The following is a 230,686-nucleotide window of genomic DNA, read 5'->3' as shown; positions in this document are numbered from 1 at the left end:
TGTCCACAAACGATTTGATTTCGTAAATGCCGACATTGTTAATCAGTATGTCAACAGAAGGCAGTTCCTTAATCAGCTTTTCTACCCCTGCTTTAGTACTCAAATCAGCAGGTGCCGCCCGCAGTTTGGCATTGGGATGTAAGGAATGAATATGCGCAATGGCCTGCTGCACCCGCTCTTCGGAGCGGCCATTGATAATAACTGTGGCGCCCTCCTGGGCAAGCACTTCAGCTATGGCGAGTCCAATACCGGCGGTCGAACCGGTTACCAGAGCAATTTTTTCTTCCAACTGAAAATCCATTTTGATCATCCTTAATTGTTCAGTTTCTTGATCTTACAGCAAGCCTTAAAGATTTCCAGCCCTGAAATCTGCTCAATAGGGATTTAAATTCTTGCAGGTCAAATGGTTCACATGGCAGGTGGAAGGGACTGCGCTGTGCGAGTAACATCTGGTTTTCGCACCATTAATCGCATTATCAGCCACGCGGTAAATACCGCTTTTCCAGACATGCGCCAGGCTATCCATCGCTGTGCACTGCCACAAGGGACGCACAGATACTCCATTAACCATTGCATCACAGTCTTCCCGTGAAATGGTGCAGGTCTTGGGCTGCTTGCTCTGACTTTTACAAAGGAGTTTGGCATTGCGCAAGGCGGTCCACTCGTTTGAAGAAAGGGCGATGAAACGCTGGTCGGTATAATCATGCGCATGACAATGCCAGATTTCTTTATAAGAAATAAAAACAGCCGCATGAACCTGATAAACAAATCCGCTGAAAAAAAGGCCTAAAAGCCATCCTGACTTCCTCATGGTTTTCTCCCTGATTCAATCAAATAAGAAGGGAAACACCCCTTTATTATTTAAGTGTAAACCAGTTGTGGAAGTCCGCTTAAATGGCTCTGTCGTTTTACGAGACTCTGTCATTTCCGCGCAGGCGGAAATCAATCTATGATCTGGTACATCATGCCTGATGGAAATAGATTACTGCCTGCTGGGAATGACACAGAATGAATATAAACTACAGTAATTTGCTAGACAGCAAAAAATCAGACTAATGGTGTATATTGGCCTTTTCACTTTCACCTTCACTTTCATCCTCATGCTCCTGTTCCTCGTCGGATAAAGAACGCGGCTTAGGCTCAATTCCTACCAATTTCTCAACCGGCTTTTGTTCCAACCCTATCAGGCTCTGCATTTGCTTTTTGAATTTTGAGGAAACTTCATGGTCCAAATCCTGATGAAACAGATTCAACTCATGTTTTGACTGCGGGCTTGTTTGATGCCAGTCAGCATGAGCAACGTTATGAGTAACAGTAGAGGATGAACTTGACGATGAGCTTGAAAATGAAAAGATATCTCCGGCAAGATTATTGTTATTATTGTTGTTATTACTGATATATTGCTGCGTTTCAGAAATCTCCTCTTCAAACTCATCAGGATTAGATTCCCTGGAATGACTTAAACTGTCAGAGGACTGGTTCAAATGCTGGGTCAAATCATCAGAGACGCGAATACTGGGGGAGAAATAATTCGTTGCTTCATCGGGCATGTAGGTGCTTTTGGGGTGGTATTTACTGTCAGTCTGTTTTTTATAAGTAAAAATTGCTGTCTCATCCAGCATCTTGCAAAATTGCGGCATATGTTCAGCAGGAACTCTGATGCCTTCGGCACTTAATTTATAAGCCTCGGCGAACGACGTATCCTGTAATCGGGATACGTATCTGGTGAATGCCTGATAGGCCTCGTTCCTGCGATTTTCAGGTTCACAGTGAAATAAAAATTCCCCGTCTTTTTGACCTAGTTTCCACTTGAGTGCAGGTTGTTTTGTGGGCATTATCCGTAAATGCGCTAAAACGACCTTGCCATCACCGGATAAAATGGAGGTAGGATTACTAAGCTTGTTCAGATTATCCAGTACATCCACTTGTTCAGGAGTCATTAACATCTTTTGCTTGAAAATCTGAAACATCTTTCTATGAGCAGTGCTCGCCCGATCAGAAGCGTGTTCGACTTCGTGAACATATTGATCAAATAATACATTTTGATTGGATCTTGCGGAAAGTTCAGTTTTCACTTTGTCAGTAACTTTGTCAATCGTTTGGATGCGGGTGATGCGCAGCGCGAAATCCGGATTTTTTGCAGAATAAGCGAGAATCATTTCTTCAATTTTACGTTGTTCCTGCAAAGAAAACACTTTGCCGGCAGCATCCGGGTCCATGCGATAAAGATAAAACATTCCCATCATTTTTTCGCTCATGGGAGCATCATAAAAAGCTGAAATATTTTTAAATTTTTTATTGGCATCCGCAGGTTGAATAAAGGTAAAATCATCTTTCAAACTATCCAGTATTGGATTATCTTCCCGGTAAGCATGGCCAAAATCAAAGCCAAAAAAATACTCTCCAACCCGTCCTTTATTTTGCCCCTGTGAACCTAAGACATCACGATCACCCTGAGCAAGAACCAGCGGTAAGGATTCACCCAAATCTTTAACGCTATCATCTGCAAGAAAACGGCCATTAACTGTTTTGGGTTCTTTATTTTCAAATTGAACCAGATGCCCCTGGTATAAATCTTTCTTCACACTGCCGCGAAGCTTCCCTTCAAATACCCTAAGTTCAGGTTCCCACTTACAGGCGGTCATTATTTTTGCTTTGCCGCTGGAATATTCGCCAAAAGCAAGCTCCTGCTCCTGAACGTGCATGCCATAGGCTTTAGCCACTGAATTGGCAAAATACTCCAATACGGCATTGGTGTTTTCCACTTGAGGATCTGAAAGTCTGACTTTTTGGTATATTGCTGTGGCCGGCGCCTTCACTAAATCTGGCAAGGACTTGATCGCATTGGTTTTTTCCAGGCGATCTTTTGGCGGCGACACTTTACCACTGGGCGTATCATTGTAATCCTGTTTGATTAACCATAAATCAAGCTTTTGCTGACTGGGATTGTTTACATTTCCAGTTTTACCTTCTTTTTCAATTAGCTGGCTAAAACTCAGAAGCTCTCCGTAGTGAACGTTAGCCGGTTCCGCAACCATATTACTAATAGTCTCTCTTAGCTGATTCATTGGCATGCTGTTATCAAAAACAGCAGGTATTGCCTCACTGATTCTTTGTCGAAAAGCTGGATTGATTTTTACACCCAGAAATCCCGGCTCAACACCACCCGGTTTATCCCCAACATAAAAAAATTCGCCGAGCACAGTGCCTACGCGATAATGCCGATTTTCTCCGCGAGGAGGAATGATTGTTGGATCAATTTTTTCGTAACTCATAATCAACTTATCCTTAAGAAGTAGTAGCCGTCCAATTGATTATTTTTTGATTATTTATAGTAAATATTATACAATGCTTGGACTGATTTTGTTTTAATTTTTTTATTTAAGCTATTTAATCACTAGATAATATCGATTTCATCTGGTTTGATAAAGTTAAAATTAAAAGCCTGAGCCAGATTCAGGAGATCCTTCACTGCGCTCAGGATGACGTACCTGGGAAGTTCCGTAAAAAATCCTGATTTGGGAGGCGCATGATGGCAAAAGAAGTAAGGATAAAAAAAAGTAGAGATAATAGAAATATACTATCCAGAACGATTGGGAAGATGATCCAGAAAGCAGATGATTACTCCTCTGCTGTAACCAACACTATCGCTTTGGCATTCAAATACAACGCAGGAAAAGATCTCAATGCCTTTCAGCATTTTCTCGAAGACAGGTACAGGGCGCTACCTAAAGATCAAACCAAAATTCTTGATGTTCCAGTGATTTCTCCCAGTATTTTTCCACCCAGACTCGTGCAGCGAGTAGTTGCGATTGGCAATCCCCATGTTCTTTTGGAAATTGAGAAACTTCCCTGCGCTCAATCTTTTAAAAAATGGTATGAAGATAATCCTGAGAGACCAGCAATTAAACGAGGTCGAGCATTTTCCTCTATTCTTGAGGCGATTGGTATGGGAATTCTGACTGAAGATCAGAAAATTCATGATGATTTCCTCGATCAAATGCACAGTTTGCAATTCAGTGGGGTTAAAGATCCCAAACACCCCAATCATCAATTTCAAACGAATTTTCTCAAGGTGATAAAAAAAGAAACCGGAGATTTAATTGAAACAATCAAGGCACGCTCTGTCAATAATGAACCGATTGAATTAGATTTTCTGGTTTTTTCCCTGAAGATTTTTCTCAAATCCTTTTATCCTAAATCAGACTGGAGCAATGAAGACTGGATTGATCAACTGGCCCGGCAAATTGAACATGTGTCTCATGAGGCATTTAAAAATATTATGAATCCCTACGGGAATATTCAGGCACTGCGTGAGCTTGCTGCGAAGCATCTGGATCCCTTTATTGATAAAATTCTTGAAGATGAAGAACCCGCTTATCTTAGCGCCGACTATGTAAAAAGAACCAGCCGGGATATCAAAAAGCAAATCATTATTGCCCTGCTCTTTGCCGGTGGAGATAACATCAGACGCCTTATCGAGCATGGTCTTGTTAAATTTGGGCAGGATGAAATTTATCAGAAATATTTTGCTAAAGGTGTAACGCTTTCCGATTTACAGACTTATGTGAAAGAGTTAGAACGCCTGTTGACTATTATTTACGCTCAGCCAGGTGAAGCCGAAGAAGATTTCGTTATTGAATTTGAGGGGGAAGAGTTCGCCGTTAAGCAGGGCGATCAATTGCATTATACAACCTGGATTGCGACCACTGATGAAAAAGAGTGGGGAGAGCATGCGCGAGAGTTTAACCCGGAAGCGAATAAAGACAAGCACAAAGAATTGCCTGCCGATCTGACATTTGGCGCTAATCGACGCCGCTGCCGTGGAAAAATTGTCACTCATGAGATTATCTATGAGCTTTTCATGCGTATCTTAAATCAATTTGAAATTGAGAGCTTTGTCGACGGCCAAAAAGGGGTTCATCCGATGAAGAAAGACTTTAACAATGAAGTGGATGGGCCAGTTACCGTAAGATACACGCCAAAAGCCGCTCAGACACTCGAGGTTGAAAAAGAAAGCGTCAATCCAGAAGAACAGCCTAGACCCGCAAAGGCCAGCAAAGTGAAAGACTGTTACAAAGGTCTTGCTGCAAATGGATTTATAAGCCAGCTAAATAAAACCGGGCTTCCGGAAGTTGTCGAAGCAATGGAGATCGCTTTTGACCCCGAAACTAAAGTTTTTCCAGCCTAGGCGTAAACGTGTCGCGGCCCCGCCGCTTCATCACTGCCATTAAGTTAAGGAAATTCTGCAATTGCATGTAGGTTGTGCCCTTGGCACAACCTTGAGTTCTGGAGTGGTTCAACCCCTATGCGTGGGCCAAGGGCACAACCTACAAGGATTCCTTAACTTGATGGCAGTGCGCCGCTTCATGAGCGGCAGATTTGTTCTTCCTATATATTGAGATCTATGTCCTAGATAACTTTCAAACCATTCATATACGGCTGTAAAGCATCTGGAATATGAATATTTCCTTCCTGATCCTGATAATTCTCCATAATAGCCACCAAAGTACGGCCGACCGCGAGACCTGAACCATTTAAAGTATGAACCAATTGCGTTTCCTGCGTTTCAGGATGGCGGTAACGAGCCTTCATTCGTCTGGCTTGAAATGCTTCCATGTTGGAACAGGAGGAAATTTCACGATAAGTATTCTGACTAGGCAGCCAAACTTCAAGATCATAGGTTTTAGCGGATCCAGCGCCCAAATCACCTGTACATAAGCTGACAACGCGATAGGCCAGGCCAAGACGCTGCAAAATCACTTCCGCATGACTGGTGAGTTTTTCGAGCGTTTCATAGGAGTCTTCAGGCCTGGTTATCCACACCAGTTCTACTTTTTCAAATTGATGCTGTCTTATCATTCCTTTCGTATCTTTTCCGTATGAACCCGCTTCGCTGCGGAAACAAGGGGAATGACAGGCATGCTGTATCGGCAGCTCCTGATGAGGAATAATACAATCTCGCACGGTGTTAGTGACCGGAATTTCTGCAGTTGAAGTGAGATAATAATTCTGATCCCCAGCCAACTTAAACAGGTCATTTTCAAATTTGGGTAATTGTCCTGTTCCCAGTAAGCTGTCCGCATTGACAATATAGGGTACATAAATTTCATTATAGCCATGCTCCTGAGTGTGAATATCCAGCATAAACTGTATCAATGCCCGATGCATACGAGCAAGTTTCTGCTTCATCACCACAAAGCGGCTGCCGGTTATTTTTACAGCCAGGGAAAAATCAAGCAAGCCTTTCGCCTCGCCCAGCTCATCATGGGATTTGACAGGAAAATCGAAACGGGGAACTTCACCCCAACGTCGTACTTCCTTATTCTCTGTTTCATCTTTCCCTGCGGGCACTGTTTCATGGGGAATATTGGGAAGGGAAAGTAACAAAGCATCCAGTTGTCTGAGGACGGCTTCCAGGTCCTGCTTGTTGATTTCCAGCTGCTTTCCAAGTTCGTTCACCGCATCACGCATCGGTTCAATATCTTCTCCGCGTGATTTGGCAAGCCCGATCATTTTGGAACGCTGATTACGCTCGTTCTGTAAAGCCTGCGTGGCTACCTGCAAGGATTTTCGTTGCTCCTCCAGCTGCAGGAATTGTTCTGTATCAAATCGAAAACCGCGTGTTGCCAATTTCTCGGCAATCAAATGGGGATTTTCGCGCAACAACTGGATATCCAACATGAATTCACCTCAATTATCATCTACTAACGCCAGAACTAACCAATGGTTAATTCAGCATTCCATTGTAAAACTCGGCCCGACTCGATTTTGCCATCCAAAAATTTCAAAACCTTATCGACAATGGCGGGTTCGTCCACAAATTCGAGGACCATCGGCAAATTAAAATGCATATCCATTAATTTGGCCTCTCGCAGTTTACCCGTATGACCAAAGCCCTTCACTCCGCGAAAAATAGTGGCGCCCTTTACTTTCTGATCATGAAGATAGTTATATATCTCATTCAGCCAGGGAGAATCCTCACTAAGATAAATACGTACTACTTTAACCTGCATCAATATATTCCTCCAAGCCAGCGTCCCAAATGCATACCAAGAAAAGCCAATCCTAAAGCCAAGAAATTATTCAATACCACATTCAAACAGGCGATCCAATATTGGCTGTCCTGATAGAGCATCCAGGTTTCCCATGAAAAACTGGAAAAAGTGGTAAAGCCACCGAGAAAGCCTACCATAAAGAACAAGCGCCAGTAGTCGCTGACAGCAAATCGCTCCAACAGCAAAATCATTAAAAAGCCAGCCAGAAAGGAGCCGAAACTGTTAACAATTAATGTACCATAAGGAAAACGGGCCCCCCATAGTTTCAGAGCCAAAAGGCTTGTTCCCAAACGCGAAACAGCGCCTAATCCACCGCCTGCAGCAACCAATATGACTGACCACATATTTCACCTGATTATTAAAATCCATTTAAGTAGTTTGGCAACGGCCTAATGACATACTTAAGCACATTATCTACTTAAGCACGTCATCCACTTATGCACGTCATCCCGAACGCAGTGAGGGATCTCCCTGAACAGAGCGGTGCACTATTAACCAGATCCCTCACTACGTTCGGGATGACGTGCATAAGCAAGTGCCATTCGACCCTGGCCCAACCTATGATAATTCCGTTATCTGACAATACCTCGCGATGATTCGTTTAAAGCATCAATCATTGGTATCACCTCAGGACAATCAACCTGCATTTGTTCCAACTCGGCTACCGCTTGCTGCACTGTTAATCCTTTACGGAAAATAATTTTATAGGCTCGCCGCAAACCATCAATCGCATTGGATGAAAAACCGCGCCGACGCAATCCTACCGTGTTAATCCCACAAGCAGAGGTTGTATGTCCGGCAATCATCACATAAGGCAATACATCTTTGGTCACATAGGTAGCTCTTGCGATGAAGGCATAAGCACCGACCTGGCAGAACTGATGAACTGCTGCATAAGGACCAATTATGGCATAATCATGAACGGTCACATGGCCAGAAAGCGCTGCGTAATTGACCATAATAATCTGATTACCAATCATACAGTCATGGCCGATATGGGAATAGGCCATCAGGAAATTGCCATTGCCAATACGTGTGACACCGCCTCCTTTCACAGTTCCGCGGCTAATCATACAGTATTCGCGGATTACATTATCATCACCAATCTCCAGACGAGTCGGCTCTCCCTTGTAAGTAATATCCTGTGGCTCGTCACCTACGGAAGCAAACTGAAAAATTTTGTTGTTTTTTCCAATAGTAGTCGGTCCTTGAATTACCACATGAGGCCCAATCCATGTACCTTCGCCTATTTCAACATCGGCTCCAATAATACTGCCAGGACCTACAGAAACCCCACTCGCCAATTTGGCCGAGGGGTGAATAATTGCACCTTCATCTATCACTTTTTCACTTCCTTCGCTGCACTCATTAAATCAGCGGAGCAGGCCAGTTTGTCGCCGACAAATGCCTCGCCATGCATACGCCAAAAATCTCGTTTTTGCCCTACCAGTTTTACTTCCAAACGAAGCTGATCGCCCGGAGTCACTATCTGTTTAAACTTTGCGTTATCAATTCCGGCAAAAAAATAAATAAACTCATGTCCCTCTTTGGGGCGCCGTGAAAGGTTGGATAAAATTGCGCTAGCCTGAGCTAAAGCTTCCAACATTAACACACCCGGCATGATAGGATTACCCGGGAAATGTCCCATAAAGAATGGTTCATTAATGGTAACGTTTTTAATTGCAATCAAATAATCCAAGGACTTATACTCATGCACTCTATCCACCAGGATAAACGGATACCGATGCGGTATAAGCTCAAGAATTTTTGGTATATCTATGGCCTCACTCATGTAATATCTCTCAATCTTTGATAATGCCTTCAATTGAAACGTTTTCGCCTAATCGACTGAAACGAGTTCAATCTTCTCTCAACCGATCTTTTTCTAATCTAATAAGCCGTAAGATATAATCGTCAAGACGTTTAAATCGTGCCGCATTACGCCGCCACCGATGATGCTCACTAACCATTGTGCCCGACGAATAAATTCCCGGCTTGCTTAATGACTTGTTCACCGTTGACATACCTGTTACTACCAGGTCATCTCCCAAATGAAGATTAGCCGCTACGCTGCATGCCCCGCCAAGGATACAATGAGAACCAATTTGGGTAAATGCACCAATCACAGTGCCGGCAGCAATTGCAGTGTGCCGGCCTATGGTAACATCATGTGCGATTTGAACCAAATTATCTATTTGCACTCCACTGCCAAGCCAGGTATCTCCAACGATCCCTCTGACGATTACAGTATTTGCTCCAATAGTAACCTCATCACTTATTACTACTGAGCCTGCTGCAGATAAAGCTGACCATCGTCCTTTGACTTTATAACCATGAAATGGCTCAGCTCCTATCACTGCACCACTATCGATCATGCAATGCGACCCAATAATGACGCCCTGCTCCAAACTCACATTATTCGCTATCCGAGTATTTTCACCAATGACTACATCGGAGGCAATGGAACAATTAGCACCAATATGGACATTTTGACCCAGTTTAACATTCTCAGCAATATGACTATTTGCCTCAATTGAAACTTGTTCACCAAGCGTGACGGAGGCATGTATTACCGCATGCGGATGAATTGCAGCCAAAGGGACTTCCTTTGACTGTGCAAATAAAGCGTTTATGGCTTGTGCAGCAGCCAAGGGATCAGAGACCGCAATAGTGCTGACAGGAGAATCGGATACATCACGTGATGCTAACAATACAGCGCCCGCCTGGGTATTTTTTAACATCTGCAAGGGCAGGTGGCGATCATAGTAAGCGAGTTCAGAGGAGTTAGCTCTGACAAGAGAGGAAAACCCCTGGATGGACAAGTCGGGGTTACCGCCAATTGCTCCATCCAGGTAATCAGCCAGAAAGGCTAAGGTATAAAAAGGTTTCACGAATCAGTTGATTTGCTTCAGAACCTGATCAGTAATATCCAGTTTGTCGATGCTAAATGGAGTCGCATCTTTTTGCAGAATCAAATCATACTTTTCATTTTCAGCCACTTTACTGATTGCTTTACGGATTTTACCGTATAACTCTTCCATAGCTTCATTATGAGCAGTACTTAATTCCTGCTGGTATTGCTGACCTTCCCTTTCAAAAGTTTGTTGCTGAGAAACGATTTTTTTCTCCATATCTTTTTTCTGGGTCTGGCTCATAACAGTGCTGTCGCGTTTAAACTTTTCCATGTCTTTTTTCAGACTTTCTTCCATAGCAACCAGCTTGTCACGTCTTGGCTTGAATTCTTTTTCCAGTTTTTGCTGAATGGCTTTCATCTGACTGGAAGTTTGCATGATTTTTTGCAAATCAACCACACCAATTTTTGACCAGTCGGCAAACGCGTTAGTCATACCCAAGCTAAACAACAATGCAATAAATAACCCGCTTACACGCTTCATGTTTTTCTCCTGATTTCAAAGCCACAAATGCTAGCACAAATTCATAACACTTGCGATAAAGGGAATCAATATCTCTGATAAAAAATTTAAGCCTGTTGAGGGTATAGCCAATCTAAAAACATGGGCCCCTGAGAACAAGCCGCAGGGCCTAGGGAGCACCGCCATTAAGTTAGCTCAGTTGTATATTAAATTGTCTTCCCCGCGAAGGCGGGGATCAATCTATCAGCTAGCTATAATGCCAGTTGAGGAGTGGATTCCCGCCTTCGCGGGAAGGACATAATTCCTTAACTTAATGGCAGTGGACCTAGGGGAGATAAGCAGATACCGCGCATAAAGCGCGGTACGCTGACAAAAGGTTAAAATCCGGAGGTCAGTGAGAACTGGAAGAACTGCTGTTCGTCACCAGGCTGCATATTCAAGGGTTTCGCAATGCTAAAGGCTAATGGACCAAAAGGTGAACGCCATTCTACAGAAAGACCTGCTGAATAGCGCATTGGACCATCCCCCCAGCCAGCCAGCGCTAATGGGGTTCCACGAACAAACACATTACCGGCATCAACAAAAGCCATTGTTCGGATATTGTCGCGGCTTAAAGGATAAGGCAATGCAATACCAGCGCTGCCATTGACCAGGAAGTTCGCACCCATCGAATTACCGACGCTGTCTCTGGGCCCCAAAGTATAAGTTTGATAACCGCGTACCTGTCCAGGCTGGGCAATACCCCCGGCGTAATAGTTTTCAAAAAACGGCAGGCCCTGGTTGTTAAACCCGTTTCCGTAAGCAATATTTCCTAACAGTGAAAAGATAAAGCCATGGGTTAAGGGGTAATACCAATGTGCCGAGTAAGAGGTTTTGTAATAGTTAAGAGAATCTGAGGTTGCAGGCAAAGCAAATAACAAACTGGCCTGTTGATTCATCCCTCGCGTGGGATAGGGCATCTGATCATAGGTATTACGGCTCCAGCCCGAAGTCAGGCGGATCTCATTGAAGCTTCGTCCGTAGATATTGACAAAGTTCTGGATCTGCTGAGAAGTACCCACCGATTTAATAAATAAATTCTGGAAACCATAGCCAAACTGCACACTGCTGTTTTCACTCAGCAGCACATTATAATTGATATCTCCACCTACACGATCTGAGGTGTAGGCACTAATATCGAGTTTGCCGGGGTCAACTGTCTGATAGTAAATATTAACTCCACGACCGACACCGGTATTGGTATAGAATGGATTGTAGTAGCTCAGGTTATAATCCTGGCCGTAATAACTTGCATTAAACGAAAAGCCTACTGAACGCCCTGTTCCCATAAAGTTATGCTGATTCACCGAGGCATTAAATTGCGGACCATTAGTACCATAACCCAGGGAAGCAGTCGCCTCAGCTGAAGGGGCCTCCTCCATCTGCACATCCAGATCGACCTGGTTGTTAGTGCCCGGAACAGGATTGGTTTTGATATTGATATCTTTTAAATAACTTAATAATCTCAGCTGCCGCTCAGACTCTTTAATATTATGTAAGGAGAGCAAGCCGCCTTCATTCTGACGAATCATGCTTCTTAATACGTAATCACCGGTTTTGGTATTACCATGAAAATTAATCCGCCGAACGTATACATGACGGCCAGGCTCAATCACAAAGGTAATAAAGACCGTTTTGTCATTTTCATCAATTCGCGGCTCGGCATTGATGGCCGGAAACCCATAGCCAATATCTCCCAGTGCCAGGCCAATGGCAGAAATACTTTCAGTTACTTTTTTTCTTGAAAATACATCGCCCTGCTTCACTTGAACTAAAGTATCAATTTTCTCTTTCGGCAATATGGTTTTACCGGCCAATGCATAGCCAGCGAAGCGGTATTGCGGACCTTCTTCAACGTGAATATTGATGTAGACATCTTTTTTATCGGGCGAGAGCAATACCTGGGAGGAGACCACATTAAACTTAAGATATCCTCTATCCAGATAAAATGAACGGATAGACTCAAGCGACGCATCCATTGCTGCTTTAGAGTACTGATCTTTTTTACTAAAGTAAGTAAAGAGATTACTGGTGGACAGCGACATTTCAGAAAGTAATTCGTTATCCGAAAAGTCATGATTGCCAATAAAGCGAATTTCTTTAATACGGGATACCCGTCCTTCAGAAACCGTCACGTTGATGGCCACCCGGTTTTCAGTCAGCTGGGTCACTTGGGATTCAATACGGGCATTATATCTGCCGCGGCCGTTGTAAGCCTGTTTTAATTCTTTTTCCAATCGCTCTAATGAAGAACGTTGGAATACTCTACCCTTAGCCAATCCCATTTGCTTAAGCAGTTCTTTCATTTTATCGCTGGGGATTTCGGAATTACCAGTAACGGTAATCGAACCGATAGTGGCACGCTCAACGACATTGACAATCAGGGTATTTCCCTGACGTTCCAGTGATACTGATTGAAAAAACCCGGTATCGTATAAAGCGCGAATAATTTCTCCAGTAGAAGAAGCATCCACTTCTTCACCCACCTGTACTGGTAAATAATTGAGTACTGTACCCACACTCACACGTTGTAAACCAACAACCTTAATATCTCTTACGATAAATCCACCGGCCGCATGCAGTTGTATCGAAAGCGTAAGCATCGCGGAACAACAAACACCTAATACTAATTTTTTACTGACTTTATTCATTATTATTCTACGTCCAGTACTGCTTAAAATTTTGCCGACCAATCTTTTTTTATCGGCAGGCTTGGAGAAAAACAATTGCACCCTTTTATCGGAACTGATCTATCCTGTCAAGGATTGCTTGTTATCCGCAGGAGCTACAACTAATATGATCTTGTCATAAACAGGGGGCTATTTTAACCTGTCAGGCGGGAGAGATCATTAGTTAACGCTAAAAACATTAATGTTACCAAAAAGGCTAAACCGATATATAAGCCAATTGTTCTAAATTCATCGGACAAGGGTTTTCGTCTAATCAGTTCGATCAAATAAAACAGCAAATGTCCGCCATCGAGCATAGGAACTGGCAAAAGATTCAATACTCCGAGGCTTATACTGACCAATGCCAGGAAAGAAAGATAATAGGCAATGCCGCTTCGACCCGACTCACCTGCCCCCTGGGCAATTCCTACAGGACCGCTTAAAGTATCTAATCCCAGCTGTCCGGTTATAAAGCGCCCGATTAGCGAAAAAGTCGCCCCAGTAAGTTCGACCGTTTGCTGCATGGCAATTTTAAGAGCCGGAAGAGGAGCCTCTCTTTGCAGACGCAACCATTGATTTGGCCAATTTACTTTTTCCGATTTAACTCCTAAAAATCCGGAAACTTGCCCATCGGTTTCTTTTGCACCAATTGTCACAGGAACTTCCAGTAATTTTCCATTTCTAAGTACGGATAAATGTATTACCTGATTAGGATGTTCTTTTACAAAATCTACCAGGAACAACCAGTCGCTCAATTTCTGCTTATCCATCATTTCGATGCGATCCCCTACCAGAAGACCCGCCTGGTAGGCAGGAGAGCCACTCATCACCTCACCCACTATGGGTGGGATCGAGGGTATAAAAGGCACAATACCAAGACTACCCAACAGGTCCGGTTTCCTGGGATTGATTTCCCAGTTTTTGAGGGAGAGCCACAGCGTTTTATGCTCACCATTGACCATTGACTTTACAGTCAGGGATACTTTCTCATCACTTCCAACCAGGGGCATGAAGGCATACTGGAAATCTCGCCAGCTGCTGATTTTTCGATCCTCCATCGCCACGATTTCCTGTTTTGCAGTCAGGCCGGCATAAGCAGCAGGAGTTCCCGGTTTAATTTCATCAATCATCGGAGCAAGCGATTTAATTCCGATGATTAGAACAAGCCACAAGCAGACAAATGCAAATAGTAAATTAAAAGCGGGGCCGGCAACGACAATAGCAATACGCTGCCAAACCGGCTTGTTATTGAACGCCAGATGTTTTTCTTCGGGAGAAACCTCTCCTTCACTTTCATCGAGCATTTTGACATAGCCGCCCAGCGGAAGGAGCGACCAGGCGTATTCCGTACCCTTTCGATCATGCCATCTGGCAATCACTTTTCCAAAACCGAAGGAAAAACGCAGTACTTTGACCCCACACAAACGGGCAACCCAGAAGTGACCAAATTCGTGAATGGTTATCAGCAGAAAAAGAGCAAGAAAAAAATAAAGCAGCGTTAATATCATGGCATTATCCAGACATCCAGAACCAACCGTAAAAAAATGGCGCTGCGGCAATCATACTGTCCAGGCGATCCAGAATACCGCCATGTCCTGGTATTAAGTGGCCAGTATCCTTAATCTGTACACGTCTTTTAAACATACTGATAATCAAATCGCCAACCAGCGAAATCAGAATAACGGACAGTGCCATAAGAAACCACCTGGTCACACTGTCTGGTTTAAAATAAGAATAACCTGCTACTGCAACTGCCAGAGCCAAACCCAATCCTCCGCAGAGCCCCTCGTAGGATTTACCGGGACTTACTGCAGGAATTAATTTATGTCGTCCCCATTGCTTTCCAGCCATGTATGCGCCGATATCCGCCCCCCAGATCAGCAGGAGAAGATAAACGGCCAGTGCTTTTCCCTGAGGAAGAGCAAACACATTAATCATGCTTTGGCCAAACAAAGGTAATAATAGTATAGCTGAAAATGCGATAATGCCCGGCTTTCCCCAATAAGCCTGCGAGCGAGGAAATCCGACTAAGGCAGCGATAACCAGCAGCCAGGCCAATAACCCGGGAATAAGCCAGATTTCATAAAAGAAATAACATAAAATGGAAGCAACAATTAAACTGGCCATAAATACCAGTTTCAAAGGAAACCTGGTAATTGGTACCAATTGCAGCCATTCAAATCCACAGGCCAGTACCAGCAAGAAGATAACGGCAGCAAAAAACCAGTAATTCGCGTAATACATGCCCAGTAAAACCAGAGGAGCCATTACCAGTATAGTTAATAAACGCTGTATAAACATTAGACGCTCCCTCTGATTTGTTCTGAGGTTTTCCCGTAGCGTCTTTGCCTTTGGCTAAAGCTCTCAATTGCTTTTTCAAATTCGACACTGGAAAATTCGGGCCAGGAAACAGGTGCAAAATAAAGCTCGGTGTAGGCTATCTGCCAAAGAAAAAAATTACTGATTCGATGCTCGCCGCTGGTTCTTATGAATAAATCAGGATCAGGAATTTTGCCGGTATTCAGATAATCGGCGACCAGAACTTCATTAATGGCTTCCAGGTTAATTTTTCCACAGGAAACATCTCTTGCTATAGATTGTACTGCCTGAACAACATCCCAGCGCCCACCATAATTAACAGCGATATTCAGGAGCAATTTGCTATTGTTTGCGGTTAGCTCTTCCGCTTTTTTCATCTCCTCGCATAAAGCGGCAGACAAATATCCCCTGTCACCTAAAAAATTGAGGCGAATCCCGTTCTGGTGCAATTCATTCACCTCTTTATTCAGAGCATTCATAAATAATTGCATCAGAAACTCAATCTCTGGCTCTGGACGTGACCAGTTCTCACTGCTAAAGGCAAACAGACTTAAAACCGAAACCCCCTTTTCAAGGCAGCATTTAATTACAGTTTTGACGCTATCTACTCCAGCACGGTGCCCTTCAACGCGATGCATGCCGCGTTGCTGCGCCCATCGCCCATTGCCATCCATTACGATAGCTATATGCTGAGGTACCTTATTATTCAAGCTTACTCACCTTAATATCGCAGAAACAAGAATTACAATGGCCGATAGTCTAACTGCTTTATTAAAAAATATTAAGCCCTTTGGTGAATATGATGACAGCTAAGGAAAGCAGGCACCTGACAGATTGAGCCACACTGGGGGCACTGAAAATGAAGTTATGGTAAGGGCTGGTAAAATTCAGTGTCCTTTTATAAACTGACCCGCATGAAAAACAACGGAGCTTCATTAATGAATAAAACAATAGCCGTCCTCTTGGGCACAGGCCTTGGTCTGACGTCAACAGTATCGCTTGCCGATGCCTTCCAGACTACTTCATTGCCTCAGGGTTATAAAAACACCTTGGTTGCTGATACATCAACACCCAGCAGCGACAGCAGTACGCAAACTCAAACCGATGATGGAAAAGACGATAAAAAAGGCGAAGGAAAATGCGCTGCCGGCAAATGCGGAGCGGGTAAATGCGGTTCTTCTAACTAATTATTTGCTGAAGATCCATGCCAAGCGTTTCAAAACCAATAGCTGGTACGGGGCTGGGATTACGGACCGGCTTTTTAAAGGAATTGATTAATAACTCAGATATCGCCTTTAATTTCCTCGAACTGGCCCCCGAAAACTGGCTGGGAATTGGCGGATGGCGTGCCCGTGCACTAAGCACAATCCGCGAACGATTTCCGCTTAGCGCACATGGTTTAGGACTGTCTATTGGCGGCATCAATCCTGTCGATACTCAGTTCCTGGATCAGCTGATGCTGTTTTTTAAACAGTATGACATTAAGCAATATACCGAACATCTGAGTTATTGCAGCGATGATCGAGGTTATCTTTATGAGCTATTGCCATTGCCTTTCACCGAGGAAGCCGTAAAGCATGTGAGTGCCAGAATTCGCTTTGTCCAGGATTATCTGGGAATGCGCATTGCCTTTGAGAATTCAAGCTATTACTACTGCCCTGCTCAGGAGATGTCAGAAATAGACTTCATTAACGCGGTACTTGCAGAAGCAGACTGCGACCTCTTGCTGGATATCAACAATCTTTATGTGAATAGCATCAACCATCAATATGAGGCAAAAGAGTTTATCATCAAGCTGCCTGCCCATAAAATTCAACTTGTTCATGTGGCAGGTCATGAGCCTGTTGATGATGATATAATTCTCGACACGCACGGCAGCCCGGTTTGCCCGCAAGTATGGGAGCTTTTACTGTTCCTGTATCAGCAGAAAGGCATTCTACCCACCTTGCTGGAACGCGATCAGAATATTCCTGAGTGGTCTGAATTGATGCGTGAAACGAGAGCAATCCAGCAATTGCAGAGCAATATATGAGCAATTCAATAAAAATCCTGCAAACAACATTTACCAGGTCTTTGCGCGATTCAGAAAAATTAGCCGCCACTTCGAGAATAAAGCTCTACCAGAATCTTGTTTATTCAAGCTTTAATGATTTGATTAAGCCTTGTTTCCCAGTGTTAAGATTCATTATTTCGGTTTCAGTTTGGGAAGAGCTAATTCGCGATTTCATCCAAAACCACCCAGTTTCTACCCCTTTGTTTTATCAAATTCCAGGTGAATTTGTACGCTTTCTTCAGGATAACCCAAATCTCTCCAGGCACACTCCTTTTCTGGCGGATTTAGCGCATTATGAATGGATGGAGCTGGTGATTGAACTGGCTGTGGATGAACCGGAACAAATGCCTGCTACGGCAGTGCCCTCTTTGAACAGTGTTTTTAGATTGAGCGCAACCGCAGCCATGCACCATTACCACTACCCGGTTGAACAAATCAGCGAGAATTACTTACCGCTGCAACCAGAGGACTCTTTTCTGATTATCTGGAGAGACGCCAGTGACAAGGTGGAATTTATGAAAATCAGCGCCTTTGTTTATAACCTGCTAAATCATATGACAGAGAATAAGGCATCAGCCCACAACACACTTGATCTGGAAAATCATCCACAAAGAGAAGAGCTGGCTTCTCTTTGCGAAAAACTGTTAAACGAACTGATAGATAAAAACATCCTGCTCCCAGTGAATTAACTCTACTCTCCATTTTGTAGTTTTACCAAGAACTCAAAGTATAAGATCTTTGCCACCTTTTTACAGGTCATCTGCTACCTACTAAATGCAATTAAATAAATTTCAAAAAAAGCCGATATGGTTTTTAAGAAATTTATTTTGAAGTTAATGAAAGCCATTTTTCAAAATGAAAGGATATTAAGTGTGAATAGAAAAGTCATTGCTCATGTGAGGTCCTACGATTCAAAAGAGCAATCTCTTGAGGTGCACTTAAGGGAAGTTGAAGAAATATCTGGAAAGCTTGCTTCCAAAATTGGACTAAAAGATGCTGGACGGCTTATCGGATTAATGCATGATTTTGGCAAATACAGCTCGCAGTTTCAAACTTATATCCAGTCAGCAACAGGAATATTGAATCCTGACATTGACGATGATTATGTCGATGCGGTTTCTTTAAAGGGTAAAATTGATCATTCAAGCGCAGGCGCCCAATGGATATGGGAACGATTGGAGAAATATGGCTCAAGAGGGCAAGGCAGACTCTGCGGACAAATTCTTTCGCTTTGTATTGCCTCACATCACAGTGGTCTTATAGATTGTTTGAAGCCTGATGGTGAGCAAGGGTTCTTGAATCGAATGTCTAAAGACGACGGTAGTACCCATCTTAAAGAATGTAGAACCAGCGCTAACCCGGATATCATCGCTACCGCAGAGAATTTAGCCAGTGTTAACCTGATACAAGCGATGTTAAAACAAATAAATCAATTTTTTCTGGACCAACAACACGGCCAAATTATTTCCCAAAAAATTAAATCCTATTACTTAGGCTTTTGGACAAAAATTCTTTTCAGCTGCCTAATCGACGCAGATAGAATAAGTAGCGCTGATTTCGAGAATCCCCGTTTTATCAAGGAAAGAATAAAGCACCATCACGATTGGCAAACCGCTATTAGCCGCTTTGAATCTTTTACCCAGAATCTCTGCATTCGGAATCGGATTGATGAAATCCGAAAAGAGGTATCAAGTCAATGTCACCTTGCCTCATCCAAGCCCCAAGGGATTTTTAGCCTTACTGTGCCGACAGGTGGCGGGAAAACCTATGCCAGCTTGAGATTTGCTCTGCATCATGCTGCAAAGCATAAACTGGATCGAATTATTTACGTCATCCCTTATACCTCTATCATCGAGCAAAATGCCGAGGCAGTCCGTTTAATTCTCGAAAACAAGAATGACCCCTCCCCCTGGGTACTGGAACATCACTCTAATCTTGAACCAGAACAACAAACATGGCGTAGTAAATTAATGGCTGATAACTGGGATTCGCCTATCATTTTTACAACAATGGTTCAGTTCTTAGAGACTTTATTCAGTGGCGGAACAAGAGGGGCCAGACGTTTACACCAGTTAATTAACAGCGTCATTATTTTTGACGAAATTCAAACATTACCTATTAACTGCATTCATTTATTTTGTAATTCGATTAATTACCTGGCTGCATATGGCAAAGCATCGATTTTGTTATGTACCGCTACTCAACCTTTACTCAACAAACTTAAAAACCCCGAAAATGGACAATTACATATTCCTCCTGGAAATGAAATTATTAACAATAAAACACAACTTTTTAAAAATTTAAAACGTGTAGATATAAAAAACAAAATAAAACCAGGAGGATGGAGTGCTGATGAAATTCTTAAATTGATGTTGAAGGAGCACTCCGATAAAGGAAATTGTCTGGTCATTGTTAATACAAAAGCCTGGGCTCAAAAATTAACTGAACTTGCTGCTTCTTTTCTAGATGAAAATATAGTCTTTCATTTAAGTACCAATCAGTGTTCAGCTCATCGAAAAAAATTCATCCGCATCATTAAGGAAAGACTGAAAAATAATTTGCCGGTTTTATGTATCAGTACCCAACTGATTGAGGCGGGAGTTGATATAGATTTTGCAAGCGTAATCCGTTTTCTTGCTGGTCTGGATTCTATTGTTCAAGCCACTGGACGCTGCAATCGAAATGGGTATTTAAATGAAGCCGTCGTGCACGTTATTAACCCAAACGAAGAAAATATTGAGATGCTGGCAGACATTAAGGAGGGAAGAGACATTGCGCGCAGAGTGCTTAGCGAAGATCCTGAAGGGGATCCGCTCGCTCCCGATAAGATGGAAAAATATTTCCATTACTATTTCTACGCCAGAGCTCATGAGATGACCTATAAACTCTCTCAGGAAACAGGTCGAACTGATAATTTATTAAATTTATTAAGTGATAACACGCTTAACCCTGTTATTGAAAGAGGCACATTTATGTTACGCCAGTCCTTTATGACTGCTGGCCGTGCTTTCAAAGCAATCGACGCCCCTACTCATTCAGTGATCGTACCTTTCGAGGAAGGTGATGAACTTATTACAAAACTATGCGCTGTAGCAAAGGACTTTGATGCCGCTCAATATTATAAATTATTGCGTGCAGCACAAAGGTACAGTGTTAATGTTTTCCCACAGGTATGGAGAAGGTTGGCTGAGCAAAATGCTATCTATGAAATACAGGCTGGGGAAGGAATTTATTATTTAGATAAACGGTTTTACAGTGAGAAATTTGGTTTATCCACTGAAGTCATAAACCCGGAACAAATCATGGTGTATTAAGGAGAATCCCATGCAAAACCGTATTGCTTTTAAATTGTGGGGAAGATATGCACTTTTTACAGATCCTATTACTCGGGTTGGGGGAGAGAAATGCTCCTATCATCTTCCAACCTATGAAGCCATTAAAGGAGTTCTTAAATCCATTTATTGGAAGCCAACACTGATTTGGTATGTTGACAAGCTTAGAATTATGAAACCACTGCAAACACAAACTAAAGGGATTAAACCCTTGGTTTGGAGCGGTGGAAACTCATTGGCCATTTACAACTTTCTTCACCAGGTTGAATACCAGATAGAAGCCCATTTTGAATGGAATATGCACAGGCCCTCTTTAGCCCACGATAGAATTGAAGGGAAACATTTTAACATTGCACAACGTATGTTAGCGAAAGGTGGACGACAGGATATATTCCTGGGAACTCGTGATTGTCCAGGCTATGTTGAACCCTGCGTATTTGGCGAAAATGAAAGCCCTTTCGATAATATTAATGAGCTTGGTTTCGGCTTGATGTTTCATGGCTTTGACTATCCAGATGAGACAGGATCTGATGAGTTGCATAGCAGGTTTTGGCATCCGGTATTGAGAAAAGGGATTTTAGAATTTCCGAGACCTGAACAATGCTGTATTCGTAAATTCGTTCGTACCATGAAAGCCAAAGAATTCTTACCCGGAGAGAATTTTTCATTAGCTAATGAAGAGGAATCATAATTATGAGCTGGATGGCGCGTCTGTACGAAACCTATAAACAGGGAATACTCCTTAATCTTATTGATAAACCAATACCTATCTGTCACACACCTCAAAATGCACATATTAATATTGTTATTGATGATCAGGGTAACTTTAAGCATGCCCAGGTTTTAGAAAAAACAACAATTATTTTGCCTGCTACCGAAAAGTCGGCGGGGAGAAGCAGCGGTATTGCACCCCACCCCCTTGCTGACAAATTGAAATATGTAGCAAAAGATTATTCAGATTTCACAGGTATAGACCCTGACTTTTTTGATCAATATGAAAATCAATTAAAACAGTGGTGTGAATCTTCTTTTTCGCATCCTAAGGCTCAGGCAGTCTATCAATATATAAAAAAAGGACAGGTCATAAAAGATTTGATTGAGGCGCAGGTTTTGCTTCTTGATCAGAATAATTGTCTGATGGAAGCATGGCCAAAAGAAAACAAAGAGATATCAACGCCTAAAATATTTAAGGTGCTTCCTACACAGGCTGGCAAAACAGACCTGGGATCGGCACTAGTCTGTTGGACTGTAGAAAAGGAAGGAGATTGTAATTCAAATACCTGGACAGATGAGAGTCTCCAAGAAAGCTGGATTTCATTTTGTTCGCTTGCGGAATGTAGCAAGGGCGTTTGTTATATCACTGGTGAGGTAAAAGCTCTGGCGATAAATCATCCGGCTAAATTAAGAAATACCGGAGATAAGGCTAAATTAATATCTGCGAATGATTCTACAGGTTATACCTATCGAGGTCGGTTCATCAATGAACAGGAAGCCAGTGGAATCAGTTTTGAGGTGACACAAAAAGCACATAATGCTTTACGCTGGCTCATATCTCGACAAGGTCAAAAAAATGATAATCAAGTCTTTGTCGCATGGGCAATATCAGGCAATTCTATCCCAGCTCCTTTTCAAGGAACTTATGAATTAATGCCAGATGATCTGGAAGATCTACAGCCTGTTGAGACGCTCGAAGAAAATGAGGGCAAGTTAGATCCAGGCTCAGATCTAGGCCAGTTATTTGCATTAAAACTTCGACAAAAAATGAGAGGCTATAGTGCAAAGTTAGGTGATTCAGAAAGCATAATCATCCTTGGAATGAATTCTGCAACCCCTGGACGGATGAGTATCACTTATTACAGAGAATATTTGGCTCAGGAATTTATCAATAATATTGAATCCTGGCACCTGGATTTTGCGTGGTACCAACGGCACTCCATATCGACAGAGCAAAAGGCACATAAAAATAAAGTGATCTGGCCAATATGCGTTCCATCGCCCAAGACGATTTTTGAATCCTTATTCGGAAAAACAGAAAGCAAGAGTCTGATGAGCTTAAAGCATAATTTTTATGATCGCATTTTACCCTGCATTATCGAACGTCATCCTCTTCCTATCGATCTGGTAAAAATAAGCATTCAACGGGCCTGTAATCCATTCGGCCTTGACTATTGGCAATGGGAACGAAATCTGGGCGTTGCTTGTGCTTTGTATCGAGGTTTTTGCAAACGCCACCCCGTAATAAACCAAAGGAGGATTTACTCGATGTCATTAGAAAAAAATAACCGATCAAGGGATTATTTGTACGGACGATTATTAGCTGTTGCTGAGCGAATTGAACAAATGGCTCTTCATGTTGCTAATGAAGACCGTTTAACAACAGCCCATCGCCTGATGCAAAGATTTGCTGACAGACCATTTACCACCTGGAGAAATATTGAGTTGTCTTTAAGACCCTACATTCAAAGATTAAATAATAGCCGGGCTGGGTTCTTAATCAACCAATTAAAAGAATTGGATGAAATTATGAATTTATTCGAGAACAAAGATTTCAATAGTGATAAGAAACTCAGTGGAGAGTTTTTATTAGCTTACCACTGCCAAAGGCTGGCTTTTCATCATAAAACGAATGCTGAAATTAACTGAGGAAATTGATATGAGTCTGGAAAATAAGATTGATATGGCTATGATTATACGAGTTAAAAATGCAAACCCGAATGGTGATCCTCTGAATGGGAACCGACCTCGGACAGATTACGATGGTTTTGGTGAGATTACTGATGTTTGCCTAAAACGAAAACTACGGGATCGCTTACAGGAAGCAGGCCATTCGATTTTTGTTCAGTCAGATGATCGCAAAACCGATTCCATGCCTAGCCTGAAAGCTCGTGCTGAATCGGAGGAATACGGCTTAGGCAAAGAAGCATTTCACCCGAAGAAGACAAGCAAAGACAAAACAGTGAAACTGGCATGCCAAAAGTGGATAGATGTTCGCGCCTTCGGCCAAGTGTTTGCTTTTGGTAAAACAGAAGATGATGCTGCAGGAGTATCCATTGCTATCAGAGGCCCTGTAACTATTCAATCAGCTTTTAGCGTTGAACCGATCAGTATTACCAGCACCCAAATAACAAAAAGCGTTAATAGTGAAGGCGATGGATCCAAAAAAGGCTCTGACACTATGGGAACCAAACACCGTGTGGATAAGGCAATCTATGTGGTTTACGGTGCTATAACCCCCCAACTTGCGGAGCGTACTGGCTTTTCTAATGAAGATGCGGAGATCATTAAATCATTACTACCCAAACTTTTTGAAGGTGACGCTTCAACAGCGAGACCAGAGGGCTCTATTGCAGTAGAAAATGTGTTTTGGTGGAAGCATAATTCCAAATCCGGGCAATATTCTTCTGCGAAAGTACACAATACTTTGAAAGTCTATAATGATGGGAGCTATGACAAAGATCGTCTTTATTCTCTAGCAGATTTAAGACCTGAAATCATTAGCGGATTTTAAAATGGATGAACGGCGCCTGATTCCACTATCAGCTTTACAACATTACGCCTTTTGTCCTCGGCAATGTGCCTTGATACATAATGAACAGATATGGTCTGAAAATTCCCTGACATCCGAGGGCCAACTGTTACATGAAAAAGTTGACACAGGATTATATGAATCTCGAAAAGGGGTGCGATATGAAAGAGGGGTTTTAGTCTGTGGAGAGCAACTTGGGTTAACTGGAAAACTGGATCTCGTTGAAATAGATCTCTCCACAGGACAATACAGGCCAGTCGAATATAAGCGAGGCCGTTCAAAGAAAGATAATTGGGATCAAATTCAACTTTGTGCTCAAGCACTATGCCTGGAAGAAATGTTAGCCATTACCATAGACAGTGGAGCACTTTGGTATTGGCAAACTCGTCGACGTGAGATTGTAATTTTCGATGATTCACTACGCCAACAAACTATATCCATTATTGCAAAAGTCAGAGAACTCTTCGATTCCTTGACGACTCCAAAGGCGATTTATACCGCAAAATGCAAATCGTGCTCATTATATGAACTTTGTAACCCCAGGTTAACTGAGAAAGATACCAGTGCTACTTACATGGAAAAGCTATTTTTGGAGGAGAAAAAATCTTGAGAAAACTTCAAAATTGCCTTTATATCACTACACAAGGAACTTATATTCATAAGGAGCGCGAAACAATTCTTATTGAATGTAACAGAAAGAAGTTATTACAAATTCCAGTACACTCTATTTCAGGGTTGTTTTGCTTTGGCAATGTTCTTTTATCCCCAGCGGTAATGGGTTTCTGTGGTGAAAATAATATTCATTTAGCTTTTTTCACTGAACATGGCCGCTTTCTCGGTCGATTGCATGGTGTACAAACCGGTAACGTATTGCTAAGACGAGCCCAATACCATGCCGACGAAAATAAGGGGCTGAATATAGCTCGTGTAATTATTGGAGCAAAGATCCAGAGTAGTCGTGGAGTTTTACAGCGCTTTCAAAGAAATAACGGAAAAAACTTAAAAGTTGAAGAAGTTATTAAGTGGCTTAATCGCTCTTTGATCCAGGCTAAAACCGCAGCATCACTGGAAACCCTACGGGGCATAGAAGGAGATGCAGCAGCTAAGTACTTTTCAGTATTTGGAAACCTGGTGAAACAAGAAATGCAGGACAATTTTTTTTTCAACGGGCGTAACCGACGCCCACCTCGAGATCCCATAAACGCTATGCTTTCTTTTGTATATAGTATTGTAAGCCAAAATATCAGCGGCGCACTGGCAGGTGTTGGATTAGACCCTCAGGTTGGATTCCTGCACTCTGATCGTCCAGGCAGAGACAGTTTAGCTCAGGATTTACTTGAAGAATTCAGGGCATGGATGTGTGATCGATTGGTTTTAAGTATTATCAACCGAAAACAAGTCGCTTCAAGCGATTTTATTATTGAAAGCAGTGGCGCTATAAGGATGAAAGATGAAGTGAAAAAAATAATTCTAACCGAGCTGCAACTTCGTAAGCAGGAAACTATTAATCACCCTTTTTTAGGAGAGCCAATCGAAATAGGTCTTTTACCCCATATTCAGGCTCTTCTGCTAGCACGCCATTTAAGAGGCGATTTGGAATATTATCCACCTTTTTATGTTCGTTAGGGAGCAAAAAATGATGATACTCATTGCATATGATATATCAATTACCGATGCTCAGGGAGAAAAACGACTCAGACATGTGGCAAAGGAATGTCTGGATTATGGAGTCCGGGTTCAAAATTCTGTATTTGAATGTGAAATAGAACCTGCTCAATGGATTCATCTAAAAGCTAAACTGCTTAAAATTTACGATGAAAAATACGACAGTTTACGATTTTATAATCTTGGTGCGAATTGGAGGAAAAGAGTAGAATGTTATGGAGCAAAAAAACCACCTGATGTATTTAACAATATTTTGATAATCTGATTATCGCTAACCCTTAGTTAACATGCAAAGGCCGGGAGTTTAGCGGGTCCTTAACTTGTTGATTAATTTATGGATAAAAAATAATATAAATAGATCATTAAGGTATGTCAGATTATTAACATACCTTAGCGAAAATGCTCTGCTACATGAGGTCTGACAAGCCCTGTAAAAAGAGCAGTCGCGCCCTACGCGGGCGCGTGGATTGAAACCAATAGATTACCAAGATGATCAGGCTGGTCAATGGTCGCGCCCTACGCGGGCGCGTGGATTGAAACATGTACAGCTTAGTCTGCGTCGCCATAGGCAAAAGTCGCGCCCTACGCGGGCGCGTGGATTGAAACGCTTGTATTGCATCCGCTGCACCGCCTGCACCTTTGTCGCGCCCTACGCGGGCGCGTGGATTGAAACTTGCCAAATCTTTAGCTAATCCGTCTAGTTCTTTGGTCGCGCCCTACGCGGGCGCGTGGATTGAAACCATTTTTTATCGGGGGCGCAGTTAAAAACGGGGTTGTCGCGCCCTACGCGGGCGCGTGGATTGAAACGTTAAGAGTGGCATCAGGAGGGGATTTTAATCGAGTCGCGCCCTACGCGGGCGCGTGGATTGAAACGCTTGTATTGCATCCGCTGCACCGCCTGCGCCTTGTCGCGCCCTACGCGGGCGCGTGGATTGAAACACTTTTATTTTAATATCATTTGTAACAGATTTAAGGTCGCGCCCTACGCGGGCGCGTGGATTGAAACTCTTGTTTGAGTTTAAGTGCAAGCACTTTTCCAGGTCGCGCCCTACGCGGGCGCGTGGATTGAAACGGGTTGGGTGTGCAAAAATTAAAGGTGAGTATGGTCGCGCCCTACGCGGGCGCGTGGATTGAAACCAGATGGAGAATTTTGTAGGGTGCTGTATGAGCCGTCGCGCCCTACGCGGGCGCGTGGATTGAAACCGAAATTCAAAGTATTGATGAGTCGGTAGACGCTATTGTAGGCCAAACATTTGATGAGGGTCGCGCCCTACGCGGGCGCGTGGATTGAAACCATCAACGCTACAGGTTTTTGTGTGGGGTGTTCGTCGCGCCCTACGCGGGCGCGTGGATTGAAACGTAGTTTAAATATAGAAGATAGGTTGAAACTTGGTCGCGCCCTACGCGGGCGCGTGGATTGAAACTTTACCATCAATAATTGCTTTTAACTCTTTAGGTGTCGCGCCCTACGCGGGCGCGTGGATTGAAACATTTCTAAGCCATTTTAAATGTAATGCTAAAACTTGTCGCGCCCTACGCGGGCGCGTGGATTGAAACCGTTTGCATCTGTTATTAAATTGCCCTCATTATCGTCGCGCCCTACGCGGGCGCGTGGATTGAAACTCATGGGCATTTGTAAATATAGACTTATTTGTAATTAAGTCGCGCCCTACGCGGGCGCGTGGATTGAAACCCTTTATCGATTGCGATTGTAAAAGAGACTATCCAAGGTCGCGCCCTACGCGGGCGCGTGGATTGAAACTAAAAACTTAAGCTGTAGAACCTCTAGTATATGCGTCGCGCCCTACGCGGGCGCGTGGATTGAAACAATTTACGAAGCCTTAGCGTGGGAAATTTAAGTGTGTCGCGCCCTACGCGGGCGCGTGGATTGAAACCTTGTAAAGTCCGTAAATTAGTAGGAAAGTACAAAGTCGCGCCCTACGCGGGGCGGGGATTGAAACAACCAACCGAGTGATGATGACTTGCAGCACTCGACGTCGCGCCCCTCCGTGGGGGCGCGGATGCACTCATAACCTTCGCTAATCACCACGTGATGAAGAGAGTGCGTAGGGACGTTTATAAATTATAAGCCGAAAAGAAGGTCTGTGGAGTCTTCAAGCATTGTATGCGTTTGATATTAGATTAATTTCAGGAAGTGCAGCCCAACAGGAAGAAGTACACCACTTATGACTATTCCGATAATCACACTAAGCTTTTTGTCTAAATGGTCAAATTTCTTTTCCATTACCTTGAATTTTTCCTCTTGGACACGCAGGGCAACTTCATGTGCGATATAATTCTCTTCTGATTTTGTAAAATTACTCATCTCATACTCTTATGAGCTTAATTAATTGATGAAAGACCTTCCAGTGAGTTGCTGGTTGTTCGGGAGCCACCCTAGTCTTTCACATGAATTTTAGCATATATTACTGTAAGGGATTAATATTATGAGCCTGTTAATCCCCTAAAGCACAAGCCCCTTTGCCATCGGCGCTCCATTGAGCGTTTATTGTGTAAACGCTGCTGCAATCCGCGTTTTTACAAATCATTGTTGCTGGAATTACCTGGCAGGCACCCGCCCAGCCATTGTTATTAAATGCAATGGACAACGCTTTTGCTCCCGCGGGAAGATTGGCGGTGCCTGTGCGTCCATTGACGGTTGCAGCCGCTATCCAGCTTCCCTGGGAAGCATCTAAATTGTAACTTAGACTTAATTGAGTAATCTGCCCAAGATTTCCTGCATTAAAATTCACGGTTACCGCCTGCGGCAAGCCATCTTCCTGAGCTCCACCTGAAATGTCGACTTTTTCAGGGATATCGTAATTCTCACCCGATAATTTGCCGCCATACTGAAATGGATTGTAATTAAAATAGTTCATAATCACCCAGGCACTGGATGTGGTGCTGGGTAAGGTATTGGCATTCCAGCCGAAAGGAATGGCGAAACGCTTACTGGCATATAGATAGGCCTGGCCCGATTGACTATCGAGACTTACGAAATTATCTTTGGGGGTTGCGCCGTCAAAACCTGCTGCCAGATACTGATCGTTTCGCAAATGCTTAATTCCCTGCTGCATGCTGGTCAGATCGGCGTGCAACTGGCTTATGTCTTCACCCTTTTGAGAATAATAATCAATAAGCGACTGAACCATATTAATAGCGCCAGCGGTCCACTCGGTCGACATAATATTTTCAGGATTATCCCCGGAATTATTATGAAGGGTGTAACCCACTCCCCAGAGCTCCCCTTGCTGGTAATACCCCCCCTGCTCTCTGATTTTATTCCAGACAGCCTTAGATGTTCCATCACCAAACCATTTGTCAACGGTTTCTGGGCCTAAGGCAGCAATTCCCCAGGTGTTAATATCAATAGCCATCGCCGCTGCTGAATCAGAAGTATCGGGTTGCCAGTCAGAAAGGGAAGAAGGAATGGGTGCTGTTCCATGCGTATAAAAAATGCCGTGCTTTTGATCGTAGGCCCCATTATAAATGAAGCTTAATAAACCCAGCGTTTTATAGCCATTCACAGTGGTTCCGCCATTGAGCATTACATCAACCTGCTGTAAAGCCTCTGTCACTTGCGGAGTTTGTTCGCTGTTTTGCAGAACTTTCTTTAAAATCTGCAGGCCGCCAAGCGCTGAAAAATTATTTTCAACTGAAATTTCACCTTGCGCTATCGGCCCCTGATTTCCTTGTGAGCCGCCCGGCGCATAGTAAAATGCACCAATCCCGGCCTGCATCGCAGAAAAAGCGCTTAGACTGTTCATTGCATTGATTAAAGCGGGAGAATTGGCAGCTACTTTGCCATCATTGAGAAGTAATTCTGCCTGTAAAGGACCTATTAACTGGGCCCAGGCGTTTTCCCCGGTAATGGGTTTCCAATCAGACCAGGTGGATACATATTCGAAAAACTGAGCTGGATGGTGATCGGGATCGTTTTGGGCCAATTCGTCTGGATCATAATCCCAGCTAAGTTCTTTTTGATACCGCCCTTTATAGAAGGGATCTTTGTTATGGAAATCAGTAGCAATCATACGAAAACTGAAGGCTTTACTGGCATCGCTTATTGAACTCTGATAGCCATATTTGAATTGCTTGTCGGTGGCGCGGTTATCCTTGTTCATAATCGCCTGTAACTGGTTGCCAATCAATGTTTTCGCTTGCTCAGCCTCCAGATAATGATTTTTGGCGGCCAATGCCAGTGCAATTTGCCAGGTAGCCGCGTCATAGATGTCGGCACCATACTTCATATCGGTTCGTTCAAGCTGGGCTTGTGCCTGGGCCATGTCAAGGTCACCGCCTTGCTGAGGGGGAAGACCGCGCCCGAGAATAGCGTAGGGATCATTGTATAAACTGTCCACAACACTGCAGGTATCCGCAGGCTTACAGATATAATCACCAAAATATTTGTCAATATCTTCCTGGTTGCCGGTATAGTAGCTCAGAGGAACCGATTGGCCGTCCTTGCTGCTTATCAGAAGATCTTTGGAAACCAGAAAGCTGACTAGCTCGCTGATGTCCTTATTCTGTGCATCCTCTGCAAATAATACTCCTGGATTGCAAATAAGACTGCTGATCGCCAGGACCAGGGGAAGTTTTCTCATCAGTTTCGCTCCAGCTGGAATGTCAGGCCGGATTATAAAATCTCGTTGATGACTGTGAGCGTAAATTTACTAATATTTACGCTTTTTTAGCGATTGGTTTGTCCTGGAGCGTGTTTTTGTAATTTTGATTCGATAGCCAGGATTTCGGCTGCTGCTTTTTCACTCTCTTCATTAAGAGCGGTATTAAACCAGCTGGCAAGAATTTCCTTTGCCAAATCCTGAGTCAGCAAGCGATTGGATAATGCAAGGACATTGGCATTATTCCAGATGCGGGAACCTGCAGCGGTTTGAGCATCGGTGCACAAGGCGGCTCTGATGCCAGGAATCTTATTAGCAACAATTGAGGTGCCAGTGCCTGTCCAGCAGAAGAAAATACCTTCCTGGCAGTCTCCTGAACTGATTGCTTGGGCTGCCTCCTCAGTTGAGGCAATCCAGGGCGCATTACTGCGCGATCGCAGAGCGCCAAATAACACCGGTTCGTATCCTGACTTTCTCAACTCCTCAACTACAAAATCGTTCACTGGATAAAGCTCATCACTGCAAACTGCTATTTTCATCGTTATAACTCCCAGCTATTTGACCAGATTAAAACCGGCATCAATCCAACCCTGCGATCCACTCTCCAGAGAGTACACCTGCTCATAACCCATCGCCTGCAGATTATCCGCAACCAGAGCACAGCGAAAACCGCCGCTGCAATACACGACGATTGGAGTCTTTAAATCTGAAATTTGTTTTTCGATATCGCGCTCAATAATTCCTTTCCCTAGATGGACAGCCCCTGGAATGTGTCCGGTTTCCCATTCATTGGTTTCGCGTACATCAATGAGCTGAAAAGATTCATTGCTATCCATTTTTTCTTTCAAAGCGAGCGGAGAAATCTCTTTAATGCGTTGCTTTGCCGCTGTCACTAACTTCAAAAATCCGGGAGAGTGTTGTTTCATAATAATCCTTAAAGAGAACTGTCTGTATTATAGAAGTTAATCCTTTTTAATTTAAATAAAAAAACATTGCAATCGACATCGAATGCTCGCCTAAACCTGTCCGATAAGTATATACTTAGAGATCTAATCTTTCCTGCTCAGGAAGGTTTCATTATTCTCTAATTTTGTCGGAGTTACCCCATGCAACAAAGAAAACCATTAGTATTAATGATTCTTGATGGCTGGGGGTACAGCTGTAACGAGAACCACAACGCAATCGCCGCAGCAGACACTCCTCAATGGGATGACTGGTGGGCGCACCGGCCGCATATCTTGCTAAACGCTTCTGGACATGTCGTTGGTTTACCTGATGATCAAATGGGCAATTCAGAAGTCGGCCATATGCATATTGGTGCAGGCCGTCTGATTTATCAGGATTTAACCCGTATCAACCACGCTATAGAAACCGGAGAATTCGAGCAAAACGAATTATTTCTGACTACTATTCAGCAATTAAAAGAAAGTGGCAAGTCCTTGCATGTGATGGGACTTTTATCTCCCGGAGGAGTTCACAGTCATCAAAATCACTTATTTACCTTTATAAAAATTTGCCATCAGCTTGGATTTTACAATGTGTATCTTCATCTGTTTTTAGATGGCCGTGACACTCCACCACAAAGTGCCCTAAGCAGTATCGAAGCTCTGGAAGAGCAGCTTGAGCGTTATCCGGCAGCACGTATTGCTTCAATCAGCGGGCGTTATTTTGCTATGGACCGGGACAAACGCTGGGAAAGGATAGCACCGGTTTATCATATGCTGACCCAAGGCAAGAGCCAATACCATTTTGACAGCGCAAAAGAGGCGATCCGGAATTTCTATGCAGACGGCAAATCGGATGAATTCATTCCGCCGACTTTGATTGGAGAACATAAAGCGATCGAAGATGAGGATGCCCTGTTCTTTTTTAACTTTCGTGCCGATCGCGCAAGGCAGCTCACTGAGGCATTCATTAACGACTCATTTGAGGGTTTCATTCGTCATAGGAAACCAGAACTGGCTGCCTTTATCAGCATGACTCAGTTCTCAAAAAGCTTAAACACCGCAATCGCATTTCCACCGATTCCTTTAAGCAATACGCTCGGAAAAGTGCTTGCCGATTATCGATTGAATCAGTTGAGAATTGCGGAAACGGAAAAATACGCCCATGTCACCTTCTTTTTTAATGGCGGATCAGAACAGATTTTTCCCAATGAGGATCGCATACTCATCCCTTCACCACCTGTTGCAACCTATGATTTGCAACCGGAGATGAGCGCGCCTCAATTAACTCATGCCCTGGTGGATGCGATTAACAGCGATGCCTATGATGTGATCATCTGCAATTATGCCAATGCAGATATGGTAGGACATACAGGCGATTTTAGCGCCACGAAGAAAGCAATTGAGTGCCTTGACCATTGTATGAGTGAGGTTTGGCAGGCTTTGGAAAGAAAAGACGGTTGCATGTTAATCACCGCGGACCATGGCAATGCAGAATTAATGTATGATGAGAACACCAGCCAGGCTCACACTGCTCATACCTGTGAAATGGTTCCCTTTGTTTATGTGGGTAATACCCGTAGACATTTTAAAGTCAGCCAGGGTACTTTAGTGGATATCGCACCGACCATTCTTTCTCTGCTTGATTTATCAAAGCCGGATGAAATGACAGGACAAGCCCTTCTGGTGGAAGATCATGCCGATTCTGTCTAATTTAAGATGTTATATTTCAGGTTTTGCCCTTGTTCTTTGCCTGGCAGGTGCAGACTATGCGGCTGATAGCTCCTCTGTACTACAGACCAAAACCAAATTAAAGCAGCTGGACACGCAAATAAATCGTCTCAAACAAGTGCTGGCCAATGCCAATGATCGCCGCGGTCTGTTGAATCGCGAACTGGCAGGCACCGAGAAACAAATAGACAAAGCCATTCAACAGCTGCGCTCCATTCAAACTGATATTGACAGCAAGAAACAAAAAATTGTCAGCCTGGAACAGCATATCAGCGAATTGAATCAGCAACTGATAAAGCAGCAGCAACAACTGGCAAGCCATATTCGCACCCGCTATCAGATAGGGGGTTATCAGCCAGTTAAATGGATTATCAATCAGGATGAACCCTATTCTATCAGTCGCCTGCTCACCTATTATCAATACATCGTTCAGTCACGGCAACATATTATCGATGCCATTGATAACACGAAAAAGAATTTAACCTCCAATCAGAAAAGTTTACAGGATGAACTGGCTGAGCAGCGCCAGCTACAGCAGCGGCTTCATATTCATCAGGCCCAGCTACAGGAAGATAAACACTATCATAAAGCAGTTATCCAATCGCTGAGTAAAGAAATCCAGAGCAAAGAGCATACACTGGCGGAGTTTGAACATAATAAAGAGAATCTCTCCAGTCTTTTAAAGAATCTGGCCTTGAAAAGCGTCGCCTTACCTAAACAAAGCTTTAACAAGATGCGGCATAAACTTCCACGCCCCATTCAAAGCCGTTCTCATCAACGGATGAATCAGGGCGTGACATTTTTTGCCGGAGAAGGAACACCGGTTCGTGCCGTCTCATCGGGCAAAATTGTCTTTAGCGATTGGCTTAATGGCTATGGGTTATTAATCATTATTGATCATGGGCAAGGCTTTATGACCCTGTATGCGCACAACCAGTCTTTGTATAAGCGCAAAGGGGCTACCGTACAGCAAGGAGAGCAAATTGCCTCCGTTGGACACAGCGGCGGGATAAAACAAAACGGTCTATACTTTGAGGTGAGGCAACGTGGCAAAGCTGTTCCACCACTTGAATGGTTAGCTTGATTTGTGTAATTTGACAATCATCGACATAATAACAAACATCAGCCAGAAGTAGTCAAATCCAGCTTGGTGATTCTGTGATCGTTAAGAAAGCAGTTATGATAAACGGATTTCTCGGTTTTCTGTCCCGTATGCTGTGTTGATTCATGCTCGAAGTAATAGCCTGAAGCAGACGAACCCCGGCATTGCAAAAGCAATTTCCGATAGAAGTTTTTCTTCTCAATAGACTCTCTGGCATTTATATTGCTTCATGTAATTTGACATCGGAAGGTGACCGCATGATGCGTGGCACACTATCCAAGGAGAACATTATGCGCAACAAACGGTTTTACTCTGGTGCTCTGGCGACAGTATTAACAACTGCGTTTTTGTTTCCAGCTCAACTCTATGCAACTGATGCCTCGGCAACAGCGACAAACACCAATGCAGAGGGTAATAAAAAAATTCCATTGGAGGATGTCCAACGCTTCTCAAATGCCTTAAGCCAGATTAAAAAATATTATGTGAAACCGACTGACGATAAAGAGCTGTTTGATAATGCCATTAAAGGCATGCTAAGCGGTCTGGATCCACATTCCACTTATCTTGATGAAGATGCATTTAAAGATCTGCAAACTTCAACCAGCGGTGAATTTGGCGGTCTGGGTATTGAAGTCACAATGGAAGAAGGAGTAGTGAAAGTGGTCACTCCTCTGGTTGATACACCAGCCTATCGTGCGGGTATCAAAGCCGGTGATTATATAATCAAACTGGGTAACCAATCCGTTCAGGGCATCACTCTGCAGGAAGCCGTTGATTTAATGCGCGGAAAGGCGGGTACGACCATCGACCTGACTATTCTGAGAAAAGGTGAAAGTAAACCACTGGTATTCTCTGTGGTTCGCGAGAAAATTCTAATCAAAAGCGTAAAAAGTAAACTCCTTGATGACAATTACGGTTATATACGCCTGACCCAATTTCAGGCAATGACCGGTGATGATATGGAAAAAGCCATCGCACAACTGAAACAGCAGGCAGGCGGCAATCTGAAAGGTCTGATTCTTGATCTTAGAAATAACCCCGGAGGATTACTGGATTCAGCGATTCAGGTATCAGATGCGTTTCTGGATACCTCAAAAGATGGCAAGCAGGAAATGATTGTCTACACTCAGGGGCGCTTACCTGGTTCAAAATTCACTGCTCTGGCCAATCCAGGCGATATTTTGAGCAACGCACCAATGATTGTTCTAATCAATAATGGCTCAGCTTCAGCTTCAGAGATTGTTGCAGGGGCTCTTAAGGACAACAAACGGGCAATTATTGTCGGCACACAAAGCTTTGGCAAAGGTTCTGTACAGACTATCCTGCCGCTGGATGATAAACGGGGAATCAAACTGACGACAGCCCTTTACTATACGCCATCCGGTGTGTCTATTCAGGCCAAGGGTATTACCCCTGATATCGTCATCGATGAAGTGACTGTGGCAAAAGATGATAATAAAGCCAGTTTCACCGGATTTTCAGAGGCGGATTTAAGCGGCCACCTGGCAAATACCAGTGAACAAACCAAAAGCGTTGAACACTCTAACAAAGATGATAAAGCGCTTCTGCATGAGGACTATCAACTGTATGCTGCCTTGACTATTCTCAAAGGCCTGGCAGTTGCCCGTAACTAATCAAAAGCCTCCCTCCTACGTCCCGCGACTTGTTCGCGGGATCCAGGAACTCAAGCAATGGTCATAAAGTATCCCTTAATAAAACCTTAACCATTATTGCCTATAATTAGACCAATATAAATAACTAATGAGCAATATAATGGCTAGAGCAAAGCGGGATAATTCTTCGTTAAAAGCGTTAGTTGTAGGAGATGCAAATAGTGCATGGTCTGAGTTCCTGGAACCTACCATTCGAAAATCCAGGACAGCGCAAGGGGAAACTAACACAGAAAACTCTTCTGTTGTTAGAATCCGAAAACCTCTCAGAGAACCTACTGAAGGCGAGTTAAGACGACATCGGAACAATCCCTCTGCTCTTCAGGCAAATATACTGAGTCAGGATCATGCCCCTTTTTTGAATCTGGTAAATGCCACAGCCGAACCCGCGCGAGCCAGGATGCATGTGGGTAAAGATGAGAAGAGCGCGGATGTGCTCATTTATGTCGTTAACCTATCCAGTGAACAAAATAATATTGAAGAATTAAAAGCAAATATTACCACTTATCTCCAACAGATGCGCCCGGATACACGATTGATTTTAGTAGGAACTCATCCTTCCTCGGGTCTGTTTGACTTTCCCCAAACATCCGACAATGAGGAGGTTCTGAACAGCCTTCGGGGTACTTTTGCATCAAGATTAATTAATGTGCTTAACCTTCCGCCCAATTCTATAAACCCTTTCGGTGCAAATCCTAAAGACAAAGAAATAGAGAATTTTATCACACAACTCGATTTCTATGCGAGCAACAGGCCGGCACCTCAAGTACAGTTATCACAGCCATCCACTCCAACGCACACAGCTCCAGCTGCTGAAAACGTCAGAACACCACGCCAGAATTTAAATATTGAACTCGAATTTCCCTCTCAACCCCAACAACCGCCGGCTCAACCTCAACCATCTCCTGCACCGCAGAATGTATCTGTCCTGACCCGACATGATTATCCAAAGTCATATCATGCGATGTGGACAAGGCAAACCCTTCCTCATCTATCCACTGAGAAAAGAAATTATCTGGCAGCGAGGACTATCCTTGAAGACTATGCACTTAGAACCTCGGATACTGCAAGCAGATGGCAGCGGGCGGGGCATTTTTTTGCACACCCGCGGCGTGGCCACACTGAGATTATTAATAACTTTTTAAAGAATTATACCGGTGAGGAGAATGTTCCGGCATTGCTTAGCGCACTCCAGCAGACATTGAAAAAAGAAATCAAAGAAGAGTTTAATCCTAAAGGAAGTCTGGCAGTCCGTATGGATTATATTGAAGAGCAGTGCAATTTGAATGCTAATAATCGAATCATTAACCACGAAGAGATTATTAAAGCCAGAGAAGATCGAATAAATCCAAAAACTGATCAAAATCAAAGTCTGTGCTAATTGAAATAACATCTTGATATGCAAAAAGGCATATCAAGATGTTAGGATTTTTAACCGGGACGCGCAATTTCAGCAGGGGAATTATCCTCGGCAGGGGCCTTATTGGCTGCCTCAACCGGTGGTTCAACTGCCTTAGGTCGCATATCGTTTAGCGCATCACGAAATTTATCAGTTTTTTCAATATCTTTTTGTCTTTCCTGCTCAGGATTATCTACCTGATCAATACCATCCTTTTTATCAGGATCATCTGTTTCCGGATTTCCCTTTAAGTTTAAATAAGCCTCCCGCAAAGCTTCGCCTCGTTGAATTTTTTGTATTTCCTTATAGGCCTGATAAGATTCCCTCATTGACATTTTGTGCATTATGGACTGACTTAAAACATAGGAGACACTTCTAAAAAAGCTCTTAAGGGCGTAGAGCAGACCCAAACCTTTACTGCTTTTGGCAGCAATCTCCTTAAACTGCGGGTTATTCTCCAGATTTTTAGCCTCGTTGTAACGCATATTAATAGGCACAGCAGGATCGCGAAATTTATCTACAAGTTTTTCGCCAAACTCAGATAAATCTTTATTTTCTCCGGGTTTTATTTTGCTCATGTGATCATTGATGATATGAGTCACATTATCAACAAACCGATACGCTCTGTATTGATTAGCCTGGATATTATCGAGCCCCATTTTCAGATCGTCCATTGACAGACTGTCAGCCTGGCCTTCGCTGATTAATTTATCCCGGTTATTTTGATAGTAAGTACGCAGTTCATTGATATATTGAGTCTTGAATGGCTCATTCAAAACTTTGCCAGATTGTGCCATCGCCGGGATGTATACTTTATTCAGCAGCTTTTCAAATTCACTATCCAGTATTTTAGCTTTGCGCTCCCCATAGTTTTCTGAGTAAGTCTTACCCACCTCATCCAGATAGTTCAGTTTATTGGAAAGTGTTTGCATTTTAAATTCGATATCTGTTTTTTCCTGAGGAGTGGTCGCTTTATTGAGATCGTCATTTAACTGTGCCCTGCGACTAGCCGTTTCTGACTTTAAAATCGCCATAAACTGATCTTGCTGTATAATGGCCAGTTTATCCTCATAAGGCAGATCAAGCTCGCTTAACATGGATTCAAAAAAGACATTCAGTTTTTGCATTGTAGGCATAAGCATCGTGCCCGGGTTCAGGTACAGATCGTCTTCCTTATGACTTATTTCCGCTAACACTGCTTGATATAACTGAGTTTTCAAGGCTCCTGTTTGTACATTGGCGATCGTACCAACGGTCGCGCCAAGCTCTCCCAGCTGTTCACCAAAGCGTTTAAGTTGTGCCAACAAGCCTTTGGACTTCCATAATCCACCTATCTGAGACCCTTCTGAAAGCTTTTCAAGACCACTCACAATCTTATCCGCTTCTTTTTTCATTGTCTCGGGATTGGCTAGTTGCTCACGCGTATACCCCTTAAACTTACGTCCCTCATCCACTTCCAGACCAAAATACCCGGCTAGCTGCTGCTGTTTATCTGCAACATAAGCAGATGCAGCAAATAAACCATCAACTTTCTTCTGAATGTCTGATCTGGCCTCCTGAAGCTCCTGTGCGTTCTGACTCTGCACCTGTGCAGGACTTACTACAGAGCTATAAGACGTTAACACCTTGGCTACTGAAGCATATTGCTCTTTTAGTTCAGGGGTCATGCTGTTCAAGGTATTCCAGGACGCTTTTAACTGCATGAGCACATCTTTTAAAACAGTGAATTTAGTAACCACTGAATCGTCATTGTTCATTTTTTCAAAAGCCGCCAGCGCTTTTTGCAATTCGTATAAGTTATTTTCCAGATTTTTTATTTGCTTCACCACTTTAGGATCCGTCGAATCCTCCGCATGGGGCGGCATCTGGATTCGGTCATTGACCTGTGTGGATAAATTATTAATACGCGTAGTTCTGACATACTCACTTAGCTTGCCAATTGATGTAGATAACCCCATCTCCTGAATCGCAGCGAAATTACCCCGTAAATTATTGATTGAAGAAACCTCAGCTGGAGATAATTTATCGACAGCAGGTAATGGCTCTCTTTTTTTGTTGGAAAGATCAGTCAGAAAAAGCTTACGAGCATTTAGCTCTCTGAAAAAATCAGGGTGCCGTAAGTCAGCATTGATTTCTGCTAACTTTGCTTTATCTCCGGAATTAAGCGCTGCGGTTATTTTTGCATCCAGTTCATTATTAGTATGATAAATAGTAGGCTGTAGTCTTAGATATTCACTTTTTAGATAAGCCAGGTCTTTCTCGGAGACCTCTTCTGAAGAGTCGACAGCTTTTTTGATTGTATCAAGCATTGTTGGCAATATTTCCTCGACCCGCTCCAGGGCATCTAATCCCATTACGCCCTGCCCACTTAGTGCTGACGTTGTCTCGGGTGCCAATAAGGCCTTCTGATCTCTTGCAGCCAAAACCTCCTCATAGGGAACGATTTTTCCTTTGAATTTTTCTGCAAGGCTAAACTCTGCTTCATTAATAACTTCCAGCTTAAGAATTTCAGCATTTTCTTTATCATCGTAATATTTCAAAATCTTTTGTCTTAATCCACCAACCAAATTCACTTCTCCGTGCCAGTAACCGCCGATATCATTCATCAATCCACTAATATCCGCTTTTTTGAGTTTCTCAACCCCTTTCCAGAATCCAGCGAATCGTCCTTGGGCGGGCGGTGCTTCTGTAGCATTAAGAGCGGATACAATTTGCTTGTCCAGCTCAACATTAAAGGTTGCAACGGTCGATTGAATCACCTGATAGGACTGCTTTAATCGCTGCTTATCCTCCAGGCTGATATCCGCCAGATTTTTTCCGGCATATTGATTAAGCAGATCAAAGAACTGTTTTGCCTGGGAAGCTTTAAACTCCAGCTCCTGTAGTTCGGTATAGGACGCGACTCTCGATTCATCTAAAGCATGAATACGGCTTTGGGCTATGAATGATTTGGCCGAGCCTACTTTAGCCACCCGGAGTACATCAGCCGCATTAGCATCAGGAAGCTTTTTAACGGCTTCTGATTGTGCTATGCGCGCTTCAATGGCATCACGCAAGACGGTTGCCTGTTCAACGATAGGATCAGAAATAGTACCCGGTTTCAAATAATTACGACGTTCAAAATCGTCAGCCATAGTAATCAGGGCCGTTAATCCTTCATTGCCCCACTTGATATAAGCCTTTATTGTTTCCTCGGAAAGGTTATTTTGTTCGGCATCAAGCCGTTCTTTGAGCTCCTTGAGCCCTTTCAAGGCCTTTCTTGCAGAAGGCAGAGCACTCAGCGTATGCTTATCACTGAGTAGCGCATCAATCAGTTGGCCTATTGCCTGCTGTTTTTTTGCGGATATCTGCAAGGCTTCCGCACTTTGCTTATTATCGGGATTTATAGCCGTTGCCGCAGAATTGAACAATCGAGGTAATTGATTCAATAATCCGCTCAGCACATTCCCCTGTAATGTAGTCTTATCGCCTTCCTGCAGAGCGTTGACACCTTGTCCCAGCAAAAGCCCGGCGCCTCCAGCCAAATCCAGATGCTCATATTTTTCCTGTAAACCCAGAGCTTGCACCGCAGAAGCGAGATTGTTGTATACTGGCTGAATAAGATCCATATTATCCCGCAATAATTCCCTGATCTCGGGTGCTGCTTCATTAAAGCTATCGAGAGCCTTGTACACATTATATAGATCATAAGCAATTTGTATCTGATTGCTTAAAACACTATGCACCATTCCCAATTTACTGGACGAATCAATTTTCTGCCATATTTCGGCCTTGGCCGCGTTCTCGGCATAATACAAACTATTAATCAGCTTTTTTATGGATGCAACCTGTGGAGAATCCTTGTCAAGGTCAGTATAGGGAACGCCTTCCTCATTAGGCGTCAGCTTTTCACTGATTGGTGCACTCAAACTGGTTTTCAGCCGCTCATTCAAGGCGGTTCGAGCATTGCGAATTGTCATAAATAAGGGCAGCGCAGGTGCAGTTTCAACAGCTGCTGTCACTACAGTTTCTTTGGCAACAGGCTCCGCTGGAAGCTTTACATCTGCAAGAGCCAAAAACGATTTAACCTCTGTATTCCATAGATCCGCAACCTCCATAGAGCGCTGTAATTCCGAAAAAGCAGGTAAAGCCATCTGGTTAATACGGCTCTCTAAAAACGAAGCACGAATTTTATCTTCCAATGTCAGGGCATTTTTGTCTCTAAGGGTGCGCAGCTCATGCAAATCTTTCACCAGACTGTTCCAGGGAATAGCCCTTAGCTCGGGGCCTGCCTCTTGGTCCTGGTAATTTGCTGAATCCAGTATCTCTTTAATTTTATTGGTTAATGCAGGAAAATCAGGCGCAGGACTGCTGATAACTGCATTGCAAGCAGCAAATAGTTCACTTATTCTTGGGGTTCTGTCAGCATCTGAGGACATGAGAAAAACACTTTAATGGTCTGAATGCTTAAATTATAGTCAAAAATGAAATGCTTATTAGTCTGCGCCCCAATCCTCTTAAAAATAATGGAGACTTTAGCAAACAATCAGTATACTCATTCTCCTGTAATGTATTTTGGCTTCGCAGAATCAATGAGTTCCAACAGCTGAAGCCAGTATGGGCTTTAGTATGCAAAAATTGTTTGGTTATGCGTTTTTACTGGCGTTTACTTCGTCCGTTCAATCCAGTGTTGAGCAACATTTTAATGAAATCCGGCAAGATCCTAATGCCTTATATGCGTTTCTTAAAGAAATGCCCAAGGGCGGGGAACTGCATTATCATCTAGCCGGTGGCGCCTACCCTGAAACTATGGTTGAACTCGCAGCCAGGCAGGATTATTGTTTGAACCCGCAGACATTTGGTATCAATAAAATCAGTGAAGCCTGTAACGGAATAAAAAGTGATCAAATACTGAATAATCCTGAATTATACGACAAGCTTATCCGAGCCTGGTCAATGAAGGATTTTATTGCCGGGGAAGAATCTGGACATGATCATTTCTTTGCCACCTTTTTCAAATTCACTAACCTCATCATGGACAATCACATCCCACTTCTTGCAGAAGTCATGCAGCGCGCCAGCGAGCAGCAGGAAGAATATATGGAAATCATGATGATGCCCGATTATGCCAAATCCACAGTCATTTCAGAAAAACCCGATCTGGCACAAGGCTTTGAAAAAGCGAGAAAGCTTCTTCTTGATGATCCAGCCTTTGTTCAGGAAATCGCAAATACAGTAAAAGTCAGCGACCAGTTATTACCAGACACCAGAAAGTTCCTGGGATGTGACAGCAAACCCGAGCAGTCCGTTTGCCATCTAACCGTAAAATTTCAGTATCATATTCTTCGTGAGCAGCCTCTTCAAAGCTTTTTTATGCAGGCGCTGCATGGATTTGCCGCCGCCTCCCAATCAGAAGCAATCGTCGCCATAAATATGGTACAGGCAGAAGACGGCATTATCTCCCTTAGAGATTATAAAAAACAGATGGAAGTGATCAACTTCCTGCACCAGAAATATCCGCAAGTCCACATTGCACTCCATGCCGGTGAATTAAAGGCCGAGGATGTGATGCCAAAGGAGTTAAGATTTCATATACGAGACGCGGTGTTAACTGGGCATGCCGAGCGAATAGGTCACGGGCTTGATATTGGATTTGAGGATAAAGCCAATGACACGCTGAATTACATGAAAACGCATCAGATCCCGGTAGAAATTAATCTCACCAGTAATGAGAAAATATTTAATATCAAGGGCAAAGAACATCCCATCCATTACTATTTAAAACAAGGGGTGCCCATTGTCTTGTCAACTGATGATGAAGGCATCCTGCGAACTGATCTGACACGTCAATATGTGAAAGCAGTCATTGAGCACGGCATCGACTACCAGACACTTAAGCAGATGACCCGAAATGTACTGACTTATGCCTTTTTACCCGGCAAAAGTATCTGGGCTGATCCCGCCAGACAAACTTTGATCACTGAATGTGCAGATTTAAACAGCGACGCCTGCACTGCTTTTGTAAATGGAAATGACAAAGCGAGCTTGCAGCGAAATCTTGAGCTCAGATTGGCCGCTTTTGAAAAACGCTTTGAAAATTAATCATCAATCAGGAAGAACTATATGTTAAGGAAAACCGTTTGTGCAGCCAGTCTTATTCTGTGCTCTTCAATCAGCCATGCCGGATTCTACCTCGGCGCCAGTGTCGGACCTGAGGGAGCTGAATTCAGACAAAGATCCCATGTCATTCGCCCGGGTACTTTTGACGTAATCGATAAGAATCATTTTTCAGGCACAGGCGTTTTTGGCTCTCTCTTCGGCGGCTACCAGTGGCGTTATCAGCGCTATAGTCTGGCGGCGGAAGTGAATGGAAATCTGAGCTCGGTGGAATATGAGCTGAATAATAACGAATATATTCATCAAACCTTTTTGAAAACCACGTTCACGGTAAAACGAAGCGCTGGAGTCAGTATCCTGCCTGGCTATTTTCTCTCCGAAAATACGCTGATATTTGGTCGCGTGGGCTACAGCAACGGGCGGGTTAAAATCAGCGAATCAGATCCCACTATTCTTAGCCAAACCAAAAACCGCGGGGGCATTCGCTATGGATTAGGCTTAAAGCATGCCTTATCCACTAATTGGTGGCTGATGCTGGATTACAGCCAAATTAATTATAAGGGCATTAAGAGTGCAGTGTTTGAACCTTTTGGTGGAGTGTTAAAACAAACTAAAATTACGCCAAATACCGCTCAAATGGGACTGGGTATAATTTATGATTTTGATCAGCCTAAGGTATATGTGAAGTAATACAAAAAACCTTGATGCCCGTGCCGGGCATCAAGATGCTTTTTTCCTAGTTAAAAGGATCGCGTCTGATAATAGTGGAATCACGCTCTGGGCCTGTTGAAAGCATATCAACTGGTATATTCAATAATTCCTCAATTCGTTTCAGATAAGCCAGTGCGTTAGCCGGCATCTGTGACATTGACGTTAAATCAGCGGTGGATTCAGTCCATCCGGGCAATTCTTCATACACCGGTTCAAGACCTTCAAAATCCTCTGCCGATTGAGGCGGACGAGTCAGTATTTGCCCATTCTTATCACGATAGGCTACAGCAATTCGCAGGGTTTCCAAACCATCCAGTACATCCAGTTTGGTTAAACATAAGCCGGTGATACTATTCAGTTCAATGGACCGACGAAGCAATACGGCATCAAACCATCCGCAACGACGAGGCCGTCCGGTAACTGCCCCAAACTCATGTCCCCGCTCGGCCAGACGCTTTCCAATATCATCCTGGAGTTCAGTAGGGAAAGGTCCGCCACCCACACGTGTCGTGTAGGCTTTGGTGATTCCCAGAACATAGTCAAGATAGCGCGGACCGAACCCTGCGCCATTAATCACACTGCCGACGCAGGTGTTGGATGAGGTCACGAAGGGATAGGTTCCATGATCAATGTCGAGATAAACCCCTTGTGCGCCTTCAAACAAGATTGAATCGCCTTGTTCACGATGGGTATGTAAGCTGGTGGTCACATCACAGACCATTTCCTTTAATTCAGCGGCCCACATCTTCGCATCGTGAAGAACAGGCTCTAACTCAACCTCAGGTTGTTGATAATAATTTTTAAGAACGAAATTATGATAATGCAATAGCTCAGTCAGTTTTCGGGCAAAGCGGTTTTCATCAAACAAGTCGCTGACTTTCAAAGCCCGGCGAGCTATTTTATCTTCGTAGGCAGGACCAATTCCACGCCCAGTGGTTCCGATAGCCTTGCTTCCCTTCAGTGTTTCACGGGCTTTATCGAGAGCCACATGATAGGGTAAAATCAAGGGACAGGCCTGGCTTATTTTCAGACGCTCGCGAACATTGATTCCCTTGGCTTCCAACTCACGAATTTCCGCAAGCAGGGCTTCTGGCGAAAGAACAACTCCATTGCCGATATAACAGCTGACATGAGGCCTGAGCATTCCAGATGGGATGAGCCGCAAAACTGTTTTTTCACCGTTAATTTTCAAGGTATGGCCAGCATTGTGACCGCCCTGATAGCGGACAACAGCCTTGACGTTCTGGGTCAGCAAATCGACAATTTTACCCTTACCTTCATCGCCCCATTGCGTACCAACTATTACAACATTCTTGCCCATAATTAAACTCTTACTCTATAAACTGGTGAATAATGGAGAGGAGAATAACTCCCGCTAACATACTGAGAAACCCTGTCAAGCGAATTATTTTTCACAACAAAATTTCTCAAAGAAAAAAGGGTTAAGCGAACTTAACCCTCTTCAACAAAATAAAAAATTATATCAGTTTTTCTTTGTCGTATCACCACTTTTTACTAAAGAATGTCTAAAGTAGTCAAAAAAAGAACTGCTTTGATCCAATACCAATAAATCCTGTTTACTGGAAAAACTCCCCTCATAGGCTTTCAAACTTCGATAGAAGGCAAAGAATTCAGTATTCTGACCATAGGCCTCTGCGTAAATGGTAGCTGCTTCAGCCTGGCCTTTTGCCCGAATGATTTGCCCTTCACTATGGGCTTTTGCCAGGGCTACAGTCACTTCTGCATCCGCGGCCGCCTGAATAGCTTCTGCTGCAGCCTGCCCATCGGCACGATGTCTGTTAGCAATTTTTTGCATGTCCGCTCGCATGCGTTGATAAATGGCGTTGCTGGTGTTGGCCGGTAGTTCAATTCCCTTGATTCTGACATCGGCCACATCGACACCCAAGCCCTGCGCCTGCTGTTCCGCTTTTTCACGCAACACATCAACCACGTCGTCTCTGCCGCCTGACACCACATCAGAGATAGTGCGTTTGCCAAATTCAGCGCGCAGCCAGGTATTCAATTGCTGCTCCAGAAGAGTTTCTGCTTTAAACTCATTTCCACCAGTAGATTTAAAATACTGAGCCAGATTGCCTATGCGCCATTTGACATAATAATCGACAATCACGTCTTTCTTTTCTTTGGTCACAATACGCGAGGATTTAATATCCAGAGTCTGCAATCGTGTGTCGAACAAACGCACACTTTCAATAAACGGTGTTTTGAAATGCAAACCAGGCTCAAGCACCTTAACTTTATCGGTCTGTTTATCAATAACCAGGCGGCCCAGGCGTAAAAGAATCCCTTGCTGGCCCTGATTTACAGTGAAAACACTGGCTAGTATGACCACCAAAATGAAAAACGCCAATACGACCAGAGTTGTTCTTAAAGCATTCATCTATTAATTCCTCACTTGTCGATAAGTTTGCCTGATTATCGGGCGTGTGGTTGCATGATCATCATACTCGCCAGCGGCAGAACTTTCCTCCAGATTGGCAGCGACTTCATCCACAGCAGGTTTTGGCAAGGAAGCGGTCACTGCGTTATGAGCCAGCTTATCCAGCGGTAAATAAAGTAAATTCCCGGATTTGCCATCTACAATAATCTTGCTGCTCTTGCTTAATACCTGTTGAATGGTATCCAAATACATTCTTTCGGAGGTTACAAGCGGGGCCAGATTGTATTGCGGTAATAAGGCGAGAAATTCAGCGACCTCACCTTTCGCTTTTAATACCACCTGTTTCGCAAAAGCCTGTGCTTCTTCACGAATACGCTGGGCATTACCTTCAGCGATAGGAACTACTCTTGCCTTGTATGCATAAGCCTGCTCCTTAAAGCGCTTTTCGTCTTCCTGCGCCTTAATGGCATCATCGAAGGCATCCTGTACATTCTCAGGGGCTCTGGCTGGCTGTGGCGATACGTTAACAATCACTATTCCTGTTTTATAACGATCAAGAATTTTAATCAGTGAATCCTGTACATGGGTTGCCCATGCTTCACGGCCTTCAGTGATAATTTCATTTAGTGTGGTAGTTCCAACGACCTGACGCAACGCGCTGGATGTCGCCTGTTGCAGGCTTTCCTGAGGGTCAACCACATTAAAGAGATAGGCCTGTAGATCACCAATGCGGTATTGAACGGCCAGTGAGACTGAAACCAGATTTTCATCCTTGGTCAGCATATGCCCTGAATAGGAATAGTCCGAAACGCGTTCAACATTTCGCACCACCTTTGATTCTATAATACGAGGTATCCAGTGCGGCCCCGGCCCTACGGTTTCTACATATTTGCCAAAACGCTGAATAACTGCCTGCTCGGCGGGATCCACAATAAAAATGCCTGAAAGCGCCCAGAGAATCAAAATAACCAGTAAAGCCAGGAATGCCAGCATACCAGCACTTTTTCCAGGTACGCTTGAACCCGGATCGCCTTCCTCACCAGAATTCCCCCCCAACAAGGTTTTTTTTAATTTATCCTGAAAGCGTTTGAGGGCTTCGTCTAAATCAGGCGGCTGATTTTGACCATTCCATTGATTTTTATCTTTATCTTTGTCTGGTTCTTTCCATCCCATTGAGTTCTCCACCCGGTACGTAAAGCTAGGATTCTAGGGCTTGCCGGAAGTTTAAGCAAGCCTCTGTACCAAACTCTGGAACAGGATTTATTCAATTTTCAAAACTGGTATGCGAAGCTTCACCCGCATACCAGTTCAACCTGTGGGTAAGAACCTAGACCATAAATCGTTCTTGCGCCTTTTCCTCTTCCTGCTGGGCAATCTCGTCGAGAAGTGCTTCCAGCTTGTTATCCAAAGCTAATGCCGATTTGTTGTGAACACTACTTTTATTGCTTTCAATGAGGTTATATATAGTACTTGTACGGGTACCTGCACCTTTATCGGATGTCGCATATAATCTTACTTCATCCCAACTGTTAAACCGGCCTTCCCCCAGATTCCAGAAGCCAGCTGCCCAGGGATTCCCGCCGCAGCAAGCTTCATTACGATTTTTATAAAATAACCGGGTAAAAACAGCCAGTTTAATTTCATCACTACTATAATGTCTTTCTTTTTTCTTGTCTGGAATCTTTCCTTCAGCCTCTTTCTTACGATATTTAAGAGTGGCTTCCAATACCAGATTTTCCATTTTTTCAGTGACTTTACCTGGATTACCCGCTAAATGAGAGAAAAAGCCAGATTCCGGGTAGAAAATTTTATGCCATGTGTTCTTGGCGTGTAATTGCAGGATAATAAATCTTGAACGCTTATAGCTATTTTCGGCATAACTTGCAATCTCACTTGCAAGCTGTTCCCGGTATTGGGTGAGCAAATTTCGGTGATTTTTGCTTTCCGGAACAGTTGACCCGCGGCATATCAGCATCGCAATACCTGCCAGCAGAGATTTTATTTTATTTTTATCCTTTTCATTGCTCAGATGCTGACAAAGCACGTTGATTGGACGATCTTGTGTATTACCTGTGGGATCACAAATTGGAGCGTTCACTTTATCTGCAAGCAATTTTTCTTTATCTGCGCTCGATTTCTCTCTATCTGCATTGGATTGCCCCTTAAGCAATACTTTTAAGGCATCAATTTTTGCGTAACGAACGGCGATAACAAAAGGAGTGATCCGGGTGGTGGGATTGTAATAAATTTCAGGGTTTGCTCCGCTTTCAATCAGCATCCTGACCCCTTCAGCCCAATCGTCCCTTACTGCTTGATGAAGAGCAGAATTCAAAACTTTGCTTTTTTGCGCAACACGGAATGCGGTCGGCTCATCCAGTCTGGGTTTTCTTAGCAATACCGCCTTAAGGCTCTCTGCATCTCTTGTCTGTACTGCCCGTGCAAGCAGAGTAAAACCATTCTCGTCTGTAGAGTCGATCAGACGCATCAGCCCCACAGGCGCCTCATCATCGTGCTCTTCAACAAGAACCCGAAAACGCGCATCTTTGGAACCCCAGATTTGTTCCTCGGCTTTTTCTTTAAGAGGCATAAAGTGGCCTAACAGAGGCGGAATCAGATCAAGCTTCTTCTGACGCAGCGCAAAATGAACTGGTTTGCCGCTAATGAAATTATCATGAGGCAATATATAGCTTATATGAGGTATTAAATTTAGTTCATTCGCATCATGTTTTAAAATGAGATAGTTAAGGAGGGTGAAATTGCCAACGCCTGTAATTTCATACTTTTGCTGAGCCAAAAATCCCAGTTCTTCTTTTGATATTTCCCCGTCTTCTGATAACTCCAGGTTATCTCTCTGCTCCTCATCGGCATTAATGGATTTCAAATAACTCAAAAATTTCGACAATTCGCCGTCTTTCAGTACAGAATCCAGTACATTGAAATCAATCATTTTCAATAATCCTCTTTGTTATTAGAAGTCGGAGCCATTTAAAAGAGCATATTACACAGGCTGAAGTCCAAGTTCAAAAATTCTTTACTAATTAACAAAAAATTTCTCAATTCATTACTCACAGGCACGCCGTAATCTCGAACGCAGTGAGAGATCTCGCAAATCTGACATGGCATGAGACAGTTTGATGAAGACTCTCGAAATTGCTTCTCTTAATCCCTGGTGCCGATTTCATAATGCACTTAATGATCTATTAATAAACAAATGCTATAGTATCTTATTTTTGGAAATCCTATGGCGATAGCACATCCAAATCTGCTTAAACTTGCAATGGAACTGGGCCTTTGTAAAGACCCCAACGGCCTTTGTCACGGATTTACCATTCAGTGGATAGAAGCCTGCCTTTCGAGTGATGAAGAACAACTGCGTTTGGAAAAATACATCGCAGAAATTGCCGCCTCTTCTCCAGAAGCCCTTGCTGCAGAAATCAGGGAAGCCAAACTCAAAAGTGATAACAATCAATTTCTTTCAGAGAGCGAGCGGGAACGCCTGGAGATTTATAAACTCGTCCGACGTATCAGTATTTTTAATGCTCCCCATGACTTTCCAGAATTATTTAATACAGGCTATCGGGTTATTCAACGTCATTTTGAGGCCGTATCCTCTCTGGTTTCCACAGATGCTATTCAGGAGCAGGGAGGTCTTCAGGAACTATATTCGGCCTCATTTGTGCTCAATCCCGAAGAAATCAAAGCTTATCTTGCCGATCTCGATGACTTGCTTGAATTGAAAGAATTTAGTGAGAAACTGACAAAACCAGTTGCCCTGCTCTTAGCCAATGCAAATCATGCCATCGGTCTGATTTATAAGCCTAATCAGGGATGGAGTTATCGTGATATCAACCAGGATTTTCCAACAGGAGATCCAGTGGTTAACGATCCGGCAGTACTGGCAGATTTTATCAATAAAGCTTATAAAAATAGCAGCCCTTATATCGCCTTTAATACTCGTATCATTCGAACCGCCTCGGCTCAGGCTAATTCAATATTAAAGGACAAGCTGAATCGATTTAAAAATTCGCATGTAATTGATCAGGAAATGGCTCATCGACAAGAAGAAACTGCCAATCTGGTATGGACTGCCGCAAAAAATGGCGATACAGAACTTATTAGCCAATTGGCTGGCTATTCGCCTAATCTGGACTTTCATGGAATAATGGGAATGACGCCTGCTTGTATGGCCGCTCAAAACGCTTATCCGGAAATAATCAGTGAATTAATTACGCAGGGCGCTGATATCAATCTCCCTAATAATAATGGTGCCACACCGGTCTATATCGCCGCTGAACAAGGACAATTCAGTGTCTTAAAGGTTTTGGCACCAAAAGCCAATCTTCATAAGACAACAAACGAAGAAGGCATATTCCCTCTTTTTATAGCTGCTCAGAAAGGCTTTTTCGATATTGTCAGCTTACTGATTACACATCAGGCAAATCCCAATCAACGTAATGAAAAGGGAGCAACCAGTTTAATAATCGCATCCCAGATGGGCCATCGGGACATAGTGCAGCACTTAATCGGACTAGACGATTTGGATTTAAATGCGGCTGGGAGTGATAAGGCAACCGCGGTATATGTCGCGGCACAAAATGGTCACGACCAGATTGTCAGGCTGCTGGGAGAAAAAAAAGCCAATTTAAATCAGGCAAGAGATAATGGTGACACCCCGGCAATCATTGCGGTCAAAAATAAACATCCTGCCGTAATCAGAGAACTTGGAGTTCATGGAGCTCATTTAAATCAGGAAAATTCGGAGGGCCTTACGCCCTGCCTGATTGCAGTCGAACAGAGAGACAGCGCAATGATTAGAGAGCTAAGTGCTCAGAAGGCGGATTTAAACGCAACCAACAGCTGTCAGATGTTTCCGATATTCCTGGCAGCGCAAATGGGTTTTTCAGAGATAGTCGACATTCTGGCCGAAGAAGGCGCCAATTTAGACCAGATAGCCTACAATGGCGCCACTCCAGCCATGGTTGCTGCATTTGAAGGTCATACGGAAACAGTTAAAGCCCTGATTGCTCACAAAGCAAATTTTGATGTATCCACTACGGATGGAATAACCCCGCTTTTTATGGCCTGCCAACAGAATTTTCCTGAAATAGTGAAGCTTCTACTGGACATACCTGTAGACTCCACAATTGCCTTTCGTGCAACTCCGGCTCAGCTGAGACAAAGTATTGCAGATAAAGGCGTGAGCGCAATTCAAAAAATGGAAAGCTTAATTACTGCACAATCCCCGGATAGTGAAGGAAAAATAAAGTTGCTCCCCAAAGATATTGCAGAGATTTTAGGGCACCAGGCGATTGTGGATCTGTTTATTCAGTCAGCAAAACTCGAGACAGAAGCATTTTTCAGTGACGCTCGCTGCTTTTTTAATCAGCCATTTTCCAGAGCGGCATCACTTGAACCGGCTCTCAGCTCCCCGGAACAATCTATGACTCTGTAGAGGCATAAGATCGATAAATAACAGCCTAATCTGCTACTTGATGCGAATTGCCCGGGGCGGCTGCATAAATCAAAAAAACCGTCTTTGCGAGCATTAGCGAAGCAATCCAGATCCTTCACTTTGTTCAAGACTCGATCTGGATTGCTTCTCTTTTGTTCGCAAAGACAACAGGTCAGGATGTTTTTTCCCTTCCGTCTTTTTATTTTTTAATAAAAATAAGATCCCAAACACCATGGCCTAAACCCTGTCCCCGTTTTTCAAATTTGGTAACCGGTCGGGTTTCCGGTCTTGGCGAATAGCCTCCTTCGGTCATTTTATTGATAAGGGTATTCTCGTTTGAAAGAACCTCCAGCATTTGCTGGGCATATTCCTCCCAATCGGTCGCACAATGAATAAATCCGCCCTGCTTAATAGCAGCAGTCAGAGTCTTTATTAGTTCAGGCTGAATTAAACGCCGCTTATGATGGCGTTTTTTAGGCCAGGGATCAGGAAAAAAAATCTGCACTCCCGCGAGACTTTCAGGCGGAATCTGCTTTGTGAAAATCTCGACCGCATCATGGACGACAATACGAACATTCTCTATATTTTTTTCATGAAGATCCGCGATAAGACTTCCTACTCCTGCTCGATGCACTTCAATTCCAAGAAAATTCTGTTCTGGATGTGCCTCGGCCATAGCCAGCAAGGAGGCTCCCATCCCAAAGCCAATTTCAACTACGGTTGGTGCATCCCGTTTAAACAGCTCTGACCAATTCCAGAAAGTGCCAGTAAAAGGAACCTCATAATGCGCCAGTAAATTATCCAGTGCGAATTGCTGCCTGTTACTGATGCGCCCGGCTCTCAGCACATAGCTTTTAATAGTACGTTTCATAAAACCTGCGATACAATAAAAAAGGGAAGGAGTATAACAAAAAAGCGAGAGTCTCGACCAGCACCAGAAAAAAGGGTATAATCCATTATCTTTGGTCTACAAAGCACTTTTTGATTGCATAATTTGACATTTTTTGCTATAAAAGCGCTCTTGTATTATCCCCGGCTGATTTGTGGCTTAAGCCTTTAATTCAAGCCCAGCTAGATGTAAATCTACAGAACCTTTGGAGCAACAATATGTCAAGAGTATGTCAGGTAACTGGCAAGCGACCAATCACTGGTAACAATGTTTCGCATGCCAATAATAAAACCCGCAGACGTTTCCTGCCTAATATTAAACGACGTCGTTTCTGGTTTGAAGAAGAACAACGTTTTGTTACACTCAGAGTCAGCACTAAAGGTCTTCGTACTATAGACAAACTGGGTATTAAAGCAATTGTTGACAAACTTAGAGCCGAAGGCGAAAAAGTTTAACTGACTGAGGAATTTCAAAATGGCTAAAAAAACCAGGATTACATTAAAATTAGTGTCCACCGCTGGAACAGGGCATTTCTATACTACCAGAAAAAACCCAACTACTACTCCAGAAAAACTGGAGTTCAATAAATTTGATCCCGTCGCTCGTAAGCACGTACCTTACAAAGAAGCAAAAATCAAATAAAGAAAAGCCTCCACTCGAGGCTTTTTTTTCATCTCGGTTAAATTCACCAAATATTATCTGCTCCTTCTTTTGCAATTAAACCCATTCTAAATAAAAAGTTTTGATTCTTGTCCAATCCCCTACTGGATAATCCAAGTGAATCAGTTAAACTTACTAGTATAAAGCGGGTAAACAAAGAGGATTTGAATGAAACCATCGTTGCAGCTCAGTATTAGTCAGCAGCTGACATTGACCCCACAGTTACAACAGGCAATACGCCTGCTTCAGTTATCCACCCTGGATTTACAACAGGAAATTCAACAGGCGGTTGAATCCAATCCCATGCTTGAGGCAAGCCCCAATGAGGATAAGGAGGATTCTTCCGAAGCGAACCACCAAATCCCCGATGAATTTGCCGACTTCCAATGGTCGCAACTGTACTCCAATAGCGGAAAGCGTAGTTTGTTTGAAGATAATGATCTTAATTACGATAATCTGCATTGCACTACCACTAATCTGCAGGATCACTTACGCTGGCAGCTCGAACTGACGCCGATGAGTGATGTGGATCGCGTAATTGCCACTGCAATTATTGATGCCATTGATAACGATGGTTTTTTAACACAGAGCCTGACCGAGCTCCATACCAGCCTGGATAGCGAAAGCCATCCACTCGAAATGGATGAAATTGAAGCGGTGCGGCATCGCTTGCAGCATTTTGATCCAGTAGGCTGTGCATCAATCAATCTTTCTGAAACCCTTTCGGTACAACTTGAACAACTACCCGGTGATAATAGTGATGTCGAGCTCGCCAAAGAAATTATTCGCAACAGTATCGAATTACTGGGTCAGCATAATTACCGGCAGCTAATTAAAAATTATCAGACCAGTGAAGAACAGTTAAATCGTGCCCTGCAGATTATCCAAAAGCTTAATCCCAAACCTGGCACAGTGATTCAGGAAGAAATTACCGAATATATTATTCCGGATGTTATTGTTAAAAAAATAGATGGCCGATGGCAGGTATTACTAAATCAAAGTACTCTGCCCCGTTTATCGATTAATAATCAATACGCGTCATTGATTCAAAGAGCAGATAATAGCCCTGACAATCAATTTCTGAAGAATAATCTTCAGGAAGCCCGCTGGTTTTTAAAAAGCATTCAGAGCAGGCAGGAAACCTTATTAAAAGTAGCAAATTGCATTGTGGATTATCAGATGGATTTCTTCGAACATGGTGATGAAGCGATGAAGCCATTGATCCTTAATGATGTCGCTCAGGCTCTTGATATGCATGAGTCCACTATTTCCAGAGTGACTACGCAAAAATTTATGCATACCCCGCGCGGCGTATTTGAACTTAAGTATTTTTTCTCAAGCCATGTCGCCACTTCTACGGGAGGTGAGTGCTCATCAACGGCTATCCGTGCAGTAATAAAGAAACTCATCGCAGCAGAAAATAGAAAAAAACCGCTGAGCGACAGTAAAATTGCAGACCTTATTGCACAGCAAGGGATCCAGGTTGCCCGCCGTACCGTAGCAAAATATCGGGAGGCAATGGGGATACCCCCTTCCAATGAAAGAAAAAGTATTTCATAATGTAGTTGTAATCAAAGAAGGAGAAATATTATGGAAATTAATTTTACAGGCCATAATGTTGATGTCACCCCTGCTTTAAGAGACTTTACTAAAGGTAAATTCAATAAGCTTGAGCGTCATTTTGATAAAATAACGGCAATCCATGTAGTTTTCGATATTGAAAAGCTGGTAAAAATTGCTGAGGCGACTATTTTAGTTGCCAAAGCCGAGATTCATGCTCGAGCCGAATCCGAAGATATGTATGCAGCCATTGATGTTTTGGTCGACAAACTCAACCGCCAACTCATCAAACATAAAGAAAAAATTCAAACCCATCGCGAATGATTAACCAATTAAAATTAAATCGGGCCTTCTGGCCCGATTTTTTTTTGCATCTTTAAAATTTCAAACCCTTCAGAAAGAGTCAGACACTGTAGGTTGGGCCCTTGGCCCAACATTGAGTTCTAGAGTGGTGCCATTTGTTGGGCCAAGGGCCCAACCTGCAATACAGCTTAATGGCAGTGACCAAGCCCCTCTTCCAAACTTACTCCATATCTCCAGTATATTCACCGAAGCAAGCCATACTGTTCAATTTCGCACGTTTCAATAAAGCAGCCTGTGCTTTCTCAACATTCTCCGCTTTCCCTTTCCATGCCTGCAGACAGTCTTCCTGTAAAGCTCTGCCATAAGAGAAGCTCAATACCCAAGGCTGATAACCTGTGCAGTTAATCGCATTCAAATTGGCAGTAGCCTGCTCCGGACTTTGACCGCCAGAGAGGAAATTGATTGTTGGAACCGCTGCAGGAACCATGTTACGAAATACACTGATAGTGTAATCAGCAACTTCTTCAGGAGTAGAAAATGGATTATGTTTTTTGCCGCTCGTAATCATACTTGGCTTCAGAACAATGTTTTCAAGCTCCACCTGATGAATGAACAGTGAATGGAAGAGTTCGTGCAGAACCATTTCGGTTGCCTGGGCGCAATGCTCGATATCGTGATCCCCATCCATTAATACTTCAGGCTCAACAATAGGTACAATACCGGTTGCCTGGCAGATAGAAGCATAACGAGCCAGCATTTCGGCACCAGCTTTAATTGCGGTTAAACTGGGAGTGCAATCGCTAATTGAATACACATTACGCCATTTAGCAAAGCGCGCACCCAATTTCTTGAAATGAGCCAGACGCTCAGCCAGACCATCAAGTCCCTGAGTGACTTTTTCATCATTGGTGTTGGGTAATGTAATCAATCCCTTATCCACTTTAATGCCAGGTACAATACCTTTAGCAGCGAATAATTCAGCAACAGACGTTCCATTCTGATCGCGGTGTTCAAATGTTTCTTCAAATAAAATCACACCATTGATGTACTGCTCCAAACCTTCTGTGTTTGCCAGCAATAAACGATAGTCACGTCGATTCTCTTCAGTATTTTCCACATTGATGGTTTCAAAACGTTTGCCGATCGTGCCGCTGCTTTCGTCGGCAGCCAGAATACCCTTGCCATCTTGTAAAAGCTGATCCATTGTTGTTACCAACTCATCATAATTCATAGTCACTTCTTCTCCTCATTGTTTCTTATTTCAGGATTTGTTCAGCTTTGCATCAATCGGAGCTGCAATCCGGTTTTTGAGTTACCGTGAAATATACTTTTCGCGTATAACCTGTTGGGTAGCAAATCCTTTGGATTTTAACAGTTCAAAAGACTCGTCGATCATACCCGGATTTCCACATAAATAAACTATATCTTCTTCTGGATTAAGAGTTAATTCGGTAAACGCGTGCTGTACATAGCCGCTGAACTGATGCTCAATTAGAGATTCGCTGGGCTCACGGCTTAACTGCGCTCTGAAAATGACCTGCTGCGGAAACGCCTTGGCTAACTCGAGAAACTCATTTTCATAAAGTACATCGCTGCGGGTTTGTCCCCCAAACAAAATAACCAGTTTGAGATCGGGGTTCATTTCCATACGACGCTTTAATTCAGGCAGCATTGCCCGGTATGGAGTGACTCCGGTACTGGTCGCAACCAGCAAATACCGCTTCGGCGGTTCTTCCTTTAGCGTCAGTCTTCCAAAGGGACCACTAATCTGAATCACGTCCCCTGGCTGCAGATTAAATAAAAATGCGGTTCCTGGGCCATTTTCTACAAAACCTGCCGCAAACTCAATACGATTGTCACGCAATGGAACATTGGCGATACTATAGCTTCGTTTTAATTGTTTGCCATCCCGGTCGAAATGAATACTAATGAATTGACCTGGCAAGTAAGTAAAAGGCGGATTCTCCTGGAGTTCAAATATAAAATGCTTTACTTTTGAGGATAACATGAAAGCATCAGCTAGTTTGGCAGAAATAGTTTTGACTGGCATTATTGGATTACCCGATTAAAAAAAACTTAATATAGTAAAAAAACTGTATTTGCAAGAGATCTCTTTTTAAAAAAGTATATAATTAAACCATGAATAGTGCAGATTTAATTCAAATGATCGGCAATTTAAGTCGATCCCTCTTTCCTGTACAGTCCCTAATTTCCGGATTGGCCTATATATTGGGCATTTTATTTTTCATGACCGCGATTGCCAAACTGCGAAAAATTGGAGATTATCGCGCCAATTCATCCTCACAGGAAAAAATGTTTGGACCCATCGCCTATATAGTTGGCGGAGCCGCTTTGCTTTTTCTTCCCTCAGCAGTTGCTTCCTTATCTAACACGGCTTTTGGGGTTGGAAATATTTTGCAATACGCTAATTATAATCCCACAAATATCTATAGCTCAATGGACTTAATCATAAGAACCGCGGGATTGATCTGGTTTGTTCGCGGCGCTGTACTGCTAACTCATGCCAGTGAGCCGGGAGTGCAGGATGGCCCCAAAGGCCTTGCTTTTCTGGCTGGAGGTGTGTTTGCCATGAATTTTGATAATACCATTGCATTCATGGGCTGGATTGTCAACCAGTTAACCTCCCTGGCACTCACATTCCGCTATGTTTAGCAGGGCAGCCAAAAAGCCAGCCTGATGCTAATCCCCTTCCTTACAGATTTTCAAATCATTTTCTTTGGCGAAATCCATAATGGCCTGGTAGACCTGCGGACTGGTTTCTTTAAGTTTGGGATCAAGTAAAACGCATTTATAGCCTTCTGCATTAACACTGGGCTGTAATAAGGGAGAGTATCGAATTCGACGATTTTTAAAACTGGCTAAGGTACCGCTCATGCGCTCAGCCCAATCGCTGGGACGAAAGGTTTTGCCCTGCTGAGTTACCCCTTCAATTACAATTTTCTTATCATCAGAATCAGACATTTCAAACGCATAAACAAAACAGTATGCCTATTATAGCATCATATTGAAAAAACCACGACTCGCAAAACTACTCTGCCAGAAAAATGTGGAAATCTAAATCAGAGCCATTGTTCTGGCCTGATTAAGTCTTTATCACTCAAGAGCATTAACGAATAAACGCTAACCACTGATTATAACAAATTTATAAGAAAAGGATAATCATGGCGAGACACTTGCCAATTATGCTAGGATAATCCAATTTTTATAGCAGGTATTAGCAGTGAACCCCAAAGAGAGTCATTCCGGGATCTATTTACTTCCCAATCTTTTTACAACAGCCAGTTTGTTTGCAGCTTTTTATTCAATTGTCGCCTCATTAAAGAACCAATATGAGACAGCCGTCATTGCTATTTTTATTGGCATGCTCGCTGATGGCCTGGATGGCCGTATTGCTCGTTTGACCAACACGCAAACCGCATTTGGCGCTCAATACGACAGTTTATCGGATATGGTTACTTTTGGAGTAGCCCCTTCATTGCTGGTTTACAGCTGGGGGTTGGATAGGCTGGGTAAAATTGGCTGGTTGGTTGCTTTTGTGTACACAGCCGCAGTCGCTTTGCGATTAGCCCGTTTTAACACCCAGGTTGAGGTAGCCGATAAGCGTTATTTTCAAGGCCTGGCCTGCCCGCCCGCGGCGGCAATTGTATCTTCTTTCGTATGGCTTTGTTTTCAAAATGAGTTTAATCATCTTTCCATTGTCATTCTAACTGCTGCTATTACAGTTGTTACCGCAGTACTGATGGTCAGCAATATTCGTTATCATAGTTTTAAAGAAATTGATTTCAAAGGTAAAGTACCTTTTTTATATCTGCTGATAACGGTTATATTATTTGTGGCAATTGCTGCCAATCCCTCAGTCGTTTTATTTATTGGGTTTGTTCTTTACGCACTATCCGGACCGCTTCAGCTTCTTGTATCACTGCATAAAAAGCGGCGATTTGAAAAACAGCCTCCGGCAGAATGAGTTAGCCAGCCTGGCTGTGGCATACAACCAGGCTATTGTGTTTGCGAACCAGACTAAGAGCCATTCACTCTTATTCTGGCTCTCCAAATCGATTATTGATCAACGCGACTAATGCTTTTTCCATTTCCACTTCATCAGGGCCTTCAATCACCAGCTCCAGTTCACTACCCACTCCACCCGCCAGCATCATCACGCCCATAATGCTTTTACCATTGACGGTCTTTTTGTTGAAAGTCACATCGATCTGGCTCTGATAACGTGCAGCCAGGGCAACAAATTTGGCCGATGCTCTGGCATGTAAACCGAGCTTATTAATAATTTTTACTGTGGTTTTTATCATAAACTCTCATCTGCAGTGAATCGGTTATTAATTTTTATCCGGGGATTATTTGGAGCTTCCATTAGTCGATTAAACAGCTCTTTTTCACAAGTCAGCTCGCGGCATATTCCAGTAAATTCCGGGTCGGAAAACTGAACGATGATATCGCGCAATAATTTCAGATGACGCTCGCTTTGGTTTTCAGGAACAGCTAATCCAACAATTAAATCCGTTAGCTGCCGGTCTTCAGCACAGAAATCAACAGGATGCAGCAAGCGAATGAAACAGGCTCTAGCCTGATTTAAATCCTTAACCCGCACATGAGGGATGGCGATACCCTGGCCAATTGCGGTACTACCCATGCTTTCTCGCTTCCAGTAAGCACTGAAAAGATCCTCGCGATTTAATTCAGGAAAACAGTCGCTTAATATCTGGCTAATCTTTTGTAATACGGCTGCTTTACTTTTAGAACTTGAATCAATATTGACACAATCAGGGACCATTATTTGAGCTAAGAACATGCAAGCCTCTCCAAATCCGCAGAGTCTGTATTTTACTGCTCTTGCCTACAGAGCACAATCTTTGTTTTATATCTCAAACCAGGCACAAAGAGGCAGGTGATCAGATAAGGTTCTCCAGGGTTTGCCATGGAGACAAAGGGCTTCCAGAGGTTTTAAACCCCGATAATAAATACGATCCACGCAAAGCGTGGGTTTTATAGCCGGAAACGAACGAGCGGGTTCACCCTTCAGAGTTAGAAAAGCTTCATATATCTGAAGTTCCTCTGCCAACGGTTTAGACAAATGCAATCGCCAATCGTTAAAATCACCGGCCATGATCAGAGGCTCATCCTCTGGAATAGACTCTGAGATTCGCTGCATCAATGCCCGGCATTGAAACGCCCGTTCGCGTTTGAATAAGCCTAAATGCACACAGAGTAAATGCAGATTTTTTTGTTCATTCCCCTCGCCGATTTTAATTTGACTATGAAGAATGCTTCTTGAAGCGCGGTTTCGGCTGGATAAGTTAAGATTTTCAAAGGCCTCGAAGCTATATTTGCTAAGGATTGCATTCCCATGATGACCCGATTGGTACACGGCATTCTTGGCATAAAGATAATGAGGCCATTCTTTTTCAGCAATATATTCAAATTGCGGTCTATCGGGCCACCTCTCAATTCGCTTTTCCCGGCGAATATGAAGTCCCTGCACTTCCTGTAAAAAGACGAAATCAGGACTCAAACCAGATAAGGCCATGCGCATTTGCGGTAGTAAAAACCGAAGTCTTCCCGCACCAAAACCTTTGTGAATATTGTAGGTAATTATTGAAAAGGTTTTCCCAAATGTTGTCATGGAGCTCTTTGTCAGATGCCTGTATATCAAGAATAACACTATTTTCCGGTGCTAAAACAGAGTGTTCCATATATTTCAGACTCAGTGTAATAAGCTTTATTGAAAATTAATAGAGCATAGCCCACAATAAAGCCCTATGTTTGGACACAGCGAATCAATTAATAGCATCGATTCAACCAGGAACCTGCCATGTATCATAATTTAAGCCTTGACTATAAACGCAGTATCGATGATGTCGTTGCTGAATTAGAAGGAATTGACCCGGAAGAAGTGACGCAGCTGAGTATTGATTCACTGGATTCCAGTCTGTTTTCTTATGAAGACCTGCTTACTATAAGCCAGAGAGTTCCAACATTCATTAACACTCTTGATATCACCAATTTAAATCCTGGTAAGTTTGATCTGCAAAAACTGAGTGAATTTCTCTCCTGTATGCCAAAGCATTTTTTGAAAGCGGGGTTTAATCTCAGAGGATTGAAATCCCAGCCCATTGATAAGGTCTGCGGCTTATTAAGCAGCCTGGCATCCACAGCAATACATCATTTGGAATTATCGGATAATTCCACCGACGATATGAATATTGCTGAAATAAATGAGGAGAGTTTTTTTGACCGCAGCCCGGAAGAAATTATCAGAGTGGCTCGCACATTACCTCCTGACATTTACTCATTAGCTGTAGTTAGAGGTAATATTCATTCTGGGAACTATCGTAATCTTGCTCTTTTTTTAAAGAACTTATCTGAAACAGTGATTAGCCTTGATATAAGTGAAAACTCATTCGAGAATTTAAATATTGGCCAGATACTGCACATTTTAGCATCCATTCCAAAACCCGTAATCTCACTTAAGCTTTGCAATAACAATATGGGCAGATTCTCCAGCGTAATGGCACTAATATGCGATGTATTGCCTAAAAATCTGATTAATCTGGATTTGAGTTTCAATGATTTTGCCGGAGCTTTTATCAATTTAAAATCACTTGAGCAGCTCTGTAAATTAAAATTAGCCGGTAACAACTATGAAGCATTGCATTATCGAGCGCTAAGACTTCGTTTTCAGGGTTTGCCTGCGCGGACAACACAAGTGATGTTCTGCTTTTCTCATCAGGAAAATCAAAGAAGCTCCTATATAGACCCGGCCAACTTCAGCTTTGAGGATTGGAATCAATCCAGCATGAAACAATTTTTTGATGTCCAGAGCTCCTTCCCTCGCCCGGCCTTGAGTAGTCAGTTCAACTTCTTTCCCATGGAGATAGCTGAAAATCAACCATCAGAAGGCAGCCATGAGACTGACGATGCGGTCTCATCACTACAAGACAGGACATCTACGACAAGACCGTCCTAGAAGTATTGCAGATTGAAACAGATCAGGGTAGATTGTTTTTCCTGATATCACCTGGTATAGCTTCAGCCCGGAATTGTATTTAAGGATTGGAATGTCCTGTCGATTTGAGCTTAGCAACACAGAGCCTCGGAGTTTATTGATTGAGGTCAAAGCCGGACTCAGTGTTTTGCCGCTCGCTAAAGAGCAGAATCTAAAAACGATTATCAGTGCCCTGAGTTCAGAATTTTCTTACATCAGAAAGCTCACTCTTGCCGGCAGCGGGCTTATTCAGTTTGATTATGACGAGTATGTCAGTATATTACGCGCGCTTCCCAAAGGACTTGGCAATCTCAATATATCGGCTAATTATCTCGATCGTTTCAGCCCTGAACAACTGCTATTTCTAGGCTATGTTCTACCCACCCAATTACGCTGTATTAAGGCAGAAGGAAATAATCTTTCAGCCCAGGCACTCATTTCATTTCTGAATGGACTTGCAATTAATCTACCTTCACTGGAACAACTGAATATTCGTAATAACCCGGTAATCGTCTGTGACAAATTTATGCTCATCAGCATCTGGCAGGCATTCCCCAAATCATTACGTCATTTGCTTATTGATGGTATCGATCTATCTCATTATACCCCACAGCAGATTATTGAACTCATTCCGCACTACCCTCGTGCTTTCCAAAGCCTGCATCTGGACTTTGGAGGTTGGCGTGCTGAATGGGTATTTTCACTGTTCAGACAGTTGCCTGGTCATCTCAGAAAACTGGTGGCTGCCATTCCTTTTCCCCATAGTATTTCCCGTAACATGCTGGATGCCTGGAAGACATTACCCCGGCATATCAATGAAATTGAGATTTTAGATACCAGTTTTCAAAAAGAATGGATTTACAGCTTATCTGTTTTTATTGGAAATCTGCATGTAGAAAAATTAAGGCTTGCTTATAATAATCTGGGTCTTTTAGAACCACATGATGCGGTACTCTTGACTCGTTCTGTTTCTTCTTTTACAAAACAACTGGATTTGTCTTATAACCAGTTACCAGAGGGCAGCATACCCTTCTTTTTTGCCGGAGTTTCAAAGAACTTGAAAGTCCTTATACTTCATGGCAATGGGTTTGAATATCTCCCCCGGGAAAAACTGATTTCCTATTTCAAGTTTCTTCCCCCTAACGATATCCGCCTGCATTTTGGCAGGATGAAAATGACTCGAGAAGAGTTTGAGACACTCAGATATAATCAACCTTCTTTTATAACAGCGAAGCTTGCTCCACCGGATAGCCCTATCATCGGCGATCCTGTCCACTTAAACGAGAGTATTGTTTCATTACGCCGCAACTCTCATTACCGATTTTTTACGACAACGCCCAATATAGAGCGGCCGCCAGAGGAAGACGCCCTGGCAGTGACCAAATACTCTTCCCAGTCCACGCTTTTAATGCCATCTCCCCAATATCCGCAATCAATTAGCTGGCTTCAAGGCAGATAAGTTTAAATGGTTTTAGTTATACTATAACAAGTCAACTGATTTAAACATTGCAGAGTGATTATGGACAACTTCTATTTAGATATTCCCGGCTTTCAGATTGCCGGTAGAACCTGGGGGGACAAAAGTCTGCCACCATTACTATGCCTGCACGGCTGGCTGGATAATGCCAACTCGTTTGAACCCCTGGCTCCCTTTTTGAGCGAAAAATTTTATGTTATTGCCGTAGACTTGCCCGGGCATGGTTTGTCATCTCATTTACCTGATGGGTATCATTATCATTTTAGTGATGGCATTTTCACTGTGTATCAGATTATTAAACAGCTGGGATATGAGAAAATCCATTTACTGGGGCATTCGATGGGAGCTTGTCTTGCGAGCCTTGTAGCCGGTGTACTTACAGAGAATGTTTTGTCGTCGGTTTTAATTGAAGGCTTAGGTCCATTGTCCTCTCCAGAGGAAACATGTAGTGAACAACTTTCAAATTATATAAACCGCAGCCTTTTGGCTTCTGCCAAAGCGGCGAAACCTTATCCATCTCTTGAGCTGGCTGCACAGGCAAGAGCGCGGAATGGTCACTTACCTATTGAATATGCGCGAATTCTCTGTCAGCGCGGTGTGGATGAGCAAGCTAAAGGTTTTTATTGGCGGCATGACCGTAAATTGATTCACCCCACTCCACTGCGAATGACAGAAGGGCAGGTTCTTTCCTGTCTGAAAGAAATTATTTCCCCAAGCTATCTTATCTGGGCCGATAATGGCTTTGGCTTTCCTAAGAGAGAAATGGAAAAACGAGTCCAGGCTGTTAACGGTATCCAGGTGCAGATGTTGTCAGGCGGTCATCATATTCATATGGAAAATCCGGAAACGGTTGCAAAATCCATGCAGCGTTTTTACAAATCGCTTGAATAAGCCTTGCAGGAATAAATGAATAACAGATGCCCGGTCAAAGCGACCGGGCTTAAGAAAGGCGATTAGCTACATGAGTTGTAGTTAATGGCAACAACACCTAACGATTTTTTGATGTCTTCGATTGAGTAGCCCAGGTCTTTCGCTGCGCTTATCATACCGCAACCACCTTCATCAAAAGTTTCATAAGGAGTCCAGTAATCCATATTGGCTTTAACCATCACGTCAAAAGCCTTTTTCGGATCCCAGCCAGCCTGATTAGACAGCGTGTAATACAATCTGTTGTACACACCACTGGAGAAGTGAACATCGAGGCTGCTATCGTATTCATCAGCAGAGTCAATTGACATACCATCTTTACTGGGTACATCCATATAACGCAGAGTCTCCCAGCCGCTGTCTTCTTTCATGATTTCAGCGCCGATCATCCAACTGCTTTTACCCACTGAATAATACTCAGCGGCCATTGCGGCCATGTCAGAGAATGATTCATTCATTCCACCTGATTGACCATAATATTCCAGTCCGGAATGCTGTTCAGTAAATCCGTGACTTACTTCATGGCTGCCGACACCCAGGGAAACTAATGGATACATAAAGGTATCGCCGTCACCAAAGGTCATTTGCTTGCCATCCCAATAGGCATTTTCGTAACCTTGGCCATAGTGTACGCGCATTACTAACTGCATGGGCGAACCATCTCGTTTCTTCAACGCTTCTACACCATACCAGTCGTGATACATGTGTTTGATTACATAACCAGCATATAACGCATCATTGGTTGGTGAATAGGCGCCATTGTCGCGATCATAGCCATCCGCTTTGTAACCAGTCCAGAAAATGTCCTCATCCCCATCATCCTTCTTACAGGAGAAGCTCATGGGCTTGTTGGTTGAATAATAACTATGCTCCATATCCACTACACGGACTTCTTTATTCTCCATATAGCATTTATTGAGCAGTTTGGAGCGGGTGATTTCCAGGAGAGGTAGATCACGGCCATAGCTCACTTCACCTACTTTGCTGTTACCACCAAAGCCTTTCCCTTTAACGGCAGCACGTCCTGTCTTGATATCATTCCATTGGACAAATGGTTTTAAAGTATCAGCATCAAGAATTGCGGAGGGTCTTTCCGGAATACGATCATCATAACGAACATAAACGCTTACTTTATAAGCCCAGTGCGCTTTATTTTGTTTATCGATATACACTACCGGCGTAACTTGTTCTTCGCTGACATCATTTGAATTATATTTCGCTTTGAATTGATTCAGCGCCGCGTCGCCATTTTTTATAAAATCAGCAGATGGTTTGCCTAATTCCGCTTTTAAACCGGAATACACTTTACCATTCATTGAAACCTTGCCTTTTCCAGCGACCAGGCTGCTCGCAGCATTGGTGCTATGAAGAATGGCATAACCACCGATTACATTATAACCCGCATATTGTTGCTGCATACGGACATGGTTTACATGATTTTTATCGGTGCTTTCCTGCAAATATTGCAAACTATCGTCAGAAGCCGTTACACCCTGCTGTACACCGGGTAGAGCCAGATGAAACTGTTGTTGGAGATTCTGCAAAGACGCATTTTGTAACTGCACAGGCTCGGCTGCATGGGCAGAAGAGGCAATGATCAATGACAAACCTGCTGCAAGAGGTGATAATTTGAGATTGTAGTGCATTAATACTAACTCCTTAAGCTAATACACATGAGGCAGCTCGTCCCAGAGAGCCCATGTTGTTAAAAAACACCAGACTTGACTCAAAAAATTTGACAGCCTGACTTTGAAAAGTCTGGTAACAACCAACCAGTAAAAACAACTAACTGAATCGGTTTCCGAATTCCAGCTTAAAGCATCTGAGGTTGGCTTATACCAAAATCCGTGAAAGCAATTCTATCAGCTAGCAGTCAAACTACCATAGTTTTATTTAATTTTAAATTGTTAATTTTTAATCTGTTAATCACCGATTATTTAAAGAATACCTTAACAGGCTTTTGCACTTGGCTGCTCTTATACTGTACAATACCGCTTTCTTTTTTTTCGTGCTTGGCATGGCTACTATTATTACTGATATTGATTTGGCGGCGCATCAGCTCATCCGGGGTGAGATTGTGGCCATTCCCACAGAAACCGTTTATGGCCTGGCAGGAAATGCTACAGATGAAGCAGCGATCGCTAAAATCTATCAACTGAAAAACAGACCCTTAAATCATCCGTTGATAGTGCATGTGGCATCGGATACCGATTTGCTGGAATGGGTAAATTATATTCCTCCTTATGCGCATAAGCTCATGGAGAAATTCTGGCCGGGTCCTCTGACTTTAGTTTTCACAGCCCGCCCTGGTAAAATCAGCCCGTCAGTAACAGGTGGTCAACCGACAGTCGCAATACGCTGTCCGGCTCACCCCATTGCTCAAACCCTTCTTAGTAGTCTTAACTTTCCTTTAGTGGCTCCCTCCGCCAATCCTTTTGGAAAAATAAGCCCGACCACCGCAGAACATGTCCAGGACAGCTTTCATAATGATTCATTGCTGATTCTCGATGGCGGTCGAGCTACGGTAGGTATTGAATCCACTATTGTTGATGCGACGCATCCTGAAAGTTATCAGTTATTGCGGGCAGGCATTATCAATGAAGAAACACTGGATACTTTTCTCAATGCAAAAGCCTTGTCCCTAGTCAATGAAACCCGTGTTTCAGGCAGGCTAAAGCAGCACTATCAGCCCGAGAAAACACTGTTTTATTTTGATGACCAATACAGCCTTAAGCGATTTATCCAAAGCCAATCTCAATCCGTCTACGCATTATGTTTCGAAAAGCTTAGTCTGCCAGCTACCCATTCCAGTTATCAATTACCGGCTCATGCCAGCGAGCTGGCTTATGAGCTTTATTTCCAATTACGGCGCGCTGATAAATCGGAGGCTGCAGTCATTGCCATTGAACTGCCTCCTGATACTGTAGAATGGCAGGGAATACGCGAACGGATTATCAAAGCGGGAAGACCTGGAACTTAAAAGGATAAAGGCTGGATTCTATTTAGAAGCAATCTTGCCGGTATCATGCCGATATGTTCGAGCATCTGGACAATATTAAAATCTTCAGGCAGAATCCATCAAATTTTGCAAGTTAACTAAGTCATGAAGAAAATTCTGGTATTACACGGCCCCAATTTGAATCGGCTTGGAACTCGGGAACCAGAGGTCTATGGAACATCAACCCTGGACGAAATCAATCAACGCTTACAAGATGATGCCGGGAAAGTCCAGGCTTCAATTGCCTTTTTCCAGAGCAACAGCGAGTCAGAATTGATTGACAGAATCCATCAGGCCGCTGATGAACAGATAGACCACATAATTATCAATGCTGCGGGCTTAACCCATACCAGTATTGCTCTTCGTGATGCACTGGCAGCTGTAGCCATTCCATTTATTGAAGTACATTTGAGTAATATTCATTCACGCGAAGCGTTTCGCCACCATTCTTTTTTGTCCTCAATCGCCCAGGGAATAATTTGCGGCTTCGGTGCCAACAGCTATTACCTTGCATTGCAAGCGATTGTGAATAATTAATAATTTTTAGAGAGTAACCAATGGATATCCGCAAAATCAGAAAATTAATCGAACTACTGGAAGAAACCGGTATTTCAGAAATAGAAATCAAAGAAGGCGAAGAGTCAGTGCGCTTAAGCCGGCATTATACGATGGAAGCCCCGCAAGCCGTTCGTTATGCTCCGCCTCCTGTTGCGGCTCCTGCCAACCAGGCCAGCCCCATGCCGGCTACTGCCGAAAACAGGGAGAACATTACAGCAACGGCCAAAGGACATCGAGTTAAATCCCCGATGGTCGGCACGATGTATACCTCCCCCTCTCCTGATGCCCCCGCATTTGTTACGATAGGCCAGACTGTTAAGGCCGGCGATACGCTCTGCATCGTGGAAGCGATGAAAATGTTTAACGAAATTGAAGCAGATCGGGCAGGCAGAATTGTAGATATTCTGGTGGCTAACGGGGAGCCGGTTGAATACGACCAACCCTTGTTTGTGATTGAAGAATAAGGGAGTCCTTATGCTTAGTAAAATTGTAATTGCCAATCGCGGAGAAATTGCCCTGCGAATTCTCCGTGCCTGTAAAGAGCTGGGAATTCAAACCGTTGCAGTACACTCCGATGTGGACAAAGACCTGCTGCATGTGCGGCTGGCTGATGAAACGGTGTGCATTGGTCCTGCTCCCTCTCAAAAAAGCTATCTTAATATTCCGGCTATTATCTCGGCAGCGGAAATTACCGATGCAGTAGCTATCCATCCCGGTTATGGATTTTTATCAGAAAATGCCGATTTTGCCGACATTGTGGAGCAAAGCGGTTTCACCTTTATTGGTCCGCGCGGCGATACCATTCGCCTGATGGGTGACAAGGTTTCTGCAATTGCCGCCATGAAAAAGGCGGGCGTACCCTGTGTTCCAGGATCGGATGGTCCGCTGACTGATGATGACAAATTAAACCTGTCTCTTGCCAAACAGATTGGCTATCCCGTCATTATTAAAGCGGCAGGCGGAGGCGGCGGACGAGGGATGCGGGTTGTTCATTCTGAAGCGAACCTGTTAAACGCGATCGCTTTAACCAGCAGTGAAGCGAAAGCAGCCTTCAATAATCCGATTGTCTACATGGAAAAATTTCTTGAAAATCCTCGCCATGTGGAATTTCAGGTGTTGGGCGATGGAAAAGGCAATGCTATTCATTTAGGTGAGCGCGACTGCTCGATGCAGCGCCGTCATCAGAAAGTGATCGAAGAAGCGCCGGCTCCTGGCATTACACCAGAACTTCGCAAGGAAATAGGCGAGCGTGTCGTGAACGCCTGCCGTGAACTCAAATACCGAGGCGCTGGAACCTTTGAATTTCTGTATCAGGACGGCTGCTTTTATTTTATCGAAATGAATACCCGTATACAGGTAGAACATCCGGTCACCGAGATGATCACCGGTATTGATTTAATTAAAGAACAAATCAAAATCGCCAGCGATTTGCCATTCACTCTTAAACAAGAGGACATTAAGCTGAAAGGCCATGCGGTTGAATGCCGTATTAATGCCGAAGACCCAAGAAACTTCATGCCCTGCCCCGGAACGATTCGTCTGTTGCATCAGCCTGGGGGGCCTGGAATTCGCTTTGATTCGCATATCTACAGCAGCTATACCGTTCCTCCCAATTATGATTCCATGATTGGAAAACTCATCAGTTATGGGGAAACCCGTGCTGAAGCCTTCGCGAGAATGCGAAATGCGCTAGACGAAATAATTATTGACGGTATCAAGACTAATATTGAATTACACCAGCGTATTCTGCGTGATAAATCCTTTATGCAGGGTGGAACCAATATTCACTACCTGGAAAAAATGTTGAAGGAATAAGCTGTGTGGTATCAAATACAAATTGAAAATTGTCAGCATGAACAGATTGAACTACTCAATGACTATTTGGAAAATGCCGGCGCCTTATCCATTACGCTCACTGACAAAAATGATGATCCGGTATTGGAACCGGCGCCAGGCACCACTCCTCTCTGGCCCGATGTAGTCATTAATGCCTTATTTTCGGACGAGAACGAGGCGCTGCAGACATTGAGCAATCTACAATCCGATTTCCCAATGCTCAATTCTCACATGGAGTCACTCCCAGATCAGGATTGGGAACGAAGCTGGATGGACGATTTTAAACCCCAGCAGTTTGGCAAACGCTTGTGGATTTGTCCTTCCTGGCATACTCCACCTGAACCAGAAGCGGTGAATCTCATTCTGGATCCAGGTCTTGCTTTTGGAACTGGCAATCACGCGACCACCAGTCTTTGCCTGCATTGGTTAGGAAATAACGATGTCAGCGGTAAAACCATAATCGACTATGGTTGCGGTTCCGGGATCCTCGCTCTGGCAGCGTTAAAACTGGGAGCAGATAAAGCCTATGCAGTCGATATCGACCCGCAAGCCCTGCAAGCGACCGAAAATAATGCAATCAGCAATCATTTACTGAATGAACATTTGCAAATCAGTTTACCAGAAGCCCTGAATGAACCTGTTGACCTGATGATTGCCAATATCCTTCTTTCTCCTTTACTCCAGTTAAAAGAGGTGTTTCACAAGCTGTTAAACCCACAAGGCAGATTACTGGTATCAGGCATTTTGAATGAGCAGGTTCAAGGTCTGGTTAAAGAATACGAGAATCACTTTGCGTTGCAGCAAACCTACAATCATGAGGGATGGAGTTTGCTGGAATTTATCCGCAATGAATAATTCATTGAAATCTCCACTATTTCCCGAAATAAATGCTACAGGAGTATTTTATGGCTGAACAACACTGGCAAACTTTTTCTCCAAAACGTGCATTGCTTAGTGTCTCCGACAAAAAGGGTATCGTTAGTTTGGCTAAACTGCTGAGTGAATATGGCGTTGAACTGGTAGCCACTGGCAATACTGCTGTAATACTTCGTGAACAAGGCTTGGCAGTCACTGATGTCAGTGAATGCACTGGCTTTCCAGAAATTATGAATGGGCGCGTCAAAACATTACATCCCGCTATTCATGCAGGCATCCTGGCCAGAGGGGAACAAGATTCTCCTGTATTGCAGCAGCAGGGAATCAAAGCCTTTGATCTGGTTATTGTTAATCTTTATCCTTTTGAGCAAACGATCAGCAATCCGGAGTGTAATTTTGACAGTGCGATAGAAAATATAGATATCGGCGGCCCGTCAATGATACGAGGCGCTGCAAAAAATCATGCGCATGTCTCGGTTATCGTGAGTCCGGCTGATTACGATAAACTCTCTGAATATATTAAGGCTGGGAAAAAACCAGCCCACTGGAATTTTGAGTTGGCGAAGAAAGCCTTTGCCCATACAGCCGCCTATGATGCATCCATTGCCAATTATTTTGGAACGCTGAATGAAAATAAAATTCCAAGCGGCTTCCCCGATACTCTGACCTGCCAGTTTACAAAACATTTTAATTTACGCTATGGGGAAAATCCTCATCAGCAAGCTGCGTTCTACCTGGAAAAAAAAGCATCCCCTCATTCATTGGCACGGGCTGAAGTCATTCAGGGTAAAGAGTTATCTTATAACAATCTGCTGGATGCTGATGCCGGTTTTGATACTATCAAATCATTTACCAGAGAACAGCCTGTCTGTGTCATTGTCAAACATGGGAACCCCTGCGGCATTGCGCAGGGCAAAACTCAGTTACAAGCTTATATTAAAGCCTATGAATGCGATCCGGTTTCTGCTTATGGCGGTATTCTGGCATTTAACGGCTGTCTGGATGCAGAAACAGCCCAAAATATTCTTTCACGGCAATTCGCAGAAGTCATTATTGTGCCGGCGATTAGCGCAGAAGCCAAAATTATTCTGGCAGGCAAACCGAATATTCGCGTGTTGGTTACTGGCGGCATAGCACCTTCCGAGCGTTTTGAACTGGATTCACGCCGTGTGGAAGGCGGCTTATTAATTCAGGAACACGACAGCTTCCCCATCGCATCCGAGCAATTCAAAATTGTGACCCGACACGCCCCCTCTGAGCAGCAGAAAGAAGATCTGTTATTTGCCTGGGCGGCAGTAAAACATGTGAAATCCAACGCCATAGTTCTTGCCAAACACCATGCAACAATTGGTATTGGTGCAGGTCAAACCAGCAGGGTAATGAGTACCAGAATAGCAATCTGGCAAGCCAAAGAACGCCAGCTGGACTGCCAGCAGGCAGTTATGGCATCTGATGCCTTTATCCCCTTTGCAGACAGCGTGGAGATGGCCATTGAGGCAGGCATTACCGCGGTTATTCAGCCTGGCGGTTCAATCCGAGACAATGAAGTCATTGAGGTCGCTAATGCCGCAGGTATTAGCATGGTCTTCACCGGCTTTCGCCATTTTAGACATTAAACATAATTACAGGTTAGAAGAGTTCTGATTAACCGTCTTTGAGAACCTTGTTAAAGCAATCCTTAACGCTAGGTCGGATTGCTTAACTTTGTTCACAAAGACAGTTGTACTTGCAGCCAGGCTACACTATTCCTTAATCAATCCCAATTCTTTAACCGCCGCTTTCTCTTGACGCAATTCTTCAAGAGTTGCCTGGAATTTAGCTTGTCCGTAGTCGTTTAAAGGTAAATTCTCAACCACCGACAATTTGCCATTCTGTACACGGCAAGGGTATGAGAAAATTAAGCCTTTATCGACGCCATACTCGCCATTTGAACGAAGACACATAGAAAAGGATTCATGAGACACGGTATCGGTAACCAGATGATTAACACCCTGGATAATCGCATTGGCCGCAGACGCAGCAGAAGACGCCCCTCTGGCTTTGATGACTGCAGCACCGCGCTGTTGAACCGTTGAAACGAAGGTTTCTTTTAGCCAGCTCTCATCATTAATGACTTTTGCAGCTGACTCCCCTTTAATTTTTGCATTATAAAAATCAGGATATTGAGTGGCAGAATGGTTACCCCAAATAGTCATTTGTGTAACATCCGTTACCGGCACACCCGCTTTTTTAGCCAACTGGGTGCGGGCGCGTAATTCATCCAGCATCGTCATCGCATAGAAGCGATCCCCAGGAACATCTGGCGCACTGTGCATGGCAATCAGGCAGTTAGTGTTGCATGGATTTCCGACCACAAAAACGCGGACATCATCTGCGGCATGATCATTAATCGCCTGGCCTTGTTTAGTGAAAATACCGCCATTAATCTGCAATAAATCAGAGCGCTCCATGCCTTGTTTACGCGGAACCGCTCCCACGAGAACAGCCCAGTTAACACCATTCATCCCATCTTTTAAATCAGCAGTACAATGAATTCTTTTCAGTAATGGAAAAGCACAGTCATCCAATTCCATCGCCACCCCTTCCAGAGAAGGCAATGCCTGCTCAAGCTCCAGTAAATTCAGTTCCACTTCGGTTTCCGGACCAAACATTTGCCCTGAAGCAATACGAAACAATAAGGCATAGCCAATCTGACCAGCAGCTCCAGTCACTGCAACTCTAACACGATTACTCATTATTTTTTTCCTTCTCTAACCATTGTTTGACTAAAAAAAGCGCCGCAATGCTGCGGGCTTCAGAAAAATCGGGGCGTAATAAAAGCTCATCACTTGCATATAATGGCCATTCAATAACCTCCGGCGGTTCAGGCTCATCTCCAGATAATGACGCCGGATATAAGTCTCTGGCCAATACGACATCCAAACGCGCCCCAAAATAACCCGGTGCCAGAGTCAGAGAGTGTATCCAATCCAGACGCCTGGCTCCAAACCCTGCTTCCTCGCGCAACTCCCGATCAGCGGCCTGCAAAGCTGATTCTCCCTTTTCAATCAGCCCTTTGGGAAATGCCACTTCATAGGCATCAGTCCCGGCAGCATATTCTCTGACCAGCAGAAAAGATTCGGAAGGTGTCAAGGCAACTATTAATACAGCCCCATGCCCATGATGACGAATTCGCTCGTATACTCGCCGGGAACCATTGCTAAATTCTAATTGCATTTGCTCAATAGTAAACAAATTGGATTTTGCAATCACGGTTTTTTGCTTACAAACAGGTTTTTCACGCATTGTTAAACTATCCCATCTTGTTCTAGCGGAGAGTATACGTTTTAATCACTCCACTTTCTTTGCTGCCAAACAGCCCCTTGTGGTATTATTACACTTCCACATAAGTCAGTCTAATCCGAGTCAATGATTCCAACATCACTGTATATTCATGTTCCCTGGTGTATTCGTAAATGCCCTTACTGCGATTTTAATTCACATAAAAGCCCTCAGGAGTTGCCGGAGCAACAATACATCCAGGCATTACTAAATGATCTCAAACAGGATCTCATTGATTTTCCTCAACGGCAAATTATTTCCATTTTTATTGGCGGAGGCACGCCCAGTTTATTATCAGCCAGTGCCTATGCCTGTCTTTTGGAAGAAATTGGCAAACTGCTGCCTCTGTCTGAAGACATTGAAATCACCATGGAAGCGAATCCCGGCACGGTAGAACAGCAGCGCTTCCGAGGATATCGAGAGGCTGGAATCAATCGCCTTTCGCTCGGCATTCAAAGCTTCAATCCAGAGCACTTAAAAAAACTTGGCCGTATACACGATGATAAACAAGCCCATTTTGCCATCGAAACCGCCCGCCGGGCCGGCTTTGACAATATCAACCTTGATTTAATGCACGGATTGCCTGGTCAAACTATAGAACAGGGCCTTGCTGATCTGCAACAGGCACTCCAGTATGAACCCGAACATTTATCCTGGTATCAGCTGACTCTTGAACCCAATACTGTCTTTTATAAGCAACGCCCAGTCCTTCCTGAAGACGATGAGATCGCTCTCATGGAAGAGCAAGGCTTTGCCCTGCTGCAGCAATCGGGTTATCAACGTTATGAAATTTCTGCTTTTAGTAAAAAAAACAGGGCATCCCGGCATAATCTTAACTATTGGTTATTTGGAGACTATTTCGGTATTGGCGCAGGAGCACATGGTAAAATAACCCAGGACCTCGCTACACCAAAGATTGTTCGCACTAATAAATACCGCCAGCCCACTGACTATCTTAATAAAGACAAGCCTTTTTGCGCCGGTAAAGAATCAATTGACGCCGATTCCCTTCTTTTTGAATTTTTCCTAAACACCACCCGCCTGGAACAGACCATTCCCTTGGAACTGTTTACCGAACGAACCGGATTGTCCAAAAGCCTCTTGCTTGACAAGTTAAAAAAAGCCTCTGAACTGAAACTAATCACTCTTCAGGATGATCACTGGCAGGTAAGCCCTCTAGGAAGACAATTCACCAACAATCTGCAGGAGCTTTTTTTGCCGTGAGACTCTTAAGCAGAGTTCAATGAATATCGATAACTTTATTGAACTCCGCTTATAACTGTTTATCAGGAATAGATTATAGCTAACCCTTCACAAGCTTCGCAGTTTAACTGATAATGACTATTTAAATTGCCACTGCTCAGGAGAGATCATGCTAAGCTTTTTGCTGTTTGTTTTTGTGGTTGTACTGGGTTATTTATCCGGATCAGTCTGTTCGGCCGTTATCGTCAGCCGCATATTCTCCCTCCCTGATCCAAGGACAGAAGGCTCGCAAAATCCTGGCGCCACCAATGTGCTTCGGCTGGCCGGGAAAAAATACGCAGTGATTGTTCTGTTATGCGATGTGCTGAAAGGTCTGGTTCCCGTTCTCATTGCAAAAATTTTGCATGCAGGGCCTGCAGCAATCAGCTTTACCTGTCTTGCAGCGGTACTGGGCCATATGTACCCCATTTTCTTTGATTTCAAAGGGGGAAAAGGTGTAGCTACAGCCATTGGCGCTTTTCTTGGCCTGCATTTTGTAATGGGAGTTGTGGTTATCGCCACCTGGCTTTTAGTCGCTAATTTCACCCGCTATTCATCTCTGGCCTCAATAATCGCAATATTGCTTGCTCCTCTTTATGCCTTATTAAGCCTCGGCAACCTGGATACTTTTCCACCGCTCTTTTTTATTGCCTTGTTTGTTTTGTATAAACACCGCGACAATATTACCCGACTCATTGACGGTGAAGAGCCGAAGCTTCACTTCGGGCGATCGAACTTAAAAAATATGACCGAGGAAATCCTCACTGAAACCGCTGAATTTACTTCACACGAAACTGCAGAAGAAGCAGCAAATCAGGCTCCGATGCGTGATAATGTAACGGAACTTCAGCCTAAAAAACCTGCAAAAAAACGAAAACCAAAGCCCACTCCACCCTAAGATGAAGGGATTTCCGGTTGCCTGGAGCCGGAAATCCTTTACAGCAGACTACAAAGGCCAACGCGCTTTCACATCAATAGCAGCATCGGTATCCTGACGGCCGGCCAGTAAATGTAAACATCCGGTATAAGCAATCATCGCCCCGTTATCAGTGCAAAACTCTAAGGGTGGGAAAAAAACACGTCCACCCAATTGAGCGGTCATGGTCTCTAAACTCTGTCGAAGCTTAAGATTTGCACCAACCCCACCTGCCACAACCAGCGTATTAGCCTGTGTAGATGCCATTGCCCGCTTGCATTTAATAAGCAGCGTATCAACAATTGCCTGTTGAAAGGCATAGGCAATAGCTGATTTACTTTCTTCGCTTTTATCACTGTTATTCCAGGCGTTTAAAGCATGCGTTTTTAGCCCGCTGAAACTGAAGTTCAAACCCGGTCTGTCAGTCATAGGGCGGGGAAATGCCGGAAGGCTATTTCGTAAATGAGCGGGGCAAGTGTCCGCCAATTTTGCCAGCTGTGCCCCACCAGGATAAGGAAGACCCATTAGCTTGGCTGTCTTATCAAAGGCTTCGCCTACCGCATCATCAACACTCTCTCCCAGCAGCCGATACTCATTCAGTTCATTAATTTCAATTAATTGGGTATGCCCACCTGAGACAAGCAAGGCAAGAAAAGGAAAGTTCAATTCTTTTGCCTGCATTTTGGCCACTAATATATGCGCTTCGAGATGATGTACAGCCAAAGCCGGAATCTGCAAAGCAAAGGCCAGGGTTTTAGCAAAACAGGCACCCACTAACAAGGCCCCGATGAGGCCCGGGCCGGCAGTGTAGGCGATTGCATCAATGGCAGATTTTTCCACACCGCTTTTACACAATACCTCATCAAGCAAGGGAACCAGATGATTAATATGGTCCCGCGATGCCAGCTCGGGAACGACTCCGCCATACTGTTGATGTAAAGCGATTTGTGAATAAAGCGCGTGAGCCAATAAACCATTATCAGAGTCATAAAGCGCCACGCCTGTCTCATCACAGGATGATTCGATACCTAAAACCAGCATTAAAAACCTCAGAAAATCAGTTGCCGCTACGCGAAAACCAGGGAAAGAAATTGCAATATTAACAAACTTACTTCAAACTGGCATAGAAATTGATTACAATTATTAAACTAAAGTCAATCAATAAACTTGACCTTAAGCGGATCTGGCACTAGAATTGCCAACCTATTGTGTTTAATTATATCAGAGGACTATTTAATGCCCACCGTTCGTGTGAAAGAAGGTGAAAACCCCGAATACGCACTTCGCCGTTTCAAGCGCTCCTGTGAAAAAGCAGGTATCCTGACCGAATTACGCCGTCGTGAATTTTATGAAAAACCCACTGCTGAACGCAAAAGAAAGCAAGCTGCTGCAGTGAAACGTCACCTTAAAAAAATCTCACGCGATACAACTACCCGTCGTGCTATCAAACATCGTCGTAAAAAAACATCATGAGTATTAAAGATCGCATTAGTAATGACCTGAAAGACGCCATGCGTGCCAGGGACAAGCAACAGCTTGAGACCCTGCGGCTCATTACTGCTGCAATCAAACAGGTCGAAGTAGATGAGCGCATCGATGTGGATGATGCACGTTTGTTAGTTATTCTGGATAAACTCGCCAAACAGCGTAAAGAATCCATTAGTCAATTTACCTCTGCTGGAAGAACCGACCTGGTTGCCCAGGAAGAATATGAGCTTGGCATCATCGGCAAATATTTGCCAGAGCCTCTTTCTGACGAAGAAGTTATGACCTTGGTCACGCAAGCAATTGCTGAACTTGACGCTGAAAAAATGAGTGATATGGGCAAAGTAATGGCGCATTTAAAACCCATGCTGCAAGGCCGTGCCGATATGTCTCAAGTCAGTGCTATCATCAAGGCCAAACTCAGCTAATTTTCCGGGAAACATACCCAACATGTCTGGCTTAATTCCACGGCCATTTATTGATGAGCTCCTGAGCAGAACTGATCTGGTCGAGCTCATCGAACATTATGTTCCCTTAAAAAAGCGCGGCAACAGCTATATCGCCTGCTGTCCATTTCACAATGAAAAAACCCCCTCTTTTAATGTCGTAGCCAAAAAACAGTTTTTTCATTGCTTTGGCTGTGGAACCAGCGGAAATGCCATCAGCTTTATGATGTCTTATCTGAATCAAAGCTTTACCGATGCAGTCGAAACACTTGCCGTTCGATTAGGAATGACTGTTCCAAAAGAACTTGCGTCACGTGAGGTCAAACAAGGACCTAATCTTTATCAGTTACTTGCCAGGGTTACACGGCATTATCAGGCATTATTAAAAACAGCTCCCGCCGCTGAAGCGGTTAACTACCTGCGTCAGCGTGGATTGACGGGGGAAATCGCTAAACAATTTCAATTAGGATACGCCCCAGCGGACTGGAATGTGCTCGAAAAAAACTTTTTTGCCGATAAAAAGGGATTAATTGATACCGGCATGCTGATTAAAAAAGACAATGGAAAAACCTATGATCGCTATAGAAACCGCATTATGTTTCCAATTCATGATCGCCAGGGAAAAATTGTCGGCTTCGGCGGAAGAGCAATAAGCCCTGATCAGCAGCCTAAATATTTAAACTCCCCAGAAACGGTACTCTTTCAAAAAAATCGCGAGCTGTATGGACTGTATCAGGTTTTACAACAGCCTCGTCAGGATCAGATCATTGTTGTAGAAGGCTATCTCGATGTGATTGCCTTGGCTCAGTACGGCATCAATAATGCAGTGGCCGCCCTGGGAACTGCGACCAGTTCCTATCATGTTCAGATGCTCAGCAAATATTGTAAACAGCTCATTTTTTGCTTTGACGGCGATAAGGCCGGGCGTCAGGCTGCCTGGAGAGCACTGGAAAACTCACTACCCCATTTGAATACCGGTATGGATGTCCGCTTTGTTTTTTTACCCGAAGGACAGGATCCCGATAGTTTTGTACGCGAGGCAGGCCGCGACAAATTTCTTGAAATTATGCAATCGGCAGTCTCCCTGAATGATTATTTTATTTCAAATCTTTCTGAAAATCTGGATTTGCATAGTATCGCCGGAAAAACCCAGTTTATTAACCTGTCCAAGCCCTATCTGGCCAATATGCCGGAAGGTACTTATAAGCAATTATTAATTAATGAGCTTTCTCAAATAACCCGTCTTGAAAACCACCGCATTGAGCTAGTGATTACAGAACAGAATAACCCCACCCAACCGGTAAAACCCAAAAAAGGGATCAGCCGCTCTCCCATTCGCCTGGCGATTGCATTGCTAATCCAAAATCCCGAGATCTATTCAGGGGCTCAGCAACAGATTAATCTGCAGCTGCTTGGGGGTAAGGAACAAGAAATTTTGAAACAATTGATTGAGCAAATTGCTGCAAATCCTCAGATAAATACCGCGTCCTTGATCGAACAATGGCGAGAAACCTCCTTTTTTGAATCACTAAACAAGCTGGCTGCCTGGGATCATCAGGTTCCTGAAGAAGCCTTGACCAAAGAGTTCCTTGATATTATTATTTTTTTACAAAAACAGAATAGCGGCAATAAAATTAATGAATTTCTTGAAAAATCCCGAAAAGAAGGCTTAACTCTTTCAGAGCAAATGCAATTGCAAAACTTGTTAAAGCAACGCCATCAAAACAGGCGTGATAAAAATTAACACATTTTTGCTGGCATGTTTTTGACGTGAGGGTTATAATCAAAAACATTTTTGTAGATTCCCCTTCATTATCTGACTAAGTGCCTATGAACATAAATGACCAAGAACAACAACGCTCACAGATCACTAAAGTCATTAGCCTAGGTAAAGATCAAAATTACCTGACTTATGCACAAATAAATGATCTGCTTCCCAATATTGTTGATACCGAACATTTTGACGTCATCATCAGTATGCTGGAGAGCATGAATATTAAAGTCTTCGAGCTCCCGCCGAGCGACGATGAACTAGCCCTTCTTGGTACAACTGAAGAAGCACCGGAGGATGTGGAAGAAGCCGCAGCCGTATTGGCCTCCGTCGACAAGGAAACTGGCCGTACTACCGATCCGGTTCGCATGTACATGCGCGAAATGGGTACAGTCGAACTGCTGACGCGCGAAGGCGAAATCCGCATTGCCAAACGTATTGAAGAAGGGATTTATCAGGTCCTGCGTTCATTGGCGCACTATCCGGAAACGGCACAATTAGTACTTGAAGACTACGATCGCGTACAGCTTGAAGAAATGCGTCTGAGTGAAATCATCAGTGGTTTCGCAGACAGCGAAGAAGAGGCGCCGCCCTCAAGCATTGGCTCCATGTTGGATGAAGGCCAGCAAGACGAACTGCTGGTTGAAGAAGTTAATCTTGATGAGGAAGATGAAGACGGCGAAGGCGGAGGCGGTCTTGAAGCAGATGACGGCCCTAATCCCGAAATTGCCAAAGTCTATTTTGACGATCTGCGTGAGAAATACGATTTTGCAATGACGGCTTTACGCGAAAAAGGACGCAGCAACAAACTGACTGTTGAAAAGCTTGACTCAATGGCAGAATCCTTCCTGAAGCTGAAGCTGACTTCCCGTCAGGTTGACAAATTGACCCGCCATTTCCGACTGCTGAGAAATCACATTCGTGAATTTGAAAGAAGCATCATGCGTTTGTGCATTGAAAAAGCAAGAATACCGCGCAAGTTGTTTATTGAGACATTCCCCGGTCAGGAAACTGATTTAAACTGGTTACCAGATTTAATCAAGATTCATGGCAGAAAACTTGATATGGCTCGTCTTGAAGAATACAACGACGAAATCAAGCGCCTGCAGAGCCGACTGGCTGCCTTTGAAGAAGAGTTTGGTTTAACCATTAGTGAAATCAAAGACATTAACAAGAAAATGTCCATCGGAGAGGCCAAAGCCCGCCGTGCTAAAAAAGAAATGGTGGAAGCGAACCTGCGTCTGGTAATTTCAATTGCCAAGAAGTATACCAACCGCGGCTTGCAATTTCTTGACTTGATTCAGGAAGGTAATATCGGCTTAATGAAAGCCGTTGATAAATTTGAATACCGTCGCGGTTACAAGTTTTCAACCTATGCCACCTGGTGGATTCGACAGGCAATTACCCGTTCGATTGCAGATCAGGCAAGAACCATCCGTATTCCGGTTCACATGATTGAGACTATCAATAAATTGAATCGAATCTCGCGGCAAATCCTGCAGGAAACCGGCAGAGAGGCAACACCTGAAGAGTTGGCAGCTAAAATGGATCTAAGCGAAGATAAAATTCGCAAAGTTCTCAAAATAGCTAAAGAGCCGATATCAATGGAAACCCCAGTAGGTGATGACGACGATTCGCACTTAGGCGACTTCATCGAAGACGTGAATATCGAATCACCGATTGCAAGAGCAACTGCTGAAGGCCTACGAGAAGCGACTCTGGAAATATTGGAAACACTAACCCCCAGAGAAGCCAAGGTACTACGCATGCGCTTCGGCATCGAAATGAACACCGACCACACCCTCGAAGAGGTCGGCAAACAATTCGACGTAACCCGCGAGCGTATCCGCCAGATCGAAGCCAAAGCCCTACGCAAACTCCGCCACCCTTCCCGCTCAGAAAAACTGAGAAGCTTCCTGGAAGGCGACGACGATTAAACCCAGGAGCCCTCGGGCTCCTGAAAAAGTTCAAAAAAAAAGTGGTGTTACACAAAATTTAAGATTACAATAACACCTTCTCTCCGGGCCTATAGCTCAGTTGGTCAGAGCAGCGGACTCATAATCCGTTGGTCCTAGGTTCAAATCCTAGTGGGCCCACCAATTAAAACCTTTAAAATCAATAAGTTACGTTGATCACCTGTTTTAGTACAAAAGTCCTTGCGTGACTTTTGCGTGACCTAGATCACGCACTTACAAACTTACCTGACTATCCCTTAGAGTATTTTGACTGGCAGGTCTACTCTTTGGATTTCGCAATAACGTTAATATCACTCCGCTTTTACGATTTTCACAAACCTTATTCGCAGCTTGATATAAACTTTGCAGCTCAGCTGAAGAATAGTGAGTTGTAATCCTTCCTGAACGATGCCCAAGTAAATCTTGCCTGTCTTCAAAACTTACCCCTGATGCTCTTAACCGTCTGCCAAAGGTATGCTTTAAATCATGCACTCTTACTTCAGGCAATTTCGCCTTTTCTCTAGCCTGTCGCCAACCAGTCGATAACATACGACTTAATGGTCGGCCTTTAAAACTAAAGACATGAGTAGGATGTTTACCTCTCTCCCCTTCTATCACTTCCCGAACTGTTTCATTACAAACAATCAACCGTTCTTCTCCGTTTTTAACCAGTTCCCCTGGTACAATAAAAACGATGATGTGTGGCAATTCTGGAATTTGTATTTCCCAATCCCAGCGCAATTCACAAATTTCGCGATCCCGACATCCGGTATTTACGGCAAACAAAGCCATATTTTTCAGATGTTCCGGTAACTGCTGAAACAGTTTGTGCTGTTCATCCCAACTTAATGGATAAGGCTTTCTTAAATCTGGTTCAGGCAAAAGTTTTATCTTTGGCGCTGAAATTAACCAGGTTAAGCCAAACTCATCCATCCATTCACTGGCTGCTAAATTTAATATACGCCTAACAATTTTCAAACCATGATTGATAGTTCGCATACTCACATTATCCTTTCTTCGGCCTTCAATAAAGGATTGCAAACTACCAATATGAATTGCTTCAATAGGCAAATCCCCGATGTACTTAACCACTTCTCGCAAACGGCCAGCATCATCACTGATACTGCGTTTGTGTTGGTTTTCTATCAGAAATTTAGTAGCGGCTTCTTTGAATGTTCTTTTTGGGCGAACACCGTAGACTGTTGCCAGTCTTATTTCTTCAAGACGCCTTGCGAGATACTTTTCCGCCTCTTCGAGGTTGTCAGTACCAGTGCTTTCGCAAAGTCGTCGTCCGAAGACCTTTTTGTCAATACACCAGACGCTGCCACGCTTTTGCAGCCCTGGTGTTCTTTTTCGTCCCATAACTCCAAACTCCTACGTTTAACTGCCGCGGGACGACCACTACACTGTATATAATCGTCTACCCAGGCATCTAAATCAAGTCGATCAAAAGCAATACCCTGAGTCCCCATTGGAATCTCAACCAGATTTGGCCTTACATCTTTATTAAATCGATGACGATCCATACCTACATAGGTCGGAGCGTCTCTTAAGCGAATTAATCGGGGGATTAGGTGAATATTGCTCATGATTTCTCAACTCCTGTAACTAATAAACCAAAATACTCGTTTCGAGTATTTATTAGAGCATATCGAGCACATTACTGCAAATATTTTTTTAGGCTATACCTATAAGAATTTTATTTGTACAATGGCTATCAGAATTTAATATAAGGTGACATCAAAATGAGTTTAATGGACAAACTTGAATATGCTGTAGGGAATGAGTATTTGATCAGCCACAAAGATTTATTTTTAGATACAAATCAAAACAAACAGAGCCAGGCTAATTCTAATAAAATAGTTTCAATACAAAAACAGTACCAGCCTGATAGCAATAAAATAGTGAACATAAAACAATTTAATGCATAAGCTTATAGTAGTAGGGTCGGGAATTAAATCGATTTCTCATCTGACCCAAGAAACTAAACGAGTTATTCAAAACGCTGATAAGGTACTCTACCTTCTCAATGAAGATAACCTAAAACAATGGATTCAACGAGAAGCGAAAAAGTCTGAATCGTTGGATTCTATCTACTTTAGCAGCGAAAAACGGATTGAAGCTTATCAAGCATTAACAAATCATATTATTGAAGAATATAAGAAGGTTTCAATTTTATGTGTTGTTTTTTACGGCCACCCTACCGTTTTTGCAGACTCAGCACTTAATGCCGTTAGACAAATTAAGAAAGATGGTGGTGACGCCATCATTCTGCCAGCCGTATCTACCCAAGACTGCTTGTTTAGTGATCTTGAAATTGATCCAGGTGATCAGGGATGTTTTTCAATTGAAGCTACAGAGTTAGTATTATTTGAGCGATGTATTGATATTCATGCACATGTAATACTTTGGCAGGTAGCAAATTTTGGTAGAACTGATGGAAAAAAAACTAACAACCTTTCAATTTTAAAAGATTATATAAGTGGTTATTACTCAACAGATTACTCCATCTGTCTTTATGAGGCCCCTTCCCTACCTACTTGCTTCCCCAGAATAGAATGGGTACAACTATGTAATCTTGAGCTATCAGTTATTTCCCCAATCACAACAGTATATATTCCACCGATGGAAAAAAAGGCCATTAGTAATAAATACTTGAAACTACTCGATCTAACAATTGACGAGTTAATACTGTAAATACTCTGATCGTTTTAATCTATACAATACGTGTCCAATAAGCGGGCTACCAGGCGGTACTTTTGGATTGTCAAAATCATCTTCTGAATTAGTATGTAAGCCAATCTTTTGCATTACTCGAATAGACGGTTTATTTAATGCCGATGTAAACGAAACCACTTCATCCAAATCTAATTTCCTAAAAGCATAATTAAGAACCGCTTTGGCGGCTTCTGTAGCATAACCTTGGTTCCAGTGTTTTGAAGATAAACGCCAACCAATTTCAATCGCCGGAGTAAAATGAGCCTGAAACGTTGCTGTATACAAACCTACAAAACCTATCATCTCACCAGTACTTTTTATTTCAGCGGCATATAAGGAAAAATTCTTTTCTTCTTGATGTGTGATGATTCTATCTATGAATCCAATGGTTTCTTCCCGCGTAGGTATGGCAGGGAAAAACTGCATTACTTTTTGGTCCTGGCTAATGGCAATTAATGATTCCACATCCTTTTCTTGAAAAGTACGCAGAAATAATCGTTCTGTTTCTAATATTCTCATCGAATAGCCTTATTGTTTGCTTAATCTAACGCAACCTCTAAATAACTTCGCATCACTGGCAAATTGCGTTTTATTATTGCAATAAGAAAAAGCAAATCTGTTATCTGTATATTCTAACTCTTCAGAACTATTAATGTTCTGACGTGGTCTAATAGAAGCGACCACCCCAGTTAAGAGATATAATGTACCTTAACTGGAGAAAAAGATGACAAAACGAGCAAAATATTCAAAAGAATTTAAACTGGATGCGATAAGCCTGGTACTAGCGCAAGGATATGAGCGCAAGGCAGCGGCAGAAAGCCTGGGGATCAAGCAATCAGTATGAAAAACAAGCTAAATTGCTGTTACAAAAAATAGCTTAACTGGGTTGTAACGTTTTACTTGACCACGTCATTCTTATTACTAGAAGATTTATAGTGGTAAAAAGAAAATTCCGTTTGTTTGCTTACATGATAAAGCAGACTACCAAAAGCAGAACTGTTATCCGCAGTAAACTCCGCCTGATAAGCTAATAACACTTTTTTTAGCATTTCCAGTTCACTATAAGCACTATTGCTTTGATTGGTTTTAAATGTATTTATCTTGGCAAAGGGACACTGTAAAGGATAATAAACGCTATCAGACTGACCATTCAAGGCAGATGGAACCATAACTGTCGCTGTATATTCTAAGTCATAACATTCATGATAAATTTTCTGAATTGTTTTAACGGGAAAATATTGCTCATCAATGGCAGGTTTCACACCAATACCAGAGCCCATACAAATATTAAAAATGTATTTTGCTGTATCCATAATGAATGGTGTAGGTCTAAAACGATTAATACTTTTAGCACTGAGAAATAAATCATTACAAGAAGCATCATAGGTATTTTGCGTCAATTTTTTTCTTAACGACTCCGAGAAATATAGCTTTAGTTTGAGCCATTTATCATTATGTTTAACTTCATTAATAAATTGCTCAGAAAAATAAAGAATCTCGCTATACCAGTCATCGATAGTATTTTTATCTTTCAATATTTCTTTAAATACCTGGTAATGCTCATAAGGAGACTTGGGAGCTGTAACAGCAACATTAAAATATTTCTGAATTCTTGTATGCTTTCTTTTACAACCGATATTCGGTAATAAAAAGGACGAAAGAGCCCCAGAAGAAACAGAGAGTACATTGTTATCGACGGTCTGATCCTCATCAAAAATAACCTGCATATTAAAAATTGCACCAGGACCCTGTACACAGTCAGGAAAGATGCGATCATCTTCACCAAAATAATGCCACTCGCAAAACTTATCCAGTATTAAGCCCAAGGGCAAACTATTTTTTCCATAACCAAGATGGTTGAATAAATAATTATCGGTGTGCTTGCTGTCAATTTTTTCCATTTGACCGTTGGTGGTTGGGAGATAAGCATGATTTTTAATACCGAAATGTTCACCAAATTTATAACGAGCTACAAAGAATGGTATTTTTTTGTCAGGTTTAATTTCTTCAATAACACGATACATTGACTCATTGATTTTTTTTACTTTGTGTTTGATTTCATCCCATGAAACTTTAGTAATACTGTTCATTCCTAAACATCCATACAACAAATTAAATATTAATTATCCTGTCTTCAAAAGAGGATAATAGCAGAAAAGGATTAATTTTATCCATTTTAAATGTTAGAGTCACCTTCAAAAATAGTTTTAGGGAAAAATTATGTTGTCAGAAAAAATGCCTAAAGGAATAATGCCTCTTTATTTAATACAAGCTTTTTCAACCTTCTCCTATGCAATTCTATATTCCTCATTATCACTGTTTCTCACTAAACAATTAGGATTGTCCAATACCCTTTCAAACAGCATTGTCGGCTTATTTCTCGCATTTAACTATGTTCTACATTTACTCGGCGGAGTGGTTGGTGGACGATATCTAAGTAACAGATCTTTATTTTTGATTACCACAGCCATACAAACGATCGGTATTTTACTTTTGGCACTTTCGGTTAAGTCGTTGCTTTATATTGGACTGAGTTTATTCCTAGTAGGATGTGGCTTAAACACCACCGCATACAACAGTATATTGACACAACGCTTTGCGCCGGATGATAACCGCAGAGATAAAGCCTTTTTCTTGAGTTATTCTTACATGAATGTAGGCTTTTGCGCTGGTTACATCATCAGTGGCTTCTTTGATTACTCCAATCAATATCAAACTTTACTCTATACCAGCATAATTCCAAACGTAATTACGCTTTTGCTCATGTGGGGTTACTGGACAAATTTGAATGATCGTGACACTCCGTTGCTCAAAGTTAAAAGCAAGGCTTCACTAAACTTCAAAAAAACTATTGGCTGGGGAATTATATTATCTCTTATTCCATTCACCCTGCTTTGTTTTCATAAAGCTCAGTTTAGTAATGGAGTTGTAGTAGGCCTTAGCGTTATTATGTTTTTTGTCATTTTATATCTTGGCTACCAACAAAAATCGACTTTGGATAAGCAAAAGATAATGACTTTTCTAATACTGACAGTAACATCAATCTTATTCTGGATGATCTACTTCACAGGCCCAATGGGCATAACCTTATTTATTAAAAACAATGTTGATAAACATTTATTCCATTATAAAATGGCGACCCAATGGCTTTTGAATATCAATGCCATGGTGATTATTATCGGCGCTCCGTTGTTATCGATTGTGCTAACCCGACTGCAAGCAAAAGGATACAATGTATCAATAACCAAACAATTTGTTTGGGCATTTCTGATATTAGCAGGTTCTTTCTTCTTCCTATCCTGCGGCATCCTCTCTGCTAATAAACATGGATATGTTAGTGTGTATTGGGTGATGCTCCATTTTACCACGCAAGCAATTGCAGAGTTACTGATAGGACCAGTCGGCTACGCCATGATTGGTAAAATTTCCCCACCACATTTACAAGGCCTGCTCATGGGCACTTGGATGATGGTATCAGGCGTATCAGCATCGTTATCACATTATTTTTCTAATGCCATGACCAAAGGTGAGTCCACGAATCCATTGCTATCCAATAGCGATTACCAGCATGTGTTTAACCAGCTGGGTATGTGGGCACTGTTGGGCGCTGTTTTCCTTTACTTGATCGCCAAAAGAATTAAGCCTGTTATTGAGCCGAAAACAGATTCAGGATTACCAGAAGCGATAACAACCGCATAAAAAAGGAGTATCAAACGCAAACAATGATGCAAAATTGATCAGAATTGTATTTTACCTATGATCTTTTCCATGTAAAAAAACTAATTTTATCGATATCACGGCTATGGTTTACTGTTGTTCGACTGGACTATGTCGTAATAATATGAACGTGAGGGTGTTACATGGAATGTTTTATCGAGATTGCAGAACCCATTATTGATGTTAAGTTTCAATTAAAAAAAGATAGTCAGAAATATTTGATTGATTATATTCTGTCCTACAGTGAATTGGACTTTAAAAAACTAGCCCAAATACTCGAAGCCAGCCCCTTGATGCTCGGCCAAGTATTGGCTGGAAAAGAGTTCTTGGAACCTGCGAAGGCACATAACCTCTTTCACTATTTCACCATGCTGATTGCGCATTAATGGTAGGAGCCAACATCGTATTATTGTTAAAAACCATTTCAACTCGTTTATTTCCAGTAACAATCAATAGGTTGATTCACTTTATAAGCGGCTCCAACCAAAACAATGAAGCTCGTTTAATCCTATAGTTGAAATACTAATCCATTGAGAATATGGTAAATATTCATTGCTTAAGGCATACTTAAGTAAATAAAAAGCCACATCTCAAAATAACCGTAGATGTGTTATTAGCTATTAACAATACTAAAATAGTTAATATTTTATGCTTTATATCAGGAGGTAATTAAGGGATCGAAAAGCATGAAAATACGTGGTTTTATTCAATTAACTGCTATCATTTTATTTTTTGGATGGTGTCATCCTGTATTAGCGATCCCTCAAGGAAAACCACTGACCTTATCCGAAGCCGAGGCTCTTGCGCTTAATACCTCACCAGAGTTACAACGCTTCCAAGCTTTAAGACACGGTTTGCAACAACAAGCAATTGCAGACAGACAACTAAGCGATCCTCAATTAGTAGCTGGCATGGCTAATGTGCCTACGAATTCTTTTAGCTTAACTCAAGATGATATGACCATGGAACAAATAGGTCTACAACAAGCATTTCCCCGGGGACACTCCTTGTTAATGAAATCAAAACAAGACCAAGCTTTAGCACTGAGTGAGAAAAGAAAAGCCCAGGAAAAAGCGCTCACCTTGATACGAACCGTACGAGAAACTTGGTTGGATCTGTATTATTGGACGCAAGCGTTAAGATCCTTGCGAGCGAATCAAAAACTGTATAAAAATTTACTCAAAGTCTCCATATCGTTATATGAAACCCGCAAAGCCAATCAATCGGATGTGCTGCAAGTACAGTTAGAACTATCAAAATTGGATGATCAGGCAATTCAAATTCAACAACAAATAAGTATACTACGTGCACAGCTAGAACGATGGATTGGGCTTGAACAGGCCAGCCGTCAGTTAGCTCTAACATTACCACATTGGCCAAGCCCACCATCAATCAAGCTATTACAAACTCGCCTTCGTCAACATCCTATACTTTGTATTGATGCAGCCATGATAGCCGCAGCACATAGTGAAGTGGCTTTCGCTAAAGAGCAATATAAACCCGGCTGGGTACTCAATGCGGGCTATGCTAAACGACAAGGACACTTTGTTGATGGTATGTCGCGTTCTGACTTTGTGGGTGCCCAGGTCACAATAGACTTGCCTTTATTTACTACTAATCGTCAAGATCGGCAAGTCAACGCAGGGTATGATCGATTACTTGCCACCAAACTCGATCAACAAACTCATTATCGCGATTTAATGCAAGTACTAACAACTCAATACGCTATCTGGAATCGTTTGTCCCAACGTGAAGAGGTCTACAAAAAGCAATTGACTCCTGTAGCAAGACAAAGTGCTAAAGCTTCTTTAATCGCGTATCAAAATGCAACTACTGAGTTAACACAAGTATTGCGAGTTTATAGTAGTGAACTTACCATTCAATTAGAGCTTATCCAATTACAGGTTGAACGAGCCAAGTCCCGCGCGATCTTGCTTTATTTAGAAGGAGTAGTTGCATGAAGAAATACCCTTTATTGATTGTGGGATTAGCGCTTATTTTGGGTGTGATTTTGGGACGATACTCAGGGCATTTTACTCAAATGGATGAGTCGTCTAATCAAATAAAAGCTGAAACAAAACCGCTCTATTGGATTGACTCCATGGAGCCTACTATTCATTATTCAAAACCTGGTGTATCCAGAATGGGTATGAAATTAATACCAGTTTATCCTGATGATAATCAAAGCGAGGATAAATCGACAGTGCGCATTTCCCCTGCTGTAGTCAATAACTTAGGTATTCGAACGGCTCTTGTCACCAAAGGGGAGCTTGCAAAAGAAATTAGAACTGTCGGGTATGTTGAGGTGAACGAAAATGAAATATCACATATTCATACCTATGCCGATGGTTGGGTAAAAAAGCTTTTTGTAAAAGCAGTGGGAGATGTGGTAAAAAAAGGTCAAATTGTTTTGCAACTTTACTCGCCCACGCTCGTTAACGCGCAAGAAGAGTACTTGATTGCCTTAGCGAGTAAAAATCAAACTTTAGTTGATGCGTCTTATAAACGATTACAATCCTTTCATATTTCAGAACAACAAATTCAACAATTAAAAGAGAGTAGAAAATCAAGTCATTTAATTGATATTTATCCGCATCAAAATGGGGTAGTCACTATGCTCAATGTGCGAGAAGGCATGTATGTGACTAACGCAACTGAAATGTTGAGTATCGCTGATTTATCGTGTATTTGGATAATCGCACAAGTATTTGAAGAGCAAGCCAATTGGATAAAAGTAGGCGAGTCAGTTGAAGCCACATTAACGGCATTTCCTGGAACAGTATGGAAGGGGAAAGTAGAGTATATTTATCCTGATGTTGATTCGGTAACACGTACCTTGAAAGTAAGATTTCGTTTTAATAATCCCGAAGGATTATTAAAACCTAATATGTATGCCACGATTACACTATTAACCACGCCAAAACTAAATGTGATTAGCATACCTCTTGAAGCTTTAATTCGAAGTAGCGAAGGAGATAGGGTGATTGTGTCATTAGATGACGGACGTTTTCAGACGAAGTTAGTGACTGTTGGCATCGAATCAGGTGACAAGATAGAAATTCTTTCCGGATTAAAAGAAGGAGAAAAAGTCGTTGTATCAGGACAATTCTTAATTGATTCAGAAACCAATTTGAAAGTGGGTTTAGAACGCTTAAACACCTCCTCGATTCAGTCAAATACTAACCAAACTACTGCAGAAAAAAATACATCCATTCAAGGCAAAGGGATTATTAAAGCAATCAATGCTGCAACACACACAGTCACATTGCAGCATGAATCTATTCCAGCTTTGAATTGGCCAGAAATGACTATGGATTTTTCTGTCATTGAACAGGTCGATCTTATCCATTTTAAAGCAGGCGATCGCATTCAATTTATATTAGGAAAAGATAAAGAGAACCATTTTGTGATACAGGACATAAAAAGGTTATCGCATTAAAAGGACATGATGCATGATTGCAGGAATTATTCGCTGGTCGATACAAAATCGTTTTTTGGTTTTATTGACCTGCGTGATGTTAATGTTATGGGGAATCTACTCGGTCAAAAATACCGCTGTGGATGCTATTCCAGATTTATCGGACGTGCAAGTCATTATTAAAACAGATTTCCCCGGACAAGCGCCACAAGTGGTAGAAGATCAAGTCACCTATCCCTTAACCACGGCAATGTTATCCGTACCAGGGGCTGTTACTGTACGGGGTGAATCTGGTTTTGGTGTGTCTTATGTCTATATTATTTTTAAAGATGGCGTTGACCTGTATTGGGCACGCTCGCGTGTATTGGAATACTTAAGTCAGATTGCTAATCGCCTACCACAAGGTGCACAAACTGCTTTAGGTCCTGATGCCTCGGGAGTTGGCTGGGTATATGAGTATGCTCTTGTAGATACAACCGGCAAATATGATTTAGCACAATTAACCAGTGTACAAAACTGGCTTTTGAAATATGAATTACAAAAAGTACCAGGTGTTGCTGAAGTAGCTACGGTCGGAGGGATGGTTAAGCAATATCAAATTACCGTAGACCCTAATCAGCTGCGTGCTTTTGGGTTAACCATAGACCAAATCAAACAATCCATTCAACGAGCTAATCGTGAAGCAGGTGGATCTGCGATAGAAATGGCTGAAGCCGAATACATGATACGCGCCAAAGGGTATTTACAATCCATTAAAGATATTAGCCAAGTACCCGTTGGATTGGGAAAAAATGGAATACCTATTTTGTTGGAAGAGGTAGCCAACGTGCAATTAGGTCCGCAAATGAGGCGTGGTATTGCGGAACTCAATGGCCAAGGAGAGGTAGTAGGCGGCATCATTGTCATGCGCTTTGGCCAAAATGCCTTACAGACGATCGCTGATGTCAAAGCAAAATTGGCCCAACTCCAAGGAAGTTTACCCAAGGGTGTTAAAATTATTCCGACTTATGATCGGTCGAGTTTAATTACTCGGGCCATCAATACCTTAAAGGATAAATTAATCGAAGAATTTATTTTGGTTTCGTTGATTTGTCTCGCTTTTCTTTATCATTTTCGCTCGTCCCTGGTGATTGTCATTAGCCTGCCTTTAGGCATTCTAATGGCGCTTGTCGTCATGCATCTGCAAGGCATCAATGCCAATATCATGTCCTTAGGAGGTATTGCTATTGCCATAGGGGCTATGGTGGATGCGGCGATTGTAATGATTGAAAACGTTCATAAACACTTAGAGGACACGCCCGACACTGGTGAGAATCGTTGGCAGATTATAGAAAAAGCGATGCTTGAAGTAGGGCCTGCTTTATTTTTCTCTTTACTCATCATTACTTTTAGTTTCTTACCCGTATTTACTCTACAAGCTCAAGAGGGTCGCTTATTTGCCCCCTTAGCGTATACAAAAACGTATGCAATGGCTGCCGCTGCCTTTTTTTCTATTACCCTAGTTCCTGTTTTAATGGGTTACCTTATCCGTGGCAAAATAACACCCGAGCAAAAAAATCCATTAAATAGAGTATTACTCGCGCTATATCGGCCAATTCTTGATAGGGTATTGAAAGCACCAAAAACCGTATTAGCTATTGCAGGACTCGCGGTGGTTCTTGGATTGTTACCCCTCTTTTATCTTGGTGGGGAATTTATGCCTGAATTGGATGAAGGCGATCTACTTTATATGCCAACCACCTTTCCTGGGCTTTCAATCGGTAAAGCACAACAAGTCTTGCAACAAACCGACAAATTGATTGCAACCGTTCCTGAAGTAAAAACCGTCTTTGGAAAAATAGGTCGAGCCGAAACAGCAACTGATCCTGCTCCGTTATCAATGCTTGAAACAACCATTCAATTCAAACCAGTAAGTGAATGGCGGCCAGGAATAACCATGGAAAACTTGCGTGCGGAATTGGAATCACGTCTCAAATTACCCGGCCTCTCTAATGCTTGGGTGATGCCCATTCGTACTCGTATTGATATGCTAGCCACAGGCATTAAAACCCCAGTTGGGATTAAAGTTGCCGGCCCTGATTTAGGGGTGATTCAATCAATTGGTGAGAAAATTGAAACCGTACTTAAACCCTTACCTGGTACGGTTTCGGTGTTTGCAGAGCGCGTAGCGAGCAGCCGCTACATCACCATTGATATTAACCGACTGAAAGCCGCACGTTATGGATTAAACATCGCTGATATCCAAGATATTATTGAAACGGCGGTAGGCGGCATGAATATCACTCAAACGATTGAGGGACGCGAACGCTATCCAGTTAATATTCGCTACCCACGTGAAATTCGCGATTCATTAGAAAAATTACGCCTGCTTCCTATACTCACTTCATCCGGTGCAATCATTCCGTTAAGTGAAGTGGCCAGTGTCACGATTACTGAAGGGCCGGATATGATTCGAAGTGAGAATGCCAGACTGAATGGTTGGGTTTATGTGGACATTGCCGGACGTGATCTAGGCTCTTATGTTAACGAGGCCCAACAGCTTGTGAGCCAGAAGGTGAAATTACCAGCGGGTTATTCGCTGACCTGGTCAGGTCAATATGAGTATTATCAACGGGCAAAAGAACGCTTAAAGATGGTTGTTCCTCTAACGCTCGCTATTATCTTTTTCTTGTTGTATTTAAATTTCCAGGGCATTGTTGAGCCTATCATTATCTTGGCAACGCTACCTCTTGCGTTAGTTGGCGGCATTGGCCTCATGTATGTATTAGGCTATCACTTATCAGTGGCTAGTGGTGTGGGATTTATTGCCTTAGCCGGTGTTTCTGCCGAAACAGGCGTTATTATGCTGGTGTTTCTCAATCAAGCTCTACTCACACAGCAGCAACAAGCCCACCAAGAAAACCGTGATTTGACTGATGATGATATTGATGATGCAGTAATTGAAGGGGCATTGCTTCGGTTAAGACCTAAGATAATGACAGTAACCGCCATTATTAGTGGTTTATTGCCTATTATGTTATTAGGTGGTATGGGTTCAGAAATAATGCGTCGAATTGCAGCACCTATGGTCGGTGGGATGGTGAGTGCTACCGTGCTCACACTCATCGTAATTCCTGCAGTCTATCTATTATGGAAAAAAAGAACTATAGCGAAATAAATGGGCTTGGTTTAGAGCGCTAAAAAATGAGCAGGCCTAATATTGAGTTTTTTGCAATCAGCTTATGCCAACATAAATTTTTATCCATTAAGATAGAATCTTAAGCTCTGCCATGTCTACCGAATGCTTGAGGAATAAGAGTACGAGTTCCTAATGAAGATTCAGTCACTAAAAAAATAAGCAATGAGTTCTATTTTGCTCATTATGATCCTAATTATTCATCATCCACCCAATTAAATGATAAAACTATCACGCTACTCATTAACCCTTCATTTCCTGATCTTCAGAATGCCCTTTGTGTGAGTTAAGTAATCGCAGACCATTCCCAACAACAATTAAGCTCGCACCCATATCAGCAAATACTGCCATCCAAAGCGTTGCTAATCCTCCCAGAGCCAGAATAAAAAACACACCTTTGATTGCAAGAGACAAAGCAATATTCTGGCGAAGAATACGTGCCGTTTTTTTGCTTAAATCAATGTATAAAGGAAGCATGGCTAAATTATCATTCATTAACGCAACATCTGCTGTTTCTAAAGCGGTATCGGTACCCTTTCCCATCGCAAAACTAATTGTGGCTTTAGCCAAAGCAGGCGCATCATTGATGCCATCACCCACCATTCCCACCGTTCTATACTGTTCCAAAAGACGATTGATTGCCTGTAATTTTTCAGTAGGCAAGACATTCGCCTGCACTTCATCAATCCCCACTTCCTTCGCAATAGCCTTAGCCGTTAACGCATTATCACCCGTTAACATCGTTGTTTTAAGTCCTTGTTGGTGCAACATGTCAATCGCCCATTGGCTTGTAGCACGAAGCTTATCAGCCACTGCAAAAATCGCCAAAACTACTGATGAATTACTCAAAATAACGGTCGTTTTTCCTTCTTCTTCCAAGCGTTTAAGTTCTTGCTCTACTGCTAATGAGCATACCTTATTATCTTCTGCTAATTGATGATTTCCAACATAATATAATTCTTGGCCAATAATGCCTTGCACTCCCCGGCCGGGAAGGGCAGAAAATTGCTCTACTTCGAGCAAGGACTCATCAAGTTGATTTTGCCGCCAGTATTCAACCAATGAATGAGCAACTGGGTGTTCCGAATGACTATCAAGGCTTGCAGCAAGTGCCAGGAAGTATTCTTTGGGTTGATTTTTATCGTAGGAGATAAAATCAGTCACTACTGGTTTTCCTTCAGTTAAGGTGCCTGTTTTATCTAGAGCAATTATTTTTAACTGATGACCAATTTCTAAATAGCTGCCTCCTTTGATTAGAAGACCGTGCTGTGCTGCTGAAGCCAATCCGCTGACTACCGTCACTGGTGTGGATATGACCAAAGCACAGGGACAGGCAATCACCAATAGCGTCAAAGCCTTATATATCCAATCATAAAAGGGGTAACCAAACACCAAAGGAGGGATAAGTGCAATAAAGAGTGCAATCAAGACCATAATTGGAGTGTAATATTTTGCAAACTCATCGACAAAGCGCTGCGTTGGAGCCCGTTCACTTTGAGCCTGTTCAATGGCTTTACCAATTTTCGCAAGCAATGTATCACCTGAAGCTTTACTGACCCTAACTTCAAAAGTACCGTACTCATTTAAAGTCCCCGCAAACACATCATCACCTACTTGCTTGCTTACCGGCATGGACTCACCTGTAATCGGTGCTTGATTGACGCTACTTTGTCCCGATATTAATACCCCATCAAGCGGTATTCGCTCACCGGGTTTGACTTTAAAAATTGCACCAACTGCTATCCCTTCAACAGGCAAAGTCTGCCATTGACCATTATCCATCTTAATCTGAGCCTCTTCAGGTGCAATTTGCATGAGACTGCGAATAGCAAGACGAGCCTTATCTAAAGAATAACGCTCGATTCGTTCTGCAAGCGCAAATAAAACGGTGACCATTGCAGCTTCCGGCCAGGCACCTATAATCATAGCTCCTGTAATTGCAATCAACATCAAACTATTGATATTCATGGCTTTGGTACGCAATGCAAGCAAACCCTTTTTAAAAGTAGATGGGCCACTTAAGATAATGGCTAGCACAGCAGGAAAAATAACCCAAATTGATTGCTCTATTGCCAAAAAATAAGCAGTTAACTCAGAAAAAAGCGCTAAAAAACCTGCCACAGCAATAAATGGCCATGAGGAATCAACCCGCCTCTTCTCTTTCTTTGCTGATGAGATACTGCCCTGAGCGCGAACGCTCATGCCTAAGGTTTCGATTTGTTTTTGCAACACATCAATAGTAGAAAGACGATGATGCACAGTCACTTCTTCAGCAATGAAGTTAAAATCCAGCTGTTCCACTTCAGGAATCCTTTCTAGTTGCCGCCTGATTGATTGCTCTTCGGTCGGACAGTCCAATCCTGCAACAAAAAAAGTGGTTAAAGTTAGTGCCTTTGTCATAATGAGTCCCCGCATTGACCGTAAAAACGCACGCCATATGCCAGAGAAGCTCTACAGCATGGGCAGCTCAATCCCCTTAACTCAGGATTAATTAAGTAGTTACTTTGTTGGCTTGTTTGACCTTGATGAGAATTTCTGTATCCGCCATAATCTATACCAAGAACACCAAGCAGTCGTTTTAAAAAACTCATGTTAATTTTCCATCTCCTCAGTAAAGTGCTTGAGCATGTCCTCTAAAATACAACGTACATGAGCATCATAAATGCTATAGTAAATATGTTTCCCTTCGCGATTAGCGATTAAAAGTCGAGATGAACGCAATAAGTTCAAATGATGACTGGCTAAAGGCACTGAAAGTTGCAATTGCTCTGCCAATTCTGAAACAGATTGCGGGCCTGACAAGCATACTATAAGAAGCTTTAGGCGATTAGGTTCGCCCATCAAATGTAAAATATCGCTTAAGGTAGTAATTTGGTCTTGAGTTAGCATAGTCAATCAAATAGTTAAACAAGTATTTAACTATAGATATAGCCTGTTTATAGAAATTGTCAACGTTGAGTACGTTAATTGTTATGCTGCTGCTACGAATGTAACGAAAAGATAACTTACATCAATTCTATGCTCTCTCAAACCATTGTTGTAATTCCGAGTATAACTTAAGGAATCTAATCAACTTGATCATCAAGTAATACAAAATAGAGTTTACACTATTAATGATCTAACCAAATTAACTCCACATCCAATTATCTGGGCTTGCATTTCGCCGGAACCAACACGAACGTCTGCCCAATCTTCATTAAGTGCAATTAACTCAAACTGCTGAGCCTCTTTAGAGGCCGATAATTGCTTATACTTGCGAACAATGACTTCCTGTTCACACTCAATCAACGCCACTACAAAATCGCCAGGCTTATGGCTTGTTTCAGGATCTACGATAAGAACATCATTAATCCGGAATTCCGGCATCATGCTGTCATCTTTAATCTGCAGAGCAAAAGCATTTTTTCCAATACTATCACTGACAGCTGTACTGACGGGAATAAACTCAACTTTAGTATCAACATCCTCTTTGATTTTCTGGATGAATGCAGCTGGATCAATTGCTTGTTTGTAATCCAAGACAGGAATCAATGCCCCCATGCCAAGGGATTTTGTCATCTTCCCTTCACGGTTATCAGTTAAGCACATCAAATAAGAGGCAGAAACTTCCAATGCATCTGCCAACAATTTAATTTCTGTTGGGCCAGGGGTACGGTCCCCTCTTTCATAATTATTAATACGTGAAATTTTCAACTCACTGGTCAACTCAGCTAATGCTTTTCTCGTCAATCCTTTGGCCTTTCGTTCATTCATGATTCTTTGGCCGATTTTCTCTTTGATGTTCATACCCATTCCACGGTTTTTGGTTAATAAATTAATCCATTTACATATTGACTATAGCTCAATATGTGTTATTTTGAGATTTATTAACTACTCGTTTCGAGTAGTTAAGCTCGTTAAGAGCTACTTTTTATCTTAAGTTCTCAAAATGTTATCACATGTTTCATTGGGCGCTAAGACTTTTAGTTAAGGAATAACGGATTATTTATGTACTTTACAGTGAATGACAAAGAATTGGATGCGCTCTGTGGGCTTTCATATATCCAGCAAATTACCTACTTAAGAGGGATTCGACCCTACATGGATCGCAATACTTTCGTAGTAGGGATTAAGCGACGTATTAGTTACCAATCGCTGGCTGAGGTACTTTATATTGAACCCCATCAAGGCATTACAGAATCTGGAAGTCCTAGCCGTCAGCAAATTCGAAGAGCCGTTAAAGGGCTTGAACGCTCAGGTCTTATTGTCATTCAGTCTTTCGATAAACATCTTATTTTAAAATGTCTTTTAGCGGATATCAGTTATTGTGTCCAAAATAAACCCGGCACAAACCCGACACAGCAAGCCGACACAAAGCCGCATGCGAAACTCCCTATAAATACAGGGTATTCTGAGGGTGTAGGAGCAAAAGCCGATACAGATGAAATCCTAAAAGCCGACACACCTCTAATAAAAGAAAATAATTATATTTATTTATTACAACGCTTCGACCATTTCTGGCGTATGTACCCCGAGAAAAAGTCACGTGAACGTGCCTTTGAAATCTTTAAACAAATCAATCCAGATGAGCCTTTGCTGCAAAGCATGCTGCAAGCCCTGGATCAACAAATCATAACCCGTACAGCAAAAGAAGCTCATGGGGAATGGGTTCCAGCATGGAAATTTCCAGTCAACTGGTTGTCTCAAAAATGTTGGGAAGATGAAGTCAAAATCGAATTGACGCAGGAGAAACGGAATGAGAAGTGCGGCACAAATACTAAGAGCGGAGCCATTGATCCATTCTGGAACCCAGAAACAGGAGACGCAGCAATCACCGATGAAGACGAATACAAGCAGTCAAACGTCATCAACCTGCAATGCTACCGACAGTAGAAAAAAGTGTATTGAAAACTTGTTTACCCGCTTTGCAGTTTTTTATGGGCATTTGTGGCGTAGTCAGTTCAAGAGTGATGGTTTTTTAGAGTTTGCCAAGAAGGAGTGGTTGGAGGGCTTAAGCCAATTCAATGATGAGATTTTGAATCAGGTCATTATTGATTGCCGCGATCATTGCGAAATGCCTCCTACCCTGCCGCAAATGATTGGCTTTTGCCGGGATATTAAAAGGCGAAATGCTTTTTACGTCACGTCAAAGAAATATCAACCTGCCAGTAAAGAAGTGGTTGAAGAGAATATCAGGCAGTGCAAGGCCTATTTATTTAAATAACTTAAAGGAGACGCATTATGTTGGTTTTAACAAGAAAAGTTGGTGAATCAGTTGTTATCAGTGAGGAAGTTTACTGCACTGTAGTGGGTTATCGTGATGGTGAAGTTCGCCTTGCTTTCGATGCCCCTCAATCGATCCCTGTTCACCGTGATGAAATTCAAAGACGCATTTATCGAGAACGTCAAAAAGATCAATGGTTCAGCGACTCTCCTTCCAATAAGGAAAACATTGTTGACCGTTTAATTAGCAAATTCAAACACGGCCTGAAATCAGCTTAAAAACATCGAGGATTATTCGTATGAAAGCACAAGAAGAACAAGGGGTAACGGTTAAAGACCGCGCCCGTGAAAAGCTAAGGCGTGATTTGGGTGGCATGATTGAACAGGCACTAAGTGATCCTAAAACCGTTGAAATCATGCTCAATGCAGATGGCAAACTTTGGCAGGAACGTCTAGGCGAAACCATGCGTTGCATAGGTAGTATCACTGACGCCCGTGCTGAATCCATTATTAAAACTGTTGCGGGCTTTCATGGTAAGGAAGTAACCCGTTTTAATCCGATACTGGAAGGTGAGCTGCCACTGGATGGATCACGTTTTGCAGGGCAGCTGCCTCCGGTGGTCTCAAAACCCACATTCGCAATTCGTAAAAAAGCCATTTCGGTTTTTACACTGGATGACTACGTAAAATCAGAAATTATGACAGAAGCACAATGTGCGGTGATTAAAAAAGCCGTTATTGCACATCGAAACATTCTAGTCATTGGCGGCACAGGTTCTGGTAAAACTACTTTAGTGAACGCCATTATCAATGAAATGGTTCGTAGTTCGCCAGCTGAGCGTGTTTTCATCATTGAAGATACAGGTGAAATTCAATGCGCCGCTGAGAACTGCGTTCAATATCACACCACTCTTGATGTCAATATGACCCAACTTTTAAAAACCACTCTAAGGATGCGGCCAGATCGAATCCTTGTTGGTGAAGTTCGGGGCAGTGAAGCATTGGATTTACTCGATGCCTGGAATACTGGTCATGAGGGTGGTGCTGCTACTTTGCATGCCAATAACTGCCTTTCAGGACTTCATCGTTTGAAATCACTTATTACCCGAAACCCAGCAGCCCCGACTGAAATTGAACCTTTGATTGGTGAAACGGTTCATTGTGTGGTGCATATCACAAGAACACCGCAAGGGCGCAGAGTTGAAGAAATCATATCTGTTAAAGGCTATGAAAACGGTCATTACATCATCGAACAACTTACTTAAGGAGAATAGGTATGAACCAAGCATTTAATATAAATTATCGAAGTCTATTGATAATGGGAACTATTGTTTTATTGCTTCTGTTAATAACACATCCTGCTTGTGCATCAAGCGCAGGTGGAGGTTTACCATTTGACTCCTATTTAACCAAAATACAAAAATCCATTACCGGACCATTTGCCTTTACTGCTGCGATTATTGGTTTGGTTGGCGCAGGAGCTACTCTGATTTTCGGTGGTGAAATGAATGGTTTTTTGCGAACCCTTCTCTTTATTGTATTGGTGCTTTCATTCTTAGTTGCAGCTCAAAATACCATGACAGCAATTACAGGCAAAGGAGCCGAAATTGCTAAACCTTCCGTCTCAAAAACAGCTATGGAGACACAGCCATGAGTCTTCGTAGCATTCCTATACGCAGATGTGGTAACCGCCCAAGTCTTTTTATGGGTGGTGACCGCGAGCTGGTTATGTTTTCAGGATTACTTTCAGCAATCTTAATATTCGCAGCACAAGATTGGCTTGCCGCTATTTTTGGCTTTGCTCTTTGGTTTTTATCTTTAAAAGGTTTAAGGCTTATGGCAAAAGCCGATCCTAAAATGCGCGCCGTTTATCTGAGACAAAGAGGCTATCAGGCCTATTACCCAGCGCGTTCAACCCCTTTTCGTAATAATAAAAGGGGTTATTTATGATTGAGTTCATTACCTTTTTAATCAGTATTACTGGGCTGTTGCTATTATGTACTTTGTTTAGCGCTGCTAGAATGAAAAGTCGTAAACACCATGTCAAAAAACATCGAAGTCATACTGCAGGATTGGTTGATTTACTAAATTATGCTGCGGTAGTCGATGATGGCGTAATTATCGGTAAAAATGGATCGTTTATGGCAGCCTGGCTTTATCAAGGTGAAGATATTGCCAACACTACCGATGAAGCTCGTGAAATGATGGCTTTTCGAATCAATCAGGCAATGTCCTCTATGGGTAATGGCTGGATGATTCATGTAGATGCTATAAGACGTGCTGCTCCTAGTTACAGTGAGTGCAGTGCTTCATACTTTCCCGATCTTATGTCGAAGGCTGTTGATGAAGAAAGAAGGCAATACTTTGAAAGTATTGGTGCTTTGTATGAAGGCTATTTTGTTATCACACTAACCTGGTATCCACCTGTATTGGCTCAAAAGCGTTTTGTTGAATTGATGTTTGATGATTCAGGGGAGAAATTAAACCACAAAGAAAAAACCCATCAATTGATTGAAACATTCAAGCAATCATGCAGAAACTTTGAGTCCCGTATGAGTGCTGCACTTCACCTAGAAAGGTTAGGCTCAGAAATACTCATCAATGAAAACCATAAAGTCACTCAAGATAACTTTTTAAGACACATCCAATATTGTGTCACGGGAATTAACCATCCCGTTAATCTACCTAAAAATCCAATTTATCTGGATGCTCTGATAGGCGGTCAGGAATTAACCCCAGGTATTACACCCAAAATTGGCCGAAAGTTCATTCAGTGTGTTGCTATTGAAGGATTCCCCATGGAATCTTACCCAGGTATTTTAACGCTGTTGACTCAATTACCTGTGGAGTATCGCTGGAATTCTCGCTTCATATTCATGGATCCCCATGAAGCTGTAGCTCATTTCACTAAGTTCCGTAAAAAGTGGAAACAAAAGGTCAGAGGTTTTTTTGACCAAATGTTTAATACCAGCTCCGGTATCGTTGATGAAGATGCACTCAGCATGGTTAATGACGCGCAGGCAGCTATTGCCGAAACCAATTCAGGAATGGTGGGGCAAGGCTACTATACATCCGTCGTTGTATTAATGGATGAGGATAGAGCGAACGTTGAGAAAGCCGCCCTATTTATCGAAAAGAATATCAACGCTTTAGGCTTTAGCGCACGAACAGAAACCATTAATACTATGGATGCCTACATGGGTAGCCTACCCGGCCATGGTGTTGAAAACATCAGAAGACCTCTGATGAATACCATGAATCTGGCAGACTTGTTGCCAACATCCAGCATTTGGACAGGTGAAAATAAAGCTCCTTGCCCATTATTCCCACCTCAATCACCACCTTTGCTGCACTGTGTCACCAGTGGTAATGCACCATTTCGTTTGAATCTTCATGTCAGAGACTTAGGTCACGGCATTATGTTTGGTCCAACACGCTCTGGTAAATCAACCCATCTTGGTTTATTGGCATTCTCCTGGCGTCGATATAAAGATGCACGTATTTATTCTTTTGATAAAGGCATGTCTATGTATCCAACCTGCAAAGCAACAGGTGGAAAGCATTTCACTATCGCAGGCAAAGACTCTCGCCTTGCGTTTGCGCCCTTGCAGTTTTTGGAAACTAAATCAGATAGAGCTTGGGCTATGGAGTGGATTGATACGATTCTAGCTTTGAATGGTTTGAATACCACACCAGCTCAGCGCAATGAAATCGGTCATGCCATTCTAAGCATGCACCAAAGTGGCTCTAAAACCTTATCAGAATTTGTCATGACGATTCAGGATGAACCCATTAGAGAAACGTTAAAGCAGTACACCATAGATGGTTTGATGGGGCATTTATTGGATGCAGAAAGTGATGGGCTTGGTCTGTCTTCCTTTATGACCTTTGAAATCGAGCATTTAATGGGCTTAGGTGAAAAATTTGCATTGCCTGTGTTGCTTTATCTCTTTAGGCGTATTGAAACGTCATTAGATGGTCGCCCCACCCTAATCTTGCTTGATGAAGCCTGGTTAATGCTGGCGCATCCTGTGTTTAAAAGCAAGATTGCTGAATGGCTTGACTCCATGGCTAAGAAAAACTGTGTGGTGTTTATGGCAACGCAACATTTATCTCATGCAGCCAATTCTGGAATCTTAGATATTATTGTTGAATCAACCGCCACCAAAATCTTTTTACCAAATCTTTATGCAAGAGATCCTGAGACCCGACTCATTTATGAGCGCATGGGCTTAAATCCACGCCAGATAGACATAATAGCATCTGCTCAACCCAAACGTGATTACTACTATGTCAGTGAAAAAGGCCAGCGCCTTTATCAATTGGCGTTAGGACCTTTGGCCTTGGCATTTGTTGGTGCAACAGATCCCGATTCGATTGCGCGTATGAAGCAATTGGAGTCGAAGTATGAAGATGAGTGGGTCTCTCAATGGCTTTCAGAAAAAGGTATTCATTTGGCTCAGTACGGAGAAGCAGCATGAAAAAAAGTATAACGAATAACCCCTACCTCAACGCCAGACGCGCCTGGAATGTTCATACCGCAGGACTTATGAAATCACTACAAGTTTGGCAATTGGTAGGCTTAGGTAGCTTGTTAATTGCATTAGCGGCAGTCGGTGGACTCATCGCGATAGGTAGTCAATCCAAATTTATCCCTTTGGTGTTTCAACAAGATGCCAATGGTAATACCTTATCGGTTACCCGTGCTGATAAGGTTGGTGAGGCAAGCATTGATGATTATCGTGCTGCAGCTGCCCATTTTATTGAAAACGTTCGCATGGTAAGCCTTGATACGGAACTGCAAAAGAAAGCAGTTTTTCAGGTGTATTCCTATTTAAATTCCAATGATGCGGCTTTGGCTAAGATTCAAGAGTTCTACAGCGACAAACAGCAATCTAATCCCTTTGAAAGAGCTGCCTTTGAGATTGTAAGCATAGACATTCGCTCAGTACTTCAAGAGTCGGATGAGACTTGGCAAGTCGACTGGATTGAAACGGTGAGGAATCGTGATGGATCACTTAAAGAAAAGCCTCGCATGATGAAAGCGATGATTACGATGTATCAGGAGAATGAAATCAATGATGCCACCAGTGAGTCCATTTTGAAAAATCCCCATCTGATTTATGTGCGTGATTTTAACTGGTCCTACGAATTAAAGCATGGAGAACAGCAATGAAAAGAATAATACAGCTATTTTGTTTATTAACACCACTCACAAGTTTTGCATTGGACAACACTATTCTGGCCGAGCATTATTTTTCGGATACTGTACCCAAGCTATCGAGTCAGGAAAAACAAGGTTTAGATATTGCAGAGCGTACACAACAAGGAGAAAAAACAAGTATACCCTTTGCTTCTGCTGATGGCTCAGTCAGTTTTATTTATGGATCAGGGCAAATCAGGGTAGTTTGTGCCCCTTTGCAAGTGTGTGATATTGCCCTTCAACCAGGTGAGCAGTTTAACGACATGAACGTCGGTGACCCACGCTTTGTTGTTGAACCATCTCTCACAGGATCTGGGACTATGCAACAAATCCATCTGCTCATAAAACCTAAAGATGTAGGGCTTGATTCCTCTTTGGTAGTCACCACAGACAGAAGAACGTATCACTTTAGATTAAAGTCAGATAGAACCGAATTTATGCCTTACATTTCATTTACTTATCCTGATGAAGCAAAAGCCAAATGGCAGTTACTACAACGCATTCAGGCTGAAAGAAGAAAAGTAGATACCTTACCAGAAACCAATGAATATCTAGGCGATCTTAACTTCAATTATCGAATTCAAGGAAATGCCCGATTTAAGCCAGTTAGAGTTTATAACAATGGCGTCAAAACGATTATTGAGATGCCAAGAACCATGGCTCAAAGTGAAGCGCCTGCGCTGCTAGTTTTAAGAGGTCGAGGTCTATTTAAAAAATCAGAGTCTGTGATGGTTAATTATCGCCTTCAGGGTTGTCGTTATATCGTGGATGGGGTTTTTGATAAAGCCATATTGGTTATCGGTAGCGGTTCCTCTCAAGAAAAAATTACGATTACAAGGTGCTGAAGATGAAAGAATTAAGTGTTTTATTGCTCGCAGTCTTGTTATCAAGCTGTGCCAGCATGCGTTATGGCAATTTCACCCAAATGCCTCAGGGCAAAGATGCTTATCTGGCAGCAGATGCAGCTACTCAATTAACGCGAGTATATCCACCTGCTCAAAATACATTTTGTATTGGTCAAAGAGTAACAGATGGCTTTGGCTTAAGTCTTATTCAAAACTTGAGAAAAAAGGGTTATGGCATCAATGAAAATCAATGCCCTAAGAATAAAGCTAATTTTTTCTACGTGCTTGATGAGCTTAAACCTCAAAGTTACAGAGTGAGCTTATTTGTAGGAATACAAACCTTGAGCCGTCTGTATGAAAAAAACCATGAAAATATCTTTCCTGTCAGCGCATGGACTCATAAGGAGTGAGAACGATGAATCAAAATAATGATTATTTGTCACCAGACAATTCACCGCAAAAGCTTCAAACCACAGGTGTAAAACGAGTAAATAATGTGCCACTCATGATTGCAATTGGTATTTTAACTCTTTTTGTGGTGCTCATCGCTTTAGTTGCCAATAAACGGGCTAATGCGCAAAACCAGCCATCAGAAATAGTAAAGGTAAAGAATCCTAAGAAAAATACCATGAGCCTTGCCAATGATGTGGTAGGAAATCATAAAACAGCAGTGATTCCTTCCCAGAGTGACACGATAGCTAATAATGAAACAGGTCCTTTGCTCATTCCTGAACAACTTCCTCATCAAGAAGATACTCTGACACAAGAGGTATCTGAAGCTGAAATCGAGCGTATTCGTCAGGAAAAAACTCAAGAATTTGAAGAGGCTGTCAAAGCTAAGTCATCCGTAATGGTAGATAACCCACGATTGAATAATCGCGACACTACTAAAACTTCCATGAATAGCAATGAGATGACATTAAACATCGACCCTTCATCAGCATTTAAAGAGCAGCTCGCATTATTACAAGGAAGACAGGCCAAACCTATGCCACAAACATTAGGTGGTGAGGAAAATGAAATGCGCTGGCATTTAAATTCAACGCTGCAAAATCCGAACAGTCGATACGAACTAAGAGCTGGCAGCGTGATTCCAGGAGTAATGATTAGTGGTATTTCTTCAGAATTACCAGGTCAAATTATCGCTCAAGTATCACAAAACGTATATGACACCGCTACCGGAAAATATCTTTTGATACCCCAAGGCACCAAGATATTGGGGCTTTATTCCAGCGATGTCCCTTTAGGTCAGTCTTCCGTATTAGTGGCTTGGCAACGCCTAGTGTTTCCAGACAGTAAAGCTCTGGATATCGGCTCTATGCCCGGTGCTGATAGTGCTGGATATGGTGGTTTTCGCGATCAGGTAGATCATCATTATGCAAGAATTTATGGTTCAGCGCTTTTAATGTCAGGCATTATTGCGGGTATTACTTATAGCCAAAATACAAATCAATCTAACCAATTGGGTTACGCCCAGCCCACAGCTGGCAGTGTCATGAGTCAGGCTCTAGGACAACAGTTGGGCGAGGTTACTTCACAACTGGTTTCAAAAAACCTGAATGTGTCTCCGACTATCAATGTCCGTCCAGGTTATCGTTTCAATATCATCGTAGTGAAAGATTTAACGTTTAAACAACCATATAAGCAATTTGCTTATCAATGAAGGAGAGCATTATGAAATTTAAATCCATGATTATTTATTGTTTTGCTTTACCAGTATTCGCGGGTGGTGCGCCTGTGTTTGACATTGCGAACTGGATTCAAAATGGAAAAATGATTGCAACTCAGCTTAGCGAGTATAAAACGCAAGTCGATCAATACAAAAATCAGATGGATCAATATCAAAACATGTTAGACAACACCAAATCACTGACTTCCTTTGAATGGGATAATGCCAACTCGGTTATTAATAATTTGCTTGAGTCGACTGATACCATTGATTACTACAAGCAGGAAGCTGGCAGCCTCCAAGGGTATCTTGACCGATTCCAAAGTCAGGAATACTACCAAAAGACCCCGTGTTTTAATGGCACGGGTCAATGTTCTGCTGAAGAACTTAGAAAAATCAAACAAAGCAGATTAGCGGCTTCTGTTGCTGAAAAACGCTCCAATGATGCAATGCTCAAAGGGATTGATAAACAACAACAGAGTTTGAAAAATGACTCTGCAAAGCTGCGTACTTTGCAATCTCAGGCACAAGGTGCTGCAGGCCAAAAACAGGCTCTTCAAGCTGCTTCTCAATTAGCAAGTAATCAATCCCATCAATTGCTTCAAATCAGAGGCGTGTTATTGGCGCAACAGAATGCCCAGGCTGTCAAAGATGCCGCGAATGCCAACAAAGAAGCGATACAGACTGCGGGAGATGAGCATTTCAGATCAGGGGCATACCATAAAAGCTCAGGAAAAAAATGGTAATCCATCATAAAAAGGAGAGGAAATGAAAGTTATATGTTTATCAATTTTGGTTCTTACTTGTGTCCTGTCAGGTTGCGACAGCGCTGAAACCGCAGCTCAAAAAAAGGCTGAACATTTGGCTTCGCTAAGATGCGACAGTTCAAGAGAAGGTCGAACTAAAGAAGAACTCCAAGTGATTGGTGATGCGTGCTTCCGAGGAGGTAGTTATTCCAAAAGCTCTGGTCAGAAGTGGTGATGGTATGAACAAAAAAATAACTCCTTATTTTATCCTTTTCTGTTTACTTGGGTTTTCTGCTTGCTGCCATGCTCAGGGGCATGGCATGGATAGTCGTGACTTACTGGATAATATTTTACAACGGTTTGCCAGCACATCCGCGCTATGGAGCAAAACCATGTTGAGTTACGCAAGATATTTGTTCTGGTCTTTGGCCTCAATCAGTATGGTGTGGACTTACGGCTTGATGGCATTGCGAAGAGCAGACATTCAAGAATTCTTAGCTGAAACAGTACGGTTTTTTGTGGTTGTGGGTTTTTTCTATTGGATTTTAGACAATGGACCTGCAATTGCAAAAGCGATCATAGACTCGATGCGGCAACTTGCAGCCAAGGCATCAGGAATTAATGAGCATGTCTCTCCTTCTGATATTGTGGATGTTGGGTTTGATATTGTTTCAAAAGCCATAGACAGCTCATCCATCTGGTCACCTGCAGCAACTACAGTAGGATTACTCGTTGCAGGGGTTATTCTGATTATATTGGCTTTAGTCAGTATCAATATGCTCATTATCTTAATCACCGCATGGATTTTAACTTATGGTGGCATTGTTTTATTGGGGTTTGGCGGTGGCCGTTGGACTCAGGACATTGCAATTAACTACTACAAAACTGTGTTGGGGATTGCATTACAAGCTTTTGCCATGATTTTAATTATTGGTATTGGTAAATCCTTTGTAGATCAATATTACGCTGCAATGTCTGAAAACATCATGCTTAAAGAAATGTTTGTCATGCTGGTAGTTGCCGTACTGTTACTGGTTCTTATTGATAAAATTCCACCTGCTTTAGCAGGCATTGTGTCAGGAGGTGGTTCTGGTGGTGGCGGTGGTCTCGGTCTGGGTGGTGCTATGGGAGCTGCTGGAATAGCTGGGGCTGCCATGACGGGGGCTGCAGGTAGTGTACTTGCCCAAAGCGGTGGTGGATTATCCGCACTCAATGCGGCATTTAAAGCAGCCAGCCAATCAACCAACTCTGGCGATACAAGTTCTCTGTCAGGGATGGATAAAGGCTCTAAAACCGGTGGTTTAGCCGAAGCCATGGGAACAGCTGCCAAATTTGCAGGTTCTTTTGGTTCCCATTTAGCATCAGGTACTATGGATGTGGCCAGTGAAAAAGCAAACTCGTTTAAAGAGGCCATTGCTGAAAAAATTGCTGACACAACGGGTGGGAAAATTGCTGAGGCAATTCAGAACAAGGTAGATTCACCCGCTTCTGAATCGCAAGAATCCAACGCACAAAATATTCTGTCTATGGGTACTCCTGGAGGTAGCTTTAGTTCAGGTACTGATACATCAGATGAGGTCAGTCAGTTTGTGAACCAAAAGGCATCTGGAGAGAGCCAATGAGCCAAAACAAACTGAATAAAGCCATAGGCCCTCAAGTCAGAGAAAAAAATCCTGGCAAGGCAAATAAAACGCATACCTGGTTAGTGATTTGTTCTTTTTTAATCAGCATACAAATTGGCACGCAGTTTTTCGCACATCAATTTCACTATGCTGATGTCTTGGGGACTTCATTCGCTCATATTTATATGCCTTGGCAGATTTTTAATTGGGCTATTAAATATCAATCTTATTACCCAGATTCGTTCAATGCTGCCTTTGGTCTGATTGTCATGATTGACTGTCTCTTTTTAATGATGATCGTGTTGGCTTCCAAATATTTTAAAAAGAACAATGTGAGTGATTACCTCCATGGTTCAGCCAGATGGGCTAATTGGGAGGACTTAAACCGTGCGAGCCTCATTGGACATGATGAAGGAGTTTATGTTGGAGCATTTGAAGATGACAAAGGAGAGATCCATTATTTGCGCCACAATGGACCTGAGCATGTTTTAACCTATGCACCAACACGCTCAGGGAAAGGAGTTGGTCTAGTGATCCCTACCCTTTTATCCTGGAAACAATCCTGCGTCATTACCGATTTAAAAGGTGAACTATGGGCAATGACCGCTGGATGGCGTCAGAAACATGCTAACAACAAAGTCATTCGATTTGAGCCGGCAACGTTAAAAGGAAGTGCACGCTGGAACCCACTAAATGAAATCAGAGTAGGTACAGAATCAGAGGTCGGTGACGTGCAAAACTTGGCAACACTTGTAGTTGATCCCGATGGTAAAGGATTGGAAACACATTGGCAGAAGACCTCTCAAGCCCTTTTAGTTGGTTTTATTCTGCATGCGATTTATAAACTGAACAATCAGGGAGAACCAGCTACATTTCCCAATATTGACCGTATGCTGGTTGATCCCAATATTAATATTGCCGACCTGCTCATTGAAATGACGCAATACCCGCATATTGAAGGAAAAACCCATCCTGTTATTTCAGCCTCTGCGCGTGACATGATAGACCGCCCCGAAGAAGAAGCAGGATCTGTATTATCTACTTTAAAATCTTATTTGGCGTTATACCGAGATCCGGTGGTAGCACATAACGTCTCGTCTTCCGATTTTTGTATTCGAGATTTGATGAACCATGAAAATCCTGTGAGTCTCTATATTGTTACTCAACCTAATGACAAGGCCAGGCTTCAACCTCTGGTTAGAGTAATGATTAATATGATAGTGAGACTATTGGCAGACAAAATGGAATTTGAGCGTGTATCCGATGACAAAGGATTATCTTATGTGAGTGCTAAAAAAACGTATAAACATCGACTGCTTTGCATGATTGATGAATTTCCAAGCCTTGGAAAACTCGATATTCTACAAGAGTCATTAGCTTTTGTTGCTGGTTATGGTTTAAAGTTTTACTTAATTTGTCAGGACATTAATCAGCTTAAAAGCCGTGAACGTGGCTATGGCCCTGATGAGACCATTACTTCTAATTGCCACATCCAAAATGCTTATCCACCCAACCGAGTTGAAACGGCAGAACATCTTTCCAAGCTGACAGGTCAAACGACGATTGTTAAAGAACACATCACCACCAGCGGTAAACGTTTTTCTACGTTCTTAAATCAAATATCAAAAACCATTCAGGAAATTTCGAGACCCCTTTTAACCGTTGATGAGTGTCTGCGTATGCCTGGGCCTAAAAAGGATTCAAATGGTTTAATTGTTGAAGCAGGCGACATGGTTGTTTATGCAGCGGGCTTTCCTGCAATTTATGGTAAACAGCCGCTTTATTTTAAAGATCCAGTGTTCATGGCTAGAGCCTCTGTAGAGGCACCTATTCACTCAGATATTTTACGTGTTCGTTTAAGTGAAGACGAGGTGATCCGGTTATGAAAAAACTGTCCATCATCATCGCTATTGTTTTGATAAGTACTATTGCTGCAGGCTCATTATTCCATTCTATGGACTTTAGGATAAATCTTACTGAATCCATTCCTGTAGGTTTATATCGCATCACCGGTGCAGAGCCGCTAAGAAATGCTTATGTGATTTTTTGCCCAGATGATAGGCAAACTTTCAGATTAGCCAAGAACAGAGGTTATATAGACCATGGTCTTTATTGTAATGGATATGGCTATTTAATGAAAAAAGTGGTGGCTGTATCTGGCGATATCCTCTCTGTGACAAATGAAGGAGTTTTTGTAAATCAAATGCTAATTCCTTATTCAAAACCAAAATTACAGGATGGGATGAACCGCGCTTTACCTCAATGGCAGGTAATGAATTATCAACTTAAAGTAAATGAAATCATGACGATGACCAGTCAAAGCGAATGGTCATTCGATGGTCGATACTATGGTCTTGTTCACACGAGACAAATCAAGGGAATGATCACACCCATATGGGTAATTAATAAACGGGAGAAAACCACATGAGTCATGAAACCGAGTTAATGGATGTGATTTTTGAAAAAATCGATGATTTAGTAATCCCTGGCTTTCTTGTCGAGGTCAGTCCAATAGAAGCAGACATCATGGGCGCATTTTTTGAAGATGCACTCAATGAAGAGGATGCGATGGAGGCTATTTATGACTAAAATGCCTTATCATCAAGTCGTTGCCAATCAAATTATTGAAAGCCTGAAAGCAGGAACAGCACCCTGGCTAAAACCATGGGAACCAGGCACAGGTAATGGTCAAGTTCCTTATAATCCAATAACAGGCAAACGTTATCGCGGGATTAATGCATTGTATTTAATGCTAAATCAAAGTGATGACAATCGCTGGTTAACCTACAAGCAAGCACAAAGCATGGAAGCTCAAGTACGCAAGGGAGAAAAAGGAACGACGATTCAATACTGGAAATTTCATGAAGAACAAATCAAACAAGATGATGCGGGTTATCCTGTGCTTGATGAGCAAGGTAATCCATTAAAAGTGCAGGTGAATCTTGAACGACCCAAGGTGTTTTATGCAACAGTATTTCATGCATCACAGATTGATAATATGCCCGAACTCATTACAAAAGAGCCGCACTGGTCCTTAATTGAAAGAGCAGAAAAACTACTGCTTAACTCTGGCGCCACCATTACTCATTCTGAAGCGGACAGAGCATTTTACAGATTATCGACTGATAGCATTCATCTTCCACCAAAAGAGCAATTTAAATCTGCAGCAAACTATTATGCCACTGCCCTGCATGAGCTTGGACATTGGAGCGGTCATCCTTCAAGACTGGATAGAGATTTAGGTCATCCCTTTGGTTCAGATGCCTATGCCAAAGAAGAATTGAGAGCAGAAATTGCAAGCATGCTTTTAGGTGCTGAGCTTGGTATAGGTCATGATCCTTCTCAACACACGGCATATATCAAATCGTGGATTCAAGTTCTGGAAGATGAGCCTTTAGAAATATTCAGAGCATCTGCAGATGCAGAAAAAATAGTTAATCACCTGTGTGCTTTAGAGCAAACCCAAAACATTCAACTAACAGAACTTATTGAAATCAAGGATGAGAAACTTAAAGAGGTAGCCGTTATGACTTCGGAAAACATCACTTCTGAAAAGGTCTGGTTAAGCATCCCCTTCAAACAAAAAGAGATAGCTAAATCCACAATAGGAAAACTCCCTGATGGAACACCAGGTATTGCCTGGGATAAAGTTCAAAAATGTTGGTATGCAAATCTTGGTGTCCCTGTTGAGAAAATCAAAGCCTGGCTTCCTGAAAATCAAATACTAACCCAGGATAAAACGCTTCCAGAAGATGAATTTAAAGCGGCATTGGTGAGCCTTGGTGCTATTGTTTCAGGTGAGCATCCAATTATGGATGGTAAACCTCATCGTATCTCCACAGAGGGTGATAAAAACGGTGAGAAAGCAGGATTTTATGTAGCTCATTTAGATGGCATTCCGGCTGGATATATTAAAAACAATCGAACGGGTGCTGAGCTTAATTGGAAATGTAAGGGTTACATTTTGACTGATGAACAGAAGACAACGCTTAAGACTGAAGCGCTTGAGCATCAACAGACTCGCCAACGTGAGCTTGAAACTAAACAAAAAAATACTGCATTAAGACTCAAGGAAAAATTATCAATAATGGCAGAGATTGTGGAACCCACACCTTACATGCAGGCTAAGGGTATTGAAGTTCATTCTGGCGTATATACTGATGAAGAAAGAAAACTAACCTGTATTCCGGCAATAGATTGCGAAGGAATACTTTGGACTGTTCAGTACATTGCTGAAGATGGCACCAAACGGTTTGCAAAAGATTCAAGAAAGGAAGGTTGTTTTCATGTATTGGGTGGTCTGGAAAAACTTTCAGGAACACCTGTCATTGTTATTGCTGAAGGTTATGCTACAGCTGCAGCTATAAAAGATGCAACTGGACTACCTGCTGTGGTCTCTGCCTTTGACTCCGGTAATCTCAAACCAGTCGCTAAAGCGCTACATGATAAATATCCCAATACTCCAATTATTGTGGCTGCAGATGATGACAAACACCTTGAGTTAACAAAGGGTATTAACCCTGGGAAAGAAAAAGGAAAAGAGGCAGCAGATTCAGTTAATGGATTCATCATTCTACCGGCCTTTGCTCCAGGAGAGCAGTTATCAAACCCTCGACAGTTTAGCGATTTTAATGATCTGGCTAACAACAGTAAGTTAGGGCTCGAGGGAGTGAAACGACAATTAAAATCAAAAATTGATAGATATGCTAAGTTAAATAGCCGTATGCTATTATCGCAAAAGACCAATGTGGTTCATATTGCATAAACTCATTTCAAATGGCAACAGATCAGTTCAATTGTTGCCAAAACTACCCATATCCTCATAATATGACGCATCTAGGTAATTACTATTCTTAGTTATGAGCGACTAAAACACTCTCTAAAAGCAGCTTAATCCTTAAAGATAATGTTTAACGTCAATGATGGCTTGTTAAGTCTGGTAATTTAATATCCTGATAAGTCATCAGAGTCATCATCCCAGTCTCTTGATGATAAAGCATATGACAATGCATCATCCAGTTGCCCGGATTATCGGAATCAAATTGAACCTTAACAGTTGATTTCGGCAACACCAAAACCGTGTCGTGCAACAGACCATCACTTATCTTTTTCCCATCAATCTCAGTCACTTCAAAGACATGACCATGCAAATGCATGGGATGAGCCATCATCGTTTTATTATTGAAGACAAGTTCAACCCGTTTGTTTTTCTGAACCGTTAATGGTTTTATTTCAGGCCACTTTTGGTTGTTAATTGTCCACACATAGGACATCATATCGCCTTCTAAATTGACTGTAAGCGTTTGTCCAGGAGTTTTAGCTGACATTGGCTGTAAGGCCTTAAATTTAAATTCCTGATCATAGTTTAAAGCGCCAACTTTGTTTGACGTTTTTTCATTTAGTTTAGGGATAGGCGCTTTAGGTGTCGTAAGTATTAAACCGGTTTGCATCGCAGTCCCTTCTCCTTGTGCAAGAATAGGATATGCGTTTTCACCTTGGGGAATGGTCACCAAAACATCAATCCGCTGTCCCACGGCCAGTTGAAATTGATTGGATTCTACTGGTTTAATCGCTTGCCCATCAATAGCAATCGCCTTACCTTTTAAAATGCCTGTATTGATAAAAAAATTAGACATTGCAGAGCCTGCGATAAACCTTAATCGAACAGTATCTCCTTGATGAACAGAAACAACTTCTGGATTCTTTAACGTTTTATAGTTGGTTAGGAATGCATCATAACTGACATCATTTAAATCAGCTTCCGCTTGGCTCGTGGGCATAGAAGACATACCACTACTATGATGCATGTGAGTCATTTGTCCTTTCTTTAGCTCACTTAAAATCACTTCTGGTTTTTTATAGCTAAAATCGCCAATGAATAAAGTAACCTCTTTATCACTTGCCTTATCTTTTGCGTCGGAGATAATCAAAGGTGCTGATAAAAATTGTTGTACCTGCAAATCATGATGCGAATGCATCCAATAGGTCCCAGATTGCTTGAGCAAAAAATGATAATGGTATTCACCGCCTGGGGGAATGGGTGCCTGCGTCACATAAGGCACTCCATCTTGGTTATTCGGTACAACGAGGCCATGCCAATGCAATACAGTAGGCTTATCAGTCTGATTTTTTACAACTGCATCAAACATGTCGCCTTTCACTCCGTGATATCCCCAAGTACCGTCAGGCTGCTCGATTCGAAACAACTCAGTAGGTTTACCATCCACTTCGGTTTGATATTTTTTAATCAACAACACGGTGGGTTTAATCGCTGTATGTAGGGTTGGATTTTGAACCGCAAGGGCTTGTCCAACATACAGGGCATTTAATGCAAGTATTGCTTGAACGCAAAAAGATAATTTCATAAAAAACACTCTTAATTAGATGATGCGATTTAGTAAAGGGCACGTAATTGGCTTAATATTTTTTCCAATTTATCCCAATTGGCTTGAGTTCCCTCCTTATCGTTTGCATCCCCTGTTTTATCAAGACGAGTAGCCAATTGCTCTACATAGCTTAAATTTGTTTGCAGTGTTTTTTTCTGCTCTTCAGATAAATCCTTGCTCAAGCCGTGCAGTGCATTAACTAAATCGCGAATAGCAAAAGCATGCTCATGAATGGATGCAAGTTGATTGTTTTTTAATGCCTGATTAATAGAAGCCGCTTGCTCATCAATGGCTTTCCAGATAGCTGGGATGGTTGATGGAATGGCTACTTTGGACGCTTCGCTGGTATCGGCAAAGAGTTTCAAAGGTATTGTCCAAATAAAAAAGCTCATTATCAAACTAAACCACTTCAACTTACGGTTGCATTGTACCTGATTCATGGTGTTTCTCCTTATTGATTTCATCTAAAGATTGGTGTCTTTCCCGCCATTGTTCAATGGCGTTATAGACCGTAGGAACAACAAACATATTGAGCACAGTGGAGGTGAATAACCCACCTAAGAGCACTTGCGCCAAAGGACGTTCTAATTCTTTACCGGCAGGTGAACCCCAAAGCAGAGGGAAAAGCCCAAGGGCGGCAGTGGCTGCTGTCATAAGTACCGGCACTAATCTATCGAGTGTCCCATCAATGACCACTTGATCTCGAGTTTTTCCCTGCAAACGCAATTGATTGTAGTGACTCACTAAAATAATCCCATTGCGTGCCGCAATCCCAAATAAAGTAATAAAACCAATCATGGCCGCCACACTCATCTCACCACTAGCGATAAAAAGTGATATCACCCCACCGATTAACGCCAAAGGTAAATTAAACATCACTAACAAAGCTTCTCTTAAGGTACCAAAAGCTTTATGCAGCAAGACCAGCATGATGAAAATAACTAAAGCACCGAAGGTAATAATCACTTTAGAAGCTTGTTGCTGGCTTTCAAATTGCCCGCCGTATTGGATAAAATAACCTGCGGGTAGTTTTATTTTTTCCTGTACCTCTTGTTCGACATCAGCAATTACACTGCCTAAATCACGCCCTTGTACGTTAAAGCCTATCACTAATAACCGCTGCACATTTTCCCGATTAATAGCAAAGGGTTGAGGCTCCACTTTAATCTCGGCAACAGCTCGCAAAGGAACTTGACCAGAAGTTCCCTCGGCTTGACCATGCGCGTCAATCAACATGTTTTGAATGGCCTTAATGCTATCTCGTCCAGGTTTATTCATACGAAGGTACAAATCAAAGGTACGCTGTCCTTCTAAAACATTCGAAACACTGACTCCATTTAAAAGTACTTGTACGTCTTCAGAAATTTGCCCTACATTGACCCCATAACGTGCCGCCTTTTCTCGGTCAATTTTAATGATGAGTTGCGGTACATTAATCTGCTGCTCTTTATTGACATCAACAACACCCGGAACAGATTTTAAAACCGTCTCTAAAGAGTGACCTAATTCATTGAGCGTCGTTAAATTATCACCAAATAACTTCACCGCCACTTGGGCACGAACCCCTGAAAGCACTTCATCCATACGATGGGCAATGAACTGACCCACATTAAACACAGCACCTGGAATATTGGCTAAATCAGTACGAATTCGTCGTAATAGCTCATCAGGCGGTATCGATTTGTCTTTAGCAAAATCAAGTCGCACATCAAACTCACTAACATTAGGTGGCAGAGCATCCTCATCCAACTCACTGCGACCTGCGCGTTGCGAAATCGAGATGACTTGTGGGTAGCGCATTAAGGATTTTTGCACCTGTTGCCCTAAGCGCATCGACTCTTCTAATGAAGTTCCTGGCAAGGTGCTCATGGCGATAATGAAATTCCCTTCATGAAACTCCGGTAAAAAGGACGTACCAAAAAAGGGAAGTAAGGTTAATGCAAATAAAAAGGCGGCCAGCGCCATGGCAACTACGGCTTTAACGTGTGCTAAAGACCAGTGCAGTGTCGTTAGAAAATGCCTCTTAAGCCACAGGACAAACCGGGTTTCAGACTCTTTCTCATGCTCCGTTTTTTGCTCTACCCCATAATGACGCTCACCCTGGGATAAGGCATGTAGGCTCACTTCAGTGTCCTCTGCTTTTTCTTTGCCACGAACTAATAAAAGGTAACACAGTGCTGGGACCATAGTAATCGATACCACCAAAGAACCCAATACTGAAGCAATATAGGCAATGGCCAAAGGGCTAAAAATACGCTCAGCAATCCCTGATAAAAAGAAAATAGGCAAAAAGACAAGGCTGATAATAATGGTGGCATAAACAACTGAACTTCGTATCTCAAGTACTGCATCAAACACCACTTCAATGGCAGGTAAAGGATGGGGTTCTTGGCGGTTTACTCTTAAACGGTGCACCACATTTTCAACCGTGATGATGCCATCATCTACGACCTCTCCAATTGCAATGGCCATCCCGCCCAGTGTCATTGAATTAATCCCGATGCCAAAATAGTGAAGCACCAATAAACCAATAACAAAGGATACTGGCATGGACAGAAAGGTAATAAATGATGCACGCCAATTCATTAAAAACACAAAAAGCACCGCAATGACAATGATTGCCCCTTCAAGAAGAGCGCGAGATAGATTATGAATCGCTGATTCAATAAAATTGGCTTGACGAAAGACTTCCGTTTCTAACGCCACACCTGCGGGAAGAGTGAGTTTGATGTTTTTTAACGCCTGCTCCACTTTAGTCGTGGTTGTCACCGTATCCGCACCATAGGCTTTGGAAATGGTACCAATCACCGCAGGCTTTCCATTGTAAGCACCATCACCGCGCTTTATTTCACCGCCAAAAGCAACTGTAGCCACGTTATTAACCGTGATGGGAATACCTTTTCGTACCACAATAGCGGTTTTTTTAATATCATCTAAGGACTGGATTCGTCCAATAGTTCCGACCACAAGCTCGCTACCGGCTTGGTGAACAAAAGCGCCTGGTACGTTTTGATTCGCAGTGGTTAACGCCTGGCGTACTTCTTCGATGGTAATCCCATAAGAAAGCATGCGCTCAGGAATTAAGCGCACTTGGTATTGCTTGACCTCACCACCAAGTGACACGACGGCCGCAACCCCACCTAATGCCAGAATTCGGGGTCTGATGGTCCAATCTGAAATGGTGCGTAATGTTTCAGGACTTACCGTATCACTGATTAAGGCATATTTGACAAGCCAACCCACGGCTGAGGTTACGGGCAACATGACTGGAGAATTAACACCTGGTGGGAGTCGATTACTGACTTGTTGAATACGCTCATTAACCAGTTGTCGGTTACGGTAAATATCCGTTCTGTCATCAAAAACCACGGTAATGGTGGACAAACCTACCGATGTTTTAGAGCGTACACTGGCCACACCTGGTGTACCATTAATCGCACTTTCCAAAGGATAGGTAATCAGCGTTTCCACATCTTGGGTGGCCATGCCAGGCGCTTCGGTTTGCACCACCACCTGCGGAGGGGCAAATTCCGGGAAGACATCCACCGGCATTTGTTTTAAGGTGTAGCCACCCAAGAGACAAAGAACCAGCGTTAGCGCTAGAATTAAAAGACGATTATGAAGCGACCAGGCAATTAAGCGTGTAAACATTAGTGTGGCTCCTCATGACCGAGTTTTTTTGCACCGCCGCCACTAAGAGATAAGGTGTATAACTCGCGATTCCCCTGAGTCACTACCTCATCGCCAGGAACTAAACCTTCTTTAATTTCAGTATAATTATCATCACGAGTCCCAAGGCTAACCACCGTCCTATCATACTGGGTACCATTCTTCACAAACACAAAGGTGGCATTATCAATTTCCAATATGGCGTTATTAGGTACCGTAAGCGCTGCCTGAGTAAATCGTAATACCACGTTGGCGCGCACAAACATGCCGGGTTTTAATAATCCTTCTTTATTATCAAGACTAACTTGGACATTCACGGTGCGCGTTAAGGGATCTAAGTTTGGTTCAATAAGCGTTATTTTTCCTGGAAAAATACGCTTGGAATAACTTAAGACATGCACATTCACATCCAACCCTACTTTAATCTTGCCCAAATCCTCTTCATACACTTGAACAATAGCGAGCACTTGCTCACGATTACTGATGTGAAATAAAACGGTGTTGGGTTCTACCGCCTGCCCCAAATTCACATTGCGTGCATCAATAACACCTGAAATAGGCGCTTTTACCGCGACACTAGGTGGTGGATCACCAACTAGGCGAGATTGTACCGTGGCCAATGTTTGTCCTTTGGTAACACTGTCCCCAAGATTGGTCACAATATCGGTTACCGCGCCACTAATACGCACATTCACATCGGCCTGTGCATTGGGCAGTAATTGGATTTGACCATTTAATGCCAACAAGTCAGCCATGGGGCGCGGCGTGGCTTCAGAAACCTCAATGCCAAGCATCTTGGTTTGTTCAGGAGTTAATGTAACCGACTGGGCTGGACCTGACGTGCTGACTTCAATTTCGTCTCCATGCGCCATTAGCAATGACGAATGAAAGAGAATACCCAGTAAAACAATAACCCACACTCTTTGGCGGATAGAATTAAATGTATGAATCATTTGGTCACGTCCTTGGTTAAGGATAAATACGAGCAGAATCCGTTTGTATGTGGTGCTCCAATAGCCGTACATAAGGCAACATAGGATTGAAAATATTGTCCCATGGTCGTTAAGTAGGCCATTTGTACATCATTTTGCTGCCTTTGCACCTGCAAGACATTCAAAAAAGAAACTTGCCCATTTTGATAGGCTTCACGAGCAAGTTTCACGTTTTCAAGCCCTAAACGAAGGGAGGTGCCTTGCGTTTGCGCGACACTAGTTTTAAGAGCATTAAGCTGGCCATAATTGCTCGTAACCTCTGTTTCAATCGTGAGATTTAAAGCATCTACTGAGATCATGGCTTGAGTTCCAGTTGCGGAGGCCTCCATAATTCGCCCTTGATTGCGATTGAGTAAAGGCAGAGGAATGGATAAGGAAACCCCTAATGTGCGATCAGCTGGTTGCGGTAACCCGCCTTCCACAACGATTTTATCTTGTTGCACTCCAGCACCAAGAGTCCAATCGGCAAAGCGCTCAGCTTGGGCTAAACGTCTATCGGCCATGGCGCGTTGTCCAGCAAGTAGCAAAGCCCTCCTGTCAGGACGATTACTGAGGGCGTGATTGATTAGGTTTCCTAATGGAGGAATGCCTTTTGCTATCCTAATCGTTTTTTTAACGTTCAGTGGCGAATTGGGTGTTTGACCAATGAGTTGATTTAAAAGGGTATATTGGCTAATTAGCTGACTTTTTAACAGTTGTTTTTCTTGAGTAATACGTGCGTATTCAATGCGAGCCGAATTATCATCCAATTTAGAAATTTCAGCGGCATGGTAGCGATTATGAATAACACGCACCAACTCTTGATTTATCTTTTGTAAATAATTTAATTGTTGCATGCGGTTCTCTGCGATGACCACCGCATAATAGGCATTAGCAACTTTGGCACTTAACTGCCGAGTCGCCTCAAAAACCTCAGCCTGGGCGCGAAGAATATCAATGCGTGCCACTGTTTTTTGCTTGGCAATACGACCTGATATGGGAAAGGCCTGGTTAAAGCTGATACTTCGCGAATATTCACCCTCGTTATTAAATAATCGGTCGTCGTTGTTATTTAAATTAATATTGGGATTTGACCATAATCCTGCTTGTACCAAGCGTGCCTCGGCAATAGAGATGGCAAAACGCGCTGCTTTTAAATCCTTGTTCTGTTGAATTGCCAGTTGTGTCAGCTCTTTGAGATTCAACGGGGATTTTGCATGTGCTAATACAGGCATTAACAGTGTCAGCCCTATCACAAAATACTTAAAGCCCCTTTTCTGATTCATCATGTACATTCTGTCCCTAATATTAATTAAATTAACTTAATTATTTTTCCTATCATGTCAGCTTCTTGCGCAAACGCAAAGCATTGGCAATCACCGACACAGAGCTTAATGCCATGGCAGCACCAGCTATCATTGGATTGAGTAATAAGCCTGTTAACGGGAAAAGAGCACCTGCCGCTACTGGTACGCCCAACGCATTATAAATAAAAGCAAAAAAGAGATTTTGGTGGATGTTCTTTACAGTACGAACCGATAATTCATAAGCCTCTACAAGCTTATTTAAATCGCCTGCTAATAAGGTCATGCCGGCACTCTCAATTGCTACATCACTTCCAGTTCCCATCGCAACACCAATATTGGCTTTTGCCAAGGCAATGGCATCATTCACCCCATCACCAACCATGGCAACCACGTGCCCTTCCTGTTGTAATTGAGTAATAATATTGCTTTTTTCATCCGGCAAGACTTCGGCAATAACTTTTTGAATACCTACTTGTCGAGCTACTGCTTTGGCAGTAATGGCATTATCACCGGTGAGCATAATGACTTGTATACCTTTTTTGATAAGCGTGTCGACAGCATCGTGGCTTGACTCTTTAATGCGGTCAGCAACCACAAAAACACCTGCGAACTGCTTATTAACCGTCAAATAAATCAGAGTAGCCCCTTCTTCTTGGGCTTTTAATGCCGCATCAGGAATTTTGTCAGCAGAAACAGACAGCCATTGGGCATTACCAATGGCAACGCTTTTTCCATCGATTTTTGCTTGAGCGCCTTTTCCTCTAACTGCAATAAAATCCGTAGCTTCTCTTAAAGTAATTTGACGTGCTTGCGCTTCATCACGTAGTGCTTTGGCTAGTGGGTGCTCACTGTGACGTTCAAGAGATGCCGCGAGACTCAAAAGCTCCTGCTCCTGCCAACTAGCAATTGGAATAACTTGGGTTAATGCTGGATGGCCTTGGGTCAGGGTCCCTGTTTTATCGACCACTAATGTATTAATTGTTCGTAACTGCTCCAAAGAAGCTGCATTTTTAATTAAAATACCGCGTCGTGCGCCCTCTCCTATCCCAACCATTATGGACATAGGTGTAGCAAGGCCCAAAGCACAAGGACAGGCAATAATCAGCACGGAAATGGCCGCAATTAAGCCATAACTTAAGGAAGGCGAGGGACCTACTAAAAACCAAACAAGAAACGCAATCAATGCGATTGCTAAAACAATAGGCACAAACCAAGCAGAGACTGCATCTGCCAAGCGTTGAATAGGGGCCTGGCTGCGTTGGGCCTCACTGACTTGGGAGATAATGCGGGCAAGTAACGTGTCTTTGCCTACGTGAGCCGCTTCGATTATAAGGCTCCCTTGTTGATTTAATGTCCCGCCAATCACCGTATTGCCCACTTCTTTAGCGACAGGCATGGGTTCACCTGTGAGCATGGACTCATCCACATCACTTTGACCTTGAATGACTACTCCATCAACCGGGATTTTTTCACCAGGACGTACCAGCAATCTATTGCCTAGCACTACCTCATCAAGAGCGATGTCCTCCTCATTTTCGCCATCATTTAATCGATGAGCAATTGTTGGACTTAAATGAAGCAATTCACGAATGGCATCTCCAGTGCGCTCACGCGCTTTTAATTCCAACACTTGGCCTAAAAGCACTAAGGTAGTAATCACTGCTGCGGCTTCAAAATAGACTGGCATCATGCCATCGCCTTGCATATGCAGAGGAAGTAGTTGTGGAAAAAGAACAACTGCCAAACTATATCCCCAGGCAACGCCTGTGCCCAAAGCAATCAACGTAAACATATTCAGATGATGGGTATGAAGAGACTGCCATCCTCTTAAAAAGAAAGGCCAACCACAACCCCAAACCACCAGCGTTGCCAGTATGGCTTGAGTCCATAACGATAGAGACATTGGAATTAATGGACTTAACCAACGCTCACCCATGCTCAAGAAAATGACTGGAATACTTGCTATGCATGCAATGATAAAACGCCAGAACATATTGTGATACTCGGGATTTTTTTGTTCTGTTATGCTCACCTGCTCTGGCTCCAGCGCCATACCACATAGTGGGCAAGTTCCTGGTTTGTCTTGGCGGATTTGTGGATGCATGGGGCAAGTATAAATTGTATTTTCTAATGCTGTCTCAGATGCAGATAAGGGGACGTGTTGATGCTGATGAGCGCAACAACCATGCCCTTCTTTGTGGTGTTTTGCATCCTGGTTTTGTGTGTTCATCATCCACCTCAATCGTATTTTTTAAGCAAAGCCATAATCTCATCCATTTTTTCCTGACGCGACTCAGAAGTTCCATGGCAGGCGACCTCATTAAGGCAGTTTAAAACATGACGCTCAAGCACACCCAATTCAATAGTTTTTACTGCATTACGAACAGCGCGTAACTGAGAAAGGATATCCACGCAGTAGCGTTGTTCTTCAATCATCCTCTTAATGCCTTCGAGTTGGCCGGTTACTCGATTAAGTCGAGACAACTCTTCATGATGCTTAGGATGTTTTGACATATAATTCTCCAATATACCCCTATAGGTATATACCCCCAATGGGTATATTGTCAAGAAAAAAGCACAATTTGTAGTCTAAACAATGATTACTGAATTCAAACTCTCAATAGGAACTTGGTTTAATTTGGTTCTTGTAATGCTTTCTATTTGTCTTTAATCGAGAAACTTCCCGTCGCACATGGTTATCAAATTTGAATCCTTGCCGCTCCAGGTGATCATGTGCATTATCCGGCAATAACACTTGACCTCTTCCGGTGAGCTGAACCAGATCGCATTTGGACAAGTTTCGCAAGCTGTGGTGATCTTTGGCTGGCGAGCCTTGTCTAATGCTGAAAGAGTTGGGCTTTGTACTACCCCTTCTCTTTCCAGTGGCTGTTCCAGCAGCCTCATGGCTTCCTGAAGTTCTTCCTCGATGACTTTGTCGGTTTGCTCTTGATTGCTCATGGGATTTCTCCTGTTCAAAATTTAGTTTTTGACGTTGATTTTCCAAATCCAAATCAGCAAAAGTGATTGGCATTTGATATTGAATAACAATCTGCAAGATAATCTTTTTAAATAATGGAGACCCATTCACACAAATACAGTCACCATAGCGCTGTCTTGCCATTTCCAATGCTCTTTTAAGTGTAGGAATAGACCCGCCTTTAGAAATTATAATTTCCTTTCCATTGTCCCTAATAACACTGTTATCTTTTTTATAAATCTCAGTACCTTCTTTAGTAATAGAGTCGATTTGTCCAAAATTTAAAGAAGAAGAAAAAGAAGAACCTAAACCTGATATGGTGTAATCATGCTTATTTTTACGATTACGATACCGCATAGCCATTAAAGCATCCTGATCGCCACCTTGTGCTTTTTGTTTCAGCCAATCAGCCCAGGTTTTGTTTTGATGAGAATCTAATAACTGGCTACGTTCTTTTGCATAATTTTTTCTTATGTTATCAATCTCATTAAGCAGCGTTTTGTTTATATGCTGATAGATGTACTTTTTCTGTGCTTTAGATAGGTTCATTAACTTCAAAGCCGCTCGTTTAATTCGTCCTCGCTTTTTCGCCTTTTCAATAAGCGTTGTTCTGGCCTCACGCAATTGTTTAAGTTTGTTTGAAACAAAAGATTTATTGTGTGATTTTTCGTACTGATATTTGGCATAGAGCTCGGAATTTAGTACCTTTTTATTTAATGGCTCATAATGATAAACATTTGATACAGGTCTATGGTCTTCTGAGCAAGATGGTACGAATGAACCGAGCTTGGATTCGAGATTTTTTTTAGAAAAAGTTCTGGAAATTGAACTTGCTTTAACAGTAAGCCCTTGGACATTGCAGAACACAAAACCATTGGCTTTAATACGAACCATCAACCCATGTTCTGCCAAAATACTATGAATCTCCTTCCAATTCCTCGCTGCCTCTATTTTTTCTTTGCAGTGACGCTTCATCCAATTAATTAAACTTTCAATACCTGAGTGATGTTCCATATCGTCAGCAAGATTTTCTGAATGGTTTTTTCGGGTTTGATGATTGGTTATTTGAAGACCTAATTCAATTTCTAGCTTGGATGCGACCTCAGCAAAAGTCTTATATGCTCTGAAAGGTTCAATCATATTAAAGGTTTGAGGATGAATTTTATTAATCGCAACATGAATATGAAGATTGTCTGTATCATGATGAACAACTGAGAGTCTTTGGTGCTCTTTAAATCCAATCGATGAAGCCACCGTATCTTCAATTTCCTGTAAAACTTGAGCCGAAGGATTTTCTCCTGGAGCAAAAGAAATAAGCATATGATAAGTTTTATCTCCAGTGGCTCTTTGATTTTTAGCTTGTGTTGCCAATACCTCATGAACGGCCCAAATAGGATCGAGACTATTACAGTTTGATAATCTGATCTTACCCACTCGCTCCTGTTTGTTTTGTTGATTACATAGGTATTGAACAAGGCTTGAAAAACTACTAAGCCTTGTTTTCTTCATAGGAATATGGCGAATAATCATAGTTTTTTCACCACTTCAAACATCGCATCCTGAGTAGTTTGAATACGAGCTAACAAGGTTTTTATTGTTTGGAGGTCGAAGTGTGCAACACGTTTATCCTGAGTCAACCATAGTTTTAACAGTCCACCAAGCCGTCCTAAGTCTCCATTAATCTTGGCTAACTGCAGTATATAATCCTTATCAACATTACTTTGAATTTGATAACCGAGACTAATCCTTCTTAAATACTCGGCAATTGAAAGCCCAGCTGTAGCTGCATTCGATTTAATCTGAATTTCTTCAGAAGGCAAAACAGGTACGCGAAGATGGCGACCATTTTTTCTGGTGGGTGTTTTAAGCTTCTCGTCCATAAGGATGCCGACCTCTTAATTAAGTGGTTATGCAATCCTTTGGGTATTGATTTGACCTTAAAACATAAGGTTTTCGTTGAGCACCGAAGGTGCGAATAAGACTTGTGAGGTTGGGTAGCCAGCTTGCTGGTTAGCTAACTTCACCTATCTTGCCCTGCGTTTTAAGTTCATCTAATAGCATACTATCAGGTAATTTTATGTAATTTCAAGGCTATTTGTTTTGAAACCAAATTAATTTCTAATAATTACCAATAATTACGATAAATTACATATTTATGCACTTTAGAGAAGGTTTAATTACGCCAAAAGGAAATAAAATAACTCGACTCATTGCACAGCAACAAAATAGTTTGTACCATCAGAAAGAGAACAATAATAAGTTGATGGTATGACATGGGAAACTCCCTCAGCGAACGAATCGCAGCAAAGCAAATGTTAAGAAAAGCCTCTGCTAAATCTGTAAATAAAGCCGCATTTCTTGCATTAAAAAATGATATCGCTTCAGCGCTAGCTGACGGCTGGTCTATAAAGCTTGTCTGGGAAACCTTAGTTGAGGAAGGCAAAATCTCATTTTCATATAAAACTTTTTGTGGCTATGTAGCACGTTTGATTGCTGCAGAAACAAAGCCATCTATGCAGGAAAAAACCAAGGATGATGAAAAGGCTAAAAGTAAGGAAAAAACCGAAATTAGGGGCTTTACTTTTAATCCCAAACCCAACTTGGAGGAACTCTTGTAATGGCAAAGATACATATCACACTGCAGGGAAAAGGCGGTGTCGGCAAATCATTTATTTCAGCAACCACAGCTCAATACAAACAACACAAAGGCCAAGCCCCGCTTTGCATTGACACCGACCCTATCAACTCCACCTTTCATGGTTTTAAAGCTCTTAACGTTGATCATATTCAAGTTATAAGTGGTGATGAAATTAACCCCCGTCTTTTTGATGCACTCATTGAAAAAATTGCCTCTGCAACTAATGATGTAGTCATTGACAACGGTGCCAGCTCTTTTGTACCACTATCTCATTACCTCATCAGCAACCAAGTTCCAGCTTTATTACAGGAATTGGGCCATGAAATGGTGATTCATACTGTCATCACCGGAGGCCAGGCTTTATTCGATACCATTAATGGATTTGCACAACTGATTAACCAGTTTGCAAATGAAGCTCAGTTTGTAGTCTGGCTCAATCCCTATTGGGGAGCTATTGAACATGAAGGCAAAGCATTTGAACAACTGAAAGCCTATCGAGATAACAAGGACAGAATATCAGCCTTAATTCAAATCCCCGATCTGAAAAAAGAAACCTATGGCCGGGATCTAACCGAGATGCTTCAACAGAAACTGACCTTCGATGAAGTTTTGGGTACGCCAGAGAAAAGCATTATGACCCGCCAACGCTTAAAAATCGTTCGCGATCAACTGTTTGGACAGCTGGATAGCGCCAGGGTGATCTAATGTCAGGGAAACTCGATAAAATCGTTCAAGACATCACCGTCAAACACGGTGTTCTTTTGGGTAAAGATGATCCCATCCTCATGCTTCAGACTATGAATGAACAACTGGTTGAGGAAAATCGAAAAGCCCAACAGGATTTGCTGGTACAGTTCCGAGAGGAAATGGAAGACATTTCCTCTCAATGGAAAGATGATGCCAAAGAAAAAGCTGAAAAGGTTCTCAATGCGGCATTAGCTAGTAGTAAAGAAGCTATAGTTAGGTTACTGCAAGAATCTACTAGAGAATCGGTTCAAGCGATGAGGAAATTGATCTCGGATTCATTGATTGAGGCTCATTCCTTAACACAAAAGACACAAAAATTCAGCTGGTTCGCATTGGTATCATCAGTCACATTGTTTGCTGCTTCTTGTATGATTCTCTTATTGTTTTGTAGATAAAGCTCTTCTGTTATTAAGCCCCAGTATGGGGCTTCCCATTTTTATCAACTAAAATTAATAGCATAGATATTTTAAAGATATTGCTGATGAACATGCTCCACTTCTATTAGAAGTACACTTAGTCCCATAAATGCAGTTTTACGCAGTTGCTGATTCTGGTATGATTTAATCATTAAAGTGATCTTAATATAGGGTCTCATGAATAATACCCATCTTTCTACAAACGATCATCATGCAATAGACCGATTATTCGAAAAAGCTACGTCTTATGTTGAAGAAGCAAGAAATCGTGTTCAACGTTCTATTAATTCTGAAATGGTGCAAGCCTATTGGTATATTGGAAGAGATATTGTTACAGCGGAACAAGAAGGACAAGCTAGAGCAGCATATGGAAGCCAATTACTTCAAGAACTGTCTAACCGATTAACAAAAAAATATGGTAAAGGATTTAGTGTTAGTACACTCCGAGATATCAGACAGTTCTATCTTGTTTATCCTGACATTGAAATTCACCACGCAGTGCGTGGTAAATCTTCTAATGACTTATCACTAAGCTCTAATCTAGGCTGGATCCACTATCGCTCATTAATGCGCATTGATCGCCCAGAAGCGAGACAGTTTTATACAGTAGAAGCTGAAAAAAATGCATGGAGTGGTCGAGAATTAGAGCGACAAATTAACAGCCTGCTATTTGATCGCCTAGCTAAAAGTAAAGATAAAGAGGGATTATTAGCCTTATCTCGAGATGGGCAAGAAATAAATAAACCTGAGGACGCCATCAAAGAGCCTTTGATTCTTGAATTTTTAGGCTTGCCTGAGTCACACCGTTTGGTAGAGTCAAAGCTAGAAGAGGCTTTGATCAATAATCTGCAGAAATTTTTGCTAGAATTAGGCACAGGCTTTTCATACATTGGAAGACAAAAGCGACTAACTTTTGATGGAGATCACTATTACGCTGACTTAGTTTTTTACCATGTCATCTTAAAGTGTTATGTCATTATTGATTTAAAAACCAGAAAGCTAACTCATGCCGATCTTGGTCAAATGCAACTTTATGTAAATTATTTTGATGCAGAAATAAAACAAGAAGATGACAACCCGACTATTGGCTTAGTCCTATGTACACAAAAAAGTGAAACAATGGCTAAGTATTTACTTGGCGAAAAAGCAAAACAAATCTTTGCTAGCAGATATCAATTACATTTACCTTCAGAAGAAGAGCTTAAAAAAGAGATCAAACGAGAAATCGATGTAATACAAAAAACAGAGTCCGACGACAAAATCATCAAAAATTGATTATCAGCATTGGCAATCACCAAAATTGAGTTACGTCTACAAATTGATTATGACTATGCACTGGATAGGAAAATGCCAATATTCCACCAAAAGCATTATACTGTAAATTGATTTTTACGAAAACAAACGTTTCCTCAACCAAAATGCAACATTGACTAGCAAAATAAGCACTGGTACTTCAACAAGAGGTCCAATGACAGTCGTAAAAGCAATAGCGGAATTAAGTCCGAAAGTCGCAATTGCTACCGCAATAGCCAATTCAAAATTATTACTTGCTGCTGTAAAAGACGCAGCTGTTGTTTTTTCATAGTTAGCCCCGATAAGTTTGCCCATTGTAAAACTAACAAAAAACATAACAATAAAATAAATCGTTAATGGAATGGCAATGCGAATCACATCAAATGGAAGTAGTAGAACTATTGCGCCTTTTAAAGAAAACATCGCTAGAATAGTAAACAGCAGAGCAATCAGGGTAATAGGAGAAATTTTTGGTAAAAAATGAGTTTCATACCAAGACAACCCTTTTTTCTTTATCAATACAAAGCGGGTTAGAAATCCAGCAAAAAAGGGAATCCCAAGATAAATAAAGACACTTTCCGCAATTGTCATAAAATCGATGTGAACTATTTGCCCAGCCATACCTAACAGAGGTGGTAAGACTGTGAGAAAGAACCAGGCATAGATACTAAAAAACAACAATTGAAAAATGCTGTTAAAGGCTACTAAAGCTGCAACATACTGATTATCGCCTTCAGCAAGCTGATTCCAGACAATCACCATCGCGATGCATCGTGCCAAACCAATAAGAATAAGTCCAGTCATGTATTCGGGATAACCATGCAAGAATAAAACAGCAAGCCCAAACATGAGAAATGGACCAATAAGCCAATTTTGGATTAAAGACAACAACAAGATGCGCCAATCTTTAAATATCAGCGGTAACTCTTCATATTTAACCCGAGCCAAGGGAGGGTACATCATTAAAATCAACCCAAGTGCAATAGGGATATTAGTTGAGCCAATAGATAATGAGTTGATAAATTGTGGTGTTCCAGCAAAAAGCGATCCGATTCCAACACCTGTGGCCATGGTCAGGAAAATCCAGAAAGTTAAATATCTATCTAAAAAAGAAAGACGCTTGGTGCTGCACGTGCTCATGCCAACAGCTCCTTTTCTATCCATTGTTTAAGTTGAATAAATACATCTTCAAATGCGGTATTTATTTGCATTTCAGAACCTTTTACTTTAGCTGGATCTGGGATACTCCAGTGGAGTTTCTTGGGATGTCCCGGAAAAATGGGGCAACTTTCGTGAGCCGCCTGATCACATACTGTAATCACTAAATCAATAGACTCTGACTTAAATTCATTCCAAGATTTGCTACGTGGAGCATTTGGCTTTATACCATGATTGGCAAGCATTTCAATTGCTTTGGGATGTACCCTTCCAGTTGGGACGCTGCCTGCGCTAAAGGCCAGATAGCGTCCATTAGAGTAATGATTGGTTATAGCCTCAGCCATAATAGACCGACAGGAATTACCAGTACAAAGAAATAATAATCTCATCGGCTTGGTATTCATCAGCCACAACATCCTGTTGTTTTTGTATCACAACAAGAGGTTTTTGTGGTTTTTTCTGGCATACAACAAGAACCTTCTGTTGCTTTTCCACCAGAAAAAAATTGGGCATCCTCCATAGTATGATAAGCCTCCCATGCAATTCCACTTGGATCATTGATCCAAGATTTTTCTGATTTAGCATAACAACAGGTTGTTTCACCATCGCTATGAGTTGAAATATTAGCCTCTGAAAATTGTTTTCTTAATGTCTCTAACTCATCAGCATCATCTACTTGAATACCCAAGTGCTCTACCCCATGCTTGCCAGCACGTGTTGAAATTGCAAAATTGATGCGCGGATCTTCCAACATCCATTTGGCATAATCTGATTTTACTTTTGTAGGCTCGGTTCCAAACAGGGCATTATAGAAACTGATGCTATCAGCAAGGTTATTAACGCCAATATGAATATGAAAACGTTTCATGATTTACTCCTTTGTAGAAGGACAGCAACTATTTAATTCAATAACCAGGCAATTTGTTGTATCAGGCTGTTGAATTTTGACTTGTTGTTTACTACAGCAATCCTGAATCATGAACGCGATAAAATCGCGCATTAGCTCAAAATTAGCTGAATAAAAAACATAACGCCCTTTACGGCAAGAAGCTACAATCCCAGCATTAGACAAATGGCTTAAATGAAATGACAAGGTATTGTGTAGGATACCTAATTCATCGCCAATTGCGCTTGCTGATAAGCCTTCAGGCCCCGCCTGAACAAGTAATCGAAATACTTGCAAACGGGTTTCTTGCGAAAGAGTATCAAATATTTTTAGAGATTCTTTTATGTCCATACTTCTAGAATAGTAGAATTATTCAATTTGATCAAGTGATCTTGATAGGCCAATCAATAAAAATAATTTTGAATCGTTTGATTCAACCAATTTATCTTTGCGTGAGATTTGCGTGTTTGAGTACGACACTGTTATACTCTGTACGACATTTGTAGTGGTATCTCGCGACAGATTATTTTTTTAAAATCAACGAGTTAATTTTAAGGCTGGGGGCTCATAATCCGTTGGTCCTAGGTTCAAGTCCTAGTGGGCCCACCAATAAAATCAAGTAGTTACGGTAGTTTTCTGAAAGTTTGAAAAAGTCATGTAGACGCAATGTAGACAGATTAATGAAACAAACATGGAGGTTTTGTAATCTTAATGAAATTTCTTATTGATTGGCTTTCCATTGTATTTATCTACTTAACTCCTAAGTCATATAAAAGTATTAATATATTAGCAGATAAAGAATTATCGAATCTTAAAAAGAAAAACTCATCTTTTCAAAATTATAGATATAAATGGATATATCGAGCTATTAATTACTTTAACACCCGTATTTACTTGATGTTAATTTCATTGGTGTTTTTATTATTAGTTCCAATTACTTTAGTAAATAACGCATTCACTGATATTTATGTACCCTATTGGGGTAGGTTTGACTTGTCAAATTATATTTTATCTCACAGTAAAGTAAGCACAAACAATCTTCACAGTATAATGGCAACAATTCAAGCAACCGTTTTCGCATTAATTATACCCATTGCAGTAGCTATTCATGAATTCGTCTTAAAAGATAATAAACTTAAAGAAGAAATGATTAATTTCATTCTTGAAGAAACAAAAGTAAAACTCATTACTGTAAGTTCCCTTTCCTTTCTAATTTGGCTTGCAATTATTGAAGTTATAAATGTTGTCTCTCAAGGTTTTGTTGTAAGCAACATTTCTTTAATCATAGAAACGTTTTGGTTAACGCTAAACCTTATATTAATCGCTTACTTTACATTCACCACTCTAAATTTAGTTAATCGCTCATTTTTCGACAATGCCTTAAGACAATTTATTGCGACAAAAATTTACCCAAACGAATTAAAAATATATCTTAAACGTAATATATATTTAAATTTAGCTAATAACGAAAATCATAATGACTAGAAAGCAAATTAAACCCCAGGTATTCGTTTCTTCAAGTGCAGATTTAGGTAAAGAAGAAATTTGTATCCATCTTCAACGGCCAATGATTTTAAGTGATATCAACCTAAACCTCTTAAAATTCGCAATCAAAAGTTGGAAAAAAAGAAATATAAAGCCCGAAATCACAACATCCGAACAATCTTTAAAGCAACCAATTATTTTTTTTCCTTTATGTTTAGGGGGGGAATACCAAAATAATGTGGCCTTATGTAGGATAAGTAACGGATTATCATTATCGTCAGCAGAACGATTTGCAGTAAAGCATGCATTTAAATTCACTCCAGCTACCGATGAAATAACTCAGATAAACAGCAGCAAAAGTATTGAAATTTTGATAGAACATATAACGATAACAATTCATCAATTGAATGAATCGCTTTTTAATACTGCATTTAGTGAGCTTATAAAACTTCACTCACTTTTATTAAAGTTGGGCGAAACTACCGACAATAATGGCAATCCTATAAATTATGCTATTGTCGAAGCAAACTGGTTTGGAACACAATTACATAATGAATGGGCAAGAAAATATCTACCACTTTTTGACGCATCGTTAACGGTACTAGAAAAAAATGACTACTTTTTTGGGAAATGTAGTTATGCTGCAGCCTACTTAGCTAAAGAAATATCTAAAAATCAATCCATTACAGGGTTAGATTCTATAACTAATATGCAGGGATGCCTCTGGTTTAAATTAAATGGCTGGTGGGAAAGAGCAAGTGAACAATTAATGAGAAATCATAACATTGGAAAAATGGTTACATTGGATGTTAATTTAGAAAGATTACATAAAAATGCTCTTCAAAAGTTTATTCAAGGATGGGAGCATTTACTTAAATTTGAATTAAGTACATACATAAAGGAAATATCAAGTTGGAATTCTTATAAAATTTTATTTCGATCATTTAACGAACATTTAAGCTCGACTATACTCTTTTTAAGTAAATCTGTGTTGTCAGGAAATCAAGAGGCCGCTTATTATTGGGCAGACTTCCTTATACATTGGAGTAACTATAGCCGGCCTACCGATGAAGGACTTGATTACATAGTTCTTACCAGTGCACAGGAATTATTAATTACACCTTCTTTACTTGATATGTCATGGGATGAAGTTGAGAGTTTAATTCAATCTCATTTACAAAACTCTAGACAGTTTATTTCACATCACTCGGTTTTTTCAATAATATTAAAAAATTACTGGCAAGATTGCTGCTTTATTCTTTCAAATTTTCTTTTATCATGGGGAACTACGTCAGAGCCGACCAAATCATTAGTAATTGACATAATTAATAGATTAATAAAGGGAACAACAATTGATGATTCTGATTCATTTGATAAAAGCTTATTCTTTGAAGATCAAGAACAATTCATTATCTCTTTTATAAGGCGCCATCTGAATATAGGATCATATCAAGGTACGCTAGAAAGACTAATTGAAAAAATAGAACAATTATCAGAACCAGAAAGGCTTAGCGGCAGAATTTATAGTTTTTCAAAAACGATCGGGGAAACAAATTACGACACCGAATTAATTTTAGCAACATTGAGGACTAGTAATTACCGAATTGATTTAGATTCTTTGAAAACATTACTCTCTTCTCATGATCTCGCTTATCAACTAGAAAATATAATAGATCAATTTATTAAATATTACGAAAAAAATAATGTTGAAAGTTATAAAACTATCTTTGATGCTATCATTACCCATGAAGAAAACAGTGAGATCTCCTATGATAATAGAACTGACAATATCTCAAAAATAAAAAATACTCACAGTCAAAAACCCACATTTGAAGATTCACTCAAAAAAATAGGTGACTTTTTACACATATTAATAGAACTAATTAAATCAGAAAGGTTGGCTCAAATTAAAAATCTACCTATATCTTCTGATAAACTAGTTGATATAGAAGAAAAAGCATCATATAAAGCATTTAACAAAAAAACTGCTAATTTTCCTGTAGCTCTGTTTAATAAAATAAAGTTACTTGATGAACCACTAATAGAATTTAAACTGAAATATGAACATTATCCTAAGGGCCAACTTACTGATCCACCAATGGATCATACACTCTTCTCAGAGGATTATCATCATAAAGAAGTTTCATCCAGATTATATGCCTATCTAATTTTTGACATATTAAACGAAGCAAAGAAAGTACAAATTCTCAATGAAGTATCAGTCGATTCAGAAGGTGATTTTGCAGAAAAACTTATTCAAATTGGTAAAGATTTAATTCACCAAAAGTTAAATCCAATCATAATTATTGATAATAATAGTCATCAATTTATTTATGATTGGAAACGTACCCTATGGGATCCGAAAACAAAAATACCCGAAAGAATTAAAATTTCTAAGAAAGAAAATAAATTCACAAAAAACTACATGTTTGATCTTAATGATATTCCTGTCTATAAAAGTAATGCCAACACGAAAAATAGCATTATCTTTCCTTTAGAAATATTAAACACGCTCATGTTTCGCCAATTCAAAAATGGTTATCCAGTGGAGGTAACGTTTGATGAAAACCAAGATAACCCTTGGGATGGAACCTTAACGTATCTTTGGGAGCGAACAGTAGAGTTAGACAAGAACTATAATATTTATACAATAACCTTATCCGAAGATAAAAATAGTAAAATAAATCACCAAAATAAATCCAAATAAACATCTGCTCCACTATCAAAGGGACAAAGGGGGAATTTGGGACAAGTGCGTTGCTACTGAGTTTCGGCGTCCCCACCCTGAACCAGGAAGGCGGGACAGATGGGACGTAATTCATCAAAATATCACTATGTCCTATCCACCATAAGAGTTCCTTTAAATTGGGTATTGGATTAAAGGTAAACGAAGGCGTAACGGTTGACTTTTTCTCTTTAGCCTGATTTTCTGTCCGTCTCTTCAGGTATCACTCGATGGCTTCCCTTCGTAAATGCCCGAGCTTTTGACCATCCAAGTATTTCAATACGTATAGCCTGAAGGTATTGTAAGTTGCAGTGAAGCATCCCTCATCCCTAAGCGTTTCCCAAATAACGGTTATCGACCACCCTTTTTCCAAGGCTTCGGAAATATCTTCGCGCATAGCTAGAAATGCTACTTTATTTTTTCTGGCGTTCGTTCTTTGTTGACTCTGTTTAGAAGTCGTTATGTTTTCTGTTAAGGATTTTTTCATGGCCTACTCTCCATATTACTGGTTAATCAATCCTTTGAGTTTTATCGTTTATTTCTATTTATTTTCGACCTTTTAGGTCACATGCAACGCCCTTTTCGGTAACTTTCGGTAATTTATTATTTATTTCCGTTTATTCATGATTATTATCGTTACTAATCGTTATATAACGAACAATTACGAATAATTACCAAATTACGGTTCCAAAATAAATTTCAAAATGCAGGGCAAGATAGGTGAAGTTAGCTAACCAGGGAGCTGGTTGCCAAACTTCACGAGTCTTATTCGCACCTTCGGTGCTCAACGTAAAAACTGATGATATAGGCAATTTTATTCACCTCCCCAAATTTTTCCGGTAAACACATACAACCTTGGTGTCCCAACTCCTTTGATTCTTGGTTTGTGTGATGCTTTACCATCCGAGGCTGGTTTCAGCCAGCCAGCTTGTAATAAAACTCTTGTCACTGTACGTTGATCAAAGCCTTTGCACAGTTCATTTTTGTAGGTCTCAGTTAACACCATGTAGATTCGAAACCCTTCGCCATCTGTATGAAAAAATCCTGCTCGGTTGAGAATCTTGTCATTGTTAGGTGAATTGGCATTATCAAAACGGCTGGCACCATGAGACTCAAAGAAAGCGCGTACTTGCGCCATAATGGCGCGATCTTCGCGATGGCCATCAACCCCAAAAGCCTCCTGCCATGCAGTAAAGCAAACTTTCGCAGCATGGAACGATTCGTCTTTTTGCCATCCTGTCAGGCCAAATTGACTGGCCAGTTCTCCCGCAGCAGCAACTAATGCAAAGCGTCTGGCAACTCGGATTATCTGACCTGTTACATCAGGTTGAATGACTGCATCAACAAAGGTTTGAATAGTGTCAGCGGTATATCGGCTGATTGTTTGCCGGTTGGCAACTACTTGATTCAGCCACGCCATGCCCATTGCACCATGATATCGGCTGCTGTATTTCTTTAGCGATAAGGCCATGCTGGCTGGACTTAATTGATCATGAATCGTTTCAAAGATCCCCATCCCACAACCCGCATCCGCCTCTATATCAGCAAGCCTGATTTCCTGACCTGCGTTAATGCGTTGCCCTGATTTTGCCATAAGTGCTGTCAATGACTCTTCACCAGCAGATAAAAAGAATAAAGACCATCGGGAGGATTGCTTGACTGTACCGGTACGAGAGGCACGTGTTTTTCCCTGACCATTAGCCAGCAAATAAGCTGCCTCCCCTGCTTCTCTGGGATCCATTTGACTGAGTTCATCAAGAATCAGTAATCCATCATTGTGTAATGACGCCAAGCCTTCAAGCCCATTAGTGGTGCTGCGCCATAAACGGCAATAGGATTGTGGGTTTCCCCAAACCGAGGCAGCCAGATTCAATGCAGTACTTTTGCCTGATGATGATGCGCCTCTGAAATGAAAACCGCCTGAGTCTTCGCCAACAATCTTTGCCAGTACAGGCGCTAATGCCACAGATATGGCAAACACCAATCTTGAGTTGCCTGATGCCAGCCGACCTATTGAGTCGCGCCATTCTTCAACGCTTCCCTTGATCGACACTGCTGGTTCAATGGCATTGGTATTCTGGAAGACAATCTTCTCAGTTGATTGCCCGATACACTGGGAAGCTGTTACAAAGACATCGCCATGCCAACCGAGTTTATCAACACATCGCGCACGTGCATCTACTGGAAAGACTTGTAAATAGGAGGCTAACAAATCTCGTGCAGTCCTATTAGGTGAAATACTCAATCCTAATCGTGCCAGCTCTCGCCTTACATCGGAGGCATCGCCTTGCAACAAAGCCAGTGGCATCGCCCACTGATGGGTGATTCCATCATCGTCCTGCCATTCCAGCAAACGACCCCATTCACCACTGTGGGCATCTCGAGTTTTTGCAACAACATACAATGGTGCACATATCCACCGAGGTGGTAAAGGAGTGCCATCCTTATCAATACCGATAAAGGTTAGTCCCTCATTAGTTAACCGAAAGCGACCACCGGCATAATCGCATACAATTGGACGCTGCTTTAGTGTATTGGCTAATTCAATAACATGATTTTGTGACATACATTATTCTCCAAACAACATACAAACCATCGGAATGAAGCAAATTCATTCTGACAAATTTTAAATTTATGCATTCTCAACGAGCTGTAACTGACCTTCGTCACTGGTTGAGTAATAAATTTTTTGTTGTTGGAGAAAATTCAAGACATCACTTTTTCGATACAACACCTTGCGTCCAATTTTTAAATAAGGAACACCACCACCCGCCCAGCGGTTACGTTCAAGTAACTGGGTGGAGCAGCTTAATACCGCAGCGATTGTTTGTTGATTAAAAAGCGCAGAATGTGGCGCAGATTCAAATTCGTTTAAAAGATGTAACCTAGATGCTTTTTGTGCAGGCATAGGACTCTCCGCAATTGATTATTCACACAGCATAATGCTGAACCAGTCAATCCTTTGAATGAATCCCAATGCCTTCCCGGTCTAGCCAGAACGAAACATTGCTCTTCTCTTTTCCTTAGCCTTTCTTAGCTCCTGCTAATTAGTTCTTATTGGTAAAAAAATAGCTCATACCTCAAACTTGAAAAAAGTATCTCGCATTCCTTCCAAGATTGTCAAGCACAAAAGTTCGAATTCAAAGATGTGTTATTGAATGATATTGATTGATAATGCAAATAAGTCCTAAACATGGCATGTCATAAATTCGCGATTCGCGAATTAACTATAACTTTTAAAGTACGTACTAAGTGCAGGGAATATCTGTGTCCCATACGTCCCAAGGTTGCAAAAAAAGGTGGGGACGTTGCTAAACTAGGAATGATATGGATGCCCCACTTGTCCCCTTGGTCCCAGGCATTTTTTATAAGTCTACAAACGCTAATGAATAAAATTCATTTACATTCCATTTTGGACGAAGTTATATTCCATATTAGACGGACTTATAATCCATAACGGACGCAATGATAAGCCATATTTGACGAAACTAAGGATAGCTCTCTAAACATCAAAAAAGTTGTTCTAATGAAATTAATTCTTGTATTTGCATAATTATATTTATCTAATTACAATTTCAGTTAACACACCCGCCAAGCCTATGAAAACTTCGGTCTTTAAGCTCAAATCGTGCGGGTTTTTAACCTAACCCAATTTTTTATAACAGAATCATACCGATAGATTTTTTTAATTGACCCAATGCTGTTTTGTTCATCGTAAACCTCAACCCACTAGAATGAATGACCATATCAACATTAGTTTGAGCAACCATTTGATTGATAATATCTAAAATTATGTGGGTTCAATGATTATTAATAGAATTCTTTGCATTCAAAACCTAGAGTCTAAATTTTAGACATGTGCTATTGTTTCAGGTGGACATCCAATTATGGATGGTAAACCTCATCGCATAGCCACAGAGGGTGATAAACACGGTGAAAAGGCAGGATTTTATGTAGCCCATTTAGATGGTATTCCAGCAGGATATATTAAAAACAATCGAACAGGAGCTGAGCTTAACTGGAAATGTAAGGGCTACATTTTAACGGATGAACAGAGGGTAGCACTTAAGACAGAGGCACTTGAGCACCAACAAACTCGTCAACATGAACTTGAAGCTAAGCAAAAAAGTACCGCATTAAGACTCAAGCAAAAATTATCCATGATGGCAGAGGTTGTGGAACCCACGCCTTATATGCAAGCCAAAGGTATTCAGGTTCATTCTGGCGTGTATACCGATGAAGAAAGAAAACTAACCTGTATTCCAGCAACAGATTGCGAAGGCACCCTATGGACTGTCCAATATATTTCTGAAGATGGCACTAAAAGGTTTGCAAAAGACTCAAAAAAAGAAGGCTGCTTTCATGTGTTGGGTGGCCTCGCAAAACTTACAGAAACGCCTGTCATTGTTATTGCTGAAGGTTATGCTACAGCTGCAACTATAAAAGAAGCAACTGGACTACCAGCAGTTGTCTCCGCCCTTGACTCAGGCAACCTCAAATCTGTCGCCAAAACTCTCCATGACAAATATCCCCATACTCCAATTATTGTGACTGCTGATGATGACAAACACCTTGAGTTAACAAAGGGCATCAATCCCGGAAAAGAAAAAGGAAAAGAAGCAGCAGATTCAGTTAATGGTTACATTGTTCTACCGACTTTTGCACCAGGAGAGCAGTCATTAAACCCCAGGCACTTCAGCGACTTTAATGACCTGGCTAAGAACAGTAAGCTGGGCATCGAAGGGGTGAAACGGCAGTTAAAATCAAAAATTGATAGAATCGTTAAGCAAAATAGCCACTTGCAATTACCGCAAAAGACTAATGTAGTTCGTATCGCCTAGATACAATTAAACTGGCAACAATTGATAGGTTCAAATGTTGCCAACACCGACCCCTCTCTTTATCTTGTTATTTCTGAATTTCTTAAGATATACTTGCGCCAGGTTTATCGACATCCCTGGTTATGAGCGGCCAAAAAACGATTTCAAAAACGTAATCTGTTTTGTAGTTAATCTTTATTAACTGCTGGCAGTTTTCCTTAAACACTCATGAAAACAAAATTAAGACCAGCGTATTTAATAAGGAATCTACAAATGCCTGTTGCAAAACTGTGCGCAGATCAACTTCGTGCTATTTCCAATAATTATGGTGTTAAACTAAAATCAAGCCATGCTCATGAGCTTGTTGCTGCATTTTTTGGGTATAAATCAAAGGCAGCCTTGTTGTCGGATACCCTCGCATCCATAGAGAATGTTGGGCAAGCACAAATTTTTGTTCTAATTCCATCCTCTTTTATAGAAGAACGTCGGAAATGCCTTGTGGATTTACCATCTGACCTACCAGACACTTATACCTTAGCTGAGGAAATGTTTACTTTCCTGGCAGCTCAAAAAATGCTTGTGGCTAATTCGTTTCCGTCATGGATACATCTTTCTAAAGCGCTCACCAAAGAATATTTGCAAAAGAATGGCCATTCAATATTACCAAGAAATTTTGGTCCTTTTGAAAAGGCACGCAATATTTTTAACAAACCTCTATATGACTTTAATCCTGGTATAGAAACTACAGATAACGGCGTAAAAATAACGGTATCTAACAGATACTACGGTTCAAGCCATGTAAATTTTCAACCTATCGATGTTGTCCTAACAATCAGACTGCAGCGTATTGCTGGCCATTTTGGTTATGCAAAACCAGAAATCTCCTTCATTTGATATTTCTAGTCAGCCAGTTCGTTAAGTTAGGAGTCATAATGAAATTTTTAAAAATAAAACTTCCTTTTGGATTAAATGTAAATAATACCATCGTTCATATTTCTAATGTTGATAGTGGTAAGAATTGCAATTGTATTTGTCCGTCTTGCCACTCGCCACTAATCGCAGCCAAAGGCACTAAAAATCAGCACCACTTCAAGCATGCCACTACCATTGAATGTGAAGGAGGATTGGAAAGCGCCATCCATATGGCTGCTAAGCAGATTATAAAGGAACGGAAACAAATAAAGCTCCCTGAATATACCATCACAAAAGAAGTATCAGATTCAAAAGGAAAAATACACCCCGAACACAAAACTATTGTCGAGAAAGGAAAGATTATTTCCTTTGACTCAGTGGGAGAAGAACAAGAGATAAGTGAAATGCGGGCAGATATATTGGCAATAACACGCAACCATAAGCTCATCATAGAAATTTTTTATCGACACAAAGTAGACGATCAAAAAATTGAGAAAATTAAGACAGCTAATATATCTACCATTGAAATTGACCTATCTGATCTTATCCCGGACGATGTGAAGAACTGGGACGCTTTTTGGTCATGTATCAATGATCCCAATCGTGTTCAATGGCTACATAACGCCAAAGCAGCTATTGAAAGTGTAGAACTTGAAAAACAACTGAGAAAAAAGCTTCAGGAAATTGAAAAAGAATATGAGCTGGAAAAAATCAAGAGACTAAAACAGGAACAAGAAGTAAAACCAGTGCTTGAGGAGTCTCTGGAGGAATTAAAGATACTTCGTACTAAGAAACATATAGTGCAGCTTGATCAAGAGGCAGAAAAGCATCCTGCTTGGGAATTTTATAGTAAGTATCTTCAGCTCTCCGCTGGTGAATTGCCAAATTTTCTTAATCTAGACGTCCCTGATGGGAATTGGATTTTCGGTTGCGATAAACGTATATGGCAGGCAGCTTTTTATTATAACTTTTTCATTAGCAATGAGAACAACAAAAGCTATTTCTCTATTAAGCAGGTTGATGATTGGCTTCAAAATACAGCTAAGTGCAAGATTCCTCGTTGCACTCAAATTGTAGGGAAATATGGCAGGCGATTTCATGAACTTGTTCCTGCTGATATTTCAAGAAGTATGCCCTCATCATGGAGAACCCTGCGGGAATATTTTTATCATCTATGCGAATTTGGAATGCTGATATTTTCTGGAGATGATAGGCGTCACAAGGGAAGTTGTTGGTTTGAAATTCTCAGTAGAGACTGCAGTTCTAATAACCCTTACGATTCTTCTTTAATCGAGAAACTTCCCGTCGCACATGGTTATCAGGTTGGAGTCTTTGCCGCTCCAGCTGATCATGTGCATTATCCTGCAATAGCACTTGACCTCCTCCGGTGAACTGAACCAAATCGCATTTGGACAGGTTTCGCAAGCTGTTGTGATCTTTGGCTGGCGAGCCTTGTCTAATGCTGAAAGAGCAGTCGTTTGCAAGTTATGTGGCATGATATGCGCGAGACAGTTCGAGAAAACTTCCCTACCCCGCCTCCTACGACAATTGATATTAAAAAATATATAGAACAAGTAGACGAAAATTATATCTCAGACGCTTACCATTCTCTATCCATTGAAGGTTATCAAGTAAGTCCTGACTTAATTGAAAAAGTTCGTTCTGGACAATGGAATCCTGATGCTACAGAACAAGATCGAAATCACCGTAGTGCATTAGCTGCCCGTGGATACTGGCAAGCATTCCAAGCAGTAAAAAAGAGCCTTATGGAAATATTGAATGGAGACAACCCCGGAAAAATAATACAAAAAGAACATGGGGATTGGTATAGAGAATTATTTCAACCCAGCGTTGCTGTAGGTCTTTTAAAACCAACTGATCTGGCAGGATATAGACGAAGCCCTGTATTTATACGCCAATCAAAACATATTCCTCCACGTTGGCAAATTCTTAGTGAACTTATGGAAGAGTTTTTTCAGTTAATAACCCAGGAAAAAGAACCTTCTGTTAGAGTTGTTCTCGGACATTTCTTTTTTGTTTATATCCACCCTTATTCAGATGGTAATGGCAGAATTGGACGTTTTCTGATGAATGTTATGTTAGCGAGTGGCCATTATCCATGGACTATTATTCCTGTGGAGAAACGAAACGAATATATGGAGGCACTGGAACAGGCAAGTGTGCATCAGAATATCCTTCCCTTCACTAAATTTATTGCTAGTTGTATTTAGTACTTTGATTTTATATAAAGGCTTTATGGAGAATTACAATGGAATTTGCGAAACCAGTTAAAGTAGCCTTTGGTCGGCTAGAGCATATTGCTTTTATAAAAAGGCACCTAGATGTTTACAAAAAACCAGATATTACCAAATATCCCATTGCAGCTTATGAATTTGATTTTCTCGATTTCATTTACAGCCTAGGCCTTATTAACATTTTAGCCTTTGTTTGCATAAGCCTATTCCCCTCATATTTTAAATATGATCCTTTTAAAATTTTTAATATTATTCCCATCATGCTTTTATTAATAGTGAATACTGTTCTTGTAGCTGCAGTAATAGCATTTTTTCATTGGGGATTGTGTAAAGGTCTTGGGTTCATTTATAAAATAAAAACTCATGCTTTTTATGAGGCTGGAATATTTTGGCGAGTTTTTAGAGTTTTATCCCTTTCTTATCTTCTTATAACAATTCCGCTTTTAATACAAATTAACAGTATATTCACTCACGAAGGCTTAGGAACAACATTAAATTTAATATCTCTATTAACAATAATTTTAATGCTAATACTTCAAATAAAGTTATTTATTCTCCCTTTATATAAAATTGGAAAACAATTCGGTAAAGCTCCAGGGTCAATTCAAAGTTTGCTTGTTATTGCTAGCGCATTATTAATCAATAATTTTTTTTGGAAACAGATACCACCTAGTATTTTTGTAAATATAAAAGAAGCCATAAAACTATTTCAGCCCAATAAAGAATATGGACACATACACTCATTTATTAAGGAGCTTCGTTCATATGCTCTAGATGAATATGTTATTAACTATCAAGATGTTAATGGAAATTTTCGTCATTTAATTTTGAATCCAGCAACAACTAAAATTTATGATATTGAGACTACGGGTTAGTGAACTCTTCACTGCCTGCACATTTAATTCTAATTCTTGAGTAACTAGTTCTATTTCTGGTTGAGATATCCCAGCTTCTTCTTTATGCAATATATCAAGCAGTTCCTCAAGCGTTATAGGATGATAGCCCAAGCTTTGAAGAGCCTTTGTAACCCTCCCGTAAAATAGCACCATTCAAAAATAGAGTTTCTCCGGCATAATAGGCAAGAGGAGGAGAAACGATGAAACGCAGCCGATTTACAGAGCATCAAATATTAAATATTTTAAAATATGTAGAGAATGGCCGTCTGGTAAAGGATGTCTGCCGTGAGCATTATTCATTTTATAATTGAGTAATCGCTTCAATGCATAAGCAGAACATGAATTTTTATTATTACCCCCAATTTACCGCGATAACAGTAATTTTTAAGTATTTATAATAAATAAATATGGGAAAATCAAAAAATCAATCAAATTTACCGCCATAACAGTAATTTATGGTGAATTAATGCAAATAAATGCAATAATAAATTTATATTTATCATTTTTACTGCTATAACAGTAATATATAATTAATTTTGGTGTTCCATGCCCATACACGAAATTGCCAATTTAGTCCATTACTACCGCAAACACAGCGGCTTATCGCAACAGGAATTAGCTCGGTTAGCTGGGGTCGGTAAGACGGTTATCTATGATATTGAAAAAGGGAAAGAATCTGTGCGGCTAAATACATTGCTAAAAGTATTAGATGTGTTAAATATTCAAATGAAATTTGAAACGCCTTTTCCTCAAAACAACGGATAATAATTCATGAGAAAAGCATACGTATCAGTGAATGGTATTAGAGCTGGAATATTAGAGGAGTTAGAAGGTAAAAAATATCAATTTACTTACCTAAATGATTATCAGGGGGCACCTGTTTCTCTCACCATGCCGTTAACAAATAAAATCTATGATTTTGACGTGTTTCCCCCTTTTTTTGAAGGATTACTTCCTGAAGGCATTATGCTTGAAGCACTATTACGCAAATATAAAATCGATAAAAATGATTATTTTGGCCAATTGATACTAGTGGGCCAAGATGTCGTAGGTGCAGTGACTATTGAGGAACTAAGATGAAACGCTGCCCTATTACTTATGACGTAATTAGTGACCAAGAAAACTATTCGCAACGTGGATTGCATTTGCTTTCCCCTCAATTAAAAAACCTTAGCCCATTAGATTTAAGTGCTGATGAGCAGCGACAGGAAGCAATTGCTCGTGTAGGAAAGATGTCTATTCAAGGCGTCCAAAAGAAACTAAGTGCCAAACTAAAGATTAAAGAGGAATATTTTGAAATCGTTGATCAAAAAGGTCAGTACATTTTAAAACCACAAAGTGATATTTACCCAGAATTGCCGGAAAATGAAGCCATTACTATGACCCTTGCAAAGGCCATTGGCCTCGAAGTTCCGGTTCATGGTTTGGTTTATTCTAAAGACAACAGTTTAACCTACTTCATTAAACGCTTTGATAGAATAGGCCATAATAAAAAGTTAGCTTTAGAAGATTTTGCACAGCTATCAGGTGAAGATCGACATACAAAATATAAAAGCTCTATGGAAAAAGTAATTGCAGTCATACGGCAGTTTTGTACATTCCCAAAAATTGAATTCGTAAAATTATTTAAGCTGACGTTGTTTAACTTCCTGATCGGCAATGAAGACATGCATCTAAAAAATTTTTCCCTGATTACTAAGGATAGAAAAATTTCCATATCACCAGCCTACGATTTACTTAACTCAACCATCGCTCAAAAAAATACTAAAGAAGAACTGGCTTTACCTTTAAAAGGAAAAAAAAATAATTTAACAAAGAGTGATTTTCTTAAATATTTTGCCATTGAAAAATTAGGATTAAACCAGAACGTCATCGATAGGAGCGTACAAGAGTTCCATCAGGTAATACCAAAATGGCAAGAGCTGATTAGTTTCAGTTTTTTATCTCAACCGATGCAGGAAAAATATATCGAATTGCTAGAGCAACGGTGCAAGCGATTAAATTTTTTTGATTAACTAATATCTTAAGTAAATTCGGCATCGCTTTTAGATGTAATGGAAATGGAGTTTCCTAGCCAGAAAAAACACACATCATGCGTTATTTTTTCGGAAGATTTTGCCAAAATCCACGACTCAACTTCCTGCCTAATAGCAGTATTTACTTGTGCCTGCTGTAGAATAAAGGCTATCAGCCATTGCATCTCTATACTACCTGGTTCAGGCAGCATGATGAATGTTGATTTAACCTCCTTCTCAAACGGGATATTCAGGTGAAGTAACGCTGATTCAATATCATCTGCGGTATAAAATTGCTCTTCAGGATTGCCTATATAATCCCTGAAATTCGATTGAATTTCATAAATACCACGTTGACCTCTTAATACAATTAATCCTGACTCCCCCGCCTCGGCTATCTTTCCAAGAATAAAAGGCAAATCAAAAGACCAATAAAGACATTGTGAGGCAATAACCCAATCAAAACCGCCATCACCTGGATGTTTTAAGAAATAGTCTTCCGCAGTACCTGCAAAAGTATTGACTTGGACGGAAATGGGAAAGGGATGTTTAGGATACTCTGATAAAGCATCAAAACTTGGTTCTACACCAGTTATAGAGACTTTCGCTGGCAAGTGGTGGGTATGCGCATCTATTATTTTTTTAATCAATGAGCCATCATGACATCCTAAATCCAGAATGTTCATCTCATCTGATGATGGATTAAATCGAGGACGCATTAAATCAACAAGCAGTGATTTTTCACTGGCATTCGCAAAATAAGTTTTAAAAAACTCCCTTTTATCATAAATAGACATTTAAAATTGTTCCTTATCCTTTGAGTTAATATAAACAAACTTGATTTGGGGGTTGTAACCAATTGCTCTCAGGATAATTAACTCCCTCAGTTTCAATGAATTGAAAAGATAACGCCTTGCGTGATCTGTTTGAATTAATTACTGGACTACAATGGACAAAATTACCATGAAACATTAACGCATCCCCAGCCTTGACTTCCAAAGGCGTATACCAATGATTTTCAGTGATAAAATCAGGAATATAAACCTCATTGAGCTGCTCAAACTGCCTGGTTTTAAGTTGGTGATCTACTCGTGAAACCCATTTTAGGGGCCAGTGATTACTGCCCATGATTCCATACATGCATGCATTTTCTATACATGCATCCTCTAAAGCCAACCATAATACCGCTACCGAAGCAGGCTCGGTATATGCAAAAGTCGATTCCTGATGCGGTCTTACCTCACTTCCTGTACCATAGGGGAATTTGGGAATATAAACACTTAAATGACAAATTGGTTTTCTAAATCCTATACCTTTTAAAATTGATTGAAGCATAAGGTTCTTGTAAACCGTTTGCTGCATCATGGCATATTTGTCTATGAGGTGCATACCATGCCCAATCCTGTTAATCACTCTGGTATTATTTATCTTCTCATAAAAAATATGCCCTTTGTGGCTTGAAGATAGAAAATAAGGCTCGGTAACAAACTCCTTAGGCTCTGATTTCGGTCGCAAAGGATTTTTTGAATAAAAGCAAACGATTTCATTATTCCAGTTTTGCTCTAAATCTATTTCCGCATCATATTGGATAATCTCAATTTCATTTAATAACCTGTTGAGATCAACCGAATTAATATAATCTTTAAGAAGAATAATCCCATCTTGCTTATAACAGCTGACTGTCTCGTTTAAATCGAATTGATGATCAAAAGCTTTTAATGCACCTGAATTGACAATAGCATTCATTTTTCATCCCAGAGATTAAATGATTTCGAACGGGCTAATGACTTTTATATCCAAATCAGGGTGTTTTTTTCGCTGTATAGTGTAATTCAGGGGCGTAATTGCAATTTCTGTAGATGCAGCAGCTTCTGCGCTGATAAGATGGCCGCCAAAGACCTGGAAATTATCACCTGCTATAGCCGCATGGATGTGTACGAACAAACCGTTATCAGTTAGGGTCACATTACCAGCCAGGGAAGCAATTTCATAAGTCCCCTGAAACAATCGTTTGCTATGTTGTTGCGTATCCCGATGATAAAAACCGATAAGGATATTGGACAAAGCACCGATACCAGTAAAAATTGCGGAACTTGAATGAATAGCTGATGCATAATCGATGATGGAATGAAATAAACTCTCGCCTTCTTTGAGGCTTAATATAAAAGGCGAATTTACAGATTGACGCATGATGATGGCTCCATTGAATAAACAATAAAGAGCCATCACCAAAAATCTATAAACGTGGTCAGTCAGGATGGCTGAAAGAGTACCGAACACTAAAGATTTTCTTTATTGGATATTAATAACAAGTTCCAAATCTTTAGTCAAATATCTTCCTCTCTAAACAAAGCCATGGAGGCAGGCGCCTCATACCTGGTTTCAGCCGTCCCCACCCTTTGCAATTGAGGTGGGCATGTTGACTTATTGAATACTATAGATCTGCGCAATTGGTTATCCATTCATCATAATGGCGACGTGTATCATTCATTATTTTATAATAGAGCGAATTTATTCACATTTTAAGTATTTCAAATGTCTTTACAACTTAAATTTTTTCCACTTACTTTAATCCTTCTTTATTCATTACAACTTAACGCCATTCCTCCAGGGGAAGTAATCGATGCCTGCAGGAATAATATGAGTATGGGGGCAGGTATGATTATTAAAAAGATGCCACAACCTGATGCACATTGGTGGGATGATGGCGGTTTGTTTTGCGCCAAAGACAGATGCTATGTAGAAATAGAAACCATTTCAGATGGCATTCATTATGGAACTTCAGAATGTCATGAGGATTCCTCATCACCTGTGAGTCAAAGATATCATGAAGATCCTGCAGTGTTTATAAATGGTTATAATTTATTATTAGAAAAAGCAATTAATCTTTCTATAAATCCTTACATTGGACCTGGAGGTATGATATCACGTCATGCCGAATGGTGGAAAATTGTATATAGGGAACACACTTATTTATGCATTGTCGAAGCTTTATCCGACTCGGGTGCTGGCGCAGCTCGTGTACAATATTATGTCATTGAAAATGTAATGCCTTTTGATATCCCTTCTGTGTATTATTATTTGTTTGAAACAGACGTAATGCCCTTAACAATGAGCTGGCCTGAACAACAAAAAATAATAAAGGAATTTCCTTTTTTCAAATTTTCAGAGGTAGAAGAAAACTGCTAGCTAACATATAGCAAATATTTTGGCTGCAGGTAGGCGTATCACAAGGTTTTAGCCGCCTTCACATTTTGCAATGTATTATAAGTTGCTGTTAAACTTCCCTCATTCTAAGGGTTTCCCATATGAGTATTGAATAAATCGAAAAAATTCATACGCTCCCATTTTGGACGAAACTATATTCCATACCCTCTTAAATTAAGCGCAATTTTTTCATTTGACAAATAAAACTATTTTTTATAACTTACGAAATAACGCTTTTCCTAAGCGAGCCCCCTTCCAGTGCAAAACTCTTAGTGAGTAGGAAATTCGATTTTTATATCTAGAAAAATAAATATTAGGAAGGGAGTGTTTATTTTTCGCTAATATGAGAATCGAAATAATGTCTTTGCCTAAAAGTATTCCTTCAATAAAGTCTCTTAAATTATCTGCAAAACAAATAGCCTCAGCTAAGAGCATTCCGCTAAGCCAAGCTCTTGATCTTGTTGCCAATGATTATGGATTTACTCATTGGACATTAATGCAGAAATATTTTAAATCAGTACGCATGAATAATCTTGAGTCCATTTGGCAATCATTTCTTCCTGGAGAAATGTTATTGTTATCTGCTGCGGAAGGGGCAGGAAAATTATCTTTTGCTCTTAACCTTGCTTTGTGTGCATCTCAATTAAAATTATCGGTTAAATATTACTCTTTACATGTTAATGCATCCTTCATTTTTGAGCGTTTAAATCAAATTTCATTTTCAAATGTTGAGTGTGACTTGCAACAAGAGCAATACATAGAGATAGTGGAAAACTGTTTTGATCAAAAAACTATAATTGAAAAAATTAAAAAAGATAAGCCTGGTTCTTTATTAATTGTTGATTATTTACAAGCTATTATGTCCCATGAAGAAATGGATCCATATAATGATTTTGTGCGTGAATTGAAATTAATTGCACAGCAACATGCATTGAGGGTATTAATACTCAGCCAAGTCAATAAAGAATTTAATTTTGAATCTTTGGAGTATATTGCAGGCGGACGTTCAATCAGCAGGCATTTCACACACGTGATTCATATAGAACCGCAGCAACAAGAAAATAAAGACGAACGTGGAATCGTTTTAGTTAAATCAATACATTACCAAAAGCAAAAATCCTTTTTACAGTTTAATAAAGATAATTATCGTTTTCTTTAATCCTTTATCCTGCGTGAGATTTGCGCGTCTTGAGTATACGGCACTGTTATACTCATCTTTTGAACCCCTGAGAGAACTGATGGGGATTTGAATGACAAATAGTGACACACAATGGGAACAACGCGCCTCGTCCGAAACGCAACCAAAATTTTGGTTGGCATTTAATGATGGCAAGGCGCAGAAATGATTGGTTCTGGTGTAGACCCAAACAGTTCATATTCAATTATTGGCAAAATCCCCTATGTAACGTAATATACAAAAAAAATAGCACTCGCATTTATGAAACAGCATTATCAGGTGTAATTATGGACAAAAAAAAGTATCCTGAAGGTATCAATGGATGGCTGATATTAGTGGCCATAGGAATTGTTCTGGCTCCGATAAGGATTGTCTTTACCCTCTTGACTACCTATCCACAAATATTTTCCTCAGGTACATGGGAAGCACTGACCACTAAAGGAAGTGAGGGATATAACCCACTTTGGGGACCTATTATAATCGGAGAATTATCGATCAATTTTATTTTGCTCATGCTCTTGCTTTATCTTGCATACCTGTTTTTTTCCAAGAGCAGAAACTTTCCAAAATGGTTTATTGGAATCGCTATTTTTAGCATAGTATTTATTGTTGCAGACGCGTTTGCAGTAAAGATGGTTGCACCAGACGAACCTGTATTTGACCCTGATACAATTAGGGAGCTTGCGCATTCGGTAATTGTGGCTGTTATATGGATACCCTACATGCTTGTTTCAAAAAGAGTTAAAGCAACATTCATAAAATAAAACTGTCTAATAACCACACACGCTCGCTCAGAATTCTTGATCTATGAATTTCATAGATTAGAAATTCTGATATTTAAGGAAAAATATGTTTGCTGTACTGTCTCATCGATTAAGCTCACTGCCCCGACTTTCAAAAACCTGCTATTTGCTTCTTCTTTTTTCGTTCCTGGAATGTGCAGCAGGAGGAATTGCTTACTACTTATCATTATATTTAGGAACGTCTACACCATTAACAAAATTGCAAATTGGTCAAGTTGGATCAGTGGTTGGATTTGGAGCATTATCAGGCGCGCTATGTTCCACATACTTAGCAGACAGAATGAGTTGTAAAAATATTATTATCATCAGTTTTCTCGTTCTGGGGCTAAGTTTTTTCTGCCTGCCTCAAAGTACTGATTTTCTGGCAATATCTGGCTGTGCATTCATTATCGGAATTGCAACAAGTATTTTTCTCACTACGAATAATAGCCTTTTATTGCAACACGCCCCACAAGATCAAAACAGCCTTCGTTTTGTACAAAGTATGAAAGTGGTAAGCGAAAATCTTGGTAGCAGCTGCTCCATACTATTGATTATGTTTTTTGCAGCACAATATTATGGACAAATTTTTGAAATAATTGGTTTGTTTTTTCTTCTTTTTGCTCTGAATGCAATGAAGTATTTGCATATAGACAAATACTCTCTTGCGAACTCGCTTCACGAAGAAAAAGAAACAAATCAGCAGCACGGCAACAATAAACGGCTTTATATTACCGTTAGCGCAGTGTTTGTAGCAGGAATTATCTACGCTCAGCAACGTATTGCTTACCCGCTTTTTCTAAATGAAACGTTTTCAAATTTTACTATCACTGCAACCCTTTTCTGGCTAGATCCTATTATTGTTTCCTTATTTCAAGTCAAAATAACAAAAATAGCATCCCCTTTAAAAATCAATCATCAATTGGCAATTGGCGGATTTTTATTAGGTGCAGGTTTATTTGCATTGCTGATAGTAAACAGTATTGCAGGAGCAATACTGGCCTGCTTAACGTTTATCCTAGGAGAAATGTTATTCATGCCCACATCTTTTGTGGAATGCTATGAGTCTGCAGGAAAAAAAAGAAAAGGGATGGCGGCCGGTGCCTGGAGAAGCGCATATACCTCAGGTCTGATTGTTGGACCTGTCGTATCAGGTCTCTTAATGGAATATTATAGCTATAATGCATGTTGGATTTTAGCTGGCATAATTGGTTTTTTCTTATTTATTTTATTTATTTACCAAGAAAAAGATCCTGGGTGATAAAATGTTCTGCCAAATTAAATGTCTGATGAGTTAAAAATGATTTTACTTGCCCGACCCTGCGCTCAGGATGAAACTGTATTTATTTCTACAATGAAAAATAGCCGGGATTTTCATTTCCCTTTTGTGACTGCGCCCTGTACCCCTGAAGAATTTCAAACTTATTTAAAGAAGAACAAACAAGAAACGGAACAATACTACATTGCCTGGAATGATGACCAAAAAATAATAGGCGTTTTTAATGTCAGTGGCATTATGCATGGCTTATTTAAAAGTGCTTATTTAGGGTATTACGCCAACGCAGAGTATGCTGGCAGAGGACTGATGAGTCAGGCATTAAAATTAGTACTTAGTGAAATATTCACAACATTAAATCTTCATCGAATTGAAGCGAATATCCAGCCTACAAATACGGCATCGATACAACTGGCAATAAAAAACGGTTTCATCAAAGAAGGTTTTTCCCCACGTTATTTGAAAATTAATGGCATCTGGCAAGATCATTTTCGTTTTGCACTAACCTATGAAGATTGGTTGGCAAATCCGCAGTCGGCAGCATATTAACTCCTTTGTCTTAAGGTGTTGAGCCAATAATAGCAAGACACTTTCTAACCAGGTTCAAAACTTTGAATCTTGATTTTTAATTGGCGAAGCGACTAAAAGACGCCAATGCCATCAACATTTGGACAAGCGAAGGCAAGTTGATGTCCTTGGCAGCGATACACATTGAAAAATGTCTGGACAGCGCTCATTTTTCCTTAGGTATAAGCGGTGCCACATTCTATACACACGGTTATCCACAGATTTTGTGGATAACTGGCAAGAGTATTTTCCCCACAGAATACCTGACAGGCCTTTATGGTCAAGAGGTTATGAAGTAAGTGGAACGTTTGGAGAAGATGATGAGGGCGGGATACGGAAAACTTATCCACAAAGCCAGAAAAACAGGTATATTTTGTGGAAGTGCATTGTATCGCCTTTTTTTTAGAAGAACCAGTCTTGACATTTTGACACTGTCTTCTTTAAATGCATTTCCGATGTTATGCCATTGATAAGTATTGATAAATTAATTTAAACACCATACCATTCCTCCCATTTATTAGATGAGAACGAAATTTCATTATCAAAACCCTCTATATCGGTATAAGATATATTTTTTAAATAGACTATTTGCACTATGACACCAACCAGCAAAGCGCCAGCGCACCCCGGGGAAGTTTTATTGAAGGATTTTTTGGAACCGCTTAATTTGTCTCAAAAGCAATTTGCTGAACATTTAGGCTGGACCTATGCCCGTCTTAATGAAATCGTTAATATGCGTCGAGGAGTCACTGCTGATTCCGCTCTATCATTTGCAGAATCCTTAGGCACAGAGCCAGAGTTTTGGCTCAATATTCAACAAAAATGGGATCTCTGGCGAGCCAGACAAAACCATACGACGGTTAGTCCTTTGCCGCAGATTGAACGTTAACTCTATCAACTCCTCAGGAAGGCTTCTGTCCATTTCCATAAAACTTAAATCGAATATCGGTATATGATATAATCCTATTACAGACACGCTTCTATCATAAATCAGTGTTCCAGAATCAATCATCAATTGTTTTATTTTAAAGCACTGCTGATTTACCCTGCTATCTTAAGGAATATCATGTTTTCCGCATTCACACGTTCTAATCGAAATGAGAAAGATTTTTTTGGTGATGCTATTATTTATCGCACCAGAGATCGCTGGGGTGAGATACTCGTCATTGACAACAAAATGAACAGGGTCCTCGCCTTTGATCCCATTTATGAACAAAGCTGCCTGAATTTGAAAGAACCTCATATTCCGGCTCATGAATACTGCCGAATCATGCTACTAGTCCTCGCCTTTGTTCATCCTAAGCACGTGACTATTTTAGGCCTTGGTGGTGGAAGTCTTCTTCACGCTCTGCACTACCTTATACCTCAATGCACTATCCACGCCATTGAACTTCGTAAGAAAGTGCATGAAGTCGCTCTCAATTTCTTTTTGATGCCAATCCACCCCAATATTAATGTAGTGATTTCTGACGCACAAAAAGCGATGCATCAAAGCGAAGAACAAAGCACTCAGATTATTTTTGCGGACATGTACCAAAAGCAGGGAATGGATCCTTTTCAAATACAAAAAAAATTCATCCTGCAATGCCATAGAATTTTGGATAATAATGGATGGCTTGTAGTGAACTACCATCAACTTCCAGAACATAATTCAAGTTTCATTCAGTGCTTGCAGGGTTATTTCTCTGAAGTATTTGCAGGTCTCTCTCTCAGTGGAAATTATATTTTATTTGCTCGAAAAAACCGTGGAAGCCCACTAAGTAAATACCAAAAGAATGTACTCGATTTAGAAAACAAGCTAAACATTAAGTTACTCACACTATTCAAGCGGATTACCCGAGTATATTCAGAGAAATACTGATTCAGGCAGAATAATATCCTGCCTGGGTTCCAGTTCTGATGTAAAAAACACCTAGGTTCAGTGAACAAATTTTTTAATTAATTGAAAGATAGGCAGTTTTATAGTGAAATTCGATTGCGATCGTTAATAACACTAATGGAACTGCCTAGATGTGTAATAACAAATCCGAACGAGTATGGGAAACAATTTATTCTTTTTTGCAGGGAATGAAGGGATTGCATATATAGTACTCTTCACACCTCCATAGCTTTAATTGAAAAAATTAAACAAGATAAACTTGGTTCTTTATTAATTGTTGATTATTTGCAAGCCATTGTGTCCCATCGAGAAACAGATCCATATAATGATTTTGTGCGTGAGTTGAAATTAATTGCACAACAACATGCATTTATTCATATTTGGGATATTTAAGTCCAAATCAATTTGGAACAGAGCGATTCTTTAATGAAAGTTGATTAACCGTGATGTAACATTTTGTTTGGCCACGTCAAAGCCTTAAGGCTCAATTTAAGCTAGCCACAATGCATAAACTTATCGAGGCCTCAATTGTAACTGTGTGATTTCATGCACCTGTTTGCAAAAAGTCTCTTTTATAAAAAATATACTTAATATGGTTCCAGTGAAAATCAATGCTATAAGTAATAAAAAGCTATTTTGATAATGGCTTAGCATCGATATACATAACGGTTTTTTCTCTAACACCCAGCCCAGTAATGGCGCACTAAATGCTGTATAAAACATGATGACTGAGTTGTTAAACGCTAATCCGATGGTAAGGTAGCTGGCTCGACAGTACTCGCTCATTACAGCAAAGCCAATACTTTGCCCACTGGCACCGAATCCAAAGATAAAAAAGCAGGCTAATAAGAGCCACTGATGTGATGAAGAATATATAATTACTAATAAACTCAATAAAACGCATAGGATACTAAATACCATGATTGGTTTTCGGAGTTGGTATTTGTCGGATAGATATCCTAAAAATGGGCATCCTAAAGCATAGCCCAACCAGGCAAAAGATATTAAATAAGCCGAAAATCGTATTGACAATCCTTTGGTAACCAAAAAAGTAATTCCTTCATTTTCGGAAAAATACTCCAGTGAGAAATAAACCAGAGCCGAATAAAAACCTATATACCATACTTGTTTTTGTTTTAATAATTGACGTATGTTGAAATAAAATGATTCAACTCTTGATAAAATAATAAATGAATCATGTTGTTGCCTGTTAGATTCTACAAAATAAAAGATCAAGGCGGTCAACCCTCCCCCCAGACATGAAAGCGAGAAAAATAAGCTGCGCCAGCCTTGTAAGTTTGCGGCCAAAATAGAGCTCAAAGGACCGGCTGCGAACAGAGGCCCCATAGTACCAATAAATTGAGACAGACCAATAAACAACGCAATATTCTTTTTGGGTAACCACTCATAAACAGAGAGTAAAAGGCATACAAATCCAAAAGAGGAACCTAATCCCATTAAAAACCTAAAAAAAAGTGCTGAAACGTAGGTTTGAGAAATAGCGAATCCTAAAGTTGCAATAGAGCAAATAATAGCGGCCAAAAGCAGAGTTTTCTTTAGCCCGTAGCGAACGGCTATAACTCCTACTGGTAATTGCATAATTCCATAAATTACCTGATAAGCGGTTGTGCTCAAGATTGCAAATTGTATAGCAGACAGATTAAGCTCATTCATAAGTGGTACTTGAAATATTCCTAATACCGTCCGCAAAAAAAATTCGTAAAGAAAAAATAATGAGCAAATAAACCATATGATAAGGCCACGAACAGTCATCTCTTATCCCTTGTTAATGGTAAGTAATTCAATACTTATTTTTCATTATATTGTTCCCCCAGGCTTCAATGACAGTTTCAGCTCTGTTGTTGTCCAGGAACGAGGCGATTTTAAAAATGGATTGACCTTCGTAAATTAATGGATGGCGGTTAATGCCAACCACAATTCCATCAGAAGGGGATTTTATAGTCTCAGCGCTTCCAGCCCCAAAAGGATCGTTAATGAAGCCAATTACTTGTTTTTTGTGAATTAATTGCCCTAACTCTACCTTAGAGGTTAAAACTCCGCTTTTGTGGGAGTAAATCCAGTCTTGATCTTCTGAAAAGATAGATTTAAATGAATCAGATAACAGCTTAGGAGCAGTATGCAGCATATCAAGGGCATGTAATATTCTGTATATTCCGTTAAGCCCCACATTAATGGCTGATTCATTAAAACGCAAAGCTTCCCCTGCCTGATAAATAAGTAAAGGAATATTCAGTTTTTCTGTAGTCTTGCGTAAGGAGTTTGATTTTACGGGCGCATTGGTGATGACAGGCGCTGCGAAATGCCGGGCTAAAGTCTTACATTGAGTATCCGTAATATTACAATATATCTGAGGCAAAATGTCGTGATTTATTGCACCGCTTTGTAATTCAATGCAATAGTCAGCTTTTGTCAGTATTTCTTTAGTGAAAATATGAGCTATTCGTTCCCCATATGTCCCATCAGCCTTACCAGGAAAGCAGCGTTCAAGATGAATCTCATAAGATAAGGTTTTTAAGTGACTGACTAAGGACAATACATTAAGTACAGGGATAGCAATTAAAGTACCTTTTAAATGTTGAAGCCTCCCAGGCTCAAGTAAACGATTGATGATTTCCAAGCCATTCAGTTCGTCACCTTTTAACGCAGAAAAAACGAGAACACAGGGCCCTGCCTGTTTTCCGCGCACTACTTTGATAGGCATGAAAAAAGAGGTACATGAATAAAGTTCTGGAAGGGGTAAAGCTAGATTTGCTATTTCACCAGGATGTATTGTTGCGTCGCAGATGGTTAAATTTGAATTTTTCATAACAATAAAATAAAAGGGGCTACCTCATAAAGTTAAAGTGCTGTTGAAAATATTCTAACAAATTGAGAGGGATGGTGCAAAAAGTGGTAATTTGACACTATTGCATAATATGTTTAGCTTTGCTTTTTGTATTGATAAACGAGAGCTGGAGGTGTTTTGTGTTGATTACGTTAAAAAAATATGTGGATAATTAAAAAACATAGCTACAGATAAAGGTATTAACTTTAATTTCTATAATGGCTAGACTCGTTTTAACATGCTAAGGTAAGTCTAGCTAAAAGCTTAGGAATGATTATATGCCAGAAAATAGAATAAGTACTAAGATAACGCCTCATCTTTATCTATTATTAGCTACAGTTATCGCTATCTTACTTATCTGGCATACGATTGACATATTTCTTCTAGCTTTTGCCGGGATTTTAGTAGCAATTATCATTAGATCGTTGAGCCAACTTGTTAGCAAGTATAGTAAATTACCCCCCTACATAACAGTGACTGTGATACTTATTGCCATAATTTCGCTATTTACTGGTGTTGGCCTAATAGTGGCTCCATCTGTCAGTAAACAGATATCACAACTCTATACGGATATACCCGAAGCTTGGAATAAATTTAATAACGACTTTTTTCAGTATCTTAATATCAGTACAAACACAACTACTTCGCAAGCACTAGATCTGCCAAAAACACTAGCTAAAGTACAAAATGTTCCATCAAAAGTAGGCACTATTTTTACCAGCACATTTGGTTTTATCGCCAATATTTTTGTTATTTTGTTTTTTGGTATTGCTTTAGCCTACCAACCCGAAATCTACACGAATGGGTTAATCAATTTATTTTCTAAGAAAAGGCAAAGGAAAATAAAAGAGATTTTAAATGATACAACTGAGACGTTACAATATTGGCTAGCTGGCAAAGCTTTCTCAATGTTGATTATCGGCTTATTAACTTGGGCAGGACTCTGGCTTTTAGATATTCCGCTTGCCTTTACACTTGCGCTTTTCGCTGCGCTTCTTTCTTTTATTCCTAATATTGGTCCTATTTTCTCCGCTATTCCTGCGATCTTACTTGCCTTACTCAAGAGCCCAATGTTTGCGCTTTACGTTGCTCTTTTGTATGTGGTCATTCAAACTATCGAGAGCTATTTAATTACGCCACTTATTCAACAGAAATCAATTTCACTGCCAGCAGCTTTAATTGTCTTTACGCAGCTTATTATGTCCATATTAGTTGGTATTTTAGGCTTAACGCTAGCTACTCCGCTACTTGCTGTAATCAGTGTGGTCGTAAAACATACTTATTTGAGTGAAGATTAGCTATTGAGATTAGTTTTTTTAGCTTTAAAATTAACAAAGTTAATGTAGGATTAGGCCAATCTCGTTACGTGCTAAAATCATAAGAAACATTATTGAAACAGCTTTACCACAATGCATTCAGCTTACATGAAAATAACAAAAGGAATGAATGTAGTGGGCGCAAGATTATTAACATTCCAGAAAGTATTAACATATCTAATGTTATCGTAAAGTCGGTGAGGAATTAAATCAACAAATTGGACAGTACTACAAACGATATCACAAATAACGTTTAATAGTTAAAAACTACATACAATACCCTTTTTAAGCAGTCGCTTTTCTTGAATTGCTATTGTTAGCGAGTAAGTTATGCTCTTTATCTACTACTTTATGTTGGCGAACTTGTTTTTCCATTTCTTCCGTTTCACTACGAAGCTCACCTTCAGCATGGGTTGCAATAGTTTCTGATTCTTCTATTTTTGGCTCATTTTTACGCTTAGATATGGCACTATCCCCAGGCAGAACTTTAATAGCCCTATCCTTATGAATATTTAAATTCATTCCTGGTTCTGGCATTGAAATGTTCGCATCTTGAAAAGCACGCTTTATTAAGCGAATCGCTGACGATTTAACTTTTTCCCAGCTATATTTCTTGCTATTTACCCAAAAATAGACACGAATATTGATTACACCAGCTACAAAACTATCCACTAATATCGATGGCGTAGGTTCCTTTAAGACGGCTGGATGTCTGCTTAGGGTTTGCAATGCAATTTCTTGTGCTTGCGAAATGCTTTCATGACAGCTAATTCCAATTAGAAAGCTTTCACGCCGTTTAGGAATTTTAGTAAAATTCGTAATATTACTTTGATAGACTGTAGAGTTAGGAATTTGTACCTGGTGTCCGTCTTCTGTGACTAATAGTGTTGCGCGAATTGTCAATCCTTGTACATAACCCGTAATTCCTGCGACTTCAATTAGGTCATTATTACTAAATGGTTTTTGTATACTCAGTAGAATGCTTGCCAAAAGGTTCTCAGTGATGTTTTTAAATGCAATACCTAATACAATACCAATCACACCTGTACCACCAATTAAAGTAAGTGCAATGGTTGTTAGGCCGAAAAGTTGTAAAATTAAATAAAACCCTAGTATAAGGCATACAAACGCTATAGCACGAGCAGCAACATCGGCCAAGAGGGGATGCATGCCTCGAAAACGCAAGGTTTTACGAATAATTTTTGCTATAAAATGCGCTACAGCCCAAGCAATAGCCATGATCAATAAGGCAAAAATGAAGAATGGCAGGGCTCGCAAAAACTGGCGCCATTGTTCTTGTAGACCCGAGCTAATTTGCTGCAGAATATTCCATATTGATGGGTCAACAATGTCCATTCGATTAACAACCGCCACTACATCCTGTGTCTTTCGAGCCAGATTCTCAGCCCACTTTCGATGGTCAGTAGTTGTAGCACCACCTTCTAAAAAAACAACGCCGTCATTTACACTAACTTTTGGCCCAACATACCAAGTGGTTGCTTTAAGTATCCCTTCAAGCCTTTTTTTAATTTCATTATCCCGTGCCAGGGGCTTTACATCTACTTTGTTAATATCTTCTGCTGGTTTGGCTGTTATATCTTGCCCCGGGTTAGGTGACACATTCTCTTTACCAAAAGCTAATGCAGAAAAAAGAAAAGTCGATACTAAAATGTAAATTAACTTATAAATTATCTTTTGCTTTTTCAACGTTATTCCTTTAACTTAAATGAAAAAAATCATGAGATATAAATAGCGCAGTAAATATTAGGATAGTACCTAATGTCAATTATATCTAGCTTGAATATCATGTGTGGGATATCACAACGACTAAAAGGATTTATATGTGGTTCGCTAATTGGAGTGTTTTCTACAAAACTATTTTCGCAGCACTCATTAACTTTACTGCATTAGTTTTTCTTGTTCGATTAGCTGGTAAACGAGTTTTATCTAAATTAAATATTTATGATTTTATCATAACAGTGTCACTGGGATCAGCATTAGCATCATCAATTCTGTCAAATACAGTAAGCATCACACAAGGAACTCTAGCTCTTTTTTGCTTAGTGTCTCTTCAAAGCTTAATCTCCTATATAACTACGCGCTTCAAAAAAATACGTAGCTGGGTTAAATCTGATCCTACACTACTCTTCTTTAATGGCAATTTTATTGCGGAAGCAATGCAAAAAGTAAGAATTAGTGAGGAAGATATTTTAGGCGAAATAAGGATATTTGGCATAAGTGATTTAGAAGAGGTTAAGGCGGTAGTTTTAGAAACAAATGGTAAGTTAAGTGTTTTGCCCATAAAACCGAACCAATCACTTACTGCACTTTATAAAGCTAAAATTAATTACCTAGAGCGATTTAGACAATAACGCTCAGTTAGGGGTAAAGAGTTATGCTCGAATCTGGTGTGGGTCAAAGATATAATGAAGATCCTGCAGTGTTTATAAACGAAACTGTATCTACTTATAAGCGTTGTGCCATTTTATACACACGGTTACCCACAGATTTTGTGGATAACTAACAGGAGTCTTTTTTCCGCAGAAAGTCCGACAGGCCTGTATAGTCAAGGGATTATGAATTGGGTGAGATACCTGAAAAGATTGCAGAGAACGGAGTTCTAAAAACTTATCCACAAAGCGAACTACGCAGATGCAATTTTTGGAAATGCATTCTATCTCCTTTTTTTTAAAAGAACCAGTCTTGACATTTTGACACTGCCTTCTTTAAATGCATTTCCGATGTCATGTCGTTGAAAAGTATTGATAAATTAATTTAAACACCATACCATTCCTCTCATTTGTTAGATGAGAACAAAATTTCTTTATCAAAACCCTCTATATCGGTATAAGATATAATACTGTTAAGGATACACTTCTATCCATAAATCAGTGTCCCAGGATCAATTCATCAATTGATTCAGGCAGAATAATATCCTGCCTGGATTCCAGTTCTGATGTAAAAAACGCCTAGGCTTTTTTCACAAACTCTGATTTGAGTTTCATTGGCCCAATTCCTTCAATTCTACAGTCTATATTATGATCTTCATCAGGGGCCAGGCGAATGTTTCTTACTTTTGTTCCGACCTTAACCACTTGGGAGGATCCCTTGATTTTTAAATCTTTAATCACACTAATGGTATCGCCATCATTTAACACTGTCCCATGCGCGTCTTTAACCACTCTTGTATGATCCTCTTGCTTTTGTTCCGTCTCTTGAGGCCATTCATAGGAACATTGCGAGCAAACAAATAGCGTACCACTGGCATAGGTATATTCTGAATTGCATTCTGGGCATAGTTGGATCATTGGGTTTATCCTATTTTTTAAAAATGTGAATCATAAGCAAACATCGCATTTCACTCAGATGAGAAAGTTTCATTCGCAATGAAAAAGCAGGTATTGGATGGTTTTCAATGGCAAATTCATCCTTGAGTATATCATATATCCTGTATCGATTCATGATATAGTTTAGACTAACCATTCTCGACCCGAAATTACTGTCATGGGAGTATTTATTGAAGTTTTTTTTCTAAGCGACTGGAATTTAAAACTATCTCTTAAACCCCCATACCAGACTCTCAAGATCTTCCAGACTTTGAACCTGCTCTTCCCAGTTTGCAATTCTTATCTGAACTTTTAGATTACTGTATTGGTGAAGCAGCATTAGTGCGGTCAACTGCTGGCTTAATTTGCCTGTTAATTCAGAAGAAGAATATCCATAAGCTGTTAAAAATGTCTCTAGTAATTGTTTATCGCCTTGAATTAGGAAAGCGCCAGGCCCCAGTAAATCATATTCTGGCAAACCTAACATTGCATCGCCAAAATCAATTAGTCCACTGATATGCCACATATCATCTTTGTGATTAACCAGGAAATTCATTGGAGTGTACTCACCAGTTAAAATAACTGGCTTTTTAATGGATGTGACTAATTCCTTAGCCGAATCAAGATAATCAGGAAGCTGCTTCAGCAGCGCAATTGGAAACCCATTGTTCTGGTGGTTTGTTATGCATTGTGCAATTTGTTTTTCAATAAATTGCGGCCAATGGCAGTCAATTGCTTCAAGCCCTTCTGTGGATAAAGTATGCACCTCCCGAATGAGTTCTCCCAGCTCATGAAGAATCACGATTTTATTATTTTGGGGCATCGTTTCCCAGAGAGTCTCTAAAAGCGTTCCCTCAAGCCGGCTGATAATCAGATAAGGCCAACCGAATAGCTCACCCTCTTCTTCAAGTCTGGGTGTTCTTACTGATAACTTTCCATCCAGATGCTTTAAGATCAGGCGTTCACTTTCAAACTGAGTTTGATGTACAGGCGGAAAAATTTTAATGACCTTAGCCCCGAACGAAAAAACAATGTTGGTTCCATCAGGAAATAAAGTTAATGCAGCCTCGGGCAATTGGTGTTTATTTATAATTGCTTTCACCAGATCATTTTCAATCAAGGATTTGAGCTTTTCATAATCTTCAAAGCTATGAATTGTCGAAAGTAGTTCCTTTAAAGTTAAATCATTCATAACGAGTCTTAGGTTGAAGCTTTGCCCATAATAGCATTATTTATAAATCAACCCCATACCCAACACTTTGCTTAAGAAAAGCGCTTCCCCAAGCATTTCCCCCTGTATATAAATGTATTACAATGCTTGCGATAAAATGATTTAAATTCAATGGCGTGCGCAGTAAGGATTTAGTCGACAGCCTCTAAAATCGGAGTTTTAATGAAACAGAATGTCTCTCATCTGCCAAGAGAGCTTGGCCGTATGGTTTCATGGTCACTTTCTCGTTTAGGGAAGGCCATTGAAGACGTGTATGGAATAGAGGCCTTTGAACGATTTGAGCATATTCGTATTGCAATGCAGGACACCATAGGAAGGGATGCGTTAACGCTAAAAAATGCCCTGCTTGAATTACAAACCAGTCTTTCCACACTAAACCGACATCAGCTCTATCAAATAGCGCATGCGTTTTCGCTGATGATGGAGCTGATTAACGCCTGCGAAAGCGCCTATCGTATTTTTCGTATTAATCAGAGAGAAGAAAGGGTTTATCCTGACAAGCCTCAAGGGATTCATTATGTATTAACGGCACATCCCACCGAAGCACGGACCAATGAATTTTTAAAGCTTTTCAAGTCAATTCGCGATTGTCTTGTGGAATCACTCAAATCTCCCTATCTGGTCAATGAATCCTGCTTTGATCAGATGCTTAAAATTTCACTGCAGATTAGCATTTCCTATCACGAGAAGCCCAGCGTGGAAGATGAAGCGCGCTATATTTACCAGTACGCGCTCAATCCGCATAACATTAATCTGTATCATTCCTTTCTGACTGAAGGCATTCCCGTTCAATTGCGGACCTGGGTCGGTGGGGATAAAGATGGTCATTCGGGTGTCGATGAGAAAATTATGGTGAAAAGTCTCGAGCTCTCTCGATCCTTTTTTATTCGCCACATTCAGGAATTACTGAAAGAAATCATTGAAATTGCCAGACTCTCGACCGCATTAGCCGAAAACAAAGCCTTAACTAATCAATTACTTAAGCTTGTCAAAAGCGCGCAGAATCTTGGAAAGATTCGCGAAAAAGATAATGAAAAAGTATCCGCATTTAAACATGATTTAAGCGATCTCCAAGCTAATAGCATGGCGTTCTTTCATTTCATTCCCGAGCAATTCTCAATTATTTCAAGCATTTTTCAGCTCTATCCCGCTTTGGTCATTCCCTTAGAGCTTAGAGAGGATTCAGCTATCGTAAAAGAGAGTTTAATCAGCCCCCAAAAAACGACCATCACCCGAATGCTTGAACAGGTTTATTCAATAACTCATGGAACAGATCCCAAAAATTATATTCGCGGTTTTATTCTCAGTATGGTTGAGTCCGCTGAAGATATAAGAAATGGAATCACGCTGGTCAGGCAAATCTTCCAAACTTATGCCCTTCCGGTTGTTCCTCTTTTTGAGAATCAACTCGCCTTAACCAGCGCTGATGCAATTCTAAATGAGTCGATCACCGAAGATATCAGGCAAAAGCATATTGACCAGTGGAATGGAAACTACGAAGTCATGCTAGGGTACTCCGATTCCTCCAAAGAGAATGGCGTTTTACCTTCACGGCTTATGATTGCTCAAAGTTTGGGACGCATTCAATTTACTCTCGAAAGCAAGGGACTCTGTCCCATCTTTTTTCATGGCTCCGGCGGCAGCATTGAGCGAGGAGGCGGGGATATTAAAGAGCAAACGGCATCCTGGTCCAAGGAATTAATGTCTAATTATAAAGCAACCATTCAGGGTGAGATGGTCGCAAGGCTTTTTGGTTCGAATTCAATTCTTAAGAGCCAGATTGATAAATTTCTTGATATTTACGCGCAAAAAGAAACAAACACTGTCAATGAATATCCTGAAGCTTTGCAATCATTCTCAGCCAAAGTGAGTCAGAAATATAAAACACTGATTCAAAGCGAATGGTTCTGGCCTACGATTGAACAGGCATCCCCCTATCATTTTCTAAACGAGCTTAAAATTGGCTCGCGGCCTACCAAGCGCAAATCAGGGCCTGATCAGAGAAAACTTCGCGCGATTCCCTGGATTTTGTGCTGGACACAAACAAGACTTCTTTTCCCCACCTGGTGGGGTATTGGTTCTACCTGGCTTGAACTTAGCGATGAGGAGCAGAACGAGCTAAAAGCCCTTTATAAAGAAAATGCCCTTTTTGCAGCCTTTGTTAAACAATTAGGGGTCACCCTTTCCAAAGTATATTTACCGGTCTGGGAACAATATTTATATCAATTAACCGGCTCTGATGAATACCTTAAGCCTTTTCAAACCGAACTGGACTCAAGCATTCTGTTCTTTTATGAAATAACCGGTGAGAAAGACTTTTGCTTCCATCAGCCCTGGCTTGGTGAAAGTATACAATTGAGATCTACAATGGTTCATCCTTTAAATCTCATTCAAATTGAGGCTATGAAAAGAAAAGATTTACCTCTGTTGAGAATCACTGTAACTGGCATCTCCTGCGGGATGTTGACCACAGGATAAACGAATGACGGTTTTACAGCTGCTTATTAATTGGCAGCTGAAATTAAAATAACATCTTCTAGTCACTTTGATTCCATTTTGCACGCAAATAAGGCATAGTTAATCGGGCGCCGGATTAGTTTTCCTTATATAGGGATGCTTAGGTTCACAGAACCTGGATAAAGGCTCAATCGAATAAGTTAATAACCTTTTGTTTATTAAGGAGTAATTCATGTATACTTTTGATTCCCCTGCGGGCATGCAAAATGACGAAAGCGATTCTGGAGCGAGCACCTATACGATGCTGGTTCTCTTTGCAAGCTTTAGTGTAGGTATGCTTGCACTGGCCGCTAGATACGCCGAATCCAATAATCGATTAAATTATGAAAGCCGTTTGGCTCGGATTATTGCCGGCGCTTTAGTATTTATCATTAATATGTGGCATACCAAAGCTGACGACCTGACGATAAACAATACTGAGAAAGACTTAATCGCAATAGGACCTCATTGCACAAGCGTCGAAGCCCTGGTTGTTGCATCCAAAATGAAGGGCAACCCTCCGCAATTCCTTGCTACAACTAATTTTAATAGCATCCCGGGTATTGCTTCCACCTTGAAGATGTTTAAAACCATACCGGTTGAAGGGGATAAAGCAAAAGCCAGTGATGGACGCTCTGCCAATTTTGCGGCACTTGAACGCGCAAGCCAGGCATTAAATGAAAATGGCTGCGTTGTACTTTTCCCCCAAGGCAACTTTCGCCTGCTAGGGAAGGAGCCGCCAATGGTTTACTCGGGAGCTGCCAAACTTGCCATCGAGCACAAAATACCCGTAAAAGTGTTGGGATTGAGTGGAATCTGGTGTGTAAATAACTCCCTTCTTCCTGTATGGCTGCGAGATAATAAAGTCTACCGTGCTTTGTTCTCTTTAATCCACATGAATAATATCAAAGTGACAGAATGCGGTACTATCGATTTTCATCTAAGAGAAGAAAATAAAGACTTAAGTGAAGAGGAAAAAATCCGGGGGATTTGTGCTGAGCTTTATTCTCATTTTCGACACCATGAAATAAGTGATAAAGAGTTAAAAGCAATTAAAAAAGAAATTGCTGATAAGACGCATCTCACAATCTGGGATACAAAAGTCAGGGTGAATAGTTTAGAGCGACAACTTTTAAACTCTAAAAAGGAATTAGCGAAACTCGAAGAACCCACTGCAGCAGGAATGAGTTTAAGCTCCTGATTGCAAAGCGAATTTGGTTATATGCCTTACGCACAGCCAATTCTCGCCAAAAACCATACCGAATTCAAAGAAGGAATAATCCCAGGAGCGAGCGAACTTTGTTCGCTCTGAATCCTTATTCGGTATGCCAGGGAGACGCATTAGTTCCAACAATACTTCGGAATGTTAAATTCACTCGTGGCAGATGCCTGGCTTTCGTTGGTGGCAGGCGGTGAAGCCAATGGGTCTGGGTAACACCTTTCATCACCAGCAAACTACCATGCTCTAAAACTTTAGAAACAATTTCTTTGCTTTTCTTATGTTTAAAACAAAATTTCCGTTCAGCGCCAAAACTCAGTGAACCAATAGCACCGTTTTTTAGTAAATCTTTTTCGCCATCGCTATGCCAGGCCATGCCTTCACTGCCATCATGATATAAATTGAGCAGACAGGAGTTATAGGTTTCCTGGCTTTCTTTTTCGACGATGGTCTTCAACTCCTCCAAAACAGGAAGCCAGGGAAGAGCTGTTTTGGTAACTCCTGAATAAGTATATGAAAAAGGTTTATCGGCATACCAGGCCACTTTACGCCTGGTAATCACTTTTTTTCCAAAGATTATCGCTTCATCATTTTGCCAGAGGATCTCATCTATTAATGCCCGATAATAGGCATCTGCCATTTCGCGGGTCAGAACTGAACCGTAATAATGCACTATACCGTCATAAGGCAGTAAATTGTGCAGCTGATTGTCGATTTTTTCAATTAGATCCACGCCAGCACCTCTTCTATCTATACGTCTGTTTTGGCGGCTTCCCATCCTATCATCGCTTTTTTCCTGGTTTCACCCCACATATACCCGCCCAGTTTACCGCTGCTCTGGATCACCCGGTGACAGGGGATAAGAAATGCTATCGGATTACTCCCAATTGCGCCCCCCACCGCTCTTGAAGATTTAGGCTTACCCAAACTGCGGGCAATATCGCCATAGGTAACGAGAGATCCCATTGGTATTTTCAGAAGGCTTTCCCATACCTTCAGCTGAAATGGAGTTCCCGCCAGATGCAGTTTCATTGTATCAAGCTGCTGCCAGTCTTTTTGAAATAGTAATAAGGCGTCTTGCTGGAATTGGTCAGTCATTTGCCGATAAACTGCCTTCGGAAAGCGCGCTTTTAAAGCAGATAGAGCGGCTTGCTCATTCGCTTCAAACGCAATGCTGCAAATTCCTTTGGGCGTTGAAGCGACAATTATTCGTCCAAATGGGCTTTCAGAAAAGGAGTAATTAATACTGAGTTCCGCCCCGCCATTTCTGAACTCTCCGGGAGTCATCCCCTCAATTTTCACAAATAAATCGTGTAGGCGGCCACCGCTGGAAAGGCCTGTTTCAAAAGCAACTTCCAGCAAAGGCATCTTATTTTTCAGTAAATGTTTAGCATAGCTGATGCTGATGTACTGCATAAACTTTTTTGGGCTGATGCCTGCCCATTCAGTAAACATTTTTTGAAAATGCCAGGGACTGAGATGGATCACTTGGGCGATTTCCTCCAGTGAGGGTTGGGCCTTAAAATGCTCATCAATGTAATGAATTGCCTTCTCAATACGTTCGTAATCGATCTGCTGTTGCCTTAACATGCGGCACTCCTCACTCAATAGCTCTTCTGCTTATCATAGAGGGCTTAAGTATCTAAGTGGACCCGTTTCTTGCGCTGTTTGCCCTGATTGTGGATATAACCAAGGCAGCACGAAAATAATGAGCAAATTAAATTGCCTCTGTTATAATTATGCGCGAATAACAGCCTTGATGAAAGCGGGGGTTTATGTTTCCGGATACAGCTCATTTTATTTTCTTTCTCACAGCGACTATCATTTTGAATATTACGCCTGGCAATGATGTTCTCTACGTTGCAAGTCAAAGCCTGAACAGCTTCAGGCATGGAGTCGTGGCAACTATTGGCATTGGAACGGGTATTGCGATTTATGCGATAGCTTCAGCCTTGGGCCTGTCCACTATTCTACAGGAATCCCCCTTTGTGTTTAATCTGATAAAAATTGTGGGAGCCTTTTATCTGTTCTATCTTGCCTGGCAGGCATTACAGTCAAAAAACAGGCAATTCACTGGCGACAAACAAGCTGTTTCAGTCTGGAAATCCTATCAGAATGGCGTGCTTACCAATCTCTTAAATCCCAAAGTAGGTATTTTCTTTTTAACCTTCCTGCCTCAGTTTGTGGATGTTGCACGTGGAGCAGTATGGCTGCAGTTATTGTCATTAGGCTGCTGCTTTGTAGTGTCGGGAACCCTGGTTAATTTTCTCTATGTTTTCTTATTTGTTTATCTGAAAGAACGCATTTTTTCTAACGATGCCATGCAAAAACTGTTTAACCGATTAACTGCCTTTATTTTTGTGGTATTGGCTTTAAAAGTGCTGAGCGCCCAGCAACGTTAAAAAAGGTCTATTTATGAATACTGGTACTTTATCGTTTATCGAAGGCAGACTATCTTGCCAATCGCTGACTAGCTGGAAATTTTATCTTCATACTGCCAAAATAGGCTCATTTTGACTCACTGCGAACTGCTTTGTCCCGTACACAACGCCTTTTAGAACTTCTTCAGATTCTACGCCAGCATCGTTACCCGGTTAGCGGAAAAGTACTGGCGGAAAATTTGGGAATTAGCCTGCGAACCCTTTATCGCGACATTGCCACACTGCAATCCCAGGGCGCCGATATTGAGGGCGAGCCTGGTTTGGGTTATATCCTGCGGCCAGGATTTATGCTGCCTCCGTTAATGTTTTCCGAAGAGGAAATTGAGGCACTGGTTCTTGGCTCACGCTGGGTGGCCAAGCGGGGGGATCACAAGCTTAAGCTTGCTGCCACTAAGGCACTGACTAAAATATCCTCGGTACTTCCCCCTGATCTGCGTCAGCAATTGGAGTCCTCTGGCCTGCTGGTGGGTCCTGCAAAAACTCAAAGCAATGATGATTATGAAAGCTTGATTCGGCATGCCATTCGTAAAGAATTCAAGCTGAAAATGACCTATTCAGATGTCAAAGAGGAAAGCAGCACACGTATCATCCGCCCGCTGGCTCTGGGCTTTTTTGATGACAGCCGTATGCTGATCGCCTGGTGTGAATTAAGAAATGATTTACGCCATTTCCGCAGCGATCGGATTTCCTCGCTGAGCTTAATAGAAACAGGTTATCCGCAAAAGCGCCAGGCGCTTTTAAAACAATGGCGCACAAGATTCAATATTCCGGAGCAATAGTTTCAGACTGCTGACAGAAACTGTCACAACACTGCTTTAAATTTCTCCCTGTTACTTTTAAGGAGAAGAACATGTTAGAACCCAGTGCTGTAATCATCTATGTAAGCAATGTCGCCACGAGCAGTTCCTTTTATCTGGATTTGCTGGGAATAAACCCAGAGGAACTCTCCCCAGCCTTCAGTGCATTTAAGCTGCAAAATGGTGTGACCATTGGTTTGAAAGACAGACAAACAGTCGAGCCCGCAGCAGAGGGAAATGGAGGATTTGAATTGGCAATCACTGTTAGTACTAATGAGCAGGTTGACGCCTTGTTTGGACAATGGAAGCAGAGGGGAATACCTGTTGCCCAAAGACCCGTCACTCTGGCTTATGGATATACTTTTGTCGCCCTGGATCCAGATAATAACCGGATTCGCGTGGTGGCTTTGGAGAAATAAGGAGAATTAAATGATGATTGAACCGGTGAAAAAAGAAATTGCCAGTTTTATTGTTAAAGGATTTAGCGTCAGAACAAACAATCAGGATGAAATGAATCCGAAAAGCGCAAAACTACCCGCGCTTTGGCAGCGATTTTTTGCCAGTGAATTGGCGAACACAACCAGCATATTTGGCGTTTATTCCGATTATGAGTCCAATGAGGACGGTTTGTATACGGTCACCGCCGGGGTTTCCCAGGAAACCAACACCGACAACCTCAATACGGTTATGGTTTTATCCGGATCATATCTGGTGTTTGAAGCAAAGGGGCCAATGCCTGCAACCGTGATTAATGTGTGGAAATCAATCTGGGAATTTTTTGCGGCGAATCACCAGTTTCAGCGAAAGTTCGCGACCGATTTTGAACTGTATCTGGGAGCGGAGCAAATTGCGGTTCACATAGGGGTTTTCTCTTAAAAGAAATCTTCCCTAAAGTCCTCTCTCCCCCAGGGAGAGAGCTAGAGAGGGATTTAAAAGCAACCCTCACTGCCATTAAGTTAAGGACTTATGTCATTCCCGCGAAAGGCGGGAATCTATTCCTCAGTCGGCATTGTAATTAGCTCAGAGATGGATCCCCGCCTTTCGCGGGGATGACAGTTTAATATACAATTAAGCTTAACTTAATGGCACTGACCTCCGCCCTCTCCCAGCTTGTGAGAGGGAATTCACTTGTTATCATTTCGTATATTCCCTTCCATTTCTTGATAAATTTTTAGTCAGATCCTATGCTAGAAAGGCGAGCATAGCTAGTTATAGGAGGATATCTATGTCATATAAAGTCAAACATGAAAAATTGAACAAAGTTTCTGATAGTGAATTGGAAAATCTTTCAGGGGGATACGCACCCATTGACCCCAGTCAAATTGAAAAAGCGATGGCTCAAAACGCGCCTCACATTGGTTCATCACCGGGTGTCAGCGGTAAAGATAATAAGGGGAAAAAAGACAAAAAGAAGAAACATAAATAGTCATGAAATGCTCATCGTTATGCTTCCGGAGTAAGGCATTCCGGAAGCTTGAGAGGAGTTTTAAAGTAACCCTAGCGTGACTTAATGCTTCCGCTGCATACATCGCCCTCCTCAACCCCTTCATCCCATAGTTTAAGCTGCTCCACCCTGGCTTTGGTTAGCTGGTATAACGCCAGACAACGGCACATAGGGCTTACACTGCCATTATCCCTCTCATTTGGATATAAGGAATCCAGGTGCGCATCTCTGAAGGCCAGCCATTTTTTCTGGGCAGTTACAAAGCTGGGAATAAAGGTCTTATCATCCTGATAGCTGTGTAAAATTCGTTTATAAATGGTATTTAAGGAAGCATCTATTGTCTTGAATTGCTGACAAGCATCCTCGGTCACCTCCGACTGTGTCTCAGCAAAACTGGCAATACTGAAAAAGATCGCAATTATACACATTATTTTTTTCACTTTTTCCTCCTGTAAATATTCATATTAAACTTCTGATTAATTCAGAATACGCTAATCCGTACGCTAATTCGACATGAATTAAAACCATCGATTTCTTGATAAATTTATGAACAGATCCTATGCTAAAAATGCAATCACTTAAGCCTTGGGAGAAATGTATGTCTAAAAAGCAAGAATGGGATCAAATCAATAAAGTGTCAGATAGCGAATTAGAAAAATTATCGGGTGGCTCAGGCCTACCTTTGCATATTGAAATGGGAAAACAGGAATTTCTTGCCAATAATCCTGGTTACCTGGCATCACAGCCGACCTATGATTCTGGCGGTGGCGGTAAAAGTAATAAAAGCGGCAAAGGTGATAAAAAGAAAGGGAAAAAAAATAAACATAAGAAATAGAATCACTTTATCATTTAATACCAAGCGCTCCCGGAATGTATTCATTTCGGGATTTTATATGACAGTATATCCAGGGTCTGATAGCAGGATTCAGGAAGAAGGCCGAATACAGCGAACACGATTATTAATTAAGTCTTTGATTAGACCCAAATCCGTCAGCGCCTGAGGGAAAGATGACAACCCAGGCCACAAAGAAAAATGGAACCTGTTGCGTGGAGCTCCAATATTGCCATTGAATTCTCCAAAATTACAGGGGAATGCCGCATTAGAGCATAGCGCACTATGGATATCAGTTAATTCACTTCTTGCCGGAAGATACCAGTCTGCACCAATATCTCGACAACGTTGAGCCGCACAATTTCCTGGATCGTTTGAGCAAGATGCATCCACCACAATGGCATTCGTATTGCCAAGCCCATCGCTGAGAAACTTACCGATCCTGAATAAAGAAATGATCTACCGGGCCATTCCCCTGCCCTATTTTTAAGTGTCGACCCGAAACAATAGCAGCAGTTAAATAACGTTTTGCCTGTTCGATAGCAGAATGCAAATTCATTTTCTGTGCAAGAAAGGAAGCAATGGCTGACGACAAGCTGCAACCTGTCCCATGTGTATTATTTGTGTTAATTCGCTTTTGATGAAAGAAAAATATTTGCTTTGTTTTGTGTAAACAGAGGATATCTGTACTATTTTCTCCTGGTAAATGGCCGCCTTTGAGCAGGACATTCGTCTCATAGTGTTGGCTTATTGCCAGAGCAGCTTCCTGCATATCGTCACAGCAAGTGATTTCTTTCCCGCAAAGCATTACCGCCTCAGGAATATTGGGGGTGATTAAACTCGCCAGAGGCAAAAGCAGTGTTTTGAAAATGGAAAGGCTTTGTTTATTCATTAAAGAAGAATTGTCCTTGGCAAACATAACCGGATCAATCACTATGTGAAGCGGTTTCACCTTTTGCAAATAAGAAGCAATAACCTCGATAGCTGCTTTCGTGTGGACCATGCCAATCTTGACTGCAGCAACTTCCAGATCGCTAAAAACAGCCTCTAATTGCTGCTCAATAAAATGGGCAGGAACCGCTTCAACCGCAATTACACCGCAGGTGTTTTGCGCGACCAATGCGGTGATTACCGAGGCAGCATAGGCTCTGGTTGCGGAAATGGTTTTGATATCTGCCTGAATACCGGCTCCACCGGAGGGATCGGTTCCTGCAATACTAAGAACAACCGCTATTTTTTTCATGCAACAAGCCTCTCACCATTAGCCAGATAATCCATGAAATGCATTTTGAATGAACCTGGTCCTGACGCATCCTGGGCCGCCCGCTCACCGCACAGGCTGTAGAACCATGTCGCCGCACAAGCAGCCTGATAAGGGTCTTCCCAGACGGCAATAAAAAGTGCAATGACCGCAGTAAATAAACATCCGGCGCCAGTCACCTGGGACATTAGGGCGGAGCCACCCGACAAACATCCAACCCGATTCTCATCCACAATCGCATCAGTGGCACCGCTAACAACGGTGATTAGCGAGTATGCCCGCGAGATCTCTTTCGCACTTTCTATAACTTCCTCAGTAAAAAGGCGAGTATCCACTCCGCCACTGCTTACTCTTGAGCCGGATAAAGCAGCGATCTCACTGGCATTTCCACGAAGCAGTTGAAAATTGAATTGGCGCAGCAGACTCAGGCAATGGCTGGTGCGATATTCACTGGCTCCCGCTCCCACAGGATCTAAAACCAGTGGTTTGTGGCAATCATTCGCCTGACGAGATGCCCGCTCAGCAAGCTTTATAAACTCCTCGTTTAAAGTTCCGATATTAATCACTACAGCTTCGGCAAGCGGTACCAAATCATCAATTTCCTGAATCGCCTGCGTCATTATTGGCGAAGCCCCCAGAGCTAGTAAGCCATTTGCGACAAAATCCATCGTCACCTGATTACTGATGTTTAAAACCAGCGGGCGCATGATTTTTATCCGCTTGAGAATGGCATTGATCGTTTCAAGCATAATCAACTCCCAAAATAAGACGATGAAGTGATTTCGCATCCCCTTCGGGATTATCTGCATCAGAAATTGCAGCAATCACTGCTACGCCGAAAGCGCCTCGCGACATAACGGAGGAAACATTGCCGAGATTAATCCCACCTATGGCGATTACGGGATGCCTGGATAATTGCACCAGTTTTGCAAGTCCGTCCAGCCCCCATAAAATTTTAACATCCTGTTTACTAGGGCTTTTAAAGACTGCGCTGGCCGCTACGTAATCCAGACAATCCAGATGATTAGCAGCTTCCAGCTGCGGGATACTCTCAATAGATAAGCCAATTAGTTTATCAGGCCCGAGCAGGCATCTTGCCTCCTCCGGGCTTTGATCCAATTGCCCAAGATGAACACCGGCGGCGCCAATTTCCTGAGCCAGCAACACATTATCGTTAATAATCAGTGGAATTTTAAAGCAATCTAATTGATATTTGAGTTCCTTTGCTCTCTGATAATGCTGCTCAGGAGGCAGGTTTTTTTCACGATACTGAACCGATAAAACGCCGCCTTTAATGGCGGAAAAAAGCAGCGATGGCTTGGAATAATCAGTGATATAACAATATTTGAGCGCAGATATCATCAATCTTCCTCGCGAATACAGCAGGCAACAGGCTCTAAAGCGGAATAAGGCTTTGCGGGTAAAAACGAGTTAGTATAGCAATCAGTAATTGCAAATTGTTTATCCGTAATCCCCAAGTGCCGGGTATATCGGCCTACTTTATCCCAATCCCTCTCGATATTGAGCAGATTACGAGAAAAGAATGGCAAACTGCGCATAAAAATAGTTTTATACAAGGCACTGCGCAATTGCGGCTTTTGCTCACAAAGGCATTCAAATGCTTCTTCGGGGTTTTCTACAGTATAAGCGGCACCTCTCTGAGTGGCCTTCAGGAATCCTTTAATGATGTGTTCCTGCTGGAACATGCGCTCATGGACAATGAACTGGATTGAACAAAAGCAGCAACAGCCTAAACCAGCCAATTCATCCAGGCGCAGAAAAACGGTTTCTCCTGCCAAATGCTCAAGCTCGACTCGTTGAAAATTAATAAACCCAATGCCAGCATCAATAATGCCTCGATGAATAGCATCCGTCACATTCATACCGACACGCACTGTCTCATAACACTCTGAAATACCCGCCAGTTTGGCCAGATCATCGATTATTTTTTTACCAAACTCACCAATATAACCAATGCGCTTACCGGCAATGTCCTGAAAACTGCGAATGCCGCTGGATTTTAATGCGATTAATCCCGTAGGCGGCTCATCGAGCAAAGTGCCGATTGACGTGACTGGGTAGCCCTTGGCCCGGGCAGCCACTGTATGAATCATCGCTTTTACACCAAAATCAATCTTGCCCGTACCCACAATTTCAGTGACATCACTGGGATCGCTGGGCTCTAAAATGGCTAATCTGATATTTTCATCCTGATAAAATCCAAGTCCCTGAGCCACAAAAATGGGGCAGTGATAAGGATTGGCATACCAGTTGAGTAATAAAGTGGTTCTTGATAATTGGTTTGACATATTGCCATAACTCCTGTTAAAAAAATAAACAAAAGATGGCAAGCAAGAATCTCGCTTTCGCAAAGAATTTTGAATTGAGGCAGTCCTTACGCTGGTATGAACCAGTTCAAGTTCGACGGGTAATTCTCAGCCGTTTTACCGACACCCCGCGCCATCTGTTTTCTGATAGTAAGATCTGAAAAATTGATTGTCAACAATGAAATTCAGAGAGACTGCAGCCTGCAGGGCTATCCCGCAGGCTGACAGCAATACAAATTAACTCAACCACTCCTCTAACAATTGAACAAATGTCTGCCTTGCAGCCTTCAAGGCGCTAGAGTCAGTCTTTTGCGGCGTTCGCAGATCGTCACAGTGGGCCGCCCCATCGATCAGGGTATAATTTAATTGCGCGTTGCCGGCATTTCCATTAGCCACGGACAGAGAAAGTTTGGACCAGGGATCATTACTGCCATTGGTAAAATGAATTCTCGATACGGCGGATTCCAATAAGGGCCAATAAAAATTCTGATTAATGTAGGAAGTATCCACCTCAGCATCGATTCCAAATAAACGCCTGCAGACTTCACGATGATAGTCTGCATTGATTCTTGCAGAACGTGTGGATTGAAGTGGGTCAGGATGTGCATTTTGCCAATAGCCATATTCTGTACAGGATTGATAATACCATTGCCGCGCACCAACTCCCTGACTGTAATATTCACCGTCTTCACTAAAAGCCCCCTGAGGTGTCATATCACTTGCAGTGATCTGCCAACGGCTGAAAAGGATTTTAGTAAACGCAGCATAGCCTTCAAGTGCGCTTGGACTTTTCGCCAAAGAAGAACAAAACTCCTCATGCATACCATACTGCACTGCAGCAGCACCCACATCAGCAATCATGTAAAGAAAATCGGTATTATCCTGTAATTCACTGGCAGAAAATTGCTCCTTGAGCTGAGCAATGCTTTGCAAATCATCCTGTTCAAGAATGTCCTCCACCTGCTTTACTACCTCACGCATTTTACCAGCGCATTCGCTGCCAGCCACCCGGGTTACATGCTGATCGTAATCACTAAAGTCATCCTTCGCCATCACCGGTGCAGAAGATGCCAAAGACCCCACAACCAGTTCAGGATGCTGCAAACGATAATAGGCGGATAGAGAACCAGGATAAGACCCGCCGAAAGCAACCCATTTTCCCTGCCAGTGCCTTTCCGTCATCATCGCGCTTTGAAAACTGGCTAAATCATCCAGTGCGGCCTGAGTAGAAAGATATTTAAGATTATCAACAGAGAGCCTGCCAGGGACACTTTTTCCATAAAAACGATGTTCCAAAGCCACTAATTTGGCGTGAAATTGCTGGGCGTAAGTACGAATGGCACCATACAGAACAAATGGTGAGCAAGCCGCTTCACCACAGATATAAAAAAATACCGGTGAATCCGCTGATTTGCCATAGGTTTCATCCACATAATACCGTTGAGAAAAACTGCCGGCAGCAGGATCCTGATGGTTAACCCATTGTGTAAAATAGTCTTCGCGGATTGGCTTGTTTAAATTGATCTTGTTATGTTTATCAAGATAACGCTGATGATAATAATCCAGTGGATTGGAAAATCCTGTCAAAGGCAGCAACAACGCTATAGCCATCAGGCTTTTTTTGCATAAATCCATTTATTTACTCTCCATAAAGAAAACGTCTTATCCTAACCCGATTTACGATAGAAGCCCAATATTCTCCTAAACTTCTTTGCACTCTGAAAATTCCAATACTTAGAGCTAGTAATACACGCTTAAGAGCTCTCTTTTTAACCACAATGAGCGCTAAAAGGTTTTCAAAAATCTATTTTTTAGATAGAATGTTCTTTTGCTTGTCAATTAGGGCGCTAAATGTCCACAGAGATGGCTTGTTTTGTATATCAGGACCCCTACTACTCTGACTATCGTCTGGCTTTGGCCCCAGACGCACTAGTGAACAGTTTTCCATATAGTATACCCTCTCGCCAATTGGACATTACCGCAGAGCGTATGGATTCTTTAGCCATAATAAAGACTCCTGTAGGACTAAATCCGAATGCCTTGTTCAAAAATGTAAATCCGAGAGATGCATTTTACTCCAGTAATAAGCAATGGATATTAAAAGGCAGAATGTCCATTTATAATCCGGTCGGCATTCGGCAATTCAACTTTGTATAGGCCATTTAATGGATAAACCCTGTTCAATATTAATTTTTTAGAGACTTATTATGCCTTCAATAGATGAATTTCAAAGCCAACTCAATGGACTTAGAGAGGGAATAAAAAATAGCTTAAACTTAAGCCGCGCATCGATCAATAGTCTGCTTAAGGAAAATCTATTCTATATTAATGGATACGTCATCGGCTTGCAGGATAGTGTTTATCAGGCTATCTGGTTGGACATTCTGCAGGGCTGGAATGAAGCACTGAAGGATATAAAGAATAATCAACTGCCGCCTCCTGCCGAGCTTGACAGTCGAAAGAACTACTCACCTGCAAAAACCCTGGGTTATTTACGGTGCTGCGGAGTTAGTTACTCAGAGCATCCTCATTATCAGGAGCAGCTGCAGGCATTGGCTTTACAAGCCTCCCAGTCTGCTTTGCCAAAAGAAATATCAGCTCCTCTTTTAACCCATCCAAGTGCTCCAGTTCTGGATAGTACCGCTGAATCGGCCTCGCTTAACCAGGAAAATGTAGCATTATTGCTAGCAGGCAATTCTGACGCAAAATCACATAATCAACCTCTCCCTTTATCCCAATTATATGATAGTAGAAGCTTCTATTATATTCAAGGTTATATCAGTGGCTTAAGCAATATTAAGTATACCAGGATATGGGAACTTTACTTATCCGGATGGACCAGCGCAGCAAACGATATAGCCGCTGGCCAGCTAAAAGATCTGCAGCTTCTTTATTCAAGAAAAACTGAAGACAATATCTCCTATATTTTGGGATATTATGATTACCGCGGTTTCAGTGTTAACGATTCAAAATACAGACAACTGTTAATCGATCTGGATAGTCAACAAACCGTTTATGGACAAGGGATGCGTGCCGCCATGCAATGGTCAACGATATCCTTTCGCCCTGTAACTCCTCCAGCAAGCGCTATATTAAGCACAGCAAGCTCATCTCATACTCCTGCAACCTCTATTATCACAGCTGCCCTGGCTGATGCATCTGAAACCAGTAGCGTATCAACTGAGAAAAGAAAGATTTCAAAGGATATGAAGGCAGATGCTCAACCAAGAGCGAGTAACGAAAAGCTAATACAAAAACGCAAAAAAATACTGTCTGATATCGCTATACCTCAATTTATCACCGAGGAAATGGGAATACTGTTCTTACAAAGATGCGATACAGCTCGAGTAAGAGTTTATGAAGACTTACATGGCAAAAAAATTGATGTTAGCAGTACGCCACTCAAAAGCAAAAAAGCTATTCATGACCTTGCTTCGGAGATAAATAAAGGATTAGAGGATCTAAATCGTCCTCAGGGTTATCTTACAGAGGAGCAATTTTCTTCTCGCAAAAATAAGCTGTCATTGAAAATAATCGCTAGCCTTGCTTACTATCTGGCTTATCATGGCAGAAATTATCGCGGCGATACTTTGAGCGGCGCTGAGGTTCTTTCAATGATTTCAAAGGAATGTGAGAAAGAAAAAATTAATTCATTACAAGAATTAATCAGGCATATTGCCGCTGGTAACATGCCCTGCTTTTATATAGCCGAATCCGCTGAGATACAGTCGGTCCAAGAGGCAACTGGACCCATTCAGCCAATGACAGCATCTGCCACGAATGAGACATCCCCTCCACCGCCAGCAACTGCTCGTAATAAAGTATTTGAAATCAGGCGCCAGGGAACTCATCCTAAAGCCTCCCAGCATCGTGTTTTTGTTGATGCCCAATTGGGACTAAAACGGAGATCAGAAAACGTAATAAGAAAACTCAAGGCAATACTTGAGGATACTGGTTTACCCCAATTTATCAGCGAGGAAATGGCGGGGCTTTTCTTGCAAAGAGCCCATTCAGGTCGACAAAGTGCTTATAATGACAAACAAAGCGGCAAGCCAATCGATACTGGCCGTATGCCGCTAAAGAATCCAAAGGCTATTCATGACCTGGCTTCAAAACTAAATAATGAACCATTTAACTCTGTGCATCAGGACATAATGGATGACCTTGCCTTTTACCTGGGTTATCAGGCCAAAAGCATTTACGGCGAGAAATTAACGGCCTCTGCAATTCTTTCAATTATTTCCAGGGAATGTCAGGAAAAAAATATTAATTCAGTACCAGAATTAATCAAGCTTATTGCCGCTGGAAAAATTCCCTGCTTTTATAAAGCCGAATCACCCGAGAAACTGCCGGCTCAAGAGGCAACATTACGCATCCAGCCAATATCTCCTCCAGCAAGTTCTTGTTCAAGCACATCAAGTTCATCTTACAAAAGGCTAGCTTCTGCCTTAAATTATGCATCTGGAGCTAGCAGCGACCCAACTAAGAAAAGAAAAACTTCAGCGGATACTAATAATACCAAAGCCCTTCATTCTCTTCTTTTTATTGATGGTCAGGCGGCAGCGAATCGTTCACCAGAAAATGTTATAAAAAAACGTAAGGAAGCACTGGAGGGTATCATTTTACCTCCATTTATCAATCAGGAAATGGCGATGGAATTCTTGCAAAAATTCCATTCGGGCCGATCAAGAGCTTATGATGCAATACGCGGTGCCGAAAAGCCCGAAACTGGCATTGTGCCGAGATGGCGTGGGTTATGGAAGGCAAATGCTATCCATGATCTCGCTGCCGAGCTAAATAAAAAATTAGACGATCTATATGATAGCTCTCTGAATTATTTTACGGAGAAGGATTGCCCTTCTCGTCAAAATGATCTGTTGACGGAAAGCATGAGAAAACTTGCCTATTATCTAGGTTATCATGGCAGAAACGATCACGGCAAACCATTTGGCAACTCTGAGATTATTTCAATCCTTGTCCGGGAATGTAAGACAGAGAAGATTGAGTCAGTACAGGCATTAATCGAGCATGTCGCTGCTGGTCGCATGCCCAGCTTTTATAAAGCAGAATCCGCTGAGGAACAACCAGCACAAAGCAGCTGGATGCAGCCCTGAATGTCATTCTAGCCGGGTTCTTTTCGGCAAAGCGACAAATAACAGGCCGGATTCATTGTGTTCATTGGCTTCTATGCCAGCCTGAGCCCCTTCTCCCTTATAAAGGTCGACATGAGCCCCGACAATAGCACCACCGGTATCCTGGGCCACGCACCAGGATGTCCGGTTTTTAGTGTTATAAATAAAATTCATTCCTACGGGAATCACCCGATGGTCCGTGGCGCATGAGGTGTGCGCAGTTAAGGGAATATTTTCTGACCCATAAGGTCCGCCATGTTCTTTAGCAAAAAATACATAGCTTTGATCTCTGTTTCGCAGGTCAAAAGCTTGAGCCTGATTGGCGAGACTATTCAGATAATTGCGAATCAATTTTTCTGAAGCAGCACTTTGCCTGATTTGATCCGTGAGATTACAGCGTAATTTAGCCTCATCATGACAGTTGGGATCTTTGGCGCATCGCTCCATTGCATCCAGATTGCCGCCACAGCTGGGGTCTTGCGCACACTGAACAATGCGGCCTAGCATGGTGCGTGGCCTGCCATTGTATCCGTCATAGTTGATATGAAATAACTGACCGTCAAGAAGCAGGGAACCAGAGCCTTCAACCATTAAAAAGGCGGGATCATTGGGATCTTTAACATAGCCAATCACATGCTTCGGATGCAAGGCGCCATGTTCAATTTCACTGCGATCCGGAGCCACTGAGTAACTGCCATCGGCGTTTTTCATACAAAATCCACGCGCTATTTTTGTGAGCGGGTCCACTCCACAAAGAGGCGCTTTCAGTTTACGTCTTCTGCATTCCAGAGCGACATTGACCACCCCCGGATTTCCATAGATGGGATATAGGAACCCCGCCTGTTTTTTACTTCGCGCTTCAATCGCTGCGGGGGCATAATAAGCAGTAAACTGAAACTCGCCTCGTTTAAATCCGGCATGATTTTCTGGCCAGCCCTCACTCTTATACCAGTCAAATTCAGTTTTTATTTTTGAAAGAAATTTATTAAAATCCCCATGAGCTGCTTTGGCAAAAGCAAGCATTTGCTGATTGGTTTGCAGACACCATTCTTCACGCTTGAATCGATGGCCGGCAATGGTAATTGTCTGAAACTCTCCGCGGCTTTTATTGCAGTTTTTTATCTGAATATTTAAAGCATTAATCACTTCATTCATGTTACCTGCGGGATTCTCCAGAGGCAGCTCAGCGGGTGAGATTTTATGGAACTTGAATCGCAGCACTCCTGGCTCTTTGGCAGCCATCTTTTGCCGGGCTGTAAAATCCACGAGCCTTCGGACATCCAGACAGCGCTGAATGGGGTCTTGTGGAAGAGCGGCCTGAGTGACAAGGCCAAAACTCGTTAAGGCTAAAAAAACAATCGACTGAAACCTGGACATCATAGTTCTAGCGCACTCTTTTCCTTGAATATATAAGCAATAATTATATCGATATTGAGGTGGATTCAAAACTGAAATATTACAGATCACAGTAAGTTTTCTATACTTAAAGAGTAAGGATTATTTTTAAAGAAGAAAGAGGACTGTTATGTGCCGACTGGTGGCCTATCTAGGAAAAAAAATACTACTCTCCGAAATCCTGATTAAGCCAAAGAATTCGATTATTAAGCAAAGCCTTCTGGCGCGCGAGTCCACCACCCTGACTAATGGAGACGGATTTGGCCTCGGTTGGTATATTCGGCAGGATGAAACTCCAGCATTGTTCACCTCGCTTTTTCCAGCATGGAATGATAGAAATTTATCCTACTTATCGACAAAAATAGAATCCTCAGTCTTTTTTGCACATGTCAGAGCAGCCAGTACGGGCGGGATTTCACAGTTTAACTGCCATCCTTTTTTATTTGAGCATTGGATGTTTATGCATAATGGATGGATTCCACATTTTGATAAAATTAAACGACAACTTCAGGACTTGCTGGATGATGACATATTTAGCTGGATCAAAGGGAGCACCGACTCCGAATTAGTATTCGCTTTATTTCTGCAGTTAGCGAAAAAATATGATTCGCCAAATTTTGTGGATATTGTCAGTACTATCCAGGAAACATTTCGTATTATTAATTCTCTGGTGAAAAAAAACACTAAAAAAAGCTCCCATTTAAATATATGCATTACGGATGGAAAGCGCCTGGCTGCAACGCGTTATTGCAGTTCCAAGCGTGTTAAGCCGGAGACTATGTATTTGTCTCTGGGCAAACGGGTTAACCCCCAGAAACGGCAAATCATTTTAGAAAATAAAATAACAGCTCCCTACATTGTGATTGCATCTGAAAAGCTATCCAAGTCTGAACTAGAGTGGCAACCAATCCCTGCGAATAATTGTGTGATTATTGAATCCAATTTGAAATTGTCTTTTCACGCTTTAGATTAATCGAGGTAAGAGGATTTGGTTAACCCCGGGGAGATTAACTCGAGGGATATCATGAAAACTGAAATAGCAGCACATTATGATTACAACAAAAATGCTTTTAAAAATTATCTAATATCAGAGACTGAACTATTAAACATCTGGTTCAAACGCGAATATTTCAAGACAGAGGGTTTAAAAGTCGGCGCAGAAATTGAATTTCTCCTCCTCGATAACAATTATCAATTAGTCCCTCAGAATCAGTTATTTACACAGAAATTAAACGATCCCAATGTTATTCCAGAAGCAGGGGCCTCTCAACTGGAAATAAATACTGCGGTGTTTCCACTATGCGACAATTTTTTATCGGATCTGCATCAGAGTGTTCTTTCAACATGGTCAAAGTGCTGCCGTCTGGCGCATAAATACAATGCTCACCTGGCGCTAATAGGCTCTATGCCACAAGCCGAAGAATGTCATTCCGCACGCGAATATATAACCCCCCATCCTTCATATCGGCTTATGAATGACAATGTGTCTAAATATCGGCAGGGGCTGCCTTTATCGTTAAAACTGAATGGTGCCGAGGAAGAGTTCGTTTTCCAGCCGCAATCTTTATCAGTCGAAGGACTCATTTCCTCGCTGCAACTTCATCTGGAGGTTAGCCCTGAGCAATCCGTTACATACTATAATACCATGCAGATGCTTTCTGCTCCTTTGCTTTCACTTTGCGCTAACGCGCCCTTTTTTTATGGTAAGGAGTTATGGAGTGAATCAAGGATCGCAATATTTGAACAATTATATTCATTTCCTTCCCCATACCAGAATTGCGTTTTCTTTGAGCCTCATTATCTTAAGAATAGTTTTTTCTCATTATTTAAAGCCAATTTAAATAATTACCCTCATCTCCTGCCCGAAGTGGCAAAAGGAGAACCCAGCCACCATCTTTTCCACTTACGTAAGCAAAATAGCACGGTATATCGCTGGAATCGGCCAATTGTTGATTTTAATACTCATAATGAACCTTACTTAAGAATAGAGCACCGACCTTTATCTTCCGGGCCAAGTATTGTAGACATGATTGCTAATGCCGCTTTTTTCTATGGACTGGTTTATTTCTTTGCAAATCGTGATGAGCCTGAAGCCTGTTTAATTCCCTTCAAAGAGAGTTATGCCAATTTTTATCAGGCAGCCTGTTCTGGTCTTCGAGCACGGCTTATGTGGAATGGCATCGAAGTTGATGCGCTTCATCTTTTAAATGATTTTCTGCCTTTAGCCAGAAAAGGTCTGGAAGGTTTGGGTATAGTCAGAGCAGATATCGATTATTATTTGGAAATTATTCATCATCGTCTGCTTAAACAGCAAAATGGCAGTATCTGGCAACAAAACTTCATTAAGCGCTATGGTTATGATTTTGAGAATTTGCTCGGGCATTATTTAGAGAATCAGTACCGGGAGATCCCAATATCTGAATGGCTTATTTAAGTTAGCCGGTTAGCGCAATCGAGTAAAAATAAAAAAGCCCTGCAGTCTGATACTGCAGGGCTTCTAAATGACGAATTAGGCTTTGGCAGCTTTCTTCTCTTTTTCTTTGGCAATTACTGCTTCTGCCACATTAGCTGGGCAAGGAGAGTAGTGAGAGAATTCCATTGAGAACTGGCCTCGACCTGAAGTCAGGGTACGTAAGGTGCTGATGTAACCAAACATTTCTGAGAGAGGAACATCGGCTTTGATGCGAACACCCGCAGCACTTGGCTCCTGACCAGAAATCATACCGCGTCGTCGGTTCAGGTCACCAATCACATTACCCACATCTTCTTCAGTGCTATACACGTCAACCTTCATAATAGGCTCAAGCAGCTGAGGACCGGCTTTAGGTATGGATTGACGGAAAGCGCCTTTCGCCGCAATTTCAAACGCGATTGCTGAAGAGTCTACCGAGTGGTATCCACCATCAGTCAGATTGATTTTAACGTCTAATAAGGGGAAGCCGGCCAATGTACCTGAATCCATCATTGAACGAAACCCTTTCTCAATCGCAGGGAAGAACTCTTTAGGTACGTTACCACCCACAACAGAAGTTACGAAAGTGAATCCACTGTTTGGCTCACCTGGTTCAATCGTGTAATCGATTTTACCGTACTGACCAGATCCACCTGATTGCTTCTTGTGAGTATAGCTGTCGTGAACCGTTTTAGTGATGGTTTCACGGTAAGCAACCTGAGGTTGACCCACTATCAGTTCAACGTCATAGGTACGCTTCAGAATATCCACTTTAATATCGAGATGCAGCTCACCCATACCACGAAGAATCGTTTCACCGGAATCTTCATCAGTTTCAACCCGGAAGGTAGGATCTTCAGCAACCATCTTGCCAATGGCAATCGCCATTTTTTCAGTAGAAGTCTTGTCTTTCGGTGAAACGGCAATGGAAATTACTGGCTCAGGGAAAACCATCGCTTCCAGTGTACATTCGTGATCAGGATCGCAAAGTGTGTGGCCTGTACGAACGTTTTTCATACCGACGATAGCAATGATGTCGCCTGCTTCCGCACTTTGCAATTCATTACGCTCATTCGCCTGCATTTCTACCATTCGGCCAACGCGTTCTGTTTTGCCGGTAAAGGAGTTAAGGATGGTGTCACCTTTATTCAGCTTTCCTGAATAAACCCGTATGAACGTCAGCGCGCCATAACGGTCGTCCATAATCTTGAACGCCAGAGCACGGAATGGTTCATCAGGAGAAACGATAGCGAACTCACCATTTGGCTCACCTTCAGCATTAGTCAAAGGCTGCGGATTCACTTCGTGAGGAGCAGGTAAGTAGTCAACGACTGCATCCAGTAATAATTGCATCCCTTTATTCTTGAAGGCCGAACCGCAATAAGTCGGGAAGAAAGCAAGTTCGAGCGTACCTTTACGGATACAACGCTTGATATCTTCAATGGACGGCTCTTCTCCTTCCAGATAGGCCATTAATAAATCATCATCCATTTCCAGCGCAGTTTCGATAAGCTGAGCACGGTACATCTCAACGTCATCGTGCATATCAGCCGGTACATCAGTAACCGTATAATTTTCTGGCTGTCCTGATTCATCCCAGATGTAAGCTTTACGGGTTAATAGATCAACTACCCCTTTGAAGCTGTCTTCAAAGCCTATCGGCAGGGTCATAATCAGTGGGTTTGCACCGAGTACCTTTTTAACCTGTTCAGTGACATTGATAAAGTTCGCGCCGATACGATCCAGTTTGTTTACAAAAATCAAACGAGATACTTTAGAATTATTCGCATAGCGCCAGTTCGTTTCTGATTGAGGCTCAACACCACCTGAACCACAGAATACACCAATACCTCCATCGAGTACTTTCAGTGAGCGGTAAACCTCTACAGTAAAGTCGACGTGTCCTGGGGTATCGATAATATTGAAACGTGTACCTTTCCAGTAGCAACTGACCGCTGCTGACTGAATAGTAATTCCGCGCTCGGCTTCCTGTTCCATGAAGTCGGTTGTTGACTCCCCTTCGTGGACCTCACCCATTTTGTGGATTCTGCCGGTGAGCTTGAGGATCCGTTCGGTAGTAGTGGTTTTTCCAGCATCAACGTGGGCGAAGATGCCGATGTTTCTATATTGATTTAAATCAGCCATAGCAGTCTTATACACTTTAAAAAGGGTTAAAAATAGTCCGGCATTATACAGCACTTTATTTAGATTTACAGCATAACTTTATCTAATCAGTTCATTTTTTTCCGAACGGTGATATGGATTCAAATCTGGCCTTGCCAAAAGGTGGTCAAGGAAGATTCTGGCAGCCCTGTTGAGTAATATATGGGCGATATGACTTAATTCAAACCCCGGCCACTCTTACAGTAAAAACTTGTTTAAATCTTGCCGAAACAAACGCTCTCCAGATAAAATCGGGTTTTCATTTTTGATAAAAACCTATGCGCGCTTCAAATCCCATCAAAATATTATTTACGGCCATTGCGGGCACAGGTCTGCAATGGTACGACTTTGCACTTTTTGGTTATTTCGCCCCGATCATCGCCTCAAACTATTTTCCAAAAGAAAACCAGTTCGCAGCGCTGCTTAGCGCCTTTGGCGTGTTGGCGGTAGGATACCTGCTAGCGCCGCTAGGCTCCTTATTTTTTGGTTATATTGGCGATCGCTTCGGCAGGAAATACGCCTTAATGCTAAGTATCCTGGCAATGGCCGTCCCTACTGCCCTGGTGGGATTAGTACCCTCTTATTCTGCTATCGGAATAGCGGCGCCTATTATCATTACTATGCTGCGAATCCTGCAGGGTTTTGTTGCCAGTAGTGAATATACAGGCTCAACCCTGTTTTTAATCGAACATGCGCCGACCAACCGAAAAGCCTTGTACGGCTGCCTGTCCAGTTCCGCCTATAGCCTGGGCTCAATTGGAGCGGGGCTTGCCGCTTCTTTCTTTACCGCATCCTTTATGCCCGACTGGGCCTGGCGTCTGGCATTCGTGCTGGCCGGCATTTTAGGACTGTTCATTTTCTACTTAAGAAATTCACTTGAAGAAACACCCGAGTTTATCCAGATTCATGAGGCAGAGAAAAAAAGACAGCCCTTTCTGGCGGCTCTTCGCGAAAAACCCCTGGCCATACTGGGAGTGATTGGACTCGCCTGGTTAACCGGCATTATGACATTTGGCACCTATGTTTTTTCAGCGGCTTACCTGCATCACTATTTTAATATCCCACTAAGCTTCGCCACCCTTGCGATCAGTTTTGCGTTATTAATCGACGCATTGATTGAACCCTGTTTCGCCTGGCTGGCTGATAAAACGGGGCATTTAAAAATTATCATCGCGGGAATGCTCGGTATTATACTTTTGGCAGTCCCTGCCTATTATTTATTATCCTCAAATAACAGCTTATTCATAGTACTGGCATTAGTCATTCTGACTCTGCTCATTGCCATTACGTTCTCGCCTTTAAATGCCTATATGACCTCCCTTTTCCCCCGTTCCTATCGTTACAGCGGTTTTGGGGTTGCCTTTCATATCGGTATTTCGGTGTTTGGCGGCACGGTACCTCTGGTTATGATGTGGTTAACCGAGAAAACCGGGAATCTAATTGCCCCCTCCTGGTATTATATTTTTGGTGCCGTTATCGGTCTTATCTCTGTAGGGGTTTGTGAGTTAAGCCGTTCGCGGCAACCCCGGCAACAGGCCGAATTAAAGTTACATAACCGCCAGGGACTATATGATTAAAATCGGCCTGTTAAAAGATCAGCCGGAAAAACTCTCACAACTAGCTCAAATCTGGCATAAGGAATTGGCCTCGATCTGGGCTCCTGAGTTTTCAATCGCTCAAGCCAAAGAACGCTTTACTACTCATTTAAATGATAGTGAAATGCCATTGACCCTGGTGGCGATTGTTAATGATCAGGCAGTGGGCATGTGCAGTTTGCGGCAAAATGATGGGATAAGGCCTGACTTGTGCCCTTGGTTAGGGGCATTGGTAGTTGACTCTGATTACCAGAGACAAGGTATTGGACGCTTGCTGATTGAGGCAGCAAAAGAGAAAGCCCGATGCATGGGATACACGGAATTATTTCTTTTTTGTTTTGACCCAACAATTCCTGTTTATTATGAAAGACTGGGCTGGAAAAAAATTGCAATGGATCACTGTCGAAATTTTCCGGTCACGGTTATGGAGATTTGTTTAAAATAATTGTAACTTCCCCGATACGTCATCCTGCCGGTACGTCAGCCTGAGCGCAGCGAAGGATCTTAAACTGCTTAGAGCTTAGCCAGATTCAGGAGATCCTTCACTGCGTTCAGGATGACGTAGCGAGGAGTTACAAAGACCACAGTTTCTATTGTTTTAAGGAAGTTTAAAGATGGAAGTGAATCAACCGATTGTATTAATCGCAGCGCCTGAGGTGCTGGCTGTTCCAGTTGTGGAAAATCACAATCCGCTTATTGATATTAAAGGGGACAATCGAATCCTCATTGGCCCGTCACCGGAGATCCCTGATAATACCGATTATACCCAAATGCGCGAGGAAGTGTTTCACCGGCTGCTCAAGGCTCAAAGTTTGTTACCCGCCGGACTTCAGTTCTGTCTTTATGAAGCCTATCGGAGCCTGGATTTACAGAAAGCGCTGTTTGATGAGCGCTACGAGCAGCTACAGGCTTTACATCCTGATTGGTCTCACGAAGAGCGCTTTAATGAAACCATGAAGCTTATTTCACCTGTAATTAATCTGGATGGAACTAAAAATGTTCCACCTCATGGAACTGGCGCGGCGATTGATGTCTATTTGCTTGATGAAAGCGGAAATCCTCTTGACATGGGTATTCACCCTAAAGACTGGATGACGGATATCGATGCGCATATTTCAACAACCAACAGCCGCTCTATCTCTGAAAGGGCCCGCGCCAATCGCGACATCATGAGCAGGGCTTTATTATCTGCGGGTTTTGTCAATTATCCAACGGAATACTGGCATTGGTCCTATGGAGATCGCTACTGGGCATTTATGACCGGCCAGTCACAGGCCTGTTATGGCTGCGTGTCATCGTTGGGCCGCTGATTTCATTTATCAAGGCTTACGACAGGCCTTGATAAAGAACTTCCCTTTTCCATCAAAGCAATAGTTCCTCCGCATCAATTTCTTCGAGATATTGATGATAGGACTGTACCCTTTCCTCATGGACATCAAACAAAATTGGGCCTGACACATAGGAATAGAAGTAGGTATGATTAGCGTCCAGCCTTTGAGCAGGCACCAGGCAGGAGAACCAGTCATTCCATTCGGGCATATTGTCATCTTTCTGCCAGTAACATGGAATTTTCAAACCCCTCGACAATTCATCCAACACGGTTCTGCTCGCTCCATTGCGCTCAGCCAGATTAAAATGGGTCTCCAGATCAGCAAGTGTTTTCATGACTAGGAAGCTGACATTCGCATCGTCGTCTAAAAGCATAAAACTGCCCGAGTAATCCGCAAGATAATATTCCACAATCCCTTTTTCTCTGCATAATTGACGGAAAAAATAGCTGAATTTGGGATCGCGCAAGCAATGGGGAACAGGAATATTAAGCATTCGGACAAGATTATCGGACATCGCCTGAAAATATTGCTGTTGCAGCTCATTAATACTTTTAGTAATCAATTCCGCAGCCTGCGCATCACTTTTATGGATGTAGCGATGGATTAATCCTTCATTAAAAGCCTGAATAGCCAGCTTCTCATCCGCTTTTCCAGTCAAAAGAATTTTTTTGATATTGGTGTTGGCAAGACGACGGCAGAACTCCAGCCCATCCATCCCTGGCATCGCATAATCGACAACTATAACCGACACTTCGGTAAATCGGTTGCGGTTGTAGATCTCGGCATGAATTGCCGCCAGATTATCATTCATATTCAAACTGGTGGAATGACCTTCTCTTATCTCTTCAACCTGATCAGTACAGCTCTCGTTCAATGCCTCTAACTGGCAACGTTTTTTATCCAGAAAATCGAGTGCGTCGAAAGGAGAATCAAATATGCGATATGCCAATCCCTCATCGAGTTGCAAAACAAAATTCAGCAGAAAATCCCGGCTATCATCGATAAACAATGCGGTGCTTGGAAAATAACAGGTAGGTATTGAGAGATGTTGCATGGCTCCTCCTGAGCAAGCGTCCTTTATAAAAACCTACATACATGGTGAGTTACAAGAGCCATGTCCCTTAATTACTATTTTTCAGCGAATGGTTGATAGCGGCAATTTTCGCTCTTACTCAACCCGCTAACACTAAAATTCCTAATGACTGTCTATAAAAATAACATGATTGTTCAATTTTTCAAATAAAACAGACGATTAATTTTCACGATTTGGATACTTATGGGAAAACTATTGATTTAGTATGTCTCCTGGCTAATCGGAAAAAACAACATAAACTGGGTAAATTCGCCCACTTTGGCTTCACATAAAATATCGCCTCCAAATCGATTCATAACCAATTTGCAAAAAGACAATCCCAGGCCTGTTCCCATATAAGTGGTGGTATAAAAATGATTAAAAAGCCGATTTAATTGCTCTCGGGTCATTCCTTTGGCCGTATCTTTAAAATAGAGGCAATTATACCGCTCGCCACTTACAGCCCAGATATGGATATCCCCTTTTTGGGCGGTAGCTATCGCATAAAGGGCATTTTTTAATAAATTAAATAAAACATGCTGCATTAAAAGCTTCGACCCCTTAAATGTGAAATTACCTTCCCAGTAAATCTGATTACGCTCTGCAGCTGATTTAAAAGGATAGCGTTGCAATGCTTCCATTACACATTCAGCTATTGAACACTCTTCAAGCGCACAGTTTTCAAGTGACTTTTCGCGGCCTGCTTTAACCAGCAGCATATCAATAATGGTATTCGCATAATCAATCTCATGAATAATACGCTCCTGAGTGCCGGCTATCTGCGCAATACGGGCTTCACGAGCCACAGGTTCCAGCAGATTATGCTGTCTCGCTAAATAATAGCCCTGAATTAAAACAGGCAGATACTGCTCAATAGCCTTGGTACCGCTTTTTATACCGAGAAGGGGCGTTCTGAGTTCATGAGCAATCATTCCTGCTGCCGCAAGAATCCCATCCAGGCGCTGCTGCTGGAGTAAAGAGGTTTTATAGTTAACTGTTGAGCCGGCAATAATCACAAAAATGATCATCACCAGCATTTCTATATGTTCCTCCCCAAAATAGGAGATCGGCGAACTAAAATAATGAAGCAGCAAAGCCGCACTCCATCCAATCGCTACCAGTAGCAATAACACCGGCAGCTCCACCAGAAGCACCAGCAAAAAAATGCTGCATAAAAGTGACATGGCGGAAATGACACTGGCATTGTTCATTAGAAAGAAATAGGCAAAGAAAAAAGACAAGGCATACAGCAAACAGAAAAACCAGTAGGCAGGCAGAAAGGGCTTTAAGCGAACGGGCCAATAATTTCCCAACATGAGTCCCAAGCCTAGCAGACTCCCAGCCAGGCGCCATCCCAGTGCTTCATAAGGTTGGGGAAACCACTCGGTCCAAATCCAGTAAAACACGGGAAAACTGACAAAAATAATGAGGCCCAAGGGGAACAGTTGATGTGTGGCATACAGCGAGTTGTACTGAATCGCCTTCTTAAAATAAGCAGTTAATCCTCTGAGCTTCATCACGATACTTTCAATCCTTGAAAGAGCCTGTTACTGGAAATCCCTTCTCTAACTCCCACTAAGTGGAGAGAGCATCTAAGTGCAGCATGTAGGTTGGGCCCTTGGCCCAACATTGAGTTCTGGGGTGGTTTGTTGGGCCAAGGGCCCAACCTACAATAATTCTTTAACAAGCGTTAAATTGTTAAATAAGCTGTAAGCCAAAGTCAACTGGCGGATTGTAGTCAGAGTTAAACGATTTGTCTTTAGCGCTTAGTCTTCTCTCATGTTATCATAGACTTTTGGATGAATTTCACGAACATGGCGCGAACCCTACGTATTGCAACCCGAAAAAGTCAGCTGGCCTTGTGGCAGGCTAATTTTATAGGTAAACAACTTCAATCGCACTGGCCAGATATTTCCTACGAACTGGTGCCGATGCTCACCTCAGGTGATAAATTTACCCAAAGCAAATTGCAAACTCTGGGCGGGAAAGGCCTGTTTGTGAAAGAGCTGGAAGAGGCTTTACTGGACAAGCGGGCCGATTTAGCCGTTCATTCGCTCAAGGATGTGCCGGCAGAGCTTCCACCTGCTTTGCACCTTCCTGTTATTTGTAAACGGGATAATCCTCTGGATGCGCTGGTGAGCGCGCAATTTTCCAATATGAATGATTTACCCGGGACGGCTCGAATCGGTACCAGCAGCCTGCGCCGGCAATCGCAGCTTCTGGCCTGGAAACCCGGTCTGGAAATCGTTCCCTTGCGTGGCAATATTAATACTCGTCTGGAAAAGCTGCAGAATGAATCCCTCGATGCAATTATTCTGGCAGCCGCAGGCCTGGAACGTCTGGGCTTAGAACATGTCATCTGTGAAGTCATTAATCCTGCGCTGATGTTACCCGCTTGCGCCCAGGGCGCGCTAGGAATCGAGTGCCGGGAAGACGATCAGGAGTTGCTTGGCTTTTTAAGCCCCTTAAATGATGAATTGACGGCGGCTTGTGTGAAAGCGGAGAGACAAGTCAATGCACTGCTTGGCGGTAATTGCCATGTGCCTCTGGCAGTTTTCTGTCAACCAGCAGGTGAAGGCCAGTTGCATCTTCAGGCCAGAGTTCTAAATCTCGATGGAAGCCAGGTTATCGCCGATGAGCAATCAGGAGCTATTGAAGCGGCAACAGCTATCGCAGAGTCCTGTGCTGAAAACCTTCTGAAAAATGGCGCTCGGCAAATACTTTTAGTTCACTCCTGATAGACTTGTCCGGTTTAAGGGTTTACCACTCACCCTGTCAATTGCTGCGGGTATGGCAGAATAATGAAGTCGATATTATACTGTTTACTAGTCAGCAGGGAATGTACAATAGTTTTAAGCGCAGAGAAATAATCACAGCCATAATAAAATTCTGGACAGTCTGTATCAATTCAAACAAGGATTCGCCAATGACCACAAAAAATGAATCTCCTCAATCCAAACCCCTTGAAGCCAGCCCGCAGCAAAAGGCTAAAACAGCCTCTCCTTCAGTCTACGAGCAACATTTTGCAACTCTGATTATTGGCCTGGCTGCAGCGGTTGCCCTTATTATATCGCTGATTAGTTTTTTCAAGGTGAACCACTTCCAACAGTCCGCAGGCGATCAGAAAGGGAAGTTACAGACAAGATTTGCAGCCCTTGAACAAGAGCAGACAAAGCTGACAGCCAATTTGGCAAATCTCGGCCAAACCCTGCAGCTTTCAAAAGAAAGCATTCAGCAACAGGTCAGCAATTTAAATCAAAGCCTGCATAAGGCCTTGCGGCAACGCCATTACCAACGGCAGGACTGGCTGCTTCAAAAAGCGAAATATTATCTGGAACTGGCTCAAATTAATGCCCACTGGAGTGACAACCAGGAAACAACAATCGCACTTCTGCAAGCAGCGGATACCGTTTTGCAGGATGTGTCTGATCAGCAATTATTCAAAATTCGGCAAACCATTGCCACTGAGATTACTGCAATCAAGGCGATACCCAAACTGGATTTGGCAGGACTGCTGAGTCAGTTAGATGCCGCTCAGCAAATGGTTTCCACCCTTCCTCTTAAACAGGGAATTAATAATCTTTCTGAGGAGAATGTAGCCCCTGCTGATGAAGACTCATCCAGTGCCTGGAAATCCAAATTACGTGAAAATATGAAATTGCTTGAAAAATTAATTGTCGTTCGTAAACACGATGATGATGTAGAGCCTATTCTTTCTCCGCTGCATCAGGAAGCATTGCGAGAAAGCATTCGCATGAATCTACAGGAAGCACAATGGGCTTTACTGGAGCATAATAGTGCCGTCTACACCCAATCACTCAAGCAAGCTATTGAGGAAATTAATCGTATTTTCGATGTTTCCGCAAGTCCAACGCAGGCCTTGCTGAGTGACTTGCAAAAGCTAAGAGGAATTTCGTTGGAAAATCAACGCCCCCTGGTGAATGGATCACTTAATTTGTTAAACCAATTCATTGATAACCAGAAAAACTCTACGGTCAATCAATCGGCCCCGGATGGAGCACAGCCATGACACGACTAATTATTGGGCTGGTCGTTTTACTGCTTGCAATAGTTCTTGGTATTCAGTTGAATCATGATCCAGGTTATCTGCTAATTGCTGTGAATCACTGGACTATAGAAACTACCTTATGGTTTGCTATTTTGGGAATCATTCTTTGTTTCTTTCTTTTGCACTGGCTGATTCTTTTTGTACAAAAACTATGTCATTCGCGCTCGAACTATCGTGCCTGGCGTGCCCGCCGGCGCGCACAGATTGCACAAGCAAAAACGAGAAAAGGCCTCATTGAGTTTAGCGAAGGATACTGGGATGCAGCGAAGACCCATTTAATCAAAGCGCTTCCCGATACCGATACCCCCTTACTAAATTATTTGACCGCGGCCAGAGCTGCCCAGGAAATGGGCGATAGCCAGTTAAGAGATGACTATCTTCGCGAAGCACAGCAGTCCATGCCTGAAGCACGAATAGCCGTGGAACTGACCCAGGCGCAGTTACAACTGGCTAATCAGCAGTGGGAACAGGCCCTGGCCACCCTGCGACATCTGCAGGACCTGGCACCACGTCATCCCTATGTGTTGAAACTACTGATGCACCTTTACCAGGAAGTTCGTGACTGGCCGCAACTAATAGCGCTGCTGCCGGAGCTTAAACGAAATAATATTATTTCAGCCGCAGAATATGAGCAGTTACAGCTACATGCCTACAAACAGGCGATGGCTGATTGCATTCGTCTTTCCCAGCGAAAGGAACTGGATGCATTGGTACAAAGCCTGCCGAAAGCTATTAAAGATTCTCCTGATTTGATGGCACAATACTGCAGTTATCTGATTAAAGACAATCAACAGGCACAGGCAGAAGCCATTTTGCGCCGCAGCTTACGCAAGCAGTTTAATGAGCAACTCATTAAACTTTATGGCCAGATCCATGTGAATGAACAGCAGCTACCGTTCGCTGAAAGTTTTATTAAGAAGCACCCGAACTCCTCTGTCCTATTGTTGACCCTGGGTCGCTTATGTATTGCCCAACACCTTTGGGGTAAAGCGCGCAGTTATTTTGAGAACAGCCTTGCTTTGCATCCAAGTCCGGAAGCTTACGCAGAAATAGGCGCCTTATATGAGCGCTTTGGCGAACAGCACGAGGCCTGTCAGGCATTTAGGCAGGGATTGAAGTTAATTGATGGAAGTTATTTCAACGAATGAGTTACGGCTATTTAAGCCTGAACAGCAATCCAGAGTTAAATCTGGATTGCTTTATTCATAAAGCAATCTGCTTGTAGAGAGTTAACGCTCATTCGGTGAGCAAGCATCCTCGCAATACTCAAGGCTGCTTTCTACCTGTATGGTGACATGAGTAATATTATGGCTTTTTTCCAGCATGCTAACCACTTCCCGACGCCTTTCATCGCTCAACACTTGCTCAGGCATCCACAAATGCACCGAAAGCGCATTTTCACGAGTACTCAAAGCCCAGATATGTAAATCATGCACCTGCTTTACCCCGGGAATCGCCTCCAATTGATCCCGCACAGCAATCAGGGAAATGCCCGTGGGCACACCATCAATTAATAATCGGAAACTGTCTTTAAATAATGACCAGGTTCCTTTAATGATGATCACTGCAATCAAAATACCCACCACGGGGTCAATCCATTGCCAGCCGGTCCAGTAGAGAATAGCCGCAGAAATGACAACACCCACTGAAATGAAGGCATCATACAAAAGATGCAGGAAAGCGGATTTAATATTCAGATCGTCGGTTCCCTTCATAAACAGGGCGGCAGTTGCTCCATTGACCAGAATTCCAATCGCGGCCACAATCATGACCGAAACCGCCTGCACTTCTGTTTCTGAAAATAATTTATAAACCGCATCGGTCGCAATAATTCCACAGGTGAAAACCAGCAAAATCCCATTAGTCAAGGCTGCGATAATAGAGGTCTTTTTCAAACCGTAAGTGGTTTTATCTGTAGGGCTTCGTGTCAAAAGACTATTGGCTATCCAGGACAATATCAGGCCAAGCACATCACCCAGATTATGGATGGCATCTGCCAGCAAGCTTGATGAATTAGCGATAATAGCAAAGATAATCTGGCAAACCACAAAAATGCCGTTGGCAACTATCGCAATTAAAAAGGCTCTGCTATAAGCGGGAGCAGGATGGCTGTGTCCATGTGAGGAATGATCATGGTCGTGGTGAGAGTGTTTGTCCTGAGTAGTCATTTTTCATCCTGTGGTTTTGCACTGTCATTGATACTTTTATTTTCATAATAGTTTATGCCGATTTTGATTCGCTCACGTTCATTTTTCTTGCGCCAGGCATTCGTATCTCGCAAAGAGTACACGCAGCCGCAATACTCCTGTTTATAAAAATTTTCCCGCTTGGCAATCTCATACATGCGCGCGGCTCCGCCGTCCTTACGCCAGTTATAGGTCCAATACACAATCCCAGGATAACGGCTGGCTGCCCGGGTGCCTGAGTCATTGATCTGATTCATATCTTTCCAGCGGGATATCCCCAGCGAGCTGCAGATCACCGGAAAATCATGCTCATGAGCATAAAGCGCTGTGCGCTCAAAGCGCATATCAAAACAGGCAGTGCAGCGTTTACCACGCTCAGGCTCCCACTCCAGACCTTTAACGCGTTCAAACCAGTTATCCTTGTCATAATCGGCATCAATGAATGGAATATTATGCTTTTCTGCGAACGCTTTATTTTCCTGCTTGCGAATTTCGTATTCCTGCACAGGATGAATATTGGGATTATAAAAGAAAATAGTAAAATCAATTTCTGAAAAAACCAGAGCTTCCATCACCTCCCCTGAACAAGGGGCGCAACATGAGTGCAGCAATAGCTTGCCGGCCTCATTGGGAAGAGTTAACTGCTCACGTTTATACATGCGTGTCACCTGATAAATTAATAAAGTGCTGCCGATAATAAACCAGCTCGGCTATTGAATCTTTAATGTCATCGAGCGCCAAGTGCTTGGATTCTTTTATGAGGCCATCCATTAACCGGGGATTCCAGCGCTTGACTAACTCTTTTAAAGTACTGACGTCCAGATTGCGATAATGAAAAAACTCAGCCAGATTTGGCATATATTTATAGAGAAAACGCCTGTCCTGGCAAATGCTGTTCCCACACATTGGCGATTTTCCGCGATCCAGATATTGGCTTAGAAAATCAATAGTTTTCTGCTCAGCCTGCGCCTCGGTGATTTTGGATTCTCGTACACGCTGTACCAGGCCTGACTGATTATGCTGCCTCGTATTCCATTCGTCCATTCCGAGAAGCAATTCTTCACTTTGCGAAACAGCAAACACCGGTCCTTCTCCAAGAATGTTAAGCCTGGAATCGGTTACAACCGTTGCGATTTCGATAATGCGATCAACCTCTGGATTTAAGCCAGTCATCTCCAGGTCAATCCAAATCAGATTATTGTTATTTCTCATTATTTTTCCAAAATTTTACAATTAAGTCGACACAAGCCACTCGATGCGCATGCAATCCAGTTTTAATGTCTGCCCCTGTGTAGCCTTGCTCAATTAATTTCTGAGCGGAAATTTTAGCACATTGTTGCAAGGCATATCGCCAGTTTTCAATTTGTTTATATTCGCTTTTCTTGCCTCGGCCCTGTGCATCAGCCTGACAAGCCAATAGCAACTGCTCAAATAGTTGTGGTCGTCGAAAGGCATCAGCCCGCTCCAGCACATTCACAATAGTGGCCGGCCTCAATTCTCTGATTCGATGGATCAATAAATGCAATCGAGAGACCTGAACCGCTAATTTGCGATACTCAGCCGGAATTCTCAGGCGTTGACATAATTGTTCAATTATTGGAACGCCCCGCTCCTCATGCTGACGATGTTTGGGCCACTCTTCCATTGGCGTCGCTGTTTTTCCCAGATCATGAACCAGAGCCGCGAAACGAACCAGCGGATCGCTTGTTAATTCAGTTGACCTTGCCAGAACCATCATGGTGTGCACACCGCTATCAATTTCAGGATGATGATGCGGCGGATTAGGCACCCCAAACAAACGATTGATTTCGGGCAACACGATTTCCAATGCACCACAGGTCCGCAATGTTAAAATAAAGATCTCGGGATTTCTCTCAGTCAGGCTGCGTTGCCATTCCTGCCAGACTCTTTCGGCAATCAAATGATTTAACTCGCCATTTTTGGCCATTTTATACATTAACCAGCGCGTTTCATCCGCCAGTGTAAACCCCAAGTGATGATATCTTGCCGCAAAACGTGCGACTCTGAGTACTCGAACGGGATCTTCAATAAACGCTGGCGACACATGCCGCAGGATTTTTGCTTCAAGATCACGTTTACCCTGATAGGGGTCAATAAGCTTGCCGGCTTCATCCATCGCCATCGCGTTGATTGTTAGATCCCGGCGCTGCAAATCCTCTTCCAGGGTGACTTCTGGCGTAAAATCACACTCAAATCCATAATAGCCGTGACCTGACTTACGTTCAGCTCTTGCCAGTGCATATTCTTCGCGCGTTTCCGGGTGTAAAAAAACCGGAAAATCCCGCCCGACTCGATTGTAGCCTTTCGCTAACAAATTTTCCGGGGTTGCCCCAACTACTACCCAATCTTTCTCAGCGACAGGATAATTTAATAACTGATCGCGGACAGCGCCTCCTACTAAATAGATTTTCATTAATAAAATCATCCTGGATGTTGTATAATAGCTAAATGATAAACAGCGTAAGATTGAACAACTACCATGTAGTACCTCTCATAATTATAATCCAATTATTGAGTGGCTATTCAGGATAGCGAACCGTTCAGGATTATACATCAGCTTTCCCTTATGAGTAAAAGACGAATAAATAAACAGCAAGCAGCCCGTATTCAGAAAATTCAGGCTGATTTCCTGGAAGAAACACATCCGCTGAACGACTTGAATCATCAGGGATTAGTGGTCACGCGCTATGGAAAGCATGCCGAAGTGGAAACCGAAAAGGGCGAAATTATTCATTGCCTCATCCGGCCCAATATCGACTCGCTGGTTGCAGGTGATCAGGTTATCTGGCAAGTACAGGGAGAAACGCAAGGCGTTATTGTCAGCCGGTTTCCAAGAAAAGTGGTTTTAGAAAAACAGGACAAACGAGGATCAAAGCCGATTGCGGCCAATATAAGCCAGCTAATTATCGTGGTCGCCCCCAAACCAGCGATTACCTGGTCGCTGCTGGACAGCTATCTTGTTATTACTGAACATTTAGGTTTGAACCCCATCCTCTTGCTTAACAAGACTGATCTGGAGTGCGCTGACATTAAAGCAGCCTTCGTTTATTACAAATCCATAGGCTATCCAGTTCTCTTTCTTAGCAATACTGAGCCTGACAGTTTTTCTTCTCTGGAAACACATCTGATAAATCAGATCAGCGTGTTTGTAGGACAATCCGGGGTTGGTAAATCATCAATTATTGCACAGATTTTACCGCATGAAAGCATTCAAACAGCCGAAATCTCGCTTAGCTCCGAATTAGGATGCCATACCACCACAAACTCCCGATTTTACCATCTGCCCAAAGGCGGTGCTTTAATTGATTCTCCGGGAGTACGGGAATTTGGTCTTTGGGAAATGCCGCGGCAGGATATTATTTATGGTTTTCGAGAAATTCGCAATTTAACATCAAGTTGCAGATTCAGAAATTGCGATCATCAGCAAAGCCCCGGCTGTGCAATAACACAAGCCGTTTACGATGGAAACATCTCAGCTAAACGTTATGACAGCTTTTTAAAAATACTAACGCAATATGCAGTGGATCTTTAAGTTCTTCAGACTAGCTGTACACCATAGTCGTTTGGTTAACAGCAAGAGTACTTCTTCGATCAGGAATGGGCTTGGTAAGAAAGGCTGCATACTGAAAGCTAAATGTTTTTTTATCTTCAATCTTTGATTCACCCAAGGTCATGACCTGATCTTTAAATGAAGCCGGGCTCACCGGTTCATCGCAGTTACTCACTACAGTATTATCCTGCACTGCATTAGAGAAAAATCGGGGGCTCGCGGCTCTCGTTTTAACTATCTGAATTTCACTTCTCATTTTAAGAAATTGACTGCTTAGTATGTTAAATGTTGATTTCACTTCAGTTATAGTCTGTTGTTTGTTCGCCGTTCGCAGCTGTCGCAGAATTTCATTCTGCACATCAGGTTTTAATTGATGCAGGAAGTTCTGAAATTTAATATTGATGCGAATCCAGATTTTATTTTCATTTTCCTTTTGCAGCATGGTCTTTAAAATCTGATCCAGGAAATTCAATAGTAATTCTGGCTCGGCCTCTTTGGTTTGCAGACGCGGCATCAACATATTAAACAATAATTCGGGCTCAAAACAGCTGACTGTAGATGGACTGAATAACCTTCCCGTTTGTATACTTTGAAGCCAGGCTTTAGTCTCAGGAAAGCGCAACCAGGTAGCTTTTGTCAATGCGCCTGAAACTATATCCAGTACCATGTAATAATCGAATTGAACGTGTTCCTGTTCGTCGTAGTTAATAAGATGTTTTAATTTATCAAATATTTCTTCACCGGTGGTGGTAACATTGTTCTTGCAATCCCAGAGATCCAGCCGGATATCAGGACCATATTTATGAAAAGTATGAGTCATTAACGAGACCAGAATGATTCGGATCCTTCTTAAGCATTCGTCTTCCGGTAAACTGTCTTTATAAGCGCGTTTCCAGGAATTGTTTCTAAGATACAGCATATCCATGCTATCAGACTGTTCTAACTCATCATTGAAATACTTAAATGAATGGTCACTAACCAGCTTTGCGAAAAATCGGCCACCGGTGGCCATACACAGGTTTTGTTTTTCCCAATCCCCATTGTCCTGCCCCCAAATCTGCTCAAAAATTTCCTGGAAGGTGAATTCATCACGCTCCAAAGTAATGCGCTGTGAATTAAGATTTTGTTGCTCATCTTTCGGCAATTGCTTAAAAAATTCACGAAAAGTTGCATAAGCCTTGGCAGCATTCTGTCCCTGCGTTCTATAATCATCTACTGTGTTAGCCAAAAGCCCATTATTATAGACACTGCCTTTAACAAGCTCCCTCACGGCGTCGACAGTGGATTTAAGTAATGGAGGGTTGGGATCCTTCCTTACCTCTTTATTAAAATAATTCATATACTCACTGGCGGCAAAATTCAGGCGTTGAGTTTCTTTTGGAGTTAATGGAAGCGGGGGCTCGATGCTGCAATTTAAAAAAGTACGCCGCGCAGTGTGCTGGTTGACACAATTACTAAGATAAATCAGGTAACGGCCATTTTCAGACAAAATATAATGAGACAATGGATAATGGGTTACTGGATCACCGCTGATTAGCTCAATATCATTTTCAGGAGCCAGACTAGGAATTAAGAATCGATAATAATTGGATTCTATTAAAGCGGCACCAGCCAGATTCTGTGCCAGAGCAATCCAGGGCTGATTAACTACATTCTGCAGCCTTAAATAGTCATGCTCCTTATCAACTACCGCTTTAAAGCGCTCAGCATATAAATCTCTTAGCTTTTGCACTAGCTCCTCACTGGGCCGAGCATCCGGCAATGATTCGCTAGTCTCCGATATTAATTGATTTAGCGTTGGTAAAAGTTCCGCTGGACAACTGGTTTGCAATTGATTCAAGATTTTTTGCAATGCGGCATTGTCGAAATAAGGACCTAATTTACGCGTCCTGTACACTGAGTCCAGAGCGATATTTTTGACAATTAATGAACCATCCTCACATAACCATTGACTCATGGCTATTATCCAGCAGAGATCGAGCTTTTTTTCCGATAAGTCAAGGAGGATATCCAGCAAATATTGTTCTTTATTTTCGGCTGTAAATTTAAGGCCGTAAAAATGATTCGCATCTTCAATACTGGCTAATTTCAGTTGAAGCGATAATTGGCCATAAGCCTCGTTGAATCGCAGCGTCGTCTCCGCATGCTCTGCATCCAGCAACAGATAAGTTTCCAGAACCGCGAGCAATAATGGTTTGAGAGCCTGGAGAACTTTACCTTTCTTTTTCCATTCTGGTGCGGCTTCTCTTATCAGATAGTCCCAGAAACTCTGGTAAATCTGATCTTTCCAATCAAAGGACAGTTCCCCTTTTCGGCTTCTCAGCCTTAAGAGCTCCTTCAATGTCATAGGGCGAGGTCTTAATTTATTGTAGGTATCATAGCTATACAGGGAATGAGCATCCTTTTGTATTGTGTTGAATAAACCCAATACCCGATGCCAGGATTTATCGTCATCACCTATAAAAATAGTACGGGGATCAAGCTCATTACTTAAACGCGTGAGCAGATCCGGTTCAACATGATCAATCAAAACTGGAATTAATATTTTCAGATAAGGAATGTTAAGCTCAGTGCTTAATTCTCTGGCAAGTTCCACCCAAGGCAGATTGGCCCCTCTCGGATCGAAGGTGTAATTCAAATCCTTGTCGATCACTTGATGCCAGCGCTTATTGAAGTAGTCCAGCAAACAGTTGATCTGGCTCTCATTAAGCTGTGCTGGGGGAATAGTCTCAGGTGATTCAGTGAGCGTTTCATTTACCTGAACCTGTTCAAGCTCAGGTGTGGCGTGATTAACTTTTTCAGTTTCAGAGGACGCATTTAAAATGGCGAAATCCTCTTGCATGGAGGTAAGCAATTTCATATCGCAAGGTTCTGCGATAGATCTTAAGTCTTCAAAGAATTGATGCAAACGGCTTACTAGCATACAAAACACATCCTTTTGTAATGATAACCTATTCTACTTCATTCAATTTTTAGATTCGAGTAGCTATCTAACTATTTTGAAGTGGATTACAACCCAAATGATAATGATAATCATTATCATTTGCAATACCCCAAATAGCATTCCAGTAATTTTAAAGCAGCATTTTAGCCTGTATCTGACTCAAGGTTTGCAGGGCTTTGGCGCGCGCTTCATCTATAGAATGTCCAAGCGCCAGGCATACGCCCATTCGCCGCTCCCCATGCAATTCAGGCTTACCAAAAAGTCGAATTTGTGTATCAGGGAGTTCCAGTGCTGACCGAAGATCGTATTCGATATTCTGACTATCACCATTAACCAATAGAGCAGCGGAAGCCGCCGGCCCATATTGTCTGATATGTGGAATTGGCAAACCTAAAATAGCCCGAAGATGTAAGGCAAACTCAGACAAGTCCTGAGAAATTAAAGTGACCAGTCCCGTATCATGCGGTCGCGGAGAGATTTCACTAAAATACACCTCATCCCCTTTAATAAAAAATTCAACACCAAAGAGACCAAATCCGCCCAAGGCCTCTGTAACTGCTTTAGCCTGCTGCTGGGCTTGTTCAAGAACCTGTGCAGGCATTGGATGCGGCTGCCAGGATTCCCGATAATCCCCCTGAATCTGCAAATGGCCGATGGGTTGGCAAAATGAAGTGCCTTGCCGATGACGAACGGTGAGCAAGGTGATTTCATAATCAAAATCAAGAAACTCCTCTACGATGACGCTGCCTTTCATACCCCTTGCTCCGGCAAGAGCATCCTCCCAGGCAGCCTCCACTCCCTCCGGATACCGAATGATGCTCTGCCCTTTACCAGAAGAACTCATGGTGGGCTTCACTACGCAAGGCAATCCAATCTTTTGGATCGCCGCCTCATATTCTTCCTGAGTATTGGCAAAGGAATAATGAGAGGTTCGCAATCCTAACTGTTCCGCGGCAAGACGGCGAATACTTTCCCGATTCATTGTGGAATGGACCGCCTGCGCAGTAGGCGTAACCACATAGCCTTCATTTTCCAATTCAAGCAAGGCGCTGGTGGCGATCGCCTCAATTTCGGGCACAATGAAATGTGGGTTTTCTGCTTTAATCAGGCGGGTCAGCGCTTCTCCATCGAGCATGGACACAACGTGCGAGCGATGCGCTACCTGCATCGCCGGTGCATGCGCGTAGCGATCCACTGCAATGACTTCGATGCCAAGACGCTGCGCTTCAATGGCAATTTCTTTGCCCAACTCGCCAGCTCCCAGCAACATTAAACGAGTTGCGGAGCCAGTATGCGGTGTGCCTATCAGGACCATATTCTCTCCATGAGTCAGTCGAAGCTTTAAGAGGATTATCTTACTGCAAGCAAATCATTTAGGAAACGGGATTTACAATTGAACAGACTTTGCAAGCTCTCTGTGTCTTCTTTCTGAGCCAGATATCGCTAAATAATAAAATTCTATATCTGTTTTTTATCAGATGTTCCATTAACACTCAAGCGTTCTACAACGAGACCCAAAAAGAAAATTAAAATACATATAGATTGTTTTATATTTTATCTGGCGTTATATTATACATATTTTTTAACTTGGATAGCTTGGTGAATATAGATCTGGATGAGCCATATAATGATGATGAAGCTCGAAAACGAAATGATATGCTAAGGAAAACACCTCTTCCTATATTGCGTATTCAGGCAGCGCTTTTTCGTAGAGCACAGGCTAGAGGTGTTTCCCTGTCTGAACAAATGATGCATGAGATGAATCAAGAAGGTGCTTTGCCTGCACGCGTAGAGGTTTTATGTGCTACCGAGGCTCCTCGAAGCGAATTAGAACAGCTTATTCTGTGGGAGAAAAAAAACGTATTCAGGCCATATGTACCGGTTAGAATAGAGGACGACCTCCACCGTCCACAAGTACCAGTTGGAACTGCATCCGAGAGCCCCTTATTACCACCACCAGCACATTTAATACAATTTGAGGCTGAAATTTGTCTAAGAGCAAGAGCTAGCGGCCGCCCATTTTGGAACCAAATACGGCATGAACTTCAGCAGGCACATGTTACACAAGACCGTTTTCGTGCTTTGAATGAGGGAGCGCCTCCTAAAACCCGATTAGAACAGTTTGCATTATGGAAAACTCAACTAATTTATCGGGAAATGGTGCAGGACGCTCAAGAATCTCAAATCAACACACCAGCTCCCTGACCACTGAATGAACCAAGCAACAAATTTATTACTTATTGAAGAATAAGTAATACTATATCTAGTTTTTACCAGCTGACAATAAATTAGCAAACGAAGATGTATTAAGAATACTGGAGAGATTACCTGTGTTAGTAAATTCAACCCTGAGACTTGAAGCAAATAAGCAAACTATCAACCATGCCGTAGTATGGTCTACCGGGCAAACAACAAAGTCGAGTGCAACTGTAACGGTTATCTCGTATAAGAATACAATTTATCTCATAACGAATGCACATGCTGTTGTGAATGCCACTTATCTGAAAGTTAAATTTGACAAGGGTCAGCACAAGTGCCTGTTCGTGCCTGCTGGGTTGATCCAGTAATGGATCTGGCAATTCTTGAAACAACGAATGCAGAAGATAAAGCCTTTCTTGAAAGTAAAATTAGTGCGTTAACAATAGAAACAACATTTCAGGCTAAGGGTAAAGAAGTGAGTGCCTATGGTTATCCTGCGGGTGGAACGAGCTTGTCATTCACAAAAGGACATATCTCAAGAACCCAGATATCCACCATTGCACTTTCCGGGCTCCCTGGTATAACCGTGCAAATCAGCGCACCCATTAACCCAGGTAACAGCGGAGGACCAATCACTATACAAGACAGCGAAAGCAGTCAAGAAAAATGTATTGGAATAGTCACACAGGGCAATACTTCACTTAGTAGCGTTGGTTATTTTATCCCGGCAATCACCGTGGTGAATACAATAAATGCCTTTAGAAAATTCGGCAAACTTAAAACAGCGGGTTTTATTGATTTTGTCACAGTGCCCGCGCTGTCTTTTCGTTGGCAACCTTTAAAAAATGCTGCCTTGCGTGCAGTACTTGGGCTAAGCGATATCAACAGCAAGGACTTGACAGGTATATATGTTACTGCAGTGCCTCAGACCTCCTGCGCATATAATATATTAGAACCAGGCGATATTATTTTAAAAATAGACGGACATTCAATTCAGTCAGATGGCTAGGTGGAAGTGGAAGAGTTAGAAAATTCGATAGATTTTCGTTATCTTATCCAGCGCAGAGGATATGGCAGTAAACTGGATCTGGTAGTCTTAAGAAAAGAATCTATCGCAGAAAGAATCGATGTCGCATCAATAGACGTGCAGAGTGCACCATCGGAACAAGATTTAAATCTTGAAACATCTACCAGTAATAAGAGCGAGGCCCTTTGCGAATTAAAACTCTCGGTTGTATTAAACCGACAATTAGGCCGTCAGAGACTGCTGGGATTCAGACAAGACAACCCCCTCAAATACCATATCCAACCCTCTGGAAAAGATGGCGCCTTTGTTTTTAGCCAGTGCACGGCTTCAATGATAGAGGGATACACAACGCGTTATAATGCTGGGGGCACGATGATTAGCGATAACTCTAAAAGACCCCCGATGTTCGATGATTTTGAGGCTCTGACCCGAAGTAAAGATCTAGGAGAGATAGTTGTATTACATTCCATACTAACCTCGGAAGAAACCGATGGCTATGATGGTTTTGCCCTAAGCAGCGGTGCAAGTTGTATTAGTCATCGCATTGTGCGAGTAAATGGTCATCCCATCCGTTTTTTAGCTGATTTAGTGCTCGCTTTACAAAGTGATCCCGCCAAACCTGCAACAGTTGAGTTTGACAATGGGAATATCCTGTGTATCGCGCCTGTCGCTGACGAGGAAACTATAAGCCGAATACAATCGAAATATCAAATTGCATTCTTTACGAGCAAAAAGCTTGCAGACACGCTTAAGCCTATGAATAAATCAGAGCATACGTCCCTATTTAAGCAGATTCAACAGACTGGAAAAAGTCAAAGGAAACGTTCAGCAGATCAGTTACATGACTCCTCTGGGCTGTTTATAATCCCAGGTGAAAACCAGGATCCTGAGGGAGAAATACTTGAAACAAAGATAAGACGATTAGATTACGTCTGAATCTATCCAATAGCCGATTAAATAAAAAAAGCAGATGTCGCCTGTAATGGGAATCCAGAAAGGCGTCATCGGCATGTCACTTTATGATCTCATCTTCTTTGCCCTGCGCGGTGGCGTGTTCGCGGTATTTAGCTGATCTGACTGACTAAAAGACATGCATTTGGGAGACTGATTTGCCCTTTCCCCAACCCTCATTGCCATTAAGTTAGGTAAATTCTGCAATTGCAGGTAGGTTGTGCCCTTGGCACAACATTGAGTTCTGGAGTGGTTCAACCCCTTTGTTGTGCCAAGGGCACAACCTACAATAACTCCTTAACTTAATGGCAGTGTCTCCCAGAGGGAGGGGTCACACAGGGTACAAGCCGAAGTACATAAGTACTGCCATCAAGCCAGGCTCAACTGGATATACACCGTGAATAAAGAGGTACAAAAAGAACCGTTATTGCGAGCGTTAGCGGCGCAAAGACGACAGGATTTTGTCTGCAGTGAGATTTGGAGGGTTTTTTCAGGCAAAAAAAAAGCGGCTCGAAGGCCGCTTTGCAATAAAGCCCTGGCGATGACCTACTTTCACATGGAGAAACTCCACACTATCATCGGCGCAAGTCTGTTTCACTTCTGAGTTCGAGATGGGATCAGGTGGTTCCAGACCGCTATAGTCGCCAGGAAAACGGGTTGACCGTGGCAAGCACTCAAATCTCTTCAAGCGCCCACACAGTTTGTCTTCATCTTCTTAATCAACTCGCCCCGAAGGCGTGATGCGTATTCTACGGATTTCGCTTCTCATGTCAAACACTTTTTGCAAATTTTTTTGTTTTTTTTGCATTAAGTACTTCTCTCTGTTTATTGAAAGAACCACTTGGATTAGCATTAACACATATGGAATTAAATCGCGCACCCGCATCGGTTTTGCTTATGCTGCTTTTTATCAAACGCAGAGATTCATTATATACCAATCCCGTCAAATGAGCAATATTTGTACAGCAAATTTGAAAGCCCTCCACAAAACACTTGATCTGTCTCTTTGAAGAAAGCTACTTTATCCATTAGCTTCATAAATAAGGAAGGTTATGGCTTGGTTCACTTTAATACTTGCAGGACTGTTCGAAATTTGTTGGGCAGTTGGACTTAAATATACGGATGGTTTCAGTAAGTTGCTCCCTTCAGCACTCACAATATCCGCTATGGCTGTCAGTTTTATCTTACTAGCTTCCTCACTCAGGTCGTTACCCATTGGTACCGCATATGCAATCTGGACTGGCATTGGTGCAGTCGGCACTGTTATCTACGGCATCTGTTTTCTTGATGAGCCTGCCACTCTCATGCGACTTTCATGTATTAGCCTGATTATAGTTTCTATAGTTGGATTGAAGTTAAGCAGTTACTAGACTGCTATTTTTGTGAACATCATGATCTTGGCTTATACTTAGAGAAAGCTTTGTAGCCAAGGACGAAATCATGAAGAAATTAGTGCTAACCGGTGCTTTGCTTGGATCCACTTTATGGCTATCTGGATGCACAGTAAGTCAGACCACTTATACTACTCCTTCTTACAACCAGGACTATGTATATTCAGTAGGCTATTATGGATACAGACCTTACTGGGGCGGGTCTTATTATAACAGTTATAACTGGGGCCATCCTTATTGGTCTAGCAGACCTTATTGGCGTAATGCATACTACGGACCCAGAGTTAACAGGTGGCACTTCCGCCGCTGGTAACTGTTAATGCTGGAATTACAGTTAATTCCAGCATTAAGATTTTACATTGAGGGGATAACTGCTGAACCGCAGGTTTGTTCAAGATGATGATTAAAGTGTTCTGCTATGTCTTTAAAGGTTTCTGGTGCAATATCTGACATCGTTTCTAGCGAATTCAGTACAAAAACCTTGTATTCATTTCCTGAGCTTTTCTCAAATGCCGCATTGAGCATTTCTGGTAATTGATTCAGTGTTTGATTGAAAATTGTGCCTTTATCCTTGCTTACGCAAGCTACTTTCTCAGTCCCCGCAGTCGATGTGTACTTGAAGAGCAGCTCATCATTCATGCTATCCATAGCCACTGCCTGACGATATAAGAATACGCAGCAAGAGAGGTCCCTGGTTCGCAGTGAGTCTGCCAAATGTTCCAGTACTTTCGCTTGATAAGACTTATCATAATGCCTCATCTGCTCTAATACCTTTACCAGCGCATTGGTTACATCAGTTACCTTATGTGCTCTTTCTCTTTGTTGTTCAGGAGAAGGCGATGGCGTTCGTCTATTACTTCCGCCAAAGAATAAATTATCCAGATTTGAAGAAATACTCTTTCCTGGTAAGTTCGGATTAATCAATGGAGCATGAGTCTGCAGGGTATTGCAGGAAGTGCCTGGCGCAGCTAATCCTACCAGGAAATCTACGGCGTCAGAACTATTCAGCAAAGAATCCTCTTCAATCACAGCGTTGGTATGCAGAACGTTCCTTTTCTTGCTGAGCGGGAGATCTTCTCCTCTCTTTTCATCTATTGCATCCTTTCTTTTTTTAGCATATTTTTCCTTCAGGCTTTTCTCAGCTTCTGTTTCGGATTCAGTCTCATCTTCAGTCATAGAATCACCATCCCCATACAGAACTATCTCGTCATCATCGCTGTCTGTATTTCCAACAAGAGGTTCGTATTCAAAACTTTCGGTTGATGAGTCTAATTGCAAGGCCTTCTTATTCTTGCCAGATGCAGGCTTTGCAACTAATGCGCGGAACTCTTGAAACCTGCTCTCATGCATTTTCTTTTCTTTAGATGTCGTTCCTTTCGGGTAACGGATCGATGAGTCAGCGAATGCCTTAATGCTTTTCATCAGACCATCACGCTCCACTCCAGGTTTAGCCTCGCTGCTCACATCAAGCGCAATTTCAAAAAGTTCAACCAAATAAGGCATATGTAATGACGCTGTCGCTTTCTCAATAGACAACAGGTTTTGTTTTTTTAAAATACTAATTATTTTTCTGAATTGACTGGCTGTTTTCGTCTCATCGCCAGCCAGATGATAGGCTATCTTAACATCGAGAAAGTGATGGTAATACGGAATTTGCAAAGAAGCATCGACAAGATAATCAAAACCTCTATTTCTCCACAGGAAAACAGTGTCCATGTTGACGTTTTCTGCAGTCTTTCCTCTAGGTATGTCGCCTTTTACGACAGAGAGATGCCAGTCGGCAATGTCGATCATCCGTGCAGCTAGCGTCAACCAGGTTTCATTGACCTTCTTTTGCAGATCATCAGAGTTCAACGTATACACAATGTCAGTGACTTGTTTTAAATTATTAACAGGTTTCTGCAATTCTTCCCAGGCTACATCATACGAGCGGGGATTATATTCAATATGAGCAATCCTTTCGCACTGAGACATTATTACTTTACATATATCCTCTACTTTCTTTATATTTTCTATTGTTTCTTTGGACTGTTTAGTTTTAGCTTTCTTCATTTCTTACACTTATTACAATAAAAGACCAAGCATTATACCTTGAGGCTTAAATTTAGTCAAAGTGTTGAAATATTCTATTTTTCAAGCCGGTTACAGCAAGCTGCTTACTATAGATAGGCGGGAATTGGATAAAAAAATCCCCGCTAGCAACGGGGATTACTGTGAGCTTGATGAGTTTTTAAAGCTTAGGCGAACTGCTGGCCGTATACGCAGCAGATGGCAATCCAAGCTCTTCTTCAAATTTTTTAATAAGCTGCTCATCCAATTCGGCCTCGGAAATCAGCTTTTCCCATGCTTTTAGCTTGTTTTTTAAATACTCTAACAATTTCTCTATTTGATCTTTAAATGCTTCCGGTTTATTTGCATACAGCTTGTTGAGTCTGGCAATAAATGTAATCAGGGTATGGGTAAAAATATCCTCGCCCTCACATTCATAATCCTTTTTATTTTTATGCAGCTTGGGGTGCATCGCGCTCAACCTGAGCATGGCATTAATTATTTTATCATTCTTTGGATGTATCGCCAGAACCTGTCGGTATAGATATAAAGCGATAGCAGGTTGATTGGTCTGTCTTGGCTCTAGCATGAAATCCGCCATAAATGATAAAACAATAGGCTTGAAGGATGACGTTTTAGCTTTTGCAGTAAAACTGTTTAAAACCTTCATAAATGCCTGCCCCACTTGCTGCATATCAGGTTTTTGGATTTCAACGCCCGGAGCTGAAACAGGAACGGGGCTGGGAGTCTTCCTGGTAAAAAATCCGGGAGCGCTGCTTGAAGAAGAGGCAGATTGCTTATCCTGTGCTTGCATCAGTGACATACTATCAGCAAAAAGAATCACTTCTTCTTCAATAACTGAATCTGTATCAGGTGTTTCAAGACACACTTCGACAACTTCAACCTCTCTGCTTCTCTTATTGGCAGGCGCACTTCCAGTCTCAGGATAAGTGCTTACGTCTTTGGCTATTGAAGCCGCTTTTCTTTTTTTCCTGCCTGTCTCTGTATTTATAGTCAGGGTTATTTCTTCTTCGTCATCCACTATAACAATCACCTCTTCGACCTCTTCGGAAGATGTAAGTGATTCACTGCTTCTCGATGTTTCAAAAACGGGATCGCTTTCCCCTTCTTCGTCAGTATCAGAATCGAAATGAACTTGATCAAAATCAAATTGATCTTCTGGAGTCTCTTCTTCAATTGGCAGTTTTTCCAAACGTCTACTACTAATAAATCGGCGCGGATCAATGACCAGCTCAATTTCCTCTTCCTCTTCCGCAGCAACGTTTACAGGGAAGGTTTGAGTGGTTTCATCCGAAAATTTTTCCAGATTATCTGCAAGTCTGTTTTCAAAAATATTCAGCCAGCCTTTTAAACTCTCTGCTTCATCTTCATCGTCTGCCTTACCAGGGAAAGAAGCGGAACTTGCGAATTTCATTGCTGCTTTAACAATTGTACGGCTTAGTCTTTCTTCCGGGCATTCTTTGGTCGCGCACAGACTTACCGCAAAAAAGCACAGTCGTTGTTCGGGAGTAAGGCTAGATTTGGTAAGAAGCTTATGTACTCCAATCAGTTCAAGCATGCCCAAAAGATTTTGCCTTTCTTTTGAAAGCTCATAGCGATCCCCTAGAATTTCAAGCTTCAACAGAAAGGCATTAAAACCTATCTTTAACCCATGCTCATCCAGTAGAGCTATGGAAGAATCCACCCACTTCAGCGCGCTATCCAGGAGAATGGTCTTGTCCGCTGCATCTTCCGCTTCTACACAACTCTCAGAGGCTTTACCACTGGTTCTTTCACAAAAAGCAGCGCTAAGCGTGATAATTCTGGCGATATCTGCCTGCTTTTGCGTTTTTTCACCAAATCGTTTGGCCGCCTTTAGAAGGATGTTGGAAATGGGCTGTATTAAACTCAAAATGAGATCATATTCTTCACTAACAAAACTTGCTTTTTCGTATAGATTAAAATAAGAAGTCAGTAAATATTCACTTACCGCTAAATAGTCTTCATACCAGCCATCCGGCACTCTTTTATTAAGTCCCGACTGTTTATTCTTTATAGAGTTGAGCTGCTCAAGCATGACTTTAAATTTATCTGCTGCTTGCTGATAGGTTCTCGGCTTATATAGCTTAACTGCATTATCCCAGTCTGCGGACTTTATATACTTCATATTTTTCACTTACTTGCTAAATAGAGCAAATATTTTACCGCATGGCACATATTAAGTCAAAATGATGGTTTTCTGCAGAAATTGCTTTTTCATTAATGTTCTTTGCGGGATGATTAATACAATTCGGGAATAGAACGGTGCCATCCTGGCGAAATCTGTGAACTATGAATGGATTTCCAGCCGGCGCGCATAGGCGTAAACTTAAGAGGAATCCTCTATCCCAAGCTGGGAGAGGGCGAGGTTGATTTTTAAGCCCTCTCTCTAACCCTCTCCCTGAAGGAGAGAGGATTTTAAGGAGAAATAGCCCGAGAAGACTCTTTTCTCTCGAGCTGTAAAATGCAGGAATATTATTCTTTAGCGCGGGAAACGTATTCGCCTTTGCGGGTATCCACTTTAATCAGCTCACCCGTTTGTATAAATAAGGGAACACGTACCACAGCTCCCGTTTCGAGAATGGCCGGTTTGCCGCCGCCGCCAGAGGTATCGCCACGGACACCCGGATCGGTTTCAGTGATGGTCAGGACGACAAAATTGGGAGGCGTCACCTGAATGGGCTCGTTATTCCATAAGGTGACAATGCAAATATCCTGCTCTTTAAGCCATTGTTTGGCTTCTTCCAGCGGCTCTTCTCCGATTGCATATTGCTCGAACGTATCAGGAACCATAAAATGCCACAGTTCACCATCGTTATATAAATATTGCATTTCAACATCTGTCACATCGGCAGATGGCAGGGTTTCACCCGATTTGTAAGTGCGTTCAACCACTCGACCTGTTTTTAAATTCCGAATTTTTACTCGGGTAAACGCCTGGCCTTTTCCGGGTTTAACAAATTCACAGTCAACAATGCTGCAAGGCGCACTATCAACCATCACTTTCAATCCATTTTTAAATTCATTGGTGCTATAAATAGCCATTCGGACTCCACAGTTGAGATTTTGTTGCATTTTCGTTAGAGTTCGCGCAGTTTATCAATTTTGAATCATTAATGCGAGATGCCTTTGTGAGTTGGCAAAAAATTTTAGCGCAGGGATTTGCCTCATCCAGTGAGTTGTTGCAGTTTCTGGGCTTATCAGCTGTTCAAGGCAGTACGGCAGCGGAAAAGCTCTTCAAAACCCGAGTACCACGCGGTTTTGCGGAGCGCATGAAAAAGCATGACCCTGAGGATCCTCTTTTACTGCAAGTTCTGGCCAGTGAAGAAGAACTGCTTGAGGTCGATGGCTATCAGAACGACCCTTTGCAGGAAAACAGCAGCAATCCGCTCACCGGATTATTGCATAAATATACCGGGAGAGTTTTGCTAACCTTAACCGGCACTTGTGCGGTCAATTGCCGTTACTGCTTTAGAAGGCATTTTCCCTACCAGAAAAATAATCCTGGCCGCGAAGGCTGGCAGCAGGTCATTGATTATATAAAAGGGAACTCCAGCGTTTCTGAAGTTATTCTAAGTGGCGGCGATCCCTTGCTGGCCTCCAATACCGTTTTGAGCTCAGTGCTTAAGCAGCTGGATCAAATCAAACACGTCACCACTGTACGCTTTCATACCCGAATTCCTATTGTATTGCCGGAAAGGATTGATGAGGAATTTTTATCCATCTTAAGCTCATTGCGGTTGCAAAAGGTGATAGTGGTTCATTGCAACCATGCACAGGAGCTGGATGAAGCGGTTGAATCAGCCTGCCGGCTGCTGCAGACATCGGGTTGTCATCTGCTCAATCAGTCGGTTTTATTAAATAAGGTTAATGCCGATGCAAAAACTTTAGCCGAGTTGAGTCAGCGCTTATTTAGTTGCGGCATATTGCCTTATTATCTGCACATACTCGATAAAGTAGCAGGAGCCGCACATTTCGATCTGCCGCAGGAAAAGGCATTGCAGATTTTTCAAGATCTGCAAACCTTGCTTCCCGGATATCTGGTACCTCGTCTTGCAAGGGAGGACGCCGGCAAAGCCAGCAAGACCCTGCTTTATTAGCAACTAAAAGAGAGTGTTCATCAAACTGTCATGCCATGTCATTTGGGAGATCTCTCACTGCGTTCGAGATGACGGCTGCCTGAACGCTCTCGCTAAAAATCCGCATTGGCGGTTTTTGAGTAAAGCTGCAGTAATTTTTCCTGGGCGGAGTGAGAACCATTACGCATAGGCTTATAAGTGCCGTCAGCCTGCATTTCCCAGGCATACATATTATCTTTCAGGTAGTTTTTGAAAATTTCCTGCTTGATTCGCTTACGAATGGATTCATCCTGAATAGGGAACAAAATCTCAATACGATTGTACAGATTTCGCTCCATTAAATCGGCGCTTGAACAGTAATAATATTCACTATCTTCAATGCGGAAGCAATAGATTCGATGATGTTCAAGAAAACGTCCCAAAACTGAGATAACTCGAATATTTTCTGAAATTTCAGGTATACCCGGTTTTAAACAACACATGCTGCGAACAATCAAGTTGATTTTTACGCCCGCCTTTGATGCAGCATACAGAGCCTGAATCATGGCCTTATCGGTCAATCCGTTAATTTTAATGTTAATTTCGGCATTTTTTCCTTCTTTCGCCGCTTCCGCACAGGCATCAATATGTGCCATGAGATTTTTCTGCAGAGTAAACGGAGAATGGCATAATGCCTTTAACTTAACCGTTTTGCCAAGACCGGTTAATTGCTGAAAAATAATTTGTGTGTCCGCAGTAATCGCTGCATCGGCGGTTAATAAACCAAAATCGGTATATCGCCTGGCAGTTTGTTCGTGATAATTGCCTGTTCCCAAATGGACATAGCGTTTGAGTTTACCGTGAGTTCTTCGCACCACCAGAGTCATCTTGGCATGGGTTTTATAGCCCATTACGCCATACAAGACCAGCACACCCGCTTCATGCAAGCGATTAGCCAATCGCAGGTTAGACTCTTCGTCAAAACGGGCGCGCAACTCCACTACCGCCGTCACCTCTTTTCCAGAACGGGCGGCTTCAACAAGAGCGCGAACCATTACTGACTCAGAATGCGTTCGGTATAAGGTCTGCTTGATAGCCAGAACATTAGGATCAGCAGCAGCCTGTCGGACAAAGTCAATGATCACCTCATAACTTTGGTAGGGATGATGCAGGAACACATCTTGCTCGTCTAACACATTGAACAAATTTCGGCGTTGATGGATAAAATCAGGATATTGCACATTTAGAGGCGGATAGTTCAAGTCAGGCCGGTCTATACGATTAATAGCACTGTAAAAGCGCTGTAAATTGACAGGCCCATCGCAGTAATACGTATCCTCATGATGAAGGTGATGTTTCTGCAATAGAAAATCGACAATATGTTCAGGGCATTTTTTATCCACTTCCAAACGCACAACATGCCCATAATGTCTTGAAAATAGTTCCCTTTGTACGGCCACAGCCAAATCTTCAATTTCCTCCTCGCGCAAAAACAGATCGCTGTTTCTGGTCAGGCGGAACGGGTAACAGCCATTGATTTCCATGCCCGGAAACAAGCTGCTGATATGCGTTTGAATAATTGATGAAAGATAAACAAAGTAACTGCCGCCATCAGTACATAACTCGGAAGGCAGATGGATCATTCTCGGCAGCGAGCGCGGGGCATGGACGACCGCATAGTCAATGTTTCGATCAAAAGCGTCCTTTCCACGAAGGGAGATGATAAAATTAAGACTTTTATTAAATAATCTTGGAAACGGGTGTGCCAAATCCAGGGCAATTGGGCTTACGATAGGCAATATTTCATTTTTAAAATAGTGTTTGGCCCATAAATGAATGTCATCCGTCCATTCTTCGACATTTAAAAAATGGATATGCTCTTTACGCATCTCGGGCAGTAATTGCCTGTTGAAAATATTATAAAGCTCATCGCTTAGAATATGTGCCTTCTTACTGATCTGGCTAAACACTTCCTCGGCGCGCAAGCCGTCAATATTTAATTTTGGAGATGCTATGGCTATTTTTTCTTTAAGACCCGCGACTCGAATCTCAAAAAACTCATCCAGGTTACCACAGCAAATACAGAGAAAACGCATCCGCTCCAACAAGGGGATTCGCTCATCCTTAGCCAATTGCAATACCCGTTCATTAAAAGCAAGGGCAGTAAATTCGCGATTAATATAAAATTCCGGATTATCTAAATTCTTACTCAAGATCGCTCCTGCTGGATATTTAAATTATTCATTATCAGGTATGGACCAAAAAGAAGCAGATGCCAATATAGGCAATAAAGCCCCAGAATGGGGATAGTTGTAGATATACCAAAGCTAAGAAAAATAAGATACAGGCGATTACAACAGGCAGCGAATAATAGCTTTGAACAACCCCTTGCGCCACTGAATACGACGCGGCAGCTAATAAAGCCAGAGCCCCATACTGCACGGCGATCATTATTTTCTGAGCGAAGGGAGAGTTGTGATTGTTCAGGAACTGATAACCCACTACAGCAAGAACCAAGCCTGGTAAATTCAGGGAAAGGACCGCCAGAAGCAAGCCGATGTATCCGGCAAGCTTGTATCCTATTAATGCGGAAAGTTTTACTGCCGTTAAACCGGGGAATAGAAAACTCGAGCCCACCATCGCGATAAACTCTTCCTGGCCAACCCAATGACGATGATTAACCACCTCAACTTCAATCAGTTTAAGCATGGAATTGCCGCCGCCCAGAGAAACTATGCCGATTTTTCCAAAGCTTGCGACCAAGTTAAGCAAAGTATTATTCATGAAAATGAGTCTGCTTTAAAAATCGCACATAATCGCAGGAAATATTCTGCCTCATCAATAACTGACTCAGGCGAGAAACCAAAAGCTGAGAACGTCCCTCAATACAGACACTAAAAAATCGCTGATTCGCAATACTCAACCTTGCCAGCTCAAGCTTTATTGTCGGATTGAGGGGGAATTTATACTTCAGAGCGACCTTGTCAACTCGAATCATACGGCTTTCCTGCTGAACTTTAGCGAGCATTTCCCCTACAGTCAGTGCTGGTTCTCCAGACAACAGGTCTTCTGGCGCCTGCTCCAGGAGGTTGGTTTTATGCCCGAAGCCCTGGCATCCCCCTTTTTCTTCAAGCAGGGGTTTGTATAACAGTTGATCGCGCCGATCTTTAATATTGTAGTATCCTTCACCGATAAGATGGTACACATCGACTCGCTGCTTGATTTGATAACGGGACAGATCGAGAAACTCCTCCCCTAATCCATGTAAGATGATATGGCTGTCGGCGGGCCAGAAATAGCGAATTTCCCAGCGCAGCGAATCGGACTCCTCCTGAGGAAAAGCAGTGAAATCGATTAAATCTTCAGGGTCAATCTCAAAATTCCAGACCAGGCGGGTTTTTAGCATACCTTCGTTTTCCTTCACCTAATAAATCTTTAGCAAGCGACTCTCGCAAAATTAACTGTAACGAGTATATACTACAAAATCAAATGCTTAATTGCTCATTTGCAACTCATAATAATATTAAAGGAATAAACATGGCTACAATTCTGTTTCTCATCTATCTCGTGTTTACTCTGATCATCTTGTATCGCGGTTTGCCCGCAATTGTATGGGAGATTGGCTCGGCAGTTTATCTGATTCTGGCTACTTTTTTTATCGGCATGCACTGGCTGCCAGGAATTTTAATCTGGCTGGCTATTCTTGTGACGGTCATTCTATTACACGTTGAGCCGGTGAGAGCCGCCTTTGTTGACTTTATCTATAAGCGCTCGGTCAAATCAATTCCAAAGCTGTCGAAAACTGAAGAAGAAGCACTCAATACCGGCGATACCTGGATTGAACAGGATATATTTACAGGCTCACCGGACTGGGAAAAATTATCCGCTATTTCTTCAGAGCTGACTCCTGAAGAACAATCGTTTCTGGACAACGAAACACAAGCGCTCTGCAATATGCTGGATGAGTGGAGCATTGGACAGGAAAGGGATTTACCAGAAACCGTATGGAATTTTATCAAGGAAAAAGGCTTTCTGGGCCTCGTTATTGCCAAAGAGTACGGTGGTAAAGGATTTTCTGCACGGGCTCATTCCGATATCGTTATGAAAATTGCCAGCCGCTCTGGAGTAGCGGCGGTTACAGTGATGGTTCCCAATTCTCTTGGCCCAGGCGAGCTCTTGCATTATTACGGCACGGATGAGCAAAAAGCAAAATATCTCCCAAATCTGGCAAAAGGCATTGATATCCCCTGCTTTGCGCTGACTGAACCTGGTGCGGGAAGTGACGCGACCTCCATTCAATCAGAAGCAATTGTCACTCAGAAACAAATCAATGGCCAGAATGTTCTTGGATTAACCATCAATCTGAACAAACGCTGGATTACCCTGTCTCCGGTTGCCACTTTAATCGGTTTGGCAGTTAACCTTAAAGACCCGCAAGGCCTGTTAAACGGGGTCGGAGAAGAAGGGATTACCTGCGTATTAATCCCCAGAAATACCGAAAATCTGGAAATTGGCAATCGCCACTTACCGGCAGATCAACCCTTTATGAACGGCACCATTCGTGGAAAAGATATCTTTGTGCCTATTGATACCATTATTGGCGGCCAGAAAAATGCTGGTCATGGCTGGCAGATGCTGGTGGAATGTCTATCAATTGGACGTTCAATTTCCCTGCCGGCGCTGGCTGCAGCTTCCTCCTCCGTTTGTTATCTGGTTAGCGGGGCTTTTGCGCGTATCCGTCGGCAATTCAGTGTGGAGATTGGTCAATTTGAAGGGATTGAAGAGAAACTGGCTGAAATTGCCGGCTTGAGTTATCTGGTTAACGCCACGCGTTTGTTAACAGTTGCAGCCGTGAATCAGCATATGAAACCTTCTGTTGCCTCGGCCTTAACCAAGTATTTTAATACCGAGCTGGCACGTAAAGTAATAAACAATGCAATGGATGTGCATGCTGGCCGTGCGGTAGTCGTTGGACCACGAAACTACTTAACCAGCTTCTATGTCAGTCTTCCCATTTCACTGACTGTCGAAGGGGCTAACATTATGTCCAGAAACCTGCTGATCTTTGGCCAGGGTTCGATGGCTTGCCACCCCTTCGTACGAAACGAGTTTTATGCAATTGCCAAAGAAGACAAAAAAGAATTCGGTAATTTGCTTTGGCAGCATATTCATTATTTTCTGCAGAATTTTGCGAAAAGTATTTGTTCGGGCTGGACCGGTGGTATTTTCATCGCCGCTCCAGATAATGCGCTGAAAAAACAATATCGAAAATTAGCCCGGTTAAGCCATGCCTTTGCCTGGCTCGCTGATCTCTCCCTGATTTATCTGGGTGGTGAGTTGAAGCGTAAAGAGCGTCTGTCGGCACGTTTGGCAGATGCTATGTCGTATTTGTATCTGGCAATGGCAGCGCTAAGGCTTTATCAAAATGACAAGGGCAATGCGGATCAGCAACTGCATGCGCTTTGGGCAACCTCTTACTGTTTTTATCATGCGCAACAGGCAATGATTAACTTCTGCCAGAATTTTCCTTCACGTATTATAGGCGGTTTAGTGCAATTTTTACTCTTTCCTCTTGGGCAGAGCATGCGTTATCCCTGTGATCGGCTCGACAAGAAGCTGGCGCGCTCAATGATGGGCAATAACCAATACCGCGACACTATAAAGCACTGGATATTTTTGAGTGGCGATAGCAGTCAGCCCGTTGATCGTATGGAAGAGACCCTGCAACTGCTGATCCAGAATGCCGGCTTGTATCAGAAAGTGGGCGGCTTAAAGCGGTATGAGTTTGACAAACTGCATGACATTCTCGAGACCCGGGTTGCAAAAGGAGAACTTACCCAGGAAGAAATGGATACTTTAATGAAAGTAGAAAAAGCACGTTGGGACGCCATTCAGGTGGATGAGTTTACTTTTGATTCCATGAAAAACAAAACTTACTCGTCAGTGACTGATAAAATAGCGACACCATTCGATTGATTTACTATTCTTTAACGATCGTGGAGCTTATTTTATTCAATCTACTCTGTTACTCTTTTGCTATACTTTGTTATATTTTTTGACAAATCTAACTGCTTGCCAGCCAAAAAGAAAAGGCTGGCAAGCAGTTACGAATTCATTCTATCTGTGAGTTAAATGACATGCTGAAAACTACCAAACGAGGCAGTACAGTTGCCGAAAATATGCCCTATTTTAACGCAATCAAGCAAGCCGGCGAGGTAGCGTCTACGCCAGAAGCGGCAAGATATCTGGTAGATCAAGCCACTAAAAAAATGATTGCCGTGGGTAAACTGGCTGATGCACAAACCATGCTTAAGTCGCTTGAAGAATATCGCCAAAATGTGGAAATGCAAAGAAAAAGACCGTCGCCGCAATCCGACGATGAGCCAGTCCGCTCAGACTTTCAAAATCTGCAGCATAATCTCGCTGAAGCAGCAATTGAAGCGATAAAGGGCTTAGCCAAGGGCAGCATCAAACTGGATTATGCGCTTAATGATCAAACTAAAATATTGCGTGGTTTTTCAGTGAACGGGGATATTATCCAAAAAGGAGAGCCTTTACTGGATGCCCTGGACAAAGCCCTTAATGCCTGGCTTGCTGAAAGGAATATGGTGAGTAAGGGAAGTATGATTTATGAATGTGATCAGAGTGGACAAATTAAAAAGGACTCCGCAGGAAATCCAGTCAAAGCGGATCCAGTTAAACTGGGACAAATGATCAATGATAGGGAACAGGGCTTTCAGAAGACCCTTTCTTCAAAAGGCGTTGACATCAATGTATCGCAGCATCGATACCCGGAAAAACGCGCCGAAGCCCAGCAGGCCGCACAAGCTCAACAAAGACAAGAACCGGAACCGGAAGCACCTACTTCAGGTTCGGGCATGGGAGGGTAGCGTCAGCTTGGGGTAAATCAACCCTCACCCTCACTGCCATTAAGTTAAGGGAAGTCTGCAATTACAAGTAGGTTGGGCCCTTGGCCCAACATTGCTATGGAGTGGTTCAACCCATTGTTGGGCCAAGGGCCCAACCTACAATTCCTTGTTTCTGATTAGCTAAATGCCATCGTTCGAGAGAGCCTATATCTATCCAGCTGCCGGCATAATGCTCACCGCTGATTAAGCCTTTCACAGCATTCTCTCGCCAAAGAGGGGTTACTGAAAAACGCCCAGGCTCATAGCGGTCGAAAAACTGTGGATGGTAACAGGCAATTCCCGAATAGGTGTATTTTTTATCCTCATTACTAACTTTCTGATATTCATTCAAGCCGAAATCACCCCTGCTGTTATGAGCGGGATTATCGACCAGAACCAGATGCGCAAGGGATCCTTTAGGCAACTGGATATTTGAAAAATCAAAATCGGTAAATATATCGGCGTTTACAGTAAGAAATGGCGTATTACCCAATAAAGGCAATGCATTGATAATACCTCCGCCGGTCTCCAGCCCTCCGGGTGGCTCAGGTGAATAATGGATATCCACCCCCCAACGGCTGCCATCCTGCAGGTGATGCCGGATCTGACTCCCAAGATAGGCGTGATTGACAATAATTTTCTCAAAACCAGCAGAAGCCAGATTACTGACATGATACTCGATTAAAGGCATGCCCTGAACACGGCACATTGCTTTGGGGCAGGTTTTGGTAAGGGGTTTTAATCGCTCTCCTCTTCCTGCCGCCAAAATCATCGCAGTTTTCATGGCAAATGGATCCTTCGTTGAATAAATTGGTAGAATGGTTTCAATTCCTCATAACTCTCAAGACAATCAAGTACATAATGGAGAGTTAATGGCAAATCTTTTAAGTAACCCGGTTTATTATCGCGCAAATAAAGCCTGGAGAAAACACCAAGCACTTTCAAATGCCTTTGCAGGCCACATAAATCAAATGCACGCTGAAACTCTTTGAGACTCATCTCTTCCGTAAGCGTGGACTGCTCATAAAAACATTTGACCCATTCATGAACCCGCTCCCTGGGCCATTGAATATAACAATCTTTCAATAAGGAAACCAAATCATAGGTGCAAGGGCCTTTCATGGCATCCTGAAAATCGATCAGGCCCAACTCTTTTGGCCTGTCACTCAGAATCATCAGGTTGCGTGAATGAAAATCACGATGAATCATGGTCTGCGGCTGAGCTGACAACTGCTCAACCAGCCAGTCAAAGGTATTCGCCAACAAATGCTGTTCCGACTCGTCAAGCTTCAGTTTCAAATAGGCATCAACAAACCATTCATTAAAAAGAGACAACTCCTGAAGCATGAAGCCAGTATTAAATACCGGTAAGTTGCCTACGGCACATTGCTGTAAGCGCAATACATTATCAATCGCCACCGCATACCATTCATCCACAGTGTCTGCCTGCAAATGTGCCAGAAGCAACTGGTCGCCAAAATCTTCAAGTACAATAAAGCCTAGCGTCTCATCGGCCCTGAATATCCTGGGAGAGCGCAAACCATGACGGTTCAATAACTCGGCAATAGCCAGAAAGGAATTGATTTTTTCCCTTTCTGGGGGAGCATCCATAATGATCCCTTTGAAATTGGCATATTCAATTCGGAAATAACGCCTGAAACTGGCATCGCCAGTCAAAGGTTTGATTTGATACTCTCCGCCTACCCAGGGTTTTAACCAATTGTGCAGTGCGTTTTCCCGTTCTTGCATGCTATACTCCAAAACCTTGTTCATAGACTGCTGAAGCATCAGCAATCATTAAAATGTTGTGCACTTTGTGCTCGTGGATCATAAGGTATTTTGGTGACGGTGAAAATCAGGTTTTATCAGAAGATCCTATCAATGAACAGCAAAACGATTTCCCGCGCGTTTTGCGCAGGTAGTCTATTGGCTGCGGTTTCTGCCGGCCTGTTTTATTTCCGAAGCGTCAATGCGGAAACTGCCATCATTGAGCCTGTGCAAGCCTGTGTTATCAAACCCGATATGGAAGATAACGACTATAATCGCGCCTTATTTGCGCGCTGCCTTAATTGGCAACCCAATGCCGCAGTTCCGGTTTGTCGCGGCAACTATACTGAGATAAGCATTCCGCCATTGGACGAGGATGAAATTCGCCTGCAGGCAGATAATGTATCCTTTTACCGCGAGGGTCGTTCTACCTTATCGGGAGATGTAACCGTTCAGCAGAATGAGCGCATTGTTAACGCCCAAACGGCTTATGTGTATCGAGATGACAAAACCAATGAAATTACCCATGTTGAATTATTAGGCAATGTCCGCTATCTCGAGCCAGGCCGATTGATGGTCGCCCGCAAAGTTACCATTAATATGCAGGACAAGTCAGGTAAGGCAGAAGATGTTATTTACCGTTTTAATACGCGAAAACAAGGTTCTATTCTGCCGGCCTGGGGACGAGCCAGCCTTATTGAGCGCTTTGCCAACAAGGATTATTTTCTGAATAAAGCGACTTACAGCACCTGTGCGCCACAGGATAGAGCCTGGGAAATTCGCGCGGAAAAAATCACCCTGGATGACTCTGAAAAAATGGGGGTCGCCCGCAATGCCCAGCTTTTAATCCGGCGTGTTCCTGTTCTGTATACCCCTTATTTAAGTTTTCCCACTTCTAAAGACAGAAAATCAGGTTTTTTAATCCCTACCAAGGGCTACTCCAATGTGGGCGGCTTTGATTTCTCACTGCCTTATTACTGGAATATGGCCCCCAATTATGACGCCACTATCATTCCTCATCTGTATACCCGGCGCGGATTAATGATGGGCGGGCAATTCCGTTATCTTACTGAAAACTCCAGTGGAAACATCAATGGCCGTTTTTTACCGCACGACCGCGCCTATGCTGATTTTTTACATGACAATCAACTGGATTTTCCTGAGCTGCGCGGGTTGTCAAAAGATCGCTGGTCGATGCAATTCTTTGATTTGACCCGAATCAATCCGAATCTCAACCTGCGCATTAATTATCAGCAAGTCTCGGATGATTACTATCTACAGGATTTCAGCAGCAATCTTGCTGTGCTGACCGAGCGGCAGCTGTTACGCGAAGGCGAACTGGATTATACAACGGAACACTGGCTGTTTCGTGGTTTGCTGCAAAGCTATCAGACTCTGCAGCCGATCAATGAATCCCGAATTGCTGATATTTATCAGCGTTTACCTCAGTTGATGGCTCATGGCGTTTATGAAGATTTACCCTTTAACGGCAATTTAAGTCTGCATGGCCAGTTCGACAATTTTGACTGGCCGAACAGTTTGTATTACCAGCCGGAAGGGCCGCGTTATCACTTCAATCCTATATTATCTTTCCCGCAGCTACGCCCTTGGGGTTATATCACTCCGAATATCGAACTGGTGGAAAATTACTATGATGTACGGCGTTATTACAGCGACATCAATCGCGATTTTAACAATACAACCCCCCGTTATTATCTGGACAGTGGTCTTTATTTTGATCGCTCAAGCAGTCTGTTCGGCCAGGCCTTTAATCAGACGCTGGAGCCGCGTCTGTTTTATCTGTATGTCCCTTTTCATAATCAGACTGAAATACCCGTCTATGATTCGGCTTATACCATTTTCAATGCGGATCAATTGTTCAGGACTAATCGCTTTTCCGGTTATGATCGTATCGGCGATACCAATCAATTATCCTATGCGGTGACCTCCCGTTTTCTTTCGGATGAAACAGGTGCTGAAAAAGCCAGCTTTACTATTGGGCAAAGCCATTATTTTGCCAATCGCCGCGTCCAGCTTTGTCAGTCGCCCACCGGCTATTGCAAAGATGTACCTTATACTTTGGGTTATCTCTCGCCCACAACAGATTATTCACCTATTGCCTCCCGAGCCTTGTATCGCCTGAATCCCTCCTGGGTAGTCACCGGTGACTATGTCTGGGATCCGCATACTCGCTCAACTGATAACGGCAATATTAATTTTCATTACCAGCCCGAAGTCAATAAAATTATAACCCTGGGATATACCTATCTGGTTAATGGCGATATAGTGGAGCTTTCTGAAATACCTCTGCAGAAAAATGCGCTGCACCAGGCCTCAGCCTCGTTTGCCTGGCCAATTAATGACGCATGGAGTACATTAGGAGCTTTCAGTTATAATATCAGCAAACGCTATGACATGATGACTTTTATGGGCATTCAATATGACAATTGCTGCTGGGCAGTCCGGCTAGTCGGAGGACGCGCGTTCAAGAGCTTAAGCCAGGCTGCGCGCCCGCAGTATAATGATAATGTGTATCTGCAACTCTTGCTAAAAGGCTTGGGTTCAGTGGGGAATAGTGATCCTGCGACCATTATTCATACTTATATTCCGGGTTATCGAGACAGTTTTCATCGTTACTAATTCATTTGTATAATATTGATTACGACTTGTATTTTGTTTAAAAATAACCCAAAATCGCAGAAAAAATAAAATGAGGAAACCAGGCATGTTTAAACGTTTCGCAGTATTGAGTCTGCTGATATCCTTTTATGCACCCACACTGTTTGCTGAGCCATTGGATAGAGTGGTCGCCGTTGTTAACGATGGTGTCATTACTTCCAGTGAATTGAATCAGCAGGTCAGTATTCTAAAGAAGCAGTACGAAGCCAAAAATATGCAGGTTCCTTCCGACAAGGTATTGCGTAAACAGGTTTTGCAGCATCTGATTGATGTGGATTTACAGCTGCAATTAGCAAAGCAAAATGATATCAGCATTGATAATTCCGAGTTGAATGAGGCGATTTCCAAGATTGCCGAAACCAATCATATTTCACTGACCGACTTGCGTGAGGCCGTAGAAAATCAGGGCTTGAGTTGGAATAACTATCGCGAAAATATTCGTAAGGAAATTCTTTTGGGCAGACTGCAGCAAAAAGCGGTTGGCCGGGATCTCAACATCACCAATCAGCAGGTAGAGGATTTCCTGAAAACCTCTTATCAGCAGGATAAAAGCCAACTGACATATCATCTGCAAAATATTGTTATTCCCTTACCTGAGGAACCCACCACCGATCAATTAAAAAGTGCTGAGAAAAAAGCCAGCGATCTTCTGAAAAAACTTCGCCAGGGCGCTGACTTCAGCCAGATTGCCATCGCCGAATCCAGTGGGGAATTTGCATTGGAGGGCGGTGATCTGGGTGAGCGTCATTTAGCGGAATTACCGGATGTATTTGTCAGCGAAGTAACCAAAATGAAAGCAGGCCAGATTGCCGGCCCGATTCGCACCGGAAATGGTTATCAGTTAATCAAGCTCACTGCCATTGGCGGGGATAATGGTAAGCATGAAGTGGTAAAAACCCACGTACGTCATATTCTGCTTAAATCCGACTCCAGTCTGACTCCTGCTGAAGCAAGCCGACAAGCCAATAACCTCTATCAGCAAATCAAATCCGGGAAAGACTTTGCCCTGCTGGCCA

At 42.0% G+C, this 230,686-nt stretch carries 205 protein-coding genes, 1 tRNA gene, 1 rRNA gene, 5 pseudogenes, 1 CRISPR repeat array and 1 riboswitch (2 of these 214 cut by a window edge); of the genes and pseudogenes, 119 read left to right on the top strand and 93 right to left on the bottom strand.

The window, feature by feature from the left end; all coding sequences use genetic code 11:
* The 3 genes from LXA66_RS12150 to LXA66_RS12140 all read right to left on the bottom strand — a co-directional run.
* Positions 1-301 carry the 5' portion of an SDR family NAD(P)-dependent oxidoreductase gene (locus LXA66_RS12150; protein WP_233013359.1) on the bottom strand. It extends 494 nt beyond the left edge of the window, so the window shows 301 of its 795 coding nt (coding positions 1-301); it begins with the start codon at positions 299-301; the stop codon falls past the left edge of the window.
* A gap of 72 nt (positions 302-373) precedes the next feature.
* Positions 374-811, bottom strand: a complete 438-nt coding sequence (locus LXA66_RS12145; RefSeq protein WP_233013358.1) for a hypothetical protein — start codon at positions 809-811, stop codon at positions 374-376.
* A 241-nt stretch (positions 812-1,052) separates the two neighbouring features.
* A complete protein-coding gene (locus tag LXA66_RS12140) occupies positions 1,053-3,275 on the bottom strand; it encodes a hypothetical protein (RefSeq protein ID WP_233013357.1) in 2,223 nt (740 codons plus the stop codon).
* Positions 3,276-3,529: 254 nt separating this feature from the next.
* Between LXA66_RS12140 and LXA66_RS12135 the strand changes: the two genes are divergently transcribed.
* Positions 3,530-5,191 carry a cytochrome P450 gene (locus LXA66_RS12135; protein ID WP_233013356.1) on the top strand — a complete coding sequence of 554 codons (1,662 nt, stop codon included), beginning with the start codon at positions 3,530-3,532 and terminating at the stop codon, positions 5,189-5,191.
* Positions 5,192-5,412: 221 nt separating this feature from the next.
* Here the strand turns inward: LXA66_RS12135 and serS are convergent, their stop codons facing one another.
* The 11 genes from serS to LXA66_RS12080 form a co-directional block, all read right to left on the bottom strand.
* A complete protein-coding gene (gene serS / locus LXA66_RS12130; RefSeq protein WP_233013355.1) occupies positions 5,413-6,684 on the bottom strand; it encodes a serine--tRNA ligase in 1,272 nt (423 codons plus the stop codon).
* Positions 6,685-6,719: 35 nt separating this feature from the next.
* The gene (locus tag LXA66_RS12125; protein WP_233013354.1) at positions 6,720-7,016 is read right to left on the bottom strand and encodes a DUF190 domain-containing protein; all 297 of its coding nucleotides are present in this window, start codon (positions 7,014-7,016) and stop codon (positions 6,720-6,722) included.
* On the bottom strand, positions 7,016-7,402 hold the full coding sequence (gene crcB / locus LXA66_RS12120) for a fluoride efflux transporter CrcB (RefSeq protein WP_233013353.1): 387 nt from the start codon (positions 7,400-7,402) through the stop codon (positions 7,016-7,018). The genes LXA66_RS12125 and crcB overlap by 1 nt, the downstream gene beginning before the upstream one ends.
* Positions 7,403-7,630: 228 nt before the next feature.
* On the bottom strand, positions 7,631-8,401 hold the full coding sequence (gene lpxA, locus LXA66_RS12115; RefSeq protein WP_058508171.1) for an acyl-ACP--UDP-N-acetylglucosamine O-acyltransferase: 771 nt from the start codon (positions 8,399-8,401) through the stop codon (positions 7,631-7,633).
* A complete protein-coding gene (gene fabZ, locus LXA66_RS12110) occupies positions 8,398-8,850 on the bottom strand; it encodes a 3-hydroxyacyl-ACP dehydratase FabZ (RefSeq protein WP_058508172.1) in 453 nt (150 codons plus the stop codon). Before fabZ ends, lpxA begins: the two co-directional genes overlap by 4 nt.
* A 67-nt stretch (positions 8,851-8,917) precedes the next feature.
* A complete protein-coding gene (gene lpxD / locus LXA66_RS12105) occupies positions 8,918-9,949 on the bottom strand; it encodes a UDP-3-O-(3-hydroxymyristoyl)glucosamine N-acyltransferase (protein ID WP_233013352.1) in 1,032 nt (343 codons plus the stop codon).
* Positions 9,950-9,952: 3 nt separating this feature from the next.
* A complete protein-coding gene (locus tag LXA66_RS12100; protein WP_058508174.1) occupies positions 9,953-10,453 on the bottom strand; it encodes an OmpH family outer membrane protein in 501 nt (166 codons plus the stop codon).
* 356 nt (positions 10,454-10,809) lie between these two features.
* On the bottom strand, positions 10,810-13,122 hold the full coding sequence (bamA, locus tag LXA66_RS12095) for an outer membrane protein assembly factor BamA (RefSeq protein ID WP_233013351.1): 2,313 nt from the start codon (positions 13,120-13,122) through the stop codon (positions 10,810-10,812).
* 173 nt (positions 13,123-13,295) lie between these two features.
* On the bottom strand, positions 13,296-14,648 hold the full coding sequence (gene rseP, locus LXA66_RS12090) for an RIP metalloprotease RseP (protein ID WP_233013350.1): 1,353 nt from the start codon (positions 14,646-14,648) through the stop codon (positions 13,296-13,298).
* A 4-nt stretch (positions 14,649-14,652) separates the two neighbouring features.
* Positions 14,653-15,441, bottom strand: a complete 789-nt coding sequence (locus LXA66_RS12085; RefSeq protein ID WP_233013349.1) for a phosphatidate cytidylyltransferase — start codon at positions 15,439-15,441, stop codon at positions 14,653-14,655.
* On the bottom strand, positions 15,441-16,169 hold the full coding sequence (locus LXA66_RS12080) for an isoprenyl transferase (protein ID WP_112220417.1): 729 nt from the start codon (positions 16,167-16,169) through the stop codon (positions 15,441-15,443). The genes LXA66_RS12085 and LXA66_RS12080 overlap by 1 nt, the downstream gene beginning before the upstream one ends.
* Positions 16,170-16,397: 228 nt before the next feature.
* Between LXA66_RS12080 and LXA66_RS12075 the strand changes: the two genes are divergently transcribed.
* The 10 genes from LXA66_RS12075 (at position 16,398) to cas2 (ending at position 26,300) form a co-directional block, all read left to right on the top strand.
* Positions 16,398-16,646 carry a hypothetical protein gene (locus tag LXA66_RS12075; protein WP_133139714.1) on the top strand — a complete coding sequence of 83 codons (249 nt, stop codon included), beginning with the start codon at positions 16,398-16,400 and terminating at the stop codon, positions 16,644-16,646.
* Positions 16,647-16,663: 17 nt separating this feature from the next.
* A complete protein-coding gene (locus LXA66_RS12070; protein WP_233013348.1) occupies positions 16,664-17,491 on the top strand; it encodes a DUF692 domain-containing protein in 828 nt (275 codons plus the stop codon).
* Positions 17,488-18,201: a DUF2063 domain-containing protein gene (locus tag LXA66_RS12065; RefSeq protein ID WP_233013347.1), complete on the top strand. Its 714-nt coding sequence runs from the start codon at positions 17,488-17,490 to the stop codon at positions 18,199-18,201. Before LXA66_RS12070 ends, LXA66_RS12065 begins: the two co-directional genes overlap by 4 nt.
* A 183-nt stretch (positions 18,202-18,384) precedes the next feature.
* The gene (gene cas3 / locus LXA66_RS12060; protein ID WP_233013346.1) at positions 18,385-20,826 is read left to right on the top strand and encodes a CRISPR-associated helicase Cas3'; all 2,442 of its coding nucleotides are present in this window, start codon (positions 18,385-18,387) and stop codon (positions 20,824-20,826) included.
* 10 nt (positions 20,827-20,836) lie between these two features.
* Positions 20,837-21,535 (top strand): type I-C CRISPR-associated protein Cas5c, encoded by a 699-nt coding sequence (gene cas5c, locus LXA66_RS12055; protein WP_233013345.1) that lies wholly within the window; start codon positions 20,837-20,839, stop codon positions 21,533-21,535.
* A 2-nt stretch (positions 21,536-21,537) separates the two neighbouring features.
* On the top strand, positions 21,538-23,487 hold the full coding sequence (cas8c, locus tag LXA66_RS12050) for a type I-C CRISPR-associated protein Cas8c/Csd1 (protein ID WP_233013344.1): 1,950 nt from the start codon (positions 21,538-21,540) through the stop codon (positions 23,485-23,487).
* A 10-nt stretch (positions 23,488-23,497) separates the two neighbouring features.
* Positions 23,498-24,352, top strand: a complete 855-nt coding sequence (cas7c, locus tag LXA66_RS12045) for a type I-C CRISPR-associated protein Cas7/Csd2 (RefSeq protein WP_233013343.1) — start codon at positions 23,498-23,500, stop codon at positions 24,350-24,352.
* A gap of 1 nt (position 24,353) precedes the next feature.
* The gene (gene cas4, locus LXA66_RS12040) at positions 24,354-24,980 is read left to right on the top strand and encodes a CRISPR-associated protein Cas4 (RefSeq protein ID WP_233013342.1); all 627 of its coding nucleotides are present in this window, start codon (positions 24,354-24,356) and stop codon (positions 24,978-24,980) included.
* Entirely contained in the window at positions 24,977-25,996 is a 1,020-nt protein-coding gene (cas1c, locus tag LXA66_RS12035; protein ID WP_233013341.1) for a type I-C CRISPR-associated endonuclease Cas1c, read from the top strand. Before cas4 ends, cas1c begins: the two co-directional genes overlap by 4 nt.
* A gap of 10 nt (positions 25,997-26,006) precedes the next feature.
* Positions 26,007-26,300, top strand: a complete 294-nt coding sequence (gene cas2 / locus LXA66_RS12030) for a CRISPR-associated endonuclease Cas2 (RefSeq protein ID WP_233013340.1) — start codon at positions 26,007-26,009, stop codon at positions 26,298-26,300.
* A 177-nt stretch (positions 26,301-26,477) separates the two neighbouring features.
* A CRISPR array of direct repeats spans positions 26,478-27,997; the repeat unit is 32 nt; unit sequence GTCGCGCCCTACGCGGGCGCGTGGATTGAAAC.
* Between the two features lie 175 nt (positions 27,998-28,172).
* Here the strand turns inward: cas2 and LXA66_RS12025 are convergent.
* The 4 genes from LXA66_RS12025 to LXA66_RS12010 form a co-directional block, all read right to left on the bottom strand.
* Positions 28,173-28,361 carry a hypothetical protein gene (locus tag LXA66_RS12025; RefSeq protein WP_233013339.1) on the bottom strand — a complete coding sequence of 63 codons (189 nt, stop codon included), beginning with the start codon at positions 28,359-28,361 and terminating at the stop codon, positions 28,173-28,175.
* Between the two features lie 130 nt (positions 28,362-28,491).
* The gene (locus LXA66_RS12020) at positions 28,492-30,639 is read right to left on the bottom strand and encodes a hypothetical protein (protein WP_233013338.1); all 2,148 of its coding nucleotides are present in this window, start codon (positions 30,637-30,639) and stop codon (positions 28,492-28,494) included.
* A gap of 86 nt (positions 30,640-30,725) precedes the next feature.
* Positions 30,726-31,196 carry an RpiB/LacA/LacB family sugar-phosphate isomerase gene (locus tag LXA66_RS12015; RefSeq protein WP_233013337.1) on the bottom strand — a complete coding sequence of 157 codons (471 nt, stop codon included), beginning with the start codon at positions 31,194-31,196 and terminating at the stop codon, positions 30,726-30,728.
* Between the two features lie 15 nt (positions 31,197-31,211).
* A complete protein-coding gene (locus LXA66_RS12010; protein ID WP_133139719.1) occupies positions 31,212-31,583 on the bottom strand; it encodes a rhodanese-like domain-containing protein in 372 nt (123 codons plus the stop codon).
* A 180-nt stretch (positions 31,584-31,763) separates the two neighbouring features.
* On the opposite strand from LXA66_RS12010, the gene gpmI reads away from it, so the two are divergent.
* From gpmI to LXA66_RS11990, 4 genes are all read left to right on the top strand, one after another.
* The gene (gpmI, locus tag LXA66_RS12005; RefSeq protein WP_233013336.1) at positions 31,764-33,314 is read left to right on the top strand and encodes a 2,3-bisphosphoglycerate-independent phosphoglycerate mutase; all 1,551 of its coding nucleotides are present in this window, start codon (positions 31,764-31,766) and stop codon (positions 33,312-33,314) included.
* Positions 33,298-34,416, top strand: coding sequence for a murein hydrolase activator EnvC (locus LXA66_RS12000; RefSeq protein ID WP_233013335.1), 1,119 nt, complete (start codon positions 33,298-33,300; stop codon positions 34,414-34,416). The genes gpmI and LXA66_RS12000 overlap by 17 nt, the downstream gene beginning before the upstream one ends.
* A 308-nt stretch (positions 34,417-34,724) precedes the next feature.
* Entirely contained in the window at positions 34,725-36,068 is a 1,344-nt protein-coding gene (locus LXA66_RS11995; protein ID WP_233013334.1) for a S41 family peptidase, read from the top strand.
* Between the two features lie 139 nt (positions 36,069-36,207).
* Entirely contained in the window at positions 36,208-37,485 is a 1,278-nt protein-coding gene (locus LXA66_RS11990; RefSeq protein WP_233013333.1) for a DUF5617 domain-containing protein, read from the top strand.
* A 50-nt stretch (positions 37,486-37,535) separates the two neighbouring features.
* Here the strand turns inward: LXA66_RS11990 and LXA66_RS11985 are convergent, their stop codons facing one another.
* The gene (locus tag LXA66_RS11985; protein WP_233013332.1) at positions 37,536-41,921 is read right to left on the bottom strand and encodes a hypothetical protein; all 4,386 of its coding nucleotides are present in this window, start codon (positions 41,919-41,921) and stop codon (positions 37,536-37,538) included.
* Between the two features lie 190 nt (positions 41,922-42,111).
* On the opposite strand from LXA66_RS11985, the gene LXA66_RS11980 reads away from it, so the two are divergent.
* Positions 42,112-43,584, top strand: coding sequence for an adenosine deaminase (locus tag LXA66_RS11980; RefSeq protein WP_233013331.1), 1,473 nt, complete (start codon positions 42,112-42,114; stop codon positions 43,582-43,584).
* 21 nt (positions 43,585-43,605) lie between these two features.
* Complete coding sequence (locus LXA66_RS11975; protein WP_233013330.1) at positions 43,606-44,289, top strand: outer membrane protein; 684 nt, start codon at positions 43,606-43,608, stop codon at positions 44,287-44,289.
* Between the two features lie 46 nt (positions 44,290-44,335).
* Here the strand turns inward: LXA66_RS11975 and LXA66_RS11970 are convergent, their stop codons facing one another.
* The 4 genes from LXA66_RS11970 to LXA66_RS11955 all read right to left on the bottom strand — a co-directional run bounded on the left by LXA66_RS11970 (position 44,336) and on the right by LXA66_RS11955 (position 49,655).
* On the bottom strand, positions 44,336-45,631 hold the full coding sequence (locus LXA66_RS11970; RefSeq protein WP_233013329.1) for an adenylosuccinate synthase: 1,296 nt from the start codon (positions 45,629-45,631) through the stop codon (positions 44,336-44,338).
* Positions 45,632-45,793: 162 nt separating this feature from the next.
* A complete protein-coding gene (gene hflC / locus LXA66_RS11965; RefSeq protein WP_233013328.1) occupies positions 45,794-46,708 on the bottom strand; it encodes a protease modulator HflC in 915 nt (304 codons plus the stop codon).
* Between the two features lie 3 nt (positions 46,709-46,711).
* Positions 46,712-47,881: an FtsH protease activity modulator HflK gene (gene hflK / locus LXA66_RS11960; protein WP_233013327.1), complete on the bottom strand. Its 1,170-nt coding sequence runs from the start codon at positions 47,879-47,881 to the stop codon at positions 46,712-46,714.
* A 154-nt stretch (positions 47,882-48,035) separates the two neighbouring features.
* On the bottom strand, positions 48,036-49,655 hold the full coding sequence (locus tag LXA66_RS11955) for an ankyrin repeat domain-containing protein (RefSeq protein ID WP_233013326.1): 1,620 nt from the start codon (positions 49,653-49,655) through the stop codon (positions 48,036-48,038).
* Positions 49,656-49,949: 294 nt separating this feature from the next.
* On the opposite strand from LXA66_RS11955, the gene LXA66_RS11950 reads away from it, so the two are divergent.
* On the top strand, positions 49,950-52,160 hold the full coding sequence (locus LXA66_RS11950) for an ankyrin repeat domain-containing protein (RefSeq protein ID WP_233013325.1): 2,211 nt from the start codon (positions 49,950-49,952) through the stop codon (positions 52,158-52,160).
* Between the two features lie 199 nt (positions 52,161-52,359).
* Here the strand turns inward: LXA66_RS11950 and trmB are convergent, their stop codons facing one another.
* Complete coding sequence (trmB, locus tag LXA66_RS11945; RefSeq protein WP_233013324.1) at positions 52,360-53,031, bottom strand: tRNA (guanosine(46)-N7)-methyltransferase TrmB; 672 nt, start codon at positions 53,029-53,031, stop codon at positions 52,360-52,362.
* 236 nt (positions 53,032-53,267) lie between these two features.
* On the opposite strand from trmB, the gene rpmB reads away from it, so the two are divergent.
* From rpmB to hpf, 4 genes are all read left to right on the top strand, one after another.
* Entirely contained in the window at positions 53,268-53,504 is a 237-nt protein-coding gene (rpmB, locus tag LXA66_RS11940) for a 50S ribosomal protein L28 (RefSeq protein WP_058508407.1), read from the top strand.
* A gap of 19 nt (positions 53,505-53,523) precedes the next feature.
* Complete coding sequence (rpmG, locus tag LXA66_RS11935) at positions 53,524-53,691, top strand: 50S ribosomal protein L33 (protein ID WP_058508408.1); 168 nt, start codon at positions 53,524-53,526, stop codon at positions 53,689-53,691.
* Positions 53,692-53,877: 186 nt separating this feature from the next.
* Entirely contained in the window at positions 53,878-55,269 is a 1,392-nt protein-coding gene (locus LXA66_RS11930; RefSeq protein ID WP_112220397.1) for an RNA polymerase factor sigma-54, read from the top strand.
* 30 nt (positions 55,270-55,299) lie between these two features.
* Positions 55,300-55,593, top strand: coding sequence for a ribosome hibernation-promoting factor, HPF/YfiA family (gene hpf, locus LXA66_RS11925; RefSeq protein ID WP_058508410.1), 294 nt, complete (start codon positions 55,300-55,302; stop codon positions 55,591-55,593).
* Positions 55,594-55,792: 199 nt separating this feature from the next.
* Here hpf and LXA66_RS11920 read toward each other — a convergent pair whose 3' ends face one another.
* Positions 55,793-56,803 (bottom strand): class I fructose-bisphosphate aldolase, encoded by a 1,011-nt coding sequence (locus LXA66_RS11920; RefSeq protein WP_112220396.1) that lies wholly within the window; start codon positions 56,801-56,803, stop codon positions 55,793-55,795.
* An 81-nt stretch (positions 56,804-56,884) separates the two neighbouring features.
* A complete protein-coding gene (locus LXA66_RS11915) occupies positions 56,885-57,622 on the bottom strand; it encodes a ferredoxin--NADP reductase (RefSeq protein ID WP_255665365.1) in 738 nt (245 codons plus the stop codon).
* 89 nt (positions 57,623-57,711) lie between these two features.
* Here LXA66_RS11915 and LXA66_RS11910 point away from each other — a divergent pair, with 89 nt between their 5' ends.
* A complete protein-coding gene (locus LXA66_RS11910; RefSeq protein ID WP_112220394.1) occupies positions 57,712-58,245 on the top strand; it encodes a type IV secretion protein IcmC in 534 nt (177 codons plus the stop codon).
* A 27-nt stretch (positions 58,246-58,272) separates the two neighbouring features.
* On the opposite strand, the gene LXA66_RS11905 is transcribed toward LXA66_RS11910, so the two are convergent.
* Complete coding sequence (locus LXA66_RS11905; protein WP_058508414.1) at positions 58,273-58,554, bottom strand: DUF3579 domain-containing protein; 282 nt, start codon at positions 58,552-58,554, stop codon at positions 58,273-58,275.
* A gap of 259 nt (positions 58,555-58,813) precedes the next feature.
* Between LXA66_RS11905 and pssA the strand changes: the two genes are divergently transcribed.
* The gene (gene pssA / locus LXA66_RS11900; RefSeq protein WP_133139735.1) at positions 58,814-59,557 is read left to right on the top strand and encodes a CDP-diacylglycerol--serine O-phosphatidyltransferase; all 744 of its coding nucleotides are present in this window, start codon (positions 58,814-58,816) and stop codon (positions 59,555-59,557) included.
* Between the two features lie 70 nt (positions 59,558-59,627).
* Here the strand turns inward: pssA and LXA66_RS11895 are convergent, their stop codons facing one another.
* The 3 genes from LXA66_RS11895 to LXA66_RS11885 all read right to left on the bottom strand — a co-directional run bounded on the left by LXA66_RS11895 (position 59,628) and on the right by LXA66_RS11885 (position 61,228).
* Positions 59,628-59,897, bottom strand: coding sequence for an HPr family phosphocarrier protein (locus LXA66_RS11895; protein ID WP_058508416.1), 270 nt, complete (start codon positions 59,895-59,897; stop codon positions 59,628-59,630).
* Positions 59,894-60,397 (bottom strand): PTS sugar transporter subunit IIA, encoded by a 504-nt coding sequence (locus tag LXA66_RS11890; RefSeq protein WP_233013323.1) that lies wholly within the window; start codon positions 60,395-60,397, stop codon positions 59,894-59,896. Before LXA66_RS11890 ends, LXA66_RS11895 begins: the two co-directional genes overlap by 4 nt.
* 66 nt (positions 60,398-60,463) lie before the next feature.
* Positions 60,464-61,228 (bottom strand): endonuclease/exonuclease/phosphatase family protein, encoded by a 765-nt coding sequence (locus tag LXA66_RS11885; RefSeq protein WP_233013322.1) that lies wholly within the window; start codon positions 61,226-61,228, stop codon positions 60,464-60,466.
* Positions 61,229-61,417: 189 nt separating this feature from the next.
* On the opposite strand from LXA66_RS11885, the gene LXA66_RS11880 reads away from it, so the two are divergent.
* From LXA66_RS11880 to LXA66_RS11870, 3 genes are all read left to right on the top strand, one after another.
* Positions 61,418-62,572 carry a hypothetical protein gene (locus LXA66_RS11880; RefSeq protein WP_233013321.1) on the top strand — a complete coding sequence of 385 codons (1,155 nt, stop codon included), beginning with the start codon at positions 61,418-61,420 and terminating at the stop codon, positions 62,570-62,572.
* Between the two features lie 91 nt (positions 62,573-62,663).
* Entirely contained in the window at positions 62,664-64,049 is a 1,386-nt protein-coding gene (locus LXA66_RS11875; RefSeq protein ID WP_233013320.1) for a hypothetical protein, read from the top strand.
* 60 nt (positions 64,050-64,109) lie between these two features.
* Entirely contained in the window at positions 64,110-64,958 is an 849-nt protein-coding gene (locus LXA66_RS11870) for an alpha/beta fold hydrolase (RefSeq protein ID WP_233013319.1), read from the top strand.
* Between the two features lie 62 nt (positions 64,959-65,020).
* On the opposite strand, the gene proA is transcribed toward LXA66_RS11870, so the two are convergent.
* Positions 65,021-66,640 carry a zinc metalloprotease ProA gene (proA, locus tag LXA66_RS11865; RefSeq protein ID WP_233013318.1) on the bottom strand — a complete coding sequence of 540 codons (1,620 nt, stop codon included), beginning with the start codon at positions 66,638-66,640 and terminating at the stop codon, positions 65,021-65,023.
* A 371-nt stretch (positions 66,641-67,011) separates the two neighbouring features.
* On the opposite strand from proA, the gene LXA66_RS11860 reads away from it, so the two are divergent.
* The 6 genes from LXA66_RS11860 (at position 67,012) to purH (ending at position 72,878) form a co-directional block, all read left to right on the top strand.
* The gene (locus LXA66_RS11860; protein WP_233013942.1) at positions 67,012-67,974 is read left to right on the top strand and encodes an L-threonylcarbamoyladenylate synthase; all 963 of its coding nucleotides are present in this window, start codon (positions 67,012-67,014) and stop codon (positions 67,972-67,974) included.
* A gap of 123 nt (positions 67,975-68,097) precedes the next feature.
* Positions 68,098-68,529, top strand: coding sequence for a type II 3-dehydroquinate dehydratase (gene aroQ, locus LXA66_RS11855; RefSeq protein ID WP_233013317.1), 432 nt, complete (start codon positions 68,098-68,100; stop codon positions 68,527-68,529).
* A 20-nt stretch (positions 68,530-68,549) separates the two neighbouring features.
* The gene (gene accB, locus LXA66_RS11850; protein ID WP_112220385.1) at positions 68,550-69,014 is read left to right on the top strand and encodes an acetyl-CoA carboxylase biotin carboxyl carrier protein; all 465 of its coding nucleotides are present in this window, start codon (positions 68,550-68,552) and stop codon (positions 69,012-69,014) included.
* Positions 69,015-69,024: 10 nt separating this feature from the next.
* A complete protein-coding gene (gene accC, locus LXA66_RS11845) occupies positions 69,025-70,365 on the top strand; it encodes an acetyl-CoA carboxylase biotin carboxylase subunit (protein WP_112220384.1) in 1,341 nt (446 codons plus the stop codon).
* Positions 70,366-70,368: 3 nt separating this feature from the next.
* Positions 70,369-71,241: a 50S ribosomal protein L11 methyltransferase gene (gene prmA / locus LXA66_RS11840; RefSeq protein ID WP_233013316.1), complete on the top strand. Its 873-nt coding sequence runs from the start codon at positions 70,369-70,371 to the stop codon at positions 71,239-71,241.
* Positions 71,242-71,291: 50 nt separating this feature from the next.
* Entirely contained in the window at positions 71,292-72,878 is a 1,587-nt protein-coding gene (purH, locus tag LXA66_RS11835; protein WP_233013315.1) for a bifunctional phosphoribosylaminoimidazolecarboxamide formyltransferase/IMP cyclohydrolase, read from the top strand.
* Positions 72,879-73,004: 126 nt separating this feature from the next.
* Here purH and LXA66_RS11830 read toward each other — a convergent pair whose 3' ends face one another.
* Both LXA66_RS11830 and nudE read right to left on the bottom strand, forming a co-directional pair.
* Positions 73,005-73,997: a malate dehydrogenase gene (locus LXA66_RS11830; RefSeq protein ID WP_216362469.1), complete on the bottom strand. Its 993-nt coding sequence runs from the start codon at positions 73,995-73,997 to the stop codon at positions 73,005-73,007.
* Positions 73,990-74,547 (bottom strand): ADP compounds hydrolase NudE, encoded by a 558-nt coding sequence (nudE, locus tag LXA66_RS11825; RefSeq protein WP_133139746.1) that lies wholly within the window; start codon positions 74,545-74,547, stop codon positions 73,990-73,992. The genes LXA66_RS11830 and nudE overlap by 8 nt, the downstream gene beginning before the upstream one ends.
* Positions 74,548-74,670: 123 nt before the next feature.
* Between nudE and hemW the strand changes: the two genes are divergently transcribed.
* Both hemW and plsY read left to right on the top strand, forming a co-directional pair.
* Positions 74,671-75,807 (top strand): radical SAM family heme chaperone HemW, encoded by a 1,137-nt coding sequence (hemW, locus tag LXA66_RS11820; protein ID WP_233013314.1) that lies wholly within the window; start codon positions 74,671-74,673, stop codon positions 75,805-75,807.
* Between the two features lie 148 nt (positions 75,808-75,955).
* Entirely contained in the window at positions 75,956-76,723 is a 768-nt protein-coding gene (plsY, locus tag LXA66_RS11815) for a glycerol-3-phosphate 1-O-acyltransferase PlsY (protein WP_233013313.1), read from the top strand.
* 48 nt (positions 76,724-76,771) lie between these two features.
* Here the strand turns inward: plsY and tsaD are convergent, their stop codons facing one another.
* On the bottom strand, positions 76,772-77,782 hold the full coding sequence (gene tsaD, locus LXA66_RS11810) for a tRNA (adenosine(37)-N6)-threonylcarbamoyltransferase complex transferase subunit TsaD (RefSeq protein WP_233013312.1): 1,011 nt from the start codon (positions 77,780-77,782) through the stop codon (positions 76,772-76,774).
* A gap of 195 nt (positions 77,783-77,977) precedes the next feature.
* Here tsaD and rpsU point away from each other — a divergent pair, with 195 nt between their 5' ends.
* The 5 genes from rpsU to LXA66_RS11785 all read left to right on the top strand — a co-directional run bounded on the left by rpsU (position 77,978) and on the right by LXA66_RS11785 (position 82,542).
* A complete protein-coding gene (gene rpsU, locus LXA66_RS11805) occupies positions 77,978-78,214 on the top strand; it encodes a 30S ribosomal protein S21 (protein ID WP_058508433.1) in 237 nt (78 codons plus the stop codon).
* Entirely contained in the window at positions 78,211-78,654 is a 444-nt protein-coding gene (locus tag LXA66_RS11800) for a GatB/YqeY domain-containing protein (RefSeq protein ID WP_233013311.1), read from the top strand. Before rpsU ends, LXA66_RS11800 begins: the two co-directional genes overlap by 4 nt.
* Positions 78,655-78,676: 22 nt before the next feature.
* Positions 78,677-80,416 (top strand): DNA primase, encoded by a 1,740-nt coding sequence (gene dnaG / locus LXA66_RS11795; protein WP_233013310.1) that lies wholly within the window; start codon positions 78,677-78,679, stop codon positions 80,414-80,416.
* Positions 80,417-80,502: 86 nt separating this feature from the next.
* Complete coding sequence (gene rpoD, locus LXA66_RS11790; RefSeq protein WP_233013309.1) at positions 80,503-82,380, top strand: RNA polymerase sigma factor RpoD; 1,878 nt, start codon at positions 80,503-80,505, stop codon at positions 82,378-82,380.
* 85 nt (positions 82,381-82,465) lie between these two features.
* Positions 82,466-82,542: transfer RNA gene (locus tag LXA66_RS11785), tRNA-Ile, on the top strand.
* Positions 82,543-82,632: 90 nt separating this feature from the next.
* Here LXA66_RS11785 and LXA66_RS11780 read toward each other — a convergent pair.
* A complete protein-coding gene (locus LXA66_RS11780) occupies positions 82,633-83,760 on the bottom strand; it encodes a site-specific integrase (RefSeq protein WP_027269528.1) in 1,128 nt (375 codons plus the stop codon).
* 383 nt (positions 83,761-84,143) lie between these two features.
* On the opposite strand from LXA66_RS11780, the gene LXA66_RS11775 reads away from it, so the two are divergent.
* Positions 84,144-84,329: a hypothetical protein gene (locus LXA66_RS11775; protein WP_027269527.1), complete on the top strand. Its 186-nt coding sequence runs from the start codon at positions 84,144-84,146 to the stop codon at positions 84,327-84,329.
* Positions 84,322-85,095, top strand: coding sequence for an SAM-dependent methyltransferase (locus tag LXA66_RS11770; protein ID WP_027269526.1), 774 nt, complete (start codon positions 84,322-84,324; stop codon positions 85,093-85,095). The genes LXA66_RS11775 and LXA66_RS11770 overlap by 8 nt, the downstream gene beginning before the upstream one ends.
* Here LXA66_RS11770 and LXA66_RS11765 read toward each other — a convergent pair.
* Complete coding sequence (locus LXA66_RS11765) at positions 85,084-85,635, bottom strand: GNAT family N-acetyltransferase (protein WP_027269525.1); 552 nt, start codon at positions 85,633-85,635, stop codon at positions 85,084-85,086. The two genes, LXA66_RS11770 and LXA66_RS11765, sit on opposite strands and share 12 nt — an antisense overlap.
* Positions 85,636-85,840: 205 nt before the next feature.
* Between LXA66_RS11765 and LXA66_RS11760 the strand changes: the two are divergent.
* Positions 85,841-85,957: pseudogene (locus tag LXA66_RS11760) on the top strand (transposase); the annotation flags it as partial.
* Between the two features lie 55 nt (positions 85,958-86,012).
* On the opposite strand, the gene LXA66_RS11755 reads toward LXA66_RS11760, so the two are convergent.
* Positions 86,013-87,206: a hypothetical protein gene (locus tag LXA66_RS11755; protein ID WP_233013308.1), complete on the bottom strand. Its 1,194-nt coding sequence runs from the start codon at positions 87,204-87,206 to the stop codon at positions 86,013-86,015.
* A 130-nt stretch (positions 87,207-87,336) separates the two neighbouring features.
* Here LXA66_RS11755 and LXA66_RS11750 point away from each other — a divergent pair, with 130 nt between their 5' ends.
* From LXA66_RS11750 to LXA66_RS11730, 5 genes are all read left to right on the top strand, one after another.
* Positions 87,337-88,815 (top strand): peptide MFS transporter, encoded by a 1,479-nt coding sequence (locus tag LXA66_RS11750; RefSeq protein WP_035905532.1) that lies wholly within the window; start codon positions 87,337-87,339, stop codon positions 88,813-88,815.
* Between the two features lie 161 nt (positions 88,816-88,976).
* Complete coding sequence (locus LXA66_RS11745) at positions 88,977-89,219, top strand: hypothetical protein (RefSeq protein ID WP_027269522.1); 243 nt, start codon at positions 88,977-88,979, stop codon at positions 89,217-89,219.
* Between the two features lie 300 nt (positions 89,220-89,519).
* Positions 89,520-90,794: a TolC family protein gene (locus LXA66_RS11740; protein ID WP_027269521.1), complete on the top strand. Its 1,275-nt coding sequence runs from the start codon at positions 89,520-89,522 to the stop codon at positions 90,792-90,794.
* On the top strand, positions 90,791-92,272 hold the full coding sequence (locus LXA66_RS11735; RefSeq protein WP_027269520.1) for an efflux RND transporter periplasmic adaptor subunit: 1,482 nt from the start codon (positions 90,791-90,793) through the stop codon (positions 92,270-92,272). Before LXA66_RS11740 ends, LXA66_RS11735 begins: the two co-directional genes overlap by 4 nt.
* A 13-nt stretch (positions 92,273-92,285) precedes the next feature.
* On the top strand, positions 92,286-95,408 hold the full coding sequence (locus LXA66_RS11730) for an efflux RND transporter permease subunit (RefSeq protein ID WP_027269519.1): 3,123 nt from the start codon (positions 92,286-92,288) through the stop codon (positions 95,406-95,408).
* Positions 95,409-95,669: 261 nt separating this feature from the next.
* Here the strand turns inward: LXA66_RS11730 and LXA66_RS11725 are convergent, their stop codons facing one another.
* The 3 genes from LXA66_RS11725 to LXA66_RS11715 all read right to left on the bottom strand — a co-directional run bounded on the left by LXA66_RS11725 (position 95,670) and on the right by LXA66_RS11715 (position 99,212).
* Entirely contained in the window at positions 95,670-97,826 is a 2,157-nt protein-coding gene (locus LXA66_RS11725; RefSeq protein ID WP_027269518.1) for a cation-translocating P-type ATPase, read from the bottom strand.
* A gap of 192 nt (positions 97,827-98,018) precedes the next feature.
* Complete coding sequence (locus LXA66_RS11720; protein WP_027269516.1) at positions 98,019-98,315, bottom strand: helix-turn-helix transcriptional regulator; 297 nt, start codon at positions 98,313-98,315, stop codon at positions 98,019-98,021.
* Between the two features lie 213 nt (positions 98,316-98,528).
* Positions 98,529-99,212: a S24 family peptidase gene (locus LXA66_RS11715; RefSeq protein WP_027269515.1), complete on the bottom strand. Its 684-nt coding sequence runs from the start codon at positions 99,210-99,212 to the stop codon at positions 98,529-98,531.
* Positions 99,213-99,413: 201 nt separating this feature from the next.
* Here LXA66_RS11715 and LXA66_RS11710 point away from each other — a divergent pair, with 201 nt between their 5' ends.
* Genes LXA66_RS11710 through LXA66_RS11625 form a run of 18 tightly spaced genes read left to right on the top strand, consistent with a single transcriptional unit; the run spans position 99,414 to position 115,478 of the window.
* Positions 99,414-100,298, top strand: a complete 885-nt coding sequence (locus tag LXA66_RS11710; RefSeq protein ID WP_027269514.1) for a hypothetical protein — start codon at positions 99,414-99,416, stop codon at positions 100,296-100,298.
* A gap of 19 nt (positions 100,299-100,317) precedes the next feature.
* Positions 100,318-100,629, top strand: a complete 312-nt coding sequence (locus tag LXA66_RS11705) for a Vir protein (RefSeq protein WP_027269513.1) — start codon at positions 100,318-100,320, stop codon at positions 100,627-100,629.
* Between the two features lie 17 nt (positions 100,630-100,646).
* A complete protein-coding gene (csrA, locus tag LXA66_RS11700; RefSeq protein ID WP_027269512.1) occupies positions 100,647-100,907 on the top strand; it encodes a carbon storage regulator CsrA in 261 nt (86 codons plus the stop codon).
* A gap of 20 nt (positions 100,908-100,927) precedes the next feature.
* Positions 100,928-101,893: a P-type conjugative transfer ATPase TrbB gene (trbB, locus tag LXA66_RS11695; RefSeq protein WP_027269511.1), complete on the top strand. Its 966-nt coding sequence runs from the start codon at positions 100,928-100,930 to the stop codon at positions 101,891-101,893.
* 11 nt (positions 101,894-101,904) lie between these two features.
* The gene (locus LXA66_RS11690; RefSeq protein ID WP_027269510.1) at positions 101,905-102,282 is read left to right on the top strand and encodes a TrbC/VirB2 family protein; all 378 of its coding nucleotides are present in this window, start codon (positions 101,905-101,907) and stop codon (positions 102,280-102,282) included.
* Positions 102,279-102,578, top strand: a complete 300-nt coding sequence (locus LXA66_RS11685; protein WP_027269509.1) for a conjugal transfer protein TrbD — start codon at positions 102,279-102,281, stop codon at positions 102,576-102,578. Before LXA66_RS11690 ends, LXA66_RS11685 begins: the two co-directional genes overlap by 4 nt.
* The gene (locus LXA66_RS11680) at positions 102,575-105,109 is read left to right on the top strand and encodes a conjugal transfer protein TrbE (protein WP_027269508.1); all 2,535 of its coding nucleotides are present in this window, start codon (positions 102,575-102,577) and stop codon (positions 105,107-105,109) included. Before LXA66_RS11685 ends, LXA66_RS11680 begins: the two co-directional genes overlap by 4 nt.
* Positions 105,106-105,804 (top strand): conjugal transfer protein TrbF, encoded by a 699-nt coding sequence (locus LXA66_RS11675; RefSeq protein ID WP_027269507.1) that lies wholly within the window; start codon positions 105,106-105,108, stop codon positions 105,802-105,804. Before LXA66_RS11680 ends, LXA66_RS11675 begins: the two co-directional genes overlap by 4 nt.
* Positions 105,801-106,676 carry a P-type conjugative transfer protein TrbG gene (trbG, locus tag LXA66_RS11670; RefSeq protein ID WP_027269506.1) on the top strand — a complete coding sequence of 292 codons (876 nt, stop codon included), beginning with the start codon at positions 105,801-105,803 and terminating at the stop codon, positions 106,674-106,676. Before LXA66_RS11675 ends, trbG begins: the two co-directional genes overlap by 4 nt.
* A gap of 2 nt (positions 106,677-106,678) precedes the next feature.
* Positions 106,679-107,086 (top strand): conjugal transfer protein TrbH, encoded by a 408-nt coding sequence (locus tag LXA66_RS11665; protein WP_027269505.1) that lies wholly within the window; start codon positions 106,679-106,681, stop codon positions 107,084-107,086.
* A 5-nt stretch (positions 107,087-107,091) separates the two neighbouring features.
* The gene (locus LXA66_RS11660; protein ID WP_027269504.1) at positions 107,092-108,339 is read left to right on the top strand and encodes a TrbI/VirB10 family protein; all 1,248 of its coding nucleotides are present in this window, start codon (positions 107,092-107,094) and stop codon (positions 108,337-108,339) included.
* Positions 108,340-108,350: 11 nt separating this feature from the next.
* The gene (trbJ, locus tag LXA66_RS11655) at positions 108,351-109,091 is read left to right on the top strand and encodes a P-type conjugative transfer protein TrbJ (RefSeq protein WP_027269503.1); all 741 of its coding nucleotides are present in this window, start codon (positions 108,351-108,353) and stop codon (positions 109,089-109,091) included.
* Positions 109,092-109,113: 22 nt separating this feature from the next.
* Positions 109,114-109,326 carry a hypothetical protein gene (locus LXA66_RS11650; protein ID WP_027269502.1) on the top strand — a complete coding sequence of 71 codons (213 nt, stop codon included), beginning with the start codon at positions 109,114-109,116 and terminating at the stop codon, positions 109,324-109,326.
* Positions 109,327-109,330: 4 nt separating this feature from the next.
* Positions 109,331-110,713: a P-type conjugative transfer protein TrbL gene (trbL, locus tag LXA66_RS11645; protein WP_027269501.1), complete on the top strand. Its 1,383-nt coding sequence runs from the start codon at positions 109,331-109,333 to the stop codon at positions 110,711-110,713.
* Positions 110,710-112,599, top strand: coding sequence for a type IV secretory system conjugative DNA transfer family protein (locus LXA66_RS11640; RefSeq protein ID WP_027269500.1), 1,890 nt, complete (start codon positions 110,710-110,712; stop codon positions 112,597-112,599). Before trbL ends, LXA66_RS11640 begins: the two co-directional genes overlap by 4 nt.
* Complete coding sequence (gene traF / locus LXA66_RS11635; protein WP_027269499.1) at positions 112,596-113,141, top strand: conjugative transfer signal peptidase TraF; 546 nt, start codon at positions 112,596-112,598, stop codon at positions 113,139-113,141. Before LXA66_RS11640 ends, traF begins: the two co-directional genes overlap by 4 nt.
* Complete coding sequence (locus LXA66_RS11630; protein ID WP_027269498.1) at positions 113,138-113,302, top strand: hypothetical protein; 165 nt, start codon at positions 113,138-113,140, stop codon at positions 113,300-113,302. Before traF ends, LXA66_RS11630 begins: the two co-directional genes overlap by 4 nt.
* Entirely contained in the window at positions 113,295-115,478 is a 2,184-nt protein-coding gene (locus tag LXA66_RS11625; protein ID WP_027269497.1) for a zincin-like metallopeptidase domain-containing protein, read from the top strand. The genes LXA66_RS11630 and LXA66_RS11625 overlap by 8 nt, the downstream gene beginning before the upstream one ends.
* Positions 115,479-115,629: 151 nt before the next feature.
* On the opposite strand, the gene LXA66_RS11620 is transcribed toward LXA66_RS11625, so the two are convergent.
* The 9 genes from LXA66_RS11620 to traJ all read right to left on the bottom strand — a co-directional run bounded on the left by LXA66_RS11620 (position 115,630) and on the right by traJ (position 127,903).
* The gene (locus LXA66_RS11620) at positions 115,630-117,078 is read right to left on the bottom strand and encodes a multicopper oxidase family protein (protein ID WP_027269496.1); all 1,449 of its coding nucleotides are present in this window, start codon (positions 117,076-117,078) and stop codon (positions 115,630-115,632) included.
* Between the two features lie 29 nt (positions 117,079-117,107).
* Complete coding sequence (locus LXA66_RS11615) at positions 117,108-117,539, bottom strand: hypothetical protein (RefSeq protein WP_027269495.1); 432 nt, start codon at positions 117,537-117,539, stop codon at positions 117,108-117,110.
* Positions 117,514-120,750, bottom strand: coding sequence for an efflux RND transporter permease subunit (locus LXA66_RS11610; RefSeq protein ID WP_027269494.1), 3,237 nt, complete (start codon positions 120,748-120,750; stop codon positions 117,514-117,516). The genes LXA66_RS11615 and LXA66_RS11610 overlap by 26 nt, the downstream gene beginning before the upstream one ends.
* The gene (locus LXA66_RS11605) at positions 120,750-121,721 is read right to left on the bottom strand and encodes an efflux RND transporter periplasmic adaptor subunit (RefSeq protein ID WP_027269493.1); all 972 of its coding nucleotides are present in this window, start codon (positions 121,719-121,721) and stop codon (positions 120,750-120,752) included. Before LXA66_RS11605 ends, LXA66_RS11610 begins: the two co-directional genes overlap by 1 nt.
* On the bottom strand, positions 121,718-123,028 hold the full coding sequence (locus LXA66_RS11600; protein WP_370637256.1) for a TolC family protein: 1,311 nt from the start codon (positions 123,026-123,028) through the stop codon (positions 121,718-121,720). The genes LXA66_RS11605 and LXA66_RS11600 overlap by 4 nt, the downstream gene beginning before the upstream one ends.
* A 49-nt stretch (positions 123,029-123,077) precedes the next feature.
* The gene (locus tag LXA66_RS11595) at positions 123,078-125,276 is read right to left on the bottom strand and encodes a copper-translocating P-type ATPase (RefSeq protein ID WP_035905528.1); all 2,199 of its coding nucleotides are present in this window, start codon (positions 125,274-125,276) and stop codon (positions 123,078-123,080) included.
* 8 nt (positions 125,277-125,284) lie between these two features.
* Positions 125,285-125,560: a metal-sensitive transcriptional regulator gene (locus LXA66_RS11590; protein WP_018576423.1), complete on the bottom strand. Its 276-nt coding sequence runs from the start codon at positions 125,558-125,560 to the stop codon at positions 125,285-125,287.
* Positions 125,561-125,663: 103 nt separating this feature from the next.
* Complete coding sequence (gene traI / locus LXA66_RS11585; RefSeq protein WP_027269490.1) at positions 125,664-127,553, bottom strand: TraI/MobA(P) family conjugative relaxase; 1,890 nt, start codon at positions 127,551-127,553, stop codon at positions 125,664-125,666.
* Positions 127,550-127,903, bottom strand: a complete 354-nt coding sequence (gene traJ, locus LXA66_RS11580) for a conjugal transfer transcriptional regulator TraJ (RefSeq protein ID WP_027269489.1) — start codon at positions 127,901-127,903, stop codon at positions 127,550-127,552. Before traJ ends, traI begins: the two co-directional genes overlap by 4 nt.
* A 393-nt stretch (positions 127,904-128,296) precedes the next feature.
* On the opposite strand from traJ, the gene LXA66_RS11575 reads away from it, so the two are divergent.
* Genes LXA66_RS11575 through LXA66_RS11565 form a run of 3 tightly spaced genes read left to right on the top strand, consistent with a single transcriptional unit; the run spans position 128,297 to position 129,803 of the window.
* A complete protein-coding gene (locus LXA66_RS11575; protein WP_027269488.1) occupies positions 128,297-128,641 on the top strand; it encodes a TraK family protein in 345 nt (114 codons plus the stop codon).
* Positions 128,641-129,366, top strand: a complete 726-nt coding sequence (locus LXA66_RS11570; RefSeq protein WP_027269487.1) for an ArsA-related P-loop ATPase — start codon at positions 128,641-128,643, stop codon at positions 129,364-129,366. Before LXA66_RS11575 ends, LXA66_RS11570 begins: the two co-directional genes overlap by 1 nt.
* The gene (locus LXA66_RS11565; RefSeq protein WP_027269486.1) at positions 129,366-129,803 is read left to right on the top strand and encodes a conjugal transfer protein TraM; all 438 of its coding nucleotides are present in this window, start codon (positions 129,366-129,368) and stop codon (positions 129,801-129,803) included. Before LXA66_RS11570 ends, LXA66_RS11565 begins: the two co-directional genes overlap by 1 nt.
* A 71-nt stretch (positions 129,804-129,874) precedes the next feature.
* Here LXA66_RS11565 and LXA66_RS15845 read toward each other — a convergent pair whose 3' ends face one another.
* Entirely contained in the window at positions 129,875-130,003 is a 129-nt protein-coding gene (locus LXA66_RS15845; protein WP_255665361.1) for a hypothetical protein, read from the bottom strand.
* On the opposite strand from LXA66_RS15845, the gene LXA66_RS11560 reads away from it, so the two are divergent.
* The gene (locus LXA66_RS11560; protein ID WP_051544683.1) at positions 130,002-131,099 is read left to right on the top strand and encodes a YhcG family protein; all 1,098 of its coding nucleotides are present in this window, start codon (positions 130,002-130,004) and stop codon (positions 131,097-131,099) included. The two genes, LXA66_RS15845 and LXA66_RS11560, sit on opposite strands and share 2 nt — an antisense overlap.
* A gap of 114 nt (positions 131,100-131,213) precedes the next feature.
* Here LXA66_RS11560 and arsB read toward each other — a convergent pair whose 3' ends face one another.
* The 4 genes from arsB to LXA66_RS11540 are packed head-to-tail and all read right to left on the bottom strand — an operon-like array spanning position 131,214 to position 133,512.
* Positions 131,214-132,257 (bottom strand): ACR3 family arsenite efflux transporter, encoded by a 1,044-nt coding sequence (gene arsB, locus LXA66_RS11555; RefSeq protein ID WP_027269484.1) that lies wholly within the window; start codon positions 132,255-132,257, stop codon positions 131,214-131,216.
* A complete protein-coding gene (locus tag LXA66_RS11550) occupies positions 132,254-132,679 on the bottom strand; it encodes an arsenate reductase ArsC (protein WP_027269483.1) in 426 nt (141 codons plus the stop codon). Before LXA66_RS11550 ends, arsB begins: the two co-directional genes overlap by 4 nt.
* Complete coding sequence (locus LXA66_RS11545) at positions 132,679-133,143, bottom strand: ArsI/CadI family heavy metal resistance metalloenzyme (protein WP_027269482.1); 465 nt, start codon at positions 133,141-133,143, stop codon at positions 132,679-132,681. The genes LXA66_RS11550 and LXA66_RS11545 overlap by 1 nt, the downstream gene beginning before the upstream one ends.
* A gap of 3 nt (positions 133,144-133,146) precedes the next feature.
* Positions 133,147-133,512: a helix-turn-helix transcriptional regulator gene (locus LXA66_RS11540; RefSeq protein ID WP_027269481.1), complete on the bottom strand. Its 366-nt coding sequence runs from the start codon at positions 133,510-133,512 to the stop codon at positions 133,147-133,149.
* Between the two features lie 360 nt (positions 133,513-133,872).
* Here LXA66_RS11540 and LXA66_RS11535 point away from each other — a divergent pair, with 360 nt between their 5' ends.
* On the top strand, positions 133,873-134,646 hold the full coding sequence (locus tag LXA66_RS11535; RefSeq protein ID WP_233013307.1) for a hypothetical protein: 774 nt from the start codon (positions 133,873-133,875) through the stop codon (positions 134,644-134,646).
* Positions 134,639-137,353 (top strand): hypothetical protein, encoded by a 2,715-nt coding sequence (locus LXA66_RS11530; RefSeq protein ID WP_233013306.1) that lies wholly within the window; start codon positions 134,639-134,641, stop codon positions 137,351-137,353. The genes LXA66_RS11535 and LXA66_RS11530 overlap by 8 nt, the downstream gene beginning before the upstream one ends.
* A 241-nt stretch (positions 137,354-137,594) precedes the next feature.
* On the opposite strand, the gene LXA66_RS11525 is transcribed toward LXA66_RS11530, so the two are convergent.
* The 3 genes from LXA66_RS11525 to LXA66_RS11515 form a co-directional block, all read right to left on the bottom strand.
* On the bottom strand, positions 137,595-137,858 hold the full coding sequence (locus tag LXA66_RS11525) for a TraK family protein (RefSeq protein WP_233013305.1): 264 nt from the start codon (positions 137,856-137,858) through the stop codon (positions 137,595-137,597).
* Between the two features lie 327 nt (positions 137,859-138,185).
* Positions 138,186-139,937 carry a DUF927 domain-containing protein gene (locus tag LXA66_RS11520; RefSeq protein ID WP_233013304.1) on the bottom strand — a complete coding sequence of 584 codons (1,752 nt, stop codon included), beginning with the start codon at positions 139,935-139,937 and terminating at the stop codon, positions 138,186-138,188.
* Between the two features lie 66 nt (positions 139,938-140,003).
* Positions 140,004-140,279 (bottom strand): helix-turn-helix domain-containing protein, encoded by a 276-nt coding sequence (locus LXA66_RS11515; RefSeq protein ID WP_061717766.1) that lies wholly within the window; start codon positions 140,277-140,279, stop codon positions 140,004-140,006.
* A gap of 952 nt (positions 140,280-141,231) precedes the next feature.
* Between LXA66_RS11515 and LXA66_RS11510 the strand changes: the two are divergent.
* The 3 genes and pseudogenes from LXA66_RS11510 to LXA66_RS15930 all read left to right on the top strand — a co-directional run.
* A pseudogene (locus tag LXA66_RS11510) lies at positions 141,232-142,212 on the top strand (toprim domain-containing protein); the annotation flags it as partial.
* Positions 142,213-142,464: 252 nt separating this feature from the next.
* Positions 142,465-143,085 carry a hypothetical protein gene (locus LXA66_RS11505; RefSeq protein WP_233013303.1) on the top strand — a complete coding sequence of 207 codons (621 nt, stop codon included), beginning with the start codon at positions 142,465-142,467 and terminating at the stop codon, positions 143,083-143,085.
* Positions 143,086-143,123: 38 nt separating this feature from the next.
* Positions 143,124-143,342: pseudogene (locus LXA66_RS15930) on the top strand (competence protein CoiA family protein); the annotation flags it as partial.
* A gap of 1,024 nt (positions 143,343-144,366) precedes the next feature.
* Here the strand turns inward: LXA66_RS15930 and LXA66_RS15925 are convergent.
* Positions 144,367-144,573, bottom strand: a pseudogene (locus tag LXA66_RS15925) (conjugal transfer protein TraI); the annotation flags it as partial.
* Between the two features lie 17 nt (positions 144,574-144,590).
* Between LXA66_RS15925 and LXA66_RS11495 the strand changes: the two are divergent.
* The 6 genes and pseudogenes from LXA66_RS11495 to LXA66_RS11470 all read left to right on the top strand — a co-directional run bounded on the left by LXA66_RS11495 (position 144,591) and on the right by LXA66_RS11470 (position 148,269).
* Positions 144,591-145,334, top strand: coding sequence for a Fic family protein (locus LXA66_RS11495; RefSeq protein WP_233013941.1), 744 nt, complete (start codon positions 144,591-144,593; stop codon positions 145,332-145,334).
* Between the two features lie 38 nt (positions 145,335-145,372).
* Complete coding sequence (locus LXA66_RS11490; protein WP_233013301.1) at positions 145,373-146,233, top strand: hypothetical protein; 861 nt, start codon at positions 145,373-145,375, stop codon at positions 146,231-146,233.
* A 221-nt stretch (positions 146,234-146,454) separates the two neighbouring features.
* Positions 146,455-146,565: a transposase gene (locus LXA66_RS11485; RefSeq protein WP_370637255.1), complete on the top strand. Its 111-nt coding sequence runs from the start codon at positions 146,455-146,457 to the stop codon at positions 146,563-146,565.
* Between the two features lie 235 nt (positions 146,566-146,800).
* Positions 146,801-147,029: pseudogene (locus tag LXA66_RS11480) on the top strand (helix-turn-helix transcriptional regulator).
* Positions 147,026-147,334, top strand: coding sequence for a HipA N-terminal domain-containing protein (locus LXA66_RS11475; protein WP_115705422.1), 309 nt, complete (start codon positions 147,026-147,028; stop codon positions 147,332-147,334). The pseudogene LXA66_RS11480 and the gene LXA66_RS11475 overlap by 4 nt, the downstream one beginning before the upstream one ends.
* Positions 147,331-148,269 carry a lpg2370 family Dot/Icm T4SS effector gene (locus LXA66_RS11470; RefSeq protein WP_233013299.1) on the top strand — a complete coding sequence of 313 codons (939 nt, stop codon included), beginning with the start codon at positions 147,331-147,333 and terminating at the stop codon, positions 148,267-148,269. Before LXA66_RS11475 ends, LXA66_RS11470 begins: the two co-directional genes overlap by 4 nt.
* 8 nt (positions 148,270-148,277) lie before the next feature.
* Here LXA66_RS11470 and LXA66_RS11465 read toward each other — a convergent pair whose 3' ends face one another.
* The 3 genes from LXA66_RS11465 to LXA66_RS11455 are packed head-to-tail and all read right to left on the bottom strand — an operon-like array spanning position 148,278 to position 150,459.
* The gene (locus LXA66_RS11465; protein ID WP_233013298.1) at positions 148,278-149,066 is read right to left on the bottom strand and encodes a class I SAM-dependent methyltransferase; all 789 of its coding nucleotides are present in this window, start codon (positions 149,064-149,066) and stop codon (positions 148,278-148,280) included.
* A gap of 25 nt (positions 149,067-149,091) precedes the next feature.
* Positions 149,092-150,015, bottom strand: coding sequence for a phytanoyl-CoA dioxygenase family protein (locus LXA66_RS11460; RefSeq protein WP_233013297.1), 924 nt, complete (start codon positions 150,013-150,015; stop codon positions 149,092-149,094).
* Positions 150,016-150,030: 15 nt separating this feature from the next.
* On the bottom strand, positions 150,031-150,459 hold the full coding sequence (locus tag LXA66_RS11455; protein ID WP_233013296.1) for a PPC domain-containing DNA-binding protein: 429 nt from the start codon (positions 150,457-150,459) through the stop codon (positions 150,031-150,033).
* A 345-nt stretch (positions 150,460-150,804) separates the two neighbouring features.
* Here LXA66_RS11455 and LXA66_RS11450 point away from each other — a divergent pair, with 345 nt between their 5' ends.
* The 8 genes from LXA66_RS11450 (at position 150,805) to LXA66_RS11415 (ending at position 157,139) form a co-directional block, all read left to right on the top strand.
* A complete protein-coding gene (locus tag LXA66_RS11450) occupies positions 150,805-151,458 on the top strand; it encodes a hypothetical protein (protein ID WP_233013295.1) in 654 nt (217 codons plus the stop codon).
* Positions 151,459-151,834: 376 nt separating this feature from the next.
* Positions 151,835-152,635 (top strand): AAA family ATPase, encoded by an 801-nt coding sequence (locus LXA66_RS11445; protein ID WP_233013294.1) that lies wholly within the window; start codon positions 151,835-151,837, stop codon positions 152,633-152,635.
* Positions 152,636-152,940: 305 nt separating this feature from the next.
* Positions 152,941-153,417, top strand: a complete 477-nt coding sequence (locus LXA66_RS11440) for a DUF2569 domain-containing protein (RefSeq protein ID WP_233013293.1) — start codon at positions 152,941-152,943, stop codon at positions 153,415-153,417.
* An 85-nt stretch (positions 153,418-153,502) separates the two neighbouring features.
* Positions 153,503-154,696, top strand: a complete 1,194-nt coding sequence (locus LXA66_RS11435; protein ID WP_233013292.1) for an MFS transporter — start codon at positions 153,503-153,505, stop codon at positions 154,694-154,696.
* A 39-nt stretch (positions 154,697-154,735) separates the two neighbouring features.
* A complete protein-coding gene (locus tag LXA66_RS11430; protein ID WP_233013291.1) occupies positions 154,736-155,260 on the top strand; it encodes a GNAT family N-acetyltransferase in 525 nt (174 codons plus the stop codon).
* An 80-nt stretch (positions 155,261-155,340) separates the two neighbouring features.
* Entirely contained in the window at positions 155,341-155,577 is a 237-nt protein-coding gene (locus LXA66_RS11425) for a hypothetical protein (protein ID WP_233013290.1), read from the top strand.
* A 296-nt stretch (positions 155,578-155,873) separates the two neighbouring features.
* A complete protein-coding gene (locus LXA66_RS11420) occupies positions 155,874-156,167 on the top strand; it encodes a HigA family addiction module antitoxin (protein WP_255665360.1) in 294 nt (97 codons plus the stop codon).
* A gap of 177 nt (positions 156,168-156,344) precedes the next feature.
* Positions 156,345-157,139: a spermine synthase gene (locus LXA66_RS11415; RefSeq protein WP_233013288.1), complete on the top strand. Its 795-nt coding sequence runs from the start codon at positions 156,345-156,347 to the stop codon at positions 157,137-157,139.
* 531 nt (positions 157,140-157,670) lie between these two features.
* Here the strand turns inward: LXA66_RS11415 and LXA66_RS11410 are convergent.
* Together LXA66_RS11410 and LXA66_RS11405 are read right to left on the bottom strand one after the other, a co-directional pair.
* Positions 157,671-158,930, bottom strand: coding sequence for an MFS transporter (locus LXA66_RS11410; protein WP_233013287.1), 1,260 nt, complete (start codon positions 158,928-158,930; stop codon positions 157,671-157,673).
* Between the two features lie 28 nt (positions 158,931-158,958).
* Positions 158,959-159,984 carry a succinylglutamate desuccinylase/aspartoacylase family protein gene (locus LXA66_RS11405; RefSeq protein WP_233013286.1) on the bottom strand — a complete coding sequence of 342 codons (1,026 nt, stop codon included), beginning with the start codon at positions 159,982-159,984 and terminating at the stop codon, positions 158,959-158,961.
* 296 nt (positions 159,985-160,280) lie between these two features.
* On the opposite strand from LXA66_RS11405, the gene LXA66_RS11400 reads away from it, so the two are divergent.
* Positions 160,281-161,300 (top strand): AI-2E family transporter, encoded by a 1,020-nt coding sequence (locus LXA66_RS11400; RefSeq protein WP_233013285.1) that lies wholly within the window; start codon positions 160,281-160,283, stop codon positions 161,298-161,300.
* Positions 161,301-161,603: 303 nt separating this feature from the next.
* On the opposite strand, the gene LXA66_RS11395 is transcribed toward LXA66_RS11400, so the two are convergent.
* Positions 161,604-163,025, bottom strand: a complete 1,422-nt coding sequence (locus LXA66_RS11395; protein ID WP_233013284.1) for a mechanosensitive ion channel family protein — start codon at positions 163,023-163,025, stop codon at positions 161,604-161,606.
* A 134-nt stretch (positions 163,026-163,159) separates the two neighbouring features.
* Here LXA66_RS11395 and LXA66_RS11390 point away from each other — a divergent pair, with 134 nt between their 5' ends.
* Positions 163,160-163,690 carry a DUF421 domain-containing protein gene (locus tag LXA66_RS11390; protein ID WP_233013283.1) on the top strand — a complete coding sequence of 177 codons (531 nt, stop codon included), beginning with the start codon at positions 163,160-163,162 and terminating at the stop codon, positions 163,688-163,690.
* A gap of 597 nt (positions 163,691-164,287) precedes the next feature.
* Here LXA66_RS11390 and LXA66_RS11385 read toward each other — a convergent pair.
* A complete protein-coding gene (locus LXA66_RS11385) occupies positions 164,288-164,626 on the bottom strand; it encodes a zinc ribbon domain-containing protein YjdM (RefSeq protein WP_233013282.1) in 339 nt (112 codons plus the stop codon).
* A 244-nt stretch (positions 164,627-164,870) separates the two neighbouring features.
* Positions 164,871-165,836, bottom strand: a complete 966-nt coding sequence (locus LXA66_RS11380) for a phosphotransferase (protein ID WP_233013281.1) — start codon at positions 165,834-165,836, stop codon at positions 164,871-164,873.
* 201 nt (positions 165,837-166,037) lie between these two features.
* Between LXA66_RS11380 and LXA66_RS11375 the strand changes: the two genes are divergently transcribed.
* Both LXA66_RS11375 and LXA66_RS11370 read left to right on the top strand, forming a co-directional pair.
* The gene (locus LXA66_RS11375; protein WP_233013280.1) at positions 166,038-168,353 is read left to right on the top strand and encodes a phosphoenolpyruvate carboxylase; all 2,316 of its coding nucleotides are present in this window, start codon (positions 166,038-166,040) and stop codon (positions 168,351-168,353) included.
* 211 nt (positions 168,354-168,564) lie between these two features.
* Positions 168,565-169,572 (top strand): 1-acyl-sn-glycerol-3-phosphate acyltransferase, encoded by a 1,008-nt coding sequence (locus tag LXA66_RS11370; RefSeq protein WP_233013279.1) that lies wholly within the window; start codon positions 168,565-168,567, stop codon positions 169,570-169,572.
* 115 nt (positions 169,573-169,687) lie between these two features.
* Here the strand turns inward: LXA66_RS11370 and LXA66_RS11365 are convergent, their stop codons facing one another.
* Together LXA66_RS11365 and LXA66_RS11360 are read right to left on the bottom strand one after the other, a co-directional pair.
* Positions 169,688-170,323, bottom strand: a complete 636-nt coding sequence (locus LXA66_RS11365; RefSeq protein ID WP_233013278.1) for an alpha-ketoglutarate-dependent dioxygenase AlkB — start codon at positions 170,321-170,323, stop codon at positions 169,688-169,690.
* 17 nt (positions 170,324-170,340) lie between these two features.
* Positions 170,341-171,180, bottom strand: coding sequence for a methylated-DNA--[protein]-cysteine S-methyltransferase (locus LXA66_RS11360; RefSeq protein ID WP_233013277.1), 840 nt, complete (start codon positions 171,178-171,180; stop codon positions 170,341-170,343).
* Between the two features lie 185 nt (positions 171,181-171,365).
* Between LXA66_RS11360 and LXA66_RS11355 the strand changes: the two genes are divergently transcribed.
* The 5 genes from LXA66_RS11355 to LXA66_RS11335 all read left to right on the top strand — a co-directional run bounded on the left by LXA66_RS11355 (position 171,366) and on the right by LXA66_RS11335 (position 174,254).
* Complete coding sequence (locus LXA66_RS11355; RefSeq protein WP_233013276.1) at positions 171,366-171,992, top strand: LysE family translocator; 627 nt, start codon at positions 171,366-171,368, stop codon at positions 171,990-171,992.
* Positions 171,993-172,123: 131 nt separating this feature from the next.
* Complete coding sequence (locus LXA66_RS11350; RefSeq protein ID WP_233013275.1) at positions 172,124-172,810, top strand: YafY family protein; 687 nt, start codon at positions 172,124-172,126, stop codon at positions 172,808-172,810.
* A 71-nt stretch (positions 172,811-172,881) separates the two neighbouring features.
* Positions 172,882-173,247, top strand: a complete 366-nt coding sequence (locus LXA66_RS11345; RefSeq protein ID WP_112220800.1) for a VOC family protein — start codon at positions 172,882-172,884, stop codon at positions 173,245-173,247.
* Positions 173,248-173,257: 10 nt separating this feature from the next.
* Complete coding sequence (locus LXA66_RS11340) at positions 173,258-173,704, top strand: GyrI-like domain-containing protein (RefSeq protein WP_112220799.1); 447 nt, start codon at positions 173,258-173,260, stop codon at positions 173,702-173,704.
* A gap of 349 nt (positions 173,705-174,053) precedes the next feature.
* On the top strand, positions 174,054-174,254 hold the full coding sequence (locus LXA66_RS11335; protein ID WP_112220798.1) for a hypothetical protein: 201 nt from the start codon (positions 174,054-174,056) through the stop codon (positions 174,252-174,254).
* Between the two features lie 71 nt (positions 174,255-174,325).
* Here the strand turns inward: LXA66_RS11335 and LXA66_RS11330 are convergent, their stop codons facing one another.
* Entirely contained in the window at positions 174,326-174,712 is a 387-nt protein-coding gene (locus tag LXA66_RS11330) for a lysozyme inhibitor LprI family protein (protein ID WP_233013274.1), read from the bottom strand.
* A 158-nt stretch (positions 174,713-174,870) separates the two neighbouring features.
* On the opposite strand from LXA66_RS11330, the gene LXA66_RS11325 reads away from it, so the two are divergent.
* On the top strand, positions 174,871-175,107 hold the full coding sequence (locus LXA66_RS11325) for a hypothetical protein (protein WP_233013273.1): 237 nt from the start codon (positions 174,871-174,873) through the stop codon (positions 175,105-175,107).
* Positions 175,108-175,537: 430 nt separating this feature from the next.
* Here LXA66_RS11325 and thiD read toward each other — a convergent pair whose 3' ends face one another.
* From thiD to LXA66_RS11300, 5 genes are all read right to left on the bottom strand, one after another.
* Positions 175,538-176,347 (bottom strand): bifunctional hydroxymethylpyrimidine kinase/phosphomethylpyrimidine kinase, encoded by an 810-nt coding sequence (gene thiD, locus LXA66_RS11320; protein ID WP_233013272.1) that lies wholly within the window; start codon positions 176,345-176,347, stop codon positions 175,538-175,540.
* Entirely contained in the window at positions 176,344-177,114 is a 771-nt protein-coding gene (gene thiM / locus LXA66_RS11315) for a hydroxyethylthiazole kinase (RefSeq protein WP_233013271.1), read from the bottom strand. Before thiM ends, thiD begins: the two co-directional genes overlap by 4 nt.
* Positions 177,107-177,727 (bottom strand): thiamine phosphate synthase, encoded by a 621-nt coding sequence (thiE, locus tag LXA66_RS11310; RefSeq protein WP_233013270.1) that lies wholly within the window; start codon positions 177,725-177,727, stop codon positions 177,107-177,109. Before thiE ends, thiM begins: the two co-directional genes overlap by 8 nt.
* Complete coding sequence (locus LXA66_RS11305; protein WP_233013269.1) at positions 177,727-178,674, bottom strand: ABC transporter substrate-binding protein; 948 nt, start codon at positions 178,672-178,674, stop codon at positions 177,727-177,729. Before LXA66_RS11305 ends, thiE begins: the two co-directional genes overlap by 1 nt.
* Positions 178,675-178,739: 65 nt before the next feature.
* Positions 178,740-178,833, bottom strand: a riboswitch (TPP riboswitch).
* 96 nt (positions 178,834-178,929) lie between these two features.
* Positions 178,930-180,327, bottom strand: coding sequence for a S28 family serine protease (locus LXA66_RS11300; RefSeq protein ID WP_233013268.1), 1,398 nt, complete (start codon positions 180,325-180,327; stop codon positions 178,930-178,932).
* Between the two features lie 216 nt (positions 180,328-180,543).
* Between LXA66_RS11300 and LXA66_RS11295 the strand changes: the two genes are divergently transcribed.
* Positions 180,544-180,849, top strand: a complete 306-nt coding sequence (locus LXA66_RS11295) for a hypothetical protein (RefSeq protein WP_233013267.1) — start codon at positions 180,544-180,546, stop codon at positions 180,847-180,849.
* 50 nt (positions 180,850-180,899) lie between these two features.
* Positions 180,900-183,806 (top strand): hypothetical protein, encoded by a 2,907-nt coding sequence (locus LXA66_RS11290; protein ID WP_233013266.1) that lies wholly within the window; start codon positions 180,900-180,902, stop codon positions 183,804-183,806.
* A gap of 3 nt (positions 183,807-183,809) precedes the next feature.
* On the opposite strand, the gene LXA66_RS11285 is transcribed toward LXA66_RS11290, so the two are convergent.
* Positions 183,810-185,201: an MltA domain-containing protein gene (locus LXA66_RS11285; RefSeq protein WP_233013940.1), complete on the bottom strand. Its 1,392-nt coding sequence runs from the start codon at positions 185,199-185,201 to the stop codon at positions 183,810-183,812.
* 148 nt (positions 185,202-185,349) lie between these two features.
* On the opposite strand from LXA66_RS11285, the gene LXA66_RS11280 reads away from it, so the two are divergent.
* Together LXA66_RS11280 and LXA66_RS11275 are read left to right on the top strand one after the other, a co-directional pair.
* Entirely contained in the window at positions 185,350-186,192 is an 843-nt protein-coding gene (locus tag LXA66_RS11280) for a class II glutamine amidotransferase (RefSeq protein WP_233013265.1), read from the top strand.
* Positions 186,193-186,243: 51 nt separating this feature from the next.
* Positions 186,244-187,653: a hypothetical protein gene (locus LXA66_RS11275; RefSeq protein WP_233013264.1), complete on the top strand. Its 1,410-nt coding sequence runs from the start codon at positions 186,244-186,246 to the stop codon at positions 187,651-187,653.
* Between the two features lie 75 nt (positions 187,654-187,728).
* Here LXA66_RS11275 and fusA read toward each other — a convergent pair whose 3' ends face one another.
* The gene (gene fusA / locus LXA66_RS11270; RefSeq protein WP_233013263.1) at positions 187,729-189,816 is read right to left on the bottom strand and encodes an elongation factor G; all 2,088 of its coding nucleotides are present in this window, start codon (positions 189,814-189,816) and stop codon (positions 187,729-187,731) included.
* Positions 189,817-190,112: 296 nt separating this feature from the next.
* Between fusA and LXA66_RS11265 the strand changes: the two genes are divergently transcribed.
* The 3 genes from LXA66_RS11265 to LXA66_RS11255 all read left to right on the top strand — a co-directional run bounded on the left by LXA66_RS11265 (position 190,113) and on the right by LXA66_RS11255 (position 192,739).
* A complete protein-coding gene (locus tag LXA66_RS11265; protein WP_233013262.1) occupies positions 190,113-191,411 on the top strand; it encodes an MFS transporter in 1,299 nt (432 codons plus the stop codon).
* Positions 191,404-191,874 (top strand): GNAT family N-acetyltransferase, encoded by a 471-nt coding sequence (locus tag LXA66_RS11260; protein WP_233013261.1) that lies wholly within the window; start codon positions 191,404-191,406, stop codon positions 191,872-191,874. Before LXA66_RS11265 ends, LXA66_RS11260 begins: the two co-directional genes overlap by 8 nt.
* Positions 191,875-192,043: 169 nt before the next feature.
* Positions 192,044-192,739, top strand: a complete 696-nt coding sequence (locus LXA66_RS11255) for a M15 family metallopeptidase (protein ID WP_233013260.1) — start codon at positions 192,044-192,046, stop codon at positions 192,737-192,739.
* A 52-nt stretch (positions 192,740-192,791) separates the two neighbouring features.
* On the opposite strand, the gene LXA66_RS11250 is transcribed toward LXA66_RS11255, so the two are convergent.
* Together LXA66_RS11250 and LXA66_RS11245 are read right to left on the bottom strand one after the other, a co-directional pair.
* A complete protein-coding gene (locus tag LXA66_RS11250; protein WP_133140317.1) occupies positions 192,792-193,814 on the bottom strand; it encodes a response regulator in 1,023 nt (340 codons plus the stop codon).
* Between the two features lie 239 nt (positions 193,815-194,053).
* Entirely contained in the window at positions 194,054-195,349 is a 1,296-nt protein-coding gene (locus LXA66_RS11245) for a sensor histidine kinase (RefSeq protein ID WP_233013939.1), read from the bottom strand.
* A 282-nt stretch (positions 195,350-195,631) separates the two neighbouring features.
* Here LXA66_RS11245 and hemC point away from each other — a divergent pair, with 282 nt between their 5' ends.
* The 3 genes from hemC to LXA66_RS11230 all read left to right on the top strand — a co-directional run bounded on the left by hemC (position 195,632) and on the right by LXA66_RS11230 (position 199,049).
* Positions 195,632-196,570, top strand: coding sequence for a hydroxymethylbilane synthase (gene hemC, locus LXA66_RS11240; protein ID WP_233013259.1), 939 nt, complete (start codon positions 195,632-195,634; stop codon positions 196,568-196,570).
* A gap of 188 nt (positions 196,571-196,758) precedes the next feature.
* Positions 196,759-197,862, top strand: coding sequence for a uroporphyrinogen-III C-methyltransferase (locus tag LXA66_RS11235; protein ID WP_233013258.1), 1,104 nt, complete (start codon positions 196,759-196,761; stop codon positions 197,860-197,862).
* Positions 197,859-199,049 (top strand): heme biosynthesis HemY N-terminal domain-containing protein, encoded by a 1,191-nt coding sequence (locus LXA66_RS11230; protein WP_233013257.1) that lies wholly within the window; start codon positions 197,859-197,861, stop codon positions 199,047-199,049. The genes LXA66_RS11235 and LXA66_RS11230 overlap by 4 nt, the downstream gene beginning before the upstream one ends.
* A gap of 81 nt (positions 199,050-199,130) precedes the next feature.
* On the opposite strand, the gene LXA66_RS11225 is transcribed toward LXA66_RS11230, so the two are convergent.
* Genes LXA66_RS11225 through LXA66_RS11210 form a run of 4 tightly spaced genes read right to left on the bottom strand, consistent with a single transcriptional unit; the run spans position 199,131 to position 202,521 of the window.
* The gene (locus tag LXA66_RS11225) at positions 199,131-200,069 is read right to left on the bottom strand and encodes a cation diffusion facilitator family transporter (RefSeq protein ID WP_112220777.1); all 939 of its coding nucleotides are present in this window, start codon (positions 200,067-200,069) and stop codon (positions 199,131-199,133) included.
* Positions 200,066-200,746: an epoxyqueuosine reductase QueH gene (locus LXA66_RS11220; protein WP_233013256.1), complete on the bottom strand. Its 681-nt coding sequence runs from the start codon at positions 200,744-200,746 to the stop codon at positions 200,066-200,068. The genes LXA66_RS11225 and LXA66_RS11220 overlap by 4 nt, the downstream gene beginning before the upstream one ends.
* Complete coding sequence (gene orn / locus LXA66_RS11215; RefSeq protein ID WP_233013255.1) at positions 200,739-201,299, bottom strand: oligoribonuclease; 561 nt, start codon at positions 201,297-201,299, stop codon at positions 200,739-200,741. The genes LXA66_RS11220 and orn overlap by 8 nt, the downstream gene beginning before the upstream one ends.
* Positions 201,289-202,521, bottom strand: coding sequence for a multifunctional CCA addition/repair protein (locus LXA66_RS11210; RefSeq protein ID WP_233013254.1), 1,233 nt, complete (start codon positions 202,519-202,521; stop codon positions 201,289-201,291). The genes orn and LXA66_RS11210 overlap by 11 nt, the downstream gene beginning before the upstream one ends.
* A 153-nt stretch (positions 202,522-202,674) precedes the next feature.
* On the opposite strand from LXA66_RS11210, the gene rsgA reads away from it, so the two are divergent.
* Positions 202,675-203,640, top strand: a complete 966-nt coding sequence (rsgA, locus tag LXA66_RS11205; protein ID WP_112220773.1) for a ribosome small subunit-dependent GTPase A — start codon at positions 202,675-202,677, stop codon at positions 203,638-203,640.
* 10 nt (positions 203,641-203,650) lie between these two features.
* Here rsgA and LXA66_RS11200 read toward each other — a convergent pair whose 3' ends face one another.
* Positions 203,651-206,581 carry a hypothetical protein gene (locus LXA66_RS11200; protein WP_233013253.1) on the bottom strand — a complete coding sequence of 977 codons (2,931 nt, stop codon included), beginning with the start codon at positions 206,579-206,581 and terminating at the stop codon, positions 203,651-203,653.
* Positions 206,582-206,732: 151 nt separating this feature from the next.
* Positions 206,733-207,917, bottom strand: coding sequence for a formate-dependent phosphoribosylglycinamide formyltransferase (purT, locus tag LXA66_RS11195; protein ID WP_233013252.1), 1,185 nt, complete (start codon positions 207,915-207,917; stop codon positions 206,733-206,735).
* A 284-nt stretch (positions 207,918-208,201) separates the two neighbouring features.
* Here purT and LXA66_RS11190 point away from each other — a divergent pair, with 284 nt between their 5' ends.
* From LXA66_RS11190 to LXA66_RS11180, 3 genes are all read left to right on the top strand, one after another.
* Positions 208,202-208,807: a hypothetical protein gene (locus LXA66_RS11190; RefSeq protein ID WP_233013251.1), complete on the top strand. Its 606-nt coding sequence runs from the start codon at positions 208,202-208,204 to the stop codon at positions 208,805-208,807.
* Between the two features lie 328 nt (positions 208,808-209,135).
* A complete protein-coding gene (locus tag LXA66_RS11185; RefSeq protein ID WP_370637251.1) occupies positions 209,136-209,810 on the top strand; it encodes a trypsin-like peptidase domain-containing protein in 675 nt (224 codons plus the stop codon).
* 6 nt (positions 209,811-209,816) lie between these two features.
* Positions 209,817-210,764, top strand: coding sequence for a PDZ domain-containing protein (locus tag LXA66_RS11180; RefSeq protein WP_233013249.1), 948 nt, complete (start codon positions 209,817-209,819; stop codon positions 210,762-210,764).
* Positions 210,765-211,312: 548 nt separating this feature from the next.
* On the opposite strand, the gene rrf is transcribed toward LXA66_RS11180, so the two are convergent.
* Positions 211,313-211,428, bottom strand: a 5S ribosomal RNA gene (gene rrf / locus LXA66_RS11175).
* Positions 211,429-211,831: 403 nt separating this feature from the next.
* On the opposite strand from rrf, the gene sugE reads away from it, so the two are divergent.
* On the top strand, positions 211,832-212,149 hold the full coding sequence (gene sugE, locus LXA66_RS11170; protein ID WP_233013248.1) for a quaternary ammonium compound efflux SMR transporter SugE: 318 nt from the start codon (positions 211,832-211,834) through the stop codon (positions 212,147-212,149).
* A gap of 375 nt (positions 212,150-212,524) precedes the next feature.
* Here the strand turns inward: sugE and LXA66_RS11165 are convergent, their stop codons facing one another.
* The 3 genes from LXA66_RS11165 to efp all read right to left on the bottom strand — a co-directional run bounded on the left by LXA66_RS11165 (position 212,525) and on the right by efp (position 217,303).
* Positions 212,525-214,222, bottom strand: a complete 1,698-nt coding sequence (locus tag LXA66_RS11165; RefSeq protein ID WP_233013247.1) for a hypothetical protein — start codon at positions 214,220-214,222, stop codon at positions 212,525-212,527.
* Positions 214,223-214,400: 178 nt separating this feature from the next.
* The gene (locus LXA66_RS11160) at positions 214,401-216,386 is read right to left on the bottom strand and encodes a hypothetical protein (protein ID WP_233013246.1); all 1,986 of its coding nucleotides are present in this window, start codon (positions 216,384-216,386) and stop codon (positions 214,401-214,403) included.
* Between the two features lie 347 nt (positions 216,387-216,733).
* Complete coding sequence (gene efp, locus LXA66_RS11155; protein WP_058506305.1) at positions 216,734-217,303, bottom strand: elongation factor P; 570 nt, start codon at positions 217,301-217,303, stop codon at positions 216,734-216,736.
* A 53-nt stretch (positions 217,304-217,356) separates the two neighbouring features.
* Between efp and epmB the strand changes: the two genes are divergently transcribed.
* The gene (gene epmB / locus LXA66_RS11150) at positions 217,357-218,358 is read left to right on the top strand and encodes an EF-P beta-lysylation protein EpmB (RefSeq protein WP_370637294.1); all 1,002 of its coding nucleotides are present in this window, start codon (positions 217,357-217,359) and stop codon (positions 218,356-218,358) included.
* Positions 218,359-218,450: 92 nt separating this feature from the next.
* Here the strand turns inward: epmB and ppk1 are convergent, their stop codons facing one another.
* The 3 genes from ppk1 to LXA66_RS11135 are packed head-to-tail and all read right to left on the bottom strand — an operon-like array spanning position 218,451 to position 221,722.
* A complete protein-coding gene (gene ppk1, locus LXA66_RS11145) occupies positions 218,451-220,529 on the bottom strand; it encodes a polyphosphate kinase 1 (RefSeq protein ID WP_233013244.1) in 2,079 nt (692 codons plus the stop codon).
* Positions 220,530-220,563: 34 nt separating this feature from the next.
* Positions 220,564-221,100, bottom strand: a complete 537-nt coding sequence (locus LXA66_RS11140) for a chromate transporter (RefSeq protein WP_233013243.1) — start codon at positions 221,098-221,100, stop codon at positions 220,564-220,566.
* A complete protein-coding gene (locus tag LXA66_RS11135; RefSeq protein WP_233013242.1) occupies positions 221,093-221,722 on the bottom strand; it encodes a hypothetical protein in 630 nt (209 codons plus the stop codon). Before LXA66_RS11135 ends, LXA66_RS11140 begins: the two co-directional genes overlap by 8 nt.
* 131 nt (positions 221,723-221,853) lie before the next feature.
* Between LXA66_RS11135 and LXA66_RS11130 the strand changes: the two genes are divergently transcribed.
* Together LXA66_RS11130 and LXA66_RS11125 are read left to right on the top strand one after the other, a co-directional pair.
* On the top strand, positions 221,854-224,292 hold the full coding sequence (locus tag LXA66_RS11130; RefSeq protein ID WP_233013241.1) for an acyl-CoA dehydrogenase: 2,439 nt from the start codon (positions 221,854-221,856) through the stop codon (positions 224,290-224,292).
* Between the two features lie 161 nt (positions 224,293-224,453).
* Positions 224,454-225,206: a hypothetical protein gene (locus LXA66_RS11125; RefSeq protein WP_233013240.1), complete on the top strand. Its 753-nt coding sequence runs from the start codon at positions 224,454-224,456 to the stop codon at positions 225,204-225,206.
* Between the two features lie 106 nt (positions 225,207-225,312).
* Here the strand turns inward: LXA66_RS11125 and murU are convergent, their stop codons facing one another.
* Both murU and LXA66_RS11115 read right to left on the bottom strand, forming a co-directional pair.
* Positions 225,313-226,008, bottom strand: a complete 696-nt coding sequence (gene murU / locus LXA66_RS11120) for an N-acetylmuramate alpha-1-phosphate uridylyltransferase MurU (protein WP_233013239.1) — start codon at positions 226,006-226,008, stop codon at positions 225,313-225,315.
* Positions 226,005-226,973 (bottom strand): aminoglycoside phosphotransferase family protein, encoded by a 969-nt coding sequence (locus tag LXA66_RS11115; protein ID WP_233013238.1) that lies wholly within the window; start codon positions 226,971-226,973, stop codon positions 226,005-226,007. The genes murU and LXA66_RS11115 overlap by 4 nt, the downstream gene beginning before the upstream one ends.
* A 132-nt stretch (positions 226,974-227,105) precedes the next feature.
* Between LXA66_RS11115 and LXA66_RS11110 the strand changes: the two genes are divergently transcribed.
* Both LXA66_RS11110 and LXA66_RS11105 read left to right on the top strand, forming a co-directional pair.
* Positions 227,106-229,631, top strand: a complete 2,526-nt coding sequence (locus LXA66_RS11110; RefSeq protein ID WP_233013237.1) for an LPS-assembly protein LptD — start codon at positions 227,106-227,108, stop codon at positions 229,629-229,631.
* A gap of 85 nt (positions 229,632-229,716) precedes the next feature.
* Positions 229,717-230,686 carry the 5' portion of a peptidylprolyl isomerase gene (locus tag LXA66_RS11105; protein WP_233013236.1) on the top strand. The gene runs 320 nt beyond the window's last position, so 970 of the gene's 1,290 nt are visible here — the first part of the coding sequence; it begins with the start codon at positions 229,717-229,719; the stop codon falls past the right edge of the window.

Origin of the sequence: Legionella sp. 16cNR16C, from assembly GCF_021297775.1 — a bacterium.
GTDB lineage: Bacteria > Pseudomonadota > Gammaproteobacteria > Legionellales > Legionellaceae > Legionella_C > Legionella_C quinlivanii_A.
Note: the sequence above shows the minus strand (reverse complement) of the source record. Positions and strands in the feature narration are given on the sequence as shown.

Coding starts and splice junctions, on each gene's coding strand:
- LXA66_RS12145 (WP_233013358.1), bottom strand. CDS start 811: ATGAGGAAGTCAGGATGGCTTTTAGGCCTTTTTTTCAGCGGATTTGTT.
- LXA66_RS12140 (WP_233013357.1), bottom strand. CDS start 3,275: ATGAGTTACGAAAAAATTGATCCAACAATCATTCCTCCTCGCGGAGAA.
- LXA66_RS12135 (WP_233013356.1), top strand. CDS start 3,530: ATGATGGCAAAAGAAGTAAGGATAAAAAAAAGTAGAGATAATAGAAAT.
- serS (WP_233013355.1), bottom strand. CDS start 6,684: ATGTTGGATATCCAGTTGTTGCGCGAAAATCCCCATTTGATTGCCGAG.
- LXA66_RS12125 (WP_233013354.1), bottom strand. CDS start 7,016: ATGCAGGTTAAAGTAGTACGTATTTATCTTAGTGAGGATTCTCCCTGG.
- crcB (WP_233013353.1), bottom strand. CDS start 7,402: ATGTGGTCAGTCATATTGGTTGCTGCAGGCGGTGGATTAGGCGCTGTT.
- fabZ (WP_058508172.1), bottom strand. CDS start 8,850: ATGAGTGAGGCCATAGATATACCAAAAATTCTTGAGCTTATACCGCAT.
- LXA66_RS12100 (WP_058508174.1), bottom strand. CDS start 10,453: ATGAAGCGTGTAAGCGGGTTATTTATTGCATTGTTGTTTAGCTTGGGT.
- bamA (WP_233013351.1), bottom strand. CDS start 13,122: ATGAATAAAGTCAGTAAAAAATTAGTATTAGGTGTTTGTTGTTCCGCG.
- rseP (WP_233013350.1), bottom strand. CDS start 14,648: ATGATATTAACGCTGCTTTATTTTTTTCTTGCTCTTTTTCTGCTGATA.
- LXA66_RS12085 (WP_233013349.1), bottom strand. CDS start 15,441: ATGTTTATACAGCGTTTATTAACTATACTGGTAATGGCTCCTCTGGTT.
- LXA66_RS12075 (WP_133139714.1), top strand. CDS start 16,398: ATGAATAAAACAATAGCCGTCCTCTTGGGCACAGGCCTTGGTCTGACG.
- LXA66_RS12070 (WP_233013348.1), top strand. CDS start 16,664: ATGCCAAGCGTTTCAAAACCAATAGCTGGTACGGGGCTGGGATTACGG.
- LXA66_RS12065 (WP_233013347.1), top strand. CDS start 17,488: ATGAGCAATTCAATAAAAATCCTGCAAACAACATTTACCAGGTCTTTG.
- cas5c (WP_233013345.1), top strand. CDS start 20,837: ATGCAAAACCGTATTGCTTTTAAATTGTGGGGAAGATATGCACTTTTT.
- cas8c (WP_233013344.1), top strand. CDS start 21,538: ATGAGCTGGATGGCGCGTCTGTACGAAACCTATAAACAGGGAATACTC.
- cas7c (WP_233013343.1), top strand. CDS start 23,498: ATGAGTCTGGAAAATAAGATTGATATGGCTATGATTATACGAGTTAAA.
- cas4 (WP_233013342.1), top strand. CDS start 24,354: ATGGATGAACGGCGCCTGATTCCACTATCAGCTTTACAACATTACGCC.
- cas2 (WP_233013340.1), top strand. CDS start 26,007: ATGATGATACTCATTGCATATGATATATCAATTACCGATGCTCAGGGA.
- LXA66_RS12025 (WP_233013339.1), bottom strand. CDS start 28,361: ATGAGTAATTTTACAAAATCAGAAGAGAATTATATCGCACATGAAGTT.
- LXA66_RS12020 (WP_233013338.1), bottom strand. CDS start 30,639: ATGAGAAAACTTCCCCTGGTCCTGGCGATCAGCAGTCTTATTTGCAAT.
- LXA66_RS12015 (WP_233013337.1), bottom strand. CDS start 31,196: ATGAAAATAGCAGTTTGCAGTGATGAGCTTTATCCAGTGAACGATTTT.
- LXA66_RS12010 (WP_133139719.1), bottom strand. CDS start 31,583: ATGAAACAACACTCTCCCGGATTTTTGAAGTTAGTGACAGCGGCAAAG.
- gpmI (WP_233013336.1), top strand. CDS start 31,764: ATGCAACAAAGAAAACCATTAGTATTAATGATTCTTGATGGCTGGGGG.
- LXA66_RS12000 (WP_233013335.1), top strand. CDS start 33,298: ATGCCGATTCTGTCTAATTTAAGATGTTATATTTCAGGTTTTGCCCTT.
- LXA66_RS11995 (WP_233013334.1), top strand. CDS start 34,725: ATGCGCAACAAACGGTTTTACTCTGGTGCTCTGGCGACAGTATTAACA.
- LXA66_RS11990 (WP_233013333.1), top strand. CDS start 36,208: ATGGCTAGAGCAAAGCGGGATAATTCTTCGTTAAAAGCGTTAGTTGTA.
- LXA66_RS11985 (WP_233013332.1), bottom strand. CDS start 41,921: ATGTCCTCAGATGCTGACAGAACCCCAAGAATAAGTGAACTATTTGCT.
- LXA66_RS11980 (WP_233013331.1), top strand. CDS start 42,112: ATGCAAAAATTGTTTGGTTATGCGTTTTTACTGGCGTTTACTTCGTCC.
- LXA66_RS11975 (WP_233013330.1), top strand. CDS start 43,606: ATGTTAAGGAAAACCGTTTGTGCAGCCAGTCTTATTCTGTGCTCTTCA.
- LXA66_RS11970 (WP_233013329.1), bottom strand. CDS start 45,631: ATGGGCAAGAATGTTGTAATAGTTGGTACGCAATGGGGCGATGAAGGT.
- hflC (WP_233013328.1), bottom strand. CDS start 46,708: ATGAATGCTTTAAGAACAACTCTGGTCGTATTGGCGTTTTTCATTTTG.
- hflK (WP_233013327.1), bottom strand. CDS start 47,881: ATGGGATGGAAAGAACCAGACAAAGATAAAGATAAAAATCAATGGAAT.
- LXA66_RS11955 (WP_233013326.1), bottom strand. CDS start 49,655: ATGATTGATTTCAATGTACTGGATTCTGTACTGAAAGACGGCGAATTG.
- LXA66_RS11950 (WP_233013325.1), top strand. CDS start 49,950: ATGGCGATAGCACATCCAAATCTGCTTAAACTTGCAATGGAACTGGGC.
- trmB (WP_233013324.1), bottom strand. CDS start 53,031: ATGAAACGTACTATTAAAAGCTATGTGCTGAGAGCCGGGCGCATCAGT.
- rpmB (WP_058508407.1), top strand. CDS start 53,268: ATGTCAAGAGTATGTCAGGTAACTGGCAAGCGACCAATCACTGGTAAC.
- rpmG (WP_058508408.1), top strand. CDS start 53,524: ATGGCTAAAAAAACCAGGATTACATTAAAATTAGTGTCCACCGCTGGA.
- LXA66_RS11930 (WP_112220397.1), top strand. CDS start 53,878: ATGAAACCATCGTTGCAGCTCAGTATTAGTCAGCAGCTGACATTGACC.
- hpf (WP_058508410.1), top strand. CDS start 55,300: ATGGAAATTAATTTTACAGGCCATAATGTTGATGTCACCCCTGCTTTA.
- LXA66_RS11920 (WP_112220396.1), bottom strand. CDS start 56,803: ATGAATTATGATGAGTTGGTAACAACAATGGATCAGCTTTTACAAGAT.
- LXA66_RS11915 (WP_255665365.1), bottom strand. CDS start 57,622: ATGCCAGTCAAAACTATTTCTGCCAAACTAGCTGATGCTTTCATGTTA.
- LXA66_RS11910 (WP_112220394.1), top strand. CDS start 57,712: ATGAATAGTGCAGATTTAATTCAAATGATCGGCAATTTAAGTCGATCC.
- LXA66_RS11905 (WP_058508414.1), bottom strand. CDS start 58,554: ATGTCTGATTCTGATGATAAGAAAATTGTAATTGAAGGGGTAACTCAG.
- LXA66_RS11895 (WP_058508416.1), bottom strand. CDS start 59,897: ATGATAAAAACCACAGTAAAAATTATTAATAAGCTCGGTTTACATGCC.
- LXA66_RS11890 (WP_233013323.1), bottom strand. CDS start 60,397: ATGTTCTTAGCTCAAATAATGGTCCCTGATTGTGTCAATATTGATTCA.
- LXA66_RS11885 (WP_233013322.1), bottom strand. CDS start 61,228: ATGACAACATTTGGGAAAACCTTTTCAATAATTACCTACAATATTCAC.
- LXA66_RS11880 (WP_233013321.1), top strand. CDS start 61,418: ATGTATCATAATTTAAGCCTTGACTATAAACGCAGTATCGATGATGTC.
- LXA66_RS11875 (WP_233013320.1), top strand. CDS start 62,664: ATGTCCTGTCGATTTGAGCTTAGCAACACAGAGCCTCGGAGTTTATTG.
- LXA66_RS11870 (WP_233013319.1), top strand. CDS start 64,110: ATGGACAACTTCTATTTAGATATTCCCGGCTTTCAGATTGCCGGTAGA.
- proA (WP_233013318.1), bottom strand. CDS start 66,640: ATGCACTACAATCTCAAATTATCACCTCTTGCAGCAGGTTTGTCATTG.
- LXA66_RS11860 (WP_233013942.1), top strand. CDS start 67,012: ATGGCTACTATTATTACTGATATTGATTTGGCGGCGCATCAGCTCATC.
- aroQ (WP_233013317.1), top strand. CDS start 68,098: ATGAAGAAAATTCTGGTATTACACGGCCCCAATTTGAATCGGCTTGGA.
- accB (WP_112220385.1), top strand. CDS start 68,550: ATGGATATCCGCAAAATCAGAAAATTAATCGAACTACTGGAAGAAACC.
- accC (WP_112220384.1), top strand. CDS start 69,025: ATGCTTAGTAAAATTGTAATTGCCAATCGCGGAGAAATTGCCCTGCGA.
- purH (WP_233013315.1), top strand. CDS start 71,292: ATGGCTGAACAACACTGGCAAACTTTTTCTCCAAAACGTGCATTGCTT.
- LXA66_RS11830 (WP_216362469.1), bottom strand. CDS start 73,997: ATGAGTAATCGTGTTAGAGTTGCAGTGACTGGAGCTGCTGGTCAGATT.
- nudE (WP_133139746.1), bottom strand. CDS start 74,547: ATGCGTGAAAAACCTGTTTGTAAGCAAAAAACCGTGATTGCAAAATCC.
- hemW (WP_233013314.1), top strand. CDS start 74,671: ATGATTCCAACATCACTGTATATTCATGTTCCCTGGTGTATTCGTAAA.
- plsY (WP_233013313.1), top strand. CDS start 75,956: ATGCTAAGCTTTTTGCTGTTTGTTTTTGTGGTTGTACTGGGTTATTTA.
- tsaD (WP_233013312.1), bottom strand. CDS start 77,782: ATGCTGGTTTTAGGTATCGAATCATCCTGTGATGAGACAGGCGTGGCG.
- rpsU (WP_058508433.1), top strand. CDS start 77,978: ATGCCCACCGTTCGTGTGAAAGAAGGTGAAAACCCCGAATACGCACTT.
- LXA66_RS11800 (WP_233013311.1), top strand. CDS start 78,211: ATGAGTATTAAAGATCGCATTAGTAATGACCTGAAAGACGCCATGCGT.
- dnaG (WP_233013310.1), top strand. CDS start 78,677: ATGTCTGGCTTAATTCCACGGCCATTTATTGATGAGCTCCTGAGCAGA.
- rpoD (WP_233013309.1), top strand. CDS start 80,503: ATGAACATAAATGACCAAGAACAACAACGCTCACAGATCACTAAAGTC.
- LXA66_RS11780 (WP_027269528.1), bottom strand. CDS start 83,760: ATGGGACGAAAAAGAACACCAGGGCTGCAAAAGCGTGGCAGCGTCTGG.
- LXA66_RS11775 (WP_027269527.1), top strand. CDS start 84,144: ATGAGTTTAATGGACAAACTTGAATATGCTGTAGGGAATGAGTATTTG.
- LXA66_RS11770 (WP_027269526.1), top strand. CDS start 84,322: ATGCATAAGCTTATAGTAGTAGGGTCGGGAATTAAATCGATTTCTCAT.
- LXA66_RS11765 (WP_027269525.1), bottom strand. CDS start 85,635: ATGAGAATATTAGAAACAGAACGATTATTTCTGCGTACTTTTCAAGAA.
- LXA66_RS11755 (WP_233013308.1), bottom strand. CDS start 87,206: ATGAACAGTATTACTAAAGTTTCATGGGATGAAATCAAACACAAAGTA.
- LXA66_RS11750 (WP_035905532.1), top strand. CDS start 87,337: ATGTTGTCAGAAAAAATGCCTAAAGGAATAATGCCTCTTTATTTAATA.
- LXA66_RS11745 (WP_027269522.1), top strand. CDS start 88,977: ATGGAATGTTTTATCGAGATTGCAGAACCCATTATTGATGTTAAGTTT.
- LXA66_RS11740 (WP_027269521.1), top strand. CDS start 89,520: ATGAAAATACGTGGTTTTATTCAATTAACTGCTATCATTTTATTTTTT.
- LXA66_RS11735 (WP_027269520.1), top strand. CDS start 90,791: ATGAAGAAATACCCTTTATTGATTGTGGGATTAGCGCTTATTTTGGGT.
- LXA66_RS11730 (WP_027269519.1), top strand. CDS start 92,286: ATGATTGCAGGAATTATTCGCTGGTCGATACAAAATCGTTTTTTGGTT.
- LXA66_RS11725 (WP_027269518.1), bottom strand. CDS start 97,826: ATGACAAAGGCACTAACTTTAACCACTTTTTTTGTTGCAGGATTGGAC.
- LXA66_RS11720 (WP_027269516.1), bottom strand. CDS start 98,315: ATGCTAACTCAAGACCAAATTACTACCTTAAGCGATATTTTACATTTG.
- LXA66_RS11715 (WP_027269515.1), bottom strand. CDS start 99,212: ATGAACATCAAAGAGAAAATCGGCCAAAGAATCATGAATGAACGAAAG.
- LXA66_RS11710 (WP_027269514.1), top strand. CDS start 99,414: ATGTACTTTACAGTGAATGACAAAGAATTGGATGCGCTCTGTGGGCTT.
- csrA (WP_027269512.1), top strand. CDS start 100,647: ATGTTGGTTTTAACAAGAAAAGTTGGTGAATCAGTTGTTATCAGTGAG.
- trbB (WP_027269511.1), top strand. CDS start 100,928: ATGAAAGCACAAGAAGAACAAGGGGTAACGGTTAAAGACCGCGCCCGT.
- LXA66_RS11690 (WP_027269510.1), top strand. CDS start 101,905: ATGAACCAAGCATTTAATATAAATTATCGAAGTCTATTGATAATGGGA.
- LXA66_RS11685 (WP_027269509.1), top strand. CDS start 102,279: ATGAGTCTTCGTAGCATTCCTATACGCAGATGTGGTAACCGCCCAAGT.
- LXA66_RS11680 (WP_027269508.1), top strand. CDS start 102,575: ATGATTGAGTTCATTACCTTTTTAATCAGTATTACTGGGCTGTTGCTA.
- LXA66_RS11675 (WP_027269507.1), top strand. CDS start 105,106: ATGAAAAAAAGTATAACGAATAACCCCTACCTCAACGCCAGACGCGCC.
- trbG (WP_027269506.1), top strand. CDS start 105,801: ATGAAAAGAATAATACAGCTATTTTGTTTATTAACACCACTCACAAGT.
- LXA66_RS11665 (WP_027269505.1), top strand. CDS start 106,679: ATGAAAGAATTAAGTGTTTTATTGCTCGCAGTCTTGTTATCAAGCTGT.
- LXA66_RS11660 (WP_027269504.1), top strand. CDS start 107,092: ATGAATCAAAATAATGATTATTTGTCACCAGACAATTCACCGCAAAAG.
- trbJ (WP_027269503.1), top strand. CDS start 108,351: ATGAAATTTAAATCCATGATTATTTATTGTTTTGCTTTACCAGTATTC.
- LXA66_RS11650 (WP_027269502.1), top strand. CDS start 109,114: ATGAAAGTTATATGTTTATCAATTTTGGTTCTTACTTGTGTCCTGTCA.
- trbL (WP_027269501.1), top strand. CDS start 109,331: ATGAACAAAAAAATAACTCCTTATTTTATCCTTTTCTGTTTACTTGGG.
- LXA66_RS11640 (WP_027269500.1), top strand. CDS start 110,710: ATGAGCCAAAACAAACTGAATAAAGCCATAGGCCCTCAAGTCAGAGAA.
- traF (WP_027269499.1), top strand. CDS start 112,596: ATGAAAAAACTGTCCATCATCATCGCTATTGTTTTGATAAGTACTATT.
- LXA66_RS11630 (WP_027269498.1), top strand. CDS start 113,138: ATGAGTCATGAAACCGAGTTAATGGATGTGATTTTTGAAAAAATCGAT.
- LXA66_RS11625 (WP_027269497.1), top strand. CDS start 113,295: ATGACTAAAATGCCTTATCATCAAGTCGTTGCCAATCAAATTATTGAA.
- LXA66_RS11620 (WP_027269496.1), bottom strand. CDS start 117,078: ATGAAATTATCTTTTTGCGTTCAAGCAATACTTGCATTAAATGCCCTG.
- LXA66_RS11615 (WP_027269495.1), bottom strand. CDS start 117,539: ATGAATCAGGTACAATGCAACCGTAAGTTGAAGTGGTTTAGTTTGATA.
- LXA66_RS11610 (WP_027269494.1), bottom strand. CDS start 120,750: ATGTTTACACGCTTAATTGCCTGGTCGCTTCATAATCGTCTTTTAATT.
- LXA66_RS11605 (WP_027269493.1), bottom strand. CDS start 121,721: ATGATTCATACATTTAATTCTATCCGCCAAAGAGTGTGGGTTATTGTT.
- LXA66_RS11600 (WP_370637256.1), bottom strand. CDS start 123,028: ATGATGAATCAGAAAAGGGGCTTTAAGTATTTTGTGATAGGGCTGACA.
- LXA66_RS11595 (WP_035905528.1), bottom strand. CDS start 125,276: ATGAACACACAAAACCAGGATGCAAAACACCACAAAGAAGGGCATGGT.
- LXA66_RS11590 (WP_018576423.1), bottom strand. CDS start 125,560: ATGTCAAAACATCCTAAGCATCATGAAGAGTTGTCTCGACTTAATCGA.
- traI (WP_027269490.1), bottom strand. CDS start 127,553: ATGATTATTCGCCATATTCCTATGAAGAAAACAAGGCTTAGTAGTTTT.
- traJ (WP_027269489.1), bottom strand. CDS start 127,903: ATGGACGAGAAGCTTAAAACACCCACCAGAAAAAATGGTCGCCATCTT.
- LXA66_RS11575 (WP_027269488.1), top strand. CDS start 128,297: ATGGGAAACTCCCTCAGCGAACGAATCGCAGCAAAGCAAATGTTAAGA.
- LXA66_RS11570 (WP_027269487.1), top strand. CDS start 128,641: ATGGCAAAGATACATATCACACTGCAGGGAAAAGGCGGTGTCGGCAAA.
- LXA66_RS11565 (WP_027269486.1), top strand. CDS start 129,366: ATGTCAGGGAAACTCGATAAAATCGTTCAAGACATCACCGTCAAACAC.
- LXA66_RS11560 (WP_051544683.1), top strand. CDS start 130,002: ATGAATAATACCCATCTTTCTACAAACGATCATCATGCAATAGACCGA.
- LXA66_RS15845 (WP_255665361.1), bottom strand. CDS start 130,003: ATGAGACCCTATATTAAGATCACTTTAATGATTAAATCATACCAGAAT.
- arsB (WP_027269484.1), bottom strand. CDS start 132,257: ATGAGCACGTGCAGCACCAAGCGTCTTTCTTTTTTAGATAGATATTTA.
- LXA66_RS11550 (WP_027269483.1), bottom strand. CDS start 132,679: ATGAATACCAAGCCGATGAGATTATTATTTCTTTGTACTGGTAATTCC.
- LXA66_RS11545 (WP_027269482.1), bottom strand. CDS start 133,143: ATGAAACGTTTTCATATTCATATTGGCGTTAATAACCTTGCTGATAGC.
- LXA66_RS11540 (WP_027269481.1), bottom strand. CDS start 133,512: ATGGACATAAAAGAATCTCTAAAAATATTTGATACTCTTTCGCAAGAA.
- LXA66_RS11535 (WP_233013307.1), top strand. CDS start 133,873: ATGAAATTTCTTATTGATTGGCTTTCCATTGTATTTATCTACTTAACT.
- LXA66_RS11530 (WP_233013306.1), top strand. CDS start 134,639: ATGACTAGAAAGCAAATTAAACCCCAGGTATTCGTTTCTTCAAGTGCA.
- LXA66_RS11525 (WP_233013305.1), bottom strand. CDS start 137,858: ATGAAAAAATCCTTAACAGAAAACATAACGACTTCTAAACAGAGTCAA.
- LXA66_RS11520 (WP_233013304.1), bottom strand. CDS start 139,937: ATGTCACAAAATCATGTTATTGAATTAGCCAATACACTAAAGCAGCGT.
- LXA66_RS11515 (WP_061717766.1), bottom strand. CDS start 140,279: ATGCCTGCACAAAAAGCATCTAGGTTACATCTTTTAAACGAATTTGAA.
- LXA66_RS11505 (WP_233013303.1), top strand. CDS start 142,465: ATGCCTGTTGCAAAACTGTGCGCAGATCAACTTCGTGCTATTTCCAAT.
- LXA66_RS11495 (WP_233013941.1), top strand. CDS start 144,591: ATGTGGCATGATATGCGCGAGACAGTTCGAGAAAACTTCCCTACCCCG.
- LXA66_RS11490 (WP_233013301.1), top strand. CDS start 145,373: ATGGAATTTGCGAAACCAGTTAAAGTAGCCTTTGGTCGGCTAGAGCAT.
- LXA66_RS11485 (WP_370637255.1), top strand. CDS start 146,455: ATGAAACGCAGCCGATTTACAGAGCATCAAATATTAAATATTTTAAAA.
- LXA66_RS11475 (WP_115705422.1), top strand. CDS start 147,026: ATGAGAAAAGCATACGTATCAGTGAATGGTATTAGAGCTGGAATATTA.
- LXA66_RS11470 (WP_233013299.1), top strand. CDS start 147,331: ATGAAACGCTGCCCTATTACTTATGACGTAATTAGTGACCAAGAAAAC.
- LXA66_RS11465 (WP_233013298.1), bottom strand. CDS start 149,066: ATGTCTATTTATGATAAAAGGGAGTTTTTTAAAACTTATTTTGCGAAT.
- LXA66_RS11460 (WP_233013297.1), bottom strand. CDS start 150,015: ATGAATGCTATTGTCAATTCAGGTGCATTAAAAGCTTTTGATCATCAA.
- LXA66_RS11455 (WP_233013296.1), bottom strand. CDS start 150,459: ATGCGTCAATCTGTAAATTCGCCTTTTATATTAAGCCTCAAAGAAGGC.
- LXA66_RS11450 (WP_233013295.1), top strand. CDS start 150,805: ATGTCTTTACAACTTAAATTTTTTCCACTTACTTTAATCCTTCTTTAT.
- LXA66_RS11445 (WP_233013294.1), top strand. CDS start 151,835: ATGTCTTTGCCTAAAAGTATTCCTTCAATAAAGTCTCTTAAATTATCT.
- LXA66_RS11440 (WP_233013293.1), top strand. CDS start 152,941: ATGGACAAAAAAAAGTATCCTGAAGGTATCAATGGATGGCTGATATTA.
- LXA66_RS11435 (WP_233013292.1), top strand. CDS start 153,503: ATGTTTGCTGTACTGTCTCATCGATTAAGCTCACTGCCCCGACTTTCA.
- LXA66_RS11430 (WP_233013291.1), top strand. CDS start 154,736: ATGATTTTACTTGCCCGACCCTGCGCTCAGGATGAAACTGTATTTATT.
- LXA66_RS11420 (WP_255665360.1), top strand. CDS start 155,874: ATGACACCAACCAGCAAAGCGCCAGCGCACCCCGGGGAAGTTTTATTG.
- LXA66_RS11415 (WP_233013288.1), top strand. CDS start 156,345: ATGTTTTCCGCATTCACACGTTCTAATCGAAATGAGAAAGATTTTTTT.
- LXA66_RS11410 (WP_233013287.1), bottom strand. CDS start 158,930: ATGACTGTTCGTGGCCTTATCATATGGTTTATTTGCTCATTATTTTTT.
- LXA66_RS11405 (WP_233013286.1), bottom strand. CDS start 159,984: ATGAAAAATTCAAATTTAACCATCTGCGACGCAACAATACATCCTGGT.
- LXA66_RS11400 (WP_233013285.1), top strand. CDS start 160,281: ATGCCAGAAAATAGAATAAGTACTAAGATAACGCCTCATCTTTATCTA.
- LXA66_RS11390 (WP_233013283.1), top strand. CDS start 163,160: ATGTGGTTCGCTAATTGGAGTGTTTTCTACAAAACTATTTTCGCAGCA.
- LXA66_RS11385 (WP_233013282.1), bottom strand. CDS start 164,626: ATGATCCAACTATGCCCAGAATGCAATTCAGAATATACCTATGCCAGT.
- LXA66_RS11380 (WP_233013281.1), bottom strand. CDS start 165,836: ATGAATGATTTAACTTTAAAGGAACTACTTTCGACAATTCATAGCTTT.
- LXA66_RS11375 (WP_233013280.1), top strand. CDS start 166,038: ATGAAACAGAATGTCTCTCATCTGCCAAGAGAGCTTGGCCGTATGGTT.
- LXA66_RS11370 (WP_233013279.1), top strand. CDS start 168,565: ATGTATACTTTTGATTCCCCTGCGGGCATGCAAAATGACGAAAGCGAT.
- LXA66_RS11360 (WP_233013277.1), bottom strand. CDS start 171,180: ATGTTAAGGCAACAGCAGATCGATTACGAACGTATTGAGAAGGCAATT.
- LXA66_RS11355 (WP_233013276.1), top strand. CDS start 171,366: ATGTTTCCGGATACAGCTCATTTTATTTTCTTTCTCACAGCGACTATC.
- LXA66_RS11345 (WP_112220800.1), top strand. CDS start 172,882: ATGTTAGAACCCAGTGCTGTAATCATCTATGTAAGCAATGTCGCCACG.
- LXA66_RS11340 (WP_112220799.1), top strand. CDS start 173,258: ATGATGATTGAACCGGTGAAAAAAGAAATTGCCAGTTTTATTGTTAAA.
- LXA66_RS11335 (WP_112220798.1), top strand. CDS start 174,054: ATGTCATATAAAGTCAAACATGAAAAATTGAACAAAGTTTCTGATAGT.
- LXA66_RS11325 (WP_233013273.1), top strand. CDS start 174,871: ATGTCTAAAAAGCAAGAATGGGATCAAATCAATAAAGTGTCAGATAGC.
- thiD (WP_233013272.1), bottom strand. CDS start 176,347: ATGAAAAAAATAGCGGTTGTTCTTAGTATTGCAGGAACCGATCCCTCC.
- thiM (WP_233013271.1), bottom strand. CDS start 177,114: ATGCTTGAAACGATCAATGCCATTCTCAAGCGGATAAAAATCATGCGC.
- thiE (WP_233013270.1), bottom strand. CDS start 177,727: ATGATATCTGCGCTCAAATATTGTTATATCACTGATTATTCCAAGCCA.
- LXA66_RS11305 (WP_233013269.1), bottom strand. CDS start 178,674: ATGTCAAACCAATTATCAAGAACCACTTTATTACTCAACTGGTATGCC.
- LXA66_RS11300 (WP_233013268.1), bottom strand. CDS start 180,327: ATGGATTTATGCAAAAAAAGCCTGATGGCTATAGCGTTGTTGCTGCCT.
- LXA66_RS11295 (WP_233013267.1), top strand. CDS start 180,544: ATGTCCACAGAGATGGCTTGTTTTGTATATCAGGACCCCTACTACTCT.
- LXA66_RS11290 (WP_233013266.1), top strand. CDS start 180,900: ATGCCTTCAATAGATGAATTTCAAAGCCAACTCAATGGACTTAGAGAG.
- LXA66_RS11285 (WP_233013940.1), bottom strand. CDS start 185,201: ATGTCCAGGTTTCAGTCGATTGTTTTTTTAGCCTTAACGAGTTTTGGC.
- LXA66_RS11280 (WP_233013265.1), top strand. CDS start 185,350: ATGTGCCGACTGGTGGCCTATCTAGGAAAAAAAATACTACTCTCCGAA.
- LXA66_RS11275 (WP_233013264.1), top strand. CDS start 186,244: ATGAAAACTGAAATAGCAGCACATTATGATTACAACAAAAATGCTTTT.
- fusA (WP_233013263.1), bottom strand. CDS start 189,816: ATGGCTGATTTAAATCAATATAGAAACATCGGCATCTTCGCCCACGTT.
- LXA66_RS11265 (WP_233013262.1), top strand. CDS start 190,113: ATGCGCGCTTCAAATCCCATCAAAATATTATTTACGGCCATTGCGGGC.
- LXA66_RS11260 (WP_233013261.1), top strand. CDS start 191,404: ATGATTAAAATCGGCCTGTTAAAAGATCAGCCGGAAAAACTCTCACAA.
- LXA66_RS11255 (WP_233013260.1), top strand. CDS start 192,044: ATGGAAGTGAATCAACCGATTGTATTAATCGCAGCGCCTGAGGTGCTG.
- LXA66_RS11250 (WP_133140317.1), bottom strand. CDS start 193,814: ATGCAACATCTCTCAATACCTACCTGTTATTTTCCAAGCACCGCATTG.
- LXA66_RS11245 (WP_233013939.1), bottom strand. CDS start 195,349: ATGAAGCTCAGAGGATTAACTGCTTATTTTAAGAAGGCGATTCAGTAC.
- hemC (WP_233013259.1), top strand. CDS start 195,632: ATGAATTTCACGAACATGGCGCGAACCCTACGTATTGCAACCCGAAAA.
- LXA66_RS11235 (WP_233013258.1), top strand. CDS start 196,759: ATGACCACAAAAAATGAATCTCCTCAATCCAAACCCCTTGAAGCCAGC.
- LXA66_RS11230 (WP_233013257.1), top strand. CDS start 197,859: ATGACACGACTAATTATTGGGCTGGTCGTTTTACTGCTTGCAATAGTT.
- LXA66_RS11225 (WP_112220777.1), bottom strand. CDS start 200,069: ATGACTACTCAGGACAAACACTCTCACCACGACCATGATCATTCCTCA.
- LXA66_RS11220 (WP_233013256.1), bottom strand. CDS start 200,746: ATGTATAAACGTGAGCAGTTAACTCTTCCCAATGAGGCCGGCAAGCTA.
- orn (WP_233013255.1), bottom strand. CDS start 201,299: ATGAGAAATAACAATAATCTGATTTGGATTGACCTGGAGATGACTGGC.
- LXA66_RS11210 (WP_233013254.1), bottom strand. CDS start 202,521: ATGAAAATCTATTTAGTAGGAGGCGCTGTCCGCGATCAGTTATTAAAT.
- rsgA (WP_112220773.1), top strand. CDS start 202,675: ATGAGTAAAAGACGAATAAATAAACAGCAAGCAGCCCGTATTCAGAAA.
- LXA66_RS11200 (WP_233013253.1), bottom strand. CDS start 206,581: ATGCTAGTAAGCCGTTTGCATCAATTCTTTGAAGACTTAAGATCTATC.
- purT (WP_233013252.1), bottom strand. CDS start 207,917: ATGGTCCTGATAGGCACACCGCATACTGGCTCCGCAACTCGTTTAATG.
- sugE (WP_233013248.1), top strand. CDS start 211,832: ATGGCTTGGTTCACTTTAATACTTGCAGGACTGTTCGAAATTTGTTGG.
- LXA66_RS11165 (WP_233013247.1), bottom strand. CDS start 214,222: ATGAAGAAAGCTAAAACTAAACAGTCCAAAGAAACAATAGAAAATATA.
- LXA66_RS11160 (WP_233013246.1), bottom strand. CDS start 216,386: ATGAAGTATATAAAGTCCGCAGACTGGGATAATGCAGTTAAGCTATAT.
- efp (WP_058506305.1), bottom strand. CDS start 217,303: ATGGCTATTTATAGCACCAATGAATTTAAAAATGGATTGAAAGTGATG.
- LXA66_RS11140 (WP_233013243.1), bottom strand. CDS start 221,100: ATGAATAATACTTTGCTTAACTTGGTCGCAAGCTTTGGAAAAATCGGC.
- LXA66_RS11135 (WP_233013242.1), bottom strand. CDS start 221,722: ATGCTAAAAACCCGCCTGGTCTGGAATTTTGAGATTGACCCTGAAGAT.
- LXA66_RS11130 (WP_233013241.1), top strand. CDS start 221,854: ATGGCTACAATTCTGTTTCTCATCTATCTCGTGTTTACTCTGATCATC.
- LXA66_RS11125 (WP_233013240.1), top strand. CDS start 224,454: ATGCTGAAAACTACCAAACGAGGCAGTACAGTTGCCGAAAATATGCCC.
- murU (WP_233013239.1), bottom strand. CDS start 226,008: ATGAAAACTGCGATGATTTTGGCGGCAGGAAGAGGAGAGCGATTAAAA.
- LXA66_RS11115 (WP_233013238.1), bottom strand. CDS start 226,973: ATGCAAGAACGGGAAAACGCACTGCACAATTGGTTAAAACCCTGGGTA.
- LXA66_RS11110 (WP_233013237.1), top strand. CDS start 227,106: ATGAACAGCAAAACGATTTCCCGCGCGTTTTGCGCAGGTAGTCTATTG.